This is a genomic window from Mucilaginibacter sp. P1_A3, from assembly GCF_056406855.1.
On record NZ_JBFTZJ010000001.1, the window covers coordinates 57672 to 288357 of the forward strand.

Here is a 230686-nt window from a genome sequence, read left to right on the forward strand (position 1 = left end):
CATGATCACAAACCCGCCTGTGTGCTGCCCTAACTGGCGCGGGAAACCCATCAACTGTTCAGTCAGCTCCAAAACTTTGTGTAAGTGCGGGTCATCTGGGTTTAGTCCCTGTTCAATGATCCGCTGCCGGTCAAAAGCCTCTTCTGAAAAATCCCAGATCGCACCGGATAAGCGTTTGATCGTATCCTCTGATAGGCCCATTGCTTTACCCACATCGCGGATCGCGCCTTTATGCCGTTCCTGGGTCACTGTCGCTACAATGGCCGCGTGTTCCCGGCCGTAAGTTTCATAAATCCATTGGATAATCTCTTCCCGGCGTTCATGTTCAAAATCCACGTCAACATCAGGCCATTCGTCGCGGGCATCAGACATAAAACGGGAAAACAGCAGCCGGGATTTGGTAGGATTTACCGGCGTGATCCCCAAACAAAAACAAACCGTGCAATTGGCTGCCGAACCGCGTCCCTGGTGCAGGATATTCAGTTGCTCGGCTTTTTGGGTGTATTCATAAATCCGAAGGAAATAAGGAGCCAGCTTCCGTCTCTCAAAAAATGCAAGCTCAAAATCAACCTGTTCTGTAATCTTTTTCGGGATGATCTCACCAAATATTTTCCGGGCGCCTTCCATTGTATGCGCCCGCAGATGTTCATCTGAAGTACGGCCATCCGGGCTCACCCATTCCGGTTCGAGGTATTTTAAAGTATCCAGTGAGAAAGTACAGGCATCGGCAATCTCCTGTGTACGCGCGATAGCATCAGGATACTGGCGAAACAAACGCTCCAGTTCATCAAGAGGTTTCAGGTAGCGCTCGGCATTGGCATGCAGGCGGAACCCGGCGTTATGGATGGTACATTTTTCCCGTACGCAGGTTTGTATATCCTGTAATTCCCGGCGTACCGATTCGTGATAGTGTACATCATTAGTGGCTACCATAGGAACAGTCAATTGTGATAACCTGTAAAAGCGTTTAGCATCATCGCCGCTATAGGAGCGGCTTACAGCCAGGTAAAGGTCAGCGCCAAAAACAGCTTTATATTCGGCAAGGTCAGCTTTAAAAGTATCGTCAAAATCAAACTTCCTGTTCAGCCTGGTGGGGGGGATAGCTATAAATTTTATACCCTGGGCATGAGCATAAACATCTTTTTTATAGAGTTCGCATTTGCCTTTTTCGGTACGCAGGTTGCCCAATGTCAATAAAGCGCATAACCTGCCCCAGGCCGTAATATCTGTAGGATATGCTAACAGGCTGGGACCATCCAGCAGGTCGAGGCGGCAGGCAGGAATAAAACCTATGCCTTTAACCTTCGCGGCCTGGTGTGCGCGTACAACTCCCGCCATACTGTTTCGGTCAGTAATCGCGATTTTGGTATAGCCAAGGTCAGCCGCATGTTCTACCAATTCATCTGGATGCGAACCTCCCCGCATAAATGTGAAATTGCTGGTTACCTGTAATTCTGCGTACCTCATAATAAGATGTTGTTTAAGCAAAAAATCCGTGGATATACCATTGTGACCCCTCATCCGAATAATGCCCCGAACGAAACAGCCAGTAACGCCGGCCTTCCTGGTCTTCTACCACATAATAATCGCGGTGTGGTCCGACGTCCAGCCACCATTCGCGTTCTATGCGTTCAGCATCATCGGCTTTTTTGATCGTATGCCGCTCGCCTTTATAAATAAACAGCATGGGGGGATTATCGGGCAGCAACGCAGTCACTTCTATCTTCTCGGGCCGTGGCAACAGTAACGATGGCCTTGGACGCCCGGTTCGCCAGGTAGTTGTGGGCTTTTCTGCAAGTGAACCGGCTTTTTTAATGGATTGTTCTGGCCAGTAACGTTCCTGCGGCAGGTAGCGGCGGATGTTGCCAGCGCCAACTTTATTGGCCAGCCTGTCGAGCAGTTCTGCTAAACTGGTATCAGCAAGGCCGCAACCCTCTGGCGACCACAGGATCTCCTGATCGGGCGATACTTCCTCCACTTTTGGCGCTTCCAGGGTAAACAGTTCAATACCCAGATCCGGCTCAATCAGGGGGATTTTAAGTTCAAACAATTTGAATAGATGATTGATGTTATGTGAAGCCCGGTTGGTGCCGATAGTGGCATCTACGATTTTACCATCCAGGCGATAGCATTTCAAAATGGCTGTCCGCAAGCCTTTACCTTCTGCCTGTAGTCGTTTGCAGAGGTTGCCCAACAATGTTTTAATGCCCAGTTCGATTGCTGTTGCAGTGCGAACCGGCTCCAGGCATGGCAGGCGTTCATTATAAGGCTCTGCCGGGTGCAATACTTGCAAGGGTTCGTTCTCGTTACCAAGGGCCTGGTCCAAACGGAGCAGGAAATTATCCCCAAAACGGCGGCGCAGTGCTGAACGTTTCAGGTTTATAAAACTTTTGATCGTATAAAAACCAAGTTTTTGCAGCCGCTCCAGGATAAGCGGTTCCAGGCGCAATGCAGCCGGCGGCAGGGATAACAAAGCATTCGCCTGATCGCCCGGTTCAATGATCGGTTTTATCCGCCCAAAACGTGCCACGGCCCAGGCTGTTCCAGCGGTGTCAGCCATAGCGCCACGAACGTCATAGCCTTTGCTTCTGATGCGGTTTACAATTTCCTTAAGGTAAGCCCGTTCACCACCCCACAAGTGCGCACAGCCCGAAATATCTAAAATTAAGCCCTGGGGCAAGTCAACCGAAATCAGCGGCGAATAACGGATGCACCATTCGCCGGCCTGTTTGAGTATTTTGGCAGATTGACCCGGCTGCGCATCGAAAACCTGCAGGCCCGGTATGGCCGCTTTCGCATCTGCCGCCGCCATACCTACAGTGATGCCCTGTACTTCTGCTAAACTATTAGCCGCTGTGACCACCATGCGGTTACGTTCGGATGCTACCAGGATAAAGGGCACATCTTTCAGTTCCGGCTGCCGAATCGTCAGCCAGTCCGTCGTCAAATGACGAAACCATAAGGAAAGGAAGCGGCTTTGCATAATTATATGGCTTTTCGTTCCGGTAATTCATTCAGCATAATATCTTCGTCAACCGGCACAAAGTGCCCGTCAACCCATTCCAACTTCCAACTGCCCGGATTGCCATTACGCACCCGCAGCAATTCTACCTGCCATCGCGGAAAGCCTACACCGGGCAATTCTTCTTCCACCGTACTTGGCAAAGGCGTGATCTGCCAGCGGGCAACACAGGTAGTTGTACCCAATTTACGCGGATCGTTGCGTAGCAGAAAACCTGTAACCTTGCTGCTTTCTACCGCCAGCTGCAAACGGCGGGATTGGGCAAAACTTATTTCCCTGACTTCGGCAATAACTGCTGCCAGGCCTTCGCATTTCAATGCTTCTTCCATGGCCCAGAGTACATCCTTTTCGCGCTGAACATCAACAAAGATTAACCGGTCTGGTTGCACTTCAAAATCATCAAGGGAGGGAGGGAAAAGTTTTCTTGTGGTACTGATCCACAGGCATGCGCCTCCTTTTTGCATCAGGAAAGCCAGTAAGCCCGACATCAGTCCGCTGGTTGCGGCGGCTTGTTCCGGCGTTGGGCAAACCATTTCGTGTATATTACCTACAGGGAAAACGCCATTGGGAAATGCCGATTCCAATGGTCCCAGGCCAATGCCACCAGGCTTATCCGCTAGAGGCGGAACAAAACCCTGCCATCGCAAAATATCTTTTTGCAAACGGTTGATCATATCCTTTTGGGTTTCCTGCATGTTTTTTACATCTTATTCGCCTGAAATTCCTGCGGACTACAAAGTTAATACTAAAAATATTAGCATTTTATTTATATTTGAAAAAAGTTTACAACCGTTAAAATGATTACGCATAACTATCTGACCAGGGAGGCCAAAGCCTTTGTAAAACGCAAAAGCGGCCCTGATGAAGTCGTACGGGTAGTGCCCGATCCGACACATAAAAAAGCGGCCCAATGTTATCAGCTGTATACCGCTTTTGAAGAAAGGCCTGATGACCTCGGCTGCATTTTATTTGACGCACAGGGTTTCTGGATCTATGACGGCGATATACTATCTATCGCGGAACAGGAACAGGTTGCGGATTTTATTATCAATTATGTAGAAAGGATTTAAGGAGAAAGATGATGGAGCAATTGTGTTTTTTTTCCGAGGAGGGGCAAAGTAAGGGATTGCCAAAGGAGCTGCTGGAGTATATGCCTGCTTTGTTTGATGAAGAACAAAGCAATTCTTTATTAAGTAAGTTTATTGCAGCAACTCCCTGGCAACAGCGGATACAGAAAATTTACGACAAAGAAGTTATTACGCCAAGACTGACTGCCTGGTATGGCGATCCGGAAGTATATGACTATGCATCGCTTACTCAAACCAAACCCAATCTGTGGACTCCTGAATTGTTGATGCTCAAAGCTAAGATTGAGCCACTGGCAGACATTAAATTTAATAGTGTTCTGCTCAATTATTACCGTGACGGTAATGATTCTGTGGCCTGGCATAGTGACCGTGAAAGTGTTTTAGGCAACAACCCGGTTATAGCCTCGGTTAGTTTTGGGCAGGTGCGCAGTTTTGATATTCGGAACAAAGTCAACCATGGTGAAAAATATTCGGTTCGGCTGGAGCATGGCTCATTTTTGTTGATGAAAGCAGGTTTGCAGGAACATTGGGAACACCGTATTGCCAAGTCCATTAAACCTATGAAGGCGCGGGTTAACCTTACTTTCCGGACGGTTATATAATTCTGCAAAAAATGCTGTTAAGCGCGGGTGTGAGAATCCGCCGACACGTATTTTTTCCTGAAATTTTATTTTAGGTGATTTAAATCCTAAATTTAAATGTATGAAAGCCATCGCCTGTTTGTTGCTGCTGATTACCTGTTTTTACGGAGATGTACCGAAAATCTCGGTTACCGATGCGGGAAAGGTATTGGGCCAAACTGTGCGTTTGACCGACAGCTCCAGTGAGGAGAAAAGTGGTGTGTCCAAACAGCGGTATACATATATGGCCATTACCGATACGGTATCGCATTTATATTATTTGTCGGCCAAATATCCGGCGATAACAGCTGCGCAAAATGCCTATACCACTATTGTTGCCGGTAATATTGGTATGCCCGGACTGGAAAAAATATCCGGCCTGGGTGATGAGGCTTTTTTTTATACCGATAAGCAGCATTTTTACCTTATCATTTTCAGGAAAAAGGATCGGATGATTACCCTGAAGGTCAATAAGCTAACCAGCAAAACATCTGCACCGGAGCTCCGGAAACTGGCCGCAAAACTGGAACATAATTTATGAAGATCTCAAAATGCGGAAACCATGATAAGACCTCATGAAATGAGCCTGGGATTGCCTATGGAAGTTGCCAATAAGGTGTTGTCCACTACAGACAAGGTATGGGGAATTCTAATGGCCAGTCATGATGGTGACCTGGAAGGGGTGAAGCAATTGGTCAGCGAATGTCCGGAACTGATCTATGCGCAGTATAATTATACTCCGCCAATCCACTTTGCCGTTCGCGAAGGACATATAGCTATCGTTAGTTATTTACTAGATAATGGTGCGCAAGATCCAGCCTATAGGACGTATCCCTTTCGAGACAGTCTTGAAACCATTGCGGCAGACCGCGGCCATGACGAAATTGTCCGGTTATTGCAAGAATATGCGGCTCATCCCGGGCGCCATAAATATAAGGGCGATAACGGGAAAATATTTTTTAACCGAACAAAACTCCAGCTGGAATTTCAAAAAGCAGTAGATCAAAACGATCTTATAAAAACAGCGGTAATTTTAAAAGATCATCCGGAGTTCGCACTCGATGAAACCTACTTCTGGGGCGAAGGCATCCTTACTTTTGCGGCTAAAACCAATAACCGGTCAATGGCCGATCTGTTGATGTCTTATAGTGCAAAAGTGCCTGATATTTTGAAGTGGACGCAGAAATACTATTTTGAACGACTGGACGGCGCAACCTATATGATGGAAAAAGGGATGAACCCCAATACCATGAGCTGGCATCATGTTACCATTTTGCATGATATGGCGCAAAATGGGGATATTGCTAAAGTGAAGTTGTTGATTGATCATGGCGCGGACCTCAATGCGATTGAAGAAGAATACCAGTCAACGCCTTTAGGGATGGCTGCCCGCTGGGGGCACCTGGACATGGTGAATTATTTACTGGAACAGGGCGCAGACCCCGGGCGTTCCGGTGCTGATTGGTCGACGCCCTTAGCCTGGGCGGTGAGGAAAGGTCATGCGGCAATTGAAGAACGATTAAAAATTTTATAATGGAAACTAACCCGCAAAACATCCGGCTGGCAGTTCCTTTTTTTATGGTGGCCGATATGGAGGTTTCTCTGCGGTTTTACCGGGATGGCCTGGGCTTTAAGCTTACTAATGAATGGACACCAAGGGGGAAAATTGAATGGTGCTGGCTGCAGCGCGATGCTGTGTCCATTATGCTGCAGGAGCCGCGCAACAGAAATGCAGATCAGTTAGCGCCACCCGGTGGGGGCGTAACGATTTCTTATCAATGCGCCGATGCACTGGCCTTATATCACGAGTTTAAGGGAAAAGGCTTAAGCATCTCAGAGCCTTTTGTGGGGAATGGCATGTGGGTGGTAGGGTTGAAAGACCCGGACGGTTACCGGCTGGAATTTGAAAGCCTTACCGATGTTTTGGAAGAAACCCAATATAGCGAATGGAAAAAAGATGAAAATTGAATCTGTTATACCTGTACTTTACTCAGATGATGTAACGCGCAGCCTGGCCTATTATACTGAAGTGCTGGGATTTGAAGAAAAATGGACCTGGGATGATCCTCCCACATTTGGCGCAGTGTTAACTGGTGATACAACGATTTTCTTTTGTAAAGGAGATCAGGGACATCCCGGAACATGGCTTTGTTTGAACGTGGACAATGTGGATGAATATTACCAGGCCATCAAAGCGAAAGGCGCACTAATTTTAAGCGAACCGGACACCAAGCCCTGGTCCATGCGCGAAATGTTGGTGAAAGATCCCGATGGTCATATTCTGCGTATCGGTCATAATACGAACTGTGAACCGGAAGAGGATCAAACCAACAATTAATAGAAAAGATTATATTTATTATTTAATCACTGTTATTGTTCAACAAAATGCCAGCAAACCCCGGCAATATCAATGATATTAACCTCCATGCCATAGGGCTCCTGTGTGATCTGCCCGATACGGATACCGTACTTTTGAGGTAGTTCTTTTTCAAGAACACTTTTTCTGAACTCTTCAACACTGCTGACTTTCACACTGAGCATGAAATTTTGTGCAAACTCAATGTTATCAAATTTCTGAAGCACGAACCTGCATTCATCCCGCTGAAAGCTAATGTAACCGTCCACTTCCCAGTTAATATGAAAGCCCAATTCCTGGAAAAATTCTCTTGAGCCTTCAAAGTTGCTGCCTGAAGGCACAAATGGTTCGAGTGATAAAAACTTCATTTGCTGTTTTTTATCTAAAATATATATTCTGCTACAAAATACCCAACCCCGATCAAAACAGTTTCGGCTACAACAACAGTAGATATGGCTACATCTGTTGTTTTGCTATGGCGCAACTTTGCAATATCAAAAAAATAGAAAAATGAAAATTATAGTAACAGGTTCGTTAGGACACATCAGTAAGCCACTGGCAATAGAGTTAGTGCAAAAAGGACATACGGTTACCGTTATCAGCAGTAATCCTGAAAAACAGAAAGATATTGAAGCATTGGGAGCTACCGCAGCCATCGGCTCATTGGAAGACGTTAATTTTCTCACAGCCACTTTTACAGGCGCAGATGCTGTGTACACCATGGTACCACCGGCTAATTACTTCGATCAAAATCTTGACGTAACGGCATATTGTCTCAGAATCGGCAACAACTATGTCGTAGCTATCCGGGATTCGGGCGTAAAGCATGTGGTGCATCTTAGTAGCGTTGGTGCTCATTTAGTTAAGCATTCAGGTATCATTCTTGCTCATCATGATGTAGAGGCTATCCTGGATAAACTGGCTGATGTTGCCATCACGTACATGCGCCCCGTTGGTTTCTATTACAATTTATACAGCTTTGTAGCTATGATAAAAAAGGACGGCATTATTGCAGCAAATTATGGTGCAGATGATGAGCTAATATGGGTTTCGCCAATAGATATTGCTGCCACGATTGCTGAAGAACTTGAAACATCACCTGAGAGCAGAGAAGTGCGGTATGTGGCAAGCGATGAACTTACCGGAAATGAAACAGCAAGTATCTTAGGCAAGGCTATGGGTAATCCTGATTTAAAATGGATAATTATTGCCAACGAACAAATGCAAAGTGGTTTAGAAGCGGCCGGAATACAGCCAATTATTGCTGCCGGTTTGGTTGAAATGTATGCAAGCCAGCATAACGGTGTCTTAACAGAGGATTATTACCGGAATAAACCGGCAGTTATGGGTAAAGTAAAGCTCACAGATTTTGCAAAAGAATTTGCTGCCGCATTTAAATAAAAACAGGTATATTGAAGTATGGGAAACATCCAACCTCATCGGTTTAAAACGATAAGTGAATTTCACAAGTTTAGGGAATTGCCTAAGCCAGAGCATCCGTTAATCAGCGTAATAAATTTGGAATCGGTTAAGCAGGCGCCGGCCAATGAAACAAGTTTAGTTAAGGATTTTTATTCCATTGCCCTTAAACGGAATTTTAATGCCAAAATAAAATATGGTCAGCAGGAATATGATTTTGATGAAGGTATCATGTTCTTTATATCACCTGGCCAGGTTTTTAGAATTGAGGTGGAGAAGGATTCAACATTAAAACAATCGGGATGGATGTTATTGCTTCATCCCGATTTTTTGTGGAATACGCCTTTGGCCAAAGCCATAAAGCAATACGAATATTTCGACTATTCGGTAAATGAAGCCTTGTTTCTTTCAGAGAAAGAAGAAACAACAATTGCGGGTATTATGCAAAACATCCAGGAGGAGTATCATTCAAACATTGATAAATTTAGCCAGGACATCATCATTGCTCAATTGGAATTGTTATTTAATTATGCCGACCGGTTTTATCATCGCCAGTTTATAACAAGAAAAATCGCCAACCATAATATCCTGAATCGGTTGGAATATATTCTTGCCGGATATTTCAACAGCGATACATTAATAAAAAAAGGATTGCCGACGGTTCAATATATTGCCGACACATTAAATGTATCGCCCGGTTATTTGAGTGGATTGCTTAAGACATTAACTGGCCAGAGTACCCAACAACACATACACGATAAACTGATAGAGAAAGCAAAGGAAAAACTATCTGTTACAGGTTTATCAGTAAGTGAAATCGCCTACGAATTAGGTTTTGAACATCCGCAGTCGTTCAGTAAATTATTCAAGACAAAAACTAACCTATCGCCTTTGGAATTCAGAAACACTTTTAACTAATCTTTCTGCAGCTTTATTCGCTCCTTAAACTCTTTACCGGGTTTTCCAGTGCAGCCCTGATACTTTGATAGCTTACAGTTAGCAAAGTGATCGCCATGGCGCCGGCGCCGGTTACAGCAAATATCCACCAGGATATTTCGGATCGGTAATGGGAATGCTGCAGCCATTGGTGCATAAAATAATAAGCGACAGGGGAGGCGATAAGGTAAGCTATCATCACCAGTAACACAAAATCTTTTGAAAGCAAGCTCCAAAGATTAAATACTGATGCGCCCAATACCTTGCGTACACCAATTTCTTTGACCCGTTGTTCGGCTACAAATGATGCCAGGCCAAAAAGACCCAGGCACGAAATTAAAATGGCGAGACCGGCAAAAACAGTAGCAAGCCGGCCAATGCGTTCTTCAGCCGCGAACTTGGCAGCATATTCCTCATCGGCAAATTGATATTCAAATGGCGCCGAGGGAATGATCTTTTTGAAAACGGCTTCTATTTTGGGCAAGGCCTGGTTAGCGCTTGTTTTTGGGTTAATTTTAATATTGATCAATGATGTAGGTACATGGCCTTTAATCATAAATATTGTTGGATACATTGGCTCATAAGGCGATTCCATGATCATGTCTTTAACTACACCTAATATCTTGTAATGCTTTAGAGGCTGGTCCTGAAATTTCCAGCTTACATTTTCGCCAACCGGGTTTTTCAGCCCCATGTATTTGGCCGCGGATTCATTAATGACGATGCCCGATGAATCACTGGTAAAGGCCCTTGAAAAATCACGCCCCTTCACAAATTGCCAGCCAACTGTTTTGCCATATTCAAAACTTACAGGTAAGGTGCCAAACTGATCATCCAAATTGGGATCTTTGCCTTTCCATTTAAACCCTCCATTACAGGATGCTATTTCAGTAACCTTGCCAAATGATTCAGACATTTCGGCTACGGCACCTGTATTCTTAAGTTCGGATCGTAACAGGTCGTATTTACCATCAAAATCGCTGGATTTTTTTTGGATCATGACCAGCCCATCGCGTGTATAGCCCACCGGGCGATTTTTGGCAATCTGGATTTGCCGGTAAATAATAATGGTGCAAATAATTAAAGCCACCGAGACTGTAAATTGCGCAACTACGAGCACCTTACGGGGGATAGAGGCAAACCTGCCAACGCGGAACGTTCCCTTCAATACCTTGACTGGGTTAAAAGATGACAGGTAAAGTGCGGGGTAGCTTCCTGATATAATACTGGTCATCAAAACAAACGCAATGCCCGCTACCCAAAAATAGGCATTCTGCCAGGGTATGATCACTTGTTTGGCCGATAAGTCATTAAACCAGGGCAGGGCCAAACGAACCAAAACCAGCGATACCAGGAAAGATAATACCACAACCAGGAAAGATTCACTATAGAACTGGCCTATCAGTTGTTTCCGCATAGAGCCGACGGCCTTTCTGACGCCTATTTCCTTGGCACGCTTTTCAGATCGCGCTGTATTTAAGTTCATGAAGTTGATACAGGCCAGCAGCAATACAAATACGCCGATGACGCCGATCAGCCACAATAATTGAAGCGGTCCGGTATCTGGAGCGCCGCGTTTGTAACTATGCAGGTGCCAGTTCCGCATGGGCTGCAGGAAAACCTGCGGATCTAATTTAGCCTGTTCTTTCAGATCAGCGAGGTTTTTTAGCTCGGCATCTTTAATATTCCTGGAAACTTTTTCAAAATCAGTATTTGGATTAATCTCCACATAAATTTTTAGGAAATGGTTCTGCCAGTCGTTCAAGGCCCGTTCTTTTATCCATGGGTTATCAGCGATCCACAACTCGGCAGGGGACAGGAATTTAAGATCCTTAAACTGGGTATTTAATGGCAGATCTTCGTAAACACCTGTAACCTTAACATCCAATTTGTTATTGATCTTCATCATTTTGTTCACCGGGTTTGCATCGCCAAAGAAAGCTTTGGCAGTTGATTGGGAAAGCATGATCGAGTGCAGATCTTTTAACCCTGCCCGGGAACCATAGATCATTTTCAGGGTCAGCATTTCCGGCGCGTCAGGGTCCATGAACAAACCTTTTCTCGAAAGTTTTTTATCCCCTGCCGAAAGGATGTCGTCAACATCCCAGGAAGCCATTACAATGTGTTTGAAATTATCTTTATAGTTGGTTTTAAGCTCGGTTACCATCGGGAACTGAAGCGAAGAGTTCATAGCAGGATCACCGGTACGCGGATCAATCAGCCGCGTTCTGACCTGGGCAATACGGTCATAATGTTGATGATAGGTATCGAAAGACAATTCATCCCATATCCATAAGCCGATGAGCACGGTCACAGCCATACCTACAGCAAGACCGCCTATATTGATCAGGGAAGAAACCTTATTCCTGACCAGGTTTCTCCAGGCTACTTTTAGATAGTTTTTTATCATGACGTTATGGTTTAAACGAGACTGAAAAGGAAGTATTTAAATATGTTATTTTAAATATGGTGTCAATGGTTTAATTTGCTGATTATTAGTTATTTGCATTATTTATTGATCTGAAGATGTATCGAAAGCGAACATCTATTGTTCGCTTTTATAACAGGCTGATCCAGTGGGTTATACAGTGATCCGTCGGGAAATAGCTATACAGGTTTGTGAGTAAATCCCGTAAATACTATACAGTGGATTCTGTTAGTCCTAAAATGAACTATACAGGTCTGAATAAACCAGCACTTACATCTAAAAGCCTCACTTATTTTCCTGTCCGTATCTGACATCTGCTTGTCTTAATTTTCGTCGTCATTCGCTACACCTTTGTGATGTAATTATTAATCAATTAATCACAATGAAAAAATTTAAGAAAGTATTTATCATTTCCCTGTCAACGGTTGTTGTTGCGGGTGTTGTTATCGTTTTACTTTTTCAGCCTATCATAGCTTTCGGGCAGTTTCCTCCTTATGCAGGTAACAATAAGTTTGACTTGAAAAAACCATCATACGATGCAACTAAGAAAACAGTATTCATCATCGCTGATAACAAGGTGACAGAAATGTTTGATATGCTGGCACCTTTTTACCTGTTTAACGCAACCGGTAAATTAAATGTATACATTGTTGCCAAGGAAAGAGCTCCCGTGCTCATCAAAAGAAACCTTTTTATACTCCCGCAACTGACTTTCAAAGAAGCAGATTCCCTTAAATTAGTTGCTGATGTGATTGTTATCCCGGCTTTATCTATACGTGATGAAAAACAAGACCCAATTGTCATTTCATTTATAAAAAGTCACTTCACACCCGTTACGAAGATTCTCGCTGTATGTGACGGCGCTTCAACAGCAGCTGCTACCGGACTTTTTGATGGCAAGCCTATCACCTGCCATGCCTCTGATTTTAACATGCTGAAATCACATTTCAGCAAACCGCAATGGATAAAGCAGGTGAATGTTGCGCATAGTGGCAACCTGTACAGCACTGCCGGAGTATCTAATGCGGTGGAAGGCAGCTTAACGGTAATTAATGACCTGTTCGGCAGTAAAATGATGCAGGCTGTAGCTGCGGACATTCACTATCCTCACCCGGAGATATTGACCGCTCACCAGAGTGACGCCATTAAGTTTGGGAATGTGCTTACCATTGCCCATAAGGTAATCTTGAAACAGAACCGCAACCTGGGATTACTTTTACAGGAAGGCATGAATGAATTTGAATTGGTAAGTATTCTTGACACCTATGCCCGCACGTTTCCAAAATCCTTTAAATGCTTTACACTTACTGATACAACTCTCCAAACCAAGTATGGATTAACACTGGTACATACCGGCGGGAATGATTCAAAAAAGGTAGATGAGATGCATGTATTGATGCCCGGCAACAATGCTTCGATTACGGCACTTTACAAAGATATTATCAGGTATGACATGAAAAATCAATACCCGATAAATGTGTGCCTTGCGCGGATCGGTGACCTATATGGCGACAAATTTAAAGCAGTTGTGAAACTGATGCTTGACTATAATTAAACAAACAAAGGCTTATCAATAAATAAAAAACAATAATGAAAAAGATATTCATAATAGGACTCATACTGGGGTCACTGCATTCATTTGCACAAACAGATTCGGTAAAGGTTGAACAGTTTTGCCAGGTTATAGCCAAACCGCGACTATTGAGCAATAAAGTAACCATCGATATTGATTTTGGCGATGAAAAAAGTTTTTGGAGCGATACCAGGTTGAGGACCTGGGAAGGAAAAATCAAACAGTTCAACACCATTATAGATGCCATGAATTTTATGGGCAGGGAAGGATGGTCCTTTATCAATGCCTACCCCGTTCGGTATGGCGATAGTGAGATATTTCATTTCGCTTTCAGAAAATTATTCTACAGACGCGATATCCCTTAACCGGTATGCAGCAAAACACAGTAATTGTAAAATATGCAATCAACAATCAATTATATTAAAAAACAAAAGACAATGAAAAATTTAATAACATTTATGCTTTCTGCTCTTATTTTATTTTCTGTTTCCTCCTCCGGATTTGCGCAAACAAACCAAAAGGTGGCAGATCAGATTACAGGCTTATACTGGTCGCCTGAAAAAGATGCTAAAATTGAAATTTATAAGAAAGGTGAGCAATATTTCGGGAAATCCATTTGGGTAGCCCAGCCCCGGAAAGATAGTAAAAACCCAAACGAAGCCTTAAAAACGAGAGAAGTGCTGGGAATAGAATTGCTGACCAATTTTTCCTTCAAAGACGGGGCTTATACTTCAGGAAGGATTTATGATCCTGAAAGCGGTAAGACATATGATTGCAAAATGAGCTTGAACGGAGATAGGTTGAAAGTACGCGGATACGTTGGTATCTCCCTGTTTGGACGCACGGAATTTTTTCAACGCATTAAATAATTAAAAACATCAAATCATCAAATCATGATCGCACTAATCATTGGCATTTCGCTGGGCCTTGTAGTTATTTTAACTATTAACATTTTGAAACATTTGGATAAAGAACTCATCTATGGACTCATCCTGTCAGGAATTGGCTTCCTTTATGTTGGGTTTACCTGGAGTACTGTAGCTTCGCTGATCATTACTGCTGTGCAGGCCATTCTGTTTCTTTTTATTGCCTATTATGGAGTAAAAAAAAGTATGATCATTTTAGCAGCAGGTTATTTCCTGCACGGTATCTGGGACCTCGTTTTTGGTATGTTCCCTTACTCCAGTTTAATTCCACCTCACTATGATCTGTTTTGCTTATCCATTGATTTTACAATTGGCTTTTATTTGATTGTTTTAAGATATCGAAATGCAAAATTAGTTCCTTTGTAATAAAATAATTTCTATAAAGCTATCTGTCTGTATCCGACAGGTAAATGGCCTCATCGGCAACCCACTTATGTATTACCTTTATGAAAATTGCTTTTAAAAATCATGAGAAAAATTGCTTTTATAATTCCCCCAACCGTTGAACTGCTGGACCTGGCCGGGCCCGTACAGGTTTTTACCGAAGCTAAATTTTATGGTTTTGAAATAGAAATGGAATTTTATACCTACCAAGATAATCCTGTATCAACTTCTGGCCTGGGATTTGGGAAGCTCAGGCATTTTACTGAAGCTTTATTACAGGAGGGGGATTTTGTTTTTGTACCCGGTATGGATTTTGAATATGTTAATAGCATTGCGTTTGGGGCAGAACGGGCATTTTTCAAATGGTTAAAAGAGTGCTCAGACATGCATGTAACAGTTTGTTCTATTTGCAACGGCGCTTTTGCTTTGGGCAAGGCTGGTTTATTAAAGGATACCGAATGTACTACGCATTGGAGGAGGGTAAAGGAATTACAATTACAATTTCCACAGGCAAAAGTTGTAAATGATATTTTGTATATAAAAAGCAATAACGTATACACCAGTGCCGGGATAAGTGCCGGCATTGACCTGGCCTTAGCTATTCTTGAAGATTTTAAGGGCCCGCTTTTTACCCATAAAGTAGCAAGGGGACTGGTGGTTTATCACCGCAGAAGTGGAAAGCATAAGCAACAAAGCATTTACCTGGATTACCGCAACCATATCAACCCGCAAGTGCACGAGGTACAGGATTATTTAATTGATCATCTATCCGCAGAAAATAACATAGAAACACTTGCATCGCTGGTTAATATGAGCCCGAGAAACCTGAGCAGGGTTTTTAAAGAAAAAACAGGGTCTACTATATTGGAATACCATACGCTTTTGCGAAAAGAATATGCTAACACCATGCTTAACAATCCCGAATATACTATTGAATATATCGCTGCCAAATGTGGATTTAAAACAGCCAGGCAATTACAAAGGATTTTAAAAAATTGAGCGTCGGTGTATAACTGGCAGGTGCCAGTTATGTTAAATCTAATATTCTAAAATAAACTTTTTTGCTCCAATTCAACGCCTGATAATTCTTGTTGGTAAACGCGGATCATGGCAATAAGCTCCTGACCATATTGTGTTGATTTTTGTTGCCCAACTCCTTTAATTGTTCCAAGTGCTTTAAGTGTAGCAGGTAGTTTTTCAGCAATAGAAGCCATTGTCTTCTCGGAGATTACCATATTCGGCATGATGTTGTTTTTTTGAGCTTCTGAATCCCGCCAAACGAGCAGTTGATTAAAAAGCTTTTCGTTTGGCTTGGCGTTCAGCGCCCTGACGTATGATTGGGACTGATCAGCAACTGCGCCGGCATGTGCGTCCTTTTTCACTTTAAGGTAAGTAATAACATTAAATTCTTCTTTAGAAAAATGTTCCATTAAAGTAATTTTTGTCATGATCCATTGAATCAACTGGTCTGCCTTGGCTGCCTTTTCTTTAATAGCACCTGGTTGATTAATGTAGGAGGGGAGCTGGGTATGAAGGCTCTCGGTAGTCAATGTTAATTTTGCCAGGAAGTATTCTGCAGCTTTCTGTACACGTTCTTCATTATGGGCTGATATTTGCCGGACAAATTTTTTGGATACGTCTATAATATCTTCCTGAAAACCTGGGATAAGGTCCTTGAAATTTCCAATCCTGTTTTGAAGGCCACCGAAATCAAACAGCTCTGTCAGCAGGAATTGCTGGTACAACTCCCTGTCACCTTTCAATCGCTCCAGGTTGGGTTTAATGAGTTTGGCCTGTTCGTTAAAATGTACGATGGCCGGGTCGCCGATAATATTATGTGGAGATATGGGGTTGCGGAGCACCATCCCAGCAAGGCTTCGGCAACGACTAAGAGCCACATAAGCCTGGCCGTGGGCAAAAGCTTCACTTACATCAATAATAGCTTTATCAAAACTCAGGCCCTGGCTTTTATGTATGGTGATAGACCAGGCCAATTTTAAGGGGATCTGGGCAAAGCTGCCTGCGTTGCTTTCATTAATCTGTTCTCCTTCCAGCTGGTACTTGATGTTTGTCCATTCCAATGCCTGTACCGCTATTTCCCGGCTTTCATGACCGCACTGCACAAATACCGTGTCGGTTTCTATTCGCGTAATGGTCCCGATTTTTCCATTATAGAATAGCTTCTCTGCAGAGCTGTCATTCTTGACAAACATAACCTGTGCCCCGATCTTGAGTTTCAAGGTAGTTTCTGTTGGGTAGGCATCTTTGGGGAACTCTCCGCGGATGGTAGCCTTGAATTCAAATTCCTCTCCCGGTAACGCTTCAACAAATTCGTTATTAACCTGCTGAGCGATCCCGTTATGCGTGGTGAGCGTAATATAGGGGTCTTCTGCTGTTGGGCGGAAATCTGGCTGGTACCGCGCGTTCAAAAGCTCAAGATTCTCGGGGCTGATAGTTTGGTTTCTAACCTCATTTAAAATATCAACGAACGCCTGTTCTTTTTGCCGGAATACATGATCCAGTTCGATGCGGACATAGTGCGTTTTTTGCAACACCAGGCTGCTAAAAAAATAGGGGGTTGAATAGTAACGGCCCAGCAGCATCCACTCCTCGTCCCTGATAATTGGGCTCAGCTGGGAAAGGTCTCCAATCAGTAACAGTTGAACACCACCGAAAGCATAAGCAGATTCTTTTACATTGCGCAACACCAGGTCGATATGATCCAATACATCTGGCCGCACCATACTCACCTCGTCAATGATTAGCAGTTCCAGGTTAAATAACAGTTCTTTTTTCTCCGGGCTATAATGCAACTCCGGCCGCGAAGTTCCTGACGGGATGATCGGCCCAAAAGGGATTTGGAAGAAAGAATGGATGGTCATACCACCCGCGTTGATAGCCGCTACACCGGTAGGGGCTACAACAGCCATTTTCTTTTTTGAGTTTTGCCTGATATATTGAAGGAGGGTTGTTTTACCTGTGCCAGCTTTGCCTGTAAGAAAAACAACCGTATTGGTGGATTCCACATAATCCAAAGCCAAAGTCATCACCGGGTTAATTGTATCCATCTTTTCTGTTGCAATTTTAGCATAAAATTTGTTTGTGGCATTTCATGCAACTTAAAATTTCTTCCTGCATGGAAGTTTTTTTTTTGTGAAAGTTCGTTTGCCGGTGTTTGTTTTTCTCGCAAGGGATTAGACCGAACGCAAAACTAATGCTAAAATTATTAGTTTTTTAATTCTTTATTAAAAAAATACTGTGATTCTTTTAACGGGAGCAAAGAATTGACTTCGGATACGGAACAGTTGAACTTTTTGCACAATCAGGGCGACGCAAAAGTTTAATTGCCGTGATAAAGGGGCATCTGTTTCGGTTTCAGGATATGGAATTACATAAATTAGTCAAAGATAATGCAATACGGAATATGACGGCACTTTCAACACTTATCGTATTGAAGGTGCCGTTACAATTCCGTTGATTATACATGCCAGCTTTACCTTGGAGGTATGCTACGATTCTGAGAAATTTGCTGTATAACAGCATTTTAAAAAGAATGTGATCTTATAGGCTCGAGGCAATAAATTCTACTGGTTCAATAGGCTCACAAATCCGGGATGTGAAAATGTAATCTGCTATTGTTTTTTGACTTTTATGGCATTCAATCCTTTTTGTCCCTGTTCGGTTTCAAAGGTTACTTTGTCATTTTCCTGGATAGCTTCTGACAGTCCATTGGCATGCACAAAAATACTTTCCTGGCTTAGCAAGTCCTTAATAAAACCGTAACCTTTTGATTCGTTATAAAAAGCGACAACGCCTTTTCTAACAGGATCGGCAGGGGCAAGATGTTCTTGCTTGGGAACCGCGATCTGGATATCTTCTATGACGATTTTTTTCCGTTTTGTCGGATCAGGTGGAGTGGAAGTAATATTTCCATTTTCGTCTATATAGGCCATCATGTCCTCCAGGCTCTTGCCCTTGTCAGAATTGGCCTTTCTATCTTCCGCTTTATCTTTTTTGTCAAGCTGTTTTTTAAATTTTTTCTTTTCTCTTTCCTTCTTACTAAAGGTTTCTACAGATCTACCCATAGTTCAATATACGAAAAAATTCTCAGATAAACGATACCAGAAATATAAATAGCTGAAATATTTTTAATTCAATTGAGTTTTGGATCATTTTAAGCCAGAAGAGTATACAAGTTTCAACTAACTTTTCTGCTGCCACAAATTATACGAATGACACATTGGGGTTAGGGGATTTTATGAGTGTATTGAAGTTTTGGTGTGGGTTTTTATATACATAATGTATTGATTTGTAAATTCATATGAAGTTTATATGTAGAAAACTAACGATTTGTATACTGTTTTTAATGTACTTGTTTTTGATGTTTTACAAAGGTTATAATCATTTGCTTTACTCTTTTTAATTTCACATTAGAGGGCTATAAATTCATTTTCATATGATCTGATTTTTTTATTCAAAATTTATTTAATTAAAAATAAGCGGGGCTTTTTAATATTTCTTTGTCTTATTGTACCGAATTGAACAGCCTCACAAGCTGTGTGGCGCCGATATTTATTCGATTTCATTGGGATAAGAATCCTCTATTTTTTTAAACCTAATGGCAAATCATAGGAATAGGATGACAATAGAATAGTATTTAATCCGCTATATTTATCAAATGGAATCAAAATTATTCTCTTACAAAGTTGAGGGTATCGTGCTCGAACCTCTTAACGAACAGATCAAACTAAGCCCTGTTTTTGATCGGAAAGAACTGATGGAAAAAATAAAGGAAATTTTTATAGGAGATGGTTTTAAGCCTGATGAGCACAGTCTCGAGTTTAAGATAGAAGGGGGGCAGCTTTTTATTCAGGGTCTTGCTGTTAAAAAGCAGGAAAACAAATCTATTGGATTCATGACCAGTACTTAATTCGCTTATTGATGAAAATTAAAGTATTTACACCCCCAAATTGATTAACTAAAATTTTGACTTATTTTTTAGGATAATAAATGGAGTATGGGTATTCCAATCGGGCTTAATACCGTCCTCATTAATAAAACCTAAGGAGAAATTGCCCAAAACAATATCGGGCTTACCATCTGCATTATAATCATTAACATCCATGCAAATCCAGCGCCCTTCTTTTGCTATCGGCAGATTGTGCGGGATAAAATGCATAAACCTATCCTGTTCAAAGTAAGTAAAGCCTTCGGCCGGGTGTTTTTTAAGGTCAGGAAAAAATGCGATCAAAGCTATATCCAGTTTGCCATCGCCATTAAAGTCAGTTGCAATGGCTTTGGTGGCACCGTTTACAGGATAAAAATAAGCCTGTTTGAATTTAAAATTACCCTGATTGAGAAAAATATACACGCCATGATACGGTTTTAAAACCCTTGAATAATCGCTGTTATCTCCACTGGTGTATAAAATATCCGGTTTACCATCGTTATTAAAATCTACCAGCTGGAAACTGCTTGAGCCATACATAGGCGGAAACCGTAATACGTTTTTTGTTGAAAAGCCCCCTTTATGATCATTTAAAAACAGCCACACGCCTTCATCAGCCTGGGCAAATAAACAGGCGATATCCGGCCAGCCATCATGATTAAAATCACCGGTAACAGCATGCTCAGCACCAGGGATTGTGCTTATGATGTGTTTCTCAAATTTTTTGCCTGGTAATTGTTTGTACCAGTATAAGCCGCCAAAATTATGGCCAAAACCGCAAACTACCCAATCTGTTAAACCATCTTTATTGATGTCAATAGCTAATGATTGAACGGGCCTTGGTAATTTATCGGCAATTAATGACGTAGCCACGCCACCTTTATTAAAATCTATCTCTTTTACAGAACCATTGGTAATGTCAACCGCATCCATGGACCCTATAAAGGTAAATATGTTGTTTCTGTTACCTTTATGATCCTTATGGAACTGCACGTCAACTGCGGGCGAATTATATTTACTAGTACCCAAAAGCTTTAACTTATCTGACCATTGAAAAATACTGTTACTCATCCGGTCACTGGTAAATAGGCGATGCTTAAGCGTATCAAAAGCCACCATTGTGGTGGTAGTCACAGAAACACTGCTGGCAGGCTTAATTAAACTAAAAACGCCCCAATCATTTACCGGAGTAACAGGCGCTTTGGCGGGTTTAAGTGTTTTTGGAGATGTTGACGTATAATAATCAACAATTTTCAACCAATTATCATAAGAAATCGGTGAGTTTGCCGATGGGTTATTGACGTATTGATCTCCTGCATAAACCTGTATTCCTAAACGCGGAGCCATTGCAGGCAATACATGTTTTGCCCAGGTTCCTTTATCCAATAATGCGGGATCAGGATACTGGTGGCAGCTTTTGCAATATTTTAACGAGAGTGCTCTGCCATCGGTTTTAGTAATTTCTTTTTCGGGACTATTGCAGTTGATGGAGATAAAGCAAACGGCACTTGTAAATACTAACAAGGTTAATGTTAAAATATGATGCTTTTTTAACCTCATAACGGATATTCAATTTTTTGTAATCAAAGTTTTAATTTGGTATTTCATTATACAAAAAGAGGCAGCAAAAGCCGCCTCCCTTTATATAAATAATGACAAGGTTTAGCATTAATAACCCGGATTTTGTTTCAAGGCAGAAGATTTTCCTGTTGATTCAAGATCTATCTGTGGTTGTGGAATAGGGTATATCTCGTTTTTGCTTGTAGTAAAATGTGCACCGGCAACATCGGTTATGGTTTTGCCATCAAAGCCAAAATAAGTGGCTAAAGATTGTTGAGCAGTTCCCCAGCGTACGATATCAAAAAAACGGTGGCCTTCCATGCCTAACTCAAGCTTACGCTCAAAGTAAATAGCTTTTAACGCTAAATCTTTGCCTGTAAAATAACCGGCCGGATATGGGCTTATCACATAATTAGCGGCCGGCGTGGTGGTATATCCACCGGTTGGGTTACCCGCATCTTTGTACGTGTATACAAAACCTGTTGGTTTTGCAGCCCTTGCACGAACCATATTTACATAGGATAAGCCTAAATCGCCGGTAGCTAATTGTGCTTTTGCTTCGGCAGCCATTAACAAAACATCAGCGAAGCGTATAACGTTAACCTGGTTGGCATTTCCTGGCGCCCATGTATGGCTATCAGCATAAGTTCCCTTTGATGCCTGGTAGTAAACATTCTTTTTAGGAGAATAGGGGCCTGCCGAACTTTGTTCACGAATCCAGTTTGTACCCGGGTGATTACCCCAATCAAGATAAGGAATTCCGCGACGGCCAACAGTCCAATCTAAACGGGGATCTACGTTGCCGGCATCAAGTGTAAAAGGTTTATCAGATGCAATATTCATATCGGTAACAATAGGATGAGAGTTATAATCATCCAGATAAGGCAAACCTGCTGCATCGGTACGGAACGAGTTTGCCAGATCTAAAGTTGGCTGGAAGAAACCGCAGCAGCCGAAGGGACTATTGTAAGGGTAATTTAGCATATCGCCGTTGTTGGCCTCGCTAATAGTTCCGGTGCCATCATTTGCCGCCTGCTGAATAGCGAAAACGGTTTCTTTGTTGTTTTTAGTGGCCGCGTTAAAATTATCTTCGTAGTTATCTGTTAAACCATAAACAAGCCCTGCGGAGTTTGTTCCGCTGGCAATAACTTCAGTGAATGTTTTGTCGGCGTTGGTATAATCTTTTTGATAAAGATAGGTTTTGGCAAGGTATGCTCCGGCTGCCCATTTGTTAACCCTGCCAACCTGGGCTTGGGTTGCGGGTAAGTTTGCATAGGCAAACGCAAAATCGGCTACAATTTTAGGCCAGATATCGGTTGTGTTTGGCTGTACAAAATTGGTTGTTGTTTCATCAATATAAGGCACATTTCCAAACATCTTTTTCAGGTCGAAATAGTAGTGTCCTCTTAAAAACCTGGCCTGGCCAATTATATTTGCCTTGGCGGCATCAGTTAAGCCTGCAACAGCACTTACGGCTTTAAGTACATTGTTGGCCCGGGTTACACCTTCATAATCAGCTTTCCATTTGCTGTTTAAAAAACCGTTACTGGCATCAACCGTAAATGTTGCTATGGAATTTATGGCCGGCTGATCAATCCCTGAACTGCCTTTATGGGCGTCGCCACCGGCTACACTGCCGTATATCCAGTTGTCGGGCGAGGTTTCCCAGGGTCCACCACCGCCAAAAGCGGCATTAGTACCCTGTTGACCATCAAGCGCCGAATACGCGCCAATTAAAAGACCATCCACACCGGCTGCTGTAGTAATTTGAGTTGTGCTTAGTGCACCCAAAGCGGGTTGATCAAGGGATGACTTTTTGCATGAACTTTGAACTATACCAGCTACAATGAATGCAAACACTGATAAACGTTTTATATTTTTCATAATTTCTTTAATTAAAATTTAGCTTGTACACCTAATAAATAAGTACGGTTTGGCGAGTAGTTACCACGATCAACACCAAAGTTTGTGCTGCTGTTGGTGTTGCTGGTTGTGCCACCACCCACAATCTCAGGATCAACTCCCGAATACTTAGTTATCGTAATTAAATTTGCACCTGATAAATAAACCCTGAACCTATCAATACCTATTGATTTTAATAGTTTAGGATCAAAGGTGTAGCCTACCTGTAAGTTTTTCAAACGCAGGTATGATCCGTTTTCAACATAGAATGAATTTGGTACTGTATTGGTACTGAATGAACCATCAATTTCCTGAATTGGGGCTTTTGCATCCATGTGTGTAGGTGTCCATGAATCATATAAAGCCGTTTTGCTTTTTGCACCGGCAAAGTTTGCATAAAAATCTGTCCACCACCTTACGTCATTCCATATCTTATTTCCGTATGAACCATACCAGAACATGTTCAGGTCGAAGTTTTTATAAGAAAAATCAAGGTTTAAACCACCCGTAAATTTAGGGTTCGGATTGCCAAGCAATGTACGATCACTGGCATCAACTTTTCCATCACCGTTTATATCTGCATATTTGAAACGGCCAACCGCTGCATCATTCTGGTAAACACCTCCTGCTTTTGCGTTGGCAGCATCAATCTCTGCCTGTGAATTCCAGAAGCCAGCTGTTTTGTAGCCAAAGAAACCACCTACCGGTCCACCTACCTGGTTCCGGATTATTGAACTACCGTTAAAACGACCAGAGTTTTCATCAAAGTAAGGCTGGCCTACGGTAACCGCTTTAATTACATTGTGGTAAGTAGTAAAGGTTAATGAAGCATTCATTTTTAAATCATGACTAAAGGTTTGATGAGTGCCAATAGTGACATCCAACCCCGTATTACTCATGGCGCCCACGTTGCTATAAGGCGCCGTTGCCGAACCTGCAGTACCCGGAAGATTTGGGTTGAACAATAAACCGGTTATGTCCTTTTTGTAATAATCGGCAGAGATATCCAATTTTTGATTAAAGAACGAACCATCAAAACCAATATTTAAGTTTTTATCAAGCTCCCACTTAGCATCGGGGTTACCAATCCGACTTTGCGTAAAGCCAGCAGTTGTACTGGTTGATGTGCCAGCTATATCATAGTAAGAGTTGGTTTTGCTTGCACCGAATGTAGTAAATGCGTTAGAAGGATCTACGTTGATTTGGTTACCCATTACACCATAACCGCCCCTGACCTTTAAATCATTGATCCAGTTTACACCTTTCAGAAAACTTTCCTGGGATATGCGCCAGCCGGCACTTACTGCAGGGAACCAACCGTATTGATTTGTTAAAAACCTGGATGAACCATCGCGACGAATAGTTGCATTTAAAAGGTACTTATCGTTAAATGTATAATCTAAACGGGCTATTAATGATTGTATCTTATCCCGTTCAATAGTACTATAAGCGGTTGGTACACCTGTACCGGTTGATATGGTTGTGTAATTTTTATCAAATGTGAAATAGCCGGTGTTTGTAGCTCCTAACGTTTCATACCTGTTTTTGTAGTTCTCTGTACCTACCAATAATTTAACATCATGTTTACCTATGGTTTGGTGATAGGTTAAAGTGTTTGTCCAGGTGTAATTATATCCATTGTATGAATTCTCGGCGTAGGAATTGGTCGTATTGTTTTCGGAGTTTTCATATTCCGGGAAAGTAAAGTTATGGTTGTAGTCAGAATAATATTCACCACCAAACTGCGTGCGTAGGGTAAAGTATTTCAACAAGTCCACTTCGGCAAAAACATTACCAAATAACCTGTTATAGGCTCCATAATTATTAGCAGTGCGCTGTTGTATGGCTACAGGGTTCCTGGCATTACCAAGGTTTGCGGTATTTGAACCGGCATAATTACCCATAATGTCATATACAGGAATAATAGGTTGTTCGCGGAAAGCCATACCAATTCCTGAACCCTCATCATTTTCATTAATCAGCGGATTTTCTGTTATGGAATAGGATAAGTTTTCACCTACACGTATATGTTTGGATACTTTAAAACTGGTATTTGCCCTTACGGTGTAACGTTTATCATAAGTATCAATTAAAGTACCTTTTTGGTTGTAGTAGTTTAAAGAAAATAAATAAGTTGCCACGTCAGAACTGCCACTTAAAGCCACGTTATGGCTTTGGATAGGCGCCGTTTTAAATATCTCATGATACCAGTCTGTACCTGCTTTGTTTGATTTGGTAATACGGTAAAAGCCTGATGGATCTCCTGATGTATAAAATGGGTTAACATTGTATTTTGAAGGATCAACCGCAGGGTCGCCGTCATGAATGCCGTAAGGACCGGCACCGCCGGCGCTAATATAGTCTGGTAATACATCGCCGTTAGGACCATATAAATTACTGGTTAGGTCAACAGGGATTCCTTTTAAAGCGGCAGTATTTTTAATAGCTAAGTTTCTTAAACTTGTCATTTCCTGCGGATCCAGCAGGTTAAATACGTTGCCACCTTTGGGTACCTGGGTACCATAATAAGCATCATAAGAAACACTGACCTTGCCAGTACCTTTTTTGGTGGTAATAACAATTACACCATTTGCGGCACGTGCACCATAAATTGATGCAGAACTGGCATCTTTTAACACTTGCATGCTTGCCACATCATTAGGGTTAATATCGCTTACATTGGTTGTTGGCACACCATCAACCACATATAATGGCTGGTTGTTTCCAAAAGTGTTGGCACCACGGATTTTTACCGATGGATTTTCACCCGGCTGACCAGATGCTATTACGGTAACACCCGCGGCCTGGCCTTGCAATTGGTTTTCAACAGATGAGGTAGGCTGCCTGTTGGCTGCGGCCACATCTATCACAGCAACAGCACCTACCAGGTCCTTTTTGCGTTGGCTACCATAGCCGGTTACTACTACCTCATTTAGGGAGTTGGTACCTGCAATTAAGGTGATCCTTAAATTCGCATCGGTACCCACAGCAACTTCCTGGGTTTGGTAGCCGATATAGGAAACTACCAGGGTGTTGCCCGGACTTAAACTAATCGTAAATTCGCCATTAACATCGGTTACAGCACTGGTAGAAGCACCTTTAACACGTACAGACGCGCCAATAACGGGTAATTTGTCATCGCTGCCGATAACTTTACCTTTGTACTTTGTTTGTGCTGTAACTACCATTGAAGAAACTAAGCAGCATAACAGCACGCCAAAGCATCTTCCTTTAAGGAGTAAACTTTTAAACATAGGATTGAGATTTGTTGGTTATATATTTGGTTTATTATTAAATGCAAACAAGTAAGGAGTTGTATTTAGTTGGTAAACAAAGCGTTCCGGATCTCATCCCGGAACGCAACCCAATATCATTTCTCAACTGATATTGATCAACTAAATCTCAAATGACATGTTTATAATCATCTAAGCTCTTTTAATACATGGCGCTATTTGTCAACGCACTTGTATTGTTAATTCCTTGATCAGATTATTAAAAAGCGTATGAAATGCTCCTGTTAACAACAATTAATTCTTTAATAAAAGCCTTATGAATTTTAAGGCTTAACTGTTTATACCTGGTTTATTATAATTGAATACAAATAATCAAATAATAGATTTATCGATTTTAATATATCGACAAAGCATAAGATGCGTGAGACAAACAGCCGGAGATATACGACAAAGAAAATTTTGAGTTTTGTATAAAGATTTAGGGAGACTTTACCGGGATGTAATATATTAGTGCGTGTTTTCAAAAAGACATAATAAACCAATTGTAAACCAATTTATAGCTTTAAATCATCGCGTCAACTTATAAAAAGATGACAAGCTGGTAATGTGGTATTGAAATTCCTGTTAACTGTAAAGCAGTGTTGTAAGTGAAAAAAATGCTTTGAGGTAGGAAAGTTTGCGCAGTAGGTTTTGTGTAAAAATAATATAGCATTATAGGTATACTTTTAATTAAATCTTTTATAAATGTATTTTAGCCATGTATGAAAATAACAGGATAGTGGGGTTGAATTTGCATCATAGAAATTTCAAAATTTTAACGCATGTATGCGTTTGGTTGGTTTTGATGGCATTACCTTATATTATGCACTCCTATAGGGCAATGCCATCCAGGGCGTACACCCAGGAAGAGATCAACGATTTTTTTAAGATAGATTACATGGGGTATTTTTTTTGGATAGGCACTTTTTACTTAAATAGTGCTGTACTGATCCCAAATTTGCTATTGAAAAAAAAGTACTTTTATTATTCCTTGACTTTTATTTCAATTTACGCGCTGTACCTGTTTTTTCATCACCAGATATATGTGGCCTTAGAAATAGATGTGCCTTATAACTTAATGCGCACCAGTTGGTTAAGATTGCCGGCCTTTTTACTTACAATGGCAGCAAGTTTGGCATATAGCCTGAATAACAATTTACTTGAATACAAGAATAAATTGAACGAAACTGACAGGGAAAAATTAAAGACCGAACTTTCATTTCTGCGATCACAGATAAGTCCACATTTTATATTCAATATACTGAATAACATAGTTGCGCTGGTTAGGTTGAATAGTTCAGAACTTGAACCAACAGTGATGAAGCTTTCTGGTTTAATGAAATACATGCTGTACCACACGGATGAGGAGAAAGTAAATATTAAAGTAGAAGAAGAATACCTGAAAGATTATATTGATTTGCAAAAGCAACGATTTGGCCGGAAAGTTAAAGTAGAAACTACATTTAATATAAATAATGAGTATCAGCTTATTGAGCCTATGCTTTTAATCCCATTTATAGAAAATGCATTTAAACACGGTGTAAGTTCAATTGATGATGCTCATATCACGATTGAACTATTTGCAGGTGACCATTTTTTGAATTTTAATGTTAGTAATAAATACAACCCTTTTTATAAGGAGGAAAAAGATTCTTCGTCGGGCATAGGGATAGCAAACGTGAGCAGGAGAATCAATCTGTTGTATGAAAACAAACATGAGTTAACTATCAATAATAAAAACAACCTTTTTGAAGTTAATTTAATATTAAAATTGGACGCATGATAAATTGTATTGCAGTTGACGATGAACCTCTGGCTTTAAGTTTACTTACTGATAATATAAGTAAAATACCGTTTTTAAACTTACAGGCGGCATGTGATGATGGTTTTTCGGCAAGTAAGGCTTTACAAGATAGCAACGTGGATTTGATGTTTATTGATATCCAGATGCCCGGAGTTACAGGGATTCAGTTTATAAATAGCCTGATAAATAAACCGCTGATTATAATCGTATCTGCCTATAAACAATATGCTTTGGAGGGTTTTGCCTTAAATGTGGTTGATTACCTGATGAAACCTGTTCCGATGGAGCGTTTTATGATGGCTTGCAACAAAGCTAAAGAGCTTTATGAATTTAAAGAATTGAAGCAGTCTTTAATTAACCAATCAGCAGATCATACTTATCTAAACGCCGGCTATTCAGTTCTTAAAATTGTATTTGATGAAATACTATATCTGGAAGGCTTGAGGGATTATGTGAAAATATATTTTCCGGGTGATAAAAAAACAGCTATTGTAAGGCTAAGCTTTAAAAACGTAGAAAAAAACTGGCCGTCTTATTTTATGCGGGTGCATAAGTCATTTATCATCAACACCCGTAAAATTGAGGCGGTAAGTAAAACTTCCATCATCATTAACGGGAAGGAGTTACCAATTGGGGAAGCTTACCGGCAATCGGTAACGGCATTAATTGAAGCTAACAGCAAATAAATTTTAACGTGCTGGCTGGCGAAAAAAGCACCCTGTAATTTCGACCTCCTTGTTTTCCATTCGTGAAATTCGTGCTTATAATTATCTTTGCCCTATAACTTTCATAATATGTTGTTTGAGCAAATGCGGCAGAAGCCGTTTTTTATACTGGGACCTTGTGTAATGGAGAACCAGGAACTGTTATACCAGGTAGCAGAAAAAGTTGCCGAAGTAGGGCAGAAATACAATGTGCCTGTAGTATTCAAGTCATCATTTGATAAAGCCAATCGTACATCTATACATTCATATCGCGGTCCGGGTATTGAAAAAGGTATGGAAATGCTTCAAAACGTGAAGGATAAATTTGGCTTGCCTGTTTTAACTGATATTCACGAGCCTTTTCAGGCAGCCATTGCTGCGGAGGTGGTTGATGTTTTGCAGATTCCAGCTTTTTTATGCCGTCAGACAGATCTGTTAGTAGCAGCAGCCCAAACCGGTAAAATTGTAAATGTAAAAAAAGCACAATTCCTTTCTGGCGCAGATATGTTTTATCCCGCCCAAAAGGTTTTGGAAGCAGGTAATAACCAGGTAATACTTACCGAGCGTGGTAATATGTATGGTTACAATAACCTGGCGGTTGATTTCAGGAATATTTATGATATGAAAGCATTTGGTCACCCGGTTTGCATGGATTGTACCCATTCGGTACAACGTCCGGGCGGGGCAGGGGGCAAAACCGGCGGCGACCGTACTTTTGTGCCTATGATGGCCTTGGCTGCAAAAGCTTTTGGCGCTGATGGTTATTTCATTGAAACTCATCCCGATCCTGATAATGCTTTAAGCGATGGCCCTAATATGCTTAAACTGCATGATTTGGATGGTTTGATTGCTTCATTAGTTGGTTAAGCAATGAAGGATATTGCTAAAAGAGTTTTTGATATAGAGATCGAATCGCTGCAACATGTGGCCGGTTTAATTGATGACGAGTTTACCAAGACGGTAAATGCCATATTAAGCAATACCGGGAAGCTTATTGTTATAGGCATCGGTAAATCTGGGCTTATAGGCAAAAAAATTGCAGCTACTTTAGCAAGTACAGGTACGCCCAGTTTTTTCCTTCATCCCGGTGAGGCTTTTCATGGGGATTTGGGTATGGTTAGTACCAATGATATCGTGATGCTGATCTCTTATTCGGGCGAAACTGATGAGGTGTTAAGGATCATTCCATTTTTAAAATGGAATAAAAACCTGGTTATAGGGGTAACCGGTAATCCAAATTCAACAGTAGCTAAAAATAGCGATCACCATTTAAATGTTAAAATTTCACGTGAGGCCTGTCCCCTTGAACTTGCACCAACCTCATCAACCACGGCCGCATTGGTAATGGGCGATGCGCTTGCAATTGCTTTAATGGAATCCCGTGATTTTAAACAGCATGATTTTGCCCGTTTCCATCCCGGTGGAAGCCTGGGGCGCAAGCTGCTTATAAAAGTTAAAGACCTGATGCGTACCGATAAACTGCCATTTATTGAGGAGCAGGCTTCATTTATGAATCTGTTATTAAAAATGTCAGAAGGGCGGTTGGGTATGGTTATGGTAGGGGATGCTACTTATATTAAAGGTATAGTTACCGACGGGGATCTGAGAAGGGCCCTGTTAAAGCATCCTGATATAGCAACCTTAACTGTGTTTGAAATTATGACCCAAAATCCTATTATTATAGATGAAGATGAGTTTGCAAGTCATGCAGAACAGCTTATGCTGGAAAAGAAAGTTACTACATTGCTTGTAGGTTCGGCACAGAACAGATCAATATCTGGCGTTTACCAGATATATAATGTTTAATCCCAACAGAAAATAACTTTACCCGGTTTAGTGATGATAGAAAATACGCCGGTTCATAAACCCGTCGGGATGATCGTTCGGAATTTCAGCAAAACTGAATTGGAAGCTGCTAAATAACGATAGAAATAATTCAAATCTCATACAATATCCGAGAAGGTGTAAATAACCAACGGAGTCATGCTATAAAGAGCCGGGTTCAGCGTTTATAGCAAAATTAATTAACTTTACCCATCTATACTACCTTATAAATGTTTGAAGAGCCCCTGAGTATCCGCATTGCAATAATAGGCCTCGGTTATGTTGGTTTACCATTAGCTGTTGAGTTTGCCAAAAAATTTCCGGTTAAAGGTTTTGATATAAAGAAAGGCCGGGTTGATGAATTAAATAATGCATTTGATCGCACGCTTGAAACGGATACAGAAGTTTTAAGATCGGTTTTATCAACAGGCATTGGCAATGGTCTTATTTGTACGTCAACTGTTCAGGATATTACCGATTGCAATGTATATATCATCTCGGTACCCACACCAACAGATCTGCACAACCGTCCCGATTTGAGTTTATTGATAAAAGCAAGTGAATCTGTTGCCAACGTACTACAGCCAGCTGATGTAGTTATTTATGAATCAACAGTTTATCCTGGCGTTACCGAAGATGTGTGCGTACCAGTGCTTGAGCGGGTGTCAAAATTAAAGTATAATGTCGATTTCTTTGCCGGATACTCGCCGGAGCGAATCAATCCGGGAGATAAAATTCATACGTTAACTAATATTTTGAAGGTAACCTCTGGCTCAACACCCGAGGCTGCGGATTTTATTGACAAGCTTTATCAAACTATTGTTCATGCTGGTACACATAAAGCCCCAAGTATAAAGGTTGCCGAGGCTTGTAAAGTAATAGAAAACTCGCAGCGCGATATCAATATTGCTTTTGTCAATGAGCTATCCAAAATATTTAATATTATGGGCATTGATACACACGCGGTTTTGGAAGCGGCAGGTACCAAATGGAACTTTCTGAATTTTAAACCCGGACTTGTGGGTGGCCATTGCACGGGCGTTGATCCTTACTATCTTGCTCAAAAAGCACAGGAAGTTGGCTACCATCCCGAGATCATATTGGCTGGTCGGCGGCTTAATGACGGCATGGGTACTTATGTAGCCCTGGAGGTCATTAAACTAATGATTAAGAAAGATATTCAGGTTAAAAACTCAAATGTATTGGTACTTGGTTTTACATTTAAAGAAAATTGCCCGGATGTACGGAATACAAGAGTGATTGATATTGTAAAGGTTTTAAGTGAATATGAAATTTGTTATGAAATATATGATCCCTGGGCCGATCCGTCAGAAGTTAAACACGAGTATGGCGTACAAACAATTAAGCATGTTGATGGTTTAAAGGGGGGGTATGATGCCATAATAGTTGCGGTTTCGCACAGGGAATTTTTTGAGTTAAATTATAGTCAGCTAAAGAAAACGCCTTTATCTGTTATATATGATATAAAAGGCATGCTTGATAAAGATATCGTTGACGGACGGTTATAGTATCGCCGGATTTACAAGATTAATATTCGCGTTTTACGATCATAAAGGGTTACTTAGTGCGCTAATAATTTTATATTTGATTTTGTTGAAATTTCTAAATTTTTAATTTTGTCAATCATGCCCTAACACTTTTGTAATCGTTTGTGCATTCAATTATCACATTGTTATTTATAAATAAATATGCTAATTTTAGCAGGTGTTGTATACTTCAAGAAGCTCTAATACATGATTCACAGATACGCTACTTTTATTAAAGCAGTGAACCTTACCATTGATTATATTATACTTAATATGAGCATGGTAATTTCTTACTTTATTGAGGACAGGTCATACGTTTTTTGGATTAACAACAGAAAATATTTGCCTATTGTTTTAGTTTTTAACTTAATCTGGTTATTGTCTGCCAATATCACCGGGTTGTATGAACACGTATTAAATAAAGATTCTATAAAAACTTACCGAGGTGTAATAAAAACCTACCTGTTGTTTGTGAGTTTTATCTGCTTTACTATTATAATACTCATAGGTACAAAGGCTTATTTTATTACTCGGGAGTATTTGTTTTACTCGTTGGCACTGTTCGGTTTTCTTTTAGGTTTATGGAAATTGATATTTCTTACCATTCGTAAAAGTGATAGGGCATCGCTAATTGATACCCGGGCCGTAATTATTATTGGTGGCGGCCGTATAGGAACTGATCTTTATAGCTTTTTCAAACAAAACCCTGAACGTGGTTACAGCCTGATTGGCTTTTTTGATGATGACCCCAAAACAGTTAGCGACAATCATTTATATTTAGGAGGAACGGATGATTGCATAAGCTACGTGTTAAACAATAAAGTCGACGAGATATTTTGTACACTGCCAAGCTCAGAAGCACAAACTATTGAGCGGCTTATGCTTGATGCTGATAAAAACCTCATCAGGTTTAAATTTATACCGGAGTACTATGACTATGCAAAAAAACCAACCTTTATACAAAGTTTTGGGCATATCCCGGTAATATCTGTAAGACCCGAGCCGCTCGAAAATATGCTCAACAGGTTTATAAAGCGCCTGTTTGATGTTACATTCTCGTTGTTCATTATTCTGTTTGTTTTTAGCTGGCTGTTTCCAATACTGGCTATCCTGATCAAGCTGGAGTCGAGGGGACCGATATTTTTTGTACAGGAACGCTCTGGCAGGGATAATAAACCATTTAAATGCTATAAATTCCGCAGTATGCGGGTAAATAAAGATTCGGATAAGAAGCAAGCCACCCGTGGCGATGTCCGTATAACTAAAACAGGCGCTTTTATCCGCAAAACCAGTTTAGATGAACTACCTCAGTTTTTCAATGTAATACTTGGTAACATGTCTGTAGTAGGTCCACGGCCTCACATGATCAGCCACACTCAACAATATTCGCAGTTGATAGATACTTTCATGGTAAGGCACTTTCTTAAGCCAGGTATTACCGGATGGGCACAAATTAAAGGTTTAAGGGGCGAAACACAAACCACCCAGGCTATGCTTGAACGTGTGGAGGCTGATGTTTGGTACCTCGAGAACTGGTCGTTCCTGTTGGATCTGAAGATTGTATTTTTAACTTTCTGGAACGCTTTAAGGGGCGAAAAGAACGCGTTTTAATATGGCTGTGTTCCACGATCAATTAAATCGTGAAGTATGTTTACCTGCCGTACCTAAAAGGATAATTTCTGTTGTTCCGTCCCAAACCGAACTTTTATTATACTTAGGGTTGGATGCTGAACTTGTTGGCATTACTAAATTCTGCATTCATCCAAAGCAAAAAGTTAAAACTATAACCAAAGTAGGGGGTACCAAGCAGCTAAATATTCCGCTGATTAAATCATTACGGCCTGATCTGATAATAGCCAACAAAGAAGAAAACGAACGTAGCCAAATAGAAGAGCTCATGGATATCTGCCCGGTTTGGATAAGCGATATCTATGATCTTGATGGTGCGCTTAAGATGATCCGGGGTGTAGGCTTAATAGTTGATCGCCGGCGAGAGGCGGAAATTTTATGTAGTGAGATCGGTATGGGTTTTAAGTCATTGCTTTTACCTCGTTTAAATCTTCGGGTAGCTTACCTTATCTGGCGAAAACCTTATATGGTGGCCGCCAAACAAACTTATATTGACAGCCTGTTACAAAAGTGTGGTTTAATCAACGCTTTTGAAACAGCCAGGTACCCCGAAGTTTCGACCGATGAACTGGTTAAAGTAAATCCAGATGTGGTATTTTTATCATCAGAACCTTACCCGTTTGCACAAAAACATATAGAAGAATTTAAACAGTTGCTGCCAAAGGCGAAAATTATTTTGGTAGATGGTGAATTGTTTTCATGGTATGGCAGCAGGTTGTTGCAAGTGCCGGAGTATCTGAAATCTTTAATACAGATAGTTTAATCTTTAGTTTCGGCTGCAAATATTAATTGCTTTTTTAATACCCTCTTTCTCCAGGTTTGATTTGCCGGCGGCTCTAAGTAGCTATTAATCTAAGAGCATAAAGCCCGCTTTTAACCGGCTGATTTTTATACCATATTTATTGTCATTTTTTATTCGGACAAGTGTTTTTCCCTCTCAATTTCATGCGCGGAATTATAAAACGGTTTAAATTAGTACGATCGTAAATTATGAACCTATTTTAAAAAACAATATAAATAAGCTATCATGAAAATCATTATCGTGGGTGCTACCGGCACCATAGGAAAGCATGTAACTGCTGCTCTTGAAAAAGAACACCAGGTTATAAAAGTAGGCTTAAATAGCGGCGACCTGCAATTAGATATCAGCTCACCGGAAGCTATTGAGCGTTTTTATGAGCAGGTTGGCCCATTTGATGCACTGGTAAGTACAACCGGAAACGGCCATTTTGGGCCTTTAGCTTCGATGAAATATGCTGATTTCATGAAAGGGATAGATAGTAAGCTCATGGGACAGGTTAACCTGGTTTTAACAGGTCAGCATTATATTAATCCTAAGGGTTCTTTTACATTAACATCTGGTATTTTAAGTGAAGATCCCATTGTTTTAGGAGCAAATTTAAGCGCCGTAAATGGAGCGCTTGATGCTTTTGTAAGGTCGGCAGCAATCGAGCTTGAAAATGGTGTCCGTATCAATTCCATAAGTCCTGGCGTTGTGGAGGATTCTCCGGGTTATTTTCCATACTTTCCCGGCCATGCACCCGTGACTATGGAAAGGGTAACACAGGCCTATACGAAAAGTGTTTTGGGTGCTCAAACGGGGCAAACTTTTAGGGTATTTTGACAAAAGGAGTAGTTAAGACTATTATATATTAGTTGCAATGCTTATTGATATTTTTAGCAGTTTGCTTCTTCAAGAAACCATTACAAATAGTTATCATTACCTCATTGTAATATGTTTCTTACAAAAAGGATAATATTTTTAGTGAGATTTCATCGATATTTGACTTTGCCAATTACACAAACTGTGTTTAAACCAATTTACCTGTACTCTACAAAAAATATTATAGTTGCGGCCTGATGATTGACATCAGCTGCAATTTCAAGAGCAATTAAAATCAACAACCTAAGTAATACAACTATTATGGAAAAATCACGTCGAACTTTTATCAGGCAAGTCGCAATAGTAGGGGCCGGAACATTACTCACCAAAACCGCATGGAGCGCCAAAAGCTATAAACGCATTATCGGCGCTAATGATCGGGTACGGGTTGGTGTTGTAGGGTTTTCTGACAGGCATAAAAGTTCGCATATTCCCAGCTTTATGAACCACTACAAAGAACTCAATTTTGAGGTAGTAGGTGTATCAGATATCTGGAAAAGGCGTAGAGAAGAAGGCGCTGCAGCCTGGAAAGAAAATATGCAGAATGATGTAAAGGCTTACCGCAATAATGAAGAATTATATGATAGTAAAACGGTAGATGCGGTATTTATCAGCACTGCTGATTTTCAGCATGCCCGCCATGCTATTGAAGCTGTAAAAGCAGGATGTGATGCCTATGTGGAGAAGCCTTTTGCAGAAACTATGGAAGATAACCGCGATGCCCTTAAAGCGATAAAGGAATCGGGTAAGATAGTGCAGATAGGTTCACAGCGCAGGAGCGGAGCTAATTATCATGCGGCTAATGATTTTATCCGTTCGGGTAAATTTGGCCCCATCACCATGGTTGAATTAACCTGGAATGTTAACCAGCCCGGCCGCTGGCGCAGACCTGAGCTGTTAGGCGCATTAAAAGAAGGCGATACTGATTGGAAACGTTTTATTATGAACCGTCCGTATGAACCGTTCGACCCACGCAAATATCTGGAATTTCGTTTGTTTTGGCCATATTCATCTGGATTGGCAGGTCAATGGATGAGCCATCAGATTGATACTGTACATTGGTTTTCGGGCCTTAAACATCCGCGAAGCGTAGTTGCCAATGGGGGTATTTATATGTGGAAAGACGGCCGCAGAAACTGGGATACCATTTTGGCCGCCTTTGATTATGGACCGCTGGATGACGCTTCAACTGGTTTCCAGGTTACTTTTGGTTCGCGCATGCACAACGGAGATGAGCATCCGGCAGAGATCTACTATTCAAACGGAGGTGAATTAAACCTGATAACTAACAAAGTTTCACCAAACGGCGGCTTAACACAAAAAATGGCTGCCGCCATGAATATGCAGGCAAACCTGCTCCCAGAGGTTAGTCTGGCAAATACCGAAAAGGTAATTGCTTCGGCCAATACAGGCGGCGATGTACTGACTTCAAACCATGTGCGTAACTGGATGGAATGTGTACGCAGTCGTAAACAGCCAAATGCGCCGGTTGAAGCAGGATACAGCCATTCTATAGCTAATATTATGACCAATGCTGCCGTTCATACCGGCTATAAAGCCACATTTGATGAGAAAACCCAGGAGGTAATGGTGAATGGTCGGATATTTAAATTTTAATAGACATTATGATAAACAGGTTCAAAAAGTTGGGGTTGGTTGTAGGATTAACAGCCCTGACTTCGGCTGTATCGGCTCAAAAAAGCGAGCCGGTAAAGATAGTGAGCTCGGTAAAAGAACGTAAGGTTGATGTTTTTGTCGGCGGCAAGCTGTTTACCAGTTTTCTATATCCTGATAGTCTTGAAAAACCGGTATTATATCCTTTGTATGCCGCTAATGGTACCGTTGTTACCCGTGGCTTTCCACTTGAACCTAAACCCGGTGACCCGACTGATCATCCGCACCATATTGGTTTATGGTTTAATTTTGAAAACTTAAACGGGCTTGACTTCTGGAACAATTCATATGCAATTCCTAAAGACAAAAAGAATTTATACGGTTGGATACGTACTGATCATATATTGAAAGCGGCCGGCGGAACTATTGGGGTATTGGCCTATCATGCAAACTGGACCAACCAGCAAAAAGAGGTTCTTTTAGAAGAAACAACAAGTTTTGAATTTAGCGGGAAAGGTAACCAGCGTATAATTGACCGGGTTACTACCTTAAAGGCCGATGTAGATGCTGTTTTTAATGATGCCAAAGACGGCATGCTGGGCCTGCGTTTAGCGCACGAATTGCAGATGCCCACTACAGAGGATCAGAAATTCACAGATGATAAAGGTAATGTAACCATAGTTAAAGGTGGCACAGATAAATTAGCCAATGGTAATTACTTAACCAGTGCCGGTAAAACAGGTAACGATGCCTGGAGCACTCGTGGTGTATGGTGCAAGGTTTTTGGTAAAATGGGTGCCGATTCGGTAAGTATTGCTATAATAGATCATCCCGGAAATCCCAACTATCCTACATTCTGGCATGCCCGGGGATATGGCCTGTTTGCAGCCAATCCGCTTGGTGAAAAGATCTTTACTAATGGCAAATCGGCTAAAAACCTGAGCCTGAAAAAAGGAGAATCTGTAACTTTCCGGTATCGAGTAGTTATTAATAATGGCGAACAAACTATTAGTGCAATTCAGCTAAACGAAATTGCCAAAGATTTCGCTAAAAAATAGCGGCGAAAGACTTACGAAGTTTCTAAAACTTCGTAAGTCTGGGATTCTGCAACTTTCAATAGATGCGAAGCAATTGACGGCTCACTAATTATTTAAAACAACTGCTAAATTAATAGCGAAATATTTAGCGTAACGCTAATCCCTGTTCCAAAACGCTGGCGGTTCGATTCCCAGAGATCGGAGGTAAACATAGCCTTGTCCGCGGTGATGGATTTCGTTATCAATCCAATAGAGAATTATATCAGATGTTATGCCTTCATATGCTCCGAAAGCCACCATTACTTCTTGAAAACGCTGTTGTGGTATCAGGGGCCAAAGTGTCTCAATTTTATAGGTGATGTCATCCCATAAATTTAAAATTTCTTCTTTTGTGTTGGCGAAAGAGCCTCCTGAATGATGACCAAGGTTTGCAACGGGTGTAGGGCTATCCTGGAAAAGGTCCTGAATGCCTGAATCTGCAATACTCATAATTTCCTTTACCATCATAGCAAAGGGACGCATCCCTCCAATCGAATATTCAAATAGCTTATCTTTTGGAAAAGCTTCAATTACCTGCCTCGTTAGCCGGCGATGGCCTTGCCAATGATTTAATATGGCATCAGAGGAGGTGAACCCCTCCATCGCATTGCTTGTTTGCTGTGTGCTTAGATTGTTTTCCATTTTGTTTGTTTTAATTAAAAAAATGATTTCATAACAAAGAAAAGCAGGCCTGATGACAGCCCTATGTCAGTAGTGATAAAAGATATTTGAAAGGAACAGAATAAAAACTGGTTGTTTGGTTCCCGGGTGGGTTTGTTACCTCGAAGATATTTTGAAGGTAATTGAAAATGTAATTATATTAGAATGGTTCAACAAACAAATTAATGTAGCTCAAAAGCGGCTATTAGTTTTATTGAAAAAAATATAATATGATTATCAGAAAAAACGAACACTGGTTCCGGATGCTGTTCATGTGGAAAGGATCGGTACTGCCTAAACTTTTATCACGACTGTTATTGCTGTTTGCGTTATCTGTAATTGTTGTTTTTGCTAAAGGTATTCTCTTTCATTATAAAATACCACTTAATCCTGCTCCGTTTACACTGTTTGGCATTGCTTTGGCACTCTTCCTGGGATTCAGAAATAACGCCAGCTACGATCGTTTTTGGGAAGCCCGTAAACTTTGGGGGGCCTTACTTAACGATACCCGTTCTTTAGCAAGGCAGGCCATAGCTTTAAGTGGCTATTTGCCCAACTCTACCGAGATAGAAACCTTTGTTAATTACCTGGTGGCTTTTACCTATGCGCTTAAACACCAGTTGAGGCATACAGATGCCAGCGACGATCTGCAAAAAAGGCTGCCCCCGGATATTTACCCCGATGTAAAAGGCGCTGTTTATAAGCCGGTTATGTTAATGAAGCAAATGGCTATTTGGGTAAAAAATGCCAAAGAACAAGGTAAAATAGATTCCATTCAGCAAGTGGCGTTTGATGAAAATTTGGGCAAACTATCTGATATCGTCGGCGGCTGCGAAAGGATAGCATCTACGCCCATACCTTATACTTACAGGATACTGTTACATCGTACAGTTTATATTTACTGTTTTTTGCTTCCTTTTGGATTTGTAGATAGTTTGGGTTGGTTTACACCACTTATAGTAATTTTTATAGCTTACACCTTTGTTGCGCTGGAAGCCATTGCCGATGAAATTGAAGAACCCTTTGGGGTAGAACCTAACGATCTGGCTTTAAACGCGATGAGCTTGATGATTGAAACTACGTTGCTGGAGATGATTGGAAAGCCCTTGCCTGAAAAACCAGTTAATCAAGGCTCTATTATCGACTGATCCCAATGCTAAATATAAATATGGTGTTTTGATGCGGAATACCGATTGGAAGAGAAAAGATATCAACGGGAATGATCTTTCGGATAACTCCCGTTGTTTTTAACTGTTAAGCTATTGTCATTTAGTTCTATAGGCCGATCGGTTGAGCTTTTTTGGGTGGATGCGTTTGATGGATCACCTGGTGGACTTCAGTTCTTGATTTTCCCGGAGGCGCCAAAACAAGATTTGTTTTTGATAATGCCTGCCACAGCGTTCTATTTTGAAATGCAATGGTGCCTCCACCACGTTTCTTTTGTGACACCATGCGGTTGATATCGCCAACACAAACCCATGGGCTATGCAATGTGATCCCCCATTTGGCATGGTCATGGGTTTCGGGCCAGGCCCAATGTACGCCCAGAGCAGCTAAATTGATGTATTTGATGTCAAAGGTTTTGTGGATACCGTCGCTATCGGCCTGGGGTGGGATAGGTCCCCTGATCCATGTTTCAACATCCATGTCATCTCCCAGCGCAGGCCCTACTAAGTCATTCCAAAAATCATCATCCCATTGTTTATTCTTGGCAATCACCTTGAAAGGCATACCGCCGATGGATGTCAATTCAAGCACATCACTCTTTTTGGGAGGTTTGGGGTTTAATGGTTGTGTTAATATATAAAGAGGATCTGTAGTGGGGAGGTCCGCGGTATGATTATAATAAACCTGCGGCTCCTGGTGGTCTGCCATTTGCGTGGCTATTTTCCTGCAGGTGTCAATATCCAACGATATACACAAATAGGTTTGCCCATATTGGGGAGTCGGGTCTGCCTTTGCACCAGGGTCATTGAATTTCGGCCATGAATGCAGTATCCAAAACCCGGTATTTGTTTCCGTATCAAAAGCGATCGCGCCTTTAGTGTGCCCTTTATTGCCATCATCTGTCTTGCCCACACTTTCAGGCATCTCATCGTTGTACATGATCCACCCCGTCTTTCCTGTTGGTGCTGCAAAGCTGTCAAGCACCGATTTGAGTGTAAGATTAAGTGCCCCATTGCCGCTGTTAAGAACATTCGGCGATTTAGTAACGTTCCTTTGTTTCAGATCAGGATTTGCATCAATCTTTGAGTCATAATAAACGTATTCGTACCCTGTGGCGCTATCGCTACCTGCACCTGGGCCAAGCTGTGGAACTTTGTAAATAAACCACCAATCTACCGGATTGCCGGTTTCATCAAGTGCTGAAATTTTCATAACTATCTGGGATTAAGTTGTTAATGCCATAAAGTTATATATATATTTAAATATTTTTTTATTTTTAAATATGAGATGATTCCAGATTGTTATGCTGCAAAATGCAAACAACCGCTACCTTATTAAATTAACGGCTTTTTTAAAATTTGCGGACCATGGAAGTGTATTTGAATATCTTCAGAGGGGGGAATTGACAATCACATTGATCTAAAAAATATATCTATTAGCCTTTTAAATCTATCATTTCGCCGGGATAATACGCTTCTAACGACTCATCCAAAAATATCCCATCAATTTTAATGTTTAAGAAATCGTAATATCCTTCATAGTAGCTTTGGTCTATTTGGGTGACTATTTCATTCATATTAAAGCTATTTTCAAGAACTAATATAAAACAAAAAACCCGATCAAATTGACCGGGTTTTAAACTGTTGTGCGGAAGAAGGGACTCGAACCCCCACGCCTCGCGGCGCCAGATCCTAAGTCTGGTGCGGCTACCAATTACGCCACTTCCGCATTAGGATTTTAACAGGTCGCAAAGATAGCGTTTTAAGATAAACTATAAAATATAATTTTAGTTTTTTATCTATCTACCTCATTTCTTTGCTATTAATTTAATTGAAGGTGTTTATTAAGTATGTAACATACATCATCAAGGGCTACTGTTTATTCATTTTAAAGGTAAATTGCGAAATTTTTTCTTCAAACCCTTCTGCAGCACGGTAAAAATCCAGGGAATGTTTATCCTCTTCATTGGCATCAACAAATATTTCGCGTATATAATTTTGTCCTCCCCACGCTTTTATAGCATGAAGTAATTTATTACCAATACCCAGCCTGTGCAAGTTGGAGGCAACTGCAATATCATAAATAAAAAGGTCGGTATATTCTGAGTAGTACATCGGTAGTTCATAAGCCGTTAAACCACCTATTACTTTGTTTTTATAGATTGCTGCAAGACAAATAAATTCATGCTTCCGCAGCAGTGTTTTTAAATAAGATGGTTTGGCGGGTATCAGATCGTTAGCTTCAAAAATATCCTTAAATAGCTGGATAAGCTGTTCTGCAATCATCACATCATCAGATCCAAGTCGCCGGATAATAAGATCATCTATATTAAATTCCATCATAAAATAATTAAGTTAATTGGTAATTAAATCTAAGGATTTTTGGGTGTTAAAAAATCAAATTATTAATTCCATGAACAATTTCAAAACTCACTTGTAATATTCAAATATCAATACCAACAAACTTCGGCTATGACTAATACAGTAAACTATAATATTAAAAAAGACAACGGTACAACAATAAATATCATTATTGAACCTGTGCTAACCCAGGCCGCAAATAATCATCTTAACTTTACGGGGGTGTATGCCTTATATAAAGGTAACGATCAAGGCGAAGCCCGCCTGTTAGAGATGCAGGAAATAGCCCCCGAAATTGGGGAAAGCTACCCTTTGGTTGATGATGCAAAGAATCCGGATTTTTTGGGCAGGCTAACTTATAATAGCAATAAGTTGAAATGGGAATACACAGGCGGTTCGTTATCGCCGAATGAACAGCATCAAATTGTTGAGTTTATACAAAACGCAAAATAATCCATAAATTTGCCTGCTCATTTTAAATAAAGACTATTGTACTCCCGCGATCAGGCATCACAAATTAAACAGGCATTCTGGACGGCCTTTGGCCAATACATTGCTCCGCATCCATCAGCAGAGGGTTTAAAAATAAACTGGATAAACTATAAAACGGGCATTAAGCACCTTAGCTTTAAGATGCAGGCCGATAACCGTTCAGCATTTATCGCCATTGAGATCGCTCATCCCGATACCGGCATCCAGGAATTGGTATTTGAACAGTTTAAAGAGCTCAAAGCTGTACTCAATTCAAGTATTGAGGAGGAGTGGGACTGGCAATTACACACTACCGATGAAAATAACAAAACCGTAAGCCGCATCATTAAAACCCTACCCAACGTAAGTGTTTTTAACCAAAAAGACTGGCCTACGCTTATCTCATTCTTCAAGCCCCGCATCATTGCCCTTGATGATTTCTGGAGCACAGCAAATTACAGCTTTGATATATTTAAGTGATGTGCAGATTTCAGATGTGCAAATTTCAGATGTGCAGATGAGAGAATTGTCTGAACCAGAATTTTTAGAATTAAAGAATTAACAGAATTTGATTTCATAATCTGCATATCTGAAATTTACATATCTGCACATTAATCCTTCATCTGCTCATCTAAAATCTGCCCATCTTTCTACAATTCGTATCAATTAATCGTCTATTTGACGCTTTTTTTTAAAACCGTTTATTAATTGAAAAGAAAAGCAAATATTTACCGATAATAATTATATATCTACATTATAAATCTTACTAAAACACATGAAAAGGTTTCCATTAACCGTATTTTTTGCACTTATTGTTTTTTTAGCAAGGGCGCAGGATACTCAAGCCCCGGCTTATCCACTGATAACACATAATCCTTACTTTAGTATCTGGTCATTTTCTGATAAATTAAATGAATCAACTACCAGGCACTGGACAGGTAAAAATCAATCATTACTTGGCTTGATAAAAGTTGACGGTGATGTGTATCGTTTCATGGGTAAAGAGCCGGCAACCTATAAAACTGTTGTCCCTGCTGCCGACGAAAAACCATACATCTGTAAATACACAGAAACCCAACCAACACAAAATTGGGCTGATACAAAATTTGATGACACCGCCTGGAAAACCGGCACCGCGCCCTTCAGTGATGATAAAGCAATGGGCAATACCGTTTGGAAGGGCCGGGATATTTGGGTAAGGAGAACCTTTACTTTTCATAAAACTGCTATTAATAAGCTTTATCTTAAGCTACATCATGATGATGAGGCGGAAGTGTATCTGAATGGCGAAAAAATAAATGTGAGCAGCGGCGCTAATGGCGATCTGCAGATGATCGCTCTTAAGGATGATGCAGTTGAAAAATTAAAGGAGGGCGAAAATGTACTTGCTTTGCATTGTACCAACACAGGCGGAGGCGGAGCGCTTGATGCCGGCTTTGCTGATGAACTAAAGCCAACAGATCATGCAGAGCTGCAGGCTGCAAAACAAACCGGAGTTACCATCAATGCAACACAAACCATTTATTACTTTAAATGTGGTGATGTGGATCTGAAGGTTACATTCACGTCGCCGTTATTGATGAACAACTTAGCTTTATTGTCAAGGCCTGTATCTTATATTACTTATAGCGTAAAATCAAGTACTGGTAAAGCGCATAATGTGCAGGTTTATTTTGGCGCATCAACTGATGTTGCCCGCAATACACCAAACCAGGCGATGACCACTCAAAAATATGCAACGAGTACTTTGTCTGTTTTAAAAGCCGGTACCGTTGAGCAGGCTATCCTGCAAAAAAGGGGAGATGATTTAAGGATAGACTGGGGATATATGTATGTGGCAGTTCCCAAAACATTTGGTGCTCTGCAATATGTAAGCACCGAAAGTGAAGGGGTTAATTCATTTTTTAAAGGTGATGGTAAATCAACTGCAAAAGAGGGTGCCAACCTGGTTTTAAATACCGTACTATCTCTTGGCATGGTTGGTAAAACTGCTGTAAGTAAATTTATTGAGCTGGGTTATGATGATATTACCCCGGTACAGTATTTTCATGCCAATTTAAAACCATGGTGGAAAACCGCTCAAATTAAAACCATTGAGCAGGCCTTAGCCAAAGCCGCAGTTGATTATCCAGCGGTGTTAAAAAGCTGCACTGCCTTTAACAGTTCGGTATATAATGATGCCGAAAAAGCTGGTGGCGACAAATATGCAAAGCTATGTGTGCTGGCTTATCGCCAGGCCATATCAGCGCATACGTTAGTAAAAAGCCCGCAGGGCGAGATCCTGTTTTTATCTAAAGAAAACTTTAGTAATGGATCAATCAATACCGTGGATGTAACATACCCATCTGCGCCTTTGTTCCTGATTTATAACCCAAGCCTGATGGAAGGAATGTTGAACGGAATTTTCTACTTTAGTGAAACCGGTAAATTTCCTCATGATTTTGCCGCACATGATCTGGGTACTTACCCTATCGCCAACGGGCAAACTTATGGTGAAGGTATGCCGGTTGAAGAATCGGGCAATATGCTGGCGCTTACAGCGGCTATAGTTAAAGCCAATGGCAACAACCCGGCTTATGCCAAAAAACATTGGAAGGTGTTAACAGATTGGGCCAATTATCTGAGCCGCGAAGGACTTGATCCCGCTAACCAGCTTTGCACCGATGACTTTGCGGGTCACCTTGCACGCAATGCCAACTTATCTGCTAAAGCAATTGTGGGTATCGGTTGCTATGCCCACCTTGCCGATTTGTTAGGTGAAAAAGCGGTGGCTGCTAAATACCAGGCTATGGCTAAAGAAATGGTGACTAAATGGATGAAAATGGCTGATGCAGGTGATCATTACTCATTGGTGTTTGATAAACCGGAAACCTGGAGCCAGAAATACAATATCGTTTGGGATAAGATTTTAGGATTAAACCTTTTCCCGCAATCTGTTTACGATCGTGAGATCAAATTTTATCTGACCAAGCAAAATGAATTTGGTTTGCCTTTAGATAGCCGCAAAACCTATACTAAAAGCGACTGGATCCTTTGGACTGCAACTTTAGCCAAAAATCAGGACGACTTTAAGGCTCTTGCTGCCCCTGTATATAAGTACGCGATGGAAACACCAACCCATGTACCATTAAGCGACTGGCACGAAACTACCGACGGCAAGCAGGTAGGTTTCCAGGCGCGCAGTGTGGTAGGGGGCTATTTTATAAAGCTGCTACAAGAAAAATGGAGACCCGATGTTAAGTAAATAGAATCAAGAGATTAGAGTCAAGAAATAAGACAAAGTTTTTCTCCATGTCATTGCGAGCGCAGCGCGGCAATCGCGAACTATGCAAGTCATTCTGCATAGTTTGCGATTGCTGCGTATCTCTCAATGACATTTTTTTTTGCACGTGCAATGCGTCTTGACTCTTGATTCTTGTATCTTGATTCTTTTTCCATACTTTTATTCTGTCAATGGAAACCAAAAACAACAAGAAAACCATCCGTGCCTGGGCTTTTTTCGATTGGGCCAACTCGGCCTATAACCTGGTCATCACTTCAACAATTTTCCCGGCCTATTATGTAGCTATCACCTCAAATGCTAAAAATGGCGATAGGGTAATGTTTTTCGGTAAAAGCTTTATTAATACGGCATTATCAAACTACGCGCTGGCAGTTGCTTACATGATAATGGTTTTACTGTTACCCATACTATCTTCAATTGCAGATTATAGGGGTAACAAAAAGATTTTTATGCAATTTTTTACGTGGCTGGGCTCCATGTCATGCTGCGGGCTGTTTTTCTTCGGACCCAATAACCTGGAGTTTGGAATAATTTGTTTTGCGCTTGCGGCTATCGGTTATAGCGGAGGTTTTGTTTTTTACAATTCTTATTTGCCAGAAATTGCCACCATTGATATGCAGGATAAAGTAAGCGCTAAAGGATTTACTTACGGATATATCGGGAGTGTTATTTTACAGATAATATGTCTTGTTTTTGTGCTTTCGCCTAAAACGTTTGGATTAACCAGCGGCGGGGCAGCACAGTTATCATTTCTTCTTGTAGGTGTCTGGTGGATTGGTTTTGCGTATATCCCTTTCATCATATTGCCAAAAGGTAGCCCTAATGCAGAGCCTCATCAACACAACATTATTAAAGGCGGTTTTATTGAATTAGCTAAGGTTTGGGCCAAAGTTAAAACCATGCCCTTGTTAAAGCGATTTTTACCCGCGTTTTTCTTTTATTCTATGGGGGTGCAAACTATTATGCTGGTTGCTGCCGGCTTTGGCGCCAAAGTGCTAAAGATGGAAACAAGCGGTTTGATTGAAATTATCCTGATCATACAAATAGTTGCCATAGGCGGTGCTACACTAATGTCGCGCTTGTCGGCTATTTATGGTAACGTAAAAGTTTTAATATTGGTGGTAATTATTTGGGTAGCGGCATGTATAGCGGCGTATTTTGTAACCACTATTCCGCAATTTTATGGGCTGGCTATTATTGTTGGCTTAATTATGGGAGGTATTCAGTCTATGTCACGTTCCACTTATTCTAAATATTTACCCGAGAATATACCGGATACTGCCTCTTTCTTCAGTTTTTATGATGTTACCGAAAAACTGGCGATAGTTGGAGGTATGTTCAGTTTTGCTTTTATAGAAGAGATAACCGGTAGCATGCGCAATTCGACACTGGCATTATGCGGTTTTTTTATTATTGGATTAATATTATTGTTTTCTTTGTTAAAAGTTGAAAAAAGCATTCAAAAAAATGCTGACTTTAGCGCCGAATAATTTGTGCCGATGAAGATAGAGCTGTTTGTACCATGTTTTGTAGATCAATTATTTCCTGATACTGCTTTTAATACCGTAAAGGTATTGGAAAAGGCGGGCTGCAAAGTGAGTTTTAACCCAAACCAAACCTGCTGTGGTCAACCGGCGTTTAATGCTGGTTTTTGGGATGATGCAAAAGCCATTGGGAGTAAATTTTTGAATGATTTTTCGGAAGATAGTGTTATTGTTACGCCATCGGCATCATGTACCGGCATGGTGAAAAATTATTATAATGATCTGTTTACCAATACCGCAGTACATAACAAATGCCGGGCAATACAGGGAAATATCTATGAATTATCAGATTTTCTGGTAAATATTCTACAATTTGATTACTTCGGTGCTGAATTGGATGGTAAGGCTGTTTATCATGATAGCTGTGCCGCCCTGCGCGAGTGCAAGATAAGGAATGAACCACGCCAGCTACTTTCTAAAGTACTGGGGTTAGAATTGCTCGAACTAAAAGATAATGAAACCTGCTGCGGTTTCGGCGGTACATTTGCTGTTAAATTCGAGGCTATTTCAACTGCGATGGCGCAGCAAAAAGTTGATAACGCATTGGCCGCAGGTGCCGAATACATTATTTCAACAGATGCCTCTTGCCTGATGCACCTGCAAAGCTATATAGATAAAAATAGTCTGCCTATAAAAACTATCCACCTGGCCGATGTATTAGCCTTAGGATGGGGGAATGTTTGATTCTGATTTAAGATTTGGGATTTTCGATTTCGGATTTTAACTGTAGGTGCGTTCAATTTAACATTCTTTATTGTAGATCTCATAATTCCGAAATCCAACATTCGCAATCTGAAATCAAAAATAAAATCCTATTTTTGCACCTCAAATAAATGATCACTCCCGTAGGTGATCACAAAACGTAATTTTATTAAAATTTAAATCATAGTTGTAGATGATTAGTATTACACTTCCAGATGGTTCCGTTCGTGAATACGATAAAGGAATTACTTCCATGCAGATCGCGCAGTCGATCTCCGAAGGATTAGCACGCAATGTATTAGCAGCCGAAGTTGATGGCCAGGTTTGGGACGCAAGTCGCCCAATTGAGCAGGATTCGCACGTTAAACTTTTAACATGGAACGATGCTTCAGGTAAATCAACTTTCTGGCATTCATCGGCCCACTTATTAGCCGAGGCTTTAGAGGCACTTTATCCGGGTACCAAATTTGGTATCGGCCCCGCTATTGAAACAGGCTTTTATTACGATGTTGACTTTGGCGATCGTGAATTTTCATCAGATGAGTTCAAGAAGATTGAGGACAAGGTTATTGAGCTTGCCAAAACCAAAGCCGAATACATTCGCAAACCGGTTAGCAAGGCAGATGCTATCGAGTACTTTACCGAAAAAGATGATGAGTACAAACTGGATCTGATCAAGGATCTTCCGGATGGCGCTATCACTTTTTATACACAAGGAAACTTTACCGATCTGTGCCGTGGGCCTCATATCCCCAACACAGGTTTCATAAAAGCTGTAAAGCTGATGAGTGTTGCCGGGGCCTACTGGCGCGGTGATGAAACACGCAAGCAGCTTACCCGTATCTACGGTGTTACATTCCCTAAAGCCAGCGAACTTACAGAATACCTGCATATGATCGAAGAGGCTAAAAAGCGCGATCACAGGAAATTGGGTAAGGAATTGGAATTGTTTGCTTTTTCGGAAAAAGTGGGCATGGGTTTACCATTATGGTTACCTAAAGGAACAGCCTTACGTGAGCGTTTGCAAAACTTCCTTCAAAAAGCACAGGTAAAAGCTGGTTACGAGCAGGTAATTACACCACACATCGGTCATAAAAATCTGTATGTGACATCTGGTCACTATGAAAAATATGGTGCCGATTCATTTCAGCCTATAAAAACCCCGCAGGAGGGAGAGGAGTTCTTTTTAAAACCAATGAACTGCCCGCACCACTGCGAGATCTATAAAACAAAACCACGCTCTTACAAAGATCTTCCTGTTCGTTTGGCTGAGTTCGGTACCGTATACCGTTATGAACAAAGCGGCGAGCTGCACGGCTTAACCCGTGTACGCGGCTTTACACAGGATGATGCACACTTGTTTTGTCGCCCAGACCAAGTGAAGGATGAGTTTAAAAAAGTAATCGACCTTGTACTATATGTATTTAAGGCGCTTGGTTTTGATAACTATACAGCGCAGGTTTCACTACGTGATCCTGAAAACAAAGCCAAATACATCGGTACTGATGAAAACTGGGCTTTGGCAGAATCCGCTATTATTGAGGCTGCTGCTGAAAAGGGTTTAACCACCGTTGTTGAATTGGGTGAGGCTGCATTTTATGGCCCTAAGCTTGATTTTATGGTGAGGGATGCCCTTGGTCGTAAATGGCAATTGGGAACCATACAGGTTGATTATAATCTGCCAGAGCGTTTTGAACTGGAATACACTGGTAGTGATAATTTAAAACATCGCCCGGTAATGATTCACAGGGCGCCGTTTGGCTCTATGGAACGCTTCATCGCAGTATTAATTGAGCATTGCGCAGGTAATTTCCCATTGTGGTTATCTCCGGAGCAATTTATTATTCTTCCGATATCAGAAAAATACGAGGAATATGCAAAAAAACTTTCTGATGTGTTAAAAGATTCCGATATTTGCGGGCTGATTGATTTCAGAGACGAGAAGATAGGGCGTAAAATACGCGATGCTGAAGTCAAAAAGATCCCTTATATGTTGATTGTGGGCGAAAAGGAAGCTGCCGAAGGCATGGTTTCTGTTAGGAAACATGGTCAGGGTGACTTGGGAAGTATGAGCATAGAAGATTTTAAAGAACAAATAATTAAAGAAATAAAAGTATAACTTGGCATTAAACAAACCTTTCAATAGAGGACCAAGGCTTCCTTTTAAGAAAAAAGAAGCTGAACACAACATCAACCAATTCATTAGGGCTCAGGAAGTTCGCCTTGTAGGTGACAACGTAGAGCAAGGAATTTTTTCATTAAGAGATGCCCTTGCTATAGCGCAAGAGCAGGAATTAGATCTTGTTGAAATATCTCCGAACGCTGTACCGCCGGTTTGTAAAGTAACTGACTATAACAAGTTTATTTACGAGCAAAAGAAAAAGCTTAAGGAGATAAAAAGTAATGCCAAGCAAACTGTTATTAAAGAGATTCGCTTTGGCCCGAACACTGATGATCATGACTTTGAATTTAAATTAAAGCATGCTATTAAATTTTTGGAAGCCGGCGAAAAAGTAAGGGCTTACGTACACTTTAAGGGCCGCGCAATTGTTTACAAAGAGCAGGGTGAGATATTACTGCTTCGTTTTGCACAGGCATTGGAAGATGTAGGTAAAGTTGAACAATTACCAAAGCTTGAAGGTAAAAGGATGTTTTTAACCCTTGCACCCAAAGCTGCAAAAAAATAATTTCAGATGTACTGATGTGTAATTTCAAAGTTACATATCAGTACTATCTTATATAAAGGTATTTACAGATCTGCAGGGTTGCACATTTGTAAGTTAAACAAACAATTAAATAATAGTTATGCCAAAAATGAAAACCAATTCCAGTGCAAAAAAGCGTTTTAAGCTTACTGGAACCGGTAAAATCACACGGAAGAATGCTTTCAAAAGCCACATCTTAACTAAGATGTCGACTAAACGTAAGCGTAACCTTGGTCATACCAGCTTAGTATCTAAAGCTGATATGGGAAATGTTAAACGTATGCTTTGCATCGGAAAGTAATTCACAATTTTTTTAACCAGGTATTAGAGTTTTAAGTTCGGCTTTAAAGGCAGGCACTCACTACCAAAATCAAACAACATGCCACGTTCAGTTAACGCAGTAGCGTCGAGAAGACGCAGAAAAAGGATCATGAACCTCGCCAAAGGTTATTGGGGTTCACGCAGCAAGGTTTATACCGTTGCAAAAAATACAGTTGAAAAAGGTTTACAGTACGCTTATCGTGACCGTAAAACCAAGAAAAGAGAGTTCAGAGCTTTATGGATACAGCGTATTAACGCAGGTGCCCGTCAGCACGGAATTTCTTACTCTCAATTAATAGGTAAATTAGCAGCAAAAGAAATCGGTTTAAACCGTAAAGTATTAGCTGATTTAGCAATGAATCATCCTGATGCTTTCAAAGCCGTGATTGATGCAGTAAAATAATATAATTTGCTGAGATCTATTCTCAATGAATTTTAAAAAACCGCCTGATAATTTTATCAGGTGGTTTTTTGTTGGTATATATTTTAATACCAGTTTATGATATTACAATAATGGGTTCCTCTTTGCTATCCAAAAAAAACTCGGGGCCGTTATCAATATCCATATATTGTTTAAAATTCTGCACATCCTTATCAACCATATTTTTAAATATAGGGTTTAACACCCTGGCAAGGCCAACACCTAATCCTCCTGCCGGTGGCTGATAGCTGATTACAATATCCACAATAGTTCCCTTACCATCAATAGTATCCTGGAAACGAACTTTCCCTGCATTGTTAATGATGGAGTCGGGCATCGAGCTCCACCCAATCATTTCGTCAGGCTCATCTTTTACAATTTCTGCATGCCAGCTAACGCTTGCTACACCTGCGGGTAGTTTTAGTACCCAGTGAGAGTATTTTGAATCAATTATTTCAACACTTTCCAGGTGTTTCATAAATAAAGGAAGATTATCAAACTTGCGCCAAAAATTGTAAACCTTGTGCCTTGGTTGGTTAACGGTAAATGAAGACCGGATATTGATGTTAATAGGATTGGTTGATAGCTTACCAATTCGTTTATACAATTCGCAATGGCCGGTAATGCCACGATTTAAAAGGTATCCGCTGGCGCCTATCTTTAATATGCTCGTAAACGGAGCTGAAAATATATGCTTAAATCCCGACCATCCCAATTTAACACCTCCAACTATAGAAGTATAACGTTCGGGCCAGTTCAGGTTTATTCTGTCATCACCGTGAAGTATGGGGTAGTTATCCGTGTACTTAATTATTGTAGTTGCCATATTGTTGTTTAAATGGTATGAAAATTAAACACGATATGGTAAGCTAAGTTTTTGTTAATTGAAGTTTATTTAACCTTTCTGTAATTAAATTTAAATTTGGTTAAATCGGGGAGGTGCTTTTTCGCTCTTTTTAGTTCATATTGGTAAATCACCTGCCCAAGGTTTTTCATAAAAGGGAGGCAGACTGTAGCATATTCATACTTATTGTCGTTAAGGATTCCGTCTTCGTTTGATTGTATGACTGCCGTAAGTATAAATTCAACCTTGTTTTTAAAATCAACGATGTAGGCGTTATCAATATCATATCCATAACTGTCGCCTACTTTATTAAATATTCTGATGTCGGGGTTAACATTGGCCGTACTGTCGCCTCCATAAAACAGAAACTTACAATAAGCCGCGTAATATGCTGGCCGGCTGTATGTAGGTTTTATGTTTTCGGTAGGGAAGGTGCTCATGTATTGATAAATGAAATTATAGTCGGCACCGGTTAAATTAAAACGTTGCGACTTTTCAAAGGCTTCGGGGAAAAGCAGTCGCTTTAAAACCATTTGCTGATCGGCAATAGTATAAACATTTTTATCAGCAAAGCTGAATGGCTGCATTACCAGTTTATCATTACTATCCATGTATCCTTTGCCTTGTATCATATTCTCCAGGTGAATAGGGTAGGCCAGGCTATCATAAAGGGCTGGTTTATGATAAATGAGTTTATCGCCATTATAAAAATCAACCGGGTTGGTATGTTTGGTGTTTTCGCCGCTATCGCCAATGGCCAGCCTGCCAATGATGCGGGTATTATTAAAATTGTATTTTTTTAGTTTTTGGTTAATCTCTTTGCGGCCCACAAATTCATACAATCTGTTATAGGCATCGTTATCGCTCACCAGCAGTATTTTTTTGATGTAGTTTTCAATGCTTGGTAAGCCGCTTAGCGATGATGTATCTGTTTTTACCCTGGTTTGCCCCGTGAATGCGCTATCAGTTATCATAACCGACGTTTTGCTGAGGCCTTTAATTTTTAGCTCATTTAGTTTTTCAAGCGTAAATATGGCTGTTGGTAGTTTTACTGTACTTGCCGGGTAAAAATATCGCTTAGCATTGAGCCGGTAACTATATGGTTTAAAGTGCGGAATGTTGTTTTTGTCCCGGTTTATCTGGGTGTATAGTATTTGCACTTCATTTTGGGTAGGGTGATTGAGTATGCCTTTAAACAGTTCAGGCTGGGCTTGTAAAAGATTTTTTAAAAGCACTGTATCGGGCTGTTGTGCAAGGCTGTTTATGGTAATCACCATTGATAGTGATAAAGTAATGCATAGTTTCATCAGCATAAATATACATATGTTAGTTGTTGTTGTTAATACTTGTTGTACTTTTGCATCGCTTTAGGTTTCTTTGATTGTAAATCATTAAAGAATTAAAAGGGAATTCGGTGTAAATCCGGAACTGTCCCGCAGCTGTAAGCTCCATAACCGTAGTTCAATCTTAAAGTCACTTCTGCTAAACCAGAGGGAAGACAGGACTAAAGGGGAGTAAGTCAGAAGACCTGCCAGAGCAATATAAATTATTCATAGCTTTCGTGGATTGAAGCTTGAATGTGAATGCTCTTCTTTTTTTGATAGTGTATTTTCATTTGACCACGTCCGTGTTATGCTATATAGTTTGCATTATTATTTAACACTATAGCAAATACATGAAAAAAAAGTACTTTAAAATTGTTTTAGGATTAGGATTGTTGCAAGTAGGTACAATTAGTACAAAATTATACGCACAGGATACTACGCGTATGTTAAACAATGTGGTAGTTACTGCCACCCGTTCGCCTAAAAAATTAGCAGATATAGGTAGGGTTGTTACCGTAATATCGGCAGAGCAGATCGGTCGTTCACAAGGCAAAACATTGCCTCAATTGCTCAATACAATTCCGGGAATAACCTTCTCTGGTGCACAGAATGCGCCCGGCATCAGTACGTCCGTATTCTTACGGGGAGCATCGTCAGGTAATACGCTAATATTGGTAGATGGTTTTCCGGTTAACAACGCAGGCTCAATTGATGGTAGTTACGATCTTAACGCTTTCCCTGTAAACCAAATTGAAAAAATTGAGATTTTAAAAGGCAGCGGCTCAACCTTATATGGCTCTGATGCTGTAGCCGGTGTAATAAATATCATAACCAAACATCCGCAAGGGCAGGGTTTAAAAGGAAATGTGCAATTAACTGGCGGTAGTTATAACACATTCCAGGAATCGGCCGGGGTAAACGGTAAAATTCACAATACAGGGATTGCCATCAACCTGTCAAATACAGATTCAAGAGGTTTTGCAGCAGCTACCGATACCACAAACAAAGCTGGATTTAAAAAAGACGGATTTCACCAGCGGTCTGCCAGTGTGAATATCAATCAGTATGTTTCTGATAAATTTAGTTTGAATGGCAACTTTCAAGGTAGCTATAATACTGGCGATCTGCCTTATGGCGCTTTTACTAATGACAACAACTACACTTACAACAATACATTTTTATTTGGTGGTTTAGGATTTAAAGTAGTATTGCCAAAAGGAACACTGGTGTTTAATGCAACACAAAATACGGTTCACAATAACTTTAAAAACTTACCGCCTGATAATGATTCTACACATCAGATAACAAAAAATATCGGCCGTATAACAAACGTTGAAGCTGTATTGAATTACAATCTGGGTAAATATTTTGATATAACGAGTGGAGCAGATTATAAATACAGCAATACCAGTCAATACAGTTTGTTTGAACAATCAGGCTACCATCCAGGTGCAAGTGTTATAAGTGATGATACTGCACATAACAGCATTGCCAGCGTTTATACGTCACTATTTTTTAAATCAAATATCTTTCACATGGAACTGGGTGGAAGATATAACCACCATAGCAAATACGGGGATAACTTTACCTATACCATTAATCCTTCGTTGTATTTAGCAGACCAGTTTAAAGTATTCGGAACTATTGCTTCGGCATTTAAAGCACCATCTTTATACCAGTTATCTTCCCAATACGGAAATTCTAAATTAAAGCCGGAATTCACCAATTCATACGAGGCTGGGTTTGATTGGGAGATCATAAAAAATACATTATCTTTTAACACCGCTTTCTATAAACGCAACGCAAAAGATGTAATTTATTTCTTCTCAGAATCTGTTGCCCCTTATAGCTCATTCTATAAAAATGGATCTTTTCAAAAAGACAAAGGTTTTGAAAGTGAGTTGAGATACAACTCAACCAAGCTAACTGCATCGGCTTATTTTGCTTATGTAACAGGTAAACAAACAGATGAAAATGGTAAGCAAACGGCTAATTTATACCGCAGGCCTAAGAGTACATTTGGGGCGAATGTATCGTATCAGGCATGTGCCGATTTCCTGATAGGCGTAAATTATAAGTATACTGGCAACAGGGCCGATCAAAATTTCGCCACCTATCCGTCTACAATAACCACTTTAAAAAATTATAATCTGGTTGATTTGCATCTGCAGTTAAAGGCTACCAAAAGCCTAAATATATTTGGCGATTTAAACAACGTGCTTGATCAAAAATATACCGACTGGCTGGGTTATAATACACGTGGTATAAACTTTACGCTTGGTGCAAAATATCAGTTTAATTAGTTGTTTTTAATTAACCCGATTATCTGTAATTTTACGTCATGAATAAAAAAGATACCATCAACAGGAACATTATCCTTATTTTAATGATAGTGGTTGCTGCAGCTTTCAGGTTAATAACATTTAAGTATAAGGAACTGAGTAACTTTACACCAGTGGGCGCGATAGCGGTATTCGGAGGTGTTTACTTTACCGAAAAATGGAAGGGATATGCAACTGTATTGCTTACATTATTTACTACCGATATCCTGGTTAACTACCTGTACACGTCAAAAGTCACTTTGTGGTATAGTGGTGCGGCCTGGGTTTATCTTTGCTTTGCCCTGATGGTTTTAGTTGGCAGCTTTATTAAAAAGGTAAATGTGCTTAATGTATTGTTGGTATCTGTTGCATCGGTATTGATCCATTGGCTCATTATCGATCTGCCATTTTTATATGGTACCATGTATCCGCATACTTTAGCGGGTTATGGTCAATCTTTAATCAATGCTATTCCCTTTGAAAAGAACATGGTTTTAGGAGACCTCCTATTCGGTTTTCTACTGTTTGGTGGTTTTGAGTTGGCAAAAAGTAAGTTTGCTTTTTTGCAAACTCCAAAGCAGCTGGCTCTTTAACCTAAGATAATAAAATTGAAAGCGATCTGCCATAATGCAGGTCGCTTTTTTTATGGGCTGATAATTTCAGGAAAATCAAAAGCATAAGGCCAACAGTTAATTGTTGAAATGCAAATACATTCCTGATTTGGTTGAAATGTTAAAACAGATCTGATTTAATTTAAGATATGAAAAACCTGGTAGTATTAACGGGAGCGGGGATCAGCGCTGAAAGTGGTTTAAAGACCTTTAGAGACAGTGATGGCCTTTGGGAGGGGTACAACATACAAGACGTGGCTACACCCGAAGCCTGGGAGCATAACCCGGTATTGGTGCAACAGTTTTATAACGAAAGGCGGAAGTCGGTACTGGAAGCGAAACCTAATGAGGCCCATTACGCGTTAGCAAGATTGGAAGAGAAATATAATGTTACAATTATCACCCAAAATATAGATGATCTGCATGAAAGGGCAGGCTCAACCAATGTAGTGCACCTGCACGGTGTTATTACCCGTTCGCAATCAAGCATCAACCCCGAGCTTACTTATCCGATAGATGGCTGGGAGATTAAGATGGATGAAGTTTGCGAATTAGGGTCGCCGTTACGTGCGCATGTAGTTTGGTTTGGCGAAGATGTGCCGATGATTGGGCCCGCAGCCCGCATTTGTGCTGATGCGGAAGTTTTCATGCTGATAGGTTCATCGTTGGCTGTTTACCCCGCTGCGGGCCTTATTGGCTATGTAAACAGGAATGTTCCTAAATATATCATAGATCCTAAAATACCCGATGCAAGGGTGAGCGGAACTGTAATTAAGATACAGGAAAAAGCAACGGTTGGAGTTATAGCGTTGGTAAATGAGTTGTTAAAAGATTAAAGTCAAATCACCAACCACTAATTAATATGAAGTGCATTTTTAATTGGAGCGGGGGAAAAGACAGCGCCCTGGCTTTATACCATTGCCTGCAAAACCCCGATCTTGAAATAAAATATTTGGTTACCACGATTAATGATGCTGCCGATAGGATCTCGATGCATGGCGTCAGGACGGAGCTATTGGTTAAACAGGCAGAAAGTATTGGCATTTCATTATACCAGATCCGCCTGCCCGAGATGCCGGGGATTAAGGAGTATGATGAGGTGATGCATCGTCATTTATCTCACCTTAAAAATGAAGGTATAACCCATTCCATTTTTGGCGACATTTTTTTGCAGGATCTTAAAGATTATCGCGATGCCCGGTTAAGCGAACTTGGCCTCACTGGTATTTATCCCTTATGGAAACTTGATACCAGCGAACTGATCAATGAGTTTTTAACCCTTGGGTTTGGAACAGTAATAGCTTGTACCCAGGCAAGGCTGGAGCGGATAGTTGGGAAGGAGATAAGCCTTGAATTGATTGAAGCTTTACCGGATGACGTAGATGTTTGCGGAGAGAACGGGGAGTTTCACACCTTCACTTTTAAAGGACCTATCTTTAAAAAAGAGATCAGTTATAAAACAGGCGTTAAAATATTTAAGGAATATCAAGCTCCCAAAAACGCCGATGATTCCTGTGCTTCAACTGCTGATCAACGGTCGAGTGGATTTTGGTATTGTGACCTTCTTTTGGCTTAACTTCCCATTTATTTGGCAAGATAGCAGGCCGAATTTAATTTTTTATATATTTATATGATATCTGTTTGTCAATATCTTAAATCTATTTTTATAAACTAATTGTTTATTCAAGGTAAGAATTAGTCGAAATAGAACCCATAAATCAGGCTTTTTGCCAAATAAAATTTTGTTTTGATTGTTTTGTGAAATTAAATAGCTGTAAATCAAATACTTAATATGGTTTTCTTGTTAAAAATTGTACCTGTAATAAGCATCTTTGAAGTCGGCGCGCATATCGGCAAAGCGGGTAGCTACTGTCTTCAAAAACTCTTCATCAAGCAATTCAAAAACGCTGTTGACGCCATCGGTAAGGTCCATTTCGGCAATTTTAAAGCTTTGTTCCAGCGTGCCCTGTTCTATTTTTACAATGAATTTTTGGTTCATGTTCAGGATGGAGATCTTAAAATCGGGGTGAGGTAATTCGGCTACAATTCTCATATCTTAATTATTCAATAAATCATTTAAAGGGTTATTGCCATTAAGTGAACCAAAGCTGGCAATGGGTTTAAAACGGGCGAAGAGCTCTTCACTATACCAGTTTTCGCTGCGTGTAAGTTTTATTACTTCGGCATGTTCGCGGCTTTTGTAAGCAAAGTTTTTTACATCATCAATGCTCTTCCAAATGGAAAAAGTTGCCTGCCGGTAAACCGGTGCTTCGCCAACACCAAAGGATGTAATATAACCCACAGCGCTGGTCATTAAACCCGCAACTTCATCTACATGGCTCCAAAAATTCCTTAACCTGCTTATCCTAATAGTTGCCCTTGTAAGCACAGCAACCGGACCTGCATAGTTTTGTACATCCGGCTTGCCGAAAGGTTCTTTGCCATCCCATTTACCATGGCTCTGCAATGGCTGGCATAATATGGTATAGCCTTCATGGCCTAATATTTTCCACCAGCTGGAAATAAAGGAGTGATTGTAAAACCTGTCAAAATCTTCACGGTTTTCCCAGCAGGCCAATAAGCCCCATTGCTGCCAGTCGGGTTGCAAATCAAAAGTTCCGTTTCGGCCAGAACCCAGGAGCTTGTAAAAAGTACAGCCTTTTTGCATCAGCATGGGCAGCCGATGTATAGCCATTGCCAGCAAGGCAAAGGGGATAAACAGTTTCCGGTATCGGATTATGGTTAAACTAACAAACATAGCCCTGCTAAATAAAAGATTAAATATGATATTATTGGTATCTGCGTAAAGTATCAGGTAATAAGCATCAAGTATCAGGATTGATTTTCCAGTCAATATATTGGGTAGGGGCAGTCTGGATGATTATACTATTGCTATTTGATAGCGAAAACGAGAAGATTTGCTGTTTGATATCAGGAATTGCTATCTGACTGTAAAAAGAAAAAAATCTTGCTGCCTGATACTTATTACATAATGCTAAAAAGTGCGACTTAATGCTGAAAATAGTCATCTTTGCAATACCATGGCAGAAGATTTAAACATAACTACATCAACCGATAAAACGGAGCAATACACAACGCTGATCCCGCAGATTGAGGCATTGTTGTATGGAGAGCCAGACCTGGTGGCAAACCTGGCTAACATTAGTGCTGCTTTAAAAGAGCAGTTTAAATGGTTTTGGGTAGGGTTTTATATGGTGAAGGATAACGAACTGGTTTTAGGTCCTTTTCAGGGGCCGGTAGCCTGCACCCGCATTAAATTAGGCAAAGGTGTTTGCGGCACGGCATGGCAGCAGGCCAAAACGCTGATCGTGCCCGATGTTGAAGCTTTCCCGGGCCATATTGCGTGTAGCTCATTATCTCAGTCGGAGATTGTAGTGCCTGTATTTCATGATGGTGAGGTTGTTGGTGTTTTGGATGTGGACAGCGAGCTGTTGGATCAGTTTGATGAAACCGACGCACGGTTCCTGGAGCAGGTTGTTAAGCTGTTAAAGTTTTAATGAGCAAGATTTACCTGATAGCCGGTCTTGGCGCTGATACACGTGTTTATAACAACATTGATCTGCGCGACTATGAAGTAATCCCTGTGGACTGGATTGAGCCAGGTGAAAAGGATACTTTAGTCAGCTATGCCAAAAGGCTTGTATATCAATATAATATTGCAGCTAATTCAACCCTGATAGGTAATTCTATGGGTGGGATGATCGCCGTTGAGATGGCTAAGCTTATCCCATTAAAAAAGGTGATCCTCATCTCCAGTATCAAAACAACAGATGAAACTCCGCGGTATTTTAGTTTTTTTAGAAATGTGCCCATTCAGAAACTAATTCCCGGCAAGCTCATTACCTCCATGGGCTTTTTGGTTAAACCGATGTTCGGCCATATGAGTGAGGAGGATGCCTGGTTATTTAATGACATGTTGAAGAATACTTCTCCTTTTTTTGTTAAGTGGGCTATGGGTGCAATATTGGCGTGGCGAAATGATGTTATTCCTGCAAATCTTTACCACATCATCGGCGATAAAGACCTCATCTTTGATTATAATCGCATAAAAAACGCCACCGTTGTAAAAGGGGGAACTCATATTATGATATTTGATAAAGCCAAAGAAATTAATAAACTGTTAACGCAAATTCTCCATAAAAAATGAAGCTGACCGAGGATTATTATTTAGGCAGCAACGTTGTTGCGATCAGCAAAAATCTCCTGGGGAAGTATTTATTTACCTGTATTGATGGTGTAACTACTGGTGGTTATATTGTTGAAACAGAAGCTTATAATGGTATTGTAGACAAAGCTTCTCACTCCTTTGGTAACAGGATGACACCTCGCACCAAAACTATGTTCATGCAAGGCGGTATTGCCTATGTTTACCTTTGTTATGGCATTCATGAAATGTTCAACATCGTTACTTCTGTTGAGGGAGAGCCACATGCTATCCTGGTTAGGGCCATTAATCCAACTGACGGCATTGAGGCCATGCAGGCAAGGCGAAACATGTTTGTACTCAAACCAACAATCACTTCCGGACCTGGTTCTGTTGCAAAAGCATTGGGCATATCGCGCAACATTAATGCAATTAGCTTGCAAAGTGATACACTCTGGATAGAAGACCGAGGACTAAATTTCACAGATGAACAAATTACCATAGGTCCCCGTATTGGCGTGAGCTATGCCGGTGAGGATGCTTTTTTACCTTACCGTTTTTATGTAAAAGGCAATAAATACGTAAGTAAACCCAACAAATAGATGCTTTAAATTTGCTTTTTTGTAATATTGACCAATGGATTATCAAAATAGTTTAGCATTTGCCAACGCACAGGACGAAAAGGATATTTTAAAAGATTTCAGGGACAGGTTTTTAATTCCAAAACATAAGGGAGAGGATGTCATATATCTTTGTGGCAACTCGCTTGGTTTGCAACCTAAATCAGCCGCTCAATACATTGCCGACCAAATGGGTACATGGAAAGAGCTGGCGGTAGAGGGTTGGTTCCAGGGTGATGATCCCTGGTTAGCATATCATAAATCACTTTCATCGTCAATATCTAAGATCGTTGGTGCTCTGGAAAGTGAGGTTACTGTCATGAACTCACTTACAGTGAATCTTCACTTATTGATGGTAAGTTTCTATAAACCAAATAGTAAACGATTTAAAATCATCATGGAAAGTGGCGCTTTTCCATCTGATCAGTATGCTGTGGAAAGCCAGGTTAAGTTTCATGGCTTTGATCCTAAAGATGCTGTGATCGAGATTTTTCCGCGTGAAGGCGAAGTAACTTTGAGAACAGAAGACATACTTCGAACCATAAAGGATCATGCCGATGAACTTGCCTTAGTGCTTTTTAGCGGGATAAATTATTATACCGGGCAGTTTTTTGATTTAGAATCAATAGCGGATGCGGCCCATAAAGCGGGCGCTTATGCCGGTTTTGACCTTGCACATGCAGCGGGTAATGTGCCGTTGAAATTGCATGAATGGGGTGCCGACTTTGCCTGCTGGTGCTCATACAAATACATGAACTCAGGTCCGGGTGGAATAAGTGGGATTTTTGTACACGAAAAACATTTTACCAACCAGGAAATTAATCGCTTTGCGGGGTGGTGGGGTTACCGGGCGGATAAGCGGTTTTTAATGGCCCCGGGCTTTGATCCGGCTGTAGGGGCTGATGGGTGGCAGGTAAGCACAAGTCCCATATTACTTCTGGCTTTATTTAAAGCCTCTATGGCGATCTTTGACGATGCAGGCGGAATAGATGTCATCCGAAATAAAGGCGTCGCTTTAACGGGATATTTGGAGTTTTTGATTAACGGGATAAATAAAGATTACGGCGAAGAGGTTTATAAGATCATTACACCAACTGATCCGACGATTAGAGGTAGCCAGTTATCCGTTGTTTGCAGGTATAATGCCAAGGCGATATTCAAGTACCTTGCGGATAATGGTGTAATTGGTGACTGGAGGGAGCCGGACGTGATCAGGATAAGTCCTGTACCGCTTTACAATTCCTTTCAGGACGTTTTTAATACTGCAAAACATCTTTGTGATGCTTTGACTGCTGTAAAATAAAATAGTTAAACGCAAGTATGGTTTATTACAATCCAAAAGAATGGTTTTCTTTCGTTTTCAAGCTTAATAAGGCAGATACATTACGTGAGCTTTTTCCGCTGATAGTGGCGGTTGCCGCTTATGCTGGTGTAGTTACTTATTTGTTAATAGATTTCTGGAAATTGCCAGATAACAGTATACTAAGAAAAGTAAACTATATCCACCAAACCATCGGATTTGTATTCTCCTTGCTTTTGGCATTTCGTATTAACTCAGCATATGATCGCTGGTGGGAGGGCCGCAAGGTCTGGGGGAGCCTCACCAATAACAGTCGTAACCTGGCTATAAAATTAAGGCACATGGTTAGTGAAGATGAATTCCCCTTTTTTAATTACGCGATCCCGCTTTATGCCCGTTCTTTAAGAAATCATCTTCGTGACGTTTATGAATCAGAACGACAACAATTTGTAACTATCGATCCTGAAAAACATGTACCTAACCAGGTAGCATCAACCATTATATCAAACATATACAGACTGAATAAAAGTGGGCAAATAAACCCGGAGCAGTTATTTAGTATAACTACCGAAATGACTTCATTTACAGATATTTGCGGGGCTTGTGAACGCATCAGGAAAACGCCGATACCTTACTCATACAGCGTTTTTATCAAGAAGTTCATTTTTACATATATCATGACGTTGCCTTTCACCTGGGCCTTTGATCTGAAGTATTTTACAATTCCTATCATTGGTTTTGTGTTATTTGTTTTTGCAAGTATTGAATTGCTGGCTGAGGAGATAGAAGATCCTTTTGGCTATGATGCAAATGATTTGCCGTTGGACAACATTTGTGATAATATCCAAAAGCACGTTGGGGAAATATTAGGTTAAACAGCATGTTCAAAATAGCTTTCGACCCAATATATGCCCATCCGCTACCGGAGGGTCACCGGTTTCCGATGCTTAAATATGAGCTGATTCCGGCGCAGCTATTACATGAGGGTATAATATCAAAAGATAATTTGTTTTCTCCCGGCTTGCCTTCAGAAGACACGATTATAAAAACCCATGATAAAGATTACTGGTATCAGCTTCGTGATCTAACATTGCCTTTGAAAGAACAAAAGCGGATCGGATTCCCATTATCAGCTTTATTGATAGAACGTGAAATGAGGATAGCTAAGGGAACAATTGACGGATGTGTATCTGCTTTTGAAAATCGTATTGCCTTTAATGTTGCCGGCGGAACTCATCATGCGGGAACGAACTGGGGGGAAGGCTTTTGCATGTTGAACGATCAGGCAATTGCTTCTAATTACTTGTTAAATAATGATTTATCAAGCTCTATCTTAATAATTGATTTAGATGTTCACCAGGGAAATGGTACTGCCAGGATATTTGAAAATGAACCCAGGGTATTTACATTTTCAATGCACGGAGCCAATAATTTCCCATCCCGCAAAGAAAAGTCTGACCTGGATATTTCTTTGCAGGATGGTGTTGCAGATGACGAGTTCTTAAATATTTTACATCATACTTTACCCAAACTGATTCGGCAGGCAAAACCCGACTTTATATTTTACCTGGCCGGAGTTGATGTGTTAAGTACTGATAAACTGGGGAAACTTGCCTTAAGTAAAGAAGCGTGTAAAAGCCGTGACCGGTTTGTTTTTGAGCAATGCATTGCCAACAATATTCCTGTACAGGTAAGTATGGGAGGAGGATACTCACCCCAGATCAAAGATATTGTTGATGCCCATTGCAATACCTTTAAAGTGGCCACTGATCTGTATTGCTAATCTTCGGATGGTAATAATATTGCTTTATCGCGATGGTTTTTGCTAATCATATTAAAGCGAAAGAACAAAAGGATAGAGGCTGTAACCAGGCCAAGTACTAATCCATACCAAACACCATAAACTCCCAGGTGAAATTTGATACCAAGCATGTAACCTATAGGTAAGCCTACTACCCAATAAGCTAAAAATGTAATGAGGGTAGGGATGTTTACATCGCCCATTCCACGCAGGATGCCAAGGCCAACAACCTGTGTACCATCAAATAGCTGGAAGAATGCCGCAATAATAAGTAACCGGGCGGCAATATTTACAACATTTTCATCCGCGGTAAATATCCATGGTAATAAATGCCGGCATAAGGCAAAAATTATGGCTGTTATACTCATAAATATCAAAACAATATGATAATTAGAGATTGCCCCAAGTCGTAAATTTTTGTGATCGCCAATGCCAAAATAATTTCCTGATTTTATTGCGGCCGCGGCACCAATGCCGCTCGCCATCATATAGGTCATAGAAGCCATGGTGATGGTAACCTGGTGTGCAGCCTGGTCAACTATTCCAATGGTACCCACTAATAATGCAGCTCCACCAAATGCGCTTATCTCAAAAGTGTATTGCATGGCCACAGGCGCGCCTATCTTTAGAATATTGAATGCACGGAGCCGATCGATATTTTTAAGGGCAAAATTTTTCAAATACGATTTAAAATTCGTTGACCTGAAAACATAAAAAGCCATTACGATAGCCATTAAACATCTATCAATTAGCGTGCTGTATCCAACGCCTTTAATTCCCATAGGATGCACACCAAACATCCCTTTAACAAAAATAATCCCCAAAACAATGTTGATCACATTACCTACCACAGATATGATCATTGCCTGCATGGTAAAACCAAGCCCTTCTGCAAATTGCTTGAAGGTGTTAAATATAAGTAGTGGAATTATTGACAGACTTAATAATAGCAAATATGGTTTAGCCTCCTTTACAACCATTGGCGATTGATCAAGATGGTTGATTAAAAGCATTGTACCGAAATAGATGCCGCAAAATAAAACAATACCGCTCAATATGTTCAGAAGCAAACTGTTTGATAGCAAGCGGCCGCATTCTTTATAGTCTTTACGTCCGTTATTTTGAGCAATTAGTGGAGTGAGGCCATATGAAATACCCATGCCTATAACCAGCGGCACCATAAAAAGACTATTTACTGTAGAGGCTGCGGCTAAGGATATGGTACCCGCGAAGTGGCCAACAATAATAGTATCCGATATTTGAACAGCCGTATGGCCGGCATTGGATATTACTACAGGAACAGCAAGTTTTAAACTTTCGGTATAGTAGGGTTTGTATTTTTGGTAAACGGCTTTCATTACTTTTGTGCAGGAAGGTAAAAGTAATAATTAGGACGGTAAAAAAAGCAACTAACAAGCGGTATAATACTCTTCCTTTTCGGTTGTATTAATGCGGATCAACCCCGAAAGAATGAGATCAACCAAAACTCGTTGAGTACGCCTACGTCCTAGTTTTAACAATTCGCTGCATTCCTTAATTGTGATTCGGTTGGTTTCTGCGAGATAAGTTAGCAAAGTTTTTTCGTTATTAGAATATTCTATCAATACACCCTGGTCGTTAGATGAGCGTTTAAGAACTTCCAAAACAATTTTACTGGCCAATACACTCTTATCCTTCACCCTTACATAAGCCCACCATTTACCATCATCGGCAAGGGCGTAATGGGGTTTTAGGTTACTGGGTAAGGTATCAACAACAAGCACTAATTTGTCATCAACGTAAATTTCTTCAAATATGGGTTCAAGCGCTGGCCGTATAAACATATGAGCCGCCCGGGTAATCATATAGCGTTCCTCATCTTCAGATTTTACGCCCTTGATTGTACCGTCATCTAAAACACCAATTAACAATTTACCGCCTTTGTTGTTAGCAAAGGACACCATGGTGCGGGCTATTTTTTCGCAGCTGGTAATTGTCTTTTTAAAATCGAGCGTTACGCCTTCGCCCTCAAAAATCAGTTTTTTGATATTCATTTTAACCCTCCGGTCTCTTAACCAATTATTGAGATTTAATATACGGTGTAAATATTTCCATCCAGTTCTCCGGTTTTGAAATCTGGCTAAACCCAAACTGGCTGTAAAGTTTTTGGGCATCTGCAGTAGCTAATGACCATCGGCGTAAGCCCTGTAACTCCGGGTGATTAACAATGGTTTGCATGAGCCATTTTGACAGCCCTTTTTTTCTGTATATGGGCAAAATAAACACATCGCAAATATAGGCGAAGGTAGCATTATCGGTAACGACCCGTGCAAAACCCACCAGTTTGCTGTTATTGTAAACCCCAAAACACATTGAGTTTGCTATGGCCTTTTTTAATTTTTCGAGTGGAATCCCCTGCGCCCAATAAGAATCGTCATTTAGATAGTTATATATTACTTCAACATCTAACAGAGTTTTGTCGGTTGATATCAGGAAGTCTCTTTTTATAAAGACTTCGTCATTCATGAAAACAGTCATCAAATTAAAATTACAAATTTGGATCGATAAAATTCAGGTTTCGCAAATAAACTTCATTTATTACAGATACGCATATTTCCCCATTTTTATTGTAAATATCAATAGGGTGGTGAGCGATATACTTGCCAAGAGTGTTCAATTGATTCTCGACTTCTTCAATTTCATCATCACTTATACTAATCTTAAAATACACATCAGTTAAGCCAGGTTTCAAATATTCTATTGTTGACGATTTTGACCACACCTTTAATTTATACCCTTTTTTAATTAGTAGATGATGAAATAATATAGGATAAAATGGATCCGCGGCGGCAAAAAGTGTACCTCCAAAAATAGAATTATTGTAATTTTTATTTAAAAAGCTTTTTTTGATTTTGACTTCAACACCTCTATATCCTTTATCAAATCCAACTACCCAAATACGCTGAAAAAAGAGGGGAGGGTATAAGCGCAATGCCCACTTCAATATTCTTTCGGATGCCACCATAGTTTTTAAATATCTGAAATTTAAAGCAAAATAATTCAACATTAAAGTAAATTAAAAAGACCGTTGGGCTGAAGTATTTCTGATAATATGTAAACTGGCTTAAACAAAATAGGGTGTATATAGTTAATAGTATGTTCATCTATAAATGATGTACACTATTAATTAAACTAATAACTATGAAAAAGCAAATTTTAAGCCTGGCACTTGTCGCGACAATGATAGGCGCAATTGCATCTGGATGCAGTTCGGCCAAAGATGCCAAAAGTGGATCTGACAGTACGAAAATGGACTCAGCTTCCACAACAACTCCGGCACCGGCAGCTACGGATACTGCCAAAACCGATACCATGAAAAAGGATACTGCTAAGAAAATGTAATTATCAATTTAGTTTTTTATAAAAATGTCCGGTTTCTTTTTATAAACCGGACATTTTTATGTCGCTTTATTGATTATTGGTTGTACTTCTATTGCTTCCCAAGCTTTTTTACAGCCATCTGTTTGTACATTTTAATTTTTATATTAGAGCCACCAACTTTATCATTAAATGCAAGTAGTAGTTACTAAAGAAAACCAGTTAGGCATCCTAAACCTGATCGTATTTGTATTATCTGTTTATGTGTTATTGGCAATCCTAGTTGATACTATATTTGTTCTACCTGTTGAAACCTCGATATTGCTTAACTATATTGATAATGCTATTTGTGTGTTTTTCTTTATCGAATTTTGTGTCCGGTTTTTTCAGGCTGAAGGTTATGGAGACAAGTTTCCCGTAACTACTGAAGGTCGTTGCATTGCCGCTATTTTAATGACGGCCGGTGTCGGGCTATTTGGAACATTTACTGCATATGTAGCTTCGTGGTTTGTTACAGAAAGAAAGTAGTTTTTACGATACAGGAAGTCGTCATTAGTAATGCACAATTAAATACATTGGTTGAAAGGAGTCAGTTTGAGATTATTAGCATTTAGATATGCCTTGCAGTGGTTTTGTATATAATTTATTTCTCATAATTAACATTATGTTAAGTAGTAATATTAAAAGGGAAGGCTTTACAATGAAAGCCTCTCTCCTTTTAATATTACTACTGTTTAGGTAATGCTTCTATCTCAGCTTTTATTTTGTTAGCATTAACATCATCCTTTACACCTAAATAATAGGTTCTTAGGTTTGTTAATGCGTCAATTGATTTAGGATTCAAATCTTTGGCCTTTACCAAATAAGGTTTTGCAGCTTCAAATTGCGCTTTAGCTTTAGCAATAGCCACATCATATTCTTTTTGTTTATTGGCAGGAAGTTTATTAGCTGCATTGTAATCATCAATTGCAGGGTTGATTATAACGTAACCTATGTTAAGATTTGCTTCAAAATAATTCGGGTCGATTTCTAAAGCTTTTTTGTACATTTCTGCTGCTTTGTTGTAGTTTTCAACTTTTGTAGCTTGTAACTTGTTTTTAGCAACCGGATCTTTCGTTTTTGCTTGTTCCTTTATAATCGCTTCTGCGGTTTGTGAATAAGTTAAACCGGCGTAATAATAAAGTGTTTTATTCTTAGGATCAGCTGCTAACGCATTCTGTATTTTAGTTAAAACCTCTTTTTCTTTTCCGGTTTGCAAGCTTATTTCAATTTCCCTCTTACGAAGATCTGAATTTGCCGGATATTTTATAACTCCCTCAGAAACGGTCTTAAGAGCATTTGTTGTATCCTTGCTTAATAAATAAACTGAAGAAAGGTCCATGTAAATATTGGGAACCTTTGAAAATTTTGTAGTAAGCAGTTTCGTATAATTTGATATTGCAGCCGGGTAGTTATTTGAATTGGCAGCCGATAAACCAGTATAATAAATAGCGTTTGTGTCGTCTGGTAAAATAGTGCGGTAATAGTCAAATGAATGATAAGCCAATTCATATTTACCACTTCCATACTCGGCAACACCTTTAGTCAGTTGGTACTGGGCCAGGTTTAAATTAGCGGCTTCAATAAGGTGTTTGTTTTCGCCTTTAGTATCAAGTTCTTTTGCTTTTTTTAATGCCTCTTCGGCTGCAGTAAATAATGGCAATGATGTGGTGGCTACTGAGTCCTGATTTGCATAGGTAGAGTAAATTGCGCCTTTTAAAGCGTAAGTAAGTGGCAATGTAGCAGTTTTTTCATTTGCCGCAGCCTTATCAATAGAAGTTCTGGCTGCTGTTAAACTTGTTTTTGCTAAAGGAGTTCCCCTTAATCCTTCATACTTTTCGTACTCAGATTTTGCATTGTTTAACTCCCCTTTTTGTGCAAACGTTGTTGCTGAAACTAAGCCTAAAAGACCAGCCATCAAAAGTTTGATTTTCATGTTTTATTAATTAGTTAGCTGTTTTAATTTATTGTTTATTTTGTCTAATTGATCTTTATTGTTGGTTTTGGCGTATACTATTTGGAGTGCCTGTAAACCTTTAATATTATTTGGCGATAACTCGTTGGCCTTTTCGAGCCATTGAATAGCCATTCCAATATTTTTGTTGCTATCTGCTTCTTCCTTTGTTACAGCGCTTTGTTTTAGATACATCAAACCTAAATTAAATACAGGCTCATAGGCCGAGCCATTTAACTCAATAGTATGTAAATATAAGGATTCGGCCTGATCGTATTTGTTTAAATGATCATAACAATTAGCAGCTACAAATGCAATATCGGCGTTATTTGCATTAATATCAAGTAGTTGTCCTATTAAGGGCTCTAACGACTTATAATCTTTTAAATTATTATAGATATTGGCTTCATCAAGCAATAAAAATCTGTCAGTCGGCACAAGCTTCCTGCCCTTTTGTAGTATTTGTAATGCTTTTGATGTATCGCCCAGTGATTTATAGATACTTGATGCTGTTTCAATGTATTCAGTACGGGTGCTATCAACCGCTAATAAATTACTGTAATACTTAGCAGCATCAACCAAATTACCCATTTTATTGTTTGAATAGGCTATATAGTCATTAATCTGCTTAAAATTGGGGGCATACTTTTTTGCATTTTCAAACGATTGCCGGCCATTCGCAAAATCAGAATTATTTACAAACTCAAAACCTTTACGGATATAAACGTTCGCAAGACAGCGTTTTGAATAATCAATTTCGGCCTGATAATTATAGATTTTGCTTTTAGTAGATAATTTATCTACCAGGTTAGATGTTTCTGCTAACAGCGTTGCCGGTTGGCCTGTTGTGTTAGCTGAATCAATATACAAAATACTTGCATTGATTAATGCCCTGTAGGTATTCTTTTTCAAATCAGCCGAATCTGAACGGGTAACCACTAAGCTATCGGCAGATTTTTTTGCCGCTCTTAAATATTTCAAATCCTTGTGCTGCTTATAAAAGGCAAGGTTATTAACTACAACCTTTAACGCTTCTGATTGTCCGAAAGCAAAAGTTGTAGTAATAAATGGTATTAAAACCGATAAAACAATTTTACGGCACTGCATATTAGTTATTCAGTTGGTTCGTCTGTTGTTGGTTCTTCGCTTTCGCCTGTTATCTTATCTTCAGTTGATTCTTCTGTGTTTTCTTCAACTTCATTTTCGTCAACAGGAGTTGTTATTTCAGCATTCTCATCAATTTCCTTCTCTTCATCCTCGTCATGCTCAATTTTTGCTACCGAAGCAATTTCGTCATTTCCTTTCAAGGTAATCAAACGTACACCTTGGGTAGCCCTGCCCATTGTGCGCAGTTCACTGATGGCTATACGGATAATTATGCCTGATTTATTGATGATCATCAGATCTTCTTTATCAGTAACACCTTTTATGGCAACAAGGTTTCCGGTTTTTTCAGTAATATTTAAAGTTTTTACACCTTTACCACCTCGATTAGTTACCCTGTAGTCATCGATATCGGTACGTTTACCATAACCTTTTTCTGATACTACCAATACTGTTGTTTCCGCATCATCAATGCTGATCATGCCAACTACTTCATCAGTTTCATCATCAAGCGTAATACCACGAACTCCGGTAGCAGTACGGCCCATAGGTCTAACTGTAGATTCATTGAAGCGAATAGCCCTACCCGACTTAAGCGCCATTACAATTTCGCTGCTGCCGGTGGTTAAAGTTGCCTCTAATAGTGAGTCACCTTCATTGATGTTGATGGCGTTAATGCCATTTGCACGCGGACGTGAGTAAGCCTCAAGAGATGTTTTCTTAATGGTACCTTTCTTGGTACACATGATAATAAAGTTATTCTCCAGGTACTCTTTATCCTTAAGACTGATAAGCTTGATATAAGCCTTAATATTTTCCTCTTTAGGTATATTGATAATGTTTTGGATAGCACGGCCTTTAGAAGTACGTGTTCCTTCAGGAATTTCAAATACGCGTAACCAGTAACACTGTCCGGATTCGGTAAAGAACAACATATAGTTGTGGTTGGATGCAACCAATAAGTGCTCAATGAAATCGGCATCACGGCTATTGCTGCCAATTGAACCCTTTCCTCCCCTGCCCTGACGGCGGTATTCGGTTAAAGGCGTACGTTTAATGTAACCTTCCCTGGATATGGTTATCACCACATCTTCATCTTCAATAAAGTCTTCAGTTTGCATTTCGGCCGAAGAGTGAACCATTTCGGTCCTACGCTCGTCGCCATATTTTTCTTTGATCTCTATAAGTTCGTCCTTAATGATCTGCATCCTTAAGCCTTCATCAGCCAGAATCGATTTTAAGTGTTCAATCAATTTCATTAGAGCTGCATATTCATCCTTGATCTTATCGCGTTCAAGTCCGGTTAACCGGCGAAGCGTCATATCCAAAATGGCCCGGGCCTGGATATCGCTTAAGCCAAATTGAGTTATTAACCCCTCTCTTGCTTCATCAGGCGTTTGTGATGCGCGTATCAAACGAATAACTTCGTCTAAATGATCTAATGCAATTAATAAACCTTCTAAGATATGTGCGCGTTTTTCGGCTTCAGAAAGCTCAAATTTTGTACGGCGTACAACTACCTCATGTCTGTGATCAACAAAATGATGGATAAGGTCTCTCAGGTTAAGCATCATCGGGCGGCCGTTAACCAACGCGATATTGTTAACGCTGAAAGATGTTTGCAACGCGGTGTATTTAAACAAATTGTTTAATACGATAGCTGCATTTGCATCACGTTTTATTTCATATACAATACGAATACCCTCCCTGCTTGATTCATCACGGATGGCTGATATGCCTTCCAGTTTTTTATCATTAACCAATTCGGCAGTGCGTTCAATCATTAAAGCCTTATTTACCTGGTAAGGTACTTCGGTTACAATAATGCGCTCTCTTTCACCATGATGCATTTCAATTTCAGCTCTTGAGCGAATTACTATCCTGCCCCGGCCTGTTTCTAACGCTTCACGAGGACCTTCAAATCCATAGATGATACCACCTGTAGGGAAATCTGGTCCTTTAACATATTTCATCAGTTCAGAAACCTCTATCTGTCTGTTATCTATTAATGCAATAGTGGCGTCAATAACTTCTGATAGGTTATGGGGGGCCATATTGGTAGCCATACCCACCGCGATACCCGATGCGCCATTAACCAAAAGGTTGGGAAATTTCGCAGGTAAAACGGTTGGTTCCTGTAACGAATCATCAAAGTTTAACTGAAAATCAATAGTGTCTTTATTAATATCAGCAAGCATTTCTTCAGCAAGCTTTTGCAAACGAGCCTCAGTATAACGCATTGCCGCTGGTTCATCACCATCGATAGAACCGTAGTTACCCTGGCCTTCAACTAACAGGTAGCGTAAACTCCACTCCTGCGCCATACGAACCATAGTATCATAAACAGATTTATCACCATGGGGGTGATACTTACCCATTACCTCACCTACAATACGGGCAGATTTTTTATAAGGCTTATTGTTGTTTAAGCCCAGATCAAGCATACCAAATAAAACACGCCTGTGTACGGGCTTTAGTCCATCGCGAACATCGGGTAGTGCCCTGGAAACGATTACTGACATTGAATAATCAATGTAAGCCGATCGCATTTCCTCATCAATATTTATCGAAATTATTCTGTCTTCTTTGTGTGAATTATCGTTTTCTGTTCCTTCGGCCATTTTTATTTATTTGTGGAATCTTCTCTCTATAATTGTACGTTAAAATTGAATTTAAACGACCTGCGAAGTTAAGAAAATAGTTGACTATTGTGCCATTTTTAGCAAGAATATGCTGTCGAATTTATGCACGCAACCTAATTTATTAACGTTGCAGGCTAATTTATTTGATCTTTACCCAGTGATCTTCAATCTTATTGCCATTTGGCAAAACAGTTAATAATTTAAGAGTATCATTACTAATTGAATAGTTATATTTTACAACCTTGTTAAGTAGCTTTGAGGATTGCAGGCTGTAAGTTTGCGTTTCAAAACAAGTATCAGCCACAAGTTTGTAATCGCCTTTTTCGTAGATAACGTCCTTCTCCCCTTTTTCTTTTAGCACCGCTTTATAATGAGATTTATCATATATGCGTTGTAACGTATATGCGGTTGAAACGCTATCTGTTTTATCATTAAAAAGGCCACCCGCATATTCCCATGTTCCTTTTAGCGGGCTATCACCTATATTGAAAGAGCACAAAGCAATAATGGCTACAATTGGAAGAATAAGCTTTTTCATACACAGATTTTAAGCCCAGGCAATGCCTTTTTTAAGTAGAGACAAAGTTTTTTCTTCTTCGCTGCCGGGTACTGCCTGGTAGTTATATAGCCATTTGGCTGTTGGCGGCAGGCTCATTAAAATAGATTCAATACGACCATTTGTTTCAAGGCCAAATTTAGTACCTGCGTCATAAACCAGGTTAAACTCGGCATAGCGGCTGCGGCGTTGATATTGCCATTGCTGCTGCTCATCAGTAAACGGATTGTTACGATTGCGGTTAACCAATTCTGTGTAAGTAGGAATAAATGACCTTCCCAGGGCTTTTGAAAAATCAAAGATGTTTTCCCAGCTTAACTCATCGTTAGCGGTTAAGCGATCATAAAAGATTCCGCCAATTCCACGAGTCTCATTACGATGTTTTATATAGAAATAATCGTCGGCCCAAAGTTTAAAACGATGATAGAAATCATGATAGTAGCTGTCGCAGACCGCTTTTAAATTGGTATGAAAAAAGCGGGCATCCTCCTCAATAACATAGTGTGGTGTAAGGTCAATACCTCCGCCAAACCATCTTATCGGTTTTCCATTACTTATAAGGGATGATGGCATCTCGAAATACCTGATGTTCATATGTATGATCGGCACCAAAGGGTGGCTTGGGTGGATCACTATAGAGACCCCGGTAGCGAAAAAATCATCTGATTCCACCTGCAAAGCTTTTTTCATGGTATCGGGCAATTGACCATGCACCGCAGAAAAATTTACCCCGCCCTTTTCAAAAACATTACCATTTTGAATTACACGCGTTCTACCGCCGCCACCACCATCACGTTCCCAATTCTCTTCTTCGAACTTAGCCTGTCCATCGGTTAGTTCAAGCGCTGCACATATCTCGTCCTGTATCTGTTTATAATCGGCGGCTATTTGTTCTTTGCTTATCATCAATGCAAATGTAGTTTATTAGTTTTATTTGGGAATTTGAAGATTTAGAATTTAACAATGGCGTTCATTTGCTTTCTCAACTATTTTTAAATCTTCAAATTGTTAAATTTTCAGATTAGCTTATCTCCACATAATCCAAATCTTTGCCAAAAGTTTCCTTTAGCTGACTTAATGAAAACAACGCAATTAGTGTAAGTATCACCATCATTATATACCCGCTTGTTACCATGCCATAGCTTTTTGCAAAAGCGGCAAAAGCCATATTTATAGGAATTAATGATCCCCTCACAAAATTTGGAACTGTGGTGGTTACCGTGGAACGAATATTTGTACCGAATTGTTCGGCCGCAATAGTAACAAACGTAGCCCAATACCCAACGGAGCAGCCCATGAAAAAGCAGAGCCAGACAAAGCGAGCATTGGTTAGATCTTTTGAACTTAAATAGAATATAACGCTTACCACAGATAGCAATAAGAACACCACCATGGTAAGTTTTCTTGATTTGGTAATTTGTGCAAGCAGCCCCGCGAAAATATCGCCAATGGCTATGCCAATGTATGAATATAAAATCCCGTCGGCAGCACTTAGGGTTTCTTTTGCCCCCATTGCTTTACCAAACTCGGGCGATAAGGTTACCAATACGCCTACTACATACCATAATGGTGCACCTATTAAAATGCAATAAATGTATTTTTTGAACCTGTCCCAGCTGGTAAAAAGCATGAAAAAGTTTCCTTTTGATACCTTGCTTTGCTCCATGTTTTTAAACATGCCCGATTCAAAAGTGCCAATTCTCAATAATAATAAAAGCAAGCCAAGTCCGGCGCCTACCTTATAGGCATTTTGCCAGCCATGTTTGGCTACCATAACCGCCGCTGCAGCACCAAATAAACCAATAACTGCCACAATCATAGTTCCGTATCCACGTTTTTCTTTACTTAAGGTTTCGCTTACCAGGGTAATACCAGCACCAAGTTCACCAGCCAGGCCAATACCTGCAATAAAGCGTACTAAGGCGTATGTGTTTACATCATGTACATAAGCATTAGCAAAATTGGCTACAGAGTATAACAAAATGGAACCAAACAGTACTTTAATACGGCCAAGCTTATCGCCAATTACGCCCCATAAAATGCCACCTAATAAAAGCCCGAACATTTGAACATTGATGATGAAAATGCCTTTAGGCAATACATCAGCTGCAGAAACGCCTATATCCAGCAAACTGGCTTTGCGTACTATCGAGAAAACTAAAAGATCATAGATATCAACAAAATAGCCGAGGGAGGCAACAAGAACCAGGAATATCATATTTCTTGTCGCTTTGGCAGCGGTAGCATCAGTCATAATTGTAGTAATTGGATGGCTAAAGTAGTAGAATTATGTATATAATTTCAAAAAAAAGCACAAAAAAAACCCCTGTGATTGCAGAGGTCTCTTGTTAAGAACTTTGGTTAACTATGCTTTTTTAACATTTACTGCTTGTAATCCTTTTCTGCCTTCTTCCACTTCGTAAGTAACGCTATCATTATCTTTAATGGCATTTACGCCGCCCTGTACATCCTTAAAGTGTACAAAAAGATCTTTACCATCATCGGTAACAATAAAGCCATAACCTTTTTGTGTGTTAAACCATTTTACTTTTCCAGTTTTCATAATTATAATTATCGTATTAAAAATTTTTGTTGTTAGATTAAATACTAAAGCCAAACTGAAAATAAAATGGTTTTAATGTTCAGACGGAATAGATAACCCTATCTTTCTCAAATATATAAAATAAATGATAAACCAAATAAAATTATTTATTTGGTTGTGGAGTAATGCGTAAATAAGGTTTTATGGCTGTGAAACCCTTTGGAAATTTGGCTGGAATGTCCTCTGTTTTTATTGCGGGCACCACAACTACGTCCTCTCCATCCTTCCAATCAACTGGGGTGGCTACTCCATAATTCGCGGTTAATTGTAATGAGTCAATCACCCTTAAAATTTCCTGGAAATTTCTACCCGTTGATGCAGGGTATGTGATAATTAATTTAACTGCCTTATCAGGGCCTATGATGAATAATGAACGTACAGTTGCATTTACTGATGCGTTTGGGTGGATCATATCATAGGCTTCAGAGATTTTACGATCTTCATCTGCAATAATTGGAAAATTAACTTCTACGCCCTGTGTTTCATTAATATCATTTATCCAGCCGGCATGTGATTCAACAGAATCAACGCTAAGGGCCAGAATTTTAACATTGCGCTTGGTAAATTCGTCTTTTAAGGCTGCTGTTCTGCCAAGTTCGGTTGTACAAACCGGTGTATAATCGCCTGGGTGCGAAAATAATACTCCCCAGCTATCACCAAGGTATTCGTAAAAATCAATGTCTCCAGCGGAGGTTTTTGCTTTAAAATCTGGGGCTTTATCGCCTAATCGTAAACTCATTGCTTATATAATTTAAGGTTGATTAAAGACTACTAAGTTAATATACAATGTTTAATAAATCAAAATTATACAGAAATTGTATACCTGCTCAACAACATTACACAGTCAACGGTGTTGAACAGTATACAAACTAAAGCAAAACTATTAATGGAACGTCATACCTATGATACCGGGATAATTGGAAACTGTGCGTTTTTGGCCCATATACATAAAAATACGAATGTAGAATGGCTTTGCTGGCCCCGATTTGACAGCACTTTTATTTTTGGCGGATTGCTGGATAAAAAGAAAGGCGGCGAGTTTTCAATTCAGCCCGAAGGAGAATTTACCTCACATCAATATTACCTGGAGAATACCAATGTTTTAATTACAGAAATAAGCCCTGCCAGTGGCGGTAAGTACCGTGTAACAGATTTCGCCCCCCGATTTTACCAACATCAGCGTTATTATAAACCTCTTATGCTATTCAGGAAAATTGAGGCCATTGAAGGTTCACCAAGAGTAAGGGTGAAATGTGAGCCTGTATCTGAATACGGTGCAGTAAAACTAACCGTTAATCGTGGTAGCAATCATATACAGTACCTCGGCGGCGAAGAAAGCATAAGGCTTACAACCAATATTCCCATTAGTTATGTATTTGATGAGCAGCCATTTGTATTAAATGAAGTTAAATATCTTGCCCTTACTTATGGCGAACCATTGGAAGCTCCCCTTATAACTACAACCGAGCGTTTTTTAGCAGAAACCATACAATATTGGCGAACATGGATTAAGCACTCATCTATCGCTACTTATTATCAGCCCTTTGTTATCCGCTCTGGTCTGGCCTTAAAAATTCACCAGTTTGAGGATACTGGCGCCATTATAGCAGCAAGTACAACCAGCTTGCCAGAGTCGCCCGGAAGTGGTCGTAACTGGGATTATAGATATTGCTGGTTGCGTGATACCTATTACGTAATTACCGCGCTTAATCATATAGGCCATTTTGAAGAAATGGAAAAGTATTTTAGTTATGTAACTGATATTTCTTTTTCTGATGATGAGCGATACCAACCGCTTTATAGTATTACCGGTAAAAAAGACCTGGTTGAGGAGATATTGACTAACCTGGATGGATATTTGGGCAATCAGCCGGTGCGCATTGGCAACCAGGCTTCAGAGCACATTCAAAATGACATTTATGGACAAGTGATGATTTCTATGCTTCCATTATATACAGATCATCGCTTTGTTTTTTCTGAACGAAAGGATTCTGTAAGATGGATAGAATCTTTACTTCACAAAATTGAGCGCACAATTGACGAAAAAGACGCTGGTATTTGGGAGTTCAGAAATATGGCAAATATACATTGCTACAGTAATTTATTTCAATGGGCAGGCGCATCGGCTGCAGAAAAAATGGCCCGGGCTATTGATAATAAAGAGTTGATTGATAAAGCCATATCGCTAAAAAATCGAGCTGCTGTACATATTGAAAGCTGCTATGACCCTATCAGGAAAGTTTACACCAATTCGGCAGGTAGCTCAAACCTTGATGCCAGTACCTTGCAGTTGATCATGATGAATTATCTTGACCCGGAATCCCAAAGAGCAAAGGATCATTTACTTGCATTAGAAAAAGAATTAAAAACACCTAATGGGTTATTTTACAGGTATTTATATAAAGATGATTTTGGTAAACCTAAAACAACTTTCCTGATATGCGCTTTTTGGTATGTTGAAGCCCTGGCCAGTGTTGGGCGTATTGATGATGCACAACGTGAGTTTGCCAACCTATTGCAGTATTCAAATCACTTGCTATTATTCAGTGAAGATGTTGATGAGGAAACAGGTAGCCAATGGGGTAATTTTCCACAAGCTTACAGTCACGTTGGTTTAATGAATGCCGCCTACCGGATAGCCATTAAATTAGACAGACCTATATTTTTGTAATATGATTTAAAGATTTGCTGGATTAACAAGGTTTTAATGTTTGAAGACTAAAAATCCCTGTAAATCCCGCAAACTTTTGTAATCATGTTATACTTCTTCTACCACAGCATTTTTTGTAAAACTGGTAAGTAGTTTGCGAACTTCTTTGGGATTGCGCAGATAAAACTTGGCTGCCGATAAATTACTTCCAACCTTAATGGTAATTGCGCTATCGGGGAGAGCTTTAAATATATCTTCATCGGTATAATCATCACCAAAAGCTATAATGAAATCATAATCTTTGCCTTCGGTAAGCGTTAAAGCCGCCTTGCCCTTGTTAATATCCATGTTCTTCACTTCCAGTACCTTATCCCCTGCCAGTAATTGTAACCCTTTGTCACTTGCGTGATATTTTAAGTTGTTCATTAACTCGCCTGCCCTGAGTTCGCCCAGGCCTGCCTGAGCTTTGCGATAATGCCACACCAGTGAGTATGTTTTTTCTTCGATGAATGAGCCCGGTGTACGATCTACATAAGTTTCCAGAATTGGATATATATCTTGTTTCCATTGGTCAGATAAACCTCCAATTTTATGCCATGATGTGCCCTGCTGCTTAAACCACGAGCCATGTTCAGCAATCAGGTACATGTTGGTATGCTTAAACCAGTCGTCGAGATTTTCATGCTTGCGGCCACTAATCAACACTACCTGGTTGGCAGGATCTTCGGTGAGTTTGTTGATAATATTGTAAAGTTCTCTATCCGGACTCGCCTGATCAATGTTTGATTTAAAACCTACAAGCGTACCATCATAATCTAAAAATATAATGCGTTTTTTGGTTTTAATATAGCGATTAATGATTGATTGCTCGGTAGTGTTACTTACATGCCTTGCTTGCAATGACCGCTGCATTAGTTTTACCTCTTTCAGCCGATCCATAAATATTTTAACCCAGTGCGAAACATTAAATTTGGTTACCAACTGTCGCATTGGTATCATCCGTCTTTTCTGTTCACTCAAAGGCATGTTAATAGCCTGTAATATCGCCCAGCAAACCTCACCGGTATTATTGGGGTTTACAATTATAGCATCAATTAATTCCTTAGATGAACCAGCCATCTCGCTCATAATCAATACGCCATCGTCGTTTATACGGCTGGCTACATACTCCTTGCTTACCAGGTTCATGCCATCCCTCATGGGTGTTACTAAACATACGTCGGCAGTGTAATATAGGGCCGAAAGCATCTCAATAGGGAAAGAGCGATAGTAATAATGTATAGGGCTCCAATCCATTGTTCTATAAATAGAGTTGATATTACCCACCTTTTTGTCTATTTCATCACGTAAATGAGCATACTGAGGAACAGTATCCCGCGATGGCACAACAATCATATAAAGCGCTATTTTTCCTATGCATTCGGGACATAGTTGCAACAAAAGCTCAAAAGCCTGCAAGCGCTGCAATATCCCTTTGCTGTAATCAAGCCGATCAACGGAAAGAATAAGTTTGGTATCTTTAAAATTGTCTTTAATCAGTTCTATTTGATGTTGAACATCTTTTTGTAAAGGCAACGAAGCATATTTTTTTTCATCTATCCCCATCGGGAATGATTCAACAACAATTGATCGCTCACCTGTTGTAATGATGTTTGATGACGATATTACCGGTAAAATGCGGGTTGTAGCTCCTATAAAATGCCGTACATCATCAAACGTATGAAAACCTATCAGGTCGGCCCCAAGCATTCCTTCAAGTAATTCTGAACGCCATGGTATGAGCCTGAACATTTCATGCGAAGGAAATGGAATATGAAGGAAAAAACCTATAGAAACATCAGGCAATTCATGTCTTACCAGGGCGGGCAATAGTAATAACTGGTAATCATGTACCCAAATCACGTCGCCGGGTTCGGCGACACTAAGTACTACATCCCTGAATTTTTTATTAACAGCCTGGTAATAATCCCAGTTGGATTGTTTGTAATTTGCATAGGTTGAGGCATAGTAATGGAAAACAGGCCATAAAACCTCATTTGAAAAGCCTTCATAGTATTGGTTAATCTCTTCCTGATCAAGAAACACGGGAATAAGACTTAATTCTTTTAACTGATTGGTTACCTCATCTTTATCATGTTGATCGATAATCTCCACTCCCGGCCATCCAATCCACACATTATCGTCTTGTTTGTATATTGATCCTAAACCGGTTGCAAGCCCACCTTCGCTTGATGATAGTATATATTCATCATCAATTTTGGAAATCTTTACAGGTAATCGGTTAGATACAATGATAGTCTTTGGCATAATACTTATTAATATTTACAACTTATATATTTTATAAAGGTGTAAACAGCCAAGTTGTTTGCCAAAAGATGAGAATTGCAACATTTGTAACACAAAAAAGCCGCCCAGATTTACTGAGCGGCTTTAATAATTTTACAATTCCTTAGAAATTATTTCACTTGTTGAAAAAATTCAAGGTTAGCTTGTTGGGTTATCCTTACAAGCACTTCATGGGCATCATTTTTAAGATCAACGAAGTATGAAGTTTGATCAATGTTTGAGTTTACATCAGTATTAGCCTGGTAAACAATAACTTCGCCAATTTGGTAACCAGCATAATCTTTGTTGATTTGTTTCATTGTTTTTGCAGGGATCGCTTTAGGATCAACACGTTGAGTAACACCAAGGTACTCACCGTTAAGGTTGTAAAAAGCGGTTTTTCTAACGCCATCAACAGTGAAAGTAGCTTTCTGGCAATTTTTAGTTACTGTCCAGTTTACATCTTTTGCATCAGCAAAATCAACTGTGAAACCATGTAAGGCTACGTAAGAAACGTTTGTGCCTCCATCTACTCTTTTACCACCATCGGCAGCAAATACATTAACACTTAATAAAGCGGCAATTGCGGTTGTTAAAAATATCTTTTTCATGTATGTTTAAATTTTAAATCCACAACAAAAGTATGCTACAATTAGTGATTTGGCAAATAAAATTTAACTTTTATGAATATTTGATAATAACAGTCGATTTGACGTATAAAATTTAGATTTTTGCAATCTACTTAGTGTATATTTTACAATATGTTAAACGAAAAACATTTACAAAAATCGGTTTAGCAAGGCTAAAAACAGCTTGTTTATATAAAATTAACCTCAATTTAACCATTATCGGCGAAGCCTGGGTATAAGGTCATGCCACCATCCATAAATATTGTGGTGCCGGTTATGTAATCGGCTTGATCGGATGCCAGCCAGGCCGCAAGTTGCCCAATATCATTGGGTTGGCCTATCCTGTTATATGGGATAAGTGTGAGTAGTTTATCTAAAGCTTCAGGTGTATCCCAGGCAGATTTATTGATAGGGGTTTTTATAGCACCGGGGCCAATACCCACAACCCTGATCTTATGCGGAGCCAGCTCCTGAGCTATACTTTTCATGAACATGCTGATGCCCCCCTTGCTTGTTGCATAATTAACGTGACCAGCCCAGGGAATTATTTCATGTACACTGCTCATACAAATTATCTTGCCGGCAGCCCTACTCCTATCTTCAATTACTCCCCTGCGTATGAACTCTTTAGCAGCTTCGCGTGAGCATAAAAACTGACCGGTTAAATTAATACCAATCACTTTATTCCAGTCGTCCAAAGTCATATCCACAAATTTGGAATCTTTTTGTACGCCGGCATTATTAACTAAAATATCAATAGTACCATACCGCGCAAACATTTGCGCAAACATGGCCTTTACTTCTTCTTCATGGCTCACATCTGCCTGAATAGCAAACGCTTCGCCGCCTGAAGCTTTTATTTGGCTTACTACCTCTTCGGCAGCATCATGGTTATGGGCATAGTTTATAACTAATTTGGCTCCGGCGGCAGCCAGAGCCAAAGCAACACCTTTACCTATTCCGCTATCGGAACCTGTTACCAGGGCGGCCTGATTTTTTAATGATGGAGTTTGGTTCATTTAACAACAGTTTTAATTGTTCAATATAACCAATGTAATTGGAAGAATAATGTTTTGCCTTCATTAAAGGAATTGACATTATTAATGTTTTTTCTGCTCAATCTTATGTAATCCCGCGCTGTATTGTTTTAATCCTGTACAATCCTGAGCGGTTCAGGTTCATCCTCTAAATGTTTAATAAAATCAAGAAACATAAACAGTGCTTTTTTCTTGTCTGCTGTTAAATCGTAATCAATCTTGTCCATCAGATAATCTATAATGTCAAAATCTTCACGCATCGGAATTTCTTTGAATAGCTCGTGGCGGTGGTCGAGGCCGTATTTGAGTGCCGCATTAAACTCATCCATAAATTCCTGCGGAATGGGTTTGTTGGCTATCCAACCGGCGAACATAAATGGAAGGCCGGTAAAATTTTGCCACTCCCCGGCAAGGTCATACGCGTATTTATACTTCTCTTTTTTGCCAAAAGTGCGGTCGCCTATTTGAACGAACGCGGTATTTGCTTCGGCTGATGTGCCATAATCGGCAGCATCCTTAATTAATTCGGGGCTTACTTTCCAAAAGTTTTTAAGTAGCACAAGGGCCAGGTTATTGGATGACCGGGATTGCGGATCAAGCTGCAGGTATTTGATATCCTGCACCGCGCAATTGCTAAAGATGAATACAGAGTTGACTGGCCCTACTGCACCAATGCAATAATCAGATATTATTTCCCACTGTGGTAGATTTAAGGTAGCTGCTACCGGGATTAACCCGATGTCAACCACATCATCTATGAGTTTTTGAGCACAGTCTGACGGCATGTCCAAACTTAGTTCTATCTTATCTATGAAACCGGTTTGTTGTAAACCGTATATAAAGGGTTTGGTATTGGTATAGCTAACTGCTGATATTCTGATCTTTTTCACAAGTAAGGTACTTTCTTTCAGGATTGTTTTAAATGTTCGGCATTATTGAAATCTACGATTTCGAATTTCTCGCCATCGGTCACAACCTTGTATAAAACAAGATTCTGGTGCGGAAATGTTTCCATTTCTGTTAAAGGTTTGCCGGTTAAAATGCATAGTAATAAACGCATGGCACGGCCGTGCATACAAATTAGCACTGTTTTTTCTTCCGGGTGACTCATGATCACCTGTAACGCTTCACGTTGGCGGATGGCAACCTCATTGGGGCTTTCGCCACCTTCAAATTTACTATCTAAGCGGCCATCGAGCCAATCGCGCATGATCTGTAAAAAGGCCGCTTTGTTTTCGGTAGTACTTGGCTGCCCTTCATGTATGCCCCAGGCCAGCTCATCTAAACCACTTAATTTTTGGTAAGGGATGTCAAGATCAATAAAGGATTGCACGCTTTGCTGGGTACGTTTTAATGCTGATACATAAATCTTATCAAAAGCAACATCTTCATAAGCCTCGTAAAACTGACTGGCTTGTTTGCGGCCCTCGTCATTCAAATCGGTGTTCATGCCGCGTCCTTGTACAATGCCCTGTCTGTTAAGCTCTGTTTGGCCGTGGCGTACTATATATAAGGTTTTTTGTATCATTCTTTTTTAGCAGATTGCTTGAAGCCGAAGCTTAAAGCTTTATCTGCATGTTTATTATTGAAGTTGCGCCCCGGGCCGTCTGCCTTGGGCTAATTAATTACTGGTAGTTTGTAATATTGTGGCTTTTTCTCAGTCTCCGGGAATTCAAAATTATTGTAATCGGTAACCACATTGTAAAGCGTGTCGCGCTCTATGGGGTACCTGCCCACATTTTTAATCAATTCAACCAGTTGTTTGGTGCTCATGCCCGGGTGTTGCTCTTCTGCACCTGCCATAGAATAAATTTTTGTGGTATCATCAAGCGTTCCATCAATATCATCCACACCAAAATTAAGAGAAAGTTGCGCTGTAGTGCGACTGATCATTGCCCAATAAGCTTTTATATGATCAAAATTATCCAGGTATATACGAGCTATAGCGTAGTTGCGAAGATCCTCAACCACACTTGATTCAGGCACATGCGACATCTGGTTATCCTGGTTGCGGAATTTTAAGGGGATAAACGTTTGGAAACCACCTGTTTTGTCCTGTAACTGCCGTAGCTGCTCCATATGGTCAACCCGATGGTGGAATTTTTCAATATGGCCATAAAGCATGGTAGCATTTGAGCGCCCACCCAGTTTATGCCATTCTTCATGAATAGCCAACCACTGGTCGCCGGTACATTTATCCTTCGAGATCAGTTCGCGAACTTCGGGATGGAAAATTTCGGCACCACCGCCTGGTATTGAACCTAAACCAGCTTCATGCATCAGGCGCATGCCGGTTGCATAGTCTATTTTAGCTTTCTTAAATATGTAATGGTATTCAACAGGTGTCAGCGCTTTAATGTGCAGTTCGGGCCGGTGTTTCCTGATCCTGCTAAAAAGCTCCTGGTAAAAAGGTACATCATATTGGGGTAGTACACCGCCTACAATATGCACTTCTGTTACCGGCTCACCATCGTATTTGGTTACCATATTAAACATCTCATCCATGGTGTACTCCCACCCTTCTGATTTTTGTTTCAGCAGGCGCGAGTACGAACAAAATTTACAATCATAAACACAAAGATTGGTGGGCTCGATATGAAAATTACGATTGAAATAGGTTTTATCGCCATGGCGTTTCTCGCGGATGTAGTTGGCCAAAACGCCCAGGTAGCCCAGGTCGCCTTGCTCATATAGCGTAACACCTTCATCAAAGGTGATCCGTTCGCTCCGTAAAACTTTTTCGGCAATGTGCTTTAAATCAGCAGGCAGATCCGGATTTTGTAATAATAATTGTAAATTACTCTCAGCTTCCATTCAAAAAACTTTGCACAAATGTAATAAAAAGCACAAAACAATACTTCATACAACAGGTACATCGCTTAATGATAGCAAGTAATGACATTGAGTTTACAGTGCATTTATATACCAGATATGTATGCCAATAGTACAATCATCCTGGCAGCCTTTGGGCCTGTAGCCGCATGTTGATATCATGCCATTGATAGTAGCCTCAAAGAAAATATCATTAGTTTTTTTATCAGCAGTAAGCCATTCATTCTTAGCTTTTTTGTAAATATCATCTAAGGTAAGTACCTGTCCTGCTACATTTCCGTGCGTATTTAAATTGGTTTTATCTTCGTGCCATTCACTTAAGGTAGTTTTTACACTCCCTGTACCGGTCGCGTTGGGGCTATATTTATAAGACGTATAATCTCTTGCTATAACAACACCTTTATTCACTGTGATTTTGGTTTCTCCACTAACACCTGACACCACCGAGCCGTTTATAGTCGTATATGAATAGGAGTTGTTGTTAGCTCGTTTAAAACTTAACCAGGCCGAATAACTTTTATCATAATCGTTTGTAAGTGCATCTTTTTTGCAGGCTGATAAACATATGGTAATAAGCAAGGTAATGATAAGGGATTTTTTCATGGTTGCGGTTTTTATACCTATTCGTAAAAAAGAGGTTGAGTGCTACAGCAAATCACAAATAATCTTATTTACTTTGAGTTCATAACATATAATACGATAATGAAAACTGAAACTATAGCCATACATGCAGGTAACCATATTGATGGATCATCAAGAGCTGTGATACAGCCGATTGTAATGTCTACCACTTTTGAGCGTGGTGTAGATGGCGATTTTCCTGGTGGGCATATCTATAGCCGGTCATCAAACCCTAATCGTTCATTATTGGAAAATGTTATTGCTCAGTTGGAGGGTGGTGTTGATGCTGCTTCGTTTTCATCGGGCAATGCGGCTGGTATGGCGGTATTTCAATCGCTTAAACCGGGCACACATATTATTTGCCCCGACGATATGTATCACGGTTTGCGTAACCAGCTTAAAAACCTGTTCGCAGGCATTTTAACTTTCGATTTTATTGATGTTAATGACAGCGAAGTCCTGCAGCAGCACATTAAGCCCGAAACCGGTGTGATATGGATAGAAACACCATCAAACCCATTGCTTAAAATCACTGATATTAAAAAGGTGGTGGGTATTGCAAAGGCAAAAGGACTTAAAGTTGTTGTTGATAATACCTTTGCCACCCCAATATGTCAGCAGCCCTTGGCATTAGGGGCTGATATAGTGATGCATTCGGCCACAAAATATTTTGGCGGCCATAGCGATCTGATGGGTGGGGCGCTAATTACCGCTGAAAAAAGCGACTGGTGGGCGAAAATTCGCCAGGTACAGGAAATGGGTGGTGCTATCCCCTCCCCAACCGACTGCTTTTGGTTGGTACGCAGTATTAAAACGCTGCCATATCGGGTTAAAGGGCATGTGTACAATGCGCAATTATTAGCTGAGTTTTTAGAATATCACCCAAAAGTAGAAAGGGTTTTATATCCCGGCCTGGCATCACATCCGCAGCATGAAATTGCTAAAGACCAAATGTTGGCCTTTGGAGGAATGTTATCCTTTATAGTTAAGGGCGACGAAAATGATACCCATAACATCATCAACAAGCTAAAAATATTCACCAAAGCAACCAGCCTTGGCGGCGTGGAAAGCCTGATAGAGCATCGTGCTACTGTTGAGGGGCCGGATACAAAAACACCGCGCAATTTACTGCGGGTATCGGTTGGATTAGAGCATATTGATGATTTGATAGAAGATTTGGAGCAGGCTTTAAATGGATAAAGGATGAAAAGATCAAGGAGCAAGGATTAAATCAACAAAGTATCTTTGCTTATTTGTCCAACAGTCTTTAACTAATTGGTAATTAAAAAAATATCTACTTTACTCCGTTGTTTGTGTCCTCACAAACAACTATTCCGGTGTATTAACTAATGTAGAACTTACGCGGGCCCTCCCGCTAAACCTATGTTTACACAATTGCATGCGCCGTTAGGCGCTACCTGTTTGTAGCAATAATCAACAAAAAACAAAATTGCGCCGTAGGCGTTACCTGCAAATTAGCAAGGTATTTGACTTTGTTAGCGGACAGGTAGCCTCTAACGAGGCAAAGGTTAAGGGCGCGTTTTTTCTACAAACAGGTAGCACCTAACGGTGCAGGTAACCTTGATTGATTTGTGCCCTTTGCCAAGCTTTGTTAGCTAACCTGATTTAACCTTTCTCTCCTACTTGCCGAGAGAAGAGATCGCAGATACCCACGCTTTTTTATTTCTTCCTAACACTTATGCTCCTTTGTCCACCCATCTTTTATCTAAATAAAATTTAATTTGGTATTTAAATAAATATCCGCTTATCTTTGGAACATTATTTGGTAGCAATACCATAATCGATCAATCCTCCGCATAGTTCGGGTATTGATTTATAAAGAAGCGGCGAGAGATCAGGCTCAATGACCCGCTGGCAACCCTTCAATTTTGAAGAAGGTGCCAATTCCTGTCCCGGCAAATAACACCGGGGAATATAAATTTATAACCATGAAAAATTTAGTTAAAATTACTACAGGCAACATTTTTAATACCCAAAACGGTAATATACAACGTATTAGCTCAAATATTAGCTGTATGTGTATGTGTTGCTGCTGTTGATGCTTTAGCACGTTCCTCTTTTTCAAATCCCGAAAAACGCGCGTGTTGTTAAACTGATATCCATTTCCTTATCAGCTTTCCAAAGTCCATTTAAACATCAAAGAATTAATTATAATCTAAAAAAAAATCCTATGTCTACCAGCAATTTAAAATTCGAAACCTTACAACTACACGCAGGTCAGGAAGTTGATCCAACAACGGGTTCACGCGCGGTACCGCTTTACCAAACCACATCTTATGTATTTAAAAATGCCGAGCATGGTGCCAACCTGTTTGCATTAAAAGAGTTTGGGAATATATATACCCGCATTATGAACCCTACTACCGATGTATTTGAAAAACGTATAGCAGCCTTAGAAGGTGGCGTTGCCGCTTTGGCTACCGCATCGGGCCAGGCAGCACAATTCATTGCATTAAATAATATATTACAAGTTGGCGATAACTTTGTTTCCTCACCATTTTTATATGGTGGTACATATAACCAGTTTAAAGTTTCCTTTAAACGAATAGGCATCGAGGCACGTTTTGCCAAAGATGATACTGCCGAAAGCATTGAAGCGCTTATCGATAATAAAACCAAAGCTATCTTCCTGGAAACTATTGGCAACCCTGGCTTTACCATTGCTGATTTTGATAAGATAGGTGCTCTTGCAAAAAAGCATGACCTGCCTTTAATAGTCGACAATACTTTTGGAGCCGGTGGTTATTTATTTCGCCCGTTGGAGCATGGCGCCAGTATAGTGGTTGAATCAACCACCAAATGGATAGGTGGTCATGGTACCAGCATTGGCGGAGTAATAATTGATGGCGGAACTTATAACTGGGCTAATGGCAAATTTCCGCAGTTTACAGAGCCATCTGAAGGTTACCACGGTTTGGTTTTTGCCGATGTATTTGGCATTGGCGGTCCTTTTGGCAACATCCAGTTTATTATACGTGCCCGTGTAGAAGGTTTACGTGATTTTGGTCCATCACAATCTCCATTTAACTCATGGCTTAATATCCAGGGTTTAGAAACCCTTTCATTGCGTGTACAACGCCACGTAGATAACACATTGGAGCTTGCCAAATGGCTTGATCAGCACCCGCAGGTAGCATCAGTTAACTATCCTGGATTGGAATCATCTCCTTACCATCAATTGGCAAAAAAATACCTTAAAAATGGTTTTGGAGCGGTGTTATCATTTGAGATAGATGGCGATAAGGAAGATGCCGGTAAATTAATTGACAATCTTTTGCTGGTTAGTCATTTAGCTAACGTCGGTGATGCTAAAACATTGATTATTCAGCCATCGGCAACTACACATCAACAGCTGTCTGATGAAGAACAATTATCAGCTGGTGTAACACCTAATTCATTACGTGTAGCTGTTGGTATTGAGCATATTGATGATATTAAAGCAGATTTTGAACAGGCATTTGCCAAAATAAAAAGGGCATCGGCCCAATTAGTATAGTATAGTTTTTTTTAAGTGATATAGTAAAGTTGTTACGGGATGCAGCTAAATTAAAATTAGCTGTACCCGCGATAACAAAACAGAAGAATGAACACAGAAATATTTAAGTACACACAACCATTCGGTCTTGAATCCGGCGAGCAATTACATGAATTGGAGATTGGCTTTCACACTTATGGCAGATTAAATAAGGAGAAGGATAATGTGATATGGATTTGCCATGCGCTAACTGCCAATGCCGATGTTTTTGACTGGTGGAAAGGCTTTGTGGGTACAGGCAATAAATTTAACCCCGAAGAGCATTTTATTGTATGTGCCAATATCCTGGGTTCACCCTATGGCACAACCAATCCTTTGAGCATTAATCCGGCAAGCGGGGAGCCATATTTACAGGCTTTTCCGCAGTTTACCATAAGGGATATTGTAAAAGCACATCAGTTACTTGCAAATCATCTTGGAATAGGAAATATTCATATCCTTATCGGTGGCTCATTGGGCGGCCAGCAAGCAATTGAATGGGGAATTATTGAACCAGCCAGGATTAAAAATCTGATACTGATAGCTACCAATGCGCGCCATTCTCCATGGGGAGTAGCATTTAATGAATCACAGCGTTTGGCTTTGAGTGCCGATCCTACTTTTTATGATAATACCCCGGATGGAGGTCAAAAAGGTTTGAAAGCCGCAAGAAGTATTGCGCTGCTCTCCTACCGTACCTATAAAACCTACGGCATAACGCAGCAGGAAGAAACAGACAATAAAACTGATGATTTTAAGTCATCATCATACCAGGACTATCAGGGGCAAAAGCTGGTAAATCGCTTTAACGCCCATAGCTATTGGTATTTAACAAAAGTGATGGATTCGCACAATGTAGGCCGTGGTCGTAATGGTGTAGAAAAGGCGTTAAGCCTGATCAAAGCACGTACACTCGTTATCGGCATAAAATCAGATGTGCTATTCCCTATTGAAGAACAAGAATACCTGTTCAGGCATATTCCAAAATCGGCCTTTGCCGAGTTGGATTCATTTTATGGCCACGATGGGTTTTTGATTGAAACAGAAGCATTAACAAATATTATAACATCGTTTTTTAAGACCGATGTAAAAGGAAAAATTATAGAATTGCAACGTACAGCGTAATGAGTAAAAAGTTAAGTATAGGATTATTTGGATTTGGAGTTGTTGGACAGGGATTATATGATATCATCATAACAAAAAATTTAAACATCGAGATAGTAAAATTTGCCATTAAGGACCCGCATAAAAAGCGTACTTTACCCGCAGAATTATTTACCACTGATAGAGACGAGTTGCTGAACAACCCGGAGATTAACACCATTGTTGAGCTGATAAATGATACCGAAGCTGCCTTCGAGATAGTTTCAAGGGCGTTAAGCTCAGGTAAAAATGTTGTATCGGCCAGTAAAAAAATGATCGCGCTGCACCTGGAGGAACTGATAGAATTGCAGCATAAACACGGTACCTCATTGTTATATGAAGGTGCGGTGTGTGGGAGTATCCCCATTATCCGTAACCTGGAAGAGTATTATGACAACGAATTACTGCACTCCATAAGCGGCATTTTTAACGGATCATCAAATTATATACTATCCAAAGGATTTATTGAAGGTTTGGATTATGATAGCGCCCTCAAACAAGCGCAGGATCTTGGCTTTGCCGAAACTGACCCTACAAGCGACGTTGGCGGCTTTGATGCCAAATATAAGCTGGTTATTGCAGCTGCACATGCCTACGGCGTTATTGTACAGCCGGAGGAGATTTTTAACTTAGGAATCCAAAACCTGGCTGCCCAGGACCTGCAGTATGCTCGTGAAAAGAATTTGAAAATTAAATTGGTACCAGTTGCTAAAGAATTGGATGATAAAAACGTAGCTATGTTTGTATTACCCAAGTTTGTAAATAGTACCGAGTTTTTATACAATGTAGAATATGAATACAATGGTGTAACTGTGCAGGCAGCTTTTGCCGATCAGCAATTCTTTTTTGGTAAAGGCGCTGGTGGGCACCCTACAGGCTCGGCAGTACTATCTGATATTGCGGCGCTGCGGTACAATTACCAATACGAGTATAAAAAGGCTAAAGAAAAAACCGATCTTAAATTCACCAATAATATTGAATTAAACATCTACTTAAGGTACGATGACGAGAGCCTGGTAGAAGCTTTGCAGTTTTTGCACATACAAGAGCGTTATTATTCTGGTAGTTACAAATTTGTTATAGGGAAAGTGAATTTGCAAAGTTTGATAGCTAATCAATTCCGTATAGCTGATAGTGGGGCATTTGTTGCCTTTGCCGATCAGCTAACGGGGGTGAATTTGGCATCGGCATAAAATGAAAAAGGCTCCAAGTCGGAGCCTTTTTCATTTATTAAGAATTCTTTAGGATATCATTGTTTATTTCGCAAAGAAAGCGGCAATGCGTTTCCCATACGCTACAGTTATAATGCCAACGAATATTTTTGTTATCGATGATATTACTGAGTTTTGATCGCTAACATTTGATAAATTGTATAAGCGGTAAAGCAGATCGGGCAGGCTATTAACAATAAGCAGGCCGCCAATGATGATCAATGCTATCTCATAGATCACTTTTCTATCGGCAAATAACTTTACATTTTCCTGCCTGTCTGCAGTGGTGGTTATTAGCCGGGTAATAAATCTTGTACCTGCAATCAGAAAAATGGAAAAGGCCAGCATCAACACAAAATTTGCAATGTTTAACCAAAATAAATTCATTTGCTCACCGGCATGGTCGGCTGATGAAATGGCACCGAAGCTTTTTAAAAATGTAAAAAAGCCGGGTACTTTAGATAAATTGGATACCAAAAGGTAAACACCCAGAATTTTTATGGTTATTTCATAAATATCAGACTTCTTCATTTTTTAATATAGGATATGGTTTATAAGAACGACGAATATAAACAAATACGGCACATATTGAATAAATGAAAAACTGATTTTAGAAAAAGCGGCGAACTAAAAATTACGGGAAATCTCAATCCAGATAATAATGCCTTATCTGGTTTAATCCATGATCCAATTCATAAACCCAGGGTGTTGCCGTAGGGATCTCTAACTTGGTTACCTCCTCATCGGTAAGGCAGTCAATATATTTTATTAATGAACGCAGGCTATTGCCATGGGCTACCACAACTACCTTTTGGTTGCGGCGTATGGCATTTACGATGCTTTCATTCCAGAAGGGTAAAACCCGGTCCATGGTTTCGCTTAGGTTTTCGGTTAAGGGTAGTTCGCGGTCTGTTAAATCTTTGTAACGCAGGTCGTGCCCGGGAAAACGTGGATCTTCGCGGGTTATTGCGGCTGGATGTTCATTTGGGTCGCGCCGCCACTTTAGTACTTGTTCGGCCCCGTACTTGGCTACTGCTTCATCCTTATTCATTCCTTGCAGGGCGCCATAAAAACGCTCATTCAACCGCCATGATTTTTCAACCGGGATCCATAAGTGATCGAGTTCCTCCAACACAAAATGCATGGTTTTGATTGATCGTTTGAGGTATGATGTAAAACCGGCATCAAAGTTATAGCCGTTCTTTTTAAGTATCTCCCCTGCTTTTCGGGCCTGCAGGTAACCGTTTTCTGATAGATCAACGTCTTCCCAGCCGGTAAAACGATTTTCGAGGTTCCATATACTTTCGCCGTGGCGTATTAGTACTATTTTTTGCATAGGTTTTTACTTAACGCAAATGTAAGCCGCGAGTTGCAAATAAAATTGTAAAATATTTATAATTCAATTAGCTTGCGGTATAAACCAATTAAATACTAAACCAATTATGATTCCAACTACAACTATCCCTGTAAAGGATGGTATTGCCAACCCGGCCCCACTTGGGCTTTGCGCCTTTGGTATGACAACCGTTTTATTAAATATCCATAACGCAGGCTTTTTTGAAATGAATGGTATGATACTGGCCATGGGTATATTTTATGGCGGTATGGCCCAGGTTATTGCGGGTGTTATTGAAGCCAAAAAGAACAATATTTTTGGGTTAACAGCTTTTACTTCCTACGGCTTTTTCTGGCTATCATTAGTGGGGCTTATTGTGATGCCAAAATTAGGCTGGACAACACCAGCTTCAGAAGGCGCCATGTGCGCTTATTTAGGTGTATGGGGTATTTTTACGTTTCTGATGTTTTTTGGTACGCTAAAATTAAACAGGGCACTTCAATTTGTATTTGGATCATTAACCATATTGTTTCTTTTATTGGTGATAGGCGATGCTACAGGCAACCCTGCTATTAAGCACATTGCCGGTTACGAGGGTATAATTTGCGGAGCCTCGGCTATATATACAGGCATTGCCAATGTATTAAATGAAGTTTACGGGCGTGTAGTATTACCTATTGGCCCTGTAAAGGTTTAAAATAATGTTGCTAAATTGCGCAGGTGAAAGATTTTAAAAAATACTACAGCATACCGGCTACGCCCGATGAAATTTATACAGCCTTAACCAACCCAATTACCATTGAATTATGGACAGGCGAGGTTGCAGAAATGAGTACAGAGCCAGGCTCTGAGTTTTCCATGTGGGATGGCAGCATAACCGGTAAAAACCTGGAGTTTGAACCGGGTAAAAAGATTGTGCAACAATGGTACTTTGAAGGTAAATCTGATAACTCCATAGTAACCATTAAACTACACGCTGATAAAGAAGGAACATCTGCCGAATTAAGGCACACCAACATTCCTGATGAGGATTTTGATGACATAGCCGAAGGCTGGACATATAGTTACTTTGGCGGATTAATTGATTTTTTTGAAGGCGAATAAAGCCTTAGTACATACTCTGCCTGGATGACAGGTTATCAAAACAACAAAAGCCGCTTAACTCAAGCGGCTTTTGTTGTTTTAAGCGTAATTATTTGTAAGATGTTAAATGGCTACCGCAGGGTGCACAAACACCTTTGATTTAATTTCAGCGCCTGCTTTGCTAAGCGTAGCGGCTACCGAACAATATTTATTAAGTGATAACTCAACCGCACGGGCTGCCTTATCTTCATCAATATCGCCATATAAATGAAATTCAATGTCAATATCCTGCCAAAGTGAAGGTTCTTTACCTGCTTCACGTTCGCCGTTTACAACCATTTTATAATCCTTTACTTCCTGTCGTTGTTTTTTAAGTATGCTGATAACGTCAATTGCAGAACAACCTGCCAAACCCATTAAAAGCATTTGCATTGGGCGTATGCCAAAATCATCACCACCGCTTTCGGGGCTGCTATCCATTTTTACGGTGTGACCATTGGCATCTACAGCCTCAAAGCCGAAATCTTTATGCACACGTTTAAGTTCTATTGTAGACATAGTATTGTAGTTTATAATAATGCTAAGTTAAGTATAAAATTTAGTGTTGCTAATCAGCAGGGCATTATTTACGCTCTCATTACCAAAAAAATTCATATAAATTGCATCCTGTCTTTAACAGGGATCACCAATTTCAACCCCGACCATGTTTCGTCAACGGCGCAAACCTTTATATCCACCAGTCCAATTTCAAGTGCGAAATTTCTGATAATGTCTTCGGTAATATCAGTAACAACCTTTGATGCCTTCTTTGGCCAGGATACCCATATCATCCCCTCCGGTTTAATTTGCTTCATTAATTTGGGAAGCATGGTTAAAAATTCGTCTTGTTGTTTGGTAAAAAAATGGATCACATCTTTTTTAACATCACCTCCACCCACAAAATAAATATCTGCCGGCAAATCGGTAAACAATTGCAGGTAATTATCGGGCGCGTTAAGCAGCATTACTTTTGCTCCCGGTTTTATGCCCAGCTTTTTTGCCAATGGAGTGCCCGAGTAGCCTGCCATGTTATTTAATTTGTTTTAGGTGGTGTAATAAATGCTCAACGTAATCATTTGCCAGCCATTCAACAGTTTGCAGGTTAGGTTCCATTTTGCTGTTATCGCAGCGGGCAGTTAATCTTTCTGGTGGGTAGTTTTCCCAAACCCTGATAATTTGCCGGTTGAGTAAGCTCCACAGATCAAGCAGCTCATTAATGTCAGCCTTTTGATAATGCTGTGCCGCAACCCACTCCACCTGCGCATAAGTAAGCCTGAAATTTTCTTCGTAAGTACAACGCACAAAACGCTGTAGGTTTATTTGCGCGCTATCAATCAGGTGGCCTATGATTTCCTTTTTTGACCATTTATCGGGTGTTGATTTACTCTCCCAATCAACTTGTTGGTTTTTTATCTGCAGGAAATCATTGATCACATTGTTTAAAATTGCTGAGGTAGTAGTCATGATTATGCTTTGGAAATAAGTATTTAAAGATTGTTATTTCATATTAAAATACAAAACCATTAACTTCAAAGCCTTAAACATAGCTAATGGCCCTTAATTATATCTGGATAGCATTTTTCCTTATCGCTTTTGTTGTTGCCCTCGTTAAGCTTATATTTTTAGGCGATGTAGAAGCATTTAAATTATTGGTTGACGGCATCTTTAGTTCCTCAAAATCATCGGTGATGGATATTGCGCTGCCGCTGGTTGGTGCCATGGCTTTTTGGCTGGGCATTTTAAATGTTGGTGAAAAAGCAGGTGCCATAAATTTTCTTTCGCGCATTGTAGATCCATTTTTCAGTCGCCTGTTTCCCGAAGTTCCTAAAAAACATCCTGCAGTTGGGCAAATGCTCATGAATTTTTCGGCCAACCTATTAGGATTAGATAATGCCGCTACCCCACTTGGACTAAAAGCAATGGGAAGCTTACAGGAGTTAAACCCCGATAAAGATACCGCCTCAAACGCGCAGATCATGTTCCTGGTGCTACATACCTCGGGTTTGCAAATGTTACCGGTTACCATTATAGCCCAGCGTGCCATCCTTAATGCTAAAGATCCCGCCGATATATTTTTACCCTGTGTAATAGCAACTTATGTGGCTACTGTTGTGGGCTTATTGGTGGTGGCCGTTAAACAAAAAATCAACCTGTTTGATAGAGTAATTATCACGTGGCTTGGTGGGGTAACCGCCTTTATAACCCTGGTAGTTTGGTATTTCACCACGCACCTATCCAAAGACGAGATCAGCACCGTATCAAAAGTGGTGAGTAACTTTCTGTTGTTTGCCATTCCTGTTATTTTTATTGTTGGGGGATTGATCAAAAAAATCAATGTATTTGATGTTTTTGTTGAGGGTGCAAAAAGCGGATTCGAAACTTCGGTAAAAATTATCCCCTACCTGGTTGCCATGCTGGTGGGCATTAGCGTATTTCGCAGTTGCGGGGCTTTGGATTATATGAACGAAGGCTTACGCTGGGTTTGTACGAAAGCAAGTTTAAATACGCGCTTTGTAGATGCGATGCCGGTGGCCTATATGAAACCCTTAAGTGGATCAGGCTCAAAGGCGATGATGATAGATGTAATGAAAACTTTTGGCCCCGATAGTTTTGCCGGGCGATTGGGAAGCATATTCAATGGCTCGGCCGATACTACTTTTTATATTGTTGCGCTGTATTTTGGTACTGTAGGTATCAAAAAGTCAAGGTATGCTATCCCAGCCGGTTTAATTGCTGATGCGGCCGGTATTATAACTGCCATCTTCCTGGCTTATTTGTTTTTTGGATAGTATCATACTTTGTTTTACTGTTTTATTTAAGTTTACATATTGTAGTTTTATTATTAATAACAATCTTCATTGGTTTACCGTATAAACTGTTTTTATTTTTACACCCTGTATATTTAAAATCATATAACCTAAATTGATGGAGAAAATCTATCCAAAATCAAAACCTGAACTTTCCTACCTTAAAGACAAACAGCATAAAAAGAAAACGGCTATGACCGGCGTGTGGGTGCTGGTGGTTTTCGGAATTATTTTTACTGCAGTAATAGCAAAGTTTGCTACCTCAGGTGGCTCTTCGGATATTTTATCCTTCACAACATTTCCCAATAGCGATGATGCTTACCAGGTAGCAAAAGAATACATCAGTCCTACTGTAAAGGCTGGAAACCTGGTGTTTGCCGAAGATCGTTATCAATTTGCCAAAAAATCCGATTCGGTATTTGTTATTAAATCATATGTTACCTCAATTGATGAAAAGGGTGCGAAGATTAAAACCAATTTTCAGATCATATTAAAATATAATGGCGGCCCAAAAGGTGTTCAGGATAATTGGACTATGGTTGATATGAATGAAAATACTGACTGACCGGGTTAGTTAAAAAATGTTTTTCTCATCTAAATGATGAGTGTTTTTTAATTGTTTTATTGTTGGGTAGTCTTGTTTTCTATATATTTAGAGATAAAATAATGCTATAAAACAATATTTAAAAATCCTTAAAAAAAGTAAACGTTGTGGCAACCTTTAGTTGCTGAATACCGTGTTAACTGCAGATAAGGAAATTTAAAAAAGGTTGGAAGCCCGCATATATGGGAGAAGCAGAACTACAACAGTTAATTGCAGGCTGTTTACAGCATAACAGGAAGGACCAGAAAATGCTTTATAAGGCGTTTTATGGTTTTGCTATGAGTATATGCCTGCGATATGCCGGTAATAGGTATGAAGCTTCTGAGATCATGAACCAGGGGTTTTTAAAAGTGTTCACCAATTTGCAAAAATATGATACAGGCAGGCCCTTTATAGCCTGGGTAGGCCGTATCATGATGAATACATCGGTTGATTATTACAGGAGTAACCTGAAACTTTCACTCAATGATGATTTGGATGCTGCTGAAGATGTAGGACATAATGAATTACCTGACCAGAAATTAAATTACGACGACCTTATTGGGATGATACAGCAATTACCCAATGCTTACCGCACGGTGTTTAACCTGTTTGCGATTGAGGGTTTTTCGCACGAGGAGATAGCAACACAACTGGGTATTAGCACAGGTACATCAAAATCAAATCTGTTTAAAGCCAGAGAAAAATTAAAGAATATGGTAATTAATTCCAGACGGCTTCCGGATGCAAATTCCGGCGACTCACAACAAACCATTGTTGCAATAGGTGCGGTGAGTATCAGTATGTCTGTTTTGATTCAATTAATAATAAGATGAAAGAGAAATACGAAAATAAATTGGATCAATTATTCAAAGACGGGTTATCCGGCTCTGAGGATCGCTTTGCTTTTCGTGAGGAGGATTGGGAATCAATGGAAGCATTGCTGGATAACAAATCCGGCAAAAAGAAAGTATTGTTTCGCATAATTTATTATGCATCGGGTATTGCTGCATTATTACTGCTTGCTATCGGCTTATATTTATATACCAATAACGATAAAACAGATCCAACAAAAACGAATTTACACAGCAAAAACACTAAAAATCATACCCAAAAGGATGGCTTACAAAGTGGCGATCCGGTTAAAGTGCCTGCGGCTAAGCTACCTGGTCAGGAGGAAAGCTTGGGTAGTAACAGTACTCAAAATCAATCGCTTGATCCATCGAATCATCCTAACACAGGTAAACATCCGTTTAGCCCATTTTCTGGTATAATACCATCAACGGGTTACAATGCTTTGGCGGTAGATACCAATGCTGCCCGTAGCAATAATTTAATGAGCAGGAGTAAAAAAGATACTATTACTGATAAAGTTAATAATTTGATTGCTAATAATGCATTACCAAATAACAAAACACAAAACGTAAATGTGGCGGCTCCCGATACCATAACAGAAAAAAATGCGGTGCCGGATGCAAAAAAGCAAATGGCGGCTATAAATACGCAGGGTAAAAACGGCAGTGCCGATACGATAACGGATAAAAATGCAGTACAAGAGACAAAAAAACAAATAGCCGCTATTAAAGCATCTGCCATAAAAAACCGGCCGCAGTTTGCAATTAGTATACTGGCGGCATCTGATGCTAACGCTGTTAATTCATTTAATCGCAGCCAGGCGGGTACTAATTATGGAATGCAGTTTTCGGTACGCTTAACAAAGAAATTATTTATAAGCACCGGTGCATCTTATGCTATTAAGCCGTATTCAACCAATTATGACAGCTATAACTCGGCATCCTACAATCCATCTGTAATACCTACCAAAATACAGGCAAATTGCAAGGTTCTTGATGTTCCTTTAAATATTAGTTATCAACTATATTCGAGGGGAAGCAATGCTATCGCCCTGGGTACCGGTTTATCCTCCTATTTTATGTTGAAGGAAAATTACAGGTTTGATTATTCGGCCGAAAGCGGCTGGAAGCCTTATAACCTGGAGATCAAAAATCAAAATACTCACCTGTTTAGTGTGCTTAATATTAATGCAAATTATCAGCGCAAAATAAACTCAAAATTCAGCGCGGTAATCCAACCGTATATGAAGCTGCCACTTACAGGCATTGGCAATGGCAGGGTCGACCTAAAATCAACAGGTATTGCACTTGGTGTAAACTGGAATTTAAATTCGGTATTAGGGCCTAAATAACGTACGGATGTATTTAAATAATAAACGGGATCATTTAATCCCGTTTATTATTTAACCAAACTTAATGATCTACCTTTAGCCAGCCGGTTATACTCATCCTTGATTTTTGCGTGCATAAAACTTCATGTAAAAGTTCGTTGCTTTTAAAAAACACTGTTCTTCCGTTTTCGGGGCTGATGTTTTGGTAAGTATTGTTTTGATGAATACACAGCTCGCCCCCATCAGCAGCTTGCCAATCAGTATTTAGATACATGATCATGGAGTATTTTCGGCTATCGTTATTCTGAAACTGATCAAGATGCTTTTTATAAAAAGACCCCTTTTGGTATAATGTGTAATGGAATTCGTAGCCGGTAATGCCGGTATAGCATGTTTGGTTTAAATAGCCTACAAAGTTATCCATCAGATCGAAAAAAACATTCTCACAAGGCGTATCGTGCTTACGGTCGAGCCAGTAAATGCTGTCACCCCGTACTAATTGATTATTAACCACTATACGATCATTACCAATACCGGCAGAAAGGAGTTGGTTTTGCTGAAAAAGCGATATAAGATTTTGTTTTAGATCAGCAGCCAGTGTATCACTTAAAAAGTGATCGGCAATGCCCACCTTATTGTTTATATAACTATCAATAAGGCAATTAAAGGTATCTTCCAATAAATGGTGGTTTAGCATGTTACCTGGCAAATACCGGCATGTTGCTAAAGGTAACCTTTTAAAGCGCTATTTGGCCAAAGCAATTATATCTTTTCCTTCAATCACTCTTTTAGGATATGGCTGATTTACAATGTGTATCATGGCAGCGGCAAGCTCCTTTAGTGTACAAAATCCATTGGGGTAAAGCGCACGGCCAATGGGGAATAGCCAGTTTATATATTTGTAATAGCTATGTGTATTTGATAGGCCTTCTATAGGTTTAATAAAACCCGGTCGTAAAGCATACACCTGTTTAAAGGGTAGTTTCATCAGGTCGTTTTCGGTTTTGCCTTTTACTGCGGCCCAGCCATTGCCTTTTTCCTTACTATCGGTACCCGCTCCTGATATATAGCAAAAAGTCATATCTGGATTTAGTTTTGCCAATGTTTCGGCCACATGCATGGTGAGTGTATAGGTAAGTTCATAATATTCATCGGCTTTTTTGCCAACAGAGGTTACACCCAAACAAAAGAAACAAGCGTTATACCCGGTAAGCTTATCGCTAATTGCTGACAGATCAAAGAAATCGGCATGGATGATCTCCTTTAGTTTGGGGTGAGAAACTCCGGAGGGTTTCCTGTTAATTACTAAAACCTGCTCAACGTCGGGATTTTGCAAACACTCATGCATTACCCCCTCGCCTACCATCCCGGTTGCTCCGGTAACAATTGCTTTTATTCCAGTTTTCATATGTAAAAGTATCTATATAAAATGGAGTGTTTAGGTTGATTAACTGATATTAACTAAAATAAGTTTTTGGCACTATGGGCAACCTTTTGCGTAAAATCAGCGATATAATTAATAGATACGTGTTGCTTGATTTGCCAGGCACAGCTAAAAATTTAACCGCATGACTTCTATTTCTGTTGTTATTATCACCAAAAATGAGGCTGAGATGTTGGCCAAAAGTATGCCCATACTAAAGCAGATCACCGATGATATTATTGTAATAGATAACGGCAGCACGGATGGTACGCTAAAAATAGCGGCTCAAAACGGATGCAGGGCTTATCATAAAAACTGGGATGGTTATGGCGCTAATAAAAACAAAGGAATTCAACTGGCCCTTAACAATTGGATACTGAGTATTGATGCCGATGAAATACCGGATGAAACGCTTATAAGATCAATAAAAGCATTGAATTTTGACGATGAGAAAGTAGTTTATGATATTGATTATAAAGCTTATTACGGCAACAAACTCATCCGTTTTGGTAATTGGGGGCGAGATCATCATATCCGCATTTTTAACCGGACCCAGGTAAAATGGGCCGAGCCCACAGTGCATGAAACTTTAATCCTCCCAAAAGAGGCTGTGGTGAAAAAATTGAAAGGTCACATTCAGCATTACTCAGTGAAAAATGAGCAGGAGCATGAAGCAAAAACAATTCATTATGCACAGCTTAGCGCTATTAAATATTTAAAGTGCGGCAAAAAGGCAGGTTTTATGAAAATGTACCTTGCGCCTTTATTTCATTTTGTAAAAATCTATTTATTTTTTTTAGGATTTTTGGATGGCAAAGAAGGTTTTAAAATTGCAAAAATGGCATTTAAAAATACAAGGTTAAAATATCACTATCTTAGTGAAGCTTCGCAAACCATAAGGCAAAAAAAATTGTATAAGCCGGCCAGGCAGGTTATGCCTTACAAGTTTAAAGCCAATACGCGTGTTGAATAAACCGGTTAGCCGTTCATGAAAAATAAGCTGGTACACAATCTTTCGGCAAATACATTGCAGCTTGTCATAAACCAGTTGTTCGGCTTATTTATATTTTACATCCTTTCGGTAAATCTTGATAAAAACAGCTTTGGCCAGGTTAACCTGGCCCTTGCCGTGCTGTTATCCGCATTTAATATTCTCTCTTTTGGTATTGATCAGGTTGTCATCAAAAAAGTAGCCCATGGAGATGATGCTCAAGCTGTATTATCACTTTACGTATTCCATGTAATTTTAACTGGTGCATTCTTTTATGCGATATTGTTAATCGGTAAAATGTTTTTTGTGCAAGACGGGGATTTATACAGGCTGATACTACTGATAGGTATTGGTAAGTTGATGATGTTCTTTTCCACACCGTTAAAACAGGTAACCAGCGGTATGGAACGCTTTAAGTTGTTATCATCCATGTTAGTGGTGTCGAACATAATTAGGGGTGCCGGATTAATTATATTGGCATTATTACACCTTGTTAGCATCACTTTCATAATTGGGGTTTTTATAGCCGGGGATACGATAGAATTACTGGTAAGCATTTATCTTTTCAGGGAATACATCAACGTACCGGTATTTGCACGGTGGAATAAAACAGCATACTTATTGTTGTTACGAGAATCGTTACCGCAGGTGGGTGTGGTACTCATCACATCGGCTTTGGCGCGGTTTGATTGGTTGTTTATCGGGTTCATGGTATCGGCAGTAAAGCTTGCCGAATATAGCTTTGCATATAAAGTATTTGAGATCTCCACTTTACCTTTGCTTGCGATAGCACCCTTATTAATTCCCAAATTCACCAAATTGTTTAAAAGCGGGAATTCCCGTCCGGCGGATCTGATGCTGCTGATCAGGATAGAACTCGTTATAGCCGTATTTACGGGCTTGCTGCTAAATTTATGTTGGAATCCTGTGATTGATATCCTTACTAATGGAAAATACGGAGCTGTTAATACCCATACAATATTTATCCTCTCTCTTTGCATGCCCCTTTTATATTTTAATAATTTTTTGTGGACCATATCATTCGTGCAAAACAGGCTAAAAATGATCTTCCATTCATTCCTTATTACTTTTGGTGTGAATGTAATTGGCGATATGGTATTAATACCTATTTATAAAAACGAGGGGGCCGCCATTGCCTTTTTACTGGCATGCCTGGTACAGTCTGTTTTCTATAGCTCAAAAAATCAAAGCTTCGGATTTAAGGGCGCTTTTACTTCCTTGATTATTTGTACCGGTTGCGCGTTAATAAGTGTTTTTTTAGCAAGGTTTTTATTTCAAAATTTGTGGGTGGCAGGCGCTCTTTCAGTTATGTTTTATTTTGTTTCCCTGCTTATTACCATGCAACTAAGGGTTGATGACCGTAAAAGCTTAATTAGGATTTTAAATAGCTAAATAAAGCGTTTTCAAGGTTTATACAGGCAACCAATCCCATTTTGAGGTCGTAATGACTTTAAGAAAACCCAGGGAAATGTTGATTGACAAAGCGATTTTTTATTTTAATGAGAAGATAAAAAACAAGGTGGATTTAAAGCTACTTGCCTTTTTGCTTTTGTTTTTAAATGTAAAGTTGGGCATTAAAATCCCGGTCATCATCCTGTTTACTTTACTGCAATTCAATTTTAAATTCGGTTTCAGTTTTAAAAACTCCCGTTTACCAATTTTTTATCCTTTGGTTATAGCCATAGCTGTTTTCAATTGGCTTATTGGTAATAACTACGCTAATCTTAACTATACAGTGGTGCTTTTAACGGGCATCGGTTTTTGGATTGTTTGTATCCTGGCCATTCACCAGGTTAAACTGGCAGTTGAGCAAAATGATCCGGCAGTGATTCATCAAACCATTATTGTGTTTTTCATTATAAACGCGCTGTTTTCTGTAGGCAACCTCGCTGTTATATTTTTAGATACGCATGCCATTAATCCCTATACCTACCAGGCCCAGCTTCAGAAATACTTCATTAACACCGGCGATTATGTAAGGGGGATCACCTTTGATACTTCAACTACCAATGCTGTGTTGAATGCTGCCGGTGTAATATATTTCCTGGTTCGTAAAAATGCGCTCATGCTTTTTGTTTGTATGGCTACCCTCCTGCTTACCGGCAGTAACTTTATCAATATTGTCATCCTGCTGATATTTTTGCTGGTATTTGCTTTCAGGAGCAATCGCTATCAAAAAAGCCTGATCGTAGTTTGCCTCGTTTTCCTGGGTGTTTTTATGGCGAAAATATCCCCGCAAAACAACAACTACGCTACAGATACGGTAAAGATTTTGCTTCATAAAGATGTATCCGCAGCAAAGCCCTCGATATGGGCAAACGTACAAATCAGATTTAGACCAGATAGCGTACTGAACGCTGATGAGCGCAGGCAAAAGATAGCTAAAATATTTATGGATAGCGTTTACACTGTAAAGCATCTACATGATAAAGCGATCACAAACGCCGAGAGCAAGGTTTATGTAGTAGATGGTGGCCGTATTGCCATTAAAGGACCTGATATTAATTCGGCCTCCTATCAAAGCAGTAAACAAACGCCCCCCGAACAAGAAAAACTCGTTCAATTTATAGATGCACATAAAAAGGAGCTGCCAATTTCAGGTAAAGAAGCTCCGGAGTCAACTCCAACTATGCCCGGCAAGATTAAAGGTTTTTTACAAACTGCCTTTTTTTTGCAAAAACATTTAAACAATACAATTACTGGTATTGGCATGGGGAATTTCTCATCCAAACTGGCATTTCGGGCTACCGGGCTTGGTTTTGCAGGCGGCTATCCGCATAAATTTGTTTATATCAATCATGATTTTATGGTGAATCATCTTGATGTGTACCTTAATTATTTTAGCAAAAGGGCTGGTTTGCATTCACTAACCAATAGTCCTTTTTCTGTTTACGATCAACTACTCGCCGAATATGGATTGATTGGCATTGCAGGGTTTTTCATTTACTACCTGGGCTTTTTTGCCAAACATCACAGCGTGTTAACTTATGGTTTGCCCATTTTGCTTTTAATGCTGGCTGTTTTTTTCATAGAATACTGGATTGAACAACTATCAGTGGTGGTGTTTTTTGAACTGTTGCTTTTGCTTAATATAAAAGAAAACTCAACCCTTAAACCGTTAACAAATGAATTTTGATATTCCCAAAATAACGGTTTTGATGCCGGCTTATAATGCAGAGAAATATATTGGTGACGCCATTGAATCTGTATTGAGGCAAACTTTTGCTGATTTTGAGTTACTGATAGTTAACGACGGATCGACAGATGATACGGTTGAGGTGATTGGGGCATTTAATGACCCCCGTATTGTGGTTATATATCAGGACAATAAAGGTATAGCCAATGCCTTAAATTATGGTTTAAAATATGCCCGTGCACCGTTTATTGCCCGTTTTGATGCCGATGATATTTGCTACCCCGAAAGGTTGCAGCTGCAATATGACTTTATGGTAGCCAATCCCGAATACAGCGTTATGGGTTCGGCGGCAGATTATATTGATATGGATGGGCATTTTCTATTTACACATAAACCTCCGGCATTTAATAATGAGGAGATCCAGCAGCTTAAATATTCGGTTTGCCCATTCATCCATTCCTGCGTTTTTTACAAAAAAGATATGGTTATCAGTAAGGGTGGCTATAATGAGCATGCTTATACCTTTGAAGATCATTTTTTATGGGTAAATATCCTTAAAGATCAAAAGGCTTGTAATCTTGCTCAACCACTTATTAAAGTGAGGCTCAACCCTGAATCTGTTACTATTGATGAAAAGTGGAGGCCGCGCAAATTCAGGCATATTAAATATACTACTCTTAAAAACCGCGCTATAAGTATCAGCGAGGGTAACTTGCTGGCTAAGATTGGCGAAAAACAATATTCAGCTAAAATTAAGCAGGGTTCTTATTATGCGCTTTGTGGTAAAAAACTATTGCTCAATAATTTTCAGCCACAAAAGGCCCGTTTATATGCCGCAAGAGCCATCAGCATATCTCCGCTTAGGTTAGATAACTACCTGTTGTATACGGTTAGTTATTTTCCAGCGGGGATGATCTCCTGGTTGCACAAATTCATTTCGGGAGGGCCAGCGTTATGAAAGTAGCATTTATAACCCGGTCTACATTGTACACCGCCCCTGGTGGTGATACTGTTCAGGTTGTTCAAACTGCCCGTCACCTCACATTTATGGGCATCACTGCCGAAATAAAACTGGCAAATGAGCATATCAATTACAACAGTTATGATCTGCTGCATTTTTTTAACCTCAGTCGCCCCGCCGATATTTTATACCACAGCTATAAGGCCGAAAAGCCTTTTGTTGTGTCAACTATCCTTTGCAACTACAGTGAATATGATCAGCAACATCGCAAAGGCTTAGGCAGGCTGCTCAGGTACCTACCGGCTGATGGCGTTGAATATGTTAAAACAATGGCAAGATTCCTGCTCGGCCGTGATGGCATGGCCAGCATGTCGTACACATGGAAGGGGCAGCGTAAAAGCATCATGGATATTTTACGCCGTACGGCTATGATCCTGCCAAATTCAAATTCAGAATATCAGCGTGTGTTGAACAATTATCCGGGCGAAGTAAAGCATATGGTAATACCAAACGGTACAGATCAGCATTTATTTAAATATGATGAATCTGTAATTAAAGATGATAAACAGGTTATTTGTGCCGCGCGAATAGAAGGAATTAAAAACCAGTTGAACCTCATTAAAGCATTAAATAACACCGCGTACCACCTGCTGCTTATCGGGGGCCATGCGCCAAACCAGGCGGCATATTACCGTGAATGCCGGGATATAGCTGCTGATAATATTGAATTTGTTGACCAGGTACCCCAGCATCAGCTGGTAAAATACTATGCCCGCGCCAGGGTACATGTATTACCCAGCTGGTTTGAAACCACGGGCTTAAGTTCAATAGAAGCTGCGCTGATGGCTTGTAATGTAGTTATTAGTGATAAGGGTGATGTAAGGGAATATTTTGGTAATGATGCTTTTTATTGCGACCCTGCTTCACCACAAAGTATATTCAATGCAATAGAAAAGGCAAGTCAATCACCCGTTAATAAACATTTGAGAAATAAGATTCTTGAAAAATATACATGGAAACACGCCGCAACACAAACGCTAAAAGCATATCAATCTGTATTATAACATGAAACTACGCATAGCAATATTAGGAACCAGGGGCATACCGAATTACTACGGAGGGTTTGAGCATATATCAGAATATGTATCTGCCGGCCTGGTAAAACATGGCCACGCTGTAACTGTTTATAATTCGCACAACCACCCCTATTCAAAGGATAACTGGAATGGTGTGGAGATAAGGCACTGTTATGATCCTGAATACCTTATAGGTACTGCCGGTCAGTTTATTTATGATATGAACTGCCTGCTTGATGCCCGCAAAAGAAATTTTGATGTGGTAATGCTCATGGGGTATACCAGCAGCTCGGTTTGGGGGCCGCTTTATCCTAAAAACAGTACTATTATTTCCAATATGGATGGCATGGAGTGGAAAAGATCAAAATATTCCAGGGCCGTACAAAAATTTCTGAAATATGCAGAAAAACTGGCGGTGCAATACAGTCAGTACTATGTTGCCGATTCGATGGTGATAAAATCATACCTAAAGGATAAGTACAACATTGATAGTAAGTATATTCCATATGGCGCAGATATTTTCACTGATATTGAACGCGAGCAATATCATTTTACAGAAGCTGTTAAAGAAGACTACTTTTTGCTGATGGCACGCATGGAGCCTGAAAACAATATCGAAACCATATTAGAGGGTTTTAATAAAAGTAACTCCACTAAAAGTTTTAAAGTTTTGGGGAATACCGATAACCGATTTGGAAAATTCATCACCAATAGATTTGCCAATGATGAACGGATCCAATTCAAAGGGGCCATTTTTGATACGCCTAAAGTTAGATCGTTGCAAAACAACTCCTACCTGTATTTCCATGGGCATAGCGTTGGTGGTACAAACCCTTCTCTTTTAGAAGCCATGGCCAGTGAAGCCTTAATAGCCGCGCACAACAACCCTTTCAATAAATCAGTATTAAATAAGGATGCGTTTTATTTTTCAAATGCTGCAGAGGTAACCCAACTGGTGGAGAATGTTCAACGGAAGGATCTGGAAAAAAATATGGTAATGAATAACCTACGCAAAATAAAATACCAGTTTAACTGGGAGCGGGTTATTGATCAATACGAAGAATTTATTGTAGAGAGCTATAAACGTAAAAACTATGAAGCAATTGTTGCTGATATGCGATACCAACGCTAATAAGATAAGTTACTTTCACATCATGTTGCTGATGGCAAGCCTGCCGTTTGATAGGTTTTACAGCCATATTATATTGATTAGCTTTATAATTCATACACTTATCTACTTTAAAAAAGGAACGCTGGTATCGGTCTTTACTGTAAAAACGGCAGTATTACAATCGGTATTCTTAGTATCGCTGATTGCTACGGTTTATTCCCTTTACCGCTCCCAGGCTATTAACGAGTTAACATTACGCTTGCCTGCTTTGTTGTTTCCTGTTGTGTTTGCTCTTAATACCCTCGATTTTAAAAAATACAGATCAAATTTATTGCTGGCATTTGGCCTTGTTTGTACAGCAACCACAATTTATTTATATGTCGATGCCCTTATAACCATCAGATACTATCATTTACCCATAAAAACAATATTATCAGCTGCATTTACCAATCATAACTTCTCGGAACCAATTGATATGCATGCCACCTTTTTTTCCCTTCAGCTGGTAATAGGGTTGGTATATTTATTAACCCTGCTGTTTAAACCCTTAGCGTCATCATTAAAGTTGCTTTATGGCGTCTGTTGCTTTATACTGTTATGTGGTATTATTCAATTAAGTTCAAAATCTATATTGGCAGTGTTGTTCCTGATTGTTAACCTGGCACTTCCATATTGCCTGTTCCTGGGCAAAAAAAGGCTCACATTTATGTTAGTAGGGCTCGCTTTGTCAACTTTGGCCTTTGTTATAGTTTTAAATGGAAAATCGTTCAATGAACGGTATATAACCAGTTTAAAAGATGATTTTGCTGTTGCCAGACCAGGCGAAAGTACCGATCCCCGCCTGGCCCGTTGGCATGTGGTAGTCGAACTAATAAAGCAACGGCCGTTAATGGGTTATGGTTCGGGCTCAGAAGTTTCCTTACTGCATGATGAATTTTTTAAGGCTAAAATGTACAGTTCGTTTCTTGCAGGTTTAAATTCCCATAATCAATACCTCAGTTTTATAATGAAGTCGGGCGTTTGGGGTTTGCTTGTCTATTTGCTTACACTGGGCTACGGATTTAAAATGGCCTTTAAAAAAAAGGACCTGGTTTTTATCAGTTTTATGCTGGTAATAGCTATCGTATCCTTATCCGAAAACGTGCTGGATGCGGACAAGGGTGTTATGTTTTACAGCTTTTTCTTTGCTTTTTTCTTATTTTCCGATAGCTCAGAAAAATCATCCCTCGCCGGCAAAAACAAATCACATGAAAATTCAAACGAGATAGCAACCAACCGTTTAACAGTTACGTCATACTAATATATATGCAGATCAGGTCCGCTTTTAGTCAAAATTTAACCATCAATAAAGTGTCAGAAATTAAAAAGAACATATTGGCTACCCTGGCCTATTTTGATGCGTTTAATTATCCACTCACCCGCGAGGAAGTTTGCCTGTTTTTGCCCGTAAAATATGAGTGGAAAACGTTTGATGAAGCATTGGCTTGTTTAGTGGGCGGCCGGTTAATATTTCGTTTTGATAAATATTATAGCCTTAAAAATGATCAATACCTGGTACAGCGTCGCAACAAGGGAAACCAAAAAGCCTTTGAGATGATAAAAACCGCTTATAAAGTTGGGAACCTTCTAATTAGGTTTCCTTATGTGCGTGGGATTGCCATTTCCGGCTCTCTCTCAAAAAATTATGCGGATGATGCATCTGATATTGATCTCTTTATTATTACGGCCCCTAATCGTCTCTGGATAGCACGTACGTTGATGCATTGTTTCAAAAAATTAACTTTTTTGGTTAATAGGCAACATTGCTTTTGCATGAATTATTATATTGACGAATGCGAGCCTGAAATTGCAGAAAAAAATATTTATACCGCCACAGAAGTAGTAACACTAATACCCATACAAGGCGATACTACGTTTGCTGATTTTTTTACTGCAAACGCCTGGACACTCAAATATCTGCCTAATCATATCATGAGGGTATCAACGGCTAAAGCATTAAAAAAGAATATTTTAAAAAGTTTATTTGAGGTATTACTGAATAATAAAGTTGGCGACAGCCTGGATGATAAATTGATGAAAATTACCGCCGATAGATGGAATCTTAAAACGCAGCAAAAAAGAGTAAACAATCATGGCACCGTATTGGCAATGGTAACTGGCAAACATTTTGCCAAACCAGATCCCGCAAACTTCCAGTTTAAATTGATTAGCCGCTTTGAAGCTAAAGTTGCACAACTATTAGAAGAAAATCAACACAGTGTGGCTAATTGATCTACTTAATTAACAGCTGAATTATCTGGCAATATTGGATGATTTTCTTAACCCTTCATTTTAGAAATAACCAGGCCCGAAACTACCAGTAATGTACCTGCAATAGCGTAAATGGTAATGCTTTCGCAAAGTATCAGGTATCCAAAAGCATATCCAAATACAGGTGTAACATACAGCCAGGTACCGGCTGTAACAGCATCCTGCCCTACCAGGTGGAGCCATAGTTGATTGGCTATAAATGAAAGTACAACGATTAACCAAAAGAGAGACAGAAACAGGTTAAGATCAACATGCTGGATGTGATTTTGATGAAACAAGGGACAAAAAGGTAAAAGTATTATCCCTCCTACAAATACCTGCCAGATGTTAAAGGATACATTTGGTAACGAAATATTTAAAGTTGAAAAATAAACGCTGCTTGATGCATAGGCCAGTACATAGATGGTCAACAATAAGATGCCTATAGGTTTTATACTGGCATTAGGCAATGCTGTTGCAGAAGCAAGTACCAGGCCGGTAAAGGCAATAAGCATGCCCACAACTTCAAATCGTGTAAGCTTTCGCTTTAAAATTAATGATGAAAACAAAGCGATTAATAATGGAGCTACTGCAATAAACAGCATACTAATACCCGCCGAGGCGTAACGTTGGGCAGCAAAAAAAGATCCCAGCGTTAAGGTAGTGCATAAAAAGCCGTAAATAAATATGCTTTTCCATTCGTGTTTTAAAGGCCAGAAACGTTCCTTCCTGAATAAACCAAAGTACGGGCCAAAAAACAATCCGGTTGCTATAAATCTTATACTGGCCAACATCAGGGCATCTGCAGAGTGTATTCCTAACTTAACAGCAACAGACCCTGTAGCCCAAAGCATGCTAAACAATAAACCAGGAATAATTTTTTTAAACATGGGCGTGGCGATTTGCCCGGCAAAGTTATTTTTTCAAGGCTTATAATGGTCATTTATTTTTTCTCCAATGAAATAATAAAGTAATCGCCAATATGCTTCCAAGGCCATGTGCTTTTTAATTTGTCTTCTTTATTCTTCAGGAATTTATAAGTTTTAGGATGCTTTTCTGCAAAGCCTTCTATATATGAAGGAGGCACTATCGTACATAAACCTTCCAATTTTAACACTTTAAATGAATTTTGTAAAGTGTTTATAATAAATGAGTTGCTATAATAAAAGCATTTGAAATAAGCACCTTCAACATGTGCTAATCGTCCCTCGCTGCTAAATAAACGCCTAAATGCGGTTTTAAATTTTCCCTTAAAAATTAACAATGTTTCCCATAAACAAAATGGTGTAATGATAACCATCGTTACTTTTCCTCCGGGCTTTAAAAGAGCATCAAATGATAATAAAACCTTATCCAGTTCACCGGTACAATTTAAACCGCCGAAATTGGAGAAAATATGATCATATGGCCCTTTTTGATTTAATTGATTAAGTTGGGTAAATGAGCAGGTTTCAAAGCTGATATTGTCCCGATAAGGTGCGGATTTTCGCTCCAATATGTTTTGCATCCCTGTTGATATATCAGTGGCATGTACGTAATGACCTTGCTTAGCAAAAAACAGGGCATCCTCACCCGTGCCGCTGTTAAGCTCGAGTATCCTGCTGCCGGGCTTTAAATATTGTAATACATGATCCCTTACCCTTGCTCTCTTATAATTAATAATGGCATTGTTTGAGTAAATCTCGTCAAATACAGCTGACTGCCTGCTGAAGGCATCAGAAGCATTTGCCTCATTATCTATAAAGGTGACTTCACTCATATCGCTTTTTCCAATTTGCTTAATTTAAACCCGGCTATCAGGGTGGCTGGGGCATGGTATATCAATGAAACCGCTTTCCTAATCCGTTTTATATTGGGGTTAAGTGGATTTTTAAACAGCTTGATAAGATTATATTTTGCCAGGTGGGCATGATAGTTCTGATGCACATATTTATGTAACTGCTTGTAATAGGCCGGACTAAAAGTATTACTAAACATCAGCGCCATCTCGTCAGAATCTGTCCAGTTGGTTTTTTGCTGCATGTTGGCTTTTACCTTTTCATAAAATAATGTACCGGGCAGTGGGTATGATACCGATATGCCTATCTCATACGGTAACAGATCGTTAATCATGTTGATGGTAAGCGCAATATCTTCCTTTGTTTCGCCGGGATAGCCAAACTGTATAAAAAAAGATGGTTTTATCCCATGTTTTTTCATCAGTTGTGTTGCTGCAGAGATCTGGTCAATGGTAGTGCCTTTATCCATGGCGTCCAATATTTTTTGCGAACCGCTTTCTGCCCCTATCCAAACATTATCGCAGCCAGAGGCTGCCAGCGCGCTTACATTTTCATCATCCAAAAGCAAGTCAGCACGGGATTGAAGTTTGTATTTGAACTGTAAGCCCTCCTGTTGAACAAGTTTGGCAAACTCATTAACCCAACCTGGTTTCAATCCAAAAATATCATCACAGAACCATATGTGATCCATGTTGAACATGTTCTTCAATAGTTTCAGTTCGGTTATCACGTTCTCTGGGCTGCGTGAATTGTACCGGTTGCCATAAATGGGCTTGGCGCACCAGTTACATTTAAAGGGGCATCCGCGCGTGGTACCAATGTTCATGGAAAAATACCCAGCATGTTTTACCCAGCTTTCCTTATAAGGAGTAATATCAATCAAATCCCAGGCTGGTAAAGGCAATGCATCCAGGTTTTTTAATACAGGGCGGGCAACGGTTTTAAATGCAGCATCGTTTTTTAAATAAGCAAGTCCCGGTATTTGTGAAAAATCATCTTCTCCAGTCTTAATCGCATTTGTTAGCTCAAGAAGGGTTTGTTCGGCTTCGCCAATTATTACAAAGTCGGCACCTTCCTGCAAATATTCTTTATATCTATCGGTGGAGTCTGAGCTTGAAACTATTACCGTGCAGCCGCGGTCTTTTGCCAGTTTACACATTTTAAAAGCAGCCTCCCGCATATTGGTAAGGCACATTTTGGTGAGGTAATTGAACCCATCATCATAAATTACAAAAAAGCCCGGTTTGATTTGTTCAATCACAGGTATAATCTCTTCTGCCGTGTGCGAAAACATGTTATCAAAAAACGAAACTTCGTAACTGTTCATCCGCATATTTGAGGCTGCATACAATGTTCCCAAAGGGGCATATGGTTGCCCCATGGCCCATTGCTTTGGGTCGAACCGCAAAAAATAGGAATGCGTAAACAATATGTTATTTAACTGGTCCATAAAATTAAGATAGATGTGTTAATGGCGACAGATTAAGTGAGCACACGCATTTTACACAGGTCGGATTTGTTGAAGTATTTAATGATTTGCGAAACGCGATAGCATCCGGGCTATTCAATATATTGATTAACGATGTGTCGCGGATATTTCCCATCGATTCTAAAAAAAAGCATGGCCTAACCGTTCCATCGGCTTCTACAACGGTAGATACCCAAGGGGCGTTGCATTTTTTAAAAGGGAATTCATTTAGGCCATAAAACGCTGCATAATAATGATATATATCCTGTATCTTTTCTTTACTTTCAGCAATGAAGCCGTTGTGGAATTCATGGTTAAACTCGGTAAATAAATAGCTGATCACTTCGCAAAGCTCGGGCAGTTCTTTTTCCGATATCAGGATCTCGTTCTGCTTAGGTTCGGCCCAGGCTTGCTGGCGGTTAAAAGCGTGGCTGCTAACATCGGCAGGTAAAAAGCTTACCTGGTTAAGTCCCATTTTTTTGGCCTCGGTTATGATGGCCGCCCAATTGCGATAATTGAGGCGATGGATTACCGTACGGCCTGTAATTCGATATGCAGGGTTTAGCTTCTTAATATACTCCACGCCCTCTTTTAGTTTTTTAAAGGCATTGGGGATGTTCCTGATGGCATCATGCAGTGGTTCATCACCATCAATAGATACAATTACCTCGCTAACGTATTTTAAAATATCATCGGCATTGCTTTTTATAGATAAGCCGGTAGTGAGCAATACAACACTAATCCCCATATCTTTCAAAATTTTGCATAATGTGAAAAAGTTTTTATTGAGTAAAGCTTCTCCGCCCGACATCAGCACTTGCGTGGTTCCTAATGATTTAAGTGACTCTAACAAGCCGCTGATATCTTCGGCCGTAAGCTGCTTTAAGTTTTTATTGTCTTTCCATATATCACACATTACACAACGGCAATTACAGGCGCTGTGCGGCATCAATATTACAATTGGCAATGCCAATATCCTGTGTGTTTGCAGGGTGCGGTAACGCTTAAACGTTTGCAATATGGTTTGCCCGCTCATATTCAGGGTTTTAATATTATCCAGTAAAAAATGTTTTTTTTGGTCAACCTGTTCCATAATGTTGTTGGATCGATCATCGTTTTGTGCTTAAGCTCCAACACTTGTTTTAAGGGGTGATGATAGTAATAGTGAGACATTTGCGGAAAGCCCAGAGAATCATAATAAACAAAACTTCTTTTAGCAGCCATTTCTAATTCGTTTGTATGATAAAAAGGAGTGTCAAGTACGTGCACCCGCCCTGTTTTACTTAACAAAGAAAAAGCATCAGCTATGGTATCTTTTATAGACGGGAAATATTGTATTGATGCTGCAAATATGATCACATCAAATTTTACAGGTTCGTTGAAAGTATTGTTATCAAATGAACCGTGAATAAATTTCAGGTTGGGCTTTTTTTTAAATACGCGTTGTGCCTGTTCAATTTCTACCCGGTTAGGATCAAGCCCGGTTACCTGGGCATTATGGATATTGGCAAGCTTTGAAGAAAGCCAGCCATTACCGCAACCAACTTCCAGTATATGAAGTGGCTTTTGCCTTTCTTTAAGATAAGTGATCAGCTGTTCTGACGATTGCTTTCTCTTTTTCCATTCTTTGTAATACCTATGCCCTTTATCTATATTGGGTAAGCGGGCTACCTCTTTATCGTTATACAACCTACCCTCTTTATCACGAACAGCAATATACATCTCCTCAAATGCTTCCTGGGCGGCTTGGGATATATCGGGGGCAATATTATTTACGTTGGTCTTCAATGTTTTTACAAATTAAAAGCCCTGTATTTCTGGCTGGCGGTATTCCCATAAGCGTTGCAGTATTTTAATTTCGTAAGGATATTTATACAGGTTTGTTCTATAACGCAGGGTAGATACCAATTTGATCGCTTTTCTTTTGATATCATTAAGCTTAATATCTGTTACAGTTGGATATACGCCATTAAGCACAGTTTCAAAGTTGCGGATCTTATCTATCATTTCTGGTTTTAGCCAGGGTGTTAATGGATTTTTACGCAGATCAAAATTTTCCCAGGCCGGACTTATCCAATCTTCAAGACTTTTGGGGTATTCAAAACCCTGTTCCAAAACCTGTTTATAAAGTTCCGAACCTTCGGTGGGTACCGGGGTGTAAGTATACAGTACAATCTCGGTACGCGGATTTACAGCTTTTACTTTTTTTATAAAATCAATTTCAAAATCTATCTGGGCCTGTACTTTTTCAGGCGTTGGGGCTGGTGTTCCCAAAACAAATGAATACTCAGGGATGATATCAAACTTTTTTAACCGCTCGGCAAAACGGATGATCTGTTCGCCTGTTTGGGTCCCTCCTTTATCCAGCTGCTCCAAAATATCATTATTACCACTTTCGGCGCCAAAAAATATGATTTTGCAGCCAGCCTTGCGGATCTGTGCCAATGAGGCGTCGCTGAATTTATCCATGGTGTCAATACGGGCCATCCCCCACCATGTCATATTTTCGGGTTCTATCAGTTTTGCAAACTCAACGGTACGTTTTTCTGATACAAAGAAGTTATTGTCATGAAACTCAATGGCATCTGCGCCCCACCTGTCTTTAATGTATTTAACGTCCTTATAAACCGTTTTGGCCGATTTTGCTTTCCAGCGTGCTTCATAAATTGGCACAACGGCACAAAATGAGCAGGTAAAGGGGCAGCCAATACTAGAGTGATAGGCCATGGTACGTTTTCCTAAATAGGTTTTGCCCAGGTACCTGTCTATAGGATAAAAAGTGGCAAGTTTATCATAAGGTAATGGCGGCAATGAGTCCTGATCAAGCAGGTCTTCCTTAATGGTTTTAGTAATTTTACCATCAGCTTTGTAAATCAGGTTTTTAATAAACTCATAAGGTTCATGATTTTCAAGGGCATCTATCAATCTCGGGAAAGCATTATCTCCCGGACCGTTGATGATAAAATCAACAAAGCCCGAGCTTAAAACCGCTTTTGGCTGACTTGAAGGGAAGTATCCTCCCCATATCATGGTGGTGTAAGGATATTTCTCTTTTATTTTTTTTGATAGAGGAATAGCTTCCCTTAGTTGAGGGCCGGGCATCACTGTAAAACCAAGATAGCCAAACTCGCCGGTTTTTAAATAACTTTCAATCTTTTGAAGGGGATCTGATTCACAATTACCATCTACAATCACCCATTCATATTTACCTTCAACAGAAGCGGCGATATTTAGAATAGAATTGGGAATGCGGTGCTTGGCTATAGCACTTTTAGGATTGTAAAGTAATATCTTATTCATACTTACTTATTTTGGCAGTTAAATGAAGGCGATAAGCTTTTATACCCATCGCCTTCTAACCCAGATCAACATTAAACTATTCATAATATACTACGCTGCATAATTGACAGGGGTTGCCTGCTTAATAATAAAAATGACGGGCAACCATATCACTTTTGTGCCCGTTATTATAATAAACCCTGCACAATGCTGACTACTCTCAAAAACTATATTAAAAGCAAGATAAACTCCCCGGCTGTTATAGAAAAAAGTGTAGTGGAAGCCTACGACCTGTGGGCATCTGACTATGATAAACAGCCCGGAAATTTAATGTTGCACCTTGACAAAAGACTATTTGAAAACCTTATTGAAAATATAGATTTTAAAGGCAAACAAATAGCTGATATAGGCTGTGGCACAGGCAGGCAGTGGCCCGCTATTTTCAGTAAAGATCCCGCAGGTGTTACAGGTTTTGATGTATCGGGTGGTATGCTTGATAAATTAAAAGATAAATACCCATCATCACAAACCAGGCAGATTAAAGACAATGCATTTGCTGATATTCCTGATGCTGCTTTTGACATCATCGTTTCAACACTCACTGTGGCGCATATTGAACATATCGAAGAGGCTTTGCAGGCCTGGTGCAGGATGTTAAAACCCGATAGCGATATTATTATTACCGATTTTCATCCACATACGTTAGCATCTGGTGGCAAACGTACTTTTAAACACCGCAATACCTTAATGGCCGTTCGTAACTACGTACATCCTATATATAGTATTAAAGATGTTTTGTTGAAAAATAACTTTCAGGTGGTAAGCCAGCTGGAAATAAAAATTGATGACTCCATGAAACCATTTTACGAAAAGGCAAATGCCATGCATGTATATGAAAAGTATTATGGTTTTCCTGTTATTTATGGCATTCATTTAAAAAGGATTAAATGATACTGCGTAATGTGAGGTTGGCTGATAGCGGAAAGGTGGTTGACATGGAGATTGTTAATGATAAAATCGTTGACGTGAATTACCCGGTGATCAATAGCGGCGACGAGTTTCAGCTTTACTTTGATGATTGCATTGTTTTTCCTGGCCTCATCAACTCGCATGATCATCTTGATTTTAATCTTTTTCCACAGTTAGGCAATCGCATTTATAATAATTATACCGAATGGGGAGCATACATTCATAAGGAGTTTAAGTATGAGATAAACGCTGTGCTTCACGTTCCCCAGCATCTGCGTACGTTATGGGGAATGTACAAAAATTTGCTTTGTGGGGTTACTACGGTGGTAAATCATGGGGAACAATTATTTGTTGAGCCTTCGCTCATTAATATATTTGAAAATACCCACGACCTGCATTCGGCAGCGTTTGAAAAATATTGGAAAATAAAACTAAATAATCCACTTAACAGAAAGTTGCCTGTGGTGATCCATACCGGTGAGGGAACTAACGCACAGGCCGAAAAGGAAATAGACAGCCTTATCAACTGGAATAAATTGACCCGGGAACTTATAGGAATTCATGCAGTGGCCATGACCTCGAAACAGGCTCCAAATTTTAAGGCCATTGTCTGGTGCCCTGCATCCAACTATTTTCTGTTGAATGCAACAGCTCCTATACAGAAGCTGAAACCTTTTACGAACATTCTTTTTGGTACCGATTCAACCCTTACAAGTAGCTGGAACATTTGGGAACATATCGCCATAGCACGAAATACCGGAATGCTTAGTAATGAGGAATTGTATCTATCCCTTAATAAAACCGCTGCAAACGTCTGGAAAACAAACAATGGTGAAATTGCAGCCCTCAAATATGCCGACCTGGTAATTGCAAAAGCAAAAGGACAAACCGGAGGTTACAATGCTTTTTATGCTACAAAACCTGCCGATATTCAATTGATAGTACATCAGGGGAACATTCGTTTATTCGACCAGAGTTTATTGCCCAAATTGGCGAATGAACTTAAAGGAAAGCAGTTTAGTTTGATTAAATTGGGAGATGTTTACAAATATGTGGAGGGAAATATAGGCGAACTTATGTCGTCTATTCATTCTTATTTACCGGGCGCTGTGTTCCCGGGAACATTTATACATCATCAAATATTGTAAAATTGATAAAGCTGGTTGATCTTACTTATCACTCCCATTTAAATTACACCCGGCCAGAACAGGTTAGGGAAAACCATGCTCCTGCCCTGGCTTTTGCCTCTTATCTTAAAAATCACGTCGATATTACTTTTGTTAAGCATGCGTTTTTTGAACAGCATGTGATCATGGACGATGTTCCGTATTATTTTTTTAGAGGGAAAAATAGATTTTGGTCTGTTTCTGTTAAAACCCATCGCTTTATTAAAGCTTTAAAACCCGATATTATATTGGTACAAGGATTGGTATTTCCTGTTCAGGTGATGTTTCTTCGGTTGTTCTGTAATCAAAAATTTAAGCTAATCATCCAGCATCATGGCGAATTACCATCGACAGGTATAAAAGGTTATTTAGAAAAAATAGCCTGCAGCCTTGCCGATGCATTTCTTTTTACAGCGGCAGGCAATGCGGATGTGTGGAAGAAAAAAAATATCATAAAGCGGGATGCCAAAGTATTTGAACTTTTGGAAGCTTCAACCGGTTTTAAAACTATTGAAAAGCAGTTGAGTAAAACATATACCGGTATTACAAGCGAGACCAGTTTTCTTTGGGTGGGTCACTTAAATGCTAATAAAGATCCGATGACGGTTTTAAGTGGCTTTGAACAGTACCTGCGAGCCAAGCCCGGCGCCAAACTTTATATGATATATCAAACAGACGAGTTATTGAGCAGGATAGATCAAAAGCTGGCATCAAACAGCTTATTGTCAGCATCAGTTGTATTGGTTGGGAAAGTTACTAATGCTGCTATGCCTTATTGGTTTAGCGCAGCAGATTATTATATATCGGGCAGTCGTAAAGAAGGGAGCGGTTATGCACTGCTTGAAGCAATAGCCTGTGGTTGTATCCCCATTGTCACTGATATTCCACCATATCAAAAAATAACGGCGAATGGCAAATACGGCTTCTTATATCCGCCCGGCGACGCAGATATGCTGGCCCAAACACTTAAGGAGACTGAAAGTATCAACCCAAAAGAAATGTCGGCAGCTGTTTTAGCCCACTTTAATCAATGCCTTAGCTTTAAAACCATAGCCGATGACCTTGTTGAAATTTGCCAGCGGTTAATGACCAAATAAAGCGGCTACCCTTGCCGTCACAGTTTTAATTGGATAAGCCAAACTTGATTCGTGAAGCAGGTTTTTATTGCTAAGCAAGTCTTTAATTATATCCGGCAAATGTTCCGCGTTATCGGGAACATGATGTTGGGCGGGGCGGGTATTCATCCCATTAACAAGGCTTACCACATGGCAGCCTGCGTATAAAGCCTCACTTAAAACGGTACTATAACCCTCGTATGCCGATGTATGCAAAAATATTCTTGAACGCTGCATCAACGCAAGTACTTCGGGGTGTGCTAATTCACCTATTAACTGGATGTTGTTTTCCAATTTTAGTTTGCTTATCTGTTTTAGAAGACTTTCCATTTGGGGGCCTTTACCGCAGATAACTGTTTTTATGTCCGGGAACTCGGCGGTTAAGCTTTTAACAACATTAACAAACAAATGGTATTGCTTAAGCGGAATAAGCGAACCTGCGCCCATAATATCAATATCCCTATCAACTGATTCCGTATTAAAAAGTGTGGTGTCGACGCCCGTGGGAATGGTATATGCAGGTTCTATTCCATAATTTATCCTGAACTCCCGTGCCAGGCTATCAGATATAGCTATTAATGATTCTCCTTTAGGTTTTATCCGGTTTACGTATTCGTTGCCGGCTTTTGCATCCTGACCAAGCAACCATGCGTAATGCAATAAACTGTATTTTTTGGCAAAGCGGTCGCCAATATAGGCGCATTCGCCCATCCAAAAGCTTAACAGTCCGCTGAGTTCATACTGATTATGAAGCTTTTTTAGAGTTTGCCATACACGCCTCCAGGTAATTAACCTGAATAACTGTCCCTTGCCTTTGCCCGCAATTGCTATAACTTCCACCCCATACCAGTGATATCGTGAAGCGGTGAAGGGATATTGAAAGCTAATCACTATAATATGCAGTTGCGGATTATGTTGCTTTAAAGCTTTTACAAAAACCTGCATCGGTGGTATACAGGTAGTATCATTACTATCCGCAGGAAAACCGGGACTCAATATTACCAATGCTTTGGGCTTATTCATTTACCAGGGGAATTATTTTGTTACAGTGGTTTAAACTTGCGGTGTTATGCGTAATAAATAATATGATTTTACCCTCGGCAATTAGGAGTTTTAACCGATCAAGGATAGCCTCTTCGGCTTGTTGGTCCATTTCGCCAAAAGGCTCATCTAATATCAATACATCAAAATCATGATACAATGCCCTTGCAAGTGTAATGCGCTGGCGTTGACCTCCACTTAGATTTTTACCGTTTTCACGAATCACTTTATTTATCCCTTCGGCATAGCCAGCTAATAATGGTTCAAGCCCGCAAAAGGATATTACCTCGGCCAGCTTTTCGGGGTCATGTTGTTTATCGGTAAGGGTAATGTTTTTAAGGATGGTATCATGAATGAAGAAAGTTTGTTGTTTTACGTAGGCAATCTTTTTCCAGTAATGTTGTCTTTTTATGGTATTTGCAGGTCTGCCATTTATATCTATGTAGCCGGATTCGGGAGTTAAAAATCCTAGAATTAAATTTATGATTGTAGTTTTGCCAGTACCTGATGCGGCCGAAAAGCCTACAAAATCGCCTGAGCAAACCTCAAAACTAATACCGTTTAATACGGTCTGTTCTTTATAGCTAAAACGGATATTATTAAAACGGATAGAATTTATGGGTTGAACAATATTGAGCAGATCGGCAGATACAATTGTTTCTTTAACAGCCAATAGATCATTTAAAGTAAACTCATAAGTTTTAATTTGCCCGGCACTGTTCAATATTTTAATGATACCGGGAATAATTTTATAAGCCGCGGCCATGAACACGCCAATAGTAAGGATACCTACTATTGGCCCATGAGCCGAAAACTTATTAATGAAAATCAAAATAAAAAAACCAAATATGGCAAACACTTCCACCAGTCTTGACGGTAAGCCCTGCAGGGTTTGTTGTGAGGCAATGTTATTATTTAATTGCTGTTGATAGTTGTTATACCTATCGGCCAAAAAATCACTTGTATTATAAATATTGCTTTCTACAAAGCCGGATAGCGATTCCTGTAAATATTGGATACTTTTTTCGCTGGTTACTTTGGTATGTTCGCGTACCTGTTTTGATTTTCGTTTTATAAAATAGGCCAAAATAATTATTGGAGGTACTAAAAACGTCAGTAACAATAAAAACAACAGGGGCTGGTAAAATAAAATTGCGCCGACAGTAAATAAAATGAGGATGCTTTGCGATATGATCTGTTGAACGTTGTTTAGTATATAATGACTAAACTCAATAGGTTGTTGACTTATCTGCCGGATATGCACCGATGAATCAACATTTACAAATTTTATATAGTCATCCTTAAGATAATGCAAAATATTCCTTTTGGATAAGCGCGTTGCTACACCGTAAAAAAAGTGATGTTGAAAACGAAGGATAAGGTATCCCATCCAGTTTTTAAAACAATACAGCACCAGGAACAAGCCGATGAGCAGGATAGAATCCTGGTTGAACCATGCGCCTGGAATAAAATAGTGTTTGTCGGGCTTCCCGGATGTGTAAAAGCCGATAACGATTAGCAGTAATCCTAAAAATAGAATATCCAATACACTAATAAACAGATCGAGCAGGATGAGCCTGCACAACTTGTTTTTTTCTTTAGTATTTAGCAGGGTTAGGATCCCCTTAAAAATATGCTTCAAATCGCCCGATAAAGTTTGTTACTACTTTAAACATTAACGAATATTAAAGCATAATGGTTGCCTGTTATAAACTATAAAGCACCGGTTTTAAACTGCCGGTGCTTTATTTTATGATAAGTGTTTTAAGCTTATTAGTTAAGCTTTATCTCTACGCGTCTGTTTAAAACTCTTCCCTCTTCGGTTGAGTTATCGGCAACTGGTTTGCTTTCGCCATAACCTTTAACACTTAAATTATCGGCACTTATACCGCTGTTTACAAGGTATGTTTTAACTGAGTTGGCTCTTTCAACAGATAGTTCCATATTACGCTGATCTGTGCCTTCGGCAGATGAATTACCATTTAATACAAATTTTACTGTTGCATCTTTCTTCATTTCTGCCACAGCCTTATCTAATGCCTGGTATGAAGCTGTTTTTAAAACAGCTGAGTTAAATTCAAACTGAATATTGCTGAAATTATAGTTTGGCTTTGCAGGTGGCGGCGGCGGTGTTTGCGCAGGGGCCGGTGCAGGCGGCGGTGTTGGTTTTGGAGCCGGGGCATACATTTTTTCGGTTTCAACCGGTGCTGGTTTTTCGGCTAATTTCTTGGCTTTACAAGCAGGAAAAATCAGCGCAACTAATGCAATAAGTATAGGAAATAAAAGGGTTTTTAAAACTCTCATAACTAAGATTGATTTTTTTGGTAAACATAAAAAAATAATCGTTATTCAGCCTAAACTGCTATAACGTATCTATAAATAAAGGAATATCGTGACATTTTTTTGGTAGATGTCGTTATTCTTTGCTGTGAATTAGAACGGAAAAATGTTGTGATAAGTATTTATCCATTTAAGGCGCCTTAAAAGTTTTTGCAGTAATTACGGTTAAAACCGTGTTATTGATGTGGGTAATTAAGTATTTATACGTGGTTAAATTGAGTACCAGCACTGCGGATTGGGTTGAAGAATTTATGTTATTTAGCATAGCCTAAAACATATCGTTATGAAAAGTAACTCCCCTTTTGAAAACATTCAAACACCTGATATTCATTTTTTGCGGCGGATAGAAGTATTAAAGAAATATCCCGAAGTAAGACAGTTGATGGGATATGATCCCTGGGCGGCTGTGCTTACATTTTTTATTGTAGCCGGGCAACTTTGTTTTGCCTGGGGTGTAAGCGTGTGGTTTCCCTCATTTAGTGGCTACTGGTGGCAAATAATCCTGTTATCGTATGTGGTTGGTGGTACTATGAACCATTGGTCGGCAATGGCCGTACATGAAATGGCCCATAACCTGATGCTTAAAACACCTGCCCAGAATAAAGCGCTTGCCATATTTGCTAATATCCCGGTTTTGGTACCTGGAGCTATCGCTTTCAGAACCCATCATATGAAACACCACTCCCATTTAGGCATCGAGGAGATAGATAACGACTTCCCCAGCCACTGGGAAGTTAAAATGGTAGGCAAATCGGGCATCATGAAGTTTTTTTGGTTGTTTTTTTATATTTTCTTTCTTTTTTTAGTGCGGGGATTTGATACTAAACCTACGCGATGGGAATGGGCTAATATCATCACATTAATTATTACCGACATAATAATCTGGGTATTTCTTGGGAAGATAGCCATCATTTATCTGTTCCTCTCAACTTTATGGGGATTCAGCCTTCATCCCGCGGCAGGGCATTTTATTCATGAACACTTTATTTTTCAGGAAGGGCAGGAAACTAACTCCTATTACGGATGGCTAAACCTGGTATGCTTTAATGTAGGTTACCATAACGAGCATCACGATATCATGAATATCCCCGGCCGGCACTTACCAAAGTATTATAAGATTACCAAAGAGTTTTATCAGCACCTGGATTCAACCCACTCGTGGACAAGGATGTTTTATGAATTCATCACCCAACCCAATTTAGGCGCCGATAAACGTTATGTACGTAGTGAGCAGGTACGCAAGCAGGGTATAAAAATGGCCGAAGCTATGAAGCGGGAAAGGGAATTTGTATAAACAGCGTTTATATGATTTATCAATTTATCATGCACTGTTTTTTATATCCCACACCACCACATTCCAGTCTTCTAATCCGTCGTTATGTGTACTCACAACTTCAAATCCCATTTTTTGGTGAATCTTTAATGATTTGGTGTTTCTTACAGCTACTTCTGTTATGCAAAGTTCATAATCTTCTTCCACTTCATTCGCCGTTGCGTTGTAAAGTTTGCTTAATAAACCCAGGCCACGAAAATCTTTATCTACACAAACCTGACCGCCTACAAAAAATTTGTAATCTATTAAAGGTTTGCCCAGGTACTGGTTTTTATGAAACTCCCTAAACATGGGTGCAAGGCTTGGCAATTCATTTTCCATGGCGGCAGTCATCGCCAGGTTATAACCTATTACTTTGTTTTTATATAACGCTATAACCTGTGGTATTTGAGCTGCCATTATTTGTAATAAGGGTACGGTATGCTCGGCAAATACGAAGCCTTGTTGTTCCTGCTGCTCGGTGCTCAGACTTTTGTACAAATTTTGATTTTGTAACTGAACTATTTGCTCAAAATGCTCAATTGACGTTGCTGCTTGAAAAGTTATTTCTGATAGGTTATTTATATCCATGCTATGGGCAAATGTCTTATTTTATGAGTATTTGCGCAAGCATAAATAAATTTACCTTTATCACTATCTTGTTCAATAAATCAAAAACATGGAAAAATTACATTTTGCGGTTAAATTATTATCGCCCCGCCCCACTTTTCCAAACGATATAACCGATAGTGAGCGCGCCATTATGCAACAACACATTGCCTACAACCGGGATTTTATGGATAAGGGCATCATACTTGTATTTGGGCCGGTAATGGATCCTGCAGGAATTTATGGTCTGGGGATATTTGCCGTTGATGACGAGGAGCAGTTAAAAAACATAATAGCAGGCGACCCGGTTACCAGTTTTGCCAAATATGAGTATCACCGCATGATGGCCGTTACCCCTTCAAAGTAGTTAGATATCAGCGAATATTTTTCCTGATACGGCTAAGGGATTGCGGCGTGATGCCTAAATAGGAAGCAATATCATTCAGCGGAACACGCAGTGCAATATCAGCCTGCCTCATCATAAAAAGCTTGTAACGGGTAGTTGAATCCTGTCCCAAATAGATATTTCTTACATTGATCTTTTCAACCAAAGCCTGTTGTATTATTTCATCTATCAGGCTTTTTAAATATGGCACCCGAAGGTACAGAGCCATCAGGTTGGCATGTGTAACAACCAATACTGTTGCTTTACAAGCCGCCTGGATACTTTCATGAGCAGGTACCTGATTAATAAAACTCTTTAATATGGTGCAAAACTGATTTTCCTTTAAAAAATAATGGGTAACCTCATTCCCTTTTTCATTTCTGACCATAATACGCAATACCCCTTCAACAATAAAAAATAACTGCTGACAAACCCTGTCACCTTTAAAAAGGTAATCGCCTTCATCAAATGTTCTGGCTTCAAATGTGTTTGTAATAAGCTCCTGATCATCTACTGATAGATGCTTAAATAAAGATAGAAACGAAATAAGTTTATTGGGCATGGTCCAAATTTCAATCATTTATAAACCATCAGCAAAAAAAATTATCGTTCTTGCTCTTTATGTTCATTTATCTTTTCAAGCCAGCCATCTTTGTTAACCATATATTTAGACAGGTTTGTTGGCTTGGTGAGTTTGGCGTTAATGTTTTTTGAAGGGCCGCGCAATGGTACTATCAACACGCATAAAAATATAAGGATCATCAATACAGCAATCATCATAAATTAAATTTTTAGCTACAACCGTATTAGTTGTAATTGCCTGAATATTAAACATAATGATTGGTTGAGGGCTGTTTAGGTAAAACTCCGGGGCGATTAATTCCGTTGTTTTACAACCTCATGCCCTAATATAGGTAAATCCGATAAAACTTATGAAGTTGTTACGCTTATTTTTCGTCGGCCATTGCTGTAATTGCCTGTAAAAACCAGGCCGCGTGAGGCAACCATTGTTCTGTCCAGCGCCATTCATTGCCATTATCTTCCGTTTTGTAATCAATGCCGCTGCCATCAGCATTTTCCTTTGAGCCGGTAATACCATTTGATATTCCCCCTTTACCAGAACCATGACCAAAGTTTGAGCTCATGTAAGGCACATTGTTTTTACCAAACTGGTACATAAAACACATGGAATATGGATTGCAACCAAGTATCCATGATAGTTGATTTGAGGCATAAGCTGCAATGTTCTTTTTAACACCCCAACCACCTTTTTCAGGATAAACCAACCGGCCTCCTATAATAGCCGCGGTGGCCAATGATGCCAGGCGGGCATTTTCGCCCTGCCACCACCAGCCGGTCTCGTTTTCATGCGGAATAAAGAAGCCATTCTGAATTTTATCTTTCAAACGGAAAGTCTGTCTTGCATAGCCAAATGGATTGCTTGTTTCGGCAGTTACCCGCAGGTTATAATCCAATGCTTTTTTTATAGTGTTTAACGCGGTGGTTCTGTTAGCGGCATCTTTCTCTTTGCTTAAATACCGGCTTAAAGCGACAACCGGCATACCGGCATCAGATGCGTGCCAATATGGGCGGCCACTATCATTTGCATAAAAGTACCCCGTCGGACTCATCCTCTTTTCAAGGCTTTCAGCACGCCTTCGGGCTTCGGTTTGGTAGTATGAACTGTCGGTAGCTATCCAAAGTTCGGTAGCGGCCATCAAGGCGCAGTAATCATCAATGATGTTCTCCTTACCATCGTCATCATATTCGGTGTTATGGATTAGCAGGTGTGCAAAGGCGCGTTTGGCAGCAGCAAGATAATCTTCAGATTTAAAATCTCCATCTTTTTTAAGCTGAGAAATTCGGGCAAGGGCAGCTATCGCCATACCTCCACCTTCGCGAAACGCGCATTGATATTCATTGGTGGTAACACTGTTTGCTTTCAACCCCACTACCCTACGTGCTTTCGGGTCTTTATTAAAATAGCTAAAAACAATCATATAAAAATAATCGTCCGTTGATAAGGCCCGCATAAGGTAGTCTGCACCATACAGCGCTTCGTCAACCGTTTTATCATATATACTGAGCTTGTTCAATGTGGCAGGAATTGTTTGCACAGCGTTAATCATTGACCAGGTAACCAGCGGGATTTGCTGTGGCGACATATAATTGGCATATGCCAGGTGCGAAAAATACTTACTCACATCGCCCGAGGCATCACACCAGCCACCGTGCATATCAACCGTTTTATCACTACCATATAGCAATAGATGTTTATCAGCTTCAAGTTCGGTTGGTGTATTAGCCCGTTGCTTGTTGTAATAGTTGATAATTGAGGGCATCGTATTAATGGCAAGTGCATTTGGACTAATATTAAACTCATCCGACATGTATCGTTTGCCGTTTACACTGATGTTTACCTTATATCTGCCCGATTTAATTACCGATGAAAAATCGGCCTGGTAAAAGAAAGTTCCTTTTGCCCACTGTGTAATTTGTAGCGGACCTTTAAGTGTACCCGTAAAAGCAATTTTACCTTCCTGGTTGGTTAGTGTAAATATGGTTGAGCCCCTAAGCCTGGCGTCGTTACCAACAACCGCCATTTTTGCCCCCCGCGAATCAAAAGCTACCTGGTTCACATAAATTATAGGTGATGCTTTGCAAATACACGGGAGTAAGAGCATCAAATAACTCAGGATATATCTCATGGGATTTTAGGTTTTTTTAGTATTGCAGGATTAATTGATTTCCTGTTATTTACAATTGCAAATTACCAATATTAAGTATCAGCATGAATAAAAGCGCGTTTAAAATCGGCGGTGCTTACCCCTACATTATTACTACAAAATGTGTTGATGTGTATAAATAATTGATTAACAATGTTTTATTGAGTTTAACTATATGGAAATATAAATTGCCATAGTACACTTTTATTTAGGTAGCTTTGAATTGTTATGCGGTAATATTATTCCGGGAGTAGCTGTCCCTCATTACCTTAGTTTCAAAACAACAAAATCACACAAATAATATAAGATCAGGAGATAGTGTTCCCCGGTTCTTAAAGATCCTTTAAAGCCCCTGTAAACGAATACCTACAGGGGCTTTTATTTTTTATATAGATAAGAATATCATGGAAGAAAGAAAGTATTTAACTACCTGGAAAAGGTACATGCCCGTTATCCGTTTGCATTTGAAGAAAAGCCTAAATGAAGATCAGCAGTTTAAACTGAACATCACAGATTTTGAATCTGCGGGAGATCGCGGAAAATCAGGTTACACCTTCAATATCAATATGGAGAATGGCAAAGTTACCAATAACATCAGCGGTTCGGCAGTAGCGCGCGATCTTTTTGAAGCCATTAAAGGTGATGACGCAGTTAAAGCCATGTTACTGGATAAAAACGTTAAAATAAGCGTAGGAAAATCATTTGTATTGAGCATTAAAACCACCCACCTTTCAACTTACAGGTAGGTAGATTATACTTTATCTAAAAAGGAAATAACCCACAGGCTATTTCCTTTTTTTATGCGCTTTACTTTTTGTTGCCTTTGACGAAGTTTTATGAGTTTTAGTTGAACTTGTATGTTTCTTAGCAGCTTTTGAATGCAATTTTTTTGAACTGTGATTGTGGCCACGCTTCCCGGTTAAATACGTTTTTTTGACGGTCGGTACAAAATCAACAGCTTCGGGGTGAGCTAAAGGATCAAATGGATTAAAGTAGTAAATATTGTCCTTGTCCCAGTTCTTTAAATCAGTTTTTAACCTTTCGTTAAATGCTGCTTCATTCTTAAGTTCGGACGCTGTCCAGCCAGCCTCGGCTAAACCGGCAATTCTCGGGAAAAGCATAAAATCCAAACGTTTTTCCGATGCAATCTTTTCTGTCCAGATATTAGCCTGCACGCCTATAATTTGGCTTGATGTAAGCTGATCTGCTGATAATTGCCTGTCGGGGAAATTATATACGTCTGTTACGCGGTTAAAAACACCGTTCCATTTTCTGCCGGCAATATGGTCGCCATCCTGCAAAAAATCAAAGTAAAGTGGTAAACGCGGGCATAGTACAACCTGGTAGTTTTTTTGCATGGCCAGAGTTAATTGGCCCGGCAAATTTTGGCGCCACCAAAAAATGATGGTTTTGCCTGCCGGAAGATCGGTTTGGGTGGCTTCGTCCCATGCCAGTATTTTACTGCCCAGGTTGGTAACAGTATCCGTCATCCGCTTAAAAAAATAGCGTTCCAGTTCGCCTACATCTGCAAAGTTTTTTGTTTGCATCATCCTGGCTATAGCCGTATCCAACGACCATGCTTTAATACCTAAAACAACCTCGTCGCCACCCAAATGCATCATTTTAGACGGGAAAAGCGCATTTGTTTCTTTTATAATGTTGGCTAAATACTGGTAAGTTTCTTCTTTTGCCGGGTTAAAAGTGAAGTTGGGGTAGCCCGAAACACTTCCACCAGAGTATTCTGGATAAGCCCTGTTTGCCGCGGTGGCATGGCCAGGCATATCAATTTCAGGAATCACAGTTATAAAACGTTGTGCAGCGTAAGCAACAATCTCTTTGATGTCGTTTTGGGTGTAAAATTTAGCTTCGGCGGATGTATCACTATAGTTACCAATTGCGCCTACAGCAGAGAGTTTTGGATATTTCTTAATCTCGATGCGCCAGCCTTGTACATCTGTAAGGTGCCAGTGAAATTTATTCAGTTTGTAATAAGCCATCCAATCCAATAGCTGCTTTACTTTTTCTTTACCAAAAAAATGTCTTGATTCATCCAGCATCAAACCCCGCCATTGGTATCGCGGCGCATCTGTAATTTCGGCAGACGCAAGGTTAATGGTTTGGAATCCGCTGGCGGCTTTTACATCCGTTGATGCCAAAGTAATATTCTCTCCCTCTTTCGGCTGGTTTTTGATGATCTGTAATAATGATACCAATCCGTAAAAAATGCCTTCCTTATTTGAGGCAGATATGGTTATACGATCAGGCGTGATTTTAAGCGAATATGCCCCAATAGTTTGATTAGTATTGGTTAAAATAAGCTTAATCACACTTCGGGAGTCCTCATTATTTATATCAAGCGATAAACCTTTTACTTTAAATAATTCCTTTTGAAAGTAAACAGCCAAAGTGGTTAACGAAGTATCACTTGCACCGATGGCAGAACGGTTGTTAATACTGATTTGCCCTGTGCTGTTTACTACCGACCGCGGCTGGGGGATTATATTTAAGTTTTGTGCTTTTAAATAACCAGAGAATAAAAGAAGCGCTGCTAAAAATTTAAATTTCATTAAAAAACAAGTTCAAACTATTGAGGATACGCTATGATAAGGATTTTATGATAGATCCGGGTAATTTATTTGTAATAAATCTTGAACCTTATCTTTCAAAGGCATCCATGATTGCCCCAACAATTGCTCCATAAGCCAACACTGGCGCAGCCATAAAGGAGATCTTCTTTTTCCAGTTTACATAACGATCATTGATAAAATTGTTCCAGTTATAGGTATTTAACTGGGCGCGGCCGTAGGTAATACTTGGCTCGGTGATCCTGGTAGTATGCCACCAACCCGATGGGAAAAACAAGGTTTCACCCTGTAAAAGATGAACTACTATTGGCTCAACTTCTTTATATAAAGGGAACTTTTCATAATCGGGATTGAGGAAGTTGATTTGGGAAAACTTTGGATTATCCGGGTACGGATACATATTAGGCGTTTGCGACGGCGGATACATGAAAAATATTTTTGAACCAAACAACTGCGTTATCTGCGTATGCATAAATAGCGCGTCATAGTGCAGGTATGGGAAGCTTGACCCATTGCCTCCCAAAAAAAGCTCATGAACAGTGGTACCTGCAAGCATTTGCCGAGGCATTAGTTTGCTGTTGATCCTATCGCTTTTTCCATAAACAAGCTGTGGTGAAAAATCAGGCATCAGCTCAGGAAACACTTTTTTTATATCAAAATTGAAAGGGTATGGCGCCCTGTTTTCTGCAGTTGAAACCAGTATGCGGTCAATAGCCTCGGCCATGGTATAGGTGACACCATCAATTGTTTTGATGATATGGCTATAGTTTTGTTTATAAAATTCAGGCGTATGCTTGCCCATGGCAGGCCAGTTTTTGGCAGCATCGGTTAGTACAACGGGCAGAGATTTATCAACATACTCACGGATGAATTCAGCTCTTGAAAGATTTGTGCGCTTATCAATGGTGATGGTTTGTTTGCTACCTGCTTTTTCAAGCACCCCGTTCTGTTGCATACTGGATAGGTTAAAAATTCTGATCAAATAGTTTTTTTGATCTACCTGATAAATCTAAGCAATTTTCAAATAACCAATGCATCGGGTAATTTTAATTTCACTAAACGTTCATCATATACACCCCCATAAAAAAGACCAGCCGATTGTGATTGATCACAACCGGCTGGTCTTTTTTATATTATTAAGATTTTACAGCAATTGGATGATTAAATTAACTCTTCACCTCACCAATTACTTATCTTCTGCTTATTTCCAGCCTCCACCTAATGAACGGTAAAGATCGGCAGTAGCTGTCAATTCATCTCTTTTTATAGAGGCAAGCGCCAATTCGCCCTGTAACACATTGCCTTGCGCTGTAATTACCTCAAGGTAATTAGCTAAACCATTTTTAAATAGCATACTGGCATTACTGGTAGCTTGTTGCAGCGTTTTTACACGGTTTGCAGCTATAGCACGCTCCTGTTTTAATTTATCAATTTTAACAAGCGCATCTGACACCTCACCAACTGCATTTAATACCGACTGTCTGAACTGAAGAACTGTTTTTTCACGATCGATTTTGGCAACCTGGTATTGGGTGCTCAATTGCTTGTGCTCCAACAAAGGAGTGACAACGCTCCCTGCAACAATACCAAATAAGGCGGCAGGGATGTTAAACCAATTACTGGCTTTAAAGGAGTTAACTCCTCCACTTGCAGTAATCCTTAATGCAGGATACATTTCTGATTTGGTAATACCCACCTTGGCATTGGCAATGGTAAGGGCCAGTTCCTGGCTCCTCACATCGGGTCTGCGGCTGATGATGGCTGTTGGTACACCTGCTGTTAAAGTTTCAGGGAACTTCACATCATTTAAAGTACCATTACGTTCGATGCTGTCTGGCAGTCTTCCTGCTAAAACGCTCAAAGCGTTTTCCTGTACCGCTACGTTCCTTTCAAACTGTGGCACCAGTTGGGCCGCAGCTTGTTGTTGTGCCTCGGCCTGTTGTACCGCCAATAAAGTAACCTGTCCGGCATCATACTGTAAACGAATGATCCTTAGGGTACTATCATTAAGCTTTACATTCTTTTTGGCAATATCCAATTGAGCATCCAGCATCAGCAGGTTGTAATATCCCTGTGATACGCCGGCAACAATATTGGTTTGAATTGCCTTTTTAGCCTCAGTGGTTTGCAGGTATTGGGCCAGCGCCTGGCGGCTTTGATTACGGATCTTACCCCAGATATCAGCCTCCCATGAAAGTGCCAGGTTTGCTGAGTAATCCTCAACATGTTTGGTGCCGATATTATACTGGCTGATACTTAAACCGGTTAAACTGTTATCGCTTGGCCGGCTTGTACTTGCAGTAACATTCAAGGCAACTTCTGGCACATAGTTCCATTTTACCTGTTTAAACAACTGCTGTGCTGCATCGATGTTTTTAACGGCAATCTGCATATCATAATTCTTAGCGATAGCGCTGTCTATCAGTTTTTGCAGGGTGACATCGGTAAAAAAGCTCTTCCACTGTATGTCGGCAATACTGCTGGTATCGGCAGTGGTTGTTGCTACACTATTTCTAAAATTTACAGGTAGCTCAGGTTTGGGTGTTTCCACATCTTTTGATACTTTACAGGCGCTCAAAAAGGCCATAAGTAATACAAAAGCTAATGGAGTTATATATCGTTTCATTTGTTTATTGCTTTGAAAGAGTCAAGAATCAAGAGTTAAGAATCAAGACGGAAGACAATCTTCAATCCTATTATTCTGTAACTTTTACTTTTCTATCCTGACTCTTGATTCTTAACTCTTGATTCTATTCTTAATTTTTTTGCAGTTCCAATTCTTCCGCTTCAATGGCATGGCCATTTTTATGGGCAGATGAACCTCCACTGTTTAATACTGCCAATGGCGTACCGCTAATTTTTTCCTGCAAGCCCTGGAATACCACGAACAATACCGGGATTATGAATAAACCTAACAGTACTCCTGATACCATCCCGCCGGCAGCACCTATACTAATAGAGTGGTTACCTTGTGCTGATGGGCCTGTAGCGATACTCATTGGGAACAAACCGAATACGAACGCCAGTGATGTCATAATGATCGGGCGTATCCTTAGTTTTGCTGCTTCAATTGCCGATTCAACCAAACCATGCCCGGCTTTGCGTCGCTGTACCGCAAACTCCACAATAAGGATGGCATTTTTGGCCAGCAAACCGATGAGCATGATCAAAGCCACCTGTACGTAAATGTTGTTTTCGATACCGGTTAAACCTAATACCACAAACACACCTAAAATACCTGTTGGAATTGAAAAGATTACTGCCAGTGGCAATATGTAACTTTCATACTGTGCTGATAATAAGAAATATACAAATATCAAACAAAGCATAAATATAACAGCCGACTGACCACCAGAAGAAATTTCTTCGCGGGTTTGGCCAGAGAACTCGTAACCAAAACCCGATGGCAATTGTTCCTGGGCTGTTTCCTGGATGGCCTTAATGGCATCACCGGAACTATAACCCGGTTTAGGAATAGCATTGATCTCGATAGAGTTAAACAGGTTATAACGTGAAGCGGTTTCTGAACCATATACGCGGGTTAGTTTAACCAGTGTATTGATAGGTACGTTTTCACCTGTTTTATTTTTAACAAACACCCTGTCAATGGCAGATGGATCTGTTCTGTCAGCAATATCGGCCTGAACCACCACCCGGTAGTATTTACCAAAGCGGTTAAAATCTGATGCCTGGGCGGTACCAAAGTACGCCTGCATTGTTTGCAAAATGTCTTTAACATTTACACCCAACTGGCTGGCCTTTTCATCGTCAACCTCTAACTGTAACTGTGGATAATCTGCTTTATAAGAAGTAAAGGCATAAGCGATAGCTGGTTTCGCCATCAGCTTTCCTATAAAGTTATTGGCAACGCCGCTAAATTTATCCAGTTTGCCGTTGGTTTTATCCTGTAGCACCACATCAAGCGCCTCTACGTTACTAAATCCTGGAACGGTTGGAAAACTGAACACGAAGAAGGTACCACCCGGTATACCACCTAATTTCCCTCTTACAATATTCTGTATATCATCAATGTTTTTAACTGCGCCCCTTTGCTCGTTAGGTTTTAACAACAGGAAAATTACCCCGGCTGATGGACTGCTGGATTGTGTTAAAAAGTTAAACCCAGATAACGCGGTAACAAACCTTGCAGATGGTAAAGTTTTCAACTGGTCTTCGGCCTGTTTAAAAACTTTATTGGTACCACTTAACGAAGTTCCGGATGGTGTATTAACAGCTATGGCCACAAAACCCTGATCCTCGGTAGGAATAAATCCTGTTTTTGTTTTATTTACCAGGTAAAATGTAAATGCCACAACCAATACAAGGCCGCCTATGCTAAACCATTTTTTACGGATCAGGAACTTTAAACCCACAAGGTATTTGCTGGTCATATAATTAAAACCACCATTAAAGCCTGCATAAAATTTTTCTACAAAACCCTTTTTAGGTTCATTATGCCCGTCAGCACTATGTTTGTTCTTTAAGAACAAAGCGGCAAGTGCAGGGCTTAATGTTAATGCGTTAACAGCAGATATAATGATGGCTATAGCCATGGTTAAAGCAAACTGGCGATAAAATATACCAGTTGAACCTACCATGAAGCTTACCGGTAAAAATACCGCTGCCATAACCAGCGTAATAGATATAATGGCGCCGGTAATTTCGCGCATAGCCTCGGTAGTTGCCGCTTTGGGGGTAAGGCTTGGGTCATGTTCCATTTTGGCATGCACGGCCTCAACCACCACAATGGCATCATCCACCACAATACCTATGGCCAACACCAATGCAAACAGGGTTAACAGGTTCACAGAGAAGCCAAAGAGATTCATGAAAAAGAAAGTACCAATGATGGCGACAGGAACCGCTATGGCCGGGATCAAGGTAGACCTGAAATCCTGCAGGAATATAAATACTACTATAAACACCAGTATAAAAGCTTCTATCAATGTATGCTCAACCTGGTTAATTGACTCATCAAGGTCGGTTTTGGTACGATAGAACTGGTTGTATTTAATGCCGGCAGGAAAATCCTTTGATAACTTCAGCATCAGCTTATCAATCCCGATCTGAATTTCGTTAGCATTTGAACCAGACAGCTGTATGATACCTATAATAATACCGTCGTGCCCGTTCAGGTTACTTACGCTATTATAAGAATAGGCACCCAGTTCAACACGTGCCACATCTTTTAAATGCAATACAGAACCATCTGCATTGGCGCGGATGGCAATATTCTGATATTCTTCTGGTTTGGTAAGTTTACCTTTATATTTAATTACATATTCAAATGCCTCGTTACTGCGTTCGCCAAATTTACCAGGGGCGGCTTCCAGGTTCTTGTCCTGTATAGCTGCCATTACTTCGGCAGGCGTAACTTTGTAAGCTGCCATTTGACCAGGATTAAGCCAAACACGCATAGAGTAATCCTTAACACCACCAAATATACTGGCCGAACCTACACCCGGAATACGTTTCATTTCGGGCACAATGTTGATCTGTGCATAGTTGGCCACAAAGGTTTGATCGTATTTTTTGGGATCCTCTGAGTAGATAGCCATAGCACCTATGAAGCTGTTTTGTTGCTTGGTAGTAGTTATACCATATTGTACAACTTCGGCAGGTAACTGGCTTGTAGCTTGTGAAACACGATTTTGGACGTTTACAGCCGCCTGATCCGGGTCGGTACCCTGTTTAAAGTAAACTGTGATACCCAATGTACCGTCGTTACTAGCAGTGGAGGTCATATAGGTCATATTTTCCACACCGTTAATCGCTTCTTCTAACGAAGGCGTAACAGAACGTAAAATAGTTTCGGCATTAGCGCCCGGGTAAACAGCAGATACCAACACTGCCGGAGGGGCAATATTCGGGAATCGCTCTAAGGGCAATTTTGTTAAACCAAGTACACCAACTATCACCAATAATATGGAGATCACTGTGGAAAGTACCGGTCTTTCTATGAATTTTTGAAACATGGCTTTTTCTTTTATAATTTGATATTGGAGTCAGGAATCAAGAGTCAAGAATCAAGACAGAAAACCTGTCTATCATCTATATTCCAGTCCTAACCCGTTTCTATCTTAATTTTGTTTCTTACAGAGCGCTAAACCAAAGGAGTAGTGAACTCACTGCGCGATTTTCGCAGCATTCCTGACTTTTGATTCTTGACTCTTGACTCTTATTTTAAAGCGGCAACTTTATCAGTAGCTTTTTGAGGCGCTATTACCATACCTTCTACTAAGTGGTCCATGCCGCTTAACACAATTTGATCGCCAACTTTAAGGCCATCCTTAACCAGGTAGTTTTCGCCGCTTTTGCCAACAATGCCGATAGGTACTTTTTTTACCTTGTTGCTATCTGCAAGGGCAAAAACAAATACTTTATCCTGCATTTCAACCGTAGCCGATTCTGGTACGATCAGGGCATCGGTATGTTGTAAGCTCAGGCGTACTTTACCGGTGTTACCGGCACGTAACAAACCATCCGGATTTGCAAAGTTTGCCCTGATGGTGATAGCGCCTGTGTTTTTATCAAACTGTCCGTCGATCACATCTATTTTACCTTGTTTAGCATATTCGCTGCCATCGGCTAATAATAATGATACTGATGGTAAATGTTTCAGCTTGTCTTTCAAGGTTTCGCCTGGATATTGTTCTTTAAAGGCTACAAAATCTTTTTCGCCTAAAGAGAAGTAAACATGCACATCGTGTACATCTGATAACTGGGTTAGTGCTTCAACATCCTGCGGAGTAACTAAACTTCCTTGTTTTTTAAGCAAACGACCTATGTAGCCGCTTACTGGTGCTTTAATTAAGGTATAACCTAAGTTGATCTGCGCGGTTGATACATTTGCCTTAGCCGATTCGATGTTAGCTTTTGCAACCTGGAAAGCTGCCTTGGCTGTTTTTAACTGGTAATCAGAAACTACCTTGTTTTCAACCAATGGAGTTAGCTTATCTACTTCCAGTTGTGCATTGCCTTCAGCTGCCTGGGCGGCATGTAAGCTTGCAAGGGCGTTGTTTAATGCTGCGCGGTAAGGCTGATCATTTATTTTAAATATAGATTGACCGGCACTTACAAAAGCACCTTCGTCAACAAATACTTTATCTAATGCGCCGCTTACCTGTGGCCTAACTTCTACGTTCACAGTACCCTCAATTGATGCAGGATATTCCTGGAAAGTAGTTTGTGTGCCTGATGCTATACTTGCTACAGGTAATGATGGTGGAGGCGGTGCCTGCTGCGTTTGCGGCTTGGGAGAGCAACCATATAATGTAAGTGCTAAAAGCGCTAAAGTGATACTTTTCATGATGATTAATTTAAAGTGATGGATAGAGTGTTGATTTGTGGCCTCGCGGCCGGTAGATATATGTAGAGTTGATTGTTTTAATTGTTATTATGTGTGCAATTCATTGAAATAATAACCACATAAGTAAAATTAACAGCGCTAACGGCGGCTAGCAGCGGTATTTGATATGGTTATGTCAGGTAATTTAACACTGTTGATTAATTGTATGTAGAAGTTGAAATCCATGGTATTACTATTATTAATTTATTTTTAATTTAAAGTTACTTAACACTGTTAAATAACTTAACACTGTTATTTTTGTGTTAAAAAATTACTCAGGTTTTATTGATCTGATGATACCTGTAATAGCATCCATCAATACCTGGCGATTGATAGCGTCTGACGACCCGCGGCTTAATAAGTTGATAGAAACCAAACCGTGTACAACAGACCAAAAAGTATAATACTTAGTACAGATCACATCAGATGCGGGATCTTCGATGTGCATTACTTTTCCTATGACATCTGTAAACAGATCCCATGGCATTACCGATTCTTCCAGTTTATTTACTTCCTCGCATGAGCAATTGGTAGTTATACCAAACATAATCTGGTAAAGCTCTTTGTTTGCAAAAGCAAAATTCCAATAGGCCAACCACATAGCTTCCAGTTGTTTTTCTGGCAAGTTGTGTTGTTCGTGGGCTGTTCTAAGGTCTTTAGCCAAAATAAGATAACCCTTACGGGCAAGCTCTAACAGGATAGCCTCCTTGTTGGCAAAGTACTCATATATGATGGGTGCTGTATATTCAATCACATCAGCAATTTTGCGCATACTTAAAGCCTGCCATCCCTCCTCTTTCACAATGTGGAGAGCGGCATCCAGAATGTTGATCCTGGTTTCGTCTTTTAAGCGTTGAATACGTTCTTTACTGGCCATTTTGTTTACGTGATAAATTATTTAACAGCGTTAAGCAAATATATGACTGTTTATTGATCCATAGTACCATCGCTTTGTAAAATTGAGATCATCTAAATGTCAGGATGGGGAAGAATTTATGGAATTAGCATGGAGAATTGAGATAAACTATGTTTATTCATATAAAAACCCGTATTATAGACTATAAAAGCAACAGATTTAGAGGGGAAGCTGAGAGATAGCGAAAGATTTACGAAGTTTTCAAAACTTCGTAAATCTGACATTCTACAACTTGTGATAGGTGGTTGTAAAATATGGTGATGTTTAAAAAAAGGCTGTCCTGCTGAGCTTGTCGAAGCATGTGGGCAAAGGCCTCTGCGCTCGACCTTTCGACAAGCTCAAGGTGACAGGCCTTTTTAGAATGCGCATACCTTTTAGTCCTTCTTCACCAAATAAGTTAGTTGACCCATATGATATCCCTGGTGAATAGTTCTGTTGATCAAAATATTTAATTTATTCCTATTTGGTTCCTTTGCAAAATCTTCGGCAGATACAGCGCTGTGTTTTGTAAACCATTCCTCGGGTTGCATGGCATCAAATTTTTGCATGAGCGTAGTATTTACATGGTTCCAGTATTCTTTAATATCGGCAATTGACGGCTTTTCAAGCCCCGATGTATCTGAATTTTTCAGGAAGATCTCATCCAATTGCGGGTAAAGCCGGTCGCCAAGTTCAAGAAAGGTAAATAAACCATCGCTTACCGCAGCCAAATGCCCCAGCAGATATATACCACTGTTGCGGCCGGGAGCGGTTTGGGCGGAAAGTTGATCATCCGTCAGTTTATTTAACAGCGCATTTAAACGTGTATTTTGTAATTCCCAGTTTGATATCGCCATTTTTATGAATAGCGCTGTTGTTGTTTCCTGTTGAGTTTCCATTGATGGTATATATGTTTTTTAATTTATTGGTGATGTTGAGGTTATTTTCCAGCCGTCAAAAGGTTTAACCGTTGCACAATTTGGCGTTCCATCTTTTGCTGTTCCCGGAACTTTGGTTTCTAAAATTAAATTGGATCCTGTTTTAAGCTGATCAATAATTTCCCACGTAACGCCGGTTAGTGGAATTTTAAGCCTTCTTTCCCAGGAGCCAATCTGCCCGGCTAATCTTCCAATATCTAAATATATAAAGTTGTTTGGGTATGGGCCTTGTATAAAGGGGCTGCTAAATTTTGGTAAACTATCTTTTTGCCTGTCGCCTTTAACCACAATTGTTAAATAAAAATGCAGGTCTGTTGAATTGGATCGCTGTGTTTGCACAGTTTCATATTTGCTGCCTGATCCTTTTTGCAAACCAAAGTCAACATTGGCAGGCGGCTTTTGCAGAATAATATGAAGAGACAATTCCATAACAGATAAATTAAAGGTTCTTAATGTGATATGAAATGCAAACGTGAGTCTCTACAAATAAATTGAAGAGACACACGTTTGTGTTTTTTATGCCGCCAAGGTATTACTTATAAAGTAAATCCGTAATTCTTTGCCCATTTATCTTTGATCTCGGCACGTGATTTTACAAATTCATGATCTGCGCCCTGTGCAATAGCATCCAATGGGTAACGTAAGGGGCGTTCGCCTTTATTAAGGTTAATCAAATCGAGTACGCCATCTGCAATGGTTTGCGGATCCATTTTGTAATCAGCCATCTTGCCAAATAAAGCACCACCCATCGCGTTGAATGAATTTACAGCATCTTGTCCATAGGCGGCAATGATATCTTCCTTATCCGCGTTCAAACCTGATTTGCTGCCATTGTTCATTTCGGTTGGGTAAACACCGCTTTGTATAGATACATTCTCTATTCCATAAGCTTTCAATTCATGATTAAAGCCTTCTGTTAATGACTCCATCGCGAATTTGGAAGCCATGTAGGGCACCATGAATGGCAATGTAAAGCCGCTGGCGCCAGTAGAAATATTAATGATAAGGCCATTTTTGTTTGCACGCATGGAAGGAAGCACTGCATCGTAGGTACGCAAAACGCCGTAAAAATTAACCTCAAACATTTTCTTTACCTGGTCAATGGTATATGCTTCGGCTAAGCCATAACCTGTTATGCCTGCATTGTTCACCAATACATCAATCCTGCCATGTTTGGCCAAAGACTGAGCGAAAGCATTTTTTACAGATTCATCACTGGTTACATCCAGCTCTACAACATCTACATTAGGTAATGCGGCCAGCTCTTTGGCGGCGGCTTCATTTTTACCGGTTGTACCACGCATGGCAGCTATTACAGTATGACCCTCTTTAGCTAAAGTTTGGGTCATTAACTTACCAAACCCTGTGCTTGTTCCTGTTATTAAAACTATCTTTTTCATTTTGTTGTGTATTATTTACATAACAAAGATGGGGCAACGCTAAATGCTGCCAAATGACAAAAGGCAAAAAAGAACGTTGATATTTATCAAGAATAATTGGAGTATTTTTCCGGCGAAGAACGCTATACCAATGAAGTTATAAAGCTTTCGTCCAAAGACGCGAGGTGATTAGCTTATTTTACGAGTTTTCTTTAAGTTGAGATACCATCACAATAATCAACGCCCCGAAACCTGCAACCATTCCAAATGCCCAGCGCAGGCCGGCTGCCTGTGCTATAACGCCTACTGCGGGTGGTATGATCAGGAAACCCAGGTAGCCCACAGTTGAAACAGCTGCGAGTGCCTGGCTGGTATTCATGCTTTGTGATTTACCAGCCATACTGAATACTAATGGCACAATACATGATACCCCCAGCCCTACCATGCCATAACCCATATAGGTGGTGTAGGTATAGGGTAAAATAATGCAAAATAATAGGCCTGCGGTTACCAGGATACCATTGAATGTAAGTACTTTTTTTATTCCTACTGAGGCCACCAGTCTATCGCCGGTGAACCTGCCAATGGTCATGGATACCATATAAACAACAAATGCCGCTGTTGCCGCTGATTTAGACGGATGAACCACCTTTTGAAAATAAATGCCGCTCCAATCATACATCGTATTTTCGCAAGCCATGGAGGCAAAGCATATTAATGCAAATTTTATAAGATGCTTATCAGGTAATTTAAAGCCAGATGTTGCCGATGTAACAACTGGCTTTTCATAATAAATGTGCGGGTAAAAAATAGCTGTTGTAATAAGCATTGCTATCCCAACTAATAGCAAATGCCAGGATGCTCCCACATTATAAGATACCATGACGTATCCGACAGCGGCACCGGCAAAACCTGCAATACTCCAAATGCCATGAAAGTTTACCATGATAGATTTATCGTAAAATGCCTGTACACTCACCGCCTGGGAGTTTGTTGACAGGTTATATATATTGCGTGCCGAGCCAAAGAAAAAAAGTAGTATAACCAATTGCCATACGTAAGTGGTAAAACCGGGTACACATAATAATAAATTGAAAGCGATAGCGCCAATAAGCATAATACTTTTGCTGCTAAAGTGCTTGAGCATTTTGGCGGTTATGGGTATAGTAAGCATCAAGCCTATTGGCAAGGCAAGCAAAACCGCCCCTAACTGCGCCTCGTTTAAATGAAGCTGTTGTTGTATAGATGGTATGCGTGATGCCCAGGACGAATATCCAAAGCCGGAAATGAAGAAGAAAACTCCGCAGGCAAATCTTAATTTCGATCTGTTTGGGACGGTAGCATTATCCATGGCCTAAAAGTAAAAATAAATTACTTACCCGCCATCTGCTTCCGTATCCTGCTCAAGGTTTCTGGCGATATGCCCAGGTATGATGCGATCATATTTTGAGGGAAACGCTGCAAAAAATCGGGATAGGTATTCAGGAGGTCTATATAACGATCCTCGGCGGTATTGCTAATAGAGGAATGAATTCTTCTTTGTTGCGAAACGTAACTACGCTGGTCTATTTTTTTTACCATGGCTTCAATAGCTGGGACTTTCTTTTTCAGATCCTCCAGCTGCTCATACGATATTTGCAACAGTTCCGAGTCATCAATGGCATCAATATTATAGCGGCTGGGGGTTTTCATCGTGAAGCCTTCATAATCGCCCATCCACCAGCGCTCTATACCAAAACGCACAATATGCTCATGACCCTTATCGTCAACCGTATATTGCCTTAAAGCTCCTTTAGTTACAAATGAGATATATTTACTCATATCGCCTTCCTGCAAAAGGTATTGTCTTTTACGCAGCTTTTTGAGCTTGAAGGATTTCTTTATCACTTCAATTTCTTCATCAGATAATTTTAATGATGAGTAATCTGCTACGTATTGTAAAAATGTATCAAACATTTATGCGGGATCAGGATTTAAAATAATTTCAAAAATAAACATATAATTTAATCAGCATGTTGCCCAATTATCGGCTAATTGCAATTTTGAGGCATTTGTTTGTGATGGCGATAAAGAACCGCTATTTTTGGGTAGTACAATCTATTTAACCGGCCGTACCAGCCGGAAATCATCTTATAATCAATATGGAATCAAGGAGTATTACCTCTGAACCAACTTATAAAGCTGCCCGCGTTGTAGCTCCGTCATTAGAGCGGCATTTTAAACATTTCCATTCAATGGTAAATGTAGAAAGCGTCGACCTGGCCGCGCCAACACCTGATATTGCAACTATTGAGGCTATTATCGATATATCCTTCTGGGCGAGCCTACGTCGCGAAGAAGGTTATTCGCCCAAATTTACTTTGGCTTTTTTACCGCCTGAAAGCGCCGGACAACCACTTTTGTTCGGACATAAAATAAAACTTGCGCCCAATATTCTTACAAAATTTGCTTCGGCTGTGCAGCAACCGGGGATACATTTAGGCGTTTGGATAGAAGATGGGGAACTTTACGTTTGGGGAACAACGCTTGCCATACCTGCCTATTGTTTTGTACTGGAGGTAATAGAGCCGGGATTACTGGTTGTAAAACACCGGCGTGTTGATGGTTTTGGTAAGTTTGTGAATATAGCCATTTTAAAAGGCGACGATATTAAGGTAGTTGATGAACAAGGCTCTACCCTATCAGACTGCCCCACCATTCTTACCTCTATGCTTGATTTTACTTTGCCATCTTCCTGGAACGATCCGGTGAATGTGCTGGTACAGTTAGCGGCATCTATGCAGGCTCATAAACGTGGCGGTATACTGCTGGTTGTACCATCCGGGAGCGACGATTGGACAGAATCCATTATTTCTCCTATATCCTACCCGGTTTCGCCGGCTTTCTCTGGTCTTACCGACTTAATGATTCATGAAGGCATTGAAAAATATCATACTTCCTGGCAGGAAAAACTACGCCGTGCGGTTGATACCATTGGCGGGCTAACCTCTATAGATGGCGCCACGGTAATTAATGATAAACATGAGCTGCTTGCCTTTGGTGCCAAAATAGGCCGTTCATCAAAGAGCACGCGTGTAGAAGAAATTATTGTTACCGAGCCGGTTGTTGGCTGCTCAACAAAAATAATCCACCCGGCACAAAACGGTGGCACGCGGCATTTATCTGCAGCGCAGTTTGTGTTTGATCAAAAAGACGCTATTGCTTTGGTGGCCTCGCAAGATGGCAGGTTTACGGTTTTTGCATGGTCGCCAATTGTAAATATGGTACATGCGCACCAGATAGATATACTTCTTCTTTAATTAAAAATGTTTATCCTCTGAAGGGAGAATGACAGGATATCGCTGGGATCAAACTTACGAAGTTTTGAAAACTTCGTAAGTTTTGCGCGATTAGACAAGCACGTCATGGACAGGTGAAGCTTAAAACCTCAATCCAATAGTAATGTAAGGTAATGATCCTTCTTTTGAAAAACCCATTACTGCTTCAATTAAAACCAGTTGCGCAGGGATGATGTAAATACCACCACCATAGCCATCATGCCATTGGCTGGATTTTTCGCCCGGCACCCAAACACGGCCTACATCATTAAAGCCGATAACACCTATTGAACCGGGCAGCAGGTAAGATGCAAAATCAAGTACTTTAAGGCGAAGCTCGAGGTTGTTGTAGGCGATAGACTTACCGGTGAACCTGTTGGTATGAAAACCCCTGAAATTTTGGGTTCCGCCCAATTTCATTAGCTGAAAATAGGTGGCATCCCCAACTGTAGTGCCCAAACCCGTTCTGTTGGCTATAACCAGTACCGAGTCCCTGTCGGGATTTAGGTAAAAGCTGAATTCTGATAGTATTTGCCCGTAAGTGTTATGACTACCAGAACTTAATCCTGTAAACCCGCTAAGGGTAGTACTCCAGTAGATCCCTTTGGTAGGTATGGTTGCCTTATTACGGGTATCCAGTTTAGCTGTTACCAATGCCCCGGTATAAAACCTGGTTCCGAATACATTTTCGGACGGATTTAACTGATCGTAATTGTTTAAAAAACGGTTGCTGTTATTCGATATGCTACTGTTGTAATATTGCCCCGCAATGCCTTCACTTAGATGCCAGTTACCCTGTGTTTGTCGTAAGGAAACATCAGCAGTAACAAAATCGTAACGATTGCGATAGTACGAGATTTTTTTATTACCCTTGTTTTCGAAAACAGTATTGTTACCTATCCCAAAGAAATTACTAAGATTATGGGGTCCGAGCGAAACAAAATTAATGGCCAGGTCATTATTCCCTATCAGCTTCCTCCAATTGGCATAATACGTTAACAGGAACGATTGCCTGGACAAGTTATAATTTACTAAAAACTCATTCCTGAAAGCATATGGCTCTTTACGGAAACCATGTTTTTCGTAAGAAAAACCGCCGATAAGGGATATACCAAGATCTGTGCTATAATTAGCCAGTACAATTGGCTCAAACCTGTTGAATTTAAAACTTTGTTTATCGTATTGATTAACCGCGGTATCTGTTGATGTGCGAATTTTTACCGCTGTTGAGGATGGTAATTTATTCGGCTGATCTGATCGATCGTATAAATAGAGCTTACTTTTATTATGCAGATTTTTATCTACATAATAACTATCCACCCCATCGCCACCAACCATGCGCACCCTTATAGGCGATGGCTCCGTACCTGTTACTAAAAACTGGTCATCACCGGCAAAACCATACAACCTTACTTCCTGTGTTACATCAGGTTTAAAAGTGCGTTGATAGGTAATTTTATCAATACTACCGTCCTTTTTGATTTTATTTATGGTTACAGAAAGATTACCGCCGGGCAGGTTATTGATGGAGAATTTATCCGTTTTATCGCTCGCTGGAATCTCTACCTCTTTGGATATGAAGCGGTAGTATTCCATCGCTTGTTTATCAAGTATATTCCGTCGGGCTATCATTTTTTTGATAATTCCCGGGCCCGAAAGCTTGTATATGGTATCAGGCATCAGTTTAACTGCCCTTTTGATCAAATCGTCGGTCAGCTTACTTTGCACAAAAGCTATCTGCTGTTTCCAGTCATCTTCGCTCAGGGCATTTAAAAAATAACGGTCAAAATAACGGGCATTAAAATTCCATCCGTTAATGTCCCTTATTTCTTCGCTATATCCCTGGAATTTTGATTTTAACCACTGATGGGCAACTATCCAGGGGAACAGCCCGGAGGTTTTATAATAAACCTGGTCGCGGTCGCGGGGTACTGGCTCATAGATGGTTTCGTGTTTACCTTCCTGTTTTTCCCAGCGCAATTGGTCTTCGTGACGATCCCAGTCGCCCAATAGCATATCCAGGAGGCGGGCCCGTAACACTATCTTTTCATCAACGCGATTATCGTTATCGTCCCGGAGCTTTTGTTGTACTTTTTCGGTGTTCTCAGTTTTTTCTGCATCCAGCGGTTCACGTTCCTCGAACAGGAAAACCTGGTTGGCAAAATCCTTACGGTACTCGCCTAATGCGGAATCATCGGGCACATATACAATTTTAGGATTAGAATGCGGAATTCCTAATGCTGATGCCAATGGTGGCACAGTTAACGCCGAAAACGGATGCGCGGCAGATACCTGGTCCTGTAAAATATCCTTCGCTACTGTGGGCCTCAGGTCTGGCGGTAAGCCATTCTCGGGGTATTTTTGGATGGTACGTAATACCCATTGCTGCCCTGTGGGGTCTTGCAGGCGTAAAGATTTTGTTTGTTTCCCTCCGCCCCTCTGCAAGATCTTTAAGCCGCCCTTTTCTGTTGATATATGAAAAACGCTGAACTTTACCGGAGCTGCCCATAGTTTACGGTAATTCTCTCCAAGAAAAAAACGGTGTGTACCGCTTACATTATTGTATTGAGGTTCGATGGCCAATTTTACGCTATCGCCTAATGATTGCGCACTTATATTATTAGTGATAAACAAGGTCATCCCCAATAAAAACAATAATGGAGGTTTCATAGGCTATATGTTAAGTTATTTGCGTTTTTAAAACTAACCGGCTATGTATTGATTATTACAACACATAACTTTATTTTATGATTTAAAATCATAATTAACACCTACTCTTAAGGCTTTTAAACCTGTAACGCCCTGTAATTCTTCCAGGTCGAGATATTCCAAATCATTATTGAGGATATGACGATCCTGCAGGTATTTAATATATTCCTGGTACTCAGTGGCCTCCATCTGATTAAAATATACCATCGCAATTTTACCTGGTTGGGTAAGACGTTCAACCGTGCCGGCAATTAACACCTTATCTATTCGTTTCTTCACCACCTCATAACGTATGTTATAAGCTCCCTCTACATCAAAACGCCTTTCGTCGTTCCTGAAACTGATATCAATGGCGTTTGAATGTATAAATATCAGCTGTGTAGTTTGTAACGGGCGGGATAACTGGTCGGTTAAGCTGTTGGTTAACTTGGCTATCTCGGCCATAGACCGTAATTGCCAAAGGCGAATATTTTTTAGATACAGCAGATCAAATGCTTTGTGAGGCGCGATAGATTGACCAATATAAATATCATATTCAACCCCGTCGGTTCTGAATTTTTCAAAATAACACGGGAACGACCCTTGTACCTCATCCTGAGCCATCTCCAGGTAATTGTTAATACTGGTATTGATGAGCTGCATAGAATTTTCCAGGTTGCGGCGGTTGGCAAATGAAAGGCCGGTTTCCTCGGGCAGGGCATCAAAGTACTTATCAATCACCGGCTTTTCCTCTGGATAGTTTTGCCTGAAATGATTGAGAAATGGATTCAATTCATCCTGCAAAAAGCTATCCAGTGTAAGCTCATCATTGGTAGTTATAAATCCACTAACTTTTTGCAGCCACTCTTCACATTTAAATACCAGGTTATCAATAAGACTCAGGTGAATGTGTGTTTTTAACTTCTTTAAAGTATCTATGGTGAGGACTAACAACGCTTCAAGGTCATCCTGTAGGGCGGTGTTACGCTCTATAGTGGAGTTGCGAATATCTATTGCGCCAAACAATGGGTAAACGTTATTAAAAACCACGGTTTCTATTTCCTGGTTCTTGTGCTTTTTGTTTCCTTGTGTAAGATAAGTCCAGGCTACTTCATTAAATTTCCATTGTACAGATGGCTGTAGCGAAGTGAATTTATTTTTAATTACTTTCTCTAACTTTTCATCGAACTGGTCGATACTATTTTGCAGTAATTGGGCAATTAACGGAATAGCGGTTTGCAATTTGGACAGCAGCTTTTCGTAAAAGGCTATTTCCTTATACGAGTATACTTCCATTATGCCTACGTTCTTTTTATTATAATAAACCGGGAAAATTCCATACGACTTAATTCCGGATTGTTTTAGTACTTTAAGAAAAGGAAATTTCGCTACCTTTTCATCACTGATGATATTAAAAAATAAAGGTTTAGGATTTTTACTGTAATCTTCAGCAACTGACAGAAAAGCCTCTTCGGCCATGCTATATTGCTTTGCTGATGATATTAAAATACTTTGCGAGCATTCATTCTTGTCAAATATCGGCTTGTTATTAACGGTTAAAAACGGCATTAAGCCAAATTCGATAGAGGGATCTTCAGACAAAGTTTTTAATGACTTGATAATATGATCATACTGCTCAGATTCATTTGCGGAGTGATTAACCAACTCATTCCTGATGCTTTCCATAGCATGCGGAAGTGTAATATCCGTTAAGGTGATCACCGTAAAACCACGGAACATAAAATTTGATAGCGGTAAGATGTTTTCTAATACCTCTATTCCTTCAAAGCCATTTAGGTAAGGCTCTATCGTTTCAAACTTTAATTTGGGTAATTCACCTTTTGCAATGATAGTTACAAACTGTGGGTTGGTGAAAATACTGTAATACCTGGTGAGGTTTGTTTCCGGGTCAACATAGCTGTACAAAAGTTCGTTTTTAAGCACTGTACTAAAACCATACATGCGCTCCAATATCAGGTTGTAAACAAACCTTCTCTGGCGTTGAGTAAACAGCTCACTACCGGGCATATCTACCACATACAATCCAGAGTGATGACTGGAATGGAAATTAAAGAATGCTTCTGTGCTAAAAAAAATTTTATCAGGTACCGGAGTGCTTAATGCCCAATAAAATTCCTTTTCGTTGAGTATGGGCGGGGTGAGTATGCTAAAAACAAGTTCCAGCATTCCACGGTATTTTTCTGCATGTTCCGGGTTCAATTCCAGGTCTATACAGGTATCCGTTTCAAACTTGTTAAGTACATATTTATAGAATTCACTTTTAAGGGTTTTCTCGGTAATTACACGTTCCTTTAAATGTTCCACAAATGGATTGAATGACAGGCACATATCAACCTGGCAAACAGTGCATTCGTTCTTGCTTATATTTAATACTTCGGTGTGCATTTTATTATAAAAATTATCCCTTGTTAAAATCGGAATGCTGTTGAAAGATAAGGATACCATCCTTCTTCAGAGTGCCCGGCAACTATTTTTATTACTACCAGTTTAGCGGGTGCAATATATAAACCAGCACCCGTACCATTATGCCATTTATCTGAATGCTCTCCCTTTTCCCAAACTCTGCCAATATCATAAAAGCCCAAAAGCCCGGCCTGTCCCGGTACAATATAACTTGCAAAATCAAATAGTTTAACACGCAATTCCAGGTTATTATAAAAGCTGTATTGCCCGGCAAAACGGTATAATCTATATCCTAATAAGTTATCCTGCCCACCCAAAAACAGGGATTGATAAAAAGCTGTTTTACCAATGGTGATACCGCCACCAATCCTTTCGGCCAGTACAACGGTACCCTTAGTATTTAAACTTTTATACAATGCTGCTTGTGGTATAAGCTGTGTAAAGGTATTTGAATAGCTATTTAAACCCGCATAACCTTGCAGTTTAATATTTACATAGCTTCCCCAGGCAGGTAGGATCTGGTTGTTACGCTTATCGCTGGTAAAATTAACTATTACGCCGGCAAAAAGCTTTTGTTTATCAAAGTTATAACGATCTGTACTTTTTGTAAGTAATGGATTTGTAATTAAACGACCTGTGTTATCGGCGTCGTTTAAATTATAGTATTGAAAAGATGGACCGACGTTTATCGTGGTGCCCGATTTACTATGCCAGCTTAAAGCGGGATCAAACTGAACGGTAGTGAACCTGGTACGGTAAAATCTTTTATAGTCGCCTGTTTTGTCAAATACTGTTTCATTGCCACGCCCAAAAAAGTTAAGGCTTTGGGGCGAATTGGCCTGAAATTGCAATAAAAGGTTTGCATCACCTACCGCTTTTATCCACTCACCATTATAATTAACTCTAAATGCTTTAGTTGAAAATGAATGGCTTACAAACACCTGCTGCACATCATTGTAAGGGAATTTACGAAAACTATCCTGGTGGGTATATTTAAAACCAAGGCCCAGCAAAAAGCCTTCATCGGGGTTTATTTCGATATTGGCAAGCGGCATGGTAACATTAGATAAATTGGTTGCCATGTAGGAGATATTAGCACTATCCGCCGAAAGATATCTACGCACCTTTGAAGTATCACCCGTAAGCTTAAACGTGCCGGGGTCATAAATCTGCACCTTGTTTTTTGATTTGATGATATTATAGTTTTTAACATCCACGCTATCAACAAACCTAAGTTTTATAGGGGATGTTGCGTTATTCAATATCACCCTATCAGCGCCCGCACCAACATAGATCCGAATCTCTTTGGTAATATCAGGCATGAAATTGATATCCATTAACGTATCCCTTACTTTGCCATTATTGTTAATTTTATTGATAACAATGTTGAGGCCATTACCCGGGATATCTTTAATATTCAACAATTCATTTTTGCGGGAGGTGTGGATCTCAACAATTTTATTGGTGATCTTGTAAAACTCTTCCATCGCCGCCGGGATATTTGCACGGCGTTCTTTTAATTGTTTAAATAGTTGATCATGCCTTAATTTATAGGATGATGCCGGAAGCCTTTTTAAGCCTGCTTCTAAAACCTCGTCGGTTTCGGCAGCAACAAAATCATTAACTATTTTTGTCCAGTGTTCGTGATTATATTTTACATCAGGAAGCAGATCTGCAAACATACTGCTCCATGCAGAGTAGTATATATTACGAATTTTACCATCAAAGCCCTGTAAGTCGGGTTCCAACCATTCTCTTGAAGCAAGATAAGGTAATATACCCTGGTTGGTATAAAGCGCCTGGTCGCGATCGCGGGGAACGCCTGTATAAACAATGCCCTTATCGGTTTTGGTGCCTTGCCAGCGCCATTGGTCGCCCCTCCTGTCCCAGTCACCAATTAATAAATCAAGCAAACGGCCGCGTAAAAACGCATCTCCATCTAACCTGTTATCATTGTCCTTCAACATAACCGCCAGCATTTTTGCGGTAGCATCAGATTTTCCTGTGGGCTCTCTTTCTTCAATCAGTACTACTTTATTATCAAATACCTTATTGTACTTACCCAGCTTTTCATCTGGCGACATCACCCCTATCTGGGGATTGGTATGAGGCACGCGTGCGGCATCTGCCAATGGCGGAACAATGAGTGCTGAAAATGGGTGTTGTGCACTCATGGCATCATTTACCCAATCTTTGGCAAAAGTTTCCTGGAATTCTTCGGGCAGCACTTTTTCCGGACTTTTCTCAACGCTGCGGATCACCCATTCCTTGCCTGTATTATCTATTAAACGTAAGGAATGGGTTTGAAAACCGCCACCCAATTTTTCGGGAGTTAAGCCTCCCTTAAATTCAGAGATCCTGATAACAGGTAATTTAGTATCTGCCGCCCACTCCTTACGGTAGTTTTCGCCAAATATGGTGCGGTGAAATTTGCTTACGTTATTGTAGGAAGGATGCACTTTAACTACCACGCTATCGGCGGTGATTGGTTTAACGGCAGCATCAAGTTCCTCTTTTACGGGTGTGTAAGGTTGGGTGTAGGTAAATGCCTGCTTTACGCCTGTTGTACTATCAATATAGTAAGTAAAACGGATGCTGTTATCGCTCAGCATATCGGCGATAACATACCCTTGAGTAGCATCGGCGAAAAGAGTGTGTGGACTTTTTGTAGCGTAGGTGCGTTTGGCACCCGCCCCACTTACTACCTGTACCTGGTCGCTCTTAATAAATTGCAGGCCATGCTCATGTCCTGCTACGTGGATCATATTTGGGAAGCCTTTAAAAACACCATCTATTCGCGTTATCATATCCTTATATAAGGGATGATTCAAGTCCTCGGGATTAGGAAAGGATGAACGTAAAAAAGGATACAATGAACCAATTACCGGTAAGGGTACCATTAAATTGCTGTTGAGGGCAGTTAACGGAAAAATATGATCCTTCAAAGAAAACTTGCCGCCATGTGTGCCATAGCTTTGAAATGGGTGATGTGATGCCAGCAGAATAACCTTATTGCGGTTCCTGTTCAGTATCTCCTCAAATTTATCTATGATATCATCTTTGGTTTTACAATCGCATTCCGCATCGTTATTAATCTTGCTATAAGGATATAACCACCATTCACTATCAAAGGCTATAACTGTTAAATTTTCATTCAGATCAATCTCTACCGGATCGGGGCACCCGTTTGCGGGAATCATTTTCAATAAGCTATCCTGTTGCTCATTCAAATATTGCCACTGGCGTTTAATTTTAGCCAGTCCTTGCGGTCCCATTTTATCCCAGTCATGATTGCCGGGCACAAAATAAACAGGTGCGCCGTTAGCGCGCATGGGTTGATATTGCGATTGAAGGATCTTTTTTGTGCGATCTTCATCAGGGCTGCCCGGTAAGCCCATACCTGTTGGGTATATATTATCGCCCAGGTACATTACAATGGTTTTGTTTTTGACGATGTTAGCCGCTGCATGTTTTAAAACATCGCTTTGATGCACCCCCATTTCGCCTGCATCACCTATTAGTATTACCCGGTAACGTACCGAATCCTGGGCCTTTGCGGCGAGCCTGCCCAGGAATAAAATGAATAAGAAAAGTATTTTTTTATTCATGATCAGTTACGGTTGGATTGTGCTTTTTAAATAACTTTTGATTAAGCCAATGGCCTGCATATGATGTACCTATGCCTACAGCAGCACCCGCTAATACATCCGTTGGGTAATGTTTACCCAGATACATCCTGGAGTAACCTACCGATGATGCCCATAAATAAGCCGGTACCGTTACATACCATTTATGATACTGTATAGATAAAGTGGCTGCCGTTGCAAATGCCAGACTGGTATGCCCCGAAGGAAATGACTGATTGTGTGTTGGCGAAAGAACAAATACCTCATTGGGGTACCTATCAGCCGGCCTGGTGCGGTTTACTGTTACCTTAAGAAGATCTGTAATTAAAACTGATGCTCCTAAATTGATAATGGTTTCGATACCATTGCGTTTAGCTGTTTCATTATTGCTGACTAAACCATATATCAGCGTACCGAAGGAGGCTGCTCCTGCTCCATAATAGGCCGAATTACTGGTATTGCGCCAATATAAGGAGTTTGGATAGCGAGGGTTGATACTCTTTAAAATATTAATATCTGGGTTTTGGGCTAAGCAATTATGATAACCTGTAAATGCAACGATTATAAAAAAAATCCAGATCAGTTTCGCGTCTCTTATCATTTTGCTATTATTTAGTGTATTTAAATTTTAAAACATTCCCCTCGCTGGTTTTGCTTCCTTCGTTGGAAATGTAAAGGTTATAGTTTGCATCAAATGCCATACCCTCGGGTTGGCCAAACAATGAAGTATTTAGTGGGTAAACCGCTGTTACATTCCAATTAATATCCGTTACCACCAGCATTTTGTTAACCGACGACAAAATGTACCACTCATTGGTATTAACGTTTTTCGCTAATGCCGATGGGTGGAAACCAATCCGCTTTTTACCCAGTATTTTCTCAATAGATTTAACGTTGATGCCGAAATCTCCGCTTTGCTTAAGTGAACCATCGGTTTGTAAAGCAAATACGTAACCACTGCTGCTTTTTGTGGTGTGCTCATCCGTACAATGTTTGCATAAAATATAGAGCTGGCCCGATTTTTCGTCGGCATACATACCTTCATATTCTCCGGGCGGTAAAAGGCCTTCCAGCTTTTGTACGTCGGCTACTTCTTTGCTTCTTATCTGGCTAAGCGGAAAAGTAAACAGCACCCCATCACTGCGCAACATAATTACCCGGTTATGGCAGATAGCAATATCCTCGTAATCGCCTTTTTTGCCAAACCTGCTGTGGCTAATCTGTTTATCGCCTAATTTAAAGTAAAATACTTTACCCTCCTCATCCTGCTCTGCATATAAGGAATCGCTTTTGCGATTATTGAATGTGATACCCGAAATTTCAAGCAATTCGTCGGGCATATTGTATTTTATTGGCTTATCCAGGTTATAGCCTTTAGGACTATCATTTCCATTTCTGTCGGCCCTTTCGGTGCATGATATAAATGAAATAGCACCTACCGAAACAAGTAAAATGGATATATAAATAATGGCTTTACGCATAATTATAACCTTTTAAACCCCACTTAAAAATTTATATATCTCACGCTGCGATTGCACCAGGGGTGGTTTGGCATCGATGATTATATTCTGCAATTGCGCATTTAGAATTACAGCTTGTACATTATCTTTTAATTGTAGATCAATAATCTGTAAAATTTCCGCCTTTATCTTTTCATCATAAACCGGGAAGCAAACCTCAATACGGCGGTAAATGTTACGGTTCATCCAATCGGCTGAGCCAAGAAATACTTTTTTATCGCCATTGTTGTGAAAGATAAATATACGACCATGCTCCAGGTAACGGTCAACTATACGTCTAATGGTGATATTCTCGCTCATACCCGGTATTCCGGGGATTAAACAACAAACGCTCCGCACAATCATGCTTATTTTAACCCCAGCCTGCGATGCTTCGTACAATTTAGCAATTAGCTTACGCTCTTCCAAATTGTTTAGCTTTATAGTGATGGCAGCAGGTAAGTTTTGTTTCGCGTTTGCAATTTCTTTATCTATTAATTCCATAAAGCCCGATTGCAAATTAAACTGCGCAACCAGCAAATGCTTAAAATTGATAGGGTAACCCTCCGCAGATTTTTTTCCCTTAGATAAGAAAATAAATAGCAATTCCATTTCGCGCAGCAACAATGGATTTGCCGTCATTAAAATATGATCAGTGTAAAAAGCAGCGGTACTTTCATTAAAATTACCGGTAGCCAATAGGCCAGAATATTTATCACGACCATTCACCTGCCTTTTTACCAGCGCTACTTTAGCATGAACTTTAAGTGCTTTATCGCTATAGATGATATTTACGCCGGCGGCCTTCATCTTTTTAGCCCATTTTATATTATTGGCTTCATCAAAGCGTGCTTTCAGCTCAACCATCACCCTTACCTTTTTGCCATTATTAGCTGCGCTAATCAGCGCGTTCACAATTCGCGAATCGCTGGCTACGCGATAAAGGGTTACAAATATCTCCTCTACGGTTACATCCGTTGCAGCTTCGTTAAAAAAGCGAAGTATCGTATTGTATGATTGATATGGCGCGTGAAAAATGCAGTCCTGTTTTTCAATATAATCAAATAAAGAACTCCAGCTGCCAATAGTACTGTTTGTGACGGGCGCCCAACGGGCGTAGCGCAGTGAAGGATTATTAACCGGTAAGCCCATCAAATCCTTAAGATTATGGTACATTCCGCCCTCAACCACACTTGAACTTTGTAGGCTAAACTTTTCTGTTATAAAATGCAGTATACGCAAAGGAATACCTGGTTGATGCAAAAACCTGGTGGCTATGCCCAGATCACGTTTTAACAGTTGCTTTTCTATTTGCTCGGTTAGGTCGCCCTGGTATTCGTCTTTCAGGTCCAGTTCAGCATCGCGGGTTATTTTAAAGCTAAAGCATCCTTGTAATGTTTCATTCGCAAACAGTTTATCAAGGTTATGCCTGATGATATCATCCAGGAAAATAATGTATTGCTGATCATCAGCACTAACACTGTAAAAACGCGGTAACTGGTTTGAAGGTATATTGAGTATTACATTTCGCTCCTTATCATCTCGGGTACGAAGATTGATGAAAAAATATAACCTGTTATTTTCCGGGAAAAAGTTCTTTTTGGTGTCAGCAAGATCTATCGGCTGCAAAAAAGACATTACCTGGCTATAAAAGTAATCGCTTACTTTATCATTAATAGCAACGGGTATAGGCTCATTAAAAAGGAGATTAATCTTATTGTCTTTTAACAAGGGAATAAGCCTGCTGGTAAATACTTGCCCAAATTTTTGCTGCTGATGGCCTATCAGTATTTGTGCTTCCAATAAAACATCTTCCTTTTCGCTATTGCCATGCGTGGCCAAGTTGTGCAGGGCCAGTAAAACCGGCATTCTTACCCGGTAAAACTCATCTAAGTTTGACGAAAATATCGACAGGAAATTTATCCTTTCCATTACGGGAAGATCTTCCTTGTTGGCCTCCAACAAAATACGCTCGTTAAAAAGCAACCAGCTCAGGTCCCTATCAAAAAATGAATAATGATCCATAATCGCAGTATTTATCTATTTAGCTATAAAATTTACTGCTTAGAGCAATGTCGAAATAATGAACGCTGCTACCGAAATAATAAGTCCAAACATGAATATATTATAAGAAGCACGCAACAACCGGTATTTTTTACCTAATACAACACCCTGTGAATAATTGTCGCGGATAAGACTGCCATATAAAAAGTCGCTGTCATCCATCATTTTTATCATACCGTCGGCGTATTCATCCAGCGACATCCGGTAAAAGTTACCAAAGAACAACAGGTTAACAGTTTTCTTTTCAATATCAGCGCGCGTAAACAATCCACTCGGGATGGATGGCCGCGTTGCCAGTATAGAAAAAGTCATCGTTAATAAACTTACGCCAAGCAGCATAAAAGTAGGAATCAGCAGATTTGAGTGCTCATCAAGCTTACGTAACACCAAACTGATTATAGCTGATAGAATAATGGAGTTTACAGTGATCATAATATGGGCTTTGTTATCAGCCATATCGCTCAGTCGCTGATGGTTGCTTGAGCTAATCCGGAACATGGTTTCTATGCCTCGCTCGGGCTTATCATTTTTATGCTTTTTACCATGTTTATCATGATCATTTTTGCTTTCATCGAAAGCGTCGGTAATGTTTATTTCGGCAGATTCATCTGCTTCAACATATTCCTCTGTTTTAGCAGGTTCTTTTGTTTCAGTTTTATCCTTCACCGTACTTTGCTTTTCTAAAAGTTTGTCGAGGTTTTTTTGTTGCTGATCACCAAGCAACAGGCGGCAATAATCTGTAAAATACTTGTGCGATTGCAATAATTCAATACTGCGGGCACGCCATTCATCTTTATCAATGGTGATACGCTTCACTGCTTCTATCTCTTTGCGAACCATTTTACTCCTTTCACTAAAATCATCGGTTCCTAAATGAAAAAGATCGGCATCGCATAAAATTTCCTGGAGTAAGCCAACTGGCTTCTGAGGCATTTCGGTAGCCAGGATACAGGCTTTAATTTTATCTATCACAGGCTGAGTTACCTTTAATTGTTTCAACTCATGCTCTGCAATACTTATACTTTTTGCTTCATGATCGGCCCTATCCGTAAAGTAGCCGGTATCATGAAACCATGCAGATGATACTACCACAAAAAAATCCTCATCACTTAGCTGGTAATGGTTGGCTATTTTGGTTGCTGCAGTAACAACATCTTTAGTATGTTTAATATTATGGTATATCAGTTCCGGATCCTGGTAGGCGTCGAAATAGGAAGTGACATATTGTTTTACCTCTTCTAATAGTTGTTGAAATTTCATTTGGATTGGGTAATTGTTTATCAAATTTATTCTAAAATTTTTTATTAAACTGTTTAATAAAAATTATGGGCTTAATTATTGCGTAAGAGTTATTTGAAAATAAGGCAGAATACAAATGATGCAGTCTTATTTTCAAATCTTGTGCCAATTGATAAACAATTTGTTTATCAATTACTTAATGTGAATACCGGATTCTAGAATAATCGATATATCGCTGAAAAACGTAATATATTACGGCATATAGCAACTTCTCATCCGTTTTTAGATGCCGAATGATGTTCTTCGGGCCCTTCGTAACTGTAATTATATGGAGGATACGGCACAATAAAAGTATCCTCTACCCGCGACGACTTTTTAAAATATGGAATCCATATAGCTGCAACTATCATCGCGTAAACCAATATGTACGGATGCGGTTGAACAATGCTGTTGGATTTAATAGTAAGCGTCCAAACAAAATCAACCAGCACAAAAGCAACAGTGAACAGGAAATAACCTGTAATTACTTTTGGCAATATATCGCGCTTGTTCAAGAGTAATACAAGGCAATAAACAGAGTAAAATATTAGGGCTATAAAGCAGGTGACTTCCATAATCACAAATAATTTATAGCTCAGGTTCCGGATGCCAACGCCACCCAAATTCCAGGTTTTAAGGCTGAAGTAATCACCCGCAAGCAGAACAGATATTGAAAAAAATGCAGTTAAGGCCAATAACACAATCACTAATACAAGCCAGCCGCCAACAGGTGTAAATGTTGAACCATAGCTAAAAACAATGCCCGGGGTTTCGCGCTGATAGATCCAAACACCTAAAAATATAAAACCCACTGTAAGGAATCCCGCAAAAAGTATCATAAAATTATTTGCGTTTGAAGGAGGCTCGTTTACAGTTCCATAAGTAAAGTTGTAACTTAAATCATCATAATTAAGTTTCTTTAAATCGCTTTTAAACTCGGCCAATTTGTTAACCGGCACATTGTCTTTAAGATAAGCCAGCTTATAATTGAGACGTAAAGTATCTCCGGATGAAGAATAATCTGACGAAAATTTGTAATAATCCCTGTTAATGGCGTTAGTACGGTTTGTAATATCCCAACCACCGGGTAATATTACATTAATGGTATAGTCGTAATTAAGAGGATAACTTAGCGATACCGGTGTTTTTATTTGACCATTTATTGTCGGCAACTGTTGCGTTATATAACTGGCATACAAATCAACAGATCGTTTATTGGTTTCAGAATCAGTTTTGAAAAAGTCCTTTATAATATAAGTTTCGGTTGTTGTAAGTACATTCTTATCCAGGTTATCAACTACACTTACCGAATCCTTAGGCTCAATTCTTGCATATGTTTTTGCATAATATTCCAGGTAGTTCTTTTCCGTTTCGGCCATACCTGATGATGCCAGTCTGCTGCGTATGTCATCCGCTTCGTTGAGGGTATAGGTAGTTTTTACGGTAAATTCAACAGGAGCTTTATCGTTTTTAATTTTATAAATATCGTTATAAACTATACTTCCTGCTTGTGATTGTGGTATGGCGGTGAGCGATTTATTACCAGGTTTTAATACCAGCCCTTTGCCATAATTGGGGAAATAAATATTGGTACCGGTGCCTCCCTGGTAACCAATAGTAGCATCAACCCAAACCTGTCTTCCCTTCACGTTGGCAGTAACCACGGCATGGTCAAAAGCATAGTAAGTAGGTATGTAATCGGCAATGTGTTCCCGTACGCCCGAGTTAACCAATACCATAGATGCATCAATGCCATCCGCTTGCAGCATTGATACCAGCAGCAGCGATTTATCTTTGCAATCTCCGTAACGTTGTTTAAATACCTTGTCGGGATTGTTAGCCCGGTGTGAATATTGCCCTATCTCGATGCCCATGTACCTTACTTCGTCCTGCACGATTTTTACCGCTTCGCGGAAGTATTTTACCTGGTCGGTACCTGTTTTTGTTTTTATTTCGGCTATACGCGCGGCCAGTTCACCTTTTATATTGATGGCAGCGGGGTTTATGCTGAGCGCCCAGTTGGTAACAGCGGCCCAATCATTAAACTCGCTGATCTGGACGCGTGTGCGACCCTCATACCAGGCTGGCTGGCTATCGTCATAGTGGGCAGCCGGTACCTGGAAGCTTTCGTACTCATATCGTTTTAAGCCACCATTTTGAGTAATGGTTGTTTTAGGTATAGTATTAAAGGCTTTAAAATTTAAATTTCTTTGTAACGACGTGATCCAAACGGTGTATTGATGTGCTACTGGCTGATACCATTGAAAAGAGATATCATCGCAAAATTTTCCATTAAATATAGGGTTACGGCCGGTTAAGGTATATGAATATTCAATGCGATCCCCTTTGCGGATATCATCCAATATGCATAATGCAGAGTAGCTACCCTGGTAAATGAAGTTAGATAGATCCTGTTCATCGGCTATAACTTTAAATGCTGATATGTTTAGGCGGTTGATAGGTTTATTGTTACGCCATACAATGATCTCGTGAAAATCAAGGCGCTTAAAGCTGGGATCAAAACCAACGTTGATCTGCGATGCATTTTGGATTCCGGTTTCGGATACTATTTCTTTTATGATATGGTGATATTCAGCTTGCTTTTCAATATGTACCTGCTGCTCAATAAGGGCATAAAAAAAACCTTTTTCTATTGTACGTGCTGATGGTCTTTGGTTATAGGGCTTACAAATACTTAACCAGGTGGGTTTGGGAGTTACGTGCACTGCTGGTGTGTTTGCTTTAACAACCCGGTTGCCAATTAATAATAACAGAAAACAAAACAGGAATGTGTATAATTTAAAGTGTTTTTGCATACCGGCTATGAAAATAAATAAAGAAGCCGACTTTATGATTATTTATTTAATATTTAGCTTAATCCATGCCCGCCCCAAAGGATATTGGTAAAACAAGCTGGTTTAAAACAACAAATGGAAGTTCTCCTTAAAGAAAACTCCCATTTGTTGTTTGTGAATTTAAACTATCGTGGCTCTTGGTAATTGATTCCTGGATAGGGACTTTACCAAAGCATTTTATTGCTGGCCGCCTAATAGTGGCGAAAACTTTTTAACGTAATCTTTTAATTGGCCATCAAACTTTTTAAACAATCCTGTTTGGTTGTTTTCCTTCATGAAATCAGTCATTCCATTTAGTACCTGTAAGCTAATCTGAACATCACGGGTATTTAAGCCACCGCTGTTGGATGTCAATAAATGATAGTTATAATCAAGTTGATCAACCACATAGTTATCAATATTTTGCACCATTTTAGTTCCCAGTACAACATCATTTAATTGGAAAGCCATTTGTGCTAAAAATATTTTACGTCCGGCAATATCAATATATGGGTTTATATCAGGCATTTCCTGGTCGTATTTATGAAGGGCTTTTAGCGCCAGGTCTTTACGGCCTTCTTTCATCAGGTTTTGGATCAGATCGCTAAATGTGGTTACCATTACCGGGTAAAACATTGATGTTGATTCATGATCAAGATATTTGGCAGTTTTAAAATTGCCAAACTTAAACTTGTTCATTACATTATCATACATCACCAAGGTGTTTGTTTTGCTCAACTGATCACGTATGGTTGTATCTTTCTGGAAAGGTATTAAATGATATGTGAAACCTTCTTTATATAGGTATGGCTGTAAGCCTATCAAATTTTCGTTACCAATGGTGGTAGTAAAGCAAATTGGTCTTTTCCAGTTATTATGCGCCAGGATATCAAGCATGGCCAGATTTTCTTTGGTTACATAATTTGGCGGGAATTTCCAATCCATAATATTGGCTAATTTGCTTTTCTGCTCAGGTGTAACAACTCCCATTTTAACCACTTCATCAGGGTTAATGGTAATCTTTAAGTTTTTGGTAGGCATATAATTGCCATAATCACCACTTTGATATTCTACCTGGGCTGCTTTATCATCAGAGGTTATAAAGTCAAACACCTCTTTTACTTCCTGCGGACCGTCTAATTTACGGTCGCTGTAATAAATTGCATCCCTTACCCCCTCTTTATACTTATCAAAAGGCATAGTGATAGGCAATGGTTCCGATTGGTTCATTTTTCCCTGCATCTGGCGTATATACCAATCGCCGGTGAATAAACTCAGGTTTACGATGCGTACATCTGGCCTTATTCCTTCAACCTCCTGGTCGTACCATAACGAGTAAGTATCATTATCGCCATAAGTAAACAAAATGGCATTTTTAGGGCACGATATCAGGTAATTATAGGCCATATCATGTGGCGTCATTTTGGTAGACCTGTCATGAGCCCTCCACTCTTTACTGGCTAATAATACCGGAGCAACCAGTATACAAATAGCTGTTGAACCAATTGCAGCGGTACGGCCATCCAAAAATTTGCGGGCGCCTTCGGCAATTGCAATCACACCCAAACCTATCCAAATGGCAAACGCATAAAAGGAACCCACGTAAGAGTAATCGCGTTCGCGGGGTTGTACGCTCGGTTGGTTTACGTATATAACAATGGCGAGGCCCGTAAAGAAGAATAACAATAACACTACCAGCGCATCTTTCTTTTTGCGGGTAAAGTGGTAGGCAGCCCCAATAAAGCCTATTATTAGCGGCAGTGCATATAATGGCGTATAAGTTGGCGCATTAACAACAGATTTTGGCAGGTGACGGCCGCCATCAAAAACACCGGTTGTCCAGTTACCGTCAATGCTTTCGGTACTTTGCTGTCCGTCGGCGTCATTATAACGGCCAACAAAATTCCACATAAAGTAACGCCAGTACATCTGGTACATTTGCCAGCTCAGCATCCATTTCATATTATCAACCATGGTTGGCGCCTGTCCTTCAGGAATGCGTAACCAGTCTTTATAAAACTGAATATCCTGCGCTTCGGTGCTGTACATACGTGGAAGGAAGGTAGTATGATCAAACACAGTTTCAACCTTTCGGCCGGCATTTTCATATTTGGTTTTTCCCTTACGGTATATGATACTTCCCTCGTTTTGCTCAACAGCTTTGGCATCGTAGTATTGACCAAATAACAATGGGTTTTCGCCATATTGAATACGGTTCAAATAGCCATAAAGGGTAAAAGCATTATCCGGATGGGAGTTGTTTAAATCGGGATTGGCCGTAGCCCTGATGGGAATATATGCAAATGAGCCATAGCCAAAATAAATAAAGGCCAGGCAAAGCAAAGCAAGGTTTAAAACAGGTTTTTTAGCACGGATACTGTAGATTATGCCGGCTACTAATGCGGCCACTATCAGCAATATAAAGAAAAAGGCACCAGTGCCAAACCCCAGTCCCAGAGAGTTTACAAAGAAAAGATCAAAGTAGGCGGCAAATTTTATAGTATATCCCCTAACTCCATATTGTACCAATCCAAGTATAATAATGCCCGAAAGTATAGCCAGGATACCATTGCCAACAGTAATTTTTTTGCTCCTGCGGAAAAAATAAACTATGGCTAATGCCGGAATAGTTAATAAGTTAAGCAAGTGTATACCTATTGATAAACCAATAACATACGCTATAAAAACCAGCCATTTATCAGCACCTTTTTCATCGGCATGGGCATCCCATTTTAATATGGCCCAAAATACAATGGCAGTACATAATGATGACAGCGCAAATACAATGGTTTCAACAGCTGAGAACCAAAAAGTATCGGTGTAAGTAAAAGCCAATGCGCCAACAAGTCCTGCCCCCATGATGAGGATAAGATTTGTTTGGTTAACAACATCATCGCGCTTATCCAATATCAATTTTTTAGCTAATGCGGTAATTGTCCAAAACAGGAACATAATGGTAGCACCACTGGCAATTGCCGAACCCATATTGGTAAAATAAGGAACCTTGGTATTATCGCCCAGTGAAAGAAGGGAAAACAATTTACCCAACATGGCAAATACAGGATATCCGGGTTGGTGGGCTACCTGTAAACGGTAGGCGCATGAAATAAATTCGCCGCAATCCCAAAAACTTACGGAAGGTTCTAAGGTTAGAATATAGGTCACTGAGGCTATAATAAAGCAAAGCCAGCCTAAAAGATTATTGATTTTTTTGTACTGCATTTAATATAAATAGTAATGGTTTCGTCGCGCGGGCAAATATCATGATTTTTACAGCTTATTTAAAAAAAACCGATCGACGATGTCAAATTTAACATTTATTAACTTTTAAAGGCCGCTATCACCTGCATCACAATTAAGGCGGCTATTAAGTTTAATTATAATGGAACCGGTAAAAGCTTCATTTAGAGCAATTAATAAGGAAAACAAATTTGTACTATTTTGAATTTATTAGGTGACTTTCGTTTTTTTTATTCTGTATCCTAAAATATGAGGGTTATAATAAGCCATATATAAGGATGAATAAATCATAAACAAAACGAAATTTTTATGTTACAATAAATAATACTTATTTTGTTGCGATGCAAAAACTCTACTCCGTAAGTTTCAGAAAAACATTTTTGTTGGCCGGGATTATCCTTTTTTCGGTACAATTATGTCAAGGCCAATCTACTTATTTGCCTAACTCCTACCAGCTTTATCAAAAGTTCAACGCCGATATTTATTCGACAAAAAGCGCGTTTCATACTTCATTACGGCCATTTTTGATTGATAGTTTAATTCAACATTCTTATGATTCGGTAATGAATGTTGGTTTAAATAATAATCGTAAAAGCTGGCTGGACCGAAAAATATTTAATGAACATCTTTTTGAAGTTAATAAACCCGACTATACTTTTTACGGGGATATTATACTCGATCTACAAGCCGGGACTGATTTCACATCTAAAAAATCAACCTATTTAAATACCCGCGGCTACCAGGTAGGCGGTACCATTGGTACCAAATTCTCGTTTTATACCAGTGGTTTTGAAAATGCGGCTAAATTCCCTTTATACTACAGCAATTTGGTTGGTGTAGACCGCTTTATACCTGGACAAGCTTATTTGCGGAACTATAGCGGTATAGCAAAAAACTCTGCAGATTGGTCATACGTTACCGCGATTTTGTCATATAATTTTACCAAGAACTTAAATGTAACTTTAGGCGAGGATAAAATGTTTATAGGTGATGGCTACCGGTCTTTATTGCTATCTGATTATGCTGCTAATATGCCTTTGTTAAGAGTTACAGCTAACTTAGGCAAGCATGTTCAATACATGGCTACATGGGCTTATATTGAAGATACTCGTGAAACCAAATTTGATACCTTTGGCAGCAACCGCCGTAAATGGGCATTTTTTCATTATATCGACTGGAATATAAGTAACCGTGTTTCATTCGGGTTCTTCAATGCCCTTATATCGCCAGAAGCTGATGAGGCAGGCAACAGGCGCGGTTTTGACGTGAATTTTATAAATCCCCTTTTGTTTTCGAGCTCCTTAGGCCCATCTCAGCAACCAAAGGATAATACATTAATTGGTTTTACAGGCAAGTATAAAATATTTGATAAAACCGCCTTATATGCCCAGCTATTATTGGATAGGTTTAAAGCCAGTGATTTCTTTTCGGGTAATAACATCGATAATACAAATGGCGTACAGGTGGGTATACGCGGAGCCGATCTGTTACAGGTTAAGCGCTTTAATTACATTTTTGAATTTAATACAGTTAAACCATACACTTACCAAAATACAAACACCATCAGCAGTTATGCATTTTATGGCGATCCGCTGGCGCACCCTTATGGTGCAAATTTCAGGGAGATTTTGGGTATATTGAATTACTCTTTTGGCCGGATCGATCTGCAAGGACAGGTTAATTATGCCAAATATGGCCTTGATGCTACAACGGCTATAAACAATGGTAAAATTGTAACCAAGTCATTGGTACCTACCGCCAACACAACTACAACTATAGGGCAGGGAATAAATACCCAACTTTATTATGCCGAAGGTACTGTATCATTCCTCCTTAATCCAAAGTATAACCTGCGTTTTGAGCTAAGCGGCTTGTATCGACAGGAAAAGAACAGTGCAGCAGACAACAAAACTACCATGGTAACTTTTGGACTAAGAAGCTCGTTCAGGAATTTGTACCACGATTTTTAGCAGAACCTAAAGTTCATAGGGCGATATAATTTTACGGATATTATTTTATATCAATAATGAAAAATGATCATTTAGCCTGCCTGCGTATGTTTAACCAACATATCAGCAATCCACAGTTTAAAGATCCCGCAGATGTTGTAAAATATATGGTAGCTATGCAGGCACAGGATTATGCCGGCGCTAAATGGGCTATTGGTTTACGGATGCAAAATGCACATGACACTGTTATTGAACAAGCCATAACCGAAGGGAAAATACTGCGAACCCACCTGCTTAGACCAACCTGGCACTTTGTATCGCCGGTTGATATTCGCTGGATACTTGCACTTACCGCTCCCCGCATTAATAGCATTAATGCGGGGATGTATAAAAAGTTTGAAATAGATAATGCTATTTTCAACAAAAGCAACGATGTGTTGGTAAAAGTAATGGAGGGGAACCAACAACTTACCCGCGCCGAAATTACCGAATCATTAAACCAGGCCGGCATAGCAACAGATGATCTGCGATTAACTATACTCCTGATGCATGCGGAACTCGACGCCGTTATTTGCAGCGGTGCCCGAAACGGCAAACAATTTACCTATACGTTGCTGGATGAAAGAGTACCCCAAACTCCGCAGTTAACCAATGAAGAAGCGTTAATTAAGTTAGCCACCGGCTATTTTAAAAGCCGTGGGCCTGCTACCGTACATGACTTTGCCAATTGGTCTGGGCTTACCATTGCTGATGCGGCCATTGGACTGGAAAATATTAAAGAGCAATTGATCAGCATAAAAACTGACGGAAAAACCTATTGGATGGCAAATAATAATGATGCCCTTATCGCCACAAAACATGATGCCTATTTATTACCCGCCTTTGATGAATTTGCTATTGCTTATAAATATCGGGATGCTTTAGTTAATCCCAAATACCTGGCGCAAGCCCGTCACGTAATTTTTGATCCGGCTATTGTGATTGACAACCAGGTTGTGGGCAACTGGAAACGGGCCATTAAAAGTAACCGGATCGACGTCAACTTAAACTTATATGGTAACCTTAATAAAGTGCAAACAAAGGCAGTAGAAATAGCAGCCAACAGATTTAAAAAATTCCTTTTATAACTTCCCGGGAAAATTGTCCATGCATTGACGAAATTAATCCATGTTACAGCGTCGCTAACGTTTGCACATTTGTACTGTCAATAACGACAATTAAAACATAACAACAATGGCACGTTTAAAAGCATTAAGTCCTGATGAAGCTACAGGCAAAACAAAAGAATTATTTAACGCTATACAAGGCAAATTAGGTGTGGTACCAAATATGATGCGTACCATGGGTAATTCACCCGCCTTGCTGGAAGGTTACCTTAACTTTAGCGGAGCGTTGGCGCATGGCAAACTTGGTGCAAAAACCGGCGAACTATTGGCTCTTGCTGTATCTGAAACTAACAGCTGTGACTATTGTGTATCTGCCCATACATATATCGGCGAAAAATTGGTTCATATTGATGCTGCAACTTTGCAAAGCGCACGTAGTGGCAGCAGCGACGATGCCAAAACCGAAGCCGCATTAAAATTTGCCAACATTTTGGTGGCTAAAAAAGGGTTAGTAAATGATACTGACGTTGATGCAGTTAAGGCAGCCGGTTTTACAGACGGTGAAGTCGGCGAGATTGTTGGTCATGTAGCTTTAAATATATTAACTAACTACTTTAATAATACTGCCGCAACTGAAATTGATTTTCCGGCAGTAAAAGCATTAAATGCTGTTGAAGCATAAGGAAAATATAATCAGGATGTAAGAATTAAGATGTAAGAGTTTTATCTTGATTCTTACATCCTGACTATTGGTTCTTATGTTTAATTTTAATCAATCAAAATATTTTGTCATGGAAAATAAACGATATCCCCTCCCTCCTTTTAATATGGAAACGGCCCTGCAAAAGGTGCAAGCAGCTGAAGATGCCTGGAATACCCGTGATCCCGAAAAGGTGAGCCTTGCCTATACTATTGATACCGAATGGCGCAACCGTACCGATTTTTTGAATGGACGCGAAGAAGTAAAACAGTTTTTAAAAAAGAAGTGGGAAAAGGAGCTGGATTATAAGCTAAAAAAAGAGCTTTGGGGTTTTCGCGAAAATCGTATGGCCGTAAGGTTTGAGTATGAATGGCATGATCATAACGGGCAATGGTATCGCAGTTACGGTAATGAGCTTTGGGAATTTGATGAAAACGGTTACATGCAAAAAAGATTTGCCAGCATCAATGATATGCCTATAGCCGAAACCGATCGTAAGTTGTTTTAAACTAATTTTATTATGAATTACCCACAAATTGCTTTTACCGAAGCTGTGAAGGATTTCCAGGTGCGTTATGGCAGCCGGGCCAGTTATGGCCGGCAGGAGGAGTTTAGATATACTGATGGACTTACAGAAAGCGAGGAAGATTTCATAGCTCACCAGGATAACTTTTATATTGCAACCATAAGCGAAAGCGGATATCCTTACATCCAGTTTCGAGGCGGGCCAAAGGGATTTTTAAAAGTACTTGATCATGAAACTTTAGGTTTTATTGATTTTGGAGGTAACAAACAATATATTTCAACAGGAAATTTAGCTACCAATAGTAAGGTGGCCTTATTTCTATTAGATCAGGCCGCAAAGGCCCGTTTAAAAATATTTGCTGAAGCAAGTGTTTTAGATATTGATGGCAATACAGAATTATATGATAAACTTAACCTGGAGGATTATAAATTTAAGCCAGAGCGTATTATTCTGTTAAAGGTTAAAGCGTATGACTGGAATTGCCCTCAGCACATCACCCCGAGGTATACGGTAGATGAAATACAGGATGAGTTTATGGCGCAGCATGAGTATATAAATAAACTGCGGACCGAGAACGCGGAACTTAAGGCGCAATTAGCATCAATTAAATGACCGATTCGCAAAATACATTTACACTGGTTGATCCGGTGAGCGGAAACCTTGCCTTTAAGTTGTTTTTATTTGAGGATAATAGTTATTTCGATCATTTACAACGAAATAACTATTTTTCAGTTATTTGGGTAAAAGAAGGATCGGGTAAGTTAAAGTCCGATTTTTCGGAATATGATTTTGAAGAGAATAACCTGCTGGCATTTACTCCATATCAACCTTTTATGTTATCTACAGAAAAGCCAATAAGCGGAGTAGCCATTCAATTTCACCCCGATTTCTTTTGTATCCATAAGCATCATAAGGAGGTTTCGTGCAGTGGCATTTTGTTTGACAATATTTATCATCCCCCCTTTGTGAGGATTGATGAGGTAAGCGCCGCTACATTTAATGTGGTTATTGACCAGGTAAGAGCCGAAATGCAAAATAAAGGGTTAGCCCAATTTGAGATCCTGGTTTCCTATCTCAAAATTTTTCTGATCACGGCATCGCGGTTAAAAGCAGAACAGCAGGAATTGAGCCGGCATCCGGATGATGTTAATAAAGAGCCATTTATATTGCAGAATTTGCAGGAAGCCATTGAAGCGCATTACAGAACTAAACACAGCGCAAGCAATTATGCCGATATGCTTAATATTTCGGCAAAAGCATTGGCCCGTATAACTAAAACTCATTTTAACAAAACCATCAGTAACCTCATAGCCGAGCGTATTATTATTGAAGCCAAGCGGGAACTTTATTTAACCAACAAGCCTGTTAAGGAAATTGCGTGGGAATTGGGTTACGATGATGAATATTATTTTAGTCGTTTTTTTAAAACCAACGCCGATGTTTCACCACAAATGTACAGAGATACGGTAGGTTTCGGTAGGGCAAGTGGAGATCAGCATATAAACTAAAACTTATACATTTATATTTGGTTAAAATTTTAATACTAATTATTATGCCCGAATTACCAGACCTCCAGGCATTCAGTTATAATCTCAACAAAAAACTTGGCGGCAAAACCGTTAAGGAGATTATTATTGTTAATGCAAAAAAACTGAATGTTACCCATAAAGAACTTAAGGATACACTTGAGGGCCAAAAGCTGGATAAGGTATACCGCGAAGGCAAAGAGCTTTACTTCAAATTCGGCAAAGGTGATACATTGGCACTACACCTGATGCTTCATGGCAAGCTGTTTTTGTTTGAGGGAAAGAACGGAAATAAATACCCGATAATTGAACTACATTTTAGTGACGATACTGGCGTGGTACTCACAGATTTCCAGGGCATAGCCACCCCTACTTTAAATCCCGAAGAAAAGGAAGCGCCGGATGCGATGGAGGTCGACAGTAATTTTTTTAAAACGCGGCTGGCCAAAACAAAAACGAATATTAAAACCGTACTGCTGGATCAAAAGATCATCAGAGGTATTGGTAATGCATATGCAGACGAGATTCTATGGGATGCGGGAATCTCCCCTTTTTCGGCAAGTAATAAAATTCCGGAGGACAAGTTAAAAGAGCTGACTAAATCTATTGAAAGCGTTTTAACCAATGCCGAAAAATCTATCCTTAAATCAAATCCGAATATCATCAGTGGTGAAATAAGGGATTTTATGCTCATTCACAACTCCAGGAAAACACATAGCCCAAAAGGTGCTGAGATCAGGATAAAAGAAGGCACCCGGAAAACATATTATACCGATGAGCAGGAGTTATTTGAGTAAATAATATTCTTAGCTCAGTTATGCTAATTTCGGCATAACTGAGCTAAGGCTATTGTTTATTTCATTTTTTTTACCAGTACATTAAAATCGGCGCCAACCACCGGAATTTTCTTCCACTCGGAGCTGTTGGCGTTCTTATGGAAAGTGCCGCCATTAAATAAACCACAGGCAAAACCAATATATGATCCGTTTTTGGTGGTCAAAAACTCTATCGACACTAAAATATCTCCGCTAACATTAATTTTGCATGGAGACAGATCAACGCTAACTAACTGGTGCTCTTCCGTGTTATTTTTTTTAATGACACCTTTTATCTCCTCTTTTACAAGGTTGGTATCTGATGGTAGTTTTCCATTCATTTGATAAACATTTACTTTAAATGCAATGCTATCACCTGAGCGATTATCAGCATGGAAATTAAGCTTAAGCAGTTCTACAGGTTTATGTCCCGCATTCATCATGACGCCGACTTGTGCGCCTTTTACAGCGGTAAAAGAAGTATTGGTTGATCCTTTTCGGGCCTTGTTCCCAATGGTTTTGGTTTTATCCTGCGCAAAACTACCTATCGCAATAAAGCAAAGTAAGCATGCAGTGATAATTTTTAAGGTTGAAGTTTTTGATAAATTGTGATATTTAAGTTTCATAAAGCTATATATAAGATATGTAATTAAATGGTAGACGATGGTATGCTTAAATTGGTTGCATATCACCATTTTAAATTCATTTCATTATTGTCTTAAATATAACCATCTATAAATAACTTAAATAAGATATTATTTTTTGATCATTTTATAATGCCTGATACCTGCTTCTTCAAATTCGGGCCCGGTTTCTTCAAATCCCAATTTTTTATATAACGAAACTGCCTGTATCTGGGCATGCAGGTAAATATAAGCAGCATCAGCCGGGAGATCATCCAGTACGGCTTGTACAAGAGCTTGCCCTACACCAAATCCTCTGAATTTTTGTAATACAGCAAAACGCTCCAGCTTATAACCTTTGTCAGTTTTTCTCCACCGGCAGGCACCTGCAGCTTCACCATTAACAGTAGCTAAAAAATGATTTGATTCATCTTCAAATTCCCATTCCAATTCAGGGGGGCAATTTTGTTCAACTACAAAAACTTCTGTGCGTACGGCATATACTTTGTCAAGATTTTCCTGTGTGGTTGCTTTGCTTACTACGATTTTTGAGGGCATTGATGTAATGAGGTTTTAATTTATAGGAATTAATTTTATTGGTATGATTTTCTTCTGCAGCATCAATTGAATGTGTGCAGGTAATGTCGTCTTCCTCCTCTGCAAGTTCAGATAATTGCACATAAAATTTATGCAACAGATCAAGTTCCTGTTCGTTTAGGTCCTCGATATCAACCATACGGTTACTTGCTCCCTGGTGAGACGCCAGCAGTTCATTTAATTTTAAATGTATGGCTTTTGAATCTTTATTCTGTGATTTTTGAATCAAAAAAACCATTAAAAAGGTAACAATGGTGGTACCGGTATTAATGATAAGCTGCCAGGTGTTTGAGTATTGAAAAATTGGACCTGTAACTCCCCAAACAACAATTATGGCTACTGCGCCTATAAAAGCTGCCGAACTACCGGTGGCTATAGTTGCCCAGTTGGCAAACTTTTCAAATAAATTTTTTTTCTTTCTAGCGCTCTTTGCCATTGGTGTGTTTTTTATGTAAAGTAGATCGCCTTATTAACAACAAAGCGCCAATACAACAAATGTACCGGCGCTTTGTTAGTTTTTGATGAATATTATAATTTACTGTTAACGTCAACGCAATTAAGGTCTTCGAAAGCAACAGCAAGTCTTTTTACAAAGGTTTCTTCACCTTTACGCAACCAAACACGTGGATCGTAATATTTTTTGTTTGGAGAATCTTCACCCTCTGGGTTTCCAATTTGGTCTTGAAGATAAGCTTCTTTTGATTTGTAGTAATCTTTTATACCTTCCCAGTAAGCCCATTGCATGTCTGTATCAATATTCATTTTTACAGCGCCATATGAAATAGCCTCACGAATTTCTGCCTGACTTGAGCCGCTACCACCGTGAAATACAAAGTTGATAGGTTTATCGGCAGTTAAACCAAATTTTTGTTTTACATACTCCTGTGAGTTATGCAAGATAACCGGCTGTAATTTAACATTACCTGGTTTGTAAACACCGTGTACGTTACCAAAAGCAGCAGCTACTGTAAAACGCGGGCTAACTTTTGAAAGGTGCTCATATGAATAGGAAACCTCTTCTGGCTGAGTGTATAAACGTGAGCTGTCAACATCAGAGTTGTCAACGCCATCTTCCTCACCGCCGGTTACGCCTAATTCAATTTCAAGTGTCATACCCATTTTAGCCATACGCTCAAGGTATTTAGCACTGATCTCGATATTTTCTTCCAAAGGTTCTTCAGAAAGATCAAGCATGTGTGATGAAAAAAGAGGTTTTCCTGTTTCTGCAAAGAATTTTTCGCCGTGATCTAACAATCCATCAATCCACGGTAAAAACTTCATTGCAGCATGGTCTGTATGTAAAATAACAGCTACACCATAATGCTCTGCCAGTAAGTGAACGTGCTTTGCAGCAGATACACCACCTAATATACAGGCTTGTAATTTTGAATTATCTAATGATTTGCCGGCGTAAAATTGTGCACCGCCATTTGATAGCTGAATAATAACCGGGGAGTTTACCAGTTTAGCTGTTTCCATAACTGCGTTAATGGTATTTGTACCAATAACGTTTACTGCCGGTAAAGCAAACTGATGCTTTTTAGCTGCTTCAAATAGTTCCTGCACTTGATCTCCGTGCAGAACACCTTTATAATTTTTTAAATCCATGAGCTTTTATTTGGGCCTCGAAGTTATAAAATTTCTTTGTTTTAGGTAAGAAAACTTGTTATTATTGATTGAATATTAACATTTTGTTCAGCAAAATTGGCAAAGTATATTTAAAAGGTAGTAAAAATGGGGTTTATATATCAAAATAATGTTTTTTACTAAAAATAAAGCCCTTTTATTGCGGATTTGGCATAAAAACGGCCTTGCGTATTTTTGATAAATAATTTTTATGCCGACAAGTTTTTTATCCCTTAGTACTTGTTTAATATTTTTCGTTTCTTTGTAGTCAATTGAAAGAGCTAGATATAGATATGGCGTGGTTTAAACGAGAGTTGAAAGGGATAATTACGACTACTGAGGAAAAGAAGGAAACCCCTGATGGTATCTGGAATAAATGCCCTAATTGTAAGAAACCTTTACATTATTCTGAGCAGGTTGAAAATCAATATGTTTGCCACTACTGTGGCTATCACCTGCGCATTGGTTCAAAAGAATATTTTTCTGTTCTGTTTGATGATAACGAGTTTACAGAACTGTTTGAAAATCTTACATCGGGCGATCCGTTGCACTTTGAAGATACCAAAAAATACACCGACAGGCTTGCTGAAACTCAGTCAAAAACGGGTTTAAAGGATGCAATACGTTCTGGTGTAGGTAAAATAGACGGACAGGATATTGTTATTGCCTGTATGGATTTCAATTTTATTGGTGGTTCAATGGGTTCTGTAGTTGGGGAAAAAATAGCCCGCTCCATTGATTATAGCATCGCCAACAAGATTCCATTTCTAATGATCTCCAAATCAGGTGGTGCAAGAATGATGGAAGCCGCATTTTCATTAATGCAAATGGCAAAAACATCAGCTAAACTTGCTTTATTATCACAGGCTAAGATCCCGTATATATCTTTATTGACGGATCCAACAACTGGTGGAGTAACTGCATCTTACGCCATGCTGGGCGATATCAACATAGCCGAACCAGGTGCCCTGATAGGTTTTGCCGGCCCGAGGGTGATTAAAGAAACTATTAAAAAGGATTTGCCTAAAGGCTTCCAAACTGCAGAGTTTGTTCAGGAACATGGTTTTCTTGATTTTATCGTTGACCGCAGGGAAATGAAAGAGAAATTAGCGTCGTTTTTGAAAATGATGAAGAATTAGGTTTATTCGATACAAAATACAAATTAAAGGCTATCCGTTTTGGGTAGCCTTTATTCATTAAAAGCAGCGAGTTATTTTGTTATCGCAGCGCATTGTGCACCGGCTCCAGGTATTTCTCTGTCAGGAAGGTCAGCAAAGCTTCCATCCTCATGCAAAACTCTTAGATTTTTTCTGTTAGGCCCAGACCTTTCCAGGTTGAATTCATTTTGGTAGGTACTCATATCAAAGTTTCTGTGACTTCCTCCTACCCTGTTGTTGTAGCCCCGATTTCTATCGGGTTCTCCATAACTGTTCATTATCATGTCCTCCTCTATATTTTATGGTTAAAATATTAGTTCTACTAAACATTTGTTTAGCACTGGTTCATGACAATATATTTATTCAGTATTAAGTAAGGCCGACCCTAACATGTGCGAGGTTTAATTTGTCGTCATAAACCCTATTGCTACTTTAACTCATTATTATCCAATTTATTATCCAAAATCGTTTTCGAATTTTGGATAGTTTCGGAATTATATTAGATGTTTACAATTTGGCGCGGTGTAGCGGGTGTTCTTATATTCCCTCTGTACCAGGTTCATGCCCTATCATTCTACCCGTTGTTCTTCCATGCGGGCGACTTTCAAAATCTGTTTTAGCTGGCCCTACGGATGGGAATTCTTTTTTGTTAGGCGGAGTGACGTCGTTTTGTTCACTGTATGAAGTATCGGCGCCCTTTTGTGGCTGATCAACTTCTGATTGGGTATGGTAGCCTGTACCTTCGTTATCAGATTCATGTTCCTCTGGTATTTCATCAGGGTCGTCACCATTTTTATTCTTTTTCAAATTATCGTGCCTTTGACCTGGAAAAGAATTGCTTGTTTGTTTCAAATCGTTACGATTTTCATCCTGGTTATTCCGGGATTCTTCTTTATTAGTGTTCATAGGTTTTAAATTTTATATTAATTAATAAACCTATTGAATTATTATTTTGTTTTCTAAATAAGAAAATAACTTTCTAAATTGAGTAATTATGCTGATTTTCCATCTTTTTTTGCAATGGCGTTTAAGAGGGCCGCCCCGCGTTCGATAGGTAGATTAGTTTATGAAAAGATTGTGTAGTGCCTGTTCGGGATGTCTAAACCTAAAAAACTCGTCGAGGTAGTTTTGTCTTTGCAAGCTCCATTGCTTTGTACGAGTTATGGTGAGAGCAAAAAAGAGCGGAGAAGAATTATAAATATTCAATGCTTGAGTCAGCGTTGAAGTAAGGCAAGATCAATTGGCGCTTAATGAGCCTTACGAAGTCGTTAAAACTTCGTAAGGCTTATGAGCAAAGGATTATGCGTTAACCAAACAAAGTTCTTTTACTTTGGCAACGGTAAAATCAACTTCATCTTTTGTGTTGTATTTTGAGAAAGAAAATCTAACCGAAGGCCGTGATGAGCTTGCCCCAATTGCTGTAAGTACATGTGAACCAATATCGGTACCAGAACTGCACGCGCTGCCGCCAGAAGCCGAGATTCCAGAAATATCAAGATTGAATAACAGCATGTCAGCCATTTCCATTTCCGGAAAGGCAACGTTAAGCACTGTATACAAGCTCTTGTCCGCGTCAATTTCTCCATTAAAGTTTACACCAGGTATCTCGTTAGTCAATTTACCTATCATGTATGATTTTAAATTCTGGATGTGGGCCTGGTGTTGTTCCATTTCGGCATAAGCTATTTCAAGTGCTTTAGCCAGGCCTACTATTCCATAAATATTTTCGGTACCACCACGCATATTGCGTTCCTGGGCGCCACCGTATATAAATGGTTTTATTTTAATGCGGTGGTTAATATGTAAAAAACCTACACCCTTTGGCCCATGCAATTTGTGACCGGCGCAAACTAAAAAATGAGTTTTAAGCTTGCTGAGGTCGTGGCGGTAATGCCCCATGGTTTGTACAGTATCGCAGTGATAGATGGCGTTATAGGATTCGCATAGGTCGCCAATGCGATTCATATCTGATAGTGTGCCTATCTCATTATTAGCATGCATAATAGATACAAAACTGCGCTCGTTATCCTTAAGCAAGGTTTCCAGGTGATCATAATCAACATTGCCTTTGCTATCAATATTAACAAAACTCAATTTTATAATGCCTGATTTTTCCATCGCTTCCAGCGTATGGAGCACAGCATGATGTTCAATATGACTGGTTATGGCATGGGTAATGTTATGATCAACAATGCCACAGCGGATTGCGGTATTATCAGCTTCGGTACCACTTGATGTGAAAAATATCTCTGCGGGCGATGTATGCAGCAAGTTAGCAATGGTTTTGCGTGATCTTTCAACCAGGGTTCTTGCCTCACGGCCATGTGAGTGGATAGATGATGGATTGCCAAAATGGCTTTCCATTACTTTATACATTTCTTTTAAAACTTCCGGATCAAGCGGCGTTGTAGCAGCATTATCAAAATAAACACGCATCTTATCTAATTAGTGAGTTGTTGAATTTGTGCGTTAGTGATTTTTTTGACCTTCAATCACTAATCGTTAATTCAATAGTTAATTCAAAATTTCTTTAATATCAGCAATTATCTTATTTGCTAATCCGTTTGCAACCGTTTCTGAGTTGCCTTCAGAGTAAATACGGATAATTGGTTCAGTGTTTGAACGGCGCAAATGTACCCATTCTTTATCAAATTCAATTTTTAGACCGTCAATGGTGGAGTGAGGTTGTTTATCGTATTTTTCTTCAACCCTGATTAAAAGGGCGTCGATATCCATTTCGGGTGTTAAGGTTATCTTATTTTTAGATATAAAATAACCCGGATATGACCGGCGCAAGTTCGAAACCGACTTGCCAGATTTAGCCAAATGAGTTAAAAACAGAGCAATACCAACTAATGCATCACGGCCGTAATGCAGTTCGGGATAAATTACGCCGCCATTACCTTCACCGCCAATAACCGCGTTAACTTCTTTCATTTTGTTAACTACGTTTACCTCACCTACGGCCGAAGCGTGGTATTCGCCACCGGCTTTTTCCGTAACGTCACGCAGAGCCCGGGTTGATGACAGGTTGGATACTGTGTTCCCCAAATTATGCTGTAAAACATAATCTGCAACTGCCACCAGGGTGTATTCTTCGCCAAACATATTACCGTCTTCGCACACAAAGCAAAGGCGATCAACATCCGGATCAACAGCTATACCTAAATTAGCTCTTTTACTTAAAACCTCTTTTGATAAAGCGGTAAGATTCTCTGGAAGTGGTTCCGGGTTGTGAGGGAAATTGCCATCCGGTTCACAATACAATTCGTGAATAGTATTTACCCCCAGGGCTTTCAGTAAAGCCGGTACAAAAATACCGCCTGTGGAGTTAACACAGTCAATTACTACATTAAAATCAGCTTTTTTGATTGCGTCAACGTCAACCAATGGCAAAGCCAGCACAAGGTCGATATGTTTTTGCAGCCAACTGTCATCCTGGGTTATTTTACCCAGATCATTAACATCAGCATATGAAAAATCACTGCTTTCTGCAATCTCCAATACTTCTTTACCATCGGCATCACTTATAAATTCACCATCGGCATTAAGCAATTTCAATGCGTTCCATTGTTTTGGATTATGGCTTGCAGTAAGGATAATTCCACCTGCAGCATGTTCGCCGGTTACAGCCAATTCTACAGTAGGCGTGGTTGATAGACCAAGATCAATAACATCGATACCTAATCCCTGCAGTGTGCCAATAACCAGGTTGTTTACCATGATGCCGGATAAACGGGCATCGCGGCCAATAACAATTTTCTTAATGCCAGATTTTTTGACCGCCCAGGCACCATAGGCCGAAGTGAATTTTACAATATCCAGCGGTGTTAAACCATCGCCAACCGCTCCACCGATGGTGCCGCGTATACCCGAAATTGATTTTATAAGTGTCAAGATGTTGTTGTTTTTTGTACCACAAAAGTAAGGTATTTAACCAATAGCAGGGTACAAATTATATTTTTCTGCAAACGTTTGCTCAGCAAAAAATGCCCAGAATAACTCAGCAAACAGCCTTATGACAATATTATAGTTTAATGAGCATAGGGTATCCTGTAGCTAAAGCATATTTGCCTGTAAACCAAAATGAGTTTAAAAGTTTATTAGCTCGCTATTATAAAACTTGTTTTAAAGTATTTAATAACTTTGAGCCGAAACTATAAAATTGACAATTACATCAATGCCAGATTATATCTTACAGCTCGACCGGCATTTATTTTACTTTATCAACCATGACCTAACGAACCCATTTTTCGATTTGGTGATGCCCTGGCTGCGTAATCCTAAATTCTGGATCCCGCTGTATATTTTCATTATTGTTTTTTGTTTGTGGCGATATAGAAAGGTAGGTGCGATTATTATTGTATTGCTGGCTACAACGGCTGGTTTTGCCGATTTTACAAGCGCCAGTATAATCAAGTACAATGTTAAGCGGCTTCGCCCCTGCCGCGACCCTGTTGTAGGTATTACTGATATAAACCGCATCCCCTGCGGATCGGGTTATAGCTTCCCATCAACACACGCTACCGATCATTTTGCCATGGCTATATTTTTATGCCTCGTTTTTGGAAAAAAATGGCGCTGGGTGTGGTTTTTAGCAATTTTATGGGCCTCGCTGATTTGTTTCGCACAAGTATATGTTGGCGTGCATTTTCCGGTAGATGTGATCTGCGGAGCCATTTACGGATCTGTGGTTGGTATCTTGTTTGCTTACCTGTTTATAAAAATACAACCTGCGTTTTAATGGAGATCTGGAAAGTTTTAATATTGTTTTTAAGTGCCTCATGCGGCGGATTAGCCGTTTTTCTTTTTAAAGGTGATAACCATAAAATGCTGAAACTGGTACTCTCGTTTAGCGGGGCATACCTGTTTGGCATAACTGTTTTACATTTAATTCCTGATGCCTATCATGGCAATGATAATTATGTAGGTGTATTTATATTGATCGGTTTCCTGTTTCAGATAGTACTGGAACAATTCTCAGACGGGATTGAGCACGGTCATATGCACAGGCATACACATGATCTGGCTATGTTTCCTGTTGGTATTATGGTGAGCCTTTGCCTGCATGCTTTTCTTGAAGGTATGCCGTTGGCGCAGGGAAACCAAAATCAATTGGTTTATGGCATAGCATTACATCATATACCAGCCTCTTTTGCTTTAGGTACAGTGTTGTTAACTAATAAACAGGGGAAACAAAAGACCGTATTTTTTATCTTGCTATTTGCTATAATGGCACCCGCCGGATATTTTTTTAGCAATGCATTAAGTACCGGCGATATTGGTAACCTGCAGCATTACTTTAACCGGATAATGGGTATAGTTATTGGAATATTCCTGCATATTTCCACCACCATCCTTTTTGAATCAAGTGCCGATCATAGATTTAACTTGCGGAAGATGATGGCTGTGTTGTTGGGTGTTGCTATTGCGCTGGTTGGATTTTTGGGAGAGTTATAATATAAGTTCAAGCCCATCTTTAAAGGACGAGCGCTTGAACTTATTGTTTAATTTATGCTTTCTAACATCTTAATATACAATTCAATACCTTCCCTTATTTCATCTACATATACAAATTCATCTGCTGTATGTGAACGTGCTGAATCACCCGGACCCACTTTTATTGATGGGATATCCAACAGTGATTGATCAGATGTGGTTGGTGAACCATAAGTTGTTCGGCCTAAAGCAATACCAGCCTGCACAATAGCGTGTTCCATTGGTATGGATGATGGTTTTAAGCGAATAGATCTTGGTTTAACATCACAATTTACATGCTGGCGAATGATCTCCAATACTTCCTCGTTACGGTAAGCATCAGTAACCCGCACATCAACCGTAAATACGCAGCTGGCTGGTACAACATTATGTTGCGAGCCGGCATTGATAATGGTTACAGACATTTTTATAGGTCCAAACACTTCTGATTCCTTTGGGAATTTGAAACTGCGAAACCATTCAATATCTGCCAATGCCTTGTAAATAGCGTTTTCACCCTCCTCGCGGGCGGCATGCCCCGCCCTGCCGTGTGCGGTGCAATCAAGTACCATTAAACCGCGTTCGGCTATTGCTAATTGCATTAAGGTAGGTTCTCCTACTATTCCAAAATCCAGTTTACCCAATTCTGGTATGATCAATTCCAGCCCGTTTACTCCGGAAATTTCTTCTTCTGCAGTAGTAGCTAAGCAAAAATTATACTTTAAGTTTTCCTTATCATGAAAATAAAGAAACACCGCGATAAGTGATACCAGGCAACCGCCTGCATCGTTACTGCCAAGACCAAAAAGTTTGCCATCTTCAATTTTGGCATCATAAGGGTCGCGGGTATAGCCCGAATTTGGTTTTACCGTATCATGATGTGAATTGAGCAGAATTGTAGGTTTTGCCGGGTCAAAATGTTTGTTCCAGGCCCATATATTGTTTAGTTTACGATGGGTGGTTACTCCATGCTGCTGCAAAAATTCATTAATAAGATCGGCAGTACGGTCCTCCTCTTTGCTAAAGGATGGTATAGATATAAGTTGCTGCAGTAAAGTAACTGCCAGTTGAAATAAATTGTTGCTATCGGTCATAGATGTTGGGCTAACTCCCATAATGTTAAGTGGGCAAAATTAATATTTTTTATGTAACGGCGGTGATAAACGGATGGTATAAAATAACCGGGGCAGCTTTAGTATTATAGCAATTAGATGGCATACATCTAAAATAAAGATAAAAAATACCATCTTTCTGGCCGGGTAAGTTGGTAACCCAAAAACCAATATTTATTATGAAAATGGTTATAACCTTGCCTTATTAATCGGCTGGAGACCTAAAGTAAATCAAATCTCCCGAGCACCATTAAAAAGCTGCAATAAAAAACCGGCACATCTTAAAACTCAAATTAATCCTCTTCCATTTTGGAGTGCTTTCTTGTATCGTTCATGGAAATATAGAGTACAAGGGATAAGGCAATACAAACGGTTACATACCAATAAAACCATTGTGGATGATGATGATTTTTGAATAACAAGGCGATGTATTCCGCCGTTCCACCAAACATGGATACTGCTATGGCATAAGGGAAACCTACACCGAGGGCACGCACATTTGCAGGAAATAGTTCGGCCTTAACAACAGCATTGATTGATGTATAGCCGCTCACTATGATCAACGCGCACAAAATGAGCGCAAAAGCCACCCAAACATCTTTGGTATGGCTTAACAGGGTAAGGATGGGGATGGTACTAACTGTTCCCAATACACCAAAGCCGATCAACAGCGGTTTGCGGCCTATCTTATCTGAAAGTAAACCAAAAACGGGCTGAACAAGCATAAAAACAACCAAGGTAAGTGTTGATATTAATGTAGCGCTGGCTTTGCTGAAACCCGAACTGTTTACCAGGAACTTTTGCATATAGGTGGTAAACGTATAAAAAGCCAGGGTACCACCAATAGTTAGGCCAATAACAGTAAGTACAGCCTTAGGGTGTTTAGCTAAGGCGCTTATGGTACCATGCATGGAGTCACTTTGATCTTTTTCTTTGGTGAAAGATGCCGATTCCTGCAAGTTGCGCCTGAGGTACATGGTAATAACGGCTAAAAAAGCACCTATGCCAAAAGGGATTCGCCAGCCCCAATCATGTAATTGTTGTTCGGTTAAAAATGCGCGTTGCAATAAAATGAGTACGCCGAGGGCAAGCAACTGCCCCATTATAAGCGTTACGTATTGAAAACTGGAATAAAAACCCCGACGCTTTTTGCCCGCAATTTCACTAAGGTAGGTGGCACTGGTGCCGTACTCTCCTCCTACGCTTAAACCCTGGATGATGCGGGCTATTACCAATAAAGCAGGAGCGGCAACACCAATAGATTTATAGCCAGGTGTAACAGCGATGATGAGCGAGCCTACACTCATTAGCAATACTGATGTTGTTAACGCTGTTTTGCGGCCGCGTTTATCAGCAAATGTACCCATCAACCAACCACCAATTGGGCGCATTAAAAAGCCGATAGCAAAAATACCGGCGGTATTTAATAACTGTACAGTTTCATTTTCCTTAGGAAAAAAGGCATCCGAAAAATAGAGGGAAAATGCAGTGTAAACATACCAATCATACCACTCAACCAAATTACCCAACGAACCTGCAATAATTGATTTAATACGGCCACCTGTTGTTTTGGGAAGCGTTATGGTAGAATTAGTCATAATTTAGATGAGGTATGATCAAAGCATAAATGTAAGAGATAAATTTAATTCAAACCGCTTATGTAAATGATTCTGTTGTCAATTTATCCCCTTCTGCTAATGGTCGCTACCGCCACCATAAATTGCCCTTTATGATCAGTGCTTGCTCATATCAATGGACGAGGAACTACTCCCCTCATAGTTGCCAAGGTTTTGCAGCATATCGGCAGTCATGCTTTCCAGGTCATAAGCCGGAGCCCAGCCCCAGTCATTCGCTGCCTGCTGGTCATCAATAGATTCAGGCCAGCTATCCGCAATAGATTGTCTCATGTCCGGTTGGTACGTTATCGTCAAAGGCAGAAAATTGTTGATTTGCGCAGCCAGTTCTGCAGGTGTAAAGCTTATCCCGGCCAGGTTATAGGAAGATCGGATAGATAAATTTTCAGCGGGCGCGTCCATCAGCTCCATAGTGGCCCTTACAGCATCTGGCATATAAAGCATTGGCAGTCGCGTTTGCTCACCCAGGTAGCATTCGTAATAACCCTTGCCTACCGCCTGGTGAAATATATCAACAGCGTAATCAGTTGTACCACCGCCTGCTTGTGCAGAATGACTAATTAACCCCGGATAGCGCAAGCTGCGTACATCCAATCCGTATTGTTTATGATAATACCTGCACCAATGCTCTCCGGCGGCTTTGCTTACCCCGTAAACGGTAGTTGGTTCAATAAGCGCATACTGGCCGCAAAGCTGTTTAGGAGATTCCGGCCCGAAGACAGCTATACTGCTTGGCCAAAAAACTTGCTGTAGCTTCTCCACGCGGGCTACTTCCAATACATTAAGCAAGCTCTGCATATTCAAATCCCATGCACCCAGCGGATTTTTTTCGCCATTTGCAGATAACACCGCCGCAAGATGATAGATATGGGTAACATTCAAACTGGTTACCAATTTTTGAAGTTCGTGCTTGTCCAACACATCAAGGCGGAAATATGGACCTTCTGCGGAAGAAGTTTCATCAATGCTACGGATATCTGTAGCTATCACCCTTTCACGGCCATATTTATCCCGCAATACTTTTACCAGCTCCGTACCAATTTGCCCACAGGCTCCTGTAACCAGGATAATGTCTTGATGATTCATTTATATAGGATAATAGTTGCATCAAAATTCACATTTACAACAATATATTGCTATTTAATTTTTTTATTTGGTTTATTTAATCGAAAAATAGTTTTTTTAGGGTTAAATAATGCGTAATTAATTAAGTTTGATTGTTAATGTGGAAAATCTAATCATATGCTTCATCAACTCGATAACACCGATATCAGCATCCTGAAGATATTACAGGAAAACGCTCGACTCACTAATCAGGAAATAGCCGACAAATTGCACAAAACCGCCTCACCTATATACAGAAGAATTAAACGCCTGGAGGAAGAAGGTTTCATTAAAAAATATGTAGCGGTTTTGGATCCTAAAAAGATAGACAGAGGTTTAATGGCCTTTACCCATGTACAGCTTAAAGATCATTCCCAGGATAGTTTAAGAAATTTTGAACAGGCCATTATTCAGTTACCAGAAGTATTGGAATGTTATCATATGACAGGGGCTTTTGATTTTATATTGCGTGTAGCCGTAAAGGATCTGGATGCCTATCACCAATTCCTGATGCATGAATTGTTTGGCATCATGGCCATCGGATCGGTTCAAAGTACGCTGGTGATGAAACAATCTAAACATGAAGCCGCGTTTCCTATAGATGTACCGTCGAATCCTTTTCCTTCTGCCGGTAAAAGTTAAACGGGTGTAATGAAAGTAATTGCTGAGGGTTACTGTTGCTCCTGTTTGAGGATTTATTAGAATTTGATGGGTTAATGATGTTCCAAGCACTGAAATTCGTAAAAGCGGATATTATTAGTGAAATTCGTGTTATGAATTATTTTGAGTTTTATGGCATACCCGAGTCTTTCCATATTGAACCGGCTACGCTAAAAAAGAAGTTTTATGAGCTAAGTAAACTTTATCACCCCGATTTTTATGCCGGAGAAGATGAAGCTAAACAACAGGAAATATTGGAACTATCCACCCTAAATAATAAAGCTTACCAGGTTTTAACCGACCCGGCGCGCAGAATGGAGTACATTTTAAAGCTGCATGACCTGGTTTCTGAGGGTGCAAAACCACAATTACCGGCAGATTTTTTAATGGAAATGATGGATATTAATGAACGACTGATGGAAGTTGACGACTCGGGAGAGTTAGGATCTATAACAGCGGAAGTGCTTGCTATTGAGGGGGATATTAATGAAAAATTATCCGGATTAACTGCAGGTTATACCAAGCTTGACCATAGTGCGCAGGAAGAACGCCGCATAAAAATCGCAGATATTTATTATAGACAAAAATATTTGTTGCGAATTAAAGAGAGTTTAGATACATTTGCAGCCCGCCTGTAAGGGATCAACGATCACATTACAGCATAGTATGCCCAGCTGGCGGAATTGGTAGACGCGCTGGTCTCAAACACCTGTGGGAAACCGTGCCGGTTCGACTCCGGCGCTGGGTACTAACCGGGATCTGGTTAGAAAATTGAAGGGGTTGCTTGTAAAAAAGCAACCCCTTTTTTATTGACTTTCAGTACGTTATCATAGAACGCTGGATGGATAAAAGCGGTTCTAAGCATGCCATTACCATAAGTTTGATTGCCAGGCAGGGTTATTACGTTTAACTTGGATTATATCCGCGATGTATCGGATAATGACCTGAAAAAACCATAAGCTATTGTCTCCTCTTTACCAATTTGTTTTTTTGTATTCTGAAATTGGCGGAACGGTTCAATCAGATTTGTTTATCCACTTTCGTGAATTATTTTGGTGCGTTAAAGACCCCAGTTAAGGATTTTATAACCAGCGCTGAAACCGCTTCTCCAAAATCAAGCCCGGAATAATCCGGGTTAAAGCCGCCGATAAATGGTACTGCCATAATATAGATCCGTTCATTAAAAGCATTATATTCATCTACCGCCTGGAATGAATCATTAATCGTGATACCGGGAACATTCAGGTAATACCTGCCGTCACTATCGGTTTTAACTTTTTCATTGCCTTTATCATGCAAAGTTTTCCCATAGTTTTGATCCCGGAAATATAACCTGGCCCGGCTTACCGTTTTATTGTTGATCAGGCCGGGAAAAGGCAATTCTTCAAATGATAAATGCGGCTGACCGATACAATCTACAAAAGTTTTAAAGGTCTCATGCTTTTCCTGTCCGTCTATGCTATAGTGATATATAATACCGCCTGTTTCTACGGATTCTACTTCGTTATCATCACCAACCGCAACAATATTCAGCACACCCGCTTCGTGCATAGCCAGCATTTCCGCCGCTGAACTTTGCGGCACATAAGCGATCACCACGGATATCAGGGGCATTAACACTTTTTGTAACCGGAGCATATCTTCTGCACTAAAGTATTTGGCCGGGTAATTCATAGCGAAGCTTAATACACCCAGCATCTCTTTCCAATAGATCGACACCCGGCGCTTAATTGATTTTTCTGCCTCAGCATATTCTGCTGCTAACAATTGGAATGGGTCCAGCTTTTCCCGGAGCTCCATGACATCATTTACAAAATCCTCTAAAGTGAAATCTCTGATGCGCTCATAAAACTCCCGATCATTTTCTTTTATACCCAGCCTGAAATTCTTATCGAAAACATAATCGAGTGGCAAAAATCCATCATTGGTTGCTCGTACACTTTTGATTTCTTCCGCAGTCAGCACGGTATTCTTTCCAAAATGCGAGTCTTCTAAATGAAAACGCAATGCCGGCAGCAGGCCATTCCTGGAATGCATCACGATTTTAAAATTCGGTGTATCAGTTTTGACCGTGTAGGTGAGCTTACCATTTTTATCTTTAGCAAAATCACCGTTGTAACGTCCCAAGGTCCTGATGGCGTCAACCGCCGTAAGTGAAGAACCACGTACAGCTATAGGGTGGTCAGCTTTAAATCCAAGTTTGACCGGCGGATATGGTGAATCAAAGTAGCCCGGGATCTTTCCCTCATGTTTTTTGGGCCATAAATGGCCGGTACAGAGCACGATTGCATCAAAGTCACGCTTCTCCTGGTCATTGGCAATTACCGTGGTAATTTTGGTTTCTTTATCGTCAATGATATCAGCCACCTCTGTATTAAAGAGAATATTGGTTTGAATACCCTTATCCTTGGCTATCTTTTCCAGCATTTTAAATTGAGCTGTCAAATATTGACCAAATAGCAAACGGGGCAGTGTTTTGTATTCATTGAACCGAGAGGCATCAATATGGAATTTATCTAAAGTGTCCTTAGGTACTGTGTTGATCCAATCCGCAATTGAAGTAACAATTTCAGGGATCTCATTGCCGGATACATTAGTGATATGTTCATCATTTGCCCCTTCCATACTGTAAGGCATACCCTCGCCTAAGCGGCTTCGCTTCTCAAAAATTGTGATCTCCATATTGGGGAGATCTGCATCCACCAATCTTTTATAAATAAAAAGCGCGCTCGGGCCTCCGCCTAAAATTCCGATTTTAAAGTGTTGATGTGTTGCCATAATCTTAATTTTTGAATTCGAGCTAACAACATGTGTTCCAAACAAATGTGTGAGGCAGTGACGAATAAAGTTTTGCTCAGGGAAATACATTTTAGTGTTGAACTAAATAATTTAAGCTTCCTGATACTTGTGTAAAAAATTGGTCAGTTTTTAAACAATTTGTAGAAATAATCCTTTTATAGCTCGATATGGAAACGAAAACTTTAATCCCGGAAAATAAGGTCGCCGGAATGGGCGCGATAATAACTGATAAAGGCACTTACTTCAGGGTTTGGGCACCAAACGCAGAAGCTGTATTTGTAGTCGGAAGTTTTAACGATTTTGACAAAGGGGCTTGTCCATTAGAAAATGAAGGCAATGGTTATTGGGCGGGATTCGCTGAAAATGCCAAAGCTGGTGATGAATATAAATACTTCCTTCAAACTCCTTTTGGCGAGTTTTTTCGCAATGACCCCTATGCCCGGCAGATGACCAATTCTGTGGGTAACGGCGTGATCTACGACAGTAACCAGTTCGATTGGGGTAATGCAGAATATAATATGCCTTCCTGGAATAAATTGGTGGTATACGAGCTACACGTTGGCACCTTTAATGTGAAGGAAGAAGGTAAGCCCGGCGACCTTTACGGCGTGATCGAAAAATTACCCTACCTGAAAGATCTGGGCATCAATGCCATTGAGGTGATGCCGCCCTTTGAATTTCCCGGTGATTTTTCCTGGGGCTATAATCCCTCCCAGCCTTTTGCTATAGAATCAGCATATGGCGGGCCGGATGCATTCAAGAGCCTGGTGAAAGCTGCGCATGAATTGGGCATTGCAGTAATTCTCGATGTGGTTTATAATCATTTCGGCCCAAGTGACCTTGACCTGTGGCAGTTCGATGGCTGGTCCGAAAATAATAAAGGCGGCATCTACTTTTATAACGATTGGAAATCAGAAACACCCTGGGGAGATACCCGCCCGGATTATGGGCGTGCAGAAGTTCGCCAGTACCTGCGTGATAATGCGATGATGTGGCTGGAGGAATACCAGGTAGACGGGTTACGCATGGACATGATCCCATATATCCGTAACGTTCATGCAGATGAAAGTCCGGACAGCATGCTGGAAGACGGTATGAGCTTATTGCGGTGGATTAACAGCGAAATTGCTGAAAAATTCCCCTGGAAACTGACCATTGCAGAGGACCTGCACGGCCTTGATGAGATAACGGATAAAGTGGAAAACGGTGGACTGGGTTTTGGCGCACAATGGGACGGCGATTTTGTACACCCCGTTCGCAACGCCATTATCGCACCCGAAGATGAGGAGCGCGATATGTTTGCCATGGAAGCAGCGCTTATCCGGCGCTACAGCGGCAATCCTTTTCACCGGGTAGTTTACACCGAAAGTCATGATGAAGTGGCAAACGGTAAGGCCCGGGTAGCTGAAGAAATCGCTGATGGTGATGTCAATAATTACTACTCTAAAAAGCGTGCTTCGCTTGGGATGTCTATGGTGTTAACAGTGCCCGGTATTCCCATGATCTTCCAGGGTCATGAATTGCTGGAGGATCAATGGTTTTCGGATACCGACCCGATCGACTGGAAACGAAAAAAAGAATTTAACGGCTTCGTTAACCTGCACCGCGATTTGATACGCTTGCGTTTGAATTATAATGGACAAACCGATGGGCTAAGCGGGGAACATTCAGAAGTAATTAGAGTGGATAATGAAAAGAAAGTCTTGGTTTATCAGCGCTGGCAGGAAGGCGGTGCAGGCGATACCACCGTGGTCGTATTGAATTTTTCAGGGCAGGCCTATGAAGATTACCGTATCGGTATGCCCGATCTGGGGCTTTGGAAAGTTCGCTTCAACAGCGATTGGGAAGGCTACGATAAGGAATTCGGGGATTTTAAGGCTTTTGACACGGAAGCAGAGCAGCTGGAATGTGATGGCTATGCGCAATCTACAAACGTTGCCGTAGGTGCTTATTCAGCTATCATTTTGTCACAGGAAAAATAATGTTAATTTAAATTATTGATAAATATTAAATTATTAAACAGCGCCGGGTGTAAAGTAAAGACTAAGGGTTTATGTAGTAATAAAGTTGCCTTTAAAGGATAATTTGTTTCCTTCTAACTAAAAATCTAACTTTACTTTACATCCGGCTCGTCCTTTTAAACATTTAAAACTTGTTCAAGAAGGCTGTTTATTTATCGAATAAGTTTATATGTCTAAAAAACAATATGACTCGGACTTCTGTGGAAGTCTTCCTTTAAATCACATTAATGTTATTCAATCTTACGGCTATTTGCTGGTGGTCGAAAATCACACCTTCAAAGTTTTACAAGTGAGTGAAAACGCGGTAGAATTATTTGATAGGCCTTTACAGGAGATCATCGGAACGTTGCTTGGTGAAGAATTTGATCTAAGTCAGTTGAAGGAATTGCAGGGCCGTTTCGAAACTAAAGCCAATCAAAAAATTCCATTTACCATCATGATTAGCGACCGGAAAACTCCGGTATTGGCTCATTTCAAACCCGGCTATATCATTCTGGAAGTGGAGAAGAGCGAGGTGGAATATGAACGCACTTTCACGAAGGTTTTTGAAGAGGTGAAATATGCCATGGCGGCAATCGAATCAGCTTCATCGGTCATCGAGGTGAGCCAGGCTGCCGTCCATGAATTACGGAAAGTGACGGGCTTCGATGGCATTATGATGTACTGGTTTGATGATGACTGGAACGGTACCGTGATCGCTGAAGAAAAGGTAGATGAGCTTGAAAATTATTTAGGTCATACCTTCCCGGGTTCTGATGTGCCGAAGCAGGCGCGCGACCTTTATTTAAAAAATCCCTATCGGTTGATACCTGATCGTCAGTACGAACCGATCAGGCTGTACCCGGTGGTTAATCCGGTAACTAACGCGTTTATCGATCTTTCTGACTGTAACCTTCGTGGCGTTGCCGTCGTTCATCTGGAATACCTGAAAAATATGAACGTCAAAGCGTCCATGTCTTTCCGAGTGATTGACAACGATAAATTATGGGGCCTCATTGCCTGCCATCATATTGAGCCGCTCTATCTTAATTTTGAGTTGTGCGCAATATGTGAGTTGATCTCCTCGGTAACTTCTAACCGGATCGCTAGTATCCTGCATAAAACAGCACGGGAAATAGAAAGTGATCTCCAAAATCAGCAAACTGAACTTTTCGCTCAGGTCTATACGCTTAATGATATCAACAAAGGCTTATTAAATGCCAGGGGTAATAATTTAATGCACTTGCTTCATGCGACCGGCGTCGTTTCAAATTTCCAAAACGATTATCAGCAGATCGGCGCTGTGCCTGACCGGGACATGATCGAAAACTTGTTTCTTTGGCTTCAAAATAAGCAGGTTGAAAAGATTTTTTATACCGATCATCTGCCGGAACTTTTTGAAGAAGCTTTACCTTATCCTGAATTGGCGAGCGGCCTTTTAGCTATTCCCCTCAATCTTGAAAGCGGGGAATTTATTATTGCTTTTCGGCCTGAAGTTGTTCAAACTATTAACTGGGGTGGCGATCCAAATAAAACGATCAATTTTGAACCAGATGGTAAGAAATATCATCCTCGGGCATCTTTTAAGATTTGGAAACAACAGGTAAATAATACTTCCAGTCCATGGTCTAAACAGGAATTAGCTGTTGCTGAAAACTTGAGAACCTTTTTATATGAATTTATCACCAAATCTAAAGGTTAATTAAGTGACTGATATTAAACAAAATTATTTTCTGGGTGCCAGGTCCGCAGAACTTTGTGTGGTAGCTATTGGTGCGTCAGCCGGTGGTTTGGAAGCAATCAATGAATTTTTTGACCATATGCCGGAGGATTCCGGGCTTACCTTTATCGTTATCCAGCATTTATCGCCGGATTATAAAAGCTTGCTGGTAGAATTGGTGGCAAAACATACCACTATGCAGGTTTTCGAGGCAGCTAACGATCTGAAACTTCAGCGCAATTGTATCTATATCATTCCTAATAAAAAGTTGATGACCATTAAAGGTGCTAAGCTTAAACTGGCCGATAAAATAGCTGACAAATCCCCGAACACTGCGATCGATCATTTCTTTTTTAGTTTAGCCCAGGATAAAAAAGATAAAGCCATCGCCATTGTATTATCGGGTACAGGCACCGATGGTTCTAAAGGGATTGCGGCAATCAAGGAATTCGGCGGAACGGTTATCGTCCAGGAACCAACTACGGCAAAATTTGATGGTATGCCCAATAGTGCAATTACCTCCGGTAATGCAGATCATATCGCGGCACCTAAAAAAATGTACCTGGAACTGGAATCTTTTCTGAGTAAAAGAGCTGAACCGGAATTGAATGAGGACAATTTCGATAATGTTGTCCTTAACGAATTATTTCGGCTGGTAAGTGCCAGCAGTGGTCAGGATTTCGACCTCTATAAAACACCAACCATACTGCGGCGGATCGCACGGCGGATGAATGTGGTGGAAGTTGCCGATTTGAAAGCTTATGTAGAATTCCTAAAAGAAAATGATAAGGAAATTAAACTTTTAGCCAAAGATTTCCTGATCAATGTGACCAAATTCTTTAGGGATAAGCCAGCTTTTGAGATTATGGCGAAAGATATCATTCCGGAGATTATCAGTCATAAAAAAGACGGCGACCTGTTCAAGATATGGGTTTGCGCCTGTAGTACTGGTGAAGAAGCTTACACTATTGCGATACTGATTGATGATTGTTTGGATAAGGCCGGGAGGCACCTGGACGTCAAAATCTTCGCCAGTGACCTCGATGATGCTAGTATTGAAGTGGCCGCAAAGAACAGCTACCCGTTGACCATCGCCAAAGAGATCCCGTCACCACTACTGAAAAAGTATTTCATAAAAGACCGTACCTCCTATTCTGTTATTCCTGCGATCCGTAAACAGATCGTTTTTGCCAAGCATAACGTAGTAAAGTCACCGCCTTTTATTAAGAATGACCTGATCACCTGCCGTAATATGCTGATCTACATGAATAATGTGTTGCAGCAAAAGATCATGGCGACTTTTCATTTTTCCTTACTGAAAGAAGGTTATTTATTTTTAGGTTCCAGTGAAAATGCTTCGGGCATAAAAGATGGAATTACGGAGATCAACGGCAAATGGAAGATCTATCAGAAAACGGGAACCATCAATTACGGGCTACATCATACTTACACAACAGTTACGCCGCTGATCAAAAAAGCACCGGAGAAAAAAGTAGTTAGCAATGCCTTACCTGAAAATACGGTGGAGCAGGATTTTTTAAATTTGATCGTTGAAGAGTTTGATTCGGTTGCGGTATTTATTGACAAAAATTATACAGTCCGGGATACGATCGGTAATTACCGGCAATACCTTAATCTACCGGAAAAGAAGATCGATCTGAATATATTGAACCTGGTTAGCCGCAACGTCGCCGTGATCCTGAATACCGCCATTCGTAAAGCCTGGAAAGAGAACAAAAAAACATACCTGAACAAGATCAGGATGAGCCGGGCTGGTGAGGATGTGTTTTTGCAGATCACCGTAAAGCCACCCGAGCCTGCCTCAACCCATGGCTATACCATTCTGATGCTTACGGAAAGTAAAGCTGAGCCGGGCAACAGGGAGGGCATTGCACTTTCCCCGATTGGGCCGGAAGATCAGCAGGAACATTTACTGGAGGTGGAAGCGGAACTGATCGAAACCAGATCAAATCTCCAAATGGCTGTCGAGGAAATGGAGACCACTAATGAGGAACTCCAGTCCAGTAACGAAGAACTGATGTCGGCCAATGAGGAATTGCAATCCGGTAATGAGGAGTTACAGTCTTTAAACGAGGAGTTGCACACTTTAAATACGGAACATCAGGCTAAGATCAGGGAACTGGTTGAGTTGAATGATGATCTTGATAACTATTTTAAGTCAACCGATATTGGCCAGATCTTTATTGACAGCAACCTTAATATCCGCAAATTTAACCCGGCAGCGATCAAGCTGGTTAATCTGATCAACGCAGATATTGGCAGGCCAATCAACCACATTTCCCGTAACATCCAGTACGACAATTTTATCAATGATATTCACGCCGTTTTAGCAAACGGTTCCACCATTGAAAAGGAAATAGAACTTATAAGCGGGGCGACCAATCTGATGCGTATTATGCCTTATATCCGCAAGGATAGGCAGAAAGACGGCGTAATAGTTTCCTTTATTGATATTTCCAGAATTACGGAACTCAGTAACATTATTTCCGGTGTATTTAACGCCAGCTCTGCTGCTATATTTGCTTTTAAAGAGATTCGCGAAGACGGCAAAAAAGTATTAGATTACAATTGTATCGCTTATAACGAAGCTGCGCTATCCTTACTATCGCAAACAAATGCTGAGTTCGACGCAAATCCTTCCTATAAGTCACTAGCGCTCATTTCAGGTACGATAAGTTTGGATAAGCTGTTTCATGTTGTTGATACCGGCAATCCTTTACAATCCGAACTCCAGGTTGCTGATGGCAATTGGTACCAGGTACTGACGGCAAAAATGAATGACGGTTTTGTAATGAGCCTGACCAGGGTAACAGAAAGAAGAAACGCAGAACAAAAACTTCGTAAAAATTACCAGGAATTGATCACTGTTCGTGAAGGCCTTAAAACGCTTAACCTGGAATTGGAAGACCGGGTGAGTGAGCGAACCCGAAAGCTGGCCGAAAGTGAGGAACGGTTTAACCTGGTGGCTAAAGCGACCAATGATACCATCTGGGACTGGAACCTGGTAGACAATACGATGTGGCGGAGTGAAACTTTTGTCAGCATGTTTGGCTATGAGCGGAATGAAGTGGCCAACTCTATTAATTTTTGGTACGACAAAATTCACCCCGAGGACCGCGAGCAGGTTAAACAAAGCGTCAATGAGGCCATTAACAGCCATCAGAAACAATGGACTTCGGAATACCGGGTTCTGAAGGCCGACGGTGATTATGCGTTTATTTTGGACCGTGTCAGTATTTTGGAAGATGAATACAGTACGCCATTCCGCCTGGTAGGTTCTATTGTAGATGTCACCGCCCGAAAGGAAGCAGAGATCCGCCGTATCGAATTGCTTGACCTGATTAAAAAACAACGCGACGAATTTTACAGCATCTTTAATAACGCGCCGGCCTTGATCACGATCAGGCGGGGTACGGATCTGATATATGAATTTGCCAATTTATCTTTCCGCGAATTTGTTGGCCAGGAAGAGTACATCGGTCGTAAGTCGGTAGATGTGCATAACGAATTTAACCAGCTGGAACTTTCAGCAATTGAACAAAAGGTGATCACCAATGGCGAAGCCTATATAGGTAAAGCCTGTCATTTAAAGAAAAAGGCTCTGGGGGATAATGATGTGGAGGACTATTGGTTTGACCTCATCATCAACCCGGTATATGCGGCTAACGGAGAAATAGATGGTATTGCTTTTTTCGGATTTGATGTAACCACTTTGATCCGTGCTAACGAGGCAACGGAAGAGCTGATGCACAAAAAAGATGAATTTATGAGCATCGCCAGTCACGAGTTGAAAACACCCGTTACTAGTTTGAAAGGATCACTGCAGATCTTGCAGCGAATGGCCGTCAAATTGGAAAAGAACGACCAAATGATTTCATTCATTGAGAAAGCGGCTAAACAGACCGGTAAACTGACCGTGTTGCTCGATGATCTTTTGGATGTAACCAAAATCCAGGAAGGTAAACTATTATTGAATTATAGCCGCTTTGATGCCTGGAGCATGGTCAAAGAAAGCGTGGACGAAGTACGGGTTCAGAGTCATTCCCATGAATTGATCATTGATGGCGACGAATGTATCATGGAGATCAGTGCTGACCGCATCAGGTTAGAACAGGTGATGAATAATTTTCTGACCAATGCCATCAAATATTCTCCCAATGGTAAAAAGGTAGTCGTTAAATGTGCTATCGTTAAGAATGAATTTCGGGTGGATATACAGGACTTTGGTATCGGTATACCTAAAAGTAAAAAGGATTATCTGTTTGACCGGTTTTACCGGGTGCAGGAGTCATCTACGCACTTCGCCGGTTTGGGTTTAGGATTATATATAACTGCGGAGATCGTGAAACAGCACCACGGTACTTTAGGCGTGGAAAGTAGCCCGGGTGAAGGTTCGACCTTTTGGTTTTCCGTGCCTATTCATGGGGGTCATTAAATTTTAAAAGGTATATTTTATATATGAATTCAACAAACCGCAAAATCATAATATTTGATGACGATGAATATGTTGTATCAATCTGCCAGTATATTTTAGAAGAAAATGGCTGGGAGGTTCATTTTTATACGGACTGTATTAATGCAATTGAGAAGGTTTCGGCAGTTATGCCTGATATCATCCTCATGGATAACTGGATTCCTGATGAAGGCGGAATTGTTACCACTCAACTATTAAAAAGTTCGCCTGCTTTAAAAAACACACCGGTAATTTATTTTTCCGCCAATAATGATATCCAAGCTTTAGCCAATACTGCCGGAGCGGACGCATTCCTGGCTAAGCCATTTGATCTGGAAGATTTAGAAAGGATTATTGAAGCTAATTTGAGAAAGGATTAGACCCAAGTCTTATTATAGTTACAGTGTTTTATAATGAATATCAAACCATTCGCTAAATTTCTGAAAAGTTTGATTAGCGGAATTGATCACCTGTTCATTTGTCTCCGGTGAATTCAATTTATCTAGCGCAGATTTAAAAGAAGCCCACATCTTCATCGTATCATCCCCATACCCGTTAAAAAAAGAGGTAGCGTAATTTTCAGCAATACCTAATTGCTTACCCAGCATCTTCTTAATGATCTGGCCACCAAGCGTTGAACCTTCCATGACATATAAAGCACCTAAGGCTTCTGCCGTATTGGTAATGTTGGGCAAATGGTCATCACTGGCGAACATTGGAGTTTTGGCTTTAAGAATTAGCAGATCAGAGGATAGCAAAACCGCCTTCCTTCTTTCAATATAATCAGGCAATGTTTTAGCGCTGATATGTGGATTGATCAAATTTTCCAGTCCACCAAAATAGCTGTAAAATAATTGCAGCAACAAAGCATAATCTATTACACTTTGCATAGACCGCATTTTACCGACCAGTTTTTTTTCCAGTTCCTGGTGCTTAATTAAAGTTTGTTCTTTTAAATTTTCTGACAGCATGTTATACGGCTAAGGTAAAGGTTTTTGCTATCGTATCACTATCTTCTTCGGTTAAAAAGCGTAGTGGATCGTACAATAAGGAATCATCTCCGTACAAAGATTGACCAGCTCATCCCACTAATTCTCTTTTAAAATTACTTTTGTAGCGAACATTCCGCTACCCGTTTTGGCTGTATTTAACCTGCTGGATATCCGGTCGCCACAAGGCATCTGTGCAGTCTATGAACTTTAATGGAATAACCTTTGATATCCTGCTGATATTAAGACCGGGAGGTCTTGTCCATGAAACAAGTTTTTTACTGCGGCAGCCCAGGGTGACGCCAATCAAAAAATTTAAGACATAAACTGTGCCGTTGTTTAATTATTAAAATTATCGTTATAATATATTTATTTAATTAAAAAGTAGATTTTGGACTTAAAATTGTATGTAGGTTAGTTCACCATATAAAAATCTACAACTATGTTTCACCACGTCAAATCTCTACAATTCAATGCCAGGGTTTCCCGCCCTGATCCACGCTTTGCAAACCTTTTATTGGAGCAATTCGGTGGAGAAAACGGAGAGCTGGCCGCAGCCATGCAGTATTTTACACAAGCATTCGGCGCGAAGGTGCCGCACCCGGACAAATACGATATGTTGATGGATATCGCCACCGAGGAATTTAGTCACCTCGAAATTGTCGGCGCTACTATACAGATGTTGTTAAAAGGGGTCAATGGCGAATTAAAGGATGCCGCTGAACAAAGCGAGATCATGGTAGCCATGAATGGGAAGGCTGAAAAAGAAAGTGTTATCCATGCCGCTCTTTCTGCCAATCCCCAATTCCCGATCATAACCGGTGGCGGTCCAACGCCAAGGAATAGCCAGAGGATTCCCTGGTGCGCGTCATATATTAATTCAAACGGCGATCTGACAGTTGATTTACGCACGAATCTGGCATCTGAATCAAGAGCCAAATTGGTTTACGAGCACCTGATGAAATTTACGGATGATCCATATATCCATGAAACACTTTCTTTCCTCATGACCAGGGAAGTGACCCACTACAAAATGTTCGAAGCAGCTTTAAATAGCATCCAGCCCAATTTTCCTCCGGGCGTTCTTGCAGCAGACCCTCGTTACTTGCAAAACGTCTACAACTTATCGGAAGGCAGCGTTCGTGGTCCTTGGAACGAAGGTGAGATCAAAGGTATGGGCAAAGATTTTGTCTACATAGAAAAACCTTTAGAGCAGGTTCAGGAAACTCAGGGCCAGACCAAACTGGCTGATGATTTCATCAAGGAGTTGAAAGATACTGAAAAACTGGACAAGGAAATGAGCGCTGTAAAAAGTGCCGAAGTGAAGGATGCTGAACCAAGAGGCATAGCACAATGGAGTACCTATTAATCTTATAAAACGATGAATAATTTAACAACAGGTCAACGTATTACCTCTCCCGAAGGATCGGGAGAGATCTTAACTACTTTTGAAGAAAAGGTCGTTATAAAATTAGATAACGGGAAAACGACCACGCTACCCGCTGCTCAGGTGTCAGCTGAATACAACAACAATGATGGCTTCACTGATTTAACGAAGGAATCACCAGAAGTTGCTGAAGCACGGGCAGAGCATGCCGGAGAGATCGTTGCAAAACTTGACCATTTGGATAATGAAAACTATAACCGGAATAACGAAAAAATACCTACGGAAATGTTAGAAAATTCACTTGATGTAATCAACGATCTGATTAAGATCAATAACGACCGTGTAGCAGGCTTCGAAAAAGCGGCTGCTGATCTGGATTCAGAAGATACCGAAATTATTGCTGTATTTAATAAACTGGCCGCTGAAAGCCAGCAGTATGTTACAGAGCTGACCGATATTATACAGCAATACGGAGGTGAGGCCGCTGAAGGCACAAGCACTTCAGGTGATTTGCATCGCGCTTGGATTGACATTAAAGCAACCTTTACAGGGAGTGATCTTTTGGCAGTATTAAATGAATGTGAGCGCGGGGAAGATGTAGCTAAGGCAGCTTATCGTGATGCCTTAGATCCTGAAAATGAATTGACACCTGAATTGGCACAAGTATTAAGGTTACAGCAGCAAGGTATTAATGAAGGTCATGACCTGATCAAATCATTTCGTGACAAGGTAGATACAGCGGATGATATTGACGAAACGCCATCATCACAAGATTCAGGTTTTCCCATCAACAACGATTCGGTAGATTCAGCATCGCAGGAATTTACCTCTCAGCCTACCTATGAAGGTGCAGTCGGGGAATATGACCGCGAAGCAACTTTGGCTCCTGAGCCCGAAAGTATTGCTACAGAAGAAGATTGGCAGGACGAGCCGATCGTCAGTACAACAGATTCCAAACTTATGGAGTTTTTTGTAAATGAGTTAAAAGACCTTCTTTGGGCAGAGCGTGAATTGGCTGAAACTTTACCGGAAATGGTAGAAGCGGCTACCTCAGATGAACTTAAAGACGCCTTTAATTTGCACCTTCAGGAAACTTACACGCATGTAAGCAGGTTAGAACAGATCTTTGGTATTTTAGGGTTGGAAGTAGATAGCCGTAAATGTGATGCGATGGCTGGTATCCTGGATGAAGGCGATGAAATTATCAGGGCCACCGTGGAAGGTACCGCTCAACGTGATGTAGGCTTAATCTTCGCCAGCCAGAAAGCAGAGCATTATGAGATCGCTTCCTATGGTGGTTTGATAGCTTTAGCCAAAACCTTAGGCTATTACGATATCGCAGAAACTTTAGTGCTCACTTTGGATGAGGAAAAAACAGCAGACGCTAAATTGACCGAGATTGCAGAAAATCAGGCTAATTACAAAGCCAGTACAGAACCGGTTGAAGATTAATTAATGCCATATTTATTTAAAAAGCCGCTTTTCAGTGGCTTTTTTTTGGATTTTAAATTTGTTATATGGTTATAACAAAAGCCGCCATCCGGCGGCTTTTGTAAAGTGTTGTTAATTACTTTAGCTCTATCTGGCGGCTCGCCATTTTCGATTCTTCTTTCTTAGCGATATCCACCTTTAACACGCCCTCTTCATAAGCAGCCTCAATGCGGTTTTGATCAGCAAGATCAGGTAAAGTAAAAGAACGTACAAAAGTACTGTAGCTAAATTCACGCTTGCTGAAACGTTTTTCATCAGCATTTGTCTCTGATTGTTTTTCAACAGAGACCTGCAGTACGTTTCGGTCAAGGTTGATTTTAAAATCATCTTTTTTCAAACCGGGCGCAGCCAGTTCTAAATGATAATGATCTGCAGTTTCGCTGATATTTACCGCAGGCACACGGGTCATCAGACGATCATTAAAAAAAGTGTCATTAAAGATTGATTCAAAAACGTCATTAAAGCCTGGCATTAATGCGTTCGCTCCTTTGTTGTTGTTAAATTTTATCAGTGTCATGGCTCTTATAATTTTAATACTACAAAGAGATTGCACAACCAATATGCCAGTCCTGAAAAAGTGAAAAATTTGCAGTTTTGACTGAAAATTTTTCAGCTTCAAATGTCAGTTTTTCAGAGACTAAGATTTATAAGGACGGAATTGGTGGCTACCTGATCCGGTTCCTTTCAGTGCGAAATCAATACCAACATTTATGGTATGTGTTGTTTCCCAGCTCAATTTGCTATTAGCCGGGTTCGAAACATAAAATGAGCTTCCGTTTACGGCATCGGTTTGTGCACTAAGTATATCAAACGTAGACCCTTCACCCACATAAGGCGAGTTTCCGGTTATACCATAGGTAGCCCGTAAGCCCAGATCATCTAGCCACGTTATCTCTTTCATAAAATCCTCTTGTTTGACCAACTGCGATATTAGAAATACTCAATTATTTTTAAATTACAAGACAACTATAGTACAATATTATTTTAATTTACAGATATTGGTACTATATTGCACAAACACACTTAACATTACATTTCGAAGCTATTGATCGAATCGTTGAAATGGCTTGGGAAGACCGCACCTCATTTGATGCCATTAAGCTGCAATTTGGGATTAGCGAACAGCTGGTGATCAAATTAATGCGAAAGGAATTGAAGCCTTCCAGTTTTAGAATATGGCGGGAACGGGTACAAGAAAGAAAAAAACATGGCAGTGTATCCGGTAGATTCAAATGCGACATTCAAAGTCAAATAAGCGGTAATAAGATCAGTAAAAGAAATTAATCATTTTAATGGACACAAAAAAGATTGCCCTTGTCTGGTTTAAAACAAACCTTCGCTTGCGAGATAATGAATGTTTAGTCAGAGCGATAGCTGAAAATGATTTCATCGTGCCGTTTTATTGTCTTGATGATTTACTTTTTGCGACAACCTCGTTTGGATTTAAAAAGACGGGAGATTTCCGGCTGAAGTTTCTGCGTGAAAGTTTGAAGCAACTGGGGAATGAATTAAGGAACTTAGGTTCCGGGTTAGTTTTATTGAACGGAAATCCCGAAAAGGGGATTTTTAAATTAGCTGAAGATTATGATGCCCACCGTATTTATGCCGAAAAAGAACGTGCACCTGAAGAGTTGAATACGCAGCAGAAAGTAGCTGCTGAACTTTTAAAATTAAACTGCACCTTTTTAACTTCAGAGTGCCGTAATCTGCTGAATACAACTGATCTGCCATTTCCAATTACCAACTTGCCCGAAGTATTTACCGAGTTTAGAAAACGAACGGAAAGGACGGTTGCCATCAGGCCCGTATTGCCGATACCAGTTTCTATAGCCTCTCCTGGTCTGCCTCCTATAAATTTAGCGCTGCTTCCGGATCAGGTGATCGCAGACCCACGCGCCGTTCTGCAATATCAAGGTGGTATGTTAGCAGCACATGATCGCTTGCGGCACTATTTTTACGATACGCAGGCATTGTCATCTTATAAGGTAACCCGTAACGGAATGGTGGGTGAAAATTATTCCTCTAAATTTTCTGCCTGGCTGGCATTAGGCTGTATTTCCGCAAGAGAAATTTATCATGCCATCAAAGCGTATGAAACTAACCATGGCGCAAACGAATCCACGTATTGGTTGTTCTTTGAGTTGCTGTGGAGGGACTATTTTGGATTTTGTATGGAGAAAAACGGATCACAATACTTTTTAAGGGCAGCAAACCAACAACTTAAAGCGGTTGATCCCAATAAATTCAACTCGGCGTTAAATAAATGGGTTAATGGCCAAACCGGTGTGAAATTTATAGACGCCAATATGATCGAATTAAAACTAACGGGTTTTATGAGCAACCGCGGCAGACAGAACGTTGCCAGTTATTTTTGTAATGACCTGAAGCTGGACTGGCGCTATGGCGCAGCTTATTTTGAGCAGCAACTAATTGACTATGATGTTTGTAATAACTGGGGGAACTGGGCTTATCTTGCAGGTGTAGGCCACGGTCCCAAAGCTAACCGGTATTTTAACATTGCCAAACAGGCTGCAACCTACGATCCGAATAACCTGTTTCAAAATCTTTGGTTGACATGAATCACTCCGCAACCCTTATTTTCCCTCACCAGTTATTCGAGCACCATCCGGCCTTGCAAAGAGGCCGCGTTGTCTATCTGGCAGAAGAGTGGTTGTTTTTCCGGCAGTATAATTTTCACTGCCAAAAATTGGTATTACATAGGGCGAGCATGAAATTTTACGAGGACTGGTTGCAGCAACAGGACTATACCGTTCATTATATCGAAGCCAATACTCCGGAAAACGATTGCAGGCAATTAATGGCAGCCCTGGCTGCTCAGCAAATCGATCAGGTTCATATGGCTGCGGTATCAGATGACTGGCTATATAAAAGAGTGCAGCACGCCTGTGATAAGAATGATATTTCGCTGCGCGTTTACGATAGCCCCAACTTTTTAAATACGACGGAAAGCACGGCCGATTATTTCAGCAAAAAGAAAACTTATTTTCAAACCGACTTTTATAAATGGCAACGGCAACAGCATGGTGTTTTGCTGGAAAGTAATGGCCAGCCCATTGGCGGACAATGGACCTATGATTCGGATAATCGGCAGAAGTATCCTAAAAAAGAAAAAATGCCGATAATTGAATTACCGGAAGAAAACAAATTCATTACTGAAGCGAAAGATTATGTTAAAACAAATTTTCCAGATAACTACGGCGATGTATATACACCCTGTTTGTTTGTCGTCACCTTTGATGACGCCGCGCAATGGCTGGATGATTTTTTACGGCACCGCTTTGAAAAATTTGGTGTTTATGAAGACGCTATCGTTGCTCAGGAAACCGTGCTTAATCATTCCGTGTTAACACCGATGCTTAACATCGGGTTATTATTGCCCGGCCAGATTATTGAAGCGGCATTATCCGCTGCCCAAGACTACGATATCCCCTTGAATTCTTTAGAGGGATTTATTCGCCAGGTTATGGGCTGGAGAGAGTTCATCCACCTGGTTTACGAACGAGAAGGCGTTAAGCAACGTACCACCAACTACTGGAAATTTAAAAGAAAGATCCCGCATAGTTTTTGGACAGGCGATACGGGCATTGCACCTATCGATATCACCATCAAAAAAATCTTAAAGACAGGCTATTGTCATCATATCGAAAGGCTGATGGTGCTGGGGAATTTTATGCAACTATGCGAGTTTGATCCCGATGATGTTTACCGCTGGTTCATGGAAATGTTTATTGATGCGTATGACTGGGTAATGGTGCCCAATGTTTATGGAATGACGCAATTTGCCGATGGTGGCCTGATGGTGACCAAACCTTATATCAGCGGCAGTAACTATCTAATGAAAATGAGTGACTACGAAAAAGGCGACTGGCAAAGAATATGGGACGGGCTTTTCTGGAGGTTTATGCATGTTCACCGCAGCTTCTTTTTGTCCAATCCGCGTTTAGGCATGCTGATTAGCACATTTGATAAAATGAGTAGTGAAAAGCAACAACATCACTTAACTGCCGCCGAAAACTTTTTAATAAAATTGGATCAGTGAAGCAGGTAAATAAGCAAGATTTACCTGCCAAAACCTGCCCGGTTTGTAGCCGCCCTTTTTCGTGGCGGAAGAAATGGGCAAAGAATTGGGAAGAGGTAAAATATTGCAGTGAAAAATGCAGAAATACCAAGTGATCTTTTAACGATCCATGTTTTAAATAAATATGCAGTCAAAATCACCGAAACTTTTGGCCTTTCGGCAATAAGGCAATTGATGGGCGCTAGTTGCTATTTCCCAATACGTCCAACAGGCTGCTCCACGTTACAGCATAACGGGCATTATCCAAGGTTTCATTGTGCGCACTGAACATGCTGTGGATGTACTGGCTTTACTGCCAGTTAGCGTATGTTAATTTTCAAGTGCATCTTCAATATTCTGTGAGCCAAGGTATATGTAAGATGTAGCGTAAAGCTTACAAAATGACCTAATTTGCTATTTAGGAACGGAGTAATCAAGGCTTTGAAACGTACAGTTTATCATCCATATGAACTCAACCGCCTTGATTGCTAATTCCACTTGTATGGCTAATGACATGTTTGGTGAGCCTGTGTAGCCGAAAAGTGGCCCTGAGAAAGGAATTTTTAGCATTGAAAATCTCTATCTTTATAGGACGTAATTCACACATTGTTAACATTTTATATTAATAAAAGAAGATTATGATAAAATATAAACATTTAGGTATACTTTTTTTTATCATGGCTGACACATAAAATGCTTGTTTTATTATTGTGCCTGCCCTCAAAATTCATCACATAACTCTCAAACAATTATTATGAAAAACCTTTCACAAATTAAAGAAACCGACAAATTCAGGAGAATTGCGGTAGCCATCAAGGTCCGATGGAAAAGAAAAGCAGATGATCTCTTTAAAAAACAGAACACTCATTTATTTTGGCCGGCAATTAAAACCAAGCGAAAGTCGCTTTTTGAATTTAATGTAGCTGACCTTAATGTCTTTAAGTTTAGTGCAATTTAGTATTTGGCCAATTAATGGCTAAGGCGAGATAGAAACAGTATTTTAAGCTTAATCATCACTATTGCGGCGAACTTGAAATTTACACATAAATTAAAACTATGAATTAAATTCAATTTCATAATAAATTAAAGGCCGCTGATGCTCATGGTTTAAGATCTTATTTTTTTAAACTTTTAAATGATGCTCCTGTGGAAAAACATTACGGACAAATTGTGGAAATGCTGGTTAGAAAAAAAGGATTCAGCATTAGTGAAATCGCTCGTTTAACGCATGTTAATCGTAGATCTGTGTATAATTGGTTTAATCAGAAATATTTAAAAACAGAAATAATTTACAGAATTGGACTAATTCTTAAACATGACTTTTCATCTGAATTCCCCAATTTATTTACTAAAGAAGATTTTGGAGAAATTCTTAATTACAAACAACCAGATAGCGATGATCCAATATTCTGGGAATTGCCGACGCACCATGTATGGAAAGACCGATACATTACACTTTTAGAAAACTATAATAAACTGCTTTTAGATTTTACAAAGCTTTACGCTTCTGACAATCAAAATGACGCATCACCCTCACAAATGCGGCAATAACATGTCATAATTAAAATGTTTCAATAGCATACAGGCAGTCTGAAGGTTGCCTGTATGCATTTTATCTGGTACAAGTTTGCAATACTTAAAAATTTGGCTTGGGGTTTGGCCTTCAATTATTCTATTATTACTTTACTACTATGTGTAATGCCTGAATAGGTAACATTTATAATGTAAATACCTTTAGGTAAAGATTCGCTGTTAATATTTATTTTATTTTCTCCGTTAACAACCTCAATTGTTTTTTTGTAAACCTTTAAGCCAGTAAAATTGGTAACGATCACCTCTCCGCGATGTGCTTTAGATGCATTGAATTTTAAATTTATAGCATTTCGTGCCGGATTTGGATAAACCAATAATTCCTCGGAAACTATATCTGTAGGCGCAGCAACTGAATCTGTTGAGATAAATTTTGCCTGTGCAGACTGAATAAAGGGCGACAAGCGGTTGCATGATATGGGGGTTTCCATACTGCCACCAGGCAATTGCCAGCTAACTGATAAATTATCACCGCCGGTATTTTCTTTTTGAAGGGCCTCAATATAATACCTGGTTCCGGCCTTTAAAGTTATAGGGGCGGACTTTTGAGTTGCATATTTGTTATATTGCCTTGAATAAGTATAAGCGTTAATAGTAGCTATCTTCTTTTTGTGCGTTGTTGTAGCATCTGTACTTACCCAAAGTTCGGCTACATCATCGGCAGCTAAGAAAAAGGTGTAGTTACCATTTGCGGGCGCTGTAACATACCCCCTGATGCGTACACCATAGCTATCGCCGGTGTTCAGTGGAGATTCAAATGAAGTTAGCCTGGTTGTAATAGTAGGATGATCGGGGTAGTTTTTATTAGCAGTTAAATTACTTACCAGGTTACCAGGAATATTATTGTATTGCTCCCTGATAACATATGATTGATTACCGCAGGGCGCAGGTACAGGCATCTCTACCTTCCATATCTTGGGCGACGAGCCACCGTATTCAAGTACATATATTATATTTCCCACCATTTCCGCATCTACGGGATTGTTAAATTTCCATGCTATGCGGTGAGTTTGTATTCTATAATTGTCGGTAACGTTATCGTATATAAATTGTACATGAAGTAAATCCTGACCCGGGTCTGCAAATGGACCAATTTCCTTGGATGTATCTGAAACACCCGCCGTCCAGCCCAATAAAAAACCATGCCCTTTAAACTCATCTGTCAAAAGGCTATCTCTGTCAAACACAAGCCCTAGGGGCGACCGATGGCTTGTAAATGTGGTCATTTTTAGCCCCGTTCCGTTAGCATCCAAAATTTCGCCGGTTTTAGGATCTCTAACTTTATCAGCATCAGTACCGATATTTACAATTCCCGCTGTAAAAATGCGGTTAGGCTTCTTTGGATACGCCAGATCGTTATAAAAAAAACCTTTTTTTGCGCCGTTGCAATTGGGATTAAGTAATTTATCGGTAGCTGGGTTATATCCTGCAAATTGCATGGGCGTTTCATTGCCACCCAAATTCCACGGAAAGCCGTAAAAATGGCCCTGCCTTATCCAATTTAATTCGTCTGGATCGTCTCTGTCGCCTGAGTTTTCGCATCCGTACAAATTCCCGTCGGGCCCGAAAGCCAGATCAAAACTATTTCTCGTTCCATCCGCATAAAGATACCCCAACGTCGCCAATCTTGCCGAATCATTTGGCAACACCAGGTTTGACGAATTGATGGGAATTCTAAATATTGCAGACGTAAGGGGTTCTTCTCTCAAATCTATTTTTAAGCCCTTCCTTGTCTGAATTTCGCCGTGATCAGTTCTGGATCCACTGCTGATGAAAAGATAGTTGCTGTCCGGACTAACTACTAATCCACTATACCCATGATTATAAGCGGTGTTGGTATAACCATATTTTTCGGTTGTCATGACCTGTGTCCAGGTTCTCTTTCCTGTATTCTGCAATGTACCCTTTACAATTTTGCCTTCATAACTAATGCTATCCGCATTTCGGTTACCTATCAGAAAAAGCGATTTTCCCTTAAATGCCATTCCCTGAAGTAATGTTATTCCATGATCTGTTGCTGTGGCTCTCAACACACTGGTGTAAGTGCCGTTGCTATTCATAACCTCATAAACATCTCCGTTTTGATTTACAAAAAACAAGTGGCCAGATACGGGATCTCGGGCCAGCCTTGAGCAGCCGGTTGGTACATCTAAAAGCTTGGTGACTTTTATATCAGTCCTGAGTGAAACTGGTAAACCTTGCGCCTTCACAGATTTGATCATTACAATTTCTGACACTAACAGAAATGCTAACTGTAGTAACTTTGTGCTGCGTTTCATGATAAAGGTTATTAGATATATATTAGCTTATGACCAGAAATGGTAACCCAGGGACAGCTTATAGTATCAAACATTGGCTTAAGGTAAATTCAAATATTTAAACTTATCGTAAATATTTAGATTACTGCAAGTTATAATCTATAATACAAAAATTTAACAATTAGTAATTATTGTATAACCAACTGTGAAATATTGGCAAATTTTATTCTTTTTTAATCAACTCATAATTAAATTGATTTCTTTTATTGAAGGCTATCCCGGAAATCTTGCTGTATTATTTTATTGATGCAAACGTGTCTAAAAAAAACAAAGCTCACGACCATTAAGGTGCGTGAGCTTCTGCATTTTTGTTAATCAATAACCCTATTAACTAACTGTGAAATCAACAAGCAACTTATTAATTTGTTTATAAAAACGTATTCCTAATACTACTATTTTACCAGTTATAGCTAATTCTACTTGTAAATAATTGAAATTATAAAACAAAAAATATTCTTTAAATAAGGAAAGAGGCTGCATCTATTGATGAACCAGCCTCTTTCAACTAAGTAATAAGTTTTTATTAACCGGTTACTTTTCTATTTATTAGCTACAAAGGTTTGTGCTACTATTTTCATTGAATATTTATCATACATGGATGTCCATTTTAATAAACCAAAACTTTTCTCGGCCGACGCTCTCTCCGGTTCATCAAAAAGCTCATAGCATAATACTGCTCCTACTTTAGGATTTTTCTTCACTTTTTTTACAAAATTGGATAAGAAATCGCTTTGAACTTGTTCAATATTAGCAACCGCGTCTGGCCTTTGACCAACCTCTGTAAACCAAATAGGTTTATTAAACAAACTTGTCAGCTTTAATGAAATATCGGGTATTTTAATTCTTGTAGCTGTTGCTTCCATATCAGAATACCAATGCCATGCAACAATATTAAATTTATTCCCGTACGATATCATATACTGAAGGAAGTAGTAATGCAACCAACCTGCATCAATCATAGTTTGAGCAGTTGGCTGTATGGATTTAATACCATCATCCAAGCCTTTTAAGTAAGCCGCCGCTATTTTAAGCTTGTTGGCGTCATAGTCTGTTGATACGTCACCATTGCCTCCTTTAAGTACCTTGTTGTCAATCTCATTACCCAACTCATAGTATTTAAAGTATCCGGCATTTTTAGTTGCGGTTTTTACACCAAGCGATTTTCCGGTAGCATAAGCGCTGCTTTCGCTGGCAGAAAAATCAAGGCTTGTGGTATTAATCATCGGCAAAATTGTAACACCGTTGGCCGAAGCCGCCTTATAAAGTGGCAAAAAGATATTTGAAAGCGGGATGGAACCGTCGGAATTGATGTTAATATTTTGACGGTAACAGCTCATCCCCATTTTAGTTAGAAGTGATATTTGATCTTCCTGGCTAACTGTCATGTAAGCCGGTAATCCTAATGAGTGTCCGTTAACACCTAACATAAAAGAATTGGTACTGCCGGTTGTTTCATCTGATGGTGTGGCAATAGGCGCTGATGTTTTAACTTTAGCTTTAGCAAAAACAAAATATTGATTTAATATGCCTGCAGCACCGCTCGCATTAGCACCGCCAAGTTTTACAGTGCCTGCATCAAAAACTTTACTGTATAGTGCATAATAGGTAACTTTTGAGTCATTCAGAGAAACCGTGGCTTTAAGCTTTGTCCACCCTTTTAACCAGGTTGGTAAAGATGTTGCTCTCGGATCGAAGGCAACGTAAACCGTTGAAGCTTGACTCAGGTTAAAAGACATGTAAGACGATGAGGCGTTACTCTTATCGGCATTGGCCGTTTTGATCATGTCAAGATTAGCGAGGGAATCAGGTACGCCTGTAATGGCATAATTTCGGTCAATGTAGTAGGCTGAACCTTTTATTAAAACAGATACTTGATTAGTTAAACCGCTTGCAACAACTACATTGCTAATGACGGATGAACTGGTTGCGGAGGTTGCAAAACTTGTAGTTGCATAGTTTGACAGTGTTAAATCTGGGCTGGTAGCTTCCTTTTTACAAGCAGAGAATGAAAAAGCAAGCGCAGCAAAAAGGGCAATTCTTTTTGGATACGACATGAATTTAATATTTTAATCAATAGTTAATTTCCGCTCTTAACGGGAGAATTAACGTCTTAGTTACATTTTTTCTTTTGTTATTTTTTAATCAACTGAACCTCAACTGGTTTCTTTTCTATTTTTACAGAAAAAGGCTCATTCCGATCGTTTTTATCAATCAATTTAAATTGTCATTGTATTATTTTAGCGTTTATTGTTAATTTATTTAACCCAATGCTATATTCATGAAACAAAAAAGCATCGCCAATTCAATCAAGTCGAATTTGATAGCAATAAGCGTTAAGAAAACGTCAATAACCTTCCAAATCTTATACGCGAAGACAAAAAATAGACAATTTGATTGATTATTGAGAAAATAACATAAAAAAATGCTATATTTTGGTTAGATAAGTGTTTTTAGGCATTAAATTGTTAGAAATATAGATACGAAAATTGCGACATGAGTTATAGTTAAGGCAATTTAAACCTATAATTAATAACAAAACTAAAACCCATCTGTTTAATTTACAGTTATTTACCACAATCGGCGAACATGAATAAATTAACAGAAAGCGCAAGTAAAGTTTTAAAAAATAATAGCTTCCTAATGAAAGGAGATTGCGAAATTATACCCTATAAAAGTGGAAAACACACCAAACTGATATTTAAAATAAATGGAGAGATACGAAACATTGAATTTTACTTTTCAACTTCGGAACTAAAATTGATATTTGATCTGATAGAAAATCTTTAATTATTTTAACATCCCTCCTTCTTTGAGATGTAGATTAATGTCATGTAACTCAACGAGATCAAATTTTTATATGTTTTCTTTTTAAATGAAAACGGCTTCTCTCGTAAAATGGCCAAATCACATAAGCCCATTTAATTTTGCTTTTCCATATTTGAGAAACCTTTCAAAGCAAAAATTTGAGATAGGATATTTGCGTATCACTATCGTATAGACGTACTCATTGGCAGATTTTGCGAATGTTGTTATCTATCTATCAATTCGAAGCCGATAATTATACTAAAAAGTTGACTCTCAATAAGTTCATACTTTTTTACAACTTTTTATCGTTTCACACCCAATTAACATTTTTGATAAAAAAAAATATCACTTTTGCGCCTTATAGCGTTTTGAGGTTTCAAAAGAAAATGCTGTCATAAAAATTAGGTTAAGCCGAATAAAGGTTTATCAATAATAAAAAGATAAAGCAGCCTTAAGGTGATAACTTATAAATGTATAGTACTTATTCTTAGAATATCTAATACCATGAAAAAATAACTCATATTCATTGGAACAACAAAGATTAATCTGGATAAAAAACAAGAATAATATATTGTAACAATACTGATAATAACGTTCAATTTAAAGTGGTTTTGATTCCTTAACGAAAAAAATGTCGTTTTTTTTCGTTAAGGAAAAATCACTCCTCAAAAGGCGATAAACCGCTTATATACAAATAGTTTTAGCCTACAACCTATTGTTTTAAAATGATTGTTTTTTGATATAATTTCAAATTATCAATCGATTTAATACAACTTTTTAACATTTTTTAACGTTAAGTTTCCACAAATGCATTTTTATTAACTTTTAAATAACCCCATTAAAACAACTCAAATGAAGCTTTTTAAAAAAACTATCATCGCGAGCTCCTTATTATTGACACTTTTTTCATGTAATAAAGAAAATAATATTACGCCCGCTCCAGACCCTGAAAGCCCTTCGACGATCGACGCTGCATCGTCCATGAGCTTTGCAGCAACATCCTCGGCCCTCGTTACAAATGTCAAATCAGGAACGTCAAAACTCTATCTAACACAAACGGTAGCTGCAAACGCCGTTTATTACACCGACAGAACTTATAAAATCACTTCTGTCCCTTCTGTTTTATCAGGAGCTACCTTGATTAAAACTGCTTGCGATGATAAAACCAACAAAACTTCCAGCCTCAGTTTTACATTAACAACTTCAGCTACCGTTTACGTAGCTTACGATTCACGTGCAACTATCATACCAGACTGGCTCAGCGACTGGACAAAAACAAATACTGAAATTTCCGTTACAGACAACGTTTCTTCTTTAGAAATATACAGCAAAACATTTGACGCAGGAACCGTTACACTCGGCGCCAATATGGCTTCACCGGCATTAAATGTAAGCTGCCAATACATTGTTTTGGCTAAGGCATCAACATTATCGTCTGCCCCTTCAACATCAGGCTTAATGCTGGGTGTTAATGGCCATTCATTAAGTATTAAAGCCTATTTATCCGTATCGGTGGCTCAGCAAATAGCAATGATGAAAAAAATGGGGATGAAAGTTTATCGTCAGGATATTGTTTTCAATGCTGATGGTTCAATTCCGTCATGGACACCATTTGATGAGCTTTATGCAGCTGCCAGTGCTGCCGGCATAACAATTTTGCCGATGATTAATACCAGAACTTTAGATTTTAAGAAAACAGAAAGTCAATCATACACAGCCGGGAAAACATTAGGAACTAACATTGCCGCAAAAAACTCAAAATATTTTAAATATTACGAATTAGGTAATGAACTTGATAATCGTGTAATTAAGGCGGCAAGCAATGGCAATCTCACTACAGATTATAATGCAAAAGATTTTAAAATATTGGCTGCCTATTTAAAGGGCATGGATGATGGTATAAAATCAAAACAACCAACAGCACAAACCATGGTAGATGCAGGTTGGGTACATTATACATTTTTACAGATGCTACAATCATATGGTGTAAAGTTCAACATTATTGCCTATCATTGGTATTCTGATATGGAAGGCGCTGCTAAAAGTAAGGGCATTCCAGATATCACCCAAAAGCTTTCAAGCCTATTTACCCAACCAATTTGGTTTACGGAAGTTGGCCAGCGTTATAAAAAGATAGCTAATTTTGAACAAATACAGAGCGACTTTACCGAATCGTTTATAAAAAAATGTAAGGCAAATTCACAAGTGAAGTCTTTGCAGTTTTATGAACTTATAGACCAACCAGACCGGGTTGCAATTGAAGGTAACTTTGGCTTTGTTAAGTGGACTATTCCATACGTTAAATGGGCATATAAACTTTCGGCACAAGACCTATTTGTAAACTAAAAACTAGATTTTTTTGCATTTAAAAAGAAGAGTGTGTAAAAGCACTCTTTTTTTTATGTCCGATATTTTATTTGGAATTTACCCGGATTCTGTGATGCCAGTTCGAACTTACTTTAATAACCTATCATGGCATTACACACTATTCCACACTTTTTTACCATCTAAACCTCGCTCCCATATAAAGCTTTCTTAAAAGCATATATTAGCTAAGCTGCATCAATAATGTAATCAGCAAAATATAGTTTCTACGGTATGCTATTAACAAAGGCAATAATATGTTCGTACTTGCTTATATTTTTATCAACAAGTGGAATAGCCCAAATATCCAATAATTCTTTTCGTTGGGGAGTAAATGGTCATCCGCTTACGCAATCCGACTACAACAAAACAACCTGGGACAAACAGATATCTTTTTTAAAGGAATTAAATTTAAACACATATCGTGTTGATGTAATGCTCGATACCCAGGGCTTACCCAAAAATGAATATTCATTTCAAGAACTTAATAGCAAGCTAAACTCAAATTCAATTAGCATGTTCCCCGTACTCATCATCACCGGGTTATCTGGTTTGGATGCCGGCCAGATATACACGCAATGTTATAATCAGGGCAAAGCCTTTGGATTAAAATATGGCAACAAATTTCCATGGCTGGAAGTAGGTAATGAGGAAGATAATAAAGTAATAGCATCAGGAAACGGCATAAAAGCATCTGATTATAATGATCAGAAAATACCGAATGTTATGGCCAAACTTAAAGGCTTTATTGATGGGTTAAAATCTGTAAGTCCGGATATTAAAGTAAGCATTTCTTTTGGCTGGGTTCACTTCTATTACCTGGAGTTGTTAAAACAAAATAATGTGAACTATGATATTATTGGTTACCACTGGTATTCAAACATGGGTGGCGGTGATATTACAAACGTTCATACGCCTTTTGTATCCGGCAATTTATTAAAATCTGTTAGTGATAAGTTTAATAAAGAAATTTGGATCACCGAATTCAATTATTACAGAGGAACCAAAAATGGCGACTATACCAAGCAAGCCGATTATATAAGTCAAAGTATAAAATCCATTATCTCACAAAACATCATCAAAGGCTTTTTCATATACGAGTTGTTTGATCAGTCGGCATCAGGTCAACGGTCTCCTAACGAAGCTAATTATGGGCTGGTTATGAAGCAAGATGCAAATTCTGATTATACAAAAAAGGAAGTATACACACGTTATCAATCGTTGATTAATGATTACAAAAAATAATAACATGACAAAAACACCGGTAAATAGACTTCAATGGGTTGATTCGCTTCGCGGCTTAGCTGCTGTAGCTGTTGTGGTTGTTCATTTATTTAACAAATCGAGACGATTGTATCCACATGATTCATTTTTTAGTTTGGATGGCATTCCTGGATTAATCATTAATGACTTTTTAAACTGGGGTAAAATTGGAGTTGTTGTGTTTTTTTTTGTGAGTGGTTATGTAATACCCTACAGTTTAAATAACAGAACCTTAGATGAGTTTGCTATTACGCGTTTTTTTCGTTTATACCCTGCTTATTGGGTTTCAATAATATTATCAGTTATTTTTGTTGGCGTACCTTCATTACTGGTATTACTCACAAACATTACCATGTTTCAAAGATTTGTAGGCGTAGCCGATTTAAATGTTGGTTATTGGACTCTACAAATTGAACTGATATTTTATGTTATTTGTGCTTATTTGTTTTACAAAGGGTTGCTGTACAATGCCAAAACAATTGTTAAAGGCTTTTACCTTTTCCTGGTGGTTGCTGTTCTTTTATCCGTAGTACGATATTTCACCGGGCTAAAATTACCGGTTGCTGTTCCTGTTTCGCTCAATGTAATGTTTTTAGGTTTAATGGCCAGGAAGCTTAGCAACAATGATGAGATTTTTACACGTAGTTATATTTTAAAGCATGTAGCAGTATTTGTGGTAACCTTGTTACCAATTTGTTTCTTGGCTTATAACAAAGATTATGGCTATGATGAAAAATGGTATAAATATTTTTCATCTTATATTACCGCGGCAGCTTTCTTTGCCCTGTTTTTTCACTACAAATGGAGCAATAAGGCATTCGCCTTTTTGGGCGCCATTAGTTATTCTCTTTATTTACTTCACCCTGTTGTAGGGTTTGGTGCAATGAAATATATAAGGAACATATTTCCGCATATATCATCACTTAATTACATACTGTTATTTATGCTCTTTTCAATAATTTCAGCACTCCTGTGCTATTATTTAATTGAAAAACCAGCCATTGCTATCGGGAAATCATTTATAAAGTCGAGAAAAAAACCTTCCATAGTAATACACGCCGCTGCAGCTGTCGAACCCTAATATTGCTGGCATCGTACCTATTCGCCTGTCAGTTGTTAACTGTAAATTGATTTAATATCGCAATATTAACTTTTGGTATACACAATTTCCCAAAGTATGCACAACAATAAATGAGTATCTGCTTTGGGTTGTAAAAGGGCTTATCTTTAATAGAAGAATTTGTTGCTTTCTGCGCCGGTTCTGATTGATAATTAATACACCTATCAATTATGAGAAAAATCACTTGGGTTTGTTATGCCAAAACTGCGTATACATTAAAGCCCTTCATTAAATTTGCACATATAATCCTGATAATCAATTTAATGACAGGATTGTCCTTTGCTAAGACCAATACGCGTCCGGCTTTTACAACAATAAACATTGCATTTTTACCGTCAACCTCCACGGCACCTGCTGGCTACCTGGCCGATAATGGTTTAGCCTACAGTTCAACCAAGGGTTACGGCTGGATAAATCCAACAACAAAAGCAGCACAATCAATGACTGCAAATATGCGTATACGTACGGGTACGAGCGCCAAACAATTGCTTGGCCTTGTTCAAATGCAGGCCTCAGACAAAGACCAGTTGCCCGGCACATGGGAATATGCAGTACCTAACGGCAAATACAGGGTGACAATTGGTGCCGGCGACGAAGGGTATTTTGATAGTGATCATCAAATAAATGCCGAGGGCTTGCCCGTTATTTCCGATTTGATTACCAGCTCAGTCGCCAAACACAAAGTTGCTATAGCCGTGGTAACCGTTACAGATGGCAAGCTTACTATTGATGCCAACGGCGGTATAAACAGTAAAATGAATTTTATAACAATTGCTGATTCCGGCACTGTTACAGATACAGCTGTGCCAACTGCAAGTTTAAGATTAGTCGGTTCAACTCAATCCGCAGGTGTTTATACTGATCAGGCACAAGTATTTATAACAGCCACTGATAACGGTAACTCGGGCCTGGCTCAGGTACAGTATTCAATAAATGCTGCAGCTTATGTTAATTTCATGGCTCCATTTACCTTAAATACAGCCGGCAATTACACTATAACTATAAAGGCTACAGATGCAAATAATAATCAATTTATAACTGCTGCTTATAAATTTAGCATAGTTAGCAGCGCGGGTCAAAAAACACCGGGCGTTTACATGGTTTTGAAAAATCCCGACGGCTTCCCTGGTGATGACCAGCTTGTTTTTTCATTAATACAAACGCCCTGGAGGCGCACGAGCCCCGATACTACACCCTATAACTTAAATCATGACAATATAAAACTCAGAGTCAATAATAAGGGAACAGGAAAACTTACTGTAAGTAATTTGAAACTATCTAATCCTGGCTCATGGAAGATTACAGCAATTAATACGGATAGTACTGCAAAGTTACCCTTTAGCGTTAATTCTGAAGCTTTTACAGATGTAACCGTAAAGTTTATAGCTAAAAATGCCGCTTCGAGGATCAAAATCTTTAGCGATACATTAACAATAATTAGCAACGACAGTATTGCACCGGTAAAGAAAGTTGGGCTTCATGGCATTTGGCAAATAGCCGGCGAAGGCTTAAATGAACCTTATGCCCAGCAGATTATACAAGCTTTCGGTTTAGGAACAACCACGGGTTATGCCCATGATGATGGCAATGTAAATGGAACAACAATAGTGCCGAGCTCAAGTGAAGTGAAAGCAGATTATTTTGTAATGGCCGATCCATCAAAACCAGTAACGGTCCGTCAATTAGCGGCCTATCATGGGTGTTGTGCAGCAACAGAAGCTATTCGGTATTTTACTAAAGGATCTTCATCTACCAAAATGGTTTTTACGCATAATAATCTTTATGGTCAATCTGTAGTACCCAGAATTTACGGTAGTAATACTAACCCTTCGGTTGGAACCTTCACCATTACCGGCTCATTCGGTTTTAAAGCTGGCAGTGCCTCATCAGATAGGACCCAAAACGTTAATGGACTTATAGGTATGAGAATTTTAAAGGCAATAGATGCCGCCGGAAATGTAATACCAAACGCCTATTTGTTGGATTGTGATTACCTGGGTACACAGTTTACCAATTACGATTACCAGGACAATGTATATTACGTTGAAAACATTATGCCCGAATCGGGATCAAAACATCATGCCGATCTGGCGGCGCTTCCGAATACAGCTATTAACTTTACGCCGTCTTTAACAGGAACCTCTTCATCTATTAATGTTACATTAAAGAATACGGGAATGAACTATCCCGATAGCTCAACTGATGGCGCAATAACATTACAAAGCTTACAAATTGTAGGGCCCAATGCCAGTGAATTTTCGGTAGGAGCATTTGCGACTTCATCTTTGGCAACACAGGCCACAACCGCTATAACTGTAAAATTCACCCCCAATAGCGTAGGTATAAAAAATGCGGCGTTATTGGTGAATTACAAAAACGGAACGTCGCTGCTGCGGATCCCTTTGTATGGAATTGGCAACACCTCTACATCTACAGTAACTGCTTTGAAAAGAATAAAAGGAGGATCCGATGCTGCTGTCACGATTGGCGGAAATACTTACGAGGCAGATGCTACTTATAGAAAAGGGTCTATAAAACTGGATAAACAGGTTATAGCCAGCGGTGTAGCCGGTACAGATATAGATTTATTATATCAAACATACTTATCGGCCAATGCGGAACTGGCACAAACAAGTTATGAAATCCCTATTGCTAATGGCAATTACCTGGTACGGATGCATTTTGTAGAAAATTATTGGACAGCAGTTGGTATGAGGGTATTTCATATTGCGATGGAAAACAAACAGGTGCTCAACAATTTCGATATTTATAACGAAGTAGGTTACCGTGCCGCGCTGGTGAAGGATTTTAGTACAACAGTGGCAGATGGGAGTTTAAGCATTAAATTTGACCCTACAGCCAACCGGGTGGGCATTGCTGCTGTTGAGATATTCCAGGTGAAAACTACCGCAGGCGCATCAGCCTTATCTGCTAACGCTACCGACAGCCTGGCGGAAAAACAACGAACAATTACGGTTTATCCTAACCCCAATAACGGTGCTGCATTCTATTTAAACGCTAATAATTTCCAAAAGTCAGAAAAAGTAACATTATCTGTTACAAGCATGTCGGGGAGACTGTTGCAGAAACAGACATTTGTTACTGATGAAACTGGTGCTGCTAATACACTAATTAAATTAAATAGCAGTTTGGGTAAAGGAGTTTATATTATAACTGCAGAGTCTCAAACAGGAGTTTTAAGCTCAAAACTATTAGTTGAATAATATCCTTTCGCTTATTAAATAACTTTATTACCTTTTTGCATCATCCCCTGCTTTACTAAAGAAGAAAAATGCCGGCTTTCGTCATGTTTAATTTGTGAAGAAACAAAAAACGGCAACCAATAGCCTGATATCTGCTATTGGTTGCCGTTTTTGTGTTATTTAAAATAACAGTTAATCCAGGCAAGTAATATTTTGATGATGGTAAAACAATCAAGCGTGTATTACCTTATTCCTTAGTGAGAATTAGACGTCAGTTTGCAGCAATGCAAATTATCAACTTAGGTGATTAGATCTATTGAATGGCGATCTCTTTAGCAGTAGCCTGCCGCAATGATTTATTGTATTGAAACAGCCATCCAAATTTAGGTTGATGAATCGACAGGTATTTTAATCCTAATGGGAAACATAAGCCAACTAACGTATTAAACACAATGTGCACTATAGCATTGTCTACATGTAAAATTTTCTGTAAAAATATCCTGAAACCGGCCGTAAAAAGTACGTGCGACAAAAATATAATCATTGAGTTTTCACCGAGGAAATTAATTACTGTTTTTGACCTGGTTTTTACGGCATAAAAAGATAATTGTATCACAAGTAAGGTGCCCAAAACCTGGGTATCTAATGTGTTAAACCATGTCCATCTTCCGTATCTGAAATATAGAAATTCAGCGCCAACAAAGAGGAGAAAAGTTAAAAGAATACACAGTTTGTTTTCAAGTACAAACTTCAAATATGTCATGTTCCTGGCCAGTAAAACACCAAAGTTAAAATAGATCAAATTATAGAATGTTTTATCAAATGATCCAAAATGAGGCTTAAATACATAAATTAAAAGCCAAATTGAGCAAGAGATCAATAAGCCGTATTTTCTTGAAACTTTATAGATAAGTACGTTAACAACATTAATAAAAAACAGGGCAAACAAAAACCAATAAACAGAACGAGGAATAAACAAACATGTGTACAATGCCTGAACTGGCAATTTCGCGTTTGTCTGGCTGGAAAAAGCAACCTCAAAAGCGGTTTGTATTATTGACCAAATTACAAATGGATAAAGAATAGTCTGCAGTTTATTTATCAAAAATTTCTTCTCGCGATGTTTATCTAAGCTTTTCTCGAAAAAGAATCCGGACAAAGCAAAAAACAAAGACATATGAAAACTATAAATAAATGTAAATAGGGAATTAATCACAAATAGATTTGTTGGTATATGGGCTTCTTTTATACCCACTAAAGCATGTCCCAGTACAACAAGGATAATTCCTAAACCCTTGGCATAATCGACCCAGTCTACTCTTAGATGCTCTGTTTTCATTTGCTAATTATTTGATTAATGTTGATGGTTTATTAAACTAAAGTGATATTATTTGGACGTTACTTTTTTGTGCAACCTTTTGGTTACTTAAAAATGCTGTGGCAAGAGGCTTGAGTCAAAGCTTACTTTTAAATAAGCCTTTTAGGAGAAAAATCTAATTTTAAAAAAAAATGGAAATGAGAAAACCAACTACGAGCTTATATCGTATATCAAGAATATAGGAAATAATTTATTATAAAAAATAAAGAGGATGTATTGGAATACACCCTCTGATTCAGGCACATAACTCTCACATTTGTACCAATTATGAAAAACAAATTTCATTTAAATCTTATACGATAAATATTTATATATGTTATAGGAGTTAAAAAAAAAAGAATAAAGGCTTAACTCGCTTGGTGTAATTGATCTATATCAAATTTATAAATTATTTACGATAAAAAGAAAACTTACTATTAAGTTATTCAAAATTGTGCTATTATGTATAAATTTTGTGAAGTTGATGCTGTAATTTGATAGTCTTTCTCCCTCAAAATAAGAATATTACGGCACTAAGATGATACTTCGCCATACCTCAGCGCCTGTTCTTTTTGCTGTGTTATGAAATATTTGTCTTTGCTCCCTGCTGTAAACATTCAGCGTTATGTTTTGATCTTCTACTGGTGTAACTTTGATATCTAAATCATATTTGGATTGATACCTAAAAACATACGTGGCCATTGTTCCCTCAACATCAAAATCATTTAGCTTATCATCTGCGCCGAATGTAACATGACATTTCTTTTCGCAGTCAACAGTTAGCTTTCCGTATCCATAATAGCTAACATCATCGACCGAACTTTTTTTGCAACCGGTAAATAAAAAGATAGAGGAATTAAGAAAGATTGCACAAACGATGCATTTTCTTATTGTGGGGATGTTAAATAACCCGCTTCTTCCTGAAGCATGTAATAGAGTTTGATTTTGTTTCATGTTTTTTTAATTTGTAATTATTAAGATAATATTAGCGTGAATTTCAAGTGTGCAGTTTGCAAATGGCATGCATTTTAAAAGGATAGTATGCGATACCATGAAAGAAGAAATTTTGTATTACGGCTATTTTCCTGTGGCAGTGTATAAGAACTTACCCAGGCAATATGACGGCAGATAGTCGTCTGAAATTTGTATAAAAGCTAAAAAGAGGCTATTTTTTTACGCTGGCTATATCAACATTTTTTTTATCGATTATTATCAGCTTCTTTTGTTCGTAACCAAATGGTCTTACGTTAGCTACCAAATAAACATTATCCTGGTAATCATAATTGGTTCTAGGTTGCCCAATAAAGTCGCAGGCTATGATATAACTATTTTTTAGCTCCTCACCTTTTAAATTAATGGCTTTCCAAACACGCACACCGATTTTGTTTTTATAATTTTTCATACGGTCTGTACTTGATGAGCCCATTATAAAGCCGAATTTTTTTTGCGGATAAAAAGAAATAAAATTTACAGATGGTTTAACAAGCATTCTAGGTAATAACAACTGTGCGGCCCCTGGTTCGTTATTGAATAGTGTTATTGCTGTTTTATCTCCTTTATAAAAAAACTTCAACGCATCATCTTCATTGAGTGAATTAAACGCGTGGTAAGCAGCAAGCTGAATTATTTTAACGCCTGTAGTATCACTAACTCTTTCAAAATAGGATGCAGCAATCTCATCCGAATTAGAGATGGTTGCATCGCCGTTGGAGCCGTTATCGAAATATTTGAATCCGACGTTGGTTTTAAAATTTAAATTTGTAAGTATTTTTTGCAAATCTGGTTCCCAGTCGCCCTCTGCCCTATATTGCCATAGGCCATTTAGATACAGTCTTTTAAACACTTTATCCTGTGTGTATAAGATCAGTTCATTACGAACTGTTATACAGCTGCTTAATAAGTCAGATTGGCAGTTTAGTGATTTTGTATATCGCAATAAGTTCCACTGTAATTTAAATAGTGCATTCCAGCCCACCCGCCTTGCCCGCTTTTCAAATATATCCGCAGTAAAGTTTAATGTGATCTCTGCAAAATTATTTACTCCGATTGTAATTGGAAATGCACTTTCATCAACATTGAGATTATTTATTCTACATATTTTCCAAAGATCATTTTTTAAAAAAACAGCTTTATTTATAGTTAAATCCTTATCACTATTATTTTCAATACGAATGGTTACCAGGCCATGATCCTTTATATTAAACTTAGCGTTCTTTTTTTTACCTAGTATTTTTCGACCCTTATCACTCAAACGAGAAAAAAATAAATAGTCATTATTTGAAAAATCATTTATCACTTCAACTTTTACGCCGGCACCGTTAACGTTGATATGCCTATCTGATACCAAATGAAAATCATTTACGGCTTTATTATTTAATAAAACATCTTCTTTTACAGGACTTTCCTGAGAAGAGTATTTAGTTTTTAATAATGTTCCGAAAATCAAATTTGAAACTATACAAAGCACAATTACAATTTTGCGGAAATAGACCTCTTTAACGGAAAGAAATGCCGGCACAAGAAACATGGCCGATAAAATGCCCCAAATTAACGGTAAGAAAACATTTAATAAAGCATGAAGTCCATCTTGGCTGAAATCAATTGAGGTAGATATAAACTCCGAAATAAGAATGCTTGATAGCAAAAAAAAAAGCAATAAATTAACAGAAAGCTTCTTCATAATTAAAAGGGGTAAAAAATAAAAAGCATTTTTTGATTGTATATTAAAAGTTCATAAAATCAACATCTAATTTGGCTCGCTGGCCGATCCAAAACTGTATCCGATACTAAATCGCAAAGTATTGGCGAGGGGGCTTTTGTCTTGGCTGGCTGCTAGATATGAAAAGTCAATATTGATATTTTTTGTAACCAAACCCAGGCCGAGGGTTACATAACTTCTGTTTCCTTTGTTAGGGTTTTCGTAAAAGTATCCGGCTCTTAATGCAAACTTGTTGTCATACCAGTATTCCAATCCCGTTGAGTAATTTATTTCCCGAAATTCTTCTTTAAAGCCGCCAGGAGCATCACTAAATGAGCCGAATATGCCTGAAACAACTGAACGGTCATCATTCCTTCCCCTCACTATTTTATTTGTACTATCTCTTATCGGTGGCGTTGGAACAAGCAATTTATTCAAATCAATTGCAAGTGTCACCTTATTGATATTATCTAAAAACAGTGTATTGGCAAATCCTATTCTTAAATTGGCCGGTAAAAATAGCTGGGGCCCCTGAGCAGAGTAATTTATTTTTGTACCTATATTAGAAATATTTACCCCGAAGCCAAAAGTAGCATCTTTGCCAAATTGCTCGGTATTATGATTGTTAAACAGGGATATATCTGTAGCAACAGCATTAACACTGTTTGACCCTGGGCTATTTGAGCTAAAGCCTCTGTAAAGCCCAGAATGTATATACCGTAAAGTAAGACCTAACGACAATTCTTCACCAAATTTGCGAGCGAAAGATCCGTCAATTGAATATTCATTTGGGTGATAAGTACCCTGTGATACAAGATTATCATCAATTAAATCGATCCTACCTAAATTAAAATACCTGATTGAAAAGCCGATGCTATTTCTATCATCTAATTTATTTGCGTAGCTTAAATAAGCAAGATTGATATCTGAAACAAGCTTCCTTAACCATGGTGAATATGAAAGGCTAAAAGATGAATTGTTTTGCAAAAACGGGAGTTTCGCTGCATTCCAGTAAGTGGCATTTGCATCAGGAGCTATAGCCACCCCAGCATCTCCCATCGCGCCAGAACGGGCATCGGGAGATATTGTTAAAAACGGTACAGCAATTGGTATGGCGGTATTACTGCTTCCATTAGTATTAAAGCTTGCTTGCGCCTTTGATTCCAGGCGTATGATACAGCAGCCAACTATAAATAAAGCATAAAATTTAAAGGTATGAATTGCCATATTATATACTATGTAAAAACAGGTTAGCGTAAGCTTTTAAAATAATTGGGAAACACTTAGTATGCGTTTTTCTCGCCTTTAAATATGTTATAGATGGTTAGGAAAATTATTTTAACATCCAGTTTTAACGACCAGTTTTCTAAATACCAGATATCATGCTCAACGCGTTTCTCCATTAACGCGTCATTTTTTGTTTCCCCTCTAAAACCATTAACCTGAGCCCACCCGGTTATACCCGATTTTAAAAAATGACGAACCATATATTGATTAATTAATTGGCCATATTGTTCTGTCATTGACAGGATATGGGGGCGGGGGCCGATAACGCTCATATCACCTAACAACACATTTATAAATTGCGGAATTTCATCTACGCTGGTTCTGCGGATAAATTTGCCAATTGGCGTAGTTCTTGAATCATTTTTGGTGGCCTGAACAAACTTTGTCTCATCCTGGATCCTCATGCTCCTGAATTTATAGCAAATGAAAGGTTGATTATCTTTACCGGTGCGTAATTGTTTATATAGTATAGGACCGGGGCTTTGCAGTTTAATTATTAACCCTAATATTGGATAAAGCCAGCTTAGAATAAATACGATCACCAACGAGCTGAAAATTATATCAAAAAGCCTTTTTGCAAATCGATTTTCCATTTCTTCCAACGGCTCCTTTCTTAAACTCAAAATTGGAAAGTCATCCATATAATTTATTTTACACGACGATTTAAAATAGGTATCCCAATCAGGCACAAATTTCAACCGAACGCAATGCTTTTCGGCCATCTTTAGCAAGTAATTGGCATCGGCCAGTTTATCAATTGGCATCGTGAGATATACTTCGTTTATTCCGCTTGCCGACGCGTTCCTTATGTATTCTTCAACCACCTCATCACTTGAATTCTCTTCAGGCTCGATTGTTCCATTACCTTTGTTTAAAAAGCCTTTAAAGGAAAAATTATTTTCAGCATTTTCAAAAAATGTCGCCAGCTTCAAACTCATACTATCGTTACCTATCACCGCCACAGACTTATTTATATTGAAGAAACGTTTAAAATAAAACTCAAATAATGTTCCTAGAAAACGGCTCAGAATAAGCCCTGCAAATATGAAGTTGTAGTAAACTATTGTAACCTTTAATACACTTATAGAATCTTTTGGAACTAAGATGAGCGACGTAAAAAAAAATACGAATAAAATAAAAGCCTTAATTGATCCCGTGTAAATCCTTATATGCTTCTGTGATATAGCAGCTTTATAAACACCTGATAATGAAGTCGCTAAAACCCACAAATAGTTACATAAAAGCAAATAGATCAGATAATCCTCAAATGGCTTATTAACAAATTTAAAAGCCAGGATGAAACAGGCGTTCACCAAAATCTGGTCTGTAACTTTTAGTACAAAGTATAATAGATATAAGTACTGTGTTTTCATATAATTTGATTTATAAAGTGATTGTAACCATCATTTTGAAACAAGCCGATTTGTTTAACCAGTTTTAACTCACTTAAATTCGCCGGCACTCAAATTGTTATTGCTAACAACATCAGGAAATATAATAGTATCTATTCGCTGCAGGATCTGTTGTGGAGCTGCGCCAGGGATGGGAAGTGTCTGGCGTAGTATATATTAACAAATTAATGATTTGCCAGATAGTATACAACGGTTCTGCCGGGATGATGTGATATTGTGTAGTTTTGAGATACCCCCACGCATTAGGCTGTTAAATCACGATTATTTTCTGAGTAAAATTTTGCCTCTATTGCTAATTCATACAATTTATCCTTGTGGTTGCTCCATAAGTCCTTCCACCAGTACAAATATTTGCGTGGATATTTTAGCTGTTCGTAATGATCGGCGCGCGATAATCCCTCAAGAGCCATCAATTTATACATTACTTTACGGCAATGATCCGTTACAGAGTGTGATTGCGACGTATAGCCGTATTCTATTCCAATTTTCCTGGATGTTTTATCGAGCAGTATTTGGCTAAATAATTCGATATGATAAGTAGACAAGCCCTTTGTTTTTAAATAAGGCTTATTTTTATATCCTTTGGTTTCCATAAACTTCGGGTTTTAACATTAATTATCGCACACATCGTTAGTCCTTTAATGAGCCATTGCGGTAAACAGTACGATAGTTGATACTTGTTAATGGGCGTCCTATGCTGTTATAATAAAAGCCCATTTCATCCATTAAGTCAACATTATATAAGTTCCGTCCGTCAAAAATCATTTTGTACTTTAAAAGATCTCCAATTTTAACAAAGTCAGGATTACGAAAAACGGCCCATTCTGTTAAAATCAGTAATGAATCACACCCTGCCAGCATTGTATAAGGATCATCACCGTAGCTGATCTTTAAATTTGTATAGTTGCTGAAATTATTCATTGCTTCAGGATCAAAAGCTACAACATCGGCCCCTTCTGCTAAAAGCTCCCTTATTATAGTAATAGCCGGCGCTTCTCTGATATCATCTGTTTCCGGTTTAAAAGCTAAACCCCACACAGCAAACTTTTTTCCATGAAGATCATGATTAAAGTGTTTTTTTACCTTTTGTACAAGCACAGATTTTTGCGCGGTATTAACTTCCATTACGGCATTCAAAATCTTAAAGTCGTAGTCATTTTCGTTAGCTGATTTAGACAAAGCCTGCACATCCTTGGGAAAGCAGCTTCCGCCATAACCAATTCCCGAAAAAAGGAAGCGTTTACCAATGCGATCATCTGTACCAATGCCCAACCGTATCATATCAACGTCTGCTCCTACTTTTTCGCAAAGGTTGGCTATTTCATTCATGAAAGTGATTTTTGTAGCCAGGAATGAGTTAGCAGCATACTTTGTTAATTCAGACGAACGCTGATCCATAAATATGATGGGATTCCCCTGCCTTACATAGGGTTGATATAAGCGGCTCATCAAAACTTTAACTTTGTCGCTATCCGTCCCTATAACAATCCGATCGGGCTTCATAAAATCATCAACCGCAACACCTTCCCTCAAAAATTCGGGGTTGGATACTACGTCAACCTTTATATCAGTATTAGCCAGAAACACCTCTTTAACCCAATCGGCTGTTCCAACCGGCACCGTTGATTTGGTTACTATCACCTTATAATCTTTAATTAATTTAGCGATCTCTGCAGAAGCGTTAAGTATAAAAGTTAAGTCGGCTGAGCCATCAGCTCCCGGAGGGGTTGGCAATGCCATAAAGATAATCTCAGCATCGGTTATGGCTTCTTCCAGTTCTGTGGTAAAATGCAGGCGATTCTGAATAATGTTTCTATGAAAAAGCTGCTCCAAACCAGGCTCATAAATAGGTAACTGACCTTCCTGCATCATTTTTACCTTTTGTTTATTAATGTCAACGCAAATAACATTATTCCCTGTTTCTGCTAAACAAGTTCCCGTAACAAGGCCTACATAGCCGGTTCCTACTATTGCAATATTCATAAATGATAATAAGTTAAATTATGTTTGATTAATTATTTGAAAGTATAACTGCTGTTGGGCGTTAAGCCCGAGAAGCTTTTTTACCTTTACTGACTAAAAATTTTTCGTATGCTGTAACGATAGAAAGATAATACCTCAACCTGAATACGGTGATTTTTTGACTTAGGGTCAAATCTTTACCTCTGCTATTTATAAGCTTAATACTTTTAATTGGAGGGCGTAAATCATATATGAATCGCGAAATTAATTTGATAGATTTTCCGTCTTCGCCGCGGGAAAACTTGGCTTGCCCCCCCCCTACACGTTTTGCCTTTTTCAAAAGCTCACCTAAATGATACCGGGCCGGGTGTTTTACAGTAGCATTATCTAAATAGCGTATTAATATCCCGCCTTTTTGTGCTCTTACAGACCATTCATAATCGCCACCCGACATTAGGTTTTCATCAAAAAAACCAACCTTATCGAATGAACTTCTATAGGTAAAAAGGTTTGCTGTAACCGCTGTTGCATCGTTTTTTACATAAAGCTCCTGGTTAAAGGCATATACCTTTTCATACAGTTCAACATTTACGAGTTTAGAGGACCGATAAAACAGCTCGATTTTTCCGGCAATACGGCCAATATTAGGATGGGCAAGCATATATGTGCGGGCATTTTTTATCCAATCTTTATCCGGGATACAATCAGCATCAGTAAAAGCCATAATTTTACCCTTTGAAATTCTGATCCCGGCATTGCGTGACGCGTATGAGCCCGGTTTATTTTCGTCAATTAATATACAATTGTCCGGAAGTTTATAATTTTCAGGAGGCTTTGACCCGGGCATGTTATTTATAACAATAATTTCAAATAACTCCTTTGGATAAGATTGCTTTGACAATGCCTCGAGGCAAAGAGACAAACAATCCCAGTCATTATAGGTAGGTATTATAACTGATATAAAAGCTTTGTTCATAGGATTAATTTGATTGTTTATGATACTAAACTTAAAAGGACGAAGATTTGGATTGCTGGTCAGGCTTTAAATAAGCGCTTTACCTTAGTTTTGAAAACTTTCCTTTTTGAAACGTCCAGGCGATTGTTTTGGAGGTATAAACCCACAAATTCGGGCAAAACATCTAACCAGGTCGTTAATTCGGTGTAGATATAGGTATCAATTAATCGATTTAATTTGGGGGAAAATAAACCCATTTGTGTAAGGTACATCCTGATTGCAATCCGCAGGTTTATTCTGTTTT

The 230686-nt window shown here is 39.6% G+C and carries 201 protein-coding genes, 2 tRNA genes and 2 riboswitches (2 of these 205 only partly in view); of the genes, 100 read left to right on the forward strand and 103 right to left on the reverse strand.

What is annotated here, in order from left to right; translation table 11 throughout:
* The 3 genes in view from AC1D0K_RS00250 to AC1D0K_RS00260 are tightly spaced (at most 13 nt apart) and all read right to left on the reverse strand, a layout consistent with a single transcriptional unit that may run on beyond the window.
* Nucleotides 1–1467, reverse strand: partial view of an error-prone DNA polymerase gene (locus AC1D0K_RS00250; RefSeq protein ID WP_477396459.1) — the 5' end (the start) only. The gene continues 1731 nt to the left of window position 1, outside the view; the window shows 1467 of its 3198 coding nt (coding positions 1–1467); its start codon is at nucleotides 1465–1467; its stop codon lies off the left edge, out of view.
* Between the two features lie 13 nt (nucleotides 1468–1480).
* Nucleotides 1481–2983, reverse strand: coding sequence for a Y-family DNA polymerase (locus AC1D0K_RS00255; RefSeq protein ID WP_477396457.1), 1503 nt, complete (start codon nucleotides 2981–2983; stop codon nucleotides 1481–1483).
* 2 nt (nucleotides 2984–2985) lie between these two features.
* Nucleotides 2986–3717 carry an ImuA family protein gene (locus tag AC1D0K_RS00260; protein ID WP_477396455.1) on the reverse strand — a complete coding sequence of 244 codons (732 nt, stop codon included), beginning with the start codon at nucleotides 3715–3717 and terminating at the stop codon, nucleotides 2986–2988.
* A 102-nt stretch (nucleotides 3718–3819) separates the two neighbouring features.
* Between AC1D0K_RS00260 and AC1D0K_RS00265 the strand changes: the two genes are divergently transcribed.
* The 6 genes from AC1D0K_RS00265 to AC1D0K_RS00290 all read left to right on the forward strand — a co-directional run bounded on the left by AC1D0K_RS00265 (nucleotide 3820) and on the right by AC1D0K_RS00290 (nucleotide 7068).
* Nucleotides 3820–4092: a hypothetical protein gene (locus tag AC1D0K_RS00265; protein WP_295720338.1), complete on the forward strand. Its 273-nt coding sequence runs from the start codon at nucleotides 3820–3822 to the stop codon at nucleotides 4090–4092.
* Nucleotides 4093–4100: 8 nt separating this feature from the next.
* A complete protein-coding gene (locus AC1D0K_RS00270) occupies nucleotides 4101–4712 on the forward strand; it encodes an alpha-ketoglutarate-dependent dioxygenase AlkB family protein (protein ID WP_477396452.1) in 612 nt (203 codons plus the stop codon).
* A gap of 100 nt (nucleotides 4713–4812) precedes the next feature.
* Nucleotides 4813–5271 (forward strand): hypothetical protein, encoded by a 459-nt coding sequence (locus AC1D0K_RS00275; protein ID WP_477396450.1) that lies wholly within the window; start codon nucleotides 4813–4815, stop codon nucleotides 5269–5271.
* Nucleotides 5272–5292: 21 nt separating this feature from the next.
* On the forward strand, nucleotides 5293–6264 hold the full coding sequence (locus AC1D0K_RS00280) for an ankyrin repeat domain-containing protein (protein WP_477442083.1): 972 nt from the start codon (nucleotides 5293–5295) through the stop codon (nucleotides 6262–6264).
* Complete coding sequence (locus AC1D0K_RS00285; protein ID WP_477396446.1) at nucleotides 6264–6698, forward strand: VOC family protein; 435 nt, start codon at nucleotides 6264–6266, stop codon at nucleotides 6696–6698. Before AC1D0K_RS00280 ends, AC1D0K_RS00285 begins: the two co-directional genes overlap by 1 nt.
* A complete protein-coding gene (locus tag AC1D0K_RS00290; RefSeq protein ID WP_477396444.1) occupies nucleotides 6688–7068 on the forward strand; it encodes a VOC family protein in 381 nt (126 codons plus the stop codon). The genes AC1D0K_RS00285 and AC1D0K_RS00290 overlap by 11 nt, the downstream gene beginning before the upstream one ends.
* Before the next feature lie 32 nt (nucleotides 7069–7100).
* On the opposite strand, the gene AC1D0K_RS00295 is transcribed toward AC1D0K_RS00290, so the two are convergent.
* A complete protein-coding gene (locus tag AC1D0K_RS00295) occupies nucleotides 7101–7454 on the reverse strand; it encodes a VOC family protein (RefSeq protein WP_477396442.1) in 354 nt (117 codons plus the stop codon).
* Between the two features lie 142 nt (nucleotides 7455–7596).
* Here AC1D0K_RS00295 and AC1D0K_RS00300 point away from each other — a divergent pair, with 142 nt between their 5' ends.
* Nucleotides 7597–8487 carry an NmrA family NAD(P)-binding protein gene (locus AC1D0K_RS00300; protein ID WP_477396439.1) on the forward strand — a complete coding sequence of 297 codons (891 nt, stop codon included), beginning with the start codon at nucleotides 7597–7599 and terminating at the stop codon, nucleotides 8485–8487.
* Between the two features lie 18 nt (nucleotides 8488–8505).
* Nucleotides 8506–9423 (forward strand): helix-turn-helix domain-containing protein, encoded by a 918-nt coding sequence (locus AC1D0K_RS00305; protein WP_477396437.1) that lies wholly within the window; start codon nucleotides 8506–8508, stop codon nucleotides 9421–9423.
* Nucleotides 9424–9436: 13 nt separating this feature from the next.
* On the opposite strand, the gene AC1D0K_RS00310 is transcribed toward AC1D0K_RS00305, so the two are convergent.
* Nucleotides 9437–11851, reverse strand: a complete 2415-nt coding sequence (locus AC1D0K_RS00310) for an ABC transporter permease (RefSeq protein ID WP_477396435.1) — start codon at nucleotides 11849–11851, stop codon at nucleotides 9437–9439.
* Between the two features lie 400 nt (nucleotides 11852–12251).
* Between AC1D0K_RS00310 and AC1D0K_RS00315 the strand changes: the two genes are divergently transcribed.
* The 5 genes from AC1D0K_RS00315 (at nucleotide 12252) to AC1D0K_RS00335 (ending at nucleotide 15751) form a co-directional block, all read left to right on the forward strand.
* Entirely contained in the window at nucleotides 12252–13424 is a 1173-nt protein-coding gene (locus tag AC1D0K_RS00315) for a DJ-1/PfpI family protein (protein WP_477396433.1), read from the forward strand.
* 35 nt (nucleotides 13425–13459) lie between these two features.
* The gene (locus AC1D0K_RS00320; protein ID WP_477396431.1) at nucleotides 13460–13807 is read left to right on the forward strand and encodes a hypothetical protein; all 348 of its coding nucleotides are present in this window, start codon (nucleotides 13460–13462) and stop codon (nucleotides 13805–13807) included.
* Nucleotides 13808–13879: 72 nt separating this feature from the next.
* A complete protein-coding gene (locus AC1D0K_RS00325) occupies nucleotides 13880–14311 on the forward strand; it encodes a DUF2147 domain-containing protein (RefSeq protein WP_477396429.1) in 432 nt (143 codons plus the stop codon).
* A gap of 24 nt (nucleotides 14312–14335) precedes the next feature.
* Nucleotides 14336–14734, forward strand: coding sequence for a DUF6010 family protein (locus AC1D0K_RS00330; protein ID WP_477396427.1), 399 nt, complete (start codon nucleotides 14336–14338; stop codon nucleotides 14732–14734).
* A gap of 102 nt (nucleotides 14735–14836) precedes the next feature.
* Nucleotides 14837–15751: a GlxA family transcriptional regulator gene (locus AC1D0K_RS00335; RefSeq protein ID WP_477396425.1), complete on the forward strand. Its 915-nt coding sequence runs from the start codon at nucleotides 14837–14839 to the stop codon at nucleotides 15749–15751.
* A gap of 47 nt (nucleotides 15752–15798) precedes the next feature.
* Here AC1D0K_RS00335 and AC1D0K_RS00340 read toward each other — a convergent pair whose 3' ends face one another.
* Nucleotides 15799–17820 (reverse strand): HRDC domain-containing protein, encoded by a 2022-nt coding sequence (locus AC1D0K_RS00340; protein WP_477396422.1) that lies wholly within the window; start codon nucleotides 17818–17820, stop codon nucleotides 15799–15801.
* Between the two features lie 564 nt (nucleotides 17821–18384).
* Nucleotides 18385–18837: a cold-shock protein gene (locus AC1D0K_RS00345; protein ID WP_295720378.1), complete on the reverse strand. Its 453-nt coding sequence runs from the start codon at nucleotides 18835–18837 to the stop codon at nucleotides 18385–18387.
* Between the two features lie 593 nt (nucleotides 18838–19430).
* Here AC1D0K_RS00345 and AC1D0K_RS00350 point away from each other — a divergent pair.
* A complete protein-coding gene (locus AC1D0K_RS00350; RefSeq protein ID WP_477396306.1) occupies nucleotides 19431–19682 on the forward strand; it encodes a hypothetical protein in 252 nt (83 codons plus the stop codon).
* A gap of 48 nt (nucleotides 19683–19730) precedes the next feature.
* On the opposite strand, the gene AC1D0K_RS00355 is transcribed toward AC1D0K_RS00350, so the two are convergent.
* From AC1D0K_RS00355 to AC1D0K_RS00365, 3 genes are all read right to left on the reverse strand, one after another.
* Nucleotides 19731–21260 (reverse strand): FG-GAP repeat domain-containing protein, encoded by a 1530-nt coding sequence (locus tag AC1D0K_RS00355; protein ID WP_477396308.1) that lies wholly within the window; start codon nucleotides 21258–21260, stop codon nucleotides 19731–19733.
* 108 nt (nucleotides 21261–21368) lie between these two features.
* Entirely contained in the window at nucleotides 21369–23144 is a 1776-nt protein-coding gene (locus AC1D0K_RS00360; protein WP_477396310.1) for a RagB/SusD family nutrient uptake outer membrane protein, read from the reverse strand.
* A gap of 11 nt (nucleotides 23145–23155) precedes the next feature.
* A complete protein-coding gene (locus AC1D0K_RS00365; RefSeq protein ID WP_477396312.1) occupies nucleotides 23156–26416 on the reverse strand; it encodes a SusC/RagA family TonB-linked outer membrane protein in 3261 nt (1086 codons plus the stop codon).
* A gap of 841 nt (nucleotides 26417–27257) precedes the next feature.
* On the opposite strand from AC1D0K_RS00365, the gene AC1D0K_RS00370 reads away from it, so the two are divergent.
* The 10 genes from AC1D0K_RS00370 to AC1D0K_RS00415 all read left to right on the forward strand — a co-directional run bounded on the left by AC1D0K_RS00370 (nucleotide 27258) and on the right by AC1D0K_RS00415 (nucleotide 38277).
* A complete protein-coding gene (locus AC1D0K_RS00370) occupies nucleotides 27258–28217 on the forward strand; it encodes a sensor histidine kinase (protein WP_477442091.1) in 960 nt (319 codons plus the stop codon).
* Nucleotides 28214–28924, forward strand: coding sequence for a LytR/AlgR family response regulator transcription factor (locus AC1D0K_RS00375; RefSeq protein ID WP_295720390.1), 711 nt, complete (start codon nucleotides 28214–28216; stop codon nucleotides 28922–28924). Before AC1D0K_RS00370 ends, AC1D0K_RS00375 begins: the two co-directional genes overlap by 4 nt.
* Nucleotides 28925–29047: 123 nt before the next feature.
* Nucleotides 29048–29809 carry a 3-deoxy-8-phosphooctulonate synthase gene (gene kdsA / locus AC1D0K_RS00380; protein ID WP_477396344.1) on the forward strand — a complete coding sequence of 254 codons (762 nt, stop codon included), beginning with the start codon at nucleotides 29048–29050 and terminating at the stop codon, nucleotides 29807–29809.
* A gap of 3 nt (nucleotides 29810–29812) precedes the next feature.
* Entirely contained in the window at nucleotides 29813–30748 is a 936-nt protein-coding gene (locus AC1D0K_RS00385; protein WP_477396316.1) for a KpsF/GutQ family sugar-phosphate isomerase, read from the forward strand.
* A 248-nt stretch (nucleotides 30749–30996) separates the two neighbouring features.
* Complete coding sequence (locus tag AC1D0K_RS00390) at nucleotides 30997–32295, forward strand: nucleotide sugar dehydrogenase (RefSeq protein ID WP_477396318.1); 1299 nt, start codon at nucleotides 30997–30999, stop codon at nucleotides 32293–32295.
* A 225-nt stretch (nucleotides 32296–32520) separates the two neighbouring features.
* Nucleotides 32521–33924: an undecaprenyl-phosphate glucose phosphotransferase gene (locus AC1D0K_RS00395; RefSeq protein ID WP_477396320.1), complete on the forward strand. Its 1404-nt coding sequence runs from the start codon at nucleotides 32521–32523 to the stop codon at nucleotides 33922–33924.
* Nucleotide 33925: 1 nt separating this feature from the next.
* Nucleotides 33926–34705 carry a helical backbone metal receptor gene (locus AC1D0K_RS00400; RefSeq protein WP_477396322.1) on the forward strand — a complete coding sequence of 260 codons (780 nt, stop codon included), beginning with the start codon at nucleotides 33926–33928 and terminating at the stop codon, nucleotides 34703–34705.
* A gap of 264 nt (nucleotides 34706–34969) precedes the next feature.
* Nucleotides 34970–35566 carry a short chain dehydrogenase gene (locus tag AC1D0K_RS00405; protein ID WP_477396324.1) on the forward strand — a complete coding sequence of 199 codons (597 nt, stop codon included), beginning with the start codon at nucleotides 34970–34972 and terminating at the stop codon, nucleotides 35564–35566.
* 300 nt (nucleotides 35567–35866) lie between these two features.
* Nucleotides 35867–37222, forward strand: coding sequence for a Gfo/Idh/MocA family protein (locus AC1D0K_RS00410; protein ID WP_477396326.1), 1356 nt, complete (start codon nucleotides 35867–35869; stop codon nucleotides 37220–37222).
* Nucleotides 37223–37230: 8 nt separating this feature from the next.
* A complete protein-coding gene (locus AC1D0K_RS00415; RefSeq protein WP_477396328.1) occupies nucleotides 37231–38277 on the forward strand; it encodes a DUF6807 domain-containing protein in 1047 nt (348 codons plus the stop codon).
* A 135-nt stretch (nucleotides 38278–38412) separates the two neighbouring features.
* Here AC1D0K_RS00415 and AC1D0K_RS00420 read toward each other — a convergent pair whose 3' ends face one another.
* On the reverse strand, nucleotides 38413–38937 hold the full coding sequence (locus AC1D0K_RS00420; RefSeq protein ID WP_477396330.1) for a DinB family protein: 525 nt from the start codon (nucleotides 38935–38937) through the stop codon (nucleotides 38413–38415).
* A gap of 248 nt (nucleotides 38938–39185) precedes the next feature.
* On the opposite strand from AC1D0K_RS00420, the gene AC1D0K_RS00425 reads away from it, so the two are divergent.
* Nucleotides 39186–40103 (forward strand): bestrophin family protein, encoded by a 918-nt coding sequence (locus AC1D0K_RS00425; RefSeq protein WP_477396332.1) that lies wholly within the window; start codon nucleotides 39186–39188, stop codon nucleotides 40101–40103.
* A 127-nt stretch (nucleotides 40104–40230) separates the two neighbouring features.
* On the opposite strand, the gene AC1D0K_RS00430 is transcribed toward AC1D0K_RS00425, so the two are convergent.
* From AC1D0K_RS00430 to AC1D0K_RS00445, 4 genes are all read right to left on the reverse strand, one after another.
* Nucleotides 40231–41334, reverse strand: a complete 1104-nt coding sequence (locus tag AC1D0K_RS00430; protein WP_295720420.1) for a deoxyribonuclease II family protein — start codon at nucleotides 41332–41334, stop codon at nucleotides 40231–40233.
* A gap of 223 nt (nucleotides 41335–41557) precedes the next feature.
* The gene (locus AC1D0K_RS00435) at nucleotides 41558–41698 is read right to left on the reverse strand and encodes a hypothetical protein (RefSeq protein WP_477396334.1); all 141 of its coding nucleotides are present in this window, start codon (nucleotides 41696–41698) and stop codon (nucleotides 41558–41560) included.
* Nucleotides 41699–41768: 70 nt separating this feature from the next.
* A tRNA-Leu gene (locus AC1D0K_RS00440) sits at nucleotides 41769–41850 on the reverse strand.
* 143 nt (nucleotides 41851–41993) lie between these two features.
* Nucleotides 41994–42464 (reverse strand): GNAT family N-acetyltransferase, encoded by a 471-nt coding sequence (locus AC1D0K_RS00445; RefSeq protein WP_477396336.1) that lies wholly within the window; start codon nucleotides 42462–42464, stop codon nucleotides 41994–41996.
* A gap of 129 nt (nucleotides 42465–42593) precedes the next feature.
* Here AC1D0K_RS00445 and AC1D0K_RS00450 point away from each other — a divergent pair, with 129 nt between their 5' ends.
* From AC1D0K_RS00450 to rplT, 9 genes are all read left to right on the forward strand, one after another.
* Entirely contained in the window at nucleotides 42594–42935 is a 342-nt protein-coding gene (locus tag AC1D0K_RS00450) for a hypothetical protein (RefSeq protein ID WP_477396338.1), read from the forward strand.
* A gap of 36 nt (nucleotides 42936–42971) precedes the next feature.
* Complete coding sequence (locus AC1D0K_RS00455; RefSeq protein WP_477396340.1) at nucleotides 42972–43433, forward strand: DUF4268 domain-containing protein; 462 nt, start codon at nucleotides 42972–42974, stop codon at nucleotides 43431–43433.
* A 295-nt stretch (nucleotides 43434–43728) separates the two neighbouring features.
* Nucleotides 43729–46197, forward strand: a complete 2469-nt coding sequence (locus AC1D0K_RS00460) for a glutaminase family protein (RefSeq protein WP_477442093.1) — start codon at nucleotides 43729–43731, stop codon at nucleotides 46195–46197.
* A gap of 209 nt (nucleotides 46198–46406) precedes the next feature.
* Complete coding sequence (locus tag AC1D0K_RS00465; protein ID WP_477398976.1) at nucleotides 46407–47726, forward strand: MFS transporter; 1320 nt, start codon at nucleotides 46407–46409, stop codon at nucleotides 47724–47726.
* Between the two features lie 9 nt (nucleotides 47727–47735).
* Nucleotides 47736–48464, forward strand: coding sequence for a (Fe-S)-binding protein (locus tag AC1D0K_RS00470; protein WP_295720439.1), 729 nt, complete (start codon nucleotides 47736–47738; stop codon nucleotides 48462–48464).
* 211 nt (nucleotides 48465–48675) lie between these two features.
* Nucleotides 48676–50601 (forward strand): threonine--tRNA ligase, encoded by a 1926-nt coding sequence (gene thrS, locus AC1D0K_RS00475; protein ID WP_477398979.1) that lies wholly within the window; start codon nucleotides 48676–48678, stop codon nucleotides 50599–50601.
* 1 nt (nucleotide 50602) lies between these two features.
* The gene (infC, locus tag AC1D0K_RS00480; RefSeq protein ID WP_090647343.1) at nucleotides 50603–51169 is read left to right on the forward strand and encodes a translation initiation factor IF-3; all 567 of its coding nucleotides are present in this window, start codon (nucleotides 50603–50605) and stop codon (nucleotides 51167–51169) included.
* Nucleotides 51170–51287: 118 nt separating this feature from the next.
* Nucleotides 51288–51488, forward strand: coding sequence for a 50S ribosomal protein L35 (gene rpmI, locus AC1D0K_RS00485; RefSeq protein WP_295720451.1), 201 nt, complete (start codon nucleotides 51288–51290; stop codon nucleotides 51486–51488).
* A 78-nt stretch (nucleotides 51489–51566) separates the two neighbouring features.
* Nucleotides 51567–51911: a 50S ribosomal protein L20 gene (rplT, locus tag AC1D0K_RS00490; protein ID WP_076369188.1), complete on the forward strand. Its 345-nt coding sequence runs from the start codon at nucleotides 51567–51569 to the stop codon at nucleotides 51909–51911.
* Nucleotides 51912–52005: 94 nt separating this feature from the next.
* Here the strand turns inward: rplT and AC1D0K_RS00495 are convergent, their stop codons facing one another.
* Both AC1D0K_RS00495 and AC1D0K_RS00500 read right to left on the reverse strand, forming a co-directional pair.
* Nucleotides 52006–52755, reverse strand: a complete 750-nt coding sequence (locus AC1D0K_RS00495; RefSeq protein WP_477398981.1) for an SRPBCC family protein — start codon at nucleotides 52753–52755, stop codon at nucleotides 52006–52008.
* Nucleotides 52756–52820: 65 nt separating this feature from the next.
* Nucleotides 52821–54080 (reverse strand): serine hydrolase, encoded by a 1260-nt coding sequence (locus AC1D0K_RS00500; RefSeq protein WP_477442882.1) that lies wholly within the window; start codon nucleotides 54078–54080, stop codon nucleotides 52821–52823.
* Between the two features lie 44 nt (nucleotides 54081–54124).
* Nucleotides 54125–54323: riboswitch (cobalamin riboswitch) on the forward strand.
* A 125-nt stretch (nucleotides 54324–54448) separates the two neighbouring features.
* Between AC1D0K_RS00500 and AC1D0K_RS00505 the strand changes: the two genes are divergently transcribed.
* The 4 genes from AC1D0K_RS00505 to AC1D0K_RS00520 all read left to right on the forward strand — a co-directional run bounded on the left by AC1D0K_RS00505 (nucleotide 54449) and on the right by AC1D0K_RS00520 (nucleotide 58606).
* Nucleotides 54449–56401, forward strand: a complete 1953-nt coding sequence (locus tag AC1D0K_RS00505) for a TonB-dependent receptor plug domain-containing protein (RefSeq protein WP_477462973.1) — start codon at nucleotides 54449–54451, stop codon at nucleotides 56399–56401.
* Nucleotides 56402–56439: 38 nt separating this feature from the next.
* On the forward strand, nucleotides 56440–57012 hold the full coding sequence (locus AC1D0K_RS00510; protein WP_477398149.1) for a DUF6580 family putative transport protein: 573 nt from the start codon (nucleotides 56440–56442) through the stop codon (nucleotides 57010–57012).
* Nucleotides 57013–57179: 167 nt separating this feature from the next.
* Nucleotides 57180–57866 (forward strand): SIR2 family NAD-dependent protein deacylase, encoded by a 687-nt coding sequence (locus tag AC1D0K_RS00515; RefSeq protein WP_477398151.1) that lies wholly within the window; start codon nucleotides 57180–57182, stop codon nucleotides 57864–57866.
* Nucleotides 57867–57892: 26 nt separating this feature from the next.
* Nucleotides 57893–58606: a Dph6-related ATP pyrophosphatase gene (locus AC1D0K_RS00520; protein ID WP_477398153.1), complete on the forward strand. Its 714-nt coding sequence runs from the start codon at nucleotides 57893–57895 to the stop codon at nucleotides 58604–58606.
* Between the two features lie 228 nt (nucleotides 58607–58834).
* On the opposite strand, the gene AC1D0K_RS00525 is transcribed toward AC1D0K_RS00520, so the two are convergent.
* Both AC1D0K_RS00525 and AC1D0K_RS00530 read right to left on the reverse strand, forming a co-directional pair.
* Complete coding sequence (locus AC1D0K_RS00525) at nucleotides 58835–59083, reverse strand: hypothetical protein (protein ID WP_477398155.1); 249 nt, start codon at nucleotides 59081–59083, stop codon at nucleotides 58835–58837.
* Between the two features lie 3 nt (nucleotides 59084–59086).
* On the reverse strand, nucleotides 59087–59884 hold the full coding sequence (locus tag AC1D0K_RS00530; RefSeq protein ID WP_477398157.1) for a DUF3291 domain-containing protein: 798 nt from the start codon (nucleotides 59882–59884) through the stop codon (nucleotides 59087–59089).
* Between the two features lie 187 nt (nucleotides 59885–60071).
* Here AC1D0K_RS00530 and AC1D0K_RS00535 point away from each other — a divergent pair, with 187 nt between their 5' ends.
* The 6 genes from AC1D0K_RS00535 to AC1D0K_RS00560 are packed head-to-tail and all read left to right on the forward strand — an operon-like array spanning nucleotide 60072 to nucleotide 64898.
* Entirely contained in the window at nucleotides 60072–60548 is a 477-nt protein-coding gene (locus AC1D0K_RS00535) for a GAF domain-containing protein (protein ID WP_477398159.1), read from the forward strand.
* The gene (locus AC1D0K_RS00540) at nucleotides 60548–61198 is read left to right on the forward strand and encodes an alpha/beta hydrolase (protein WP_477442886.1); all 651 of its coding nucleotides are present in this window, start codon (nucleotides 60548–60550) and stop codon (nucleotides 61196–61198) included. The genes AC1D0K_RS00535 and AC1D0K_RS00540 overlap by 1 nt, the downstream gene beginning before the upstream one ends.
* Nucleotides 61195–61797 (forward strand): DNA-3-methyladenine glycosylase, encoded by a 603-nt coding sequence (locus AC1D0K_RS00545; RefSeq protein ID WP_477398163.1) that lies wholly within the window; start codon nucleotides 61195–61197, stop codon nucleotides 61795–61797. Before AC1D0K_RS00540 ends, AC1D0K_RS00545 begins: the two co-directional genes overlap by 4 nt.
* A 34-nt stretch (nucleotides 61798–61831) precedes the next feature.
* Nucleotides 61832–63118 (forward strand): kynureninase, encoded by a 1287-nt coding sequence (kynU, locus tag AC1D0K_RS00550; RefSeq protein WP_477442888.1) that lies wholly within the window; start codon nucleotides 61832–61834, stop codon nucleotides 63116–63118.
* A gap of 17 nt (nucleotides 63119–63135) precedes the next feature.
* Nucleotides 63136–63990, forward strand: a complete 855-nt coding sequence (locus tag AC1D0K_RS00555) for a bestrophin family protein (protein ID WP_477398167.1) — start codon at nucleotides 63136–63138, stop codon at nucleotides 63988–63990.
* 5 nt (nucleotides 63991–63995) lie between these two features.
* On the forward strand, nucleotides 63996–64898 hold the full coding sequence (locus tag AC1D0K_RS00560) for a histone deacetylase family protein (RefSeq protein WP_477398169.1): 903 nt from the start codon (nucleotides 63996–63998) through the stop codon (nucleotides 64896–64898).
* On the opposite strand, the gene AC1D0K_RS00565 is transcribed toward AC1D0K_RS00560, so the two are convergent.
* From AC1D0K_RS00565 to AC1D0K_RS00580, 4 genes are read right to left on the reverse strand one after another with little or no spacing between them, the layout of a single operon-like run.
* Complete coding sequence (locus tag AC1D0K_RS00565; protein WP_477398171.1) at nucleotides 64895–66274, reverse strand: MATE family efflux transporter; 1380 nt, start codon at nucleotides 66272–66274, stop codon at nucleotides 64895–64897. The genes AC1D0K_RS00560 and AC1D0K_RS00565 overlap by 4 nt on opposite strands.
* A gap of 51 nt (nucleotides 66275–66325) precedes the next feature.
* Nucleotides 66326–66949: an AlbA family DNA-binding domain-containing protein gene (locus tag AC1D0K_RS00570; RefSeq protein WP_477398173.1), complete on the reverse strand. Its 624-nt coding sequence runs from the start codon at nucleotides 66947–66949 to the stop codon at nucleotides 66326–66328.
* Nucleotides 66950–66974: 25 nt separating this feature from the next.
* Nucleotides 66975–67421: a GNAT family N-acetyltransferase gene (locus tag AC1D0K_RS00575; RefSeq protein ID WP_477398175.1), complete on the reverse strand. Its 447-nt coding sequence runs from the start codon at nucleotides 67419–67421 to the stop codon at nucleotides 66975–66977.
* A 22-nt stretch (nucleotides 67422–67443) separates the two neighbouring features.
* Entirely contained in the window at nucleotides 67444–67920 is a 477-nt protein-coding gene (locus AC1D0K_RS00580; protein ID WP_477398177.1) for a DUF4442 domain-containing protein, read from the reverse strand.
* Between the two features lie 176 nt (nucleotides 67921–68096).
* On the opposite strand from AC1D0K_RS00580, the gene AC1D0K_RS00585 reads away from it, so the two are divergent.
* Together AC1D0K_RS00585 and AC1D0K_RS00590 are read left to right on the forward strand one after the other, a co-directional pair.
* A complete protein-coding gene (locus tag AC1D0K_RS00585; RefSeq protein WP_477398179.1) occupies nucleotides 68097–68297 on the forward strand; it encodes a hypothetical protein in 201 nt (66 codons plus the stop codon).
* Nucleotides 68298–68465: 168 nt separating this feature from the next.
* A complete protein-coding gene (locus AC1D0K_RS00590) occupies nucleotides 68466–68801 on the forward strand; it encodes a hypothetical protein (protein WP_477398181.1) in 336 nt (111 codons plus the stop codon).
* Nucleotides 68802–69000: 199 nt separating this feature from the next.
* Here AC1D0K_RS00590 and AC1D0K_RS00595 read toward each other — a convergent pair whose 3' ends face one another.
* From AC1D0K_RS00595 to AC1D0K_RS00630, 8 genes are all read right to left on the reverse strand, one after another.
* Entirely contained in the window at nucleotides 69001–70248 is a 1248-nt protein-coding gene (locus tag AC1D0K_RS00595) for a tetratricopeptide repeat protein (protein WP_477442892.1), read from the reverse strand.
* Nucleotides 70249–70254: 6 nt separating this feature from the next.
* Nucleotides 70255–71373 carry a tetratricopeptide repeat protein gene (locus AC1D0K_RS00600; RefSeq protein WP_477398805.1) on the reverse strand — a complete coding sequence of 373 codons (1119 nt, stop codon included), beginning with the start codon at nucleotides 71371–71373 and terminating at the stop codon, nucleotides 70255–70257.
* Between the two features lie 5 nt (nucleotides 71374–71378).
* Complete coding sequence (gyrA, locus tag AC1D0K_RS00605; RefSeq protein WP_477398803.1) at nucleotides 71379–73991, reverse strand: DNA gyrase subunit A; 2613 nt, start codon at nucleotides 73989–73991, stop codon at nucleotides 71379–71381.
* 160 nt (nucleotides 73992–74151) lie between these two features.
* On the reverse strand, nucleotides 74152–74550 hold the full coding sequence (locus AC1D0K_RS00610; protein ID WP_477398801.1) for a hypothetical protein: 399 nt from the start codon (nucleotides 74548–74550) through the stop codon (nucleotides 74152–74154).
* A gap of 9 nt (nucleotides 74551–74559) precedes the next feature.
* Nucleotides 74560–75474, reverse strand: coding sequence for an oxygen-dependent coproporphyrinogen oxidase (hemF, locus tag AC1D0K_RS00615; RefSeq protein ID WP_477398799.1), 915 nt, complete (start codon nucleotides 75472–75474; stop codon nucleotides 74560–74562).
* A 115-nt stretch (nucleotides 75475–75589) separates the two neighbouring features.
* Complete coding sequence (locus tag AC1D0K_RS00620; RefSeq protein ID WP_477398797.1) at nucleotides 75590–76822, reverse strand: MFS transporter; 1233 nt, start codon at nucleotides 76820–76822, stop codon at nucleotides 75590–75592.
* A gap of 111 nt (nucleotides 76823–76933) precedes the next feature.
* Complete coding sequence (locus tag AC1D0K_RS00625; RefSeq protein ID WP_091142652.1) at nucleotides 76934–77131, reverse strand: cold-shock protein; 198 nt, start codon at nucleotides 77129–77131, stop codon at nucleotides 76934–76936.
* Between the two features lie 142 nt (nucleotides 77132–77273).
* Entirely contained in the window at nucleotides 77274–77909 is a 636-nt protein-coding gene (locus AC1D0K_RS00630; RefSeq protein ID WP_295718551.1) for a peroxiredoxin, read from the reverse strand.
* A 147-nt stretch (nucleotides 77910–78056) separates the two neighbouring features.
* Here AC1D0K_RS00630 and AC1D0K_RS00635 point away from each other — a divergent pair, with 147 nt between their 5' ends.
* Entirely contained in the window at nucleotides 78057–79841 is a 1785-nt protein-coding gene (locus AC1D0K_RS00635) for a glycoside hydrolase family 15 protein (RefSeq protein ID WP_477398794.1), read from the forward strand.
* A gap of 87 nt (nucleotides 79842–79928) precedes the next feature.
* Here the strand turns inward: AC1D0K_RS00635 and AC1D0K_RS00640 are convergent, their stop codons facing one another.
* The 7 genes from AC1D0K_RS00640 to AC1D0K_RS00670 all read right to left on the reverse strand — a co-directional run bounded on the left by AC1D0K_RS00640 (nucleotide 79929) and on the right by AC1D0K_RS00670 (nucleotide 87246).
* A complete protein-coding gene (locus AC1D0K_RS00640) occupies nucleotides 79929–82127 on the reverse strand; it encodes a bifunctional alpha,alpha-trehalose-phosphate synthase (UDP-forming)/trehalose-phosphatase (protein ID WP_477462974.1) in 2199 nt (732 codons plus the stop codon).
* A gap of 149 nt (nucleotides 82128–82276) precedes the next feature.
* Nucleotides 82277–82756 carry a hypothetical protein gene (locus AC1D0K_RS00645; protein ID WP_295718554.1) on the reverse strand — a complete coding sequence of 160 codons (480 nt, stop codon included), beginning with the start codon at nucleotides 82754–82756 and terminating at the stop codon, nucleotides 82277–82279.
* Between the two features lie 227 nt (nucleotides 82757–82983).
* Nucleotides 82984–83793: an SDR family oxidoreductase gene (locus AC1D0K_RS00650; RefSeq protein WP_477394650.1), complete on the reverse strand. Its 810-nt coding sequence runs from the start codon at nucleotides 83791–83793 to the stop codon at nucleotides 82984–82986.
* Between the two features lie 128 nt (nucleotides 83794–83921).
* Nucleotides 83922–84701, reverse strand: a complete 780-nt coding sequence (locus AC1D0K_RS00655; protein ID WP_477394653.1) for a menaquinone biosynthetic enzyme MqnA/MqnD family protein — start codon at nucleotides 84699–84701, stop codon at nucleotides 83922–83924.
* Nucleotides 84702–84718: 17 nt separating this feature from the next.
* Nucleotides 84719–85339, reverse strand: coding sequence for a histidine phosphatase family protein (locus AC1D0K_RS00660; RefSeq protein ID WP_477394655.1), 621 nt, complete (start codon nucleotides 85337–85339; stop codon nucleotides 84719–84721).
* Nucleotides 85340–85428: 89 nt separating this feature from the next.
* Nucleotides 85429–86625 (reverse strand): aminofutalosine synthase MqnE, encoded by a 1197-nt coding sequence (gene mqnE / locus AC1D0K_RS00665; protein WP_477394657.1) that lies wholly within the window; start codon nucleotides 86623–86625, stop codon nucleotides 85429–85431.
* Between the two features lie 93 nt (nucleotides 86626–86718).
* Nucleotides 86719–87246, reverse strand: coding sequence for a hypothetical protein (locus tag AC1D0K_RS00670; protein ID WP_477394659.1), 528 nt, complete (start codon nucleotides 87244–87246; stop codon nucleotides 86719–86721).
* A gap of 99 nt (nucleotides 87247–87345) precedes the next feature.
* Between AC1D0K_RS00670 and AC1D0K_RS00675 the strand changes: the two genes are divergently transcribed.
* From AC1D0K_RS00675 to AC1D0K_RS00690, 4 genes are all read left to right on the forward strand, one after another.
* On the forward strand, nucleotides 87346–88464 hold the full coding sequence (locus AC1D0K_RS00675; RefSeq protein ID WP_477394661.1) for a trans-sulfuration enzyme family protein: 1119 nt from the start codon (nucleotides 87346–87348) through the stop codon (nucleotides 88462–88464).
* Nucleotides 88465–89095: 631 nt separating this feature from the next.
* Nucleotides 89096–89206, forward strand: a riboswitch (SAM riboswitch).
* Between the two features lie 249 nt (nucleotides 89207–89455).
* Nucleotides 89456–90781: an O-acetylhomoserine aminocarboxypropyltransferase/cysteine synthase family protein gene (locus AC1D0K_RS00680; protein ID WP_477394663.1), complete on the forward strand. Its 1326-nt coding sequence runs from the start codon at nucleotides 89456–89458 to the stop codon at nucleotides 90779–90781.
* An 87-nt stretch (nucleotides 90782–90868) separates the two neighbouring features.
* Nucleotides 90869–91924, forward strand: a complete 1056-nt coding sequence (locus AC1D0K_RS00685) for a homoserine O-acetyltransferase family protein (RefSeq protein WP_477394665.1) — start codon at nucleotides 90869–90871, stop codon at nucleotides 91922–91924.
* Nucleotides 91924–93135, forward strand: coding sequence for a homoserine dehydrogenase (locus tag AC1D0K_RS00690; protein WP_477394667.1), 1212 nt, complete (start codon nucleotides 91924–91926; stop codon nucleotides 93133–93135). The genes AC1D0K_RS00685 and AC1D0K_RS00690 overlap by 1 nt, the downstream gene beginning before the upstream one ends.
* A 63-nt stretch (nucleotides 93136–93198) precedes the next feature.
* Here the strand turns inward: AC1D0K_RS00690 and AC1D0K_RS00695 are convergent, their stop codons facing one another.
* Complete coding sequence (locus AC1D0K_RS00695; protein ID WP_477394669.1) at nucleotides 93199–93684, reverse strand: hypothetical protein; 486 nt, start codon at nucleotides 93682–93684, stop codon at nucleotides 93199–93201.
* Nucleotides 93685–93799: 115 nt separating this feature from the next.
* Entirely contained in the window at nucleotides 93800–94489 is a 690-nt protein-coding gene (gene gpmA, locus AC1D0K_RS00700; protein ID WP_477443052.1) for a 2,3-diphosphoglycerate-dependent phosphoglycerate mutase, read from the reverse strand.
* A gap of 106 nt (nucleotides 94490–94595) precedes the next feature.
* Between gpmA and AC1D0K_RS00705 the strand changes: the two genes are divergently transcribed.
* The gene (locus AC1D0K_RS00705; RefSeq protein ID WP_295718574.1) at nucleotides 94596–95186 is read left to right on the forward strand and encodes an acetate uptake transporter; all 591 of its coding nucleotides are present in this window, start codon (nucleotides 94596–94598) and stop codon (nucleotides 95184–95186) included.
* A gap of 23 nt (nucleotides 95187–95209) precedes the next feature.
* On the forward strand, nucleotides 95210–95593 hold the full coding sequence (locus tag AC1D0K_RS00710) for an SRPBCC domain-containing protein (protein ID WP_295718577.1): 384 nt from the start codon (nucleotides 95210–95212) through the stop codon (nucleotides 95591–95593).
* Between the two features lie 102 nt (nucleotides 95594–95695).
* Here AC1D0K_RS00710 and AC1D0K_RS00715 read toward each other — a convergent pair whose 3' ends face one another.
* The 3 genes from AC1D0K_RS00715 to AC1D0K_RS00725 all read right to left on the reverse strand — a co-directional run bounded on the left by AC1D0K_RS00715 (nucleotide 95696) and on the right by AC1D0K_RS00725 (nucleotide 97075).
* Nucleotides 95696–96130, reverse strand: a complete 435-nt coding sequence (locus tag AC1D0K_RS00715) for an OsmC family protein (protein WP_295718579.1) — start codon at nucleotides 96128–96130, stop codon at nucleotides 95696–95698.
* A 92-nt stretch (nucleotides 96131–96222) separates the two neighbouring features.
* Nucleotides 96223–96639 (reverse strand): DUF3052 family protein, encoded by a 417-nt coding sequence (locus AC1D0K_RS00720; protein ID WP_477394674.1) that lies wholly within the window; start codon nucleotides 96637–96639, stop codon nucleotides 96223–96225.
* A 1-nt stretch (nucleotide 96640) separates the two neighbouring features.
* Entirely contained in the window at nucleotides 96641–97075 is a 435-nt protein-coding gene (locus tag AC1D0K_RS00725) for a DinB family protein (RefSeq protein WP_477394676.1), read from the reverse strand.
* An 86-nt stretch (nucleotides 97076–97161) separates the two neighbouring features.
* On the opposite strand from AC1D0K_RS00725, the gene AC1D0K_RS00730 reads away from it, so the two are divergent.
* The 4 genes from AC1D0K_RS00730 to AC1D0K_RS00745 all read left to right on the forward strand — a co-directional run bounded on the left by AC1D0K_RS00730 (nucleotide 97162) and on the right by AC1D0K_RS00745 (nucleotide 101207).
* Nucleotides 97162–98400: a nucleoside recognition domain-containing protein gene (locus AC1D0K_RS00730; RefSeq protein WP_477394678.1), complete on the forward strand. Its 1239-nt coding sequence runs from the start codon at nucleotides 97162–97164 to the stop codon at nucleotides 98398–98400.
* 136 nt (nucleotides 98401–98536) lie between these two features.
* Nucleotides 98537–98983 (forward strand): hypothetical protein, encoded by a 447-nt coding sequence (locus AC1D0K_RS00735; protein ID WP_477394680.1) that lies wholly within the window; start codon nucleotides 98537–98539, stop codon nucleotides 98981–98983.
* Between the two features lie 221 nt (nucleotides 98984–99204).
* Complete coding sequence (locus AC1D0K_RS00740; protein ID WP_295718611.1) at nucleotides 99205–99837, forward strand: RNA polymerase sigma factor; 633 nt, start codon at nucleotides 99205–99207, stop codon at nucleotides 99835–99837.
* Nucleotides 99834–101207: a hypothetical protein gene (locus AC1D0K_RS00745; protein WP_477394684.1), complete on the forward strand. Its 1374-nt coding sequence runs from the start codon at nucleotides 99834–99836 to the stop codon at nucleotides 101205–101207. Before AC1D0K_RS00740 ends, AC1D0K_RS00745 begins: the two co-directional genes overlap by 4 nt.
* Before the next feature lie 61 nt (nucleotides 101208–101268).
* Here AC1D0K_RS00745 and AC1D0K_RS00750 read toward each other — a convergent pair whose 3' ends face one another.
* Both AC1D0K_RS00750 and AC1D0K_RS00755 read right to left on the reverse strand, forming a co-directional pair.
* Complete coding sequence (locus AC1D0K_RS00750; protein WP_477394686.1) at nucleotides 101269–101865, reverse strand: 2OG-Fe(II) oxygenase; 597 nt, start codon at nucleotides 101863–101865, stop codon at nucleotides 101269–101271.
* A gap of 66 nt (nucleotides 101866–101931) precedes the next feature.
* Nucleotides 101932–102594 (reverse strand): NAD-dependent epimerase/dehydratase family protein, encoded by a 663-nt coding sequence (locus tag AC1D0K_RS00755; RefSeq protein WP_477394688.1) that lies wholly within the window; start codon nucleotides 102592–102594, stop codon nucleotides 101932–101934.
* Between the two features lie 160 nt (nucleotides 102595–102754).
* On the opposite strand from AC1D0K_RS00755, the gene AC1D0K_RS00760 reads away from it, so the two are divergent.
* From AC1D0K_RS00760 to AC1D0K_RS00795, 8 genes are read left to right on the forward strand one after another with little or no spacing between them, the layout of a single operon-like run.
* Entirely contained in the window at nucleotides 102755–103582 is an 828-nt protein-coding gene (locus AC1D0K_RS00760) for a glycosyltransferase family 2 protein (protein WP_295718621.1), read from the forward strand.
* A gap of 15 nt (nucleotides 103583–103597) precedes the next feature.
* Nucleotides 103598–105013, forward strand: coding sequence for an oligosaccharide flippase family protein (locus AC1D0K_RS00765; protein ID WP_477394690.1), 1416 nt, complete (start codon nucleotides 103598–103600; stop codon nucleotides 105011–105013).
* 52 nt (nucleotides 105014–105065) lie between these two features.
* Nucleotides 105066–106757 (forward strand): hypothetical protein, encoded by a 1692-nt coding sequence (locus tag AC1D0K_RS00770; protein WP_477394692.1) that lies wholly within the window; start codon nucleotides 105066–105068, stop codon nucleotides 106755–106757.
* Nucleotides 106747–107715: a glycosyltransferase family 2 protein gene (locus AC1D0K_RS00775; protein WP_477394694.1), complete on the forward strand. Its 969-nt coding sequence runs from the start codon at nucleotides 106747–106749 to the stop codon at nucleotides 107713–107715. The genes AC1D0K_RS00770 and AC1D0K_RS00775 overlap by 11 nt, the downstream gene beginning before the upstream one ends.
* Entirely contained in the window at nucleotides 107712–108782 is a 1071-nt protein-coding gene (locus AC1D0K_RS00780) for a glycosyltransferase family 4 protein (RefSeq protein ID WP_477394696.1), read from the forward strand. The genes AC1D0K_RS00775 and AC1D0K_RS00780 overlap by 4 nt, the downstream gene beginning before the upstream one ends.
* Nucleotide 108783: 1 nt before the next feature.
* On the forward strand, nucleotides 108784–109926 hold the full coding sequence (locus tag AC1D0K_RS00785; RefSeq protein ID WP_477394698.1) for a DUF1972 domain-containing protein: 1143 nt from the start codon (nucleotides 108784–108786) through the stop codon (nucleotides 109924–109926).
* Nucleotides 109889–111205 carry an O-antigen ligase family protein gene (locus AC1D0K_RS00790; RefSeq protein WP_477394700.1) on the forward strand — a complete coding sequence of 439 codons (1317 nt, stop codon included), beginning with the start codon at nucleotides 109889–109891 and terminating at the stop codon, nucleotides 111203–111205. The genes AC1D0K_RS00785 and AC1D0K_RS00790 overlap by 38 nt, the downstream gene beginning before the upstream one ends.
* A 5-nt stretch (nucleotides 111206–111210) precedes the next feature.
* Nucleotides 111211–112176, forward strand: a complete 966-nt coding sequence (locus AC1D0K_RS00795; protein WP_295718634.1) for a hypothetical protein — start codon at nucleotides 111211–111213, stop codon at nucleotides 112174–112176.
* A 47-nt stretch (nucleotides 112177–112223) separates the two neighbouring features.
* Here AC1D0K_RS00795 and AC1D0K_RS00800 read toward each other — a convergent pair whose 3' ends face one another.
* The 6 genes from AC1D0K_RS00800 to AC1D0K_RS00825 are packed head-to-tail and all read right to left on the reverse strand — an operon-like array spanning nucleotide 112224 to nucleotide 118740.
* Nucleotides 112224–113084 (reverse strand): DMT family transporter, encoded by an 861-nt coding sequence (locus AC1D0K_RS00800; protein ID WP_477394702.1) that lies wholly within the window; start codon nucleotides 113082–113084, stop codon nucleotides 112224–112226.
* 53 nt (nucleotides 113085–113137) lie between these two features.
* Complete coding sequence (locus AC1D0K_RS00805) at nucleotides 113138–113953, reverse strand: class I SAM-dependent methyltransferase (RefSeq protein WP_477394704.1); 816 nt, start codon at nucleotides 113951–113953, stop codon at nucleotides 113138–113140.
* Nucleotides 113950–115422 carry a B12-binding domain-containing radical SAM protein gene (locus tag AC1D0K_RS00810; protein WP_477394706.1) on the reverse strand — a complete coding sequence of 491 codons (1473 nt, stop codon included), beginning with the start codon at nucleotides 115420–115422 and terminating at the stop codon, nucleotides 113950–113952. Before AC1D0K_RS00810 ends, AC1D0K_RS00805 begins: the two co-directional genes overlap by 4 nt.
* 4 nt (nucleotides 115423–115426) lie before the next feature.
* Nucleotides 115427–116533 carry a radical SAM protein gene (locus AC1D0K_RS00815; protein ID WP_477394708.1) on the reverse strand — a complete coding sequence of 369 codons (1107 nt, stop codon included), beginning with the start codon at nucleotides 116531–116533 and terminating at the stop codon, nucleotides 115427–115429.
* Nucleotides 116479–117228 (reverse strand): class I SAM-dependent methyltransferase, encoded by a 750-nt coding sequence (locus AC1D0K_RS00820; protein ID WP_477394710.1) that lies wholly within the window; start codon nucleotides 117226–117228, stop codon nucleotides 116479–116481. Before AC1D0K_RS00820 ends, AC1D0K_RS00815 begins: the two co-directional genes overlap by 55 nt.
* Before the next feature lie 12 nt (nucleotides 117229–117240).
* A complete protein-coding gene (locus tag AC1D0K_RS00825) occupies nucleotides 117241–118740 on the reverse strand; it encodes a B12-binding domain-containing radical SAM protein (protein WP_477443121.1) in 1500 nt (499 codons plus the stop codon).
* A gap of 186 nt (nucleotides 118741–118926) precedes the next feature.
* Between AC1D0K_RS00825 and AC1D0K_RS00830 the strand changes: the two genes are divergently transcribed.
* The 3 genes from AC1D0K_RS00830 to AC1D0K_RS00840 are packed head-to-tail and all read left to right on the forward strand — an operon-like array spanning nucleotide 118927 to nucleotide 121951.
* A complete protein-coding gene (locus AC1D0K_RS00830) occupies nucleotides 118927–119670 on the forward strand; it encodes a class I SAM-dependent methyltransferase (protein WP_477398493.1) in 744 nt (247 codons plus the stop codon).
* Complete coding sequence (locus AC1D0K_RS00835; RefSeq protein WP_477443123.1) at nucleotides 119667–120836, forward strand: amidohydrolase family protein; 1170 nt, start codon at nucleotides 119667–119669, stop codon at nucleotides 120834–120836. Before AC1D0K_RS00830 ends, AC1D0K_RS00835 begins: the two co-directional genes overlap by 4 nt.
* 2 nt (nucleotides 120837–120838) lie before the next feature.
* Nucleotides 120839–121951, forward strand: coding sequence for a glycosyltransferase family 4 protein (locus AC1D0K_RS00840; protein ID WP_477443125.1), 1113 nt, complete (start codon nucleotides 120839–120841; stop codon nucleotides 121949–121951).
* Here the strand turns inward: AC1D0K_RS00840 and AC1D0K_RS00845 are convergent.
* The 3 genes from AC1D0K_RS00845 to AC1D0K_RS00855 all read right to left on the reverse strand — a co-directional run bounded on the left by AC1D0K_RS00845 (nucleotide 121937) and on the right by AC1D0K_RS00855 (nucleotide 125314).
* Nucleotides 121937–122992: a glycosyltransferase gene (locus AC1D0K_RS00845; protein ID WP_477443127.1), complete on the reverse strand. Its 1056-nt coding sequence runs from the start codon at nucleotides 122990–122992 to the stop codon at nucleotides 121937–121939. The genes AC1D0K_RS00840 and AC1D0K_RS00845 overlap by 15 nt on opposite strands.
* Nucleotides 122985–124652 carry an ATP-binding cassette domain-containing protein gene (locus AC1D0K_RS00850; protein ID WP_477398485.1) on the reverse strand — a complete coding sequence of 556 codons (1668 nt, stop codon included), beginning with the start codon at nucleotides 124650–124652 and terminating at the stop codon, nucleotides 122985–122987. Before AC1D0K_RS00850 ends, AC1D0K_RS00845 begins: the two co-directional genes overlap by 8 nt.
* Before the next feature lie 131 nt (nucleotides 124653–124783).
* Nucleotides 124784–125314, reverse strand: coding sequence for an OmpA family protein (locus AC1D0K_RS00855; protein WP_477398483.1), 531 nt, complete (start codon nucleotides 125312–125314; stop codon nucleotides 124784–124786).
* 319 nt (nucleotides 125315–125633) lie between these two features.
* Between AC1D0K_RS00855 and AC1D0K_RS00860 the strand changes: the two genes are divergently transcribed.
* Nucleotides 125634–126644: a fatty acid desaturase gene (locus tag AC1D0K_RS00860; RefSeq protein ID WP_477398481.1), complete on the forward strand. Its 1011-nt coding sequence runs from the start codon at nucleotides 125634–125636 to the stop codon at nucleotides 126642–126644.
* A 27-nt stretch (nucleotides 126645–126671) separates the two neighbouring features.
* Here the strand turns inward: AC1D0K_RS00860 and AC1D0K_RS00865 are convergent, their stop codons facing one another.
* On the reverse strand, nucleotides 126672–127253 hold the full coding sequence (locus AC1D0K_RS00865) for an N-acetyltransferase family protein (RefSeq protein WP_477398479.1): 582 nt from the start codon (nucleotides 127251–127253) through the stop codon (nucleotides 126672–126674).
* Between the two features lie 88 nt (nucleotides 127254–127341).
* On the opposite strand from AC1D0K_RS00865, the gene AC1D0K_RS00870 reads away from it, so the two are divergent.
* A complete protein-coding gene (locus AC1D0K_RS00870; protein ID WP_477398477.1) occupies nucleotides 127342–127638 on the forward strand; it encodes a YciI family protein in 297 nt (98 codons plus the stop codon).
* A gap of 7 nt (nucleotides 127639–127645) precedes the next feature.
* Here AC1D0K_RS00870 and AC1D0K_RS00875 read toward each other — a convergent pair whose 3' ends face one another.
* From AC1D0K_RS00875 to AC1D0K_RS00885, 3 genes are all read right to left on the reverse strand, one after another.
* Entirely contained in the window at nucleotides 127646–128236 is a 591-nt protein-coding gene (locus AC1D0K_RS00875) for a Crp/Fnr family transcriptional regulator (RefSeq protein ID WP_477398475.1), read from the reverse strand.
* 23 nt (nucleotides 128237–128259) lie between these two features.
* Complete coding sequence (locus tag AC1D0K_RS00880; protein ID WP_477398473.1) at nucleotides 128260–128436, reverse strand: hypothetical protein; 177 nt, start codon at nucleotides 128434–128436, stop codon at nucleotides 128260–128262.
* Nucleotides 128437–128603: 167 nt separating this feature from the next.
* Nucleotides 128604–130364: a glycoside hydrolase family 9 protein gene (locus tag AC1D0K_RS00885; RefSeq protein WP_477398471.1), complete on the reverse strand. Its 1761-nt coding sequence runs from the start codon at nucleotides 130362–130364 to the stop codon at nucleotides 128604–128606.
* 422 nt (nucleotides 130365–130786) lie between these two features.
* Between AC1D0K_RS00885 and AC1D0K_RS00890 the strand changes: the two genes are divergently transcribed.
* Entirely contained in the window at nucleotides 130787–131128 is a 342-nt protein-coding gene (locus AC1D0K_RS00890) for a hypothetical protein (protein ID WP_295718674.1), read from the forward strand.
* A gap of 39 nt (nucleotides 131129–131167) precedes the next feature.
* On the opposite strand, the gene AC1D0K_RS00895 is transcribed toward AC1D0K_RS00890, so the two are convergent.
* The 11 genes from AC1D0K_RS00895 to AC1D0K_RS00945 all read right to left on the reverse strand — a co-directional run bounded on the left by AC1D0K_RS00895 (nucleotide 131168) and on the right by AC1D0K_RS00945 (nucleotide 145483).
* On the reverse strand, nucleotides 131168–132949 hold the full coding sequence (locus AC1D0K_RS00895) for a beta-N-acetylhexosaminidase (RefSeq protein ID WP_477442493.1): 1782 nt from the start codon (nucleotides 132947–132949) through the stop codon (nucleotides 131168–131170).
* Nucleotides 132950–133037: 88 nt separating this feature from the next.
* Nucleotides 133038–133922 carry a cupin-like domain-containing protein gene (locus AC1D0K_RS00900; RefSeq protein WP_477398249.1) on the reverse strand — a complete coding sequence of 295 codons (885 nt, stop codon included), beginning with the start codon at nucleotides 133920–133922 and terminating at the stop codon, nucleotides 133038–133040.
* Between the two features lie 246 nt (nucleotides 133923–134168).
* Nucleotides 134169–135593 (reverse strand): efflux transporter outer membrane subunit, encoded by a 1425-nt coding sequence (locus tag AC1D0K_RS00905; protein WP_477398247.1) that lies wholly within the window; start codon nucleotides 135591–135593, stop codon nucleotides 134169–134171.
* A 130-nt stretch (nucleotides 135594–135723) separates the two neighbouring features.
* Nucleotides 135724–138942 (reverse strand): efflux RND transporter permease subunit, encoded by a 3219-nt coding sequence (locus AC1D0K_RS00910; RefSeq protein ID WP_477398245.1) that lies wholly within the window; start codon nucleotides 138940–138942, stop codon nucleotides 135724–135726.
* A gap of 203 nt (nucleotides 138943–139145) precedes the next feature.
* A complete protein-coding gene (locus AC1D0K_RS00915; protein ID WP_295718685.1) occupies nucleotides 139146–140276 on the reverse strand; it encodes an efflux RND transporter periplasmic adaptor subunit in 1131 nt (376 codons plus the stop codon).
* Between the two features lie 310 nt (nucleotides 140277–140586).
* Complete coding sequence (locus AC1D0K_RS00920; RefSeq protein WP_295718687.1) at nucleotides 140587–141192, reverse strand: TetR/AcrR family transcriptional regulator; 606 nt, start codon at nucleotides 141190–141192, stop codon at nucleotides 140587–140589.
* Between the two features lie 413 nt (nucleotides 141193–141605).
* Entirely contained in the window at nucleotides 141606–142109 is a 504-nt protein-coding gene (locus AC1D0K_RS00925; protein WP_477398241.1) for a DinB family protein, read from the reverse strand.
* Between the two features lie 18 nt (nucleotides 142110–142127).
* Nucleotides 142128–142577, reverse strand: coding sequence for a DUF5990 family protein (locus tag AC1D0K_RS00930; RefSeq protein ID WP_477398239.1), 450 nt, complete (start codon nucleotides 142575–142577; stop codon nucleotides 142128–142130).
* A gap of 107 nt (nucleotides 142578–142684) precedes the next feature.
* The gene (locus AC1D0K_RS00935; protein WP_477398237.1) at nucleotides 142685–143548 is read right to left on the reverse strand and encodes an SDR family oxidoreductase; all 864 of its coding nucleotides are present in this window, start codon (nucleotides 143546–143548) and stop codon (nucleotides 142685–142687) included.
* 178 nt (nucleotides 143549–143726) lie between these two features.
* Nucleotides 143727–144878 (reverse strand): MFS transporter, encoded by a 1152-nt coding sequence (locus tag AC1D0K_RS00940; protein ID WP_477398235.1) that lies wholly within the window; start codon nucleotides 144876–144878, stop codon nucleotides 143727–143729.
* A gap of 20 nt (nucleotides 144879–144898) precedes the next feature.
* Nucleotides 144899–145483 carry a Crp/Fnr family transcriptional regulator gene (locus AC1D0K_RS00945; RefSeq protein WP_295718694.1) on the reverse strand — a complete coding sequence of 195 codons (585 nt, stop codon included), beginning with the start codon at nucleotides 145481–145483 and terminating at the stop codon, nucleotides 144899–144901.
* A 185-nt stretch (nucleotides 145484–145668) separates the two neighbouring features.
* On the opposite strand from AC1D0K_RS00945, the gene AC1D0K_RS00950 reads away from it, so the two are divergent.
* Complete coding sequence (locus tag AC1D0K_RS00950) at nucleotides 145669–146826, forward strand: putative sensor domain DACNV-containing protein (RefSeq protein WP_295718695.1); 1158 nt, start codon at nucleotides 145669–145671, stop codon at nucleotides 146824–146826.
* Between the two features lie 120 nt (nucleotides 146827–146946).
* Here the strand turns inward: AC1D0K_RS00950 and AC1D0K_RS00955 are convergent, their stop codons facing one another.
* From AC1D0K_RS00955 to AC1D0K_RS00995, 9 genes are all read right to left on the reverse strand, one after another.
* Nucleotides 146947–149514, reverse strand: a complete 2568-nt coding sequence (locus AC1D0K_RS00955) for a BamA/TamA family outer membrane protein (protein WP_477399622.1) — start codon at nucleotides 149512–149514, stop codon at nucleotides 146947–146949.
* 75 nt (nucleotides 149515–149589) lie between these two features.
* Nucleotides 149590–151938, reverse strand: coding sequence for a GAF domain-containing protein (locus AC1D0K_RS00960; RefSeq protein WP_477462975.1), 2349 nt, complete (start codon nucleotides 151936–151938; stop codon nucleotides 149590–149592).
* A 23-nt stretch (nucleotides 151939–151961) separates the two neighbouring features.
* Nucleotides 151962–155564, reverse strand: coding sequence for a BamA/TamA family outer membrane protein (locus tag AC1D0K_RS00965; protein ID WP_477442485.1), 3603 nt, complete (start codon nucleotides 155562–155564; stop codon nucleotides 151962–151964).
* A complete protein-coding gene (locus tag AC1D0K_RS00970; RefSeq protein ID WP_477398746.1) occupies nucleotides 155557–156183 on the reverse strand; it encodes a phosphatase PAP2 family protein in 627 nt (208 codons plus the stop codon). Before AC1D0K_RS00970 ends, AC1D0K_RS00965 begins: the two co-directional genes overlap by 8 nt.
* Before the next feature lie 7 nt (nucleotides 156184–156190).
* A complete protein-coding gene (locus AC1D0K_RS00975; RefSeq protein ID WP_477398744.1) occupies nucleotides 156191–157063 on the reverse strand; it encodes an SdiA-regulated domain-containing protein in 873 nt (290 codons plus the stop codon).
* A 12-nt stretch (nucleotides 157064–157075) separates the two neighbouring features.
* Nucleotides 157076–159106, reverse strand: a complete 2031-nt coding sequence (ppk1, locus tag AC1D0K_RS00980; RefSeq protein ID WP_477398742.1) for a polyphosphate kinase 1 — start codon at nucleotides 159104–159106, stop codon at nucleotides 157076–157078.
* A gap of 39 nt (nucleotides 159107–159145) precedes the next feature.
* Nucleotides 159146–160405, reverse strand: a complete 1260-nt coding sequence (locus AC1D0K_RS00985) for a Pycsar system effector family protein (RefSeq protein ID WP_477398740.1) — start codon at nucleotides 160403–160405, stop codon at nucleotides 159146–159148.
* 251 nt (nucleotides 160406–160656) lie between these two features.
* The gene (locus AC1D0K_RS00990) at nucleotides 160657–163239 is read right to left on the reverse strand and encodes a DUF3857 domain-containing protein (RefSeq protein WP_477398738.1); all 2583 of its coding nucleotides are present in this window, start codon (nucleotides 163237–163239) and stop codon (nucleotides 160657–160659) included.
* 216 nt (nucleotides 163240–163455) lie between these two features.
* Nucleotides 163456–166479, reverse strand: coding sequence for a glycosyltransferase family 117 protein (locus tag AC1D0K_RS00995; protein WP_477442479.1), 3024 nt, complete (start codon nucleotides 166477–166479; stop codon nucleotides 163456–163458).
* A gap of 359 nt (nucleotides 166480–166838) precedes the next feature.
* On the opposite strand from AC1D0K_RS00995, the gene AC1D0K_RS01000 reads away from it, so the two are divergent.
* The 7 genes from AC1D0K_RS01000 (at nucleotide 166839) to AC1D0K_RS01030 (ending at nucleotide 173101) form a co-directional block, all read left to right on the forward strand.
* Complete coding sequence (locus AC1D0K_RS01000) at nucleotides 166839–168467, forward strand: gliding motility protein RemB (RefSeq protein ID WP_477399343.1); 1629 nt, start codon at nucleotides 166839–166841, stop codon at nucleotides 168465–168467.
* A gap of 56 nt (nucleotides 168468–168523) precedes the next feature.
* Complete coding sequence (locus tag AC1D0K_RS01005; RefSeq protein WP_477399345.1) at nucleotides 168524–169573, forward strand: winged helix DNA-binding domain-containing protein; 1050 nt, start codon at nucleotides 168524–168526, stop codon at nucleotides 169571–169573.
* A gap of 106 nt (nucleotides 169574–169679) precedes the next feature.
* Nucleotides 169680–170234, forward strand: coding sequence for a carboxymuconolactone decarboxylase family protein (locus AC1D0K_RS01010; protein ID WP_477399347.1), 555 nt, complete (start codon nucleotides 169680–169682; stop codon nucleotides 170232–170234).
* Between the two features lie 109 nt (nucleotides 170235–170343).
* Nucleotides 170344–170760 carry a nuclear transport factor 2 family protein gene (locus AC1D0K_RS01015; protein ID WP_295718721.1) on the forward strand — a complete coding sequence of 139 codons (417 nt, stop codon included), beginning with the start codon at nucleotides 170344–170346 and terminating at the stop codon, nucleotides 170758–170760.
* A gap of 12 nt (nucleotides 170761–170772) precedes the next feature.
* Nucleotides 170773–171390 (forward strand): pyridoxamine 5'-phosphate oxidase family protein, encoded by a 618-nt coding sequence (locus AC1D0K_RS01020; protein ID WP_477399349.1) that lies wholly within the window; start codon nucleotides 170773–170775, stop codon nucleotides 171388–171390.
* Entirely contained in the window at nucleotides 171387–172286 is a 900-nt protein-coding gene (locus AC1D0K_RS01025; protein WP_295718725.1) for a helix-turn-helix domain-containing protein, read from the forward strand. The genes AC1D0K_RS01020 and AC1D0K_RS01025 overlap by 4 nt, the downstream gene beginning before the upstream one ends.
* Nucleotides 172287–172330: 44 nt before the next feature.
* Entirely contained in the window at nucleotides 172331–173101 is a 771-nt protein-coding gene (locus tag AC1D0K_RS01030; protein ID WP_477399385.1) for a DNA-formamidopyrimidine glycosylase family protein, read from the forward strand.
* A 56-nt stretch (nucleotides 173102–173157) separates the two neighbouring features.
* Here AC1D0K_RS01030 and AC1D0K_RS01035 read toward each other — a convergent pair whose 3' ends face one another.
* From AC1D0K_RS01035 to fbaA, 4 genes are all read right to left on the reverse strand, one after another.
* Entirely contained in the window at nucleotides 173158–173745 is a 588-nt protein-coding gene (locus tag AC1D0K_RS01035) for a hypothetical protein (RefSeq protein WP_477399387.1), read from the reverse strand.
* Nucleotides 173746–173874: 129 nt separating this feature from the next.
* A complete protein-coding gene (locus AC1D0K_RS01040) occupies nucleotides 173875–174300 on the reverse strand; it encodes a GNAT family N-acetyltransferase (protein WP_477399389.1) in 426 nt (141 codons plus the stop codon).
* A complete protein-coding gene (locus AC1D0K_RS01045; protein ID WP_295718728.1) occupies nucleotides 174251–174775 on the reverse strand; it encodes a low affinity iron permease family protein in 525 nt (174 codons plus the stop codon). The genes AC1D0K_RS01040 and AC1D0K_RS01045 overlap by 50 nt, the downstream gene beginning before the upstream one ends.
* Before the next feature lie 92 nt (nucleotides 174776–174867).
* Entirely contained in the window at nucleotides 174868–175947 is a 1080-nt protein-coding gene (gene fbaA / locus AC1D0K_RS01050) for a class II fructose-bisphosphate aldolase (RefSeq protein ID WP_295718729.1), read from the reverse strand.
* A gap of 311 nt (nucleotides 175948–176258) precedes the next feature.
* On the opposite strand from fbaA, the gene accD reads away from it, so the two are divergent.
* Nucleotides 176259–177104, forward strand: a complete 846-nt coding sequence (gene accD, locus AC1D0K_RS01055; RefSeq protein WP_295718731.1) for an acetyl-CoA carboxylase, carboxyltransferase subunit beta — start codon at nucleotides 176259–176261, stop codon at nucleotides 177102–177104.
* A gap of 555 nt (nucleotides 177105–177659) precedes the next feature.
* Here the strand turns inward: accD and AC1D0K_RS01060 are convergent.
* The 3 genes from AC1D0K_RS01060 to glmM all read right to left on the reverse strand — a co-directional run bounded on the left by AC1D0K_RS01060 (nucleotide 177660) and on the right by glmM (nucleotide 181019).
* Nucleotides 177660–178028: a hypothetical protein gene (locus tag AC1D0K_RS01060; protein ID WP_295718733.1), complete on the reverse strand. Its 369-nt coding sequence runs from the start codon at nucleotides 178026–178028 to the stop codon at nucleotides 177660–177662.
* Nucleotides 178029–178421: 393 nt separating this feature from the next.
* Nucleotides 178422–179558 carry a cysteine desulfurase family protein gene (locus AC1D0K_RS01065; protein ID WP_477396733.1) on the reverse strand — a complete coding sequence of 379 codons (1137 nt, stop codon included), beginning with the start codon at nucleotides 179556–179558 and terminating at the stop codon, nucleotides 178422–178424.
* 78 nt (nucleotides 179559–179636) lie between these two features.
* Nucleotides 179637–181019, reverse strand: a complete 1383-nt coding sequence (glmM, locus tag AC1D0K_RS01070; protein ID WP_477396735.1) for a phosphoglucosamine mutase — start codon at nucleotides 181017–181019, stop codon at nucleotides 179637–179639.
* A 283-nt stretch (nucleotides 181020–181302) separates the two neighbouring features.
* Here glmM and AC1D0K_RS01075 point away from each other — a divergent pair, with 283 nt between their 5' ends.
* Together AC1D0K_RS01075 and AC1D0K_RS01080 are read left to right on the forward strand one after the other, a co-directional pair.
* Nucleotides 181303–181866, forward strand: a complete 564-nt coding sequence (locus AC1D0K_RS01075; protein ID WP_477396737.1) for a phosphatase PAP2 family protein — start codon at nucleotides 181303–181305, stop codon at nucleotides 181864–181866.
* Nucleotides 181866–182582: a ZIP family metal transporter gene (locus AC1D0K_RS01080; protein ID WP_477396739.1), complete on the forward strand. Its 717-nt coding sequence runs from the start codon at nucleotides 181866–181868 to the stop codon at nucleotides 182580–182582. Before AC1D0K_RS01075 ends, AC1D0K_RS01080 begins: the two co-directional genes overlap by 1 nt.
* Before the next feature lie 47 nt (nucleotides 182583–182629).
* On the opposite strand, the gene AC1D0K_RS01085 is transcribed toward AC1D0K_RS01080, so the two are convergent.
* The 3 genes from AC1D0K_RS01085 to AC1D0K_RS01095 form a co-directional block, all read right to left on the reverse strand.
* Nucleotides 182630–183715, reverse strand: a complete 1086-nt coding sequence (locus tag AC1D0K_RS01085; protein ID WP_477396741.1) for a M20 family metallo-hydrolase — start codon at nucleotides 183713–183715, stop codon at nucleotides 182630–182632.
* Between the two features lie 290 nt (nucleotides 183716–184005).
* Nucleotides 184006–185310 (reverse strand): MFS transporter, encoded by a 1305-nt coding sequence (locus AC1D0K_RS01090; protein ID WP_477442741.1) that lies wholly within the window; start codon nucleotides 185308–185310, stop codon nucleotides 184006–184008.
* Nucleotides 185311–185445: 135 nt separating this feature from the next.
* Nucleotides 185446–186432: an NAD-dependent epimerase/dehydratase family protein gene (locus AC1D0K_RS01095; RefSeq protein ID WP_477396745.1), complete on the reverse strand. Its 987-nt coding sequence runs from the start codon at nucleotides 186430–186432 to the stop codon at nucleotides 185446–185448.
* A gap of 156 nt (nucleotides 186433–186588) precedes the next feature.
* On the opposite strand from AC1D0K_RS01095, the gene AC1D0K_RS01100 reads away from it, so the two are divergent.
* The 3 genes from AC1D0K_RS01100 to AC1D0K_RS01110 all read left to right on the forward strand — a co-directional run bounded on the left by AC1D0K_RS01100 (nucleotide 186589) and on the right by AC1D0K_RS01110 (nucleotide 187858).
* On the forward strand, nucleotides 186589–187092 hold the full coding sequence (locus tag AC1D0K_RS01100) for an Lrp/AsnC family transcriptional regulator (protein ID WP_295718751.1): 504 nt from the start codon (nucleotides 186589–186591) through the stop codon (nucleotides 187090–187092).
* 131 nt (nucleotides 187093–187223) lie between these two features.
* Entirely contained in the window at nucleotides 187224–187748 is a 525-nt protein-coding gene (gene hscB, locus AC1D0K_RS01105; protein WP_477442743.1) for a Fe-S protein assembly co-chaperone HscB, read from the forward strand.
* A 30-nt stretch (nucleotides 187749–187778) separates the two neighbouring features.
* Nucleotides 187779–187858 (forward strand) — tRNA-Leu (locus AC1D0K_RS01110).
* A 299-nt stretch (nucleotides 187859–188157) separates the two neighbouring features.
* On the opposite strand, the gene AC1D0K_RS01115 is transcribed toward AC1D0K_RS01110, so the two are convergent.
* A complete protein-coding gene (locus AC1D0K_RS01115) occupies nucleotides 188158–189888 on the reverse strand; it encodes an FAD/NAD(P)-binding protein (RefSeq protein WP_477396749.1) in 1731 nt (576 codons plus the stop codon).
* 188 nt (nucleotides 189889–190076) lie between these two features.
* Between AC1D0K_RS01115 and AC1D0K_RS01120 the strand changes: the two genes are divergently transcribed.
* From AC1D0K_RS01120 to AC1D0K_RS01135, 4 genes are all read left to right on the forward strand, one after another.
* Nucleotides 190077–191891, forward strand: coding sequence for an alpha-amylase family glycosyl hydrolase (locus AC1D0K_RS01120; protein WP_477396752.1), 1815 nt, complete (start codon nucleotides 190077–190079; stop codon nucleotides 191889–191891).
* Between the two features lie 208 nt (nucleotides 191892–192099).
* Nucleotides 192100–193611: a GAF domain-containing protein gene (locus tag AC1D0K_RS01125; RefSeq protein WP_477396754.1), complete on the forward strand. Its 1512-nt coding sequence runs from the start codon at nucleotides 192100–192102 to the stop codon at nucleotides 193609–193611.
* A gap of 4 nt (nucleotides 193612–193615) precedes the next feature.
* On the forward strand, nucleotides 193616–198085 hold the full coding sequence (locus AC1D0K_RS01130; RefSeq protein ID WP_477396756.1) for a chemotaxis protein CheB: 4470 nt from the start codon (nucleotides 193616–193618) through the stop codon (nucleotides 198083–198085).
* Between the two features lie 23 nt (nucleotides 198086–198108).
* Entirely contained in the window at nucleotides 198109–198483 is a 375-nt protein-coding gene (locus AC1D0K_RS01135; protein ID WP_477396758.1) for a response regulator, read from the forward strand.
* Between the two features lie 18 nt (nucleotides 198484–198501).
* Here AC1D0K_RS01135 and AC1D0K_RS01140 read toward each other — a convergent pair whose 3' ends face one another.
* Nucleotides 198502–199074, reverse strand: coding sequence for a biliverdin-producing heme oxygenase (locus AC1D0K_RS01140; RefSeq protein WP_477396760.1), 573 nt, complete (start codon nucleotides 199072–199074; stop codon nucleotides 198502–198504).
* A 460-nt stretch (nucleotides 199075–199534) separates the two neighbouring features.
* On the opposite strand from AC1D0K_RS01140, the gene AC1D0K_RS01145 reads away from it, so the two are divergent.
* Together AC1D0K_RS01145 and AC1D0K_RS01150 are read left to right on the forward strand one after the other, a co-directional pair.
* Nucleotides 199535–200461, forward strand: coding sequence for a manganese catalase family protein (locus AC1D0K_RS01145; protein ID WP_477396762.1), 927 nt, complete (start codon nucleotides 199535–199537; stop codon nucleotides 200459–200461).
* Between the two features lie 12 nt (nucleotides 200462–200473).
* Entirely contained in the window at nucleotides 200474–201931 is a 1458-nt protein-coding gene (locus AC1D0K_RS01150; protein WP_477396764.1) for a DUF892 family protein, read from the forward strand.
* Nucleotides 201932–202046: 115 nt separating this feature from the next.
* Here AC1D0K_RS01150 and AC1D0K_RS01155 read toward each other — a convergent pair whose 3' ends face one another.
* Both AC1D0K_RS01155 and AC1D0K_RS01160 read right to left on the reverse strand, forming a co-directional pair.
* Nucleotides 202047–202487 carry an Hsp20/alpha crystallin family protein gene (locus tag AC1D0K_RS01155; RefSeq protein WP_295718778.1) on the reverse strand — a complete coding sequence of 147 codons (441 nt, stop codon included), beginning with the start codon at nucleotides 202485–202487 and terminating at the stop codon, nucleotides 202047–202049.
* A 120-nt stretch (nucleotides 202488–202607) separates the two neighbouring features.
* Nucleotides 202608–202871 carry a hypothetical protein gene (locus tag AC1D0K_RS01160; RefSeq protein WP_477443152.1) on the reverse strand — a complete coding sequence of 88 codons (264 nt, stop codon included), beginning with the start codon at nucleotides 202869–202871 and terminating at the stop codon, nucleotides 202608–202610.
* Nucleotides 202872–203023: 152 nt separating this feature from the next.
* On the opposite strand from AC1D0K_RS01160, the gene AC1D0K_RS01165 reads away from it, so the two are divergent.
* From AC1D0K_RS01165 to AC1D0K_RS01185, 5 genes are all read left to right on the forward strand, one after another.
* Nucleotides 203024–203254 (forward strand): TIGR03643 family protein, encoded by a 231-nt coding sequence (locus AC1D0K_RS01165; protein WP_477399312.1) that lies wholly within the window; start codon nucleotides 203024–203026, stop codon nucleotides 203252–203254.
* Nucleotides 203255–203262: 8 nt separating this feature from the next.
* Nucleotides 203263–204549 (forward strand): DASH family cryptochrome, encoded by a 1287-nt coding sequence (locus tag AC1D0K_RS01170; RefSeq protein ID WP_477399305.1) that lies wholly within the window; start codon nucleotides 203263–203265, stop codon nucleotides 204547–204549.
* Nucleotides 204546–206030: a cryptochrome/photolyase family protein gene (locus tag AC1D0K_RS01175; protein WP_477399307.1), complete on the forward strand. Its 1485-nt coding sequence runs from the start codon at nucleotides 204546–204548 to the stop codon at nucleotides 206028–206030. The genes AC1D0K_RS01170 and AC1D0K_RS01175 overlap by 4 nt, the downstream gene beginning before the upstream one ends.
* On the forward strand, nucleotides 206027–206164 hold the full coding sequence (locus tag AC1D0K_RS01180) for a DUF2256 domain-containing protein (RefSeq protein ID WP_295718784.1): 138 nt from the start codon (nucleotides 206027–206029) through the stop codon (nucleotides 206162–206164). The genes AC1D0K_RS01175 and AC1D0K_RS01180 overlap by 4 nt, the downstream gene beginning before the upstream one ends.
* A 1030-nt stretch (nucleotides 206165–207194) precedes the next feature.
* On the forward strand, nucleotides 207195–207599 hold the full coding sequence (locus AC1D0K_RS01185) for a helix-turn-helix domain-containing protein (RefSeq protein WP_295718788.1): 405 nt from the start codon (nucleotides 207195–207197) through the stop codon (nucleotides 207597–207599).
* 116 nt (nucleotides 207600–207715) lie between these two features.
* On the opposite strand, the gene AC1D0K_RS01190 is transcribed toward AC1D0K_RS01185, so the two are convergent.
* A complete protein-coding gene (locus AC1D0K_RS01190) occupies nucleotides 207716–209917 on the reverse strand; it encodes a T9SS type A sorting domain-containing protein (protein ID WP_477443154.1) in 2202 nt (733 codons plus the stop codon).
* Nucleotides 209918–210495: 578 nt separating this feature from the next.
* Nucleotides 210496–212010: a glycosyl hydrolase gene (locus tag AC1D0K_RS01195; RefSeq protein ID WP_477443156.1), complete on the reverse strand. Its 1515-nt coding sequence runs from the start codon at nucleotides 212008–212010 to the stop codon at nucleotides 210496–210498.
* A gap of 1603 nt (nucleotides 212011–213613) precedes the next feature.
* Here AC1D0K_RS01195 and AC1D0K_RS01200 point away from each other — a divergent pair.
* From AC1D0K_RS01200 to AC1D0K_RS01215, 4 genes are all read left to right on the forward strand, one after another.
* Nucleotides 213614–215107: a glycosyl hydrolase gene (locus AC1D0K_RS01200; RefSeq protein WP_477443158.1), complete on the forward strand. Its 1494-nt coding sequence runs from the start codon at nucleotides 213614–213616 to the stop codon at nucleotides 215105–215107.
* 285 nt (nucleotides 215108–215392) lie between these two features.
* Complete coding sequence (locus tag AC1D0K_RS01205) at nucleotides 215393–216370, forward strand: glycosyl hydrolase (RefSeq protein WP_477397855.1); 978 nt, start codon at nucleotides 215393–215395, stop codon at nucleotides 216368–216370.
* Between the two features lie 4 nt (nucleotides 216371–216374).
* A complete protein-coding gene (locus tag AC1D0K_RS01210; RefSeq protein WP_477397857.1) occupies nucleotides 216375–217469 on the forward strand; it encodes an acyltransferase family protein in 1095 nt (364 codons plus the stop codon).
* Between the two features lie 209 nt (nucleotides 217470–217678).
* The gene (locus AC1D0K_RS01215; protein WP_477462976.1) at nucleotides 217679–220732 is read left to right on the forward strand and encodes a malectin domain-containing carbohydrate-binding protein; all 3054 of its coding nucleotides are present in this window, start codon (nucleotides 217679–217681) and stop codon (nucleotides 220730–220732) included.
* A 292-nt stretch (nucleotides 220733–221024) separates the two neighbouring features.
* Here the strand turns inward: AC1D0K_RS01215 and AC1D0K_RS01220 are convergent, their stop codons facing one another.
* The 9 genes from AC1D0K_RS01220 to AC1D0K_RS01260 form a co-directional block, all read right to left on the reverse strand.
* Nucleotides 221025–222050, reverse strand: coding sequence for an acyltransferase family protein (locus AC1D0K_RS01220; protein ID WP_477397861.1), 1026 nt, complete (start codon nucleotides 222048–222050; stop codon nucleotides 221025–221027).
* Nucleotides 222051–222593: 543 nt separating this feature from the next.
* On the reverse strand, nucleotides 222594–223022 hold the full coding sequence (locus AC1D0K_RS01225; RefSeq protein ID WP_477397863.1) for a hypothetical protein: 429 nt from the start codon (nucleotides 223020–223022) through the stop codon (nucleotides 222594–222596).
* Nucleotides 223023–223233: 211 nt separating this feature from the next.
* Nucleotides 223234–224748 carry a hypothetical protein gene (locus AC1D0K_RS01230; RefSeq protein ID WP_477443599.1) on the reverse strand — a complete coding sequence of 505 codons (1515 nt, stop codon included), beginning with the start codon at nucleotides 224746–224748 and terminating at the stop codon, nucleotides 223234–223236.
* 66 nt (nucleotides 224749–224814) lie between these two features.
* Nucleotides 224815–225993, reverse strand: a complete 1179-nt coding sequence (porV, locus tag AC1D0K_RS01235; protein ID WP_477397867.1) for a type IX secretion system outer membrane channel protein PorV — start codon at nucleotides 225991–225993, stop codon at nucleotides 224815–224817.
* A gap of 56 nt (nucleotides 225994–226049) precedes the next feature.
* A complete protein-coding gene (locus tag AC1D0K_RS01240; RefSeq protein WP_477397869.1) occupies nucleotides 226050–227426 on the reverse strand; it encodes an undecaprenyl-phosphate glucose phosphotransferase in 1377 nt (458 codons plus the stop codon).
* 281 nt (nucleotides 227427–227707) lie between these two features.
* Nucleotides 227708–228058 (reverse strand): hypothetical protein, encoded by a 351-nt coding sequence (locus AC1D0K_RS01245; RefSeq protein ID WP_477397871.1) that lies wholly within the window; start codon nucleotides 228056–228058, stop codon nucleotides 227708–227710.
* Between the two features lie 37 nt (nucleotides 228059–228095).
* The gene (locus AC1D0K_RS01250; RefSeq protein ID WP_477462977.1) at nucleotides 228096–229448 is read right to left on the reverse strand and encodes a UDP-glucose dehydrogenase family protein; all 1353 of its coding nucleotides are present in this window, start codon (nucleotides 229446–229448) and stop codon (nucleotides 228096–228098) included.
* A 61-nt stretch (nucleotides 229449–229509) separates the two neighbouring features.
* A complete protein-coding gene (locus tag AC1D0K_RS01255) occupies nucleotides 229510–230403 on the reverse strand; it encodes a glycosyltransferase family 2 protein (RefSeq protein WP_477462978.1) in 894 nt (297 codons plus the stop codon).
* A gap of 59 nt (nucleotides 230404–230462) precedes the next feature.
* Nucleotides 230463–230686, reverse strand: the 3' portion of a protein-coding gene (locus AC1D0K_RS01260) for a glycosyltransferase family 2 protein (protein WP_477398047.1). Its footprint extends 661 nt past the window's final position; 224 of the gene's 885 nt are visible here — the last part of the coding sequence; the start codon falls outside the window, past its right edge; the stop codon is at nucleotides 230463–230465.

Coding starts and splice junctions, on each gene's coding strand:
- AC1D0K_RS01030 (WP_477399385.1), top strand. CDS start 172,331: ATGCCCGAATTACCAGACCTCCAGGCATTCAGTTATAATCTCAACAAA.
- AC1D0K_RS00620 (WP_477398797.1), bottom strand. CDS start 76,822: ATGACTGATGCTACCGCTGCCAAAGCGACAAGAAATATGATATTCCTG.
- AC1D0K_RS01160 (WP_477443152.1), bottom strand. CDS start 202,871: ATGAAAGAGATAACGTGGCTAGATGATCTGGGCTTACGGGCTACCTAT.
- AC1D0K_RS01020 (WP_477399349.1), top strand. CDS start 170,773: ATGAATTACCCACAAATTGCTTTTACCGAAGCTGTGAAGGATTTCCAG.
- AC1D0K_RS00570 (WP_477398173.1), bottom strand. CDS start 66,949: ATGAATATCAAAAAACTGATTTTTGAGGGCGAAGGCGTAACGCTCGAT.
- AC1D0K_RS01115 (WP_477396749.1), bottom strand. CDS start 189,888: ATGGCAACACATCAACACTTTAAAATCGGAATTTTAGGCGGAGGCCCG.
- AC1D0K_RS00815 (WP_477394708.1), bottom strand. CDS start 116,533: ATGGAACAGGTTGACCAAAAAAAACATTTTTTACTGGATAATATTAAA.
- AC1D0K_RS00560 (WP_477398169.1), top strand. CDS start 63,996: ATGTTCAAAATAGCTTTCGACCCAATATATGCCCATCCGCTACCGGAG.
- AC1D0K_RS00870 (WP_477398477.1), top strand. CDS start 127,342: ATGGAAAAATTACATTTTGCGGTTAAATTATTATCGCCCCGCCCCACT.
- AC1D0K_RS01075 (WP_477396737.1), top strand. CDS start 181,303: ATGCCAGATTATATCTTACAGCTCGACCGGCATTTATTTTACTTTATC.
- AC1D0K_RS00305 (WP_477396437.1), top strand. CDS start 8,506: ATGGGAAACATCCAACCTCATCGGTTTAAAACGATAAGTGAATTTCAC.
- accD (WP_295718731.1), top strand. CDS start 176,259: ATGGCGTGGTTTAAACGAGAGTTGAAAGGGATAATTACGACTACTGAG.
- AC1D0K_RS00735 (WP_477394680.1), top strand. CDS start 98,537: ATGGAGAAAATCTATCCAAAATCAAAACCTGAACTTTCCTACCTTAAA.
- AC1D0K_RS00990 (WP_477398738.1), bottom strand. CDS start 163,239: ATGCAAAAACACTTTAAATTATACACATTCCTGTTTTGTTTTCTGTTA.
- AC1D0K_RS00390 (WP_477396318.1), top strand. CDS start 30,997: ATGTTTGAAGAGCCCCTGAGTATCCGCATTGCAATAATAGGCCTCGGT.
- AC1D0K_RS00730 (WP_477394678.1), top strand. CDS start 97,162: ATGGCCCTTAATTATATCTGGATAGCATTTTTCCTTATCGCTTTTGTT.
- AC1D0K_RS01155 (WP_295718778.1), bottom strand. CDS start 202,487: ATGACACTGATAAAATTTAACAACAACAAAGGAGCGAACGCATTAATG.
- AC1D0K_RS00690 (WP_477394667.1), top strand. CDS start 91,924: ATGAGTAAAAAGTTAAGTATAGGATTATTTGGATTTGGAGTTGTTGGA.
- AC1D0K_RS01040 (WP_477399389.1), bottom strand. CDS start 174,300: ATGCCCTCAAAAATCGTAGTAAGCAAAGCAACCACACAGGAAAATCTT.
- AC1D0K_RS00365 (WP_477396312.1), bottom strand. CDS start 26,416: ATGTTTAAAAGTTTACTCCTTAAAGGAAGATGCTTTGGCGTGCTGTTA.
- AC1D0K_RS00255 (WP_477396457.1), bottom strand. CDS start 2,983: ATGCAAAGCCGCTTCCTTTCCTTATGGTTTCGTCATTTGACGACGGAC.
- AC1D0K_RS00930 (WP_477398239.1), bottom strand. CDS start 142,577: ATGGAATTGTCTCTTCATATTATTCTGCAAAAGCCGCCTGCCAATGTT.
- gyrA (WP_477398803.1), bottom strand. CDS start 73,991: ATGGCCGAAGGAACAGAAAACGATAATTCACACAAAGAAGACAGAATA.
- AC1D0K_RS00500 (WP_477442882.1), bottom strand. CDS start 54,080: ATGAAACTATGCATTACTTTATCACTATCAATGGTGATTACCATAAAC.
- AC1D0K_RS00355 (WP_477396308.1), bottom strand. CDS start 21,260: ATGAGGTTAAAAAAGCATCATATTTTAACATTAACCTTGTTAGTATTT.
- AC1D0K_RS00830 (WP_477398493.1), top strand. CDS start 118,927: ATGCTGACTACTCTCAAAAACTATATTAAAAGCAAGATAAACTCCCCG.
- AC1D0K_RS00430 (WP_295720420.1), bottom strand. CDS start 41,334: ATGAAAATTTCAGCACTTGATGAAACCGGCAATCCGGTAGATTGGTGG.
- AC1D0K_RS00515 (WP_477398151.1), top strand. CDS start 57,180: ATGAAAAACCTGGTAGTATTAACGGGAGCGGGGATCAGCGCTGAAAGT.
- hscB (WP_477442743.1), top strand. CDS start 187,224: ATGAATTATTTTGAGTTTTATGGCATACCCGAGTCTTTCCATATTGAA.
- AC1D0K_RS00825 (WP_477443121.1), bottom strand. CDS start 118,740: ATGAATAAGATATTACTTTACAATCCTAAAAGTGCTATAGCCAAGCAC.
- thrS (WP_477398979.1), top strand. CDS start 48,676: ATGATTAGTATTACACTTCCAGATGGTTCCGTTCGTGAATACGATAAA.
- AC1D0K_RS00565 (WP_477398171.1), bottom strand. CDS start 66,274: ATGAAAGCCGTTTACCAAAAATACAAACCCTACTATACCGAAAGTTTA.
- AC1D0K_RS00725 (WP_477394676.1), bottom strand. CDS start 97,075: ATGACTACTACCTCAGCAATTTTAAACAATGTGATCAATGATTTCCTG.
- AC1D0K_RS01025 (WP_295718725.1), top strand. CDS start 171,387: ATGACCGATTCGCAAAATACATTTACACTGGTTGATCCGGTGAGCGGA.
- AC1D0K_RS00600 (WP_477398805.1), bottom strand. CDS start 71,373: ATGCAGTGCCGTAAAATTGTTTTATCGGTTTTAATACCATTTATTACT.
- AC1D0K_RS01245 (WP_477397871.1), bottom strand. CDS start 228,058: ATGGAAACCAAAGGATATAAAAATAAGCCTTATTTAAAAACAAAGGGC.
- AC1D0K_RS01010 (WP_477399347.1), top strand. CDS start 169,680: ATGGCACGTTTAAAAGCATTAAGTCCTGATGAAGCTACAGGCAAAACA.
- AC1D0K_RS00265 (WP_295720338.1), top strand. CDS start 3,820: ATGATTACGCATAACTATCTGACCAGGGAGGCCAAAGCCTTTGTAAAA.
- AC1D0K_RS00450 (WP_477396338.1), top strand. CDS start 42,594: ATGACTAATACAGTAAACTATAATATTAAAAAAGACAACGGTACAACA.
- AC1D0K_RS01000 (WP_477399343.1), top strand. CDS start 166,839: ATGCAAAAACTCTACTCCGTAAGTTTCAGAAAAACATTTTTGTTGGCC.
- AC1D0K_RS00610 (WP_477398801.1), bottom strand. CDS start 74,550: ATGAAAAAGCTTATTCTTCCAATTGTAGCCATTATTGCTTTGTGCTCT.
- porV (WP_477397867.1), bottom strand. CDS start 225,993: ATGGCAATTCATACCTTTAAATTTTATGCTTTATTTATAGTTGGCTGC.
- AC1D0K_RS00835 (WP_477443123.1), top strand. CDS start 119,667: ATGATACTGCGTAATGTGAGGTTGGCTGATAGCGGAAAGGTGGTTGAC.
- AC1D0K_RS01190 (WP_477443154.1), bottom strand. CDS start 209,917: ATGAAACGCAGCACAAAGTTACTACAGTTAGCATTTCTGTTAGTGTCA.
- AC1D0K_RS00970 (WP_477398746.1), bottom strand. CDS start 156,183: ATGATAAGAGACGCGAAACTGATCTGGATTTTTTTTATAATCGTTGCA.
- AC1D0K_RS00905 (WP_477398247.1), bottom strand. CDS start 135,593: ATGAAACGATATATAACTCCATTAGCTTTTGTATTACTTATGGCCTTT.
- AC1D0K_RS01195 (WP_477443156.1), bottom strand. CDS start 212,010: ATGTCGTATCCAAAAAGAATTGCCCTTTTTGCTGCGCTTGCTTTTTCA.
- AC1D0K_RS00960 (WP_477462975.1), bottom strand. CDS start 151,938: ATGCACACCGAAGTATTAAATATAAGCAAGAACGAATGCACTGTTTGC.
- AC1D0K_RS00575 (WP_477398175.1), bottom strand. CDS start 67,421: ATGAATGACGAAGTCTTTATAAAAAGAGACTTCCTGATATCAACCGAC.
- AC1D0K_RS00920 (WP_295718687.1), bottom strand. CDS start 141,192: ATGGCCAGTAAAGAACGTATTCAACGCTTAAAAGACGAAACCAGGATC.
- AC1D0K_RS00950 (WP_295718695.1), top strand. CDS start 145,669: ATGGAATCAAGGAGTATTACCTCTGAACCAACTTATAAAGCTGCCCGC.
- AC1D0K_RS00425 (WP_477396332.1), top strand. CDS start 39,186: ATGATTATCAGAAAAAACGAACACTGGTTCCGGATGCTGTTCATGTGG.
- AC1D0K_RS00520 (WP_477398153.1), top strand. CDS start 57,893: ATGAAGTGCATTTTTAATTGGAGCGGGGGAAAAGACAGCGCCCTGGCT.
- AC1D0K_RS00555 (WP_477398167.1), top strand. CDS start 63,136: ATGGTTTATTACAATCCAAAAGAATGGTTTTCTTTCGTTTTCAAGCTT.
- AC1D0K_RS01170 (WP_477399305.1), top strand. CDS start 203,263: ATGGACACAAAAAAGATTGCCCTTGTCTGGTTTAAAACAAACCTTCGC.
- AC1D0K_RS01140 (WP_477396760.1), bottom strand. CDS start 199,074: ATGCTGTCAGAAAATTTAAAAGAACAAACTTTAATTAAGCACCAGGAA.
- AC1D0K_RS00715 (WP_295718579.1), bottom strand. CDS start 96,130: ATGTCTACAATAGAACTTAAACGTGTGCATAAAGATTTCGGCTTTGAG.
- AC1D0K_RS00580 (WP_477398177.1), bottom strand. CDS start 67,920: ATGGTGGCATCCGAAAGAATATTGAAGTGGGCATTGCGCTTATACCCT.
- AC1D0K_RS00875 (WP_477398475.1), bottom strand. CDS start 128,236: ATGATTGAAATTTGGACCATGCCCAATAAACTTATTTCGTTTCTATCT.
- AC1D0K_RS00785 (WP_477394698.1), top strand. CDS start 108,784: ATGAAACTACGCATAGCAATATTAGGAACCAGGGGCATACCGAATTAC.
- kdsA (WP_477396344.1), top strand. CDS start 29,048: ATGCGGCAGAAGCCGTTTTTTATACTGGGACCTTGTGTAATGGAGAAC.
- AC1D0K_RS00395 (WP_477396320.1), top strand. CDS start 32,521: ATGATTCACAGATACGCTACTTTTATTAAAGCAGTGAACCTTACCATT.
- AC1D0K_RS01090 (WP_477442741.1), bottom strand. CDS start 185,310: ATGACTAATTCTACCATAACGCTTCCCAAAACAACAGGTGGCCGTATT.
- AC1D0K_RS00795 (WP_295718634.1), top strand. CDS start 111,211: ATGCAGATCAGGTCCGCTTTTAGTCAAAATTTAACCATCAATAAAGTG.
- AC1D0K_RS00370 (WP_477442091.1), top strand. CDS start 27,258: ATGCACTCCTATAGGGCAATGCCATCCAGGGCGTACACCCAGGAAGAG.
- mqnE (WP_477394657.1), bottom strand. CDS start 86,625: ATGGAAGCTGAGAGTAATTTACAATTATTATTACAAAATCCGGATCTG.
- AC1D0K_RS00910 (WP_477398245.1), bottom strand. CDS start 138,942: ATGTTTCAAAAATTCATAGAAAGACCGGTACTTTCCACAGTGATCTCC.
- AC1D0K_RS00890 (WP_295718674.1), top strand. CDS start 130,787: ATGGAAGAAAGAAAGTATTTAACTACCTGGAAAAGGTACATGCCCGTT.
- AC1D0K_RS00405 (WP_477396324.1), top strand. CDS start 34,970: ATGAAAATCATTATCGTGGGTGCTACCGGCACCATAGGAAAGCATGTA.
- AC1D0K_RS01065 (WP_477396733.1), bottom strand. CDS start 179,558: ATGCGTGTTTATTTTGATAATGCTGCTACAACGCCGCTTGATCCGGAA.
- AC1D0K_RS00685 (WP_477394665.1), top strand. CDS start 90,869: ATGAACACAGAAATATTTAAGTACACACAACCATTCGGTCTTGAATCC.
- AC1D0K_RS00865 (WP_477398479.1), bottom strand. CDS start 127,253: ATGGATATAAATAACCTATCAGAAATAACTTTTCAAGCAGCAACGTCA.
- AC1D0K_RS00885 (WP_477398471.1), bottom strand. CDS start 130,364: ATGAGATATATCCTGAGTTATTTGATGCTCTTACTCCCGTGTATTTGC.
- AC1D0K_RS00320 (WP_477396431.1), top strand. CDS start 13,460: ATGAAAAAGATATTCATAATAGGACTCATACTGGGGTCACTGCATTCA.
- AC1D0K_RS00460 (WP_477442093.1), top strand. CDS start 43,729: ATGAAAAGGTTTCCATTAACCGTATTTTTTGCACTTATTGTTTTTTTA.
- AC1D0K_RS00805 (WP_477394704.1), bottom strand. CDS start 113,953: ATGAGTGAAGTCACCTTTATAGATAATGAGGCAAATGCTTCTGATGCC.
- AC1D0K_RS01095 (WP_477396745.1), bottom strand. CDS start 186,432: ATGAATCATCAAGACATTATCCTGGTTACAGGAGCCTGTGGGCAAATT.
- AC1D0K_RS00630 (WP_295718551.1), bottom strand. CDS start 77,909: ATGAGTTTACGATTAGGCGATAAAGCCCCAGATTTTAAAGCAAAAACC.
- AC1D0K_RS01240 (WP_477397869.1), bottom strand. CDS start 227,426: ATGAAAACACAGTACTTATATCTATTATACTTTGTACTAAAAGTTACA.
- AC1D0K_RS01145 (WP_477396762.1), top strand. CDS start 199,535: ATGTTTCACCACGTCAAATCTCTACAATTCAATGCCAGGGTTTCCCGC.
- AC1D0K_RS00270 (WP_477396452.1), top strand. CDS start 4,101: ATGATGGAGCAATTGTGTTTTTTTTCCGAGGAGGGGCAAAGTAAGGGA.
- AC1D0K_RS01215 (WP_477462976.1), top strand. CDS start 217,679: ATGAGAAAAATCACTTGGGTTTGTTATGCCAAAACTGCGTATACATTA.
- AC1D0K_RS00845 (WP_477443127.1), bottom strand. CDS start 122,992: ATGAATAAGCCCAAAGCATTGGTAATATTGAGTCCCGGTTTTCCTGCG.
- AC1D0K_RS00675 (WP_477394661.1), top strand. CDS start 87,346: ATGAAAACTGAAACTATAGCCATACATGCAGGTAACCATATTGATGGA.
- AC1D0K_RS00510 (WP_477398149.1), top strand. CDS start 56,440: ATGAATAAAAAAGATACCATCAACAGGAACATTATCCTTATTTTAATG.
- AC1D0K_RS01120 (WP_477396752.1), top strand. CDS start 190,077: ATGGAAACGAAAACTTTAATCCCGGAAAATAAGGTCGCCGGAATGGGC.
- AC1D0K_RS00740 (WP_295718611.1), top strand. CDS start 99,205: ATGGGAGAAGCAGAACTACAACAGTTAATTGCAGGCTGTTTACAGCAT.
- AC1D0K_RS01100 (WP_295718751.1), top strand. CDS start 186,589: ATGCTTCATCAACTCGATAACACCGATATCAGCATCCTGAAGATATTA.
- AC1D0K_RS00350 (WP_477396306.1), top strand. CDS start 19,431: ATGGAATCAAAATTATTCTCTTACAAAGTTGAGGGTATCGTGCTCGAA.
- AC1D0K_RS00385 (WP_477396316.1), top strand. CDS start 29,813: ATGAAGGATATTGCTAAAAGAGTTTTTGATATAGAGATCGAATCGCTG.
- AC1D0K_RS00895 (WP_477442493.1), bottom strand. CDS start 132,949: ATGAAATTTAAATTTTTAGCAGCGCTTCTTTTATTCTCTGGTTATTTA.
- AC1D0K_RS00965 (WP_477442485.1), bottom strand. CDS start 155,564: ATGAATAAAAAAATACTTTTCTTATTCATTTTATTCCTGGGCAGGCTC.
- AC1D0K_RS00300 (WP_477396439.1), top strand. CDS start 7,597: ATGAAAATTATAGTAACAGGTTCGTTAGGACACATCAGTAAGCCACTG.
- AC1D0K_RS00545 (WP_477398163.1), top strand. CDS start 61,195: ATGAAGCTGACCGAGGATTATTATTTAGGCAGCAACGTTGTTGCGATC.
- AC1D0K_RS00720 (WP_477394674.1), bottom strand. CDS start 96,639: ATGGCAGGCTACTCGGGCACTCCATTGGCAAAAAAGCTGGGCATAAAA.
- AC1D0K_RS00800 (WP_477394702.1), bottom strand. CDS start 113,084: ATGTTTAAAAAAATTATTCCTGGTTTATTGTTTAGCATGCTTTGGGCT.
- AC1D0K_RS00315 (WP_477396433.1), top strand. CDS start 12,252: ATGAAAAAATTTAAGAAAGTATTTATCATTTCCCTGTCAACGGTTGTT.
- AC1D0K_RS00420 (WP_477396330.1), bottom strand. CDS start 38,937: ATGGAAAACAATCTAAGCACACAGCAAACAAGCAATGCGATGGAGGGG.
- rpmI (WP_295720451.1), top strand. CDS start 51,288: ATGCCAAAAATGAAAACCAATTCCAGTGCAAAAAAGCGTTTTAAGCTT.
- AC1D0K_RS00640 (WP_477462974.1), bottom strand. CDS start 82,127: ATGCCAAAGACTATCATTGTATCTAACCGATTACCTGTAAAGATTTCC.
- AC1D0K_RS01225 (WP_477397863.1), bottom strand. CDS start 223,022: ATGAAACAAAATCAAACTCTATTACATGCTTCAGGAAGAAGCGGGTTA.
- AC1D0K_RS01255 (WP_477462978.1), bottom strand. CDS start 230,403: ATGAACAAAGCTTTTATATCAGTTATAATACCTACCTATAATGACTGG.
- AC1D0K_RS01005 (WP_477399345.1), top strand. CDS start 168,524: ATGAAAAATGATCATTTAGCCTGCCTGCGTATGTTTAACCAACATATC.
- AC1D0K_RS00670 (WP_477394659.1), bottom strand. CDS start 87,246: ATGAAAAAATCCCTTATCATTACCTTGCTTATTACCATATGTTTATCA.
- AC1D0K_RS00760 (WP_295718621.1), top strand. CDS start 102,755: ATGACTTCTATTTCTGTTGTTATTATCACCAAAAATGAGGCTGAGATG.
- AC1D0K_RS00285 (WP_477396446.1), top strand. CDS start 6,264: ATGGAAACTAACCCGCAAAACATCCGGCTGGCAGTTCCTTTTTTTATG.
- AC1D0K_RS00660 (WP_477394655.1), bottom strand. CDS start 85,339: ATGATACAAAAAACCTTATATATAGTACGCCACGGCCAAACAGAGCTT.
- kynU (WP_477442888.1), top strand. CDS start 61,832: ATGGATTATCAAAATAGTTTAGCATTTGCCAACGCACAGGACGAAAAG.
- AC1D0K_RS00810 (WP_477394706.1), bottom strand. CDS start 115,422: ATGGACCAGTTAAATAACATATTGTTTACGCATTCCTATTTTTTGCGG.
- ppk1 (WP_477398742.1), bottom strand. CDS start 159,106: ATGGATCATTATTCATTTTTTGATAGGGACCTGAGCTGGTTGCTTTTT.
- AC1D0K_RS00435 (WP_477396334.1), bottom strand. CDS start 41,698: ATGAATGAAATAGTCACCCAAATAGACCAAAGCTACTATGAAGGATAT.
- AC1D0K_RS00525 (WP_477398155.1), bottom strand. CDS start 59,083: ATGAGAATTGTAGCCGAATTACCTCACCCCGATTTTAAGATCTCCATC.
- AC1D0K_RS00755 (WP_477394688.1), bottom strand. CDS start 102,594: ATGAAAACTGGAATAAAAGCAATTGTTACCGGAGCAACCGGGATGGTA.
- AC1D0K_RS00360 (WP_477396310.1), bottom strand. CDS start 23,144: ATGAAAAATATAAAACGTTTATCAGTGTTTGCATTCATTGTAGCTGGT.
- AC1D0K_RS01060 (WP_295718733.1), bottom strand. CDS start 178,028: ATGAACACTAATAAAGAAGAATCCCGGAATAACCAGGATGAAAATCGT.
- AC1D0K_RS00325 (WP_477396429.1), top strand. CDS start 13,880: ATGAAAAATTTAATAACATTTATGCTTTCTGCTCTTATTTTATTTTCT.
- AC1D0K_RS00915 (WP_295718685.1), bottom strand. CDS start 140,276: ATGAAAAGTATCACTTTAGCGCTTTTAGCACTTACATTATATGGTTGC.
- AC1D0K_RS00590 (WP_477398181.1), top strand. CDS start 68,466: ATGCAAGTAGTAGTTACTAAAGAAAACCAGTTAGGCATCCTAAACCTG.
- AC1D0K_RS00345 (WP_295720378.1), bottom strand. CDS start 18,837: ATGGGTAGATCTGTAGAAACCTTTAGTAAGAAGGAAAGAGAAAAGAAA.
- AC1D0K_RS00790 (WP_477394700.1), top strand. CDS start 109,889: ATGAAGCAATTGTTGCTGATATGCGATACCAACGCTAATAAGATAAGT.
- AC1D0K_RS00955 (WP_477399622.1), bottom strand. CDS start 149,514: ATGAAACCTCCATTATTGTTTTTATTGGGGATGACCTTGTTTATCACT.
- AC1D0K_RS00290 (WP_477396444.1), top strand. CDS start 6,688: ATGAAAATTGAATCTGTTATACCTGTACTTTACTCAGATGATGTAACG.
- AC1D0K_RS00540 (WP_477442886.1), top strand. CDS start 60,548: ATGAGCAAGATTTACCTGATAGCCGGTCTTGGCGCTGATACACGTGTT.
- AC1D0K_RS00400 (WP_477396322.1), top strand. CDS start 33,926: ATGGCTGTGTTCCACGATCAATTAAATCGTGAAGTATGTTTACCTGCC.
- AC1D0K_RS01085 (WP_477396741.1), bottom strand. CDS start 183,715: ATGGGAGTTAGCCCAACATCTATGACCGATAGCAACAATTTATTTCAA.
- AC1D0K_RS00260 (WP_477396455.1), bottom strand. CDS start 3,717: ATGCAGGAAACCCAAAAGGATATGATCAACCGTTTGCAAAAAGATATT.
- AC1D0K_RS00855 (WP_477398483.1), bottom strand. CDS start 125,314: ATGAGAGTTTTAAAAACCCTTTTATTTCCTATACTTATTGCATTAGTT.
- AC1D0K_RS00585 (WP_477398179.1), top strand. CDS start 68,097: ATGAAAAAGCAAATTTTAAGCCTGGCACTTGTCGCGACAATGATAGGC.
- AC1D0K_RS01135 (WP_477396758.1), top strand. CDS start 198,109: ATGAATTCAACAAACCGCAAAATCATAATATTTGATGACGATGAATAT.
- AC1D0K_RS00995 (WP_477442479.1), bottom strand. CDS start 166,479: ATGCAGTACAAAAAAATCAATAATCTTTTAGGCTGGCTTTGCTTTATT.
- AC1D0K_RS00705 (WP_295718574.1), top strand. CDS start 94,596: ATGATTCCAACTACAACTATCCCTGTAAAGGATGGTATTGCCAACCCG.
- AC1D0K_RS00945 (WP_295718694.1), bottom strand. CDS start 145,483: ATGTTTGATACATTTTTACAATACGTAGCAGATTACTCATCATTAAAA.
- AC1D0K_RS00925 (WP_477398241.1), bottom strand. CDS start 142,109: ATGGAAACTCAACAGGAAACAACAACAGCGCTATTCATAAAAATGGCG.
- AC1D0K_RS00340 (WP_477396422.1), bottom strand. CDS start 17,820: ATGGATACAATTAACCCGGTGATGACTTTGGCTTTGGATTATGTGGAA.
- AC1D0K_RS00375 (WP_295720390.1), top strand. CDS start 28,214: ATGATAAATTGTATTGCAGTTGACGATGAACCTCTGGCTTTAAGTTTA.
- AC1D0K_RS00765 (WP_477394690.1), top strand. CDS start 103,598: ATGAAAAATAAGCTGGTACACAATCTTTCGGCAAATACATTGCAGCTT.
- AC1D0K_RS00695 (WP_477394669.1), bottom strand. CDS start 93,684: ATGAAGAAGTCTGATATTTATGAAATAACCATAAAAATTCTGGGTGTT.
- AC1D0K_RS01150 (WP_477396764.1), top strand. CDS start 200,474: ATGAATAATTTAACAACAGGTCAACGTATTACCTCTCCCGAAGGATCG.
- AC1D0K_RS00495 (WP_477398981.1), bottom strand. CDS start 52,755: ATGGCAACTACAATAATTAAGTACACGGATAACTACCCCATACTTCAC.
- AC1D0K_RS01015 (WP_295718721.1), top strand. CDS start 170,344: ATGGAAAATAAACGATATCCCCTCCCTCCTTTTAATATGGAAACGGCC.
- AC1D0K_RS00295 (WP_477396442.1), bottom strand. CDS start 7,454: ATGAAGTTTTTATCACTCGAACCATTTGTGCCTTCAGGCAGCAACTTT.
- AC1D0K_RS01220 (WP_477397861.1), bottom strand. CDS start 222,050: ATGAAAACAGAGCATCTAAGAGTAGACTGGGTCGATTATGCCAAGGGT.
- AC1D0K_RS00880 (WP_477398473.1), bottom strand. CDS start 128,436: ATGATGATTGCTGTATTGATGATCCTTATATTTTTATGCGTGTTGATA.
- AC1D0K_RS00410 (WP_477396326.1), top strand. CDS start 35,867: ATGGAAAAATCACGTCGAACTTTTATCAGGCAAGTCGCAATAGTAGGG.
- AC1D0K_RS00280 (WP_477442083.1), top strand. CDS start 5,293: ATGATAAGACCTCATGAAATGAGCCTGGGATTGCCTATGGAAGTTGCC.
- AC1D0K_RS01080 (WP_477396739.1), top strand. CDS start 181,866: ATGGAGATCTGGAAAGTTTTAATATTGTTTTTAAGTGCCTCATGCGGC.
- AC1D0K_RS01230 (WP_477443599.1), bottom strand. CDS start 224,748: ATGAAGAAGCTTTCTGTTAATTTATTGCTTTTTTTTTTGCTATCAAGC.
- gpmA (WP_477443052.1), bottom strand. CDS start 94,489: ATGCAAAAAATAGTACTAATACGCCACGGCGAAAGTATATGGAACCTC.
- AC1D0K_RS00635 (WP_477398794.1), top strand. CDS start 78,057: ATGGAACGTCATACCTATGATACCGGGATAATTGGAAACTGTGCGTTT.
- AC1D0K_RS00680 (WP_477394663.1), top strand. CDS start 89,456: ATGTCTACCAGCAATTTAAAATTCGAAACCTTACAACTACACGCAGGT.
- AC1D0K_RS00535 (WP_477398159.1), top strand. CDS start 60,072: ATGGCAGAAGATTTAAACATAACTACATCAACCGATAAAACGGAGCAA.
- AC1D0K_RS01035 (WP_477399387.1), bottom strand. CDS start 173,745: ATGAAACTTAAATATCACAATTTATCAAAAACTTCAACCTTAAAAATT.
- AC1D0K_RS00470 (WP_295720439.1), top strand. CDS start 47,736: ATGAAGATAGAGCTGTTTGTACCATGTTTTGTAGATCAATTATTTCCT.
- rplT (WP_076369188.1), top strand. CDS start 51,567: ATGCCACGTTCAGTTAACGCAGTAGCGTCGAGAAGACGCAGAAAAAGG.
- AC1D0K_RS01175 (WP_477399307.1), top strand. CDS start 204,546: ATGAATCACTCCGCAACCCTTATTTTCCCTCACCAGTTATTCGAGCAC.
- AC1D0K_RS00940 (WP_477398235.1), bottom strand. CDS start 144,878: ATGGATAATGCTACCGTCCCAAACAGATCGAAATTAAGATTTGCCTGC.
- AC1D0K_RS00275 (WP_477396450.1), top strand. CDS start 4,813: ATGAAAGCCATCGCCTGTTTGTTGCTGCTGATTACCTGTTTTTACGGA.
- AC1D0K_RS00445 (WP_477396336.1), bottom strand. CDS start 42,464: ATGATGGAATTTAATATAGATGATCTTATTATCCGGCGACTTGGATCT.
- AC1D0K_RS01045 (WP_295718728.1), bottom strand. CDS start 174,775: ATGGCAAAGAGCGCTAGAAAGAAAAAAAATTTATTTGAAAAGTTTGCC.
- AC1D0K_RS00645 (WP_295718554.1), bottom strand. CDS start 82,756: ATGAAAAAGATATTTTTAACAACCGCAATTGCCGCTTTATTAAGTGTT.
- AC1D0K_RS00900 (WP_477398249.1), bottom strand. CDS start 133,922: ATGCAACAGAACGGGGTGCTTGAAAAAGCAGGTAGCAAACAAACCATC.
- AC1D0K_RS00985 (WP_477398740.1), bottom strand. CDS start 160,405: ATGAAATTTCAACAACTATTAGAAGAGGTAAAACAATATGTCACTTCC.
- AC1D0K_RS01200 (WP_477443158.1), top strand. CDS start 213,614: ATGAAGCTTTTTAAAAAAACTATCATCGCGAGCTCCTTATTATTGACA.
- AC1D0K_RS00595 (WP_477442892.1), bottom strand. CDS start 70,248: ATGAAAATCAAACTTTTGATGGCTGGTCTTTTAGGCTTAGTTTCAGCA.
- fbaA (WP_295718729.1), bottom strand. CDS start 175,947: ATGGATTTAAAAAATTATAAAGGTGTTCTGCACGGAGATCAAGTGCAG.
- AC1D0K_RS01125 (WP_477396754.1), top strand. CDS start 192,100: ATGTCTAAAAAACAATATGACTCGGACTTCTGTGGAAGTCTTCCTTTA.
- AC1D0K_RS00935 (WP_477398237.1), bottom strand. CDS start 143,548: ATGAAAAAGATAGTTTTAATAACAGGAACAAGCACAGGGTTTGGTAAG.
- AC1D0K_RS00465 (WP_477398976.1), top strand. CDS start 46,407: ATGGAAACCAAAAACAACAAGAAAACCATCCGTGCCTGGGCTTTTTTC.
- hemF (WP_477398799.1), bottom strand. CDS start 75,474: ATGATAAGCAAAGAACAAATAGCCGCCGATTATAAACAGATACAGGAC.
- AC1D0K_RS00860 (WP_477398481.1), top strand. CDS start 125,634: ATGAAAAGTAACTCCCCTTTTGAAAACATTCAAACACCTGATATTCAT.
- AC1D0K_RS01210 (WP_477397857.1), top strand. CDS start 216,375: ATGACAAAAACACCGGTAAATAGACTTCAATGGGTTGATTCGCTTCGC.
- AC1D0K_RS00505 (WP_477462973.1), top strand. CDS start 54,449: ATGAAAAAAAAGTACTTTAAAATTGTTTTAGGATTAGGATTGTTGCAA.
- AC1D0K_RS00330 (WP_477396427.1), top strand. CDS start 14,336: ATGATCGCACTAATCATTGGCATTTCGCTGGGCCTTGTAGTTATTTTA.
- AC1D0K_RS00775 (WP_477394694.1), top strand. CDS start 106,747: ATGAATTTTGATATTCCCAAAATAACGGTTTTGATGCCGGCTTATAAT.
- AC1D0K_RS00415 (WP_477396328.1), top strand. CDS start 37,231: ATGATAAACAGGTTCAAAAAGTTGGGGTTGGTTGTAGGATTAACAGCC.
- AC1D0K_RS00650 (WP_477394650.1), bottom strand. CDS start 83,793: ATGAACCAAACTCCATCATTAAAAAATCAGGCCGCCCTGGTAACAGGT.
- AC1D0K_RS00975 (WP_477398744.1), bottom strand. CDS start 157,063: ATGCGTAAAGCCATTATTTATATATCCATTTTACTTGTTTCGGTAGGT.
- AC1D0K_RS00310 (WP_477396435.1), bottom strand. CDS start 11,851: ATGATAAAAAACTATCTAAAAGTAGCCTGGAGAAACCTGGTCAGGAAT.
- AC1D0K_RS00335 (WP_477396425.1), top strand. CDS start 14,837: ATGAGAAAAATTGCTTTTATAATTCCCCCAACCGTTGAACTGCTGGAC.
- AC1D0K_RS00625 (WP_091142652.1), bottom strand. CDS start 77,131: ATGAAAACTGGAAAAGTAAAATGGTTTAACACACAAAAAGGTTATGGC.
- AC1D0K_RS00770 (WP_477394692.1), top strand. CDS start 105,066: ATGACTTTAAGAAAACCCAGGGAAATGTTGATTGACAAAGCGATTTTT.
- AC1D0K_RS00780 (WP_477394696.1), top strand. CDS start 107,712: ATGAAAGTAGCATTTATAACCCGGTCTACATTGTACACCGCCCCTGGT.
- AC1D0K_RS00745 (WP_477394684.1), top strand. CDS start 99,834: ATGAAAGAGAAATACGAAAATAAATTGGATCAATTATTCAAAGACGGG.
- AC1D0K_RS01250 (WP_477462977.1), bottom strand. CDS start 229,448: ATGAATATTGCAATAGTAGGAACCGGCTATGTAGGCCTTGTTACGGGA.